Origin of the sequence: Streptomyces sp. 184, from assembly GCF_045781775.1 — a bacterium.
GTDB lineage: Bacteria > Actinomycetota > Actinomycetes > Streptomycetales > Streptomycetaceae > Streptomyces.
This window is the reverse complement of sequence record NZ_CP123230.1, coordinates 891,028-1,115,746: the sequence shown is the minus strand read 5'-3', so window position 1 is coordinate 1,115,746 and position 224,719 is coordinate 891,028. Positions and strand designations below refer to the sequence as shown.

206 protein-coding genes, 7 pseudogenes and 1 riboswitch (2 of these 214 running past the window's edge) are annotated in these 224,719 nt (G+C 73.6%); of the genes and pseudogenes, 82 read left to right on the top strand and 131 right to left on the bottom strand.

Annotated elements, in window-relative coordinates; translation table 11 throughout:
* The 4 genes from QBL21_RS04970 to QBL21_RS04955 form a co-directional block, all read left to right on the top strand.
* A protein-coding gene (locus tag QBL21_RS04970; protein ID WP_407560749.1) for an acyl-CoA carboxylase subunit beta crosses the window boundary here: on the top strand, window positions 1-488 show its 3' portion. Its footprint begins 1,120 nt before the window's first position; the window shows 488 of its 1,608 coding nt (coding positions 1,121-1,608); the start codon falls outside the window, past its left edge; it ends in the stop codon at window positions 486-488.
* A 23-nt stretch (window positions 489-511) separates the two neighbouring features.
* The gene (locus QBL21_RS04965) at window positions 512-724 is read left to right on the top strand and encodes an acyl-CoA carboxylase epsilon subunit (RefSeq protein WP_407560748.1); all 213 of its coding nucleotides are present in this window, start codon (window positions 512-514) and stop codon (window positions 722-724) included.
* Between the two features lie 80 nt (window positions 725-804).
* Complete coding sequence (mmpB, locus tag QBL21_RS04960) at window positions 805-951, top strand: morphogenic membrane protein MmpB (protein WP_407560747.1); 147 nt, start codon at window positions 805-807, stop codon at window positions 949-951.
* A gap of 125 nt (window positions 952-1,076) precedes the next feature.
* Window positions 1,077-1,685 (top strand): Maf family protein, encoded by a 609-nt coding sequence (locus QBL21_RS04955; protein ID WP_407560746.1) that lies wholly within the window; start codon window positions 1,077-1,079, stop codon window positions 1,683-1,685.
* 91 nt (window positions 1,686-1,776) lie between these two features.
* Here the strand turns inward: QBL21_RS04955 and QBL21_RS04950 are convergent, their stop codons facing one another.
* Window positions 1,777-2,208, bottom strand: coding sequence for a hypothetical protein (locus QBL21_RS04950; protein WP_407560745.1), 432 nt, complete (start codon window positions 2,206-2,208; stop codon window positions 1,777-1,779).
* Between the two features lie 407 nt (window positions 2,209-2,615).
* Between QBL21_RS04950 and QBL21_RS04945 the strand changes: the two genes are divergently transcribed.
* The gene (locus tag QBL21_RS04945) at window positions 2,616-4,373 is read left to right on the top strand and encodes an acetyl/propionyl/methylcrotonyl-CoA carboxylase subunit alpha (protein WP_407560744.1); all 1,758 of its coding nucleotides are present in this window, start codon (window positions 2,616-2,618) and stop codon (window positions 4,371-4,373) included.
* Window positions 4,374-4,428: 55 nt separating this feature from the next.
* Here the strand turns inward: QBL21_RS04945 and QBL21_RS04940 are convergent, their stop codons facing one another.
* Window positions 4,429-5,859, bottom strand: a complete 1,431-nt coding sequence (locus tag QBL21_RS04940) for an MFS transporter (protein WP_407560743.1) — start codon at window positions 5,857-5,859, stop codon at window positions 4,429-4,431.
* Window positions 5,860-5,977: 118 nt separating this feature from the next.
* Here QBL21_RS04940 and QBL21_RS04935 point away from each other — a divergent pair, with 118 nt between their 5' ends.
* Window positions 5,978-6,559 carry a TetR/AcrR family transcriptional regulator gene (locus tag QBL21_RS04935; RefSeq protein WP_407560742.1) on the top strand — a complete coding sequence of 194 codons (582 nt, stop codon included), beginning with the start codon at window positions 5,978-5,980 and terminating at the stop codon, window positions 6,557-6,559.
* Window positions 6,560-6,656: 97 nt separating this feature from the next.
* On the opposite strand, the gene QBL21_RS04930 is transcribed toward QBL21_RS04935, so the two are convergent.
* Together QBL21_RS04930 and QBL21_RS04925 are read right to left on the bottom strand one after the other, a co-directional pair.
* Complete coding sequence (locus QBL21_RS04930) at window positions 6,657-7,607, bottom strand: DeoR/GlpR family DNA-binding transcription regulator (RefSeq protein WP_407566309.1); 951 nt, start codon at window positions 7,605-7,607, stop codon at window positions 6,657-6,659.
* Between the two features lie 162 nt (window positions 7,608-7,769).
* The gene (locus QBL21_RS04925; protein ID WP_407560741.1) at window positions 7,770-9,212 is read right to left on the bottom strand and encodes an NAD(P)H-quinone dehydrogenase; all 1,443 of its coding nucleotides are present in this window, start codon (window positions 9,210-9,212) and stop codon (window positions 7,770-7,772) included.
* A 98-nt stretch (window positions 9,213-9,310) separates the two neighbouring features.
* On the opposite strand from QBL21_RS04925, the gene QBL21_RS04920 reads away from it, so the two are divergent.
* Both QBL21_RS04920 and QBL21_RS04915 read left to right on the top strand, forming a co-directional pair.
* Entirely contained in the window at window positions 9,311-10,117 is an 807-nt protein-coding gene (locus QBL21_RS04920; protein ID WP_407560740.1) for a purine-nucleoside phosphorylase, read from the top strand.
* A 216-nt stretch (window positions 10,118-10,333) separates the two neighbouring features.
* Window positions 10,334-11,974 carry a phospho-sugar mutase gene (locus QBL21_RS04915; protein WP_407566308.1) on the top strand — a complete coding sequence of 547 codons (1,641 nt, stop codon included), beginning with the start codon at window positions 10,334-10,336 and terminating at the stop codon, window positions 11,972-11,974.
* 75 nt (window positions 11,975-12,049) lie between these two features.
* On the opposite strand, the gene QBL21_RS04910 is transcribed toward QBL21_RS04915, so the two are convergent.
* Window positions 12,050-12,733 carry a PH domain-containing protein gene (locus QBL21_RS04910; RefSeq protein ID WP_407560739.1) on the bottom strand — a complete coding sequence of 228 codons (684 nt, stop codon included), beginning with the start codon at window positions 12,731-12,733 and terminating at the stop codon, window positions 12,050-12,052.
* Window positions 12,734-12,861: 128 nt separating this feature from the next.
* On the opposite strand from QBL21_RS04910, the gene deoC reads away from it, so the two are divergent.
* Genes deoC through QBL21_RS04895 form a run of 3 tightly spaced genes read left to right on the top strand, consistent with a single transcriptional unit; the run spans window position 12,862 to window position 16,183 of the window.
* Entirely contained in the window at window positions 12,862-13,830 is a 969-nt protein-coding gene (deoC, locus tag QBL21_RS04905; RefSeq protein ID WP_407566307.1) for a deoxyribose-phosphate aldolase, read from the top strand.
* Between the two features lie 17 nt (window positions 13,831-13,847).
* Complete coding sequence (locus QBL21_RS04900) at window positions 13,848-15,290, top strand: aldehyde dehydrogenase family protein (protein WP_407560738.1); 1,443 nt, start codon at window positions 13,848-13,850, stop codon at window positions 15,288-15,290.
* On the top strand, window positions 15,287-16,183 hold the full coding sequence (locus QBL21_RS04895; protein WP_407560737.1) for an aldehyde dehydrogenase family protein: 897 nt from the start codon (window positions 15,287-15,289) through the stop codon (window positions 16,181-16,183). The genes QBL21_RS04900 and QBL21_RS04895 overlap by 4 nt, the downstream gene beginning before the upstream one ends.
* Window positions 16,184-16,602: 419 nt before the next feature.
* Here QBL21_RS04895 and QBL21_RS04890 read toward each other — a convergent pair whose 3' ends face one another.
* Window positions 16,603-17,481, bottom strand: a complete 879-nt coding sequence (locus tag QBL21_RS04890) for a SigE family RNA polymerase sigma factor (RefSeq protein ID WP_407560736.1) — start codon at window positions 17,479-17,481, stop codon at window positions 16,603-16,605.
* Between the two features lie 213 nt (window positions 17,482-17,694).
* On the opposite strand from QBL21_RS04890, the gene QBL21_RS04885 reads away from it, so the two are divergent.
* The 6 genes from QBL21_RS04885 (at window position 17,695) to QBL21_RS04860 (ending at window position 22,435) form a co-directional block, all read left to right on the top strand.
* On the top strand, window positions 17,695-18,372 hold the full coding sequence (locus QBL21_RS04885) for a response regulator (protein ID WP_407560735.1): 678 nt from the start codon (window positions 17,695-17,697) through the stop codon (window positions 18,370-18,372).
* Entirely contained in the window at window positions 18,369-19,910 is a 1,542-nt protein-coding gene (locus tag QBL21_RS04880) for an ATP-binding protein (protein ID WP_407560733.1), read from the top strand. Before QBL21_RS04885 ends, QBL21_RS04880 begins: the two co-directional genes overlap by 4 nt.
* Entirely contained in the window at window positions 19,907-20,500 is a 594-nt protein-coding gene (locus QBL21_RS04875; RefSeq protein WP_407560732.1) for a hypothetical protein, read from the top strand. The genes QBL21_RS04880 and QBL21_RS04875 overlap by 4 nt, the downstream gene beginning before the upstream one ends.
* Before the next feature lie 53 nt (window positions 20,501-20,553).
* Window positions 20,554-21,471, top strand: a complete 918-nt coding sequence (locus tag QBL21_RS04870) for a DUF6891 domain-containing protein (RefSeq protein WP_407560731.1) — start codon at window positions 20,554-20,556, stop codon at window positions 21,469-21,471.
* 78 nt (window positions 21,472-21,549) lie between these two features.
* Complete coding sequence (locus QBL21_RS04865) at window positions 21,550-22,140, top strand: VanZ family protein (RefSeq protein ID WP_407560730.1); 591 nt, start codon at window positions 21,550-21,552, stop codon at window positions 22,138-22,140.
* Window positions 22,141-22,231: 91 nt separating this feature from the next.
* A complete protein-coding gene (locus QBL21_RS04860) occupies window positions 22,232-22,435 on the top strand; it encodes a PspC domain-containing protein (RefSeq protein ID WP_407560729.1) in 204 nt (67 codons plus the stop codon).
* Between the two features lie 76 nt (window positions 22,436-22,511).
* Here the strand turns inward: QBL21_RS04860 and QBL21_RS04855 are convergent, their stop codons facing one another.
* Entirely contained in the window at window positions 22,512-22,793 is a 282-nt protein-coding gene (locus QBL21_RS04855) for a hypothetical protein (RefSeq protein ID WP_407560728.1), read from the bottom strand.
* A 176-nt stretch (window positions 22,794-22,969) separates the two neighbouring features.
* The gene (locus tag QBL21_RS04850; protein WP_407560727.1) at window positions 22,970-24,121 is read right to left on the bottom strand and encodes an adenosine deaminase; all 1,152 of its coding nucleotides are present in this window, start codon (window positions 24,119-24,121) and stop codon (window positions 22,970-22,972) included.
* Between the two features lie 297 nt (window positions 24,122-24,418).
* On the opposite strand from QBL21_RS04850, the gene QBL21_RS04845 reads away from it, so the two are divergent.
* The gene (locus QBL21_RS04845; protein ID WP_407560726.1) at window positions 24,419-25,168 is read left to right on the top strand and encodes an alpha/beta hydrolase; all 750 of its coding nucleotides are present in this window, start codon (window positions 24,419-24,421) and stop codon (window positions 25,166-25,168) included.
* 33 nt (window positions 25,169-25,201) lie between these two features.
* Here the strand turns inward: QBL21_RS04845 and QBL21_RS04840 are convergent, their stop codons facing one another.
* The gene (locus tag QBL21_RS04840; protein ID WP_407560725.1) at window positions 25,202-26,161 is read right to left on the bottom strand and encodes a LysR family transcriptional regulator; all 960 of its coding nucleotides are present in this window, start codon (window positions 26,159-26,161) and stop codon (window positions 25,202-25,204) included.
* 93 nt (window positions 26,162-26,254) lie between these two features.
* Between QBL21_RS04840 and QBL21_RS04835 the strand changes: the two genes are divergently transcribed.
* From QBL21_RS04835 to QBL21_RS04800, 8 genes are all read left to right on the top strand, one after another.
* A complete protein-coding gene (locus QBL21_RS04835) occupies window positions 26,255-27,604 on the top strand; it encodes an MFS transporter (protein WP_407560724.1) in 1,350 nt (449 codons plus the stop codon).
* Window positions 27,605-27,703: 99 nt separating this feature from the next.
* Entirely contained in the window at window positions 27,704-28,723 is a 1,020-nt protein-coding gene (locus QBL21_RS04830) for a BMP family protein (RefSeq protein ID WP_407560723.1), read from the top strand.
* Window positions 28,724-28,902: 179 nt separating this feature from the next.
* A complete protein-coding gene (locus tag QBL21_RS04825; RefSeq protein WP_407560722.1) occupies window positions 28,903-30,591 on the top strand; it encodes an ABC transporter ATP-binding protein in 1,689 nt (562 codons plus the stop codon).
* Entirely contained in the window at window positions 30,588-31,691 is a 1,104-nt protein-coding gene (locus tag QBL21_RS04820; protein WP_407560721.1) for an ABC transporter permease, read from the top strand. The genes QBL21_RS04825 and QBL21_RS04820 overlap by 4 nt, the downstream gene beginning before the upstream one ends.
* Window positions 31,688-32,971, top strand: a complete 1,284-nt coding sequence (locus QBL21_RS04815; RefSeq protein ID WP_407560720.1) for an ABC transporter permease — start codon at window positions 31,688-31,690, stop codon at window positions 32,969-32,971. The genes QBL21_RS04820 and QBL21_RS04815 overlap by 4 nt, the downstream gene beginning before the upstream one ends.
* Window positions 32,968-33,399, top strand: a complete 432-nt coding sequence (locus QBL21_RS04810; protein ID WP_407560719.1) for a cytidine deaminase — start codon at window positions 32,968-32,970, stop codon at window positions 33,397-33,399. Before QBL21_RS04815 ends, QBL21_RS04810 begins: the two co-directional genes overlap by 4 nt.
* Window positions 33,399-34,676, top strand: coding sequence for a thymidine phosphorylase (locus QBL21_RS04805; protein ID WP_407560718.1), 1,278 nt, complete (start codon window positions 33,399-33,401; stop codon window positions 34,674-34,676). The genes QBL21_RS04810 and QBL21_RS04805 overlap by 1 nt, the downstream gene beginning before the upstream one ends.
* A 304-nt stretch (window positions 34,677-34,980) precedes the next feature.
* Window positions 34,981-35,655, top strand: coding sequence for a hypothetical protein (locus tag QBL21_RS04800; RefSeq protein WP_407560717.1), 675 nt, complete (start codon window positions 34,981-34,983; stop codon window positions 35,653-35,655).
* 42 nt (window positions 35,656-35,697) lie between these two features.
* On the opposite strand, the gene QBL21_RS04795 is transcribed toward QBL21_RS04800, so the two are convergent.
* The 5 genes from QBL21_RS04795 to QBL21_RS04775 all read right to left on the bottom strand — a co-directional run bounded on the left by QBL21_RS04795 (window position 35,698) and on the right by QBL21_RS04775 (window position 39,841).
* Window positions 35,698-36,465 (bottom strand): succinate dehydrogenase iron-sulfur subunit, encoded by a 768-nt coding sequence (locus QBL21_RS04795; RefSeq protein ID WP_407560716.1) that lies wholly within the window; start codon window positions 36,463-36,465, stop codon window positions 35,698-35,700.
* Window positions 36,465-38,219, bottom strand: coding sequence for a succinate dehydrogenase flavoprotein subunit (gene sdhA, locus QBL21_RS04790; RefSeq protein ID WP_407560715.1), 1,755 nt, complete (start codon window positions 38,217-38,219; stop codon window positions 36,465-36,467). Before sdhA ends, QBL21_RS04795 begins: the two co-directional genes overlap by 1 nt.
* A 21-nt stretch (window positions 38,220-38,240) precedes the next feature.
* Window positions 38,241-38,723, bottom strand: a complete 483-nt coding sequence (locus QBL21_RS04785; RefSeq protein WP_407560713.1) for a succinate dehydrogenase hydrophobic membrane anchor subunit — start codon at window positions 38,721-38,723, stop codon at window positions 38,241-38,243.
* Entirely contained in the window at window positions 38,723-39,103 is a 381-nt protein-coding gene (sdhC, locus tag QBL21_RS04780; RefSeq protein WP_407560712.1) for a succinate dehydrogenase, cytochrome b556 subunit, read from the bottom strand. The genes QBL21_RS04785 and sdhC overlap by 1 nt, the downstream gene beginning before the upstream one ends.
* Window positions 39,104-39,373: 270 nt before the next feature.
* Window positions 39,374-39,841, bottom strand: a complete 468-nt coding sequence (locus QBL21_RS04775; RefSeq protein ID WP_407566306.1) for a 2-oxo-4-hydroxy-4-carboxy-5-ureidoimidazoline decarboxylase — start codon at window positions 39,839-39,841, stop codon at window positions 39,374-39,376.
* 267 nt (window positions 39,842-40,108) lie between these two features.
* Between QBL21_RS04775 and QBL21_RS04770 the strand changes: the two genes are divergently transcribed.
* Window positions 40,109-41,911: a beta-N-acetylhexosaminidase gene (locus QBL21_RS04770; protein WP_407560711.1), complete on the top strand. Its 1,803-nt coding sequence runs from the start codon at window positions 40,109-40,111 to the stop codon at window positions 41,909-41,911.
* Between the two features lie 147 nt (window positions 41,912-42,058).
* Here the strand turns inward: QBL21_RS04770 and QBL21_RS04765 are convergent, their stop codons facing one another.
* Window positions 42,059-44,707, bottom strand: a complete 2,649-nt coding sequence (locus QBL21_RS04765) for an N-acetylmuramoyl-L-alanine amidase (protein ID WP_407560710.1) — start codon at window positions 44,705-44,707, stop codon at window positions 42,059-42,061.
* A 627-nt stretch (window positions 44,708-45,334) separates the two neighbouring features.
* On the opposite strand from QBL21_RS04765, the gene QBL21_RS04760 reads away from it, so the two are divergent.
* The 3 genes from QBL21_RS04760 to QBL21_RS04750 all read left to right on the top strand — a co-directional run bounded on the left by QBL21_RS04760 (window position 45,335) and on the right by QBL21_RS04750 (window position 48,116).
* Window positions 45,335-45,979 carry an RNA polymerase sigma factor gene (locus QBL21_RS04760; RefSeq protein WP_407560709.1) on the top strand — a complete coding sequence of 215 codons (645 nt, stop codon included), beginning with the start codon at window positions 45,335-45,337 and terminating at the stop codon, window positions 45,977-45,979.
* A complete protein-coding gene (locus QBL21_RS04755; protein ID WP_407560708.1) occupies window positions 45,979-47,151 on the top strand; it encodes a hypothetical protein in 1,173 nt (390 codons plus the stop codon). Before QBL21_RS04760 ends, QBL21_RS04755 begins: the two co-directional genes overlap by 1 nt.
* A gap of 263 nt (window positions 47,152-47,414) precedes the next feature.
* Window positions 47,415-48,116 carry an RNA polymerase sigma factor gene (locus QBL21_RS04750; RefSeq protein WP_407560706.1) on the top strand — a complete coding sequence of 234 codons (702 nt, stop codon included), beginning with the start codon at window positions 47,415-47,417 and terminating at the stop codon, window positions 48,114-48,116.
* A gap of 277 nt (window positions 48,117-48,393) precedes the next feature.
* Here the strand turns inward: QBL21_RS04750 and QBL21_RS04745 are convergent, their stop codons facing one another.
* Window positions 48,394-49,278, bottom strand: coding sequence for a L,D-transpeptidase family protein (locus QBL21_RS04745; protein ID WP_407560705.1), 885 nt, complete (start codon window positions 49,276-49,278; stop codon window positions 48,394-48,396).
* A 235-nt stretch (window positions 49,279-49,513) separates the two neighbouring features.
* On the opposite strand from QBL21_RS04745, the gene QBL21_RS04740 reads away from it, so the two are divergent.
* Complete coding sequence (locus QBL21_RS04740; protein WP_407566305.1) at window positions 49,514-50,443, top strand: sulfotransferase family protein; 930 nt, start codon at window positions 49,514-49,516, stop codon at window positions 50,441-50,443.
* 154 nt (window positions 50,444-50,597) lie between these two features.
* Window positions 50,598-52,178, top strand: a complete 1,581-nt coding sequence (locus QBL21_RS04735) for a methylmalonyl-CoA mutase (protein ID WP_407560704.1) — start codon at window positions 50,598-50,600, stop codon at window positions 52,176-52,178.
* A 162-nt stretch (window positions 52,179-52,340) separates the two neighbouring features.
* Here QBL21_RS04735 and QBL21_RS04730 read toward each other — a convergent pair whose 3' ends face one another.
* The 3 genes from QBL21_RS04730 to QBL21_RS04720 form a co-directional block, all read right to left on the bottom strand.
* Window positions 52,341-53,564, bottom strand: a complete 1,224-nt coding sequence (locus QBL21_RS04730) for a macrolide family glycosyltransferase (protein WP_407560703.1) — start codon at window positions 53,562-53,564, stop codon at window positions 52,341-52,343.
* 56 nt (window positions 53,565-53,620) lie between these two features.
* Entirely contained in the window at window positions 53,621-54,259 is a 639-nt protein-coding gene (locus QBL21_RS04725) for a CatB-related O-acetyltransferase (protein ID WP_407560702.1), read from the bottom strand.
* Window positions 54,260-54,415: 156 nt separating this feature from the next.
* Complete coding sequence (locus QBL21_RS04720; protein WP_407560701.1) at window positions 54,416-55,273, bottom strand: class I SAM-dependent methyltransferase; 858 nt, start codon at window positions 55,271-55,273, stop codon at window positions 54,416-54,418.
* A 205-nt stretch (window positions 55,274-55,478) separates the two neighbouring features.
* On the opposite strand from QBL21_RS04720, the gene QBL21_RS04715 reads away from it, so the two are divergent.
* Complete coding sequence (locus QBL21_RS04715; RefSeq protein ID WP_407560700.1) at window positions 55,479-56,150, top strand: TetR/AcrR family transcriptional regulator; 672 nt, start codon at window positions 55,479-55,481, stop codon at window positions 56,148-56,150.
* Window positions 56,151-57,501: 1,351 nt separating this feature from the next.
* On the opposite strand, the gene QBL21_RS04710 is transcribed toward QBL21_RS04715, so the two are convergent.
* Window positions 57,502-58,086, bottom strand: a complete 585-nt coding sequence (locus QBL21_RS04710) for a TetR/AcrR family transcriptional regulator (protein WP_407560699.1) — start codon at window positions 58,084-58,086, stop codon at window positions 57,502-57,504.
* 91 nt (window positions 58,087-58,177) lie between these two features.
* Here QBL21_RS04710 and QBL21_RS04705 point away from each other — a divergent pair, with 91 nt between their 5' ends.
* Window positions 58,178-59,038: an NAD(P)-dependent oxidoreductase gene (locus QBL21_RS04705; RefSeq protein ID WP_407560698.1), complete on the top strand. Its 861-nt coding sequence runs from the start codon at window positions 58,178-58,180 to the stop codon at window positions 59,036-59,038.
* Window positions 59,039-59,756: 718 nt separating this feature from the next.
* Window positions 59,757-60,545, top strand: coding sequence for an SAM-dependent methyltransferase (locus QBL21_RS04700; RefSeq protein ID WP_407560697.1), 789 nt, complete (start codon window positions 59,757-59,759; stop codon window positions 60,543-60,545).
* 24 nt (window positions 60,546-60,569) lie between these two features.
* Here QBL21_RS04700 and QBL21_RS04695 read toward each other — a convergent pair whose 3' ends face one another.
* From QBL21_RS04695 to QBL21_RS04665, 7 genes and pseudogenes are all read right to left on the bottom strand, one after another.
* On the bottom strand, window positions 60,570-60,821 hold the full coding sequence (locus tag QBL21_RS04695; protein ID WP_407560696.1) for a DUF397 domain-containing protein: 252 nt from the start codon (window positions 60,819-60,821) through the stop codon (window positions 60,570-60,572).
* A 37-nt stretch (window positions 60,822-60,858) separates the two neighbouring features.
* Window positions 60,859-61,605: pseudogene (locus tag QBL21_RS04690) on the bottom strand (Scr1 family TA system antitoxin-like transcriptional regulator); the annotation flags it as partial.
* Window positions 61,606-61,764: 159 nt separating this feature from the next.
* On the bottom strand, window positions 61,765-63,000 hold the full coding sequence (locus QBL21_RS04685) for an amidohydrolase (protein WP_407566304.1): 1,236 nt from the start codon (window positions 62,998-63,000) through the stop codon (window positions 61,765-61,767).
* Window positions 63,001-63,199: 199 nt separating this feature from the next.
* On the bottom strand, window positions 63,200-64,396 hold the full coding sequence (locus QBL21_RS04680) for a hypothetical protein (protein WP_407560695.1): 1,197 nt from the start codon (window positions 64,394-64,396) through the stop codon (window positions 63,200-63,202).
* On the bottom strand, window positions 64,393-65,343 hold the full coding sequence (locus QBL21_RS04675) for an N-acetylneuraminate synthase family protein (protein WP_407560694.1): 951 nt from the start codon (window positions 65,341-65,343) through the stop codon (window positions 64,393-64,395). Before QBL21_RS04675 ends, QBL21_RS04680 begins: the two co-directional genes overlap by 4 nt.
* 52 nt (window positions 65,344-65,395) lie before the next feature.
* Window positions 65,396-66,802, bottom strand: a complete 1,407-nt coding sequence (locus QBL21_RS04670) for a cytidylyltransferase domain-containing protein (protein WP_407560693.1) — start codon at window positions 66,800-66,802, stop codon at window positions 65,396-65,398.
* Between the two features lie 235 nt (window positions 66,803-67,037).
* Complete coding sequence (locus QBL21_RS04665) at window positions 67,038-68,375, bottom strand: DUF6716 putative glycosyltransferase (protein WP_407560692.1); 1,338 nt, start codon at window positions 68,373-68,375, stop codon at window positions 67,038-67,040.
* A 187-nt stretch (window positions 68,376-68,562) separates the two neighbouring features.
* Here QBL21_RS04665 and QBL21_RS04660 point away from each other — a divergent pair, with 187 nt between their 5' ends.
* A complete protein-coding gene (locus tag QBL21_RS04660; RefSeq protein ID WP_407560691.1) occupies window positions 68,563-69,543 on the top strand; it encodes a glycosyltransferase family 2 protein in 981 nt (326 codons plus the stop codon).
* A complete protein-coding gene (locus QBL21_RS04655; RefSeq protein WP_407560690.1) occupies window positions 69,540-71,084 on the top strand; it encodes a polysialyltransferase family glycosyltransferase in 1,545 nt (514 codons plus the stop codon). Before QBL21_RS04660 ends, QBL21_RS04655 begins: the two co-directional genes overlap by 4 nt.
* 26 nt (window positions 71,085-71,110) lie before the next feature.
* Here the strand turns inward: QBL21_RS04655 and QBL21_RS04650 are convergent, their stop codons facing one another.
* On the bottom strand, window positions 71,111-72,136 hold the full coding sequence (locus QBL21_RS04650) for a helix-turn-helix transcriptional regulator (protein WP_407560689.1): 1,026 nt from the start codon (window positions 72,134-72,136) through the stop codon (window positions 71,111-71,113).
* Between the two features lie 62 nt (window positions 72,137-72,198).
* On the opposite strand from QBL21_RS04650, the gene QBL21_RS04645 reads away from it, so the two are divergent.
* Window positions 72,199-73,707, top strand: a complete 1,509-nt coding sequence (locus QBL21_RS04645; protein ID WP_407560688.1) for an MFS transporter — start codon at window positions 72,199-72,201, stop codon at window positions 73,705-73,707.
* 80 nt (window positions 73,708-73,787) lie between these two features.
* Here the strand turns inward: QBL21_RS04645 and QBL21_RS04640 are convergent, their stop codons facing one another.
* The 3 genes from QBL21_RS04640 to QBL21_RS04630 all read right to left on the bottom strand — a co-directional run bounded on the left by QBL21_RS04640 (window position 73,788) and on the right by QBL21_RS04630 (window position 78,441).
* Window positions 73,788-76,019, bottom strand: a complete 2,232-nt coding sequence (locus QBL21_RS04640; RefSeq protein ID WP_407560687.1) for an MMPL family transporter — start codon at window positions 76,017-76,019, stop codon at window positions 73,788-73,790.
* Between the two features lie 110 nt (window positions 76,020-76,129).
* The gene (locus tag QBL21_RS04635; protein WP_407560686.1) at window positions 76,130-77,698 is read right to left on the bottom strand and encodes an ATP-binding protein; all 1,569 of its coding nucleotides are present in this window, start codon (window positions 77,696-77,698) and stop codon (window positions 76,130-76,132) included.
* On the bottom strand, window positions 77,695-78,441 hold the full coding sequence (locus tag QBL21_RS04630; protein WP_407560685.1) for a response regulator transcription factor: 747 nt from the start codon (window positions 78,439-78,441) through the stop codon (window positions 77,695-77,697). Before QBL21_RS04630 ends, QBL21_RS04635 begins: the two co-directional genes overlap by 4 nt.
* Window positions 78,442-78,605: 164 nt before the next feature.
* Here QBL21_RS04630 and QBL21_RS04625 point away from each other — a divergent pair, with 164 nt between their 5' ends.
* Together QBL21_RS04625 and QBL21_RS04620 are read left to right on the top strand one after the other, a co-directional pair.
* Window positions 78,606-79,439: a helix-turn-helix domain-containing protein gene (locus tag QBL21_RS04625; protein ID WP_407560684.1), complete on the top strand. Its 834-nt coding sequence runs from the start codon at window positions 78,606-78,608 to the stop codon at window positions 79,437-79,439.
* Window positions 79,436-79,687: a DUF397 domain-containing protein gene (locus QBL21_RS04620; RefSeq protein ID WP_407560683.1), complete on the top strand. Its 252-nt coding sequence runs from the start codon at window positions 79,436-79,438 to the stop codon at window positions 79,685-79,687. The genes QBL21_RS04625 and QBL21_RS04620 overlap by 4 nt, the downstream gene beginning before the upstream one ends.
* Before the next feature lie 12 nt (window positions 79,688-79,699).
* On the opposite strand, the gene QBL21_RS04615 is transcribed toward QBL21_RS04620, so the two are convergent.
* Both QBL21_RS04615 and QBL21_RS04610 read right to left on the bottom strand, forming a co-directional pair.
* Window positions 79,700-80,104: a hypothetical protein gene (locus QBL21_RS04615; protein ID WP_407560682.1), complete on the bottom strand. Its 405-nt coding sequence runs from the start codon at window positions 80,102-80,104 to the stop codon at window positions 79,700-79,702.
* A gap of 63 nt (window positions 80,105-80,167) precedes the next feature.
* On the bottom strand, window positions 80,168-80,293 hold the full coding sequence (locus tag QBL21_RS04610) for a hypothetical protein (protein WP_407560681.1): 126 nt from the start codon (window positions 80,291-80,293) through the stop codon (window positions 80,168-80,170).
* Window positions 80,294-80,756: 463 nt separating this feature from the next.
* Here QBL21_RS04610 and QBL21_RS04605 point away from each other — a divergent pair, with 463 nt between their 5' ends.
* The 5 genes and pseudogenes from QBL21_RS04605 to QBL21_RS04585 form a co-directional block, all read left to right on the top strand.
* A complete protein-coding gene (locus QBL21_RS04605; protein ID WP_407560680.1) occupies window positions 80,757-81,017 on the top strand; it encodes a hypothetical protein in 261 nt (86 codons plus the stop codon).
* On the top strand, window positions 80,989-81,516 hold the full coding sequence (locus tag QBL21_RS04600; RefSeq protein ID WP_407560679.1) for a DUF6879 family protein: 528 nt from the start codon (window positions 80,989-80,991) through the stop codon (window positions 81,514-81,516). Before QBL21_RS04605 ends, QBL21_RS04600 begins: the two co-directional genes overlap by 29 nt.
* A 24-nt stretch (window positions 81,517-81,540) precedes the next feature.
* A complete protein-coding gene (locus QBL21_RS04595; protein WP_407560678.1) occupies window positions 81,541-82,392 on the top strand; it encodes a helix-turn-helix domain-containing protein in 852 nt (283 codons plus the stop codon).
* 50 nt (window positions 82,393-82,442) lie between these two features.
* Window positions 82,443-82,926: pseudogene (locus QBL21_RS04590) on the top strand (DUF6879 family protein).
* Between the two features lie 27 nt (window positions 82,927-82,953).
* Window positions 82,954-83,589 (top strand): annotated as a pseudogene (locus QBL21_RS04585) (DUF5753 domain-containing protein); the annotation flags it as partial.
* Window positions 83,590-83,619: 30 nt separating this feature from the next.
* Here the strand turns inward: QBL21_RS04585 and rocD are convergent.
* Window positions 83,620-84,825, bottom strand: a complete 1,206-nt coding sequence (gene rocD, locus QBL21_RS04580) for an ornithine--oxo-acid transaminase (protein WP_407560677.1) — start codon at window positions 84,823-84,825, stop codon at window positions 83,620-83,622.
* Between the two features lie 126 nt (window positions 84,826-84,951).
* A riboswitch (ZMP/ZTP riboswitch) is annotated at window positions 84,952-85,042 on the top strand.
* A gap of 33 nt (window positions 85,043-85,075) precedes the next feature.
* Between rocD and glyA the strand changes: the two genes are divergently transcribed.
* Window positions 85,076-86,365, top strand: coding sequence for a serine hydroxymethyltransferase (gene glyA, locus QBL21_RS04575; RefSeq protein WP_407560676.1), 1,290 nt, complete (start codon window positions 85,076-85,078; stop codon window positions 86,363-86,365).
* Window positions 86,366-86,502: 137 nt separating this feature from the next.
* Here the strand turns inward: glyA and QBL21_RS04570 are convergent, their stop codons facing one another.
* The 3 genes and pseudogenes from QBL21_RS04570 to QBL21_RS04560 all read right to left on the bottom strand — a co-directional run.
* Window positions 86,503-87,312 carry a hypothetical protein gene (locus tag QBL21_RS04570; protein WP_407560675.1) on the bottom strand — a complete coding sequence of 270 codons (810 nt, stop codon included), beginning with the start codon at window positions 87,310-87,312 and terminating at the stop codon, window positions 86,503-86,505.
* A 133-nt stretch (window positions 87,313-87,445) separates the two neighbouring features.
* Complete coding sequence (locus QBL21_RS04565) at window positions 87,446-88,462, bottom strand: hypothetical protein (protein WP_407560674.1); 1,017 nt, start codon at window positions 88,460-88,462, stop codon at window positions 87,446-87,448.
* Window positions 88,463-88,736: 274 nt separating this feature from the next.
* Window positions 88,737-89,303: pseudogene (locus QBL21_RS04560) on the bottom strand (RNA polymerase sigma factor); the annotation flags it as partial.
* Window positions 89,304-89,535: 232 nt separating this feature from the next.
* Between QBL21_RS04560 and trpS the strand changes: the two are divergent.
* The 3 genes and pseudogenes from trpS to QBL21_RS04545 all read left to right on the top strand — a co-directional run.
* Window positions 89,536-90,564: a tryptophan--tRNA ligase gene (gene trpS, locus QBL21_RS04555; RefSeq protein WP_407560673.1), complete on the top strand. Its 1,029-nt coding sequence runs from the start codon at window positions 89,536-89,538 to the stop codon at window positions 90,562-90,564.
* Between the two features lie 21 nt (window positions 90,565-90,585).
* Window positions 90,586-91,167 carry a 2'-5' RNA ligase family protein gene (locus QBL21_RS04550; protein ID WP_407560672.1) on the top strand — a complete coding sequence of 194 codons (582 nt, stop codon included), beginning with the start codon at window positions 90,586-90,588 and terminating at the stop codon, window positions 91,165-91,167.
* Between the two features lie 244 nt (window positions 91,168-91,411).
* Window positions 91,412-92,188 (top strand): annotated as a pseudogene (locus QBL21_RS04545) (YihY/virulence factor BrkB family protein); the annotation flags it as partial.
* Here the strand turns inward: QBL21_RS04545 and QBL21_RS04540 are convergent.
* The 3 genes from QBL21_RS04540 to QBL21_RS04530 form a co-directional block, all read right to left on the bottom strand.
* Window positions 92,105-93,493 carry a D-alanyl-D-alanine carboxypeptidase family protein gene (locus tag QBL21_RS04540; RefSeq protein WP_407566303.1) on the bottom strand — a complete coding sequence of 463 codons (1,389 nt, stop codon included), beginning with the start codon at window positions 93,491-93,493 and terminating at the stop codon, window positions 92,105-92,107. The pseudogene QBL21_RS04545 and the gene QBL21_RS04540 overlap by 84 nt on opposite strands.
* 103 nt (window positions 93,494-93,596) lie before the next feature.
* Window positions 93,597-94,133, bottom strand: a complete 537-nt coding sequence (locus QBL21_RS04535) for a hypothetical protein (RefSeq protein ID WP_407560671.1) — start codon at window positions 94,131-94,133, stop codon at window positions 93,597-93,599.
* A 67-nt stretch (window positions 94,134-94,200) separates the two neighbouring features.
* The gene (locus tag QBL21_RS04530; protein WP_407560670.1) at window positions 94,201-94,764 is read right to left on the bottom strand and encodes a SagB/ThcOx family dehydrogenase; all 564 of its coding nucleotides are present in this window, start codon (window positions 94,762-94,764) and stop codon (window positions 94,201-94,203) included.
* Window positions 94,765-94,825: 61 nt separating this feature from the next.
* Here QBL21_RS04530 and QBL21_RS04525 point away from each other — a divergent pair.
* Together QBL21_RS04525 and QBL21_RS04520 are read left to right on the top strand one after the other, a co-directional pair.
* Window positions 94,826-95,053, top strand: a pseudogene (locus QBL21_RS04525) (SCO4848 family membrane protein); the annotation flags it as partial.
* A 129-nt stretch (window positions 95,054-95,182) separates the two neighbouring features.
* Window positions 95,183-96,802, top strand: coding sequence for a metallophosphoesterase (locus tag QBL21_RS04520; RefSeq protein WP_407560669.1), 1,620 nt, complete (start codon window positions 95,183-95,185; stop codon window positions 96,800-96,802).
* Window positions 96,803-96,857: 55 nt separating this feature from the next.
* Here the strand turns inward: QBL21_RS04520 and QBL21_RS04515 are convergent, their stop codons facing one another.
* Window positions 96,858-98,360, bottom strand: coding sequence for a PLP-dependent aminotransferase family protein (locus tag QBL21_RS04515; protein WP_407560668.1), 1,503 nt, complete (start codon window positions 98,358-98,360; stop codon window positions 96,858-96,860).
* A 46-nt stretch (window positions 98,361-98,406) separates the two neighbouring features.
* On the opposite strand from QBL21_RS04515, the gene QBL21_RS04510 reads away from it, so the two are divergent.
* Together QBL21_RS04510 and QBL21_RS04505 are read left to right on the top strand one after the other, a co-directional pair.
* Window positions 98,407-98,877, top strand: coding sequence for a carboxymuconolactone decarboxylase family protein (locus QBL21_RS04510; RefSeq protein WP_407560667.1), 471 nt, complete (start codon window positions 98,407-98,409; stop codon window positions 98,875-98,877).
* 14 nt (window positions 98,878-98,891) lie between these two features.
* Window positions 98,892-99,638, top strand: coding sequence for an isocitrate lyase/phosphoenolpyruvate mutase family protein (locus QBL21_RS04505; protein ID WP_407560666.1), 747 nt, complete (start codon window positions 98,892-98,894; stop codon window positions 99,636-99,638).
* 105 nt (window positions 99,639-99,743) lie between these two features.
* Here the strand turns inward: QBL21_RS04505 and QBL21_RS04500 are convergent, their stop codons facing one another.
* The 8 genes from QBL21_RS04500 to QBL21_RS04465 all read right to left on the bottom strand — a co-directional run bounded on the left by QBL21_RS04500 (window position 99,744) and on the right by QBL21_RS04465 (window position 108,498).
* A complete protein-coding gene (locus tag QBL21_RS04500; protein WP_407560665.1) occupies window positions 99,744-101,720 on the bottom strand; it encodes a PsbP-related protein in 1,977 nt (658 codons plus the stop codon).
* 29 nt (window positions 101,721-101,749) lie between these two features.
* Window positions 101,750-102,382, bottom strand: a complete 633-nt coding sequence (locus QBL21_RS04495; protein WP_407560664.1) for a hypothetical protein — start codon at window positions 102,380-102,382, stop codon at window positions 101,750-101,752.
* A complete protein-coding gene (locus tag QBL21_RS04490) occupies window positions 102,379-104,037 on the bottom strand; it encodes a hypothetical protein (RefSeq protein ID WP_407560663.1) in 1,659 nt (552 codons plus the stop codon). The genes QBL21_RS04495 and QBL21_RS04490 overlap by 4 nt, the downstream gene beginning before the upstream one ends.
* A 35-nt stretch (window positions 104,038-104,072) precedes the next feature.
* On the bottom strand, window positions 104,073-104,279 hold the full coding sequence (gene rpmF, locus QBL21_RS04485; protein ID WP_407560662.1) for a 50S ribosomal protein L32: 207 nt from the start codon (window positions 104,277-104,279) through the stop codon (window positions 104,073-104,075).
* 105 nt (window positions 104,280-104,384) lie between these two features.
* Window positions 104,385-105,383 carry a malate dehydrogenase gene (locus tag QBL21_RS04480; RefSeq protein ID WP_407560661.1) on the bottom strand — a complete coding sequence of 333 codons (999 nt, stop codon included), beginning with the start codon at window positions 105,381-105,383 and terminating at the stop codon, window positions 104,385-104,387.
* Between the two features lie 182 nt (window positions 105,384-105,565).
* Window positions 105,566-107,095 carry a helix-turn-helix domain-containing protein gene (locus QBL21_RS04475; RefSeq protein WP_407560660.1) on the bottom strand — a complete coding sequence of 510 codons (1,530 nt, stop codon included), beginning with the start codon at window positions 107,093-107,095 and terminating at the stop codon, window positions 105,566-105,568.
* Between the two features lie 129 nt (window positions 107,096-107,224).
* The gene (locus QBL21_RS04470; protein ID WP_407560659.1) at window positions 107,225-107,608 is read right to left on the bottom strand and encodes a DUF3017 domain-containing protein; all 384 of its coding nucleotides are present in this window, start codon (window positions 107,606-107,608) and stop codon (window positions 107,225-107,227) included.
* Window positions 107,608-108,498 (bottom strand): bifunctional methylenetetrahydrofolate dehydrogenase/methenyltetrahydrofolate cyclohydrolase, encoded by an 891-nt coding sequence (locus QBL21_RS04465; protein WP_407560658.1) that lies wholly within the window; start codon window positions 108,496-108,498, stop codon window positions 107,608-107,610. Before QBL21_RS04465 ends, QBL21_RS04470 begins: the two co-directional genes overlap by 1 nt.
* A gap of 110 nt (window positions 108,499-108,608) precedes the next feature.
* Between QBL21_RS04465 and QBL21_RS04460 the strand changes: the two genes are divergently transcribed.
* Window positions 108,609-109,214 (top strand): hypothetical protein, encoded by a 606-nt coding sequence (locus QBL21_RS04460; protein WP_407560657.1) that lies wholly within the window; start codon window positions 108,609-108,611, stop codon window positions 109,212-109,214.
* Window positions 109,215-109,310: 96 nt separating this feature from the next.
* Here QBL21_RS04460 and purH read toward each other — a convergent pair whose 3' ends face one another.
* Together purH and purN are read right to left on the bottom strand one after the other, a co-directional pair.
* Window positions 109,311-110,846, bottom strand: coding sequence for a bifunctional phosphoribosylaminoimidazolecarboxamide formyltransferase/IMP cyclohydrolase (gene purH / locus QBL21_RS04455; protein WP_407566302.1), 1,536 nt, complete (start codon window positions 110,844-110,846; stop codon window positions 109,311-109,313).
* Window positions 110,847-110,946: 100 nt separating this feature from the next.
* On the bottom strand, window positions 110,947-111,594 hold the full coding sequence (purN, locus tag QBL21_RS04450) for a phosphoribosylglycinamide formyltransferase (RefSeq protein WP_407560656.1): 648 nt from the start codon (window positions 111,592-111,594) through the stop codon (window positions 110,947-110,949).
* Window positions 111,595-111,926: 332 nt separating this feature from the next.
* Between purN and QBL21_RS04445 the strand changes: the two genes are divergently transcribed.
* Entirely contained in the window at window positions 111,927-112,976 is a 1,050-nt protein-coding gene (locus QBL21_RS04445) for a hypothetical protein (RefSeq protein ID WP_407560655.1), read from the top strand.
* Window positions 112,977-113,124: 148 nt separating this feature from the next.
* Here the strand turns inward: QBL21_RS04445 and QBL21_RS04440 are convergent, their stop codons facing one another.
* Complete coding sequence (locus tag QBL21_RS04440; RefSeq protein WP_407560654.1) at window positions 113,125-114,540, bottom strand: DUF6350 family protein; 1,416 nt, start codon at window positions 114,538-114,540, stop codon at window positions 113,125-113,127.
* Window positions 114,541-114,616: 76 nt separating this feature from the next.
* Here QBL21_RS04440 and QBL21_RS04435 point away from each other — a divergent pair, with 76 nt between their 5' ends.
* Entirely contained in the window at window positions 114,617-115,945 is a 1,329-nt protein-coding gene (locus tag QBL21_RS04435) for an RNA polymerase sigma factor (RefSeq protein ID WP_407560653.1), read from the top strand.
* A gap of 81 nt (window positions 115,946-116,026) precedes the next feature.
* Here QBL21_RS04435 and sucD read toward each other — a convergent pair whose 3' ends face one another.
* The 5 genes from sucD to QBL21_RS04410 form a co-directional block, all read right to left on the bottom strand.
* On the bottom strand, window positions 116,027-116,911 hold the full coding sequence (gene sucD / locus QBL21_RS04430; protein WP_407560652.1) for a succinate--CoA ligase subunit alpha: 885 nt from the start codon (window positions 116,909-116,911) through the stop codon (window positions 116,027-116,029).
* Between the two features lie 56 nt (window positions 116,912-116,967).
* On the bottom strand, window positions 116,968-118,140 hold the full coding sequence (sucC, locus tag QBL21_RS04425) for an ADP-forming succinate--CoA ligase subunit beta (protein ID WP_407560651.1): 1,173 nt from the start codon (window positions 118,138-118,140) through the stop codon (window positions 116,968-116,970).
* 207 nt (window positions 118,141-118,347) lie between these two features.
* Window positions 118,348-119,535 (bottom strand): VWA domain-containing protein, encoded by a 1,188-nt coding sequence (locus QBL21_RS04420; RefSeq protein WP_407560650.1) that lies wholly within the window; start codon window positions 119,533-119,535, stop codon window positions 118,348-118,350.
* Window positions 119,536-119,612: 77 nt separating this feature from the next.
* A complete protein-coding gene (locus QBL21_RS04415) occupies window positions 119,613-122,150 on the bottom strand; it encodes a DUF5682 family protein (RefSeq protein WP_407560649.1) in 2,538 nt (845 codons plus the stop codon).
* Between the two features lie 389 nt (window positions 122,151-122,539).
* Window positions 122,540-123,736 carry an AAA family ATPase gene (locus QBL21_RS04410; RefSeq protein ID WP_407560648.1) on the bottom strand — a complete coding sequence of 399 codons (1,197 nt, stop codon included), beginning with the start codon at window positions 123,734-123,736 and terminating at the stop codon, window positions 122,540-122,542.
* A gap of 146 nt (window positions 123,737-123,882) precedes the next feature.
* Between QBL21_RS04410 and QBL21_RS04405 the strand changes: the two genes are divergently transcribed.
* Window positions 123,883-125,397 (top strand): SWIM zinc finger family protein, encoded by a 1,515-nt coding sequence (locus tag QBL21_RS04405; protein WP_407566301.1) that lies wholly within the window; start codon window positions 123,883-123,885, stop codon window positions 125,395-125,397.
* 50 nt (window positions 125,398-125,447) lie between these two features.
* Complete coding sequence (locus QBL21_RS04400) at window positions 125,448-127,148, top strand: DUF5691 domain-containing protein (protein ID WP_407566300.1); 1,701 nt, start codon at window positions 125,448-125,450, stop codon at window positions 127,146-127,148.
* Between the two features lie 161 nt (window positions 127,149-127,309).
* Here QBL21_RS04400 and QBL21_RS04395 read toward each other — a convergent pair whose 3' ends face one another.
* On the bottom strand, window positions 127,310-127,723 hold the full coding sequence (locus tag QBL21_RS04395) for a cobalamin B12-binding domain-containing protein (RefSeq protein WP_018834742.1): 414 nt from the start codon (window positions 127,721-127,723) through the stop codon (window positions 127,310-127,312).
* A gap of 289 nt (window positions 127,724-128,012) precedes the next feature.
* Here QBL21_RS04395 and QBL21_RS04390 point away from each other — a divergent pair, with 289 nt between their 5' ends.
* Window positions 128,013-129,878, top strand: coding sequence for a M23 family metallopeptidase (locus QBL21_RS04390; RefSeq protein WP_407560647.1), 1,866 nt, complete (start codon window positions 128,013-128,015; stop codon window positions 129,876-129,878).
* A 78-nt stretch (window positions 129,879-129,956) separates the two neighbouring features.
* Here QBL21_RS04390 and pcrA read toward each other — a convergent pair whose 3' ends face one another.
* Window positions 129,957-132,434 (bottom strand): DNA helicase PcrA, encoded by a 2,478-nt coding sequence (gene pcrA, locus QBL21_RS04385; RefSeq protein WP_407560646.1) that lies wholly within the window; start codon window positions 132,432-132,434, stop codon window positions 129,957-129,959.
* Between the two features lie 262 nt (window positions 132,435-132,696).
* On the opposite strand from pcrA, the gene QBL21_RS04380 reads away from it, so the two are divergent.
* A complete protein-coding gene (locus tag QBL21_RS04380) occupies window positions 132,697-133,851 on the top strand; it encodes an NlpC/P60 family protein (RefSeq protein WP_407560645.1) in 1,155 nt (384 codons plus the stop codon).
* A gap of 39 nt (window positions 133,852-133,890) precedes the next feature.
* On the opposite strand, the gene QBL21_RS04375 is transcribed toward QBL21_RS04380, so the two are convergent.
* Entirely contained in the window at window positions 133,891-134,244 is a 354-nt protein-coding gene (locus QBL21_RS04375; protein WP_407560644.1) for a hypothetical protein, read from the bottom strand.
* A gap of 313 nt (window positions 134,245-134,557) precedes the next feature.
* On the opposite strand from QBL21_RS04375, the gene QBL21_RS04370 reads away from it, so the two are divergent.
* The gene (locus QBL21_RS04370; RefSeq protein ID WP_407560643.1) at window positions 134,558-135,604 is read left to right on the top strand and encodes an NlpC/P60 family protein; all 1,047 of its coding nucleotides are present in this window, start codon (window positions 134,558-134,560) and stop codon (window positions 135,602-135,604) included.
* 58 nt (window positions 135,605-135,662) lie between these two features.
* Here QBL21_RS04370 and QBL21_RS04365 read toward each other — a convergent pair whose 3' ends face one another.
* Window positions 135,663-136,418: a LuxR C-terminal-related transcriptional regulator gene (locus QBL21_RS04365; protein WP_407560642.1), complete on the bottom strand. Its 756-nt coding sequence runs from the start codon at window positions 136,416-136,418 to the stop codon at window positions 135,663-135,665.
* Between the two features lie 39 nt (window positions 136,419-136,457).
* On the bottom strand, window positions 136,458-137,759 hold the full coding sequence (locus QBL21_RS04360; protein WP_407560641.1) for a PspC domain-containing protein: 1,302 nt from the start codon (window positions 137,757-137,759) through the stop codon (window positions 136,458-136,460).
* 132 nt (window positions 137,760-137,891) lie between these two features.
* Here QBL21_RS04360 and QBL21_RS04355 point away from each other — a divergent pair, with 132 nt between their 5' ends.
* Both QBL21_RS04355 and QBL21_RS04350 read left to right on the top strand, forming a co-directional pair.
* Window positions 137,892-139,385 (top strand): PspC domain-containing protein, encoded by a 1,494-nt coding sequence (locus QBL21_RS04355; RefSeq protein WP_407560640.1) that lies wholly within the window; start codon window positions 137,892-137,894, stop codon window positions 139,383-139,385.
* On the top strand, window positions 139,372-139,860 hold the full coding sequence (locus QBL21_RS04350; RefSeq protein ID WP_407560639.1) for a hypothetical protein: 489 nt from the start codon (window positions 139,372-139,374) through the stop codon (window positions 139,858-139,860). The genes QBL21_RS04355 and QBL21_RS04350 overlap by 14 nt, the downstream gene beginning before the upstream one ends.
* A 36-nt stretch (window positions 139,861-139,896) precedes the next feature.
* Here QBL21_RS04350 and QBL21_RS04345 read toward each other — a convergent pair whose 3' ends face one another.
* The 3 genes from QBL21_RS04345 to guaA all read right to left on the bottom strand — a co-directional run bounded on the left by QBL21_RS04345 (window position 139,897) and on the right by guaA (window position 143,912).
* Window positions 139,897-140,439 carry a DoxX family protein gene (locus QBL21_RS04345; protein ID WP_407560638.1) on the bottom strand — a complete coding sequence of 181 codons (543 nt, stop codon included), beginning with the start codon at window positions 140,437-140,439 and terminating at the stop codon, window positions 139,897-139,899.
* A 123-nt stretch (window positions 140,440-140,562) separates the two neighbouring features.
* Window positions 140,563-142,011 (bottom strand): hypothetical protein, encoded by a 1,449-nt coding sequence (locus QBL21_RS04340; protein ID WP_407566299.1) that lies wholly within the window; start codon window positions 142,009-142,011, stop codon window positions 140,563-140,565.
* A gap of 326 nt (window positions 142,012-142,337) precedes the next feature.
* Window positions 142,338-143,912, bottom strand: a complete 1,575-nt coding sequence (guaA, locus tag QBL21_RS04335) for a glutamine-hydrolyzing GMP synthase (protein WP_407560637.1) — start codon at window positions 143,910-143,912, stop codon at window positions 142,338-142,340.
* A gap of 293 nt (window positions 143,913-144,205) precedes the next feature.
* Between guaA and QBL21_RS04330 the strand changes: the two genes are divergently transcribed.
* Window positions 144,206-144,520 (top strand): chorismate mutase, encoded by a 315-nt coding sequence (locus QBL21_RS04330; RefSeq protein WP_407560636.1) that lies wholly within the window; start codon window positions 144,206-144,208, stop codon window positions 144,518-144,520.
* Between the two features lie 118 nt (window positions 144,521-144,638).
* Here QBL21_RS04330 and QBL21_RS04325 read toward each other — a convergent pair whose 3' ends face one another.
* Window positions 144,639-145,811: an epoxide hydrolase gene (locus tag QBL21_RS04325; protein ID WP_407560635.1), complete on the bottom strand. Its 1,173-nt coding sequence runs from the start codon at window positions 145,809-145,811 to the stop codon at window positions 144,639-144,641.
* Window positions 145,812-145,893: 82 nt separating this feature from the next.
* Here QBL21_RS04325 and QBL21_RS04320 point away from each other — a divergent pair, with 82 nt between their 5' ends.
* A complete protein-coding gene (locus QBL21_RS04320; RefSeq protein ID WP_407560634.1) occupies window positions 145,894-146,469 on the top strand; it encodes a CGNR zinc finger domain-containing protein in 576 nt (191 codons plus the stop codon).
* Between the two features lie 16 nt (window positions 146,470-146,485).
* Here the strand turns inward: QBL21_RS04320 and QBL21_RS04315 are convergent, their stop codons facing one another.
* From QBL21_RS04315 to QBL21_RS04270, 10 genes are all read right to left on the bottom strand, one after another.
* On the bottom strand, window positions 146,486-146,797 hold the full coding sequence (locus QBL21_RS04315; RefSeq protein ID WP_407560633.1) for a hypothetical protein: 312 nt from the start codon (window positions 146,795-146,797) through the stop codon (window positions 146,486-146,488).
* 112 nt (window positions 146,798-146,909) lie between these two features.
* On the bottom strand, window positions 146,910-147,488 hold the full coding sequence (locus QBL21_RS04310) for an ankyrin repeat domain-containing protein (RefSeq protein ID WP_407566298.1): 579 nt from the start codon (window positions 147,486-147,488) through the stop codon (window positions 146,910-146,912).
* A gap of 780 nt (window positions 147,489-148,268) precedes the next feature.
* On the bottom strand, window positions 148,269-150,551 hold the full coding sequence (locus QBL21_RS04305; protein ID WP_407560632.1) for a hypothetical protein: 2,283 nt from the start codon (window positions 150,549-150,551) through the stop codon (window positions 148,269-148,271).
* A gap of 358 nt (window positions 150,552-150,909) precedes the next feature.
* Window positions 150,910-152,535 (bottom strand): succinic semialdehyde dehydrogenase, encoded by a 1,626-nt coding sequence (locus QBL21_RS04300; RefSeq protein ID WP_407560631.1) that lies wholly within the window; start codon window positions 152,533-152,535, stop codon window positions 150,910-150,912.
* A 150-nt stretch (window positions 152,536-152,685) separates the two neighbouring features.
* Window positions 152,686-154,287: a serine/threonine-protein kinase gene (locus QBL21_RS04295; RefSeq protein ID WP_407560630.1), complete on the bottom strand. Its 1,602-nt coding sequence runs from the start codon at window positions 154,285-154,287 to the stop codon at window positions 152,686-152,688.
* A 44-nt stretch (window positions 154,288-154,331) separates the two neighbouring features.
* Entirely contained in the window at window positions 154,332-155,507 is a 1,176-nt protein-coding gene (locus QBL21_RS04290; RefSeq protein ID WP_407560629.1) for a winged helix DNA-binding domain-containing protein, read from the bottom strand.
* Entirely contained in the window at window positions 155,504-156,757 is a 1,254-nt protein-coding gene (locus tag QBL21_RS04285) for an APC family permease (RefSeq protein ID WP_407560628.1), read from the bottom strand. The genes QBL21_RS04290 and QBL21_RS04285 overlap by 4 nt, the downstream gene beginning before the upstream one ends.
* Before the next feature lie 169 nt (window positions 156,758-156,926).
* Window positions 156,927-160,748, bottom strand: coding sequence for a protein kinase (locus QBL21_RS04280; RefSeq protein ID WP_407560627.1), 3,822 nt, complete (start codon window positions 160,746-160,748; stop codon window positions 156,927-156,929).
* 137 nt (window positions 160,749-160,885) lie between these two features.
* A complete protein-coding gene (locus tag QBL21_RS04275) occupies window positions 160,886-163,132 on the bottom strand; it encodes a serine/threonine-protein kinase (protein WP_407560626.1) in 2,247 nt (748 codons plus the stop codon).
* Window positions 163,133-163,310: 178 nt separating this feature from the next.
* Window positions 163,311-165,017, bottom strand: a complete 1,707-nt coding sequence (locus QBL21_RS04270; protein ID WP_407560624.1) for a glycerol-3-phosphate dehydrogenase/oxidase — start codon at window positions 165,015-165,017, stop codon at window positions 163,311-163,313.
* Window positions 165,018-165,282: 265 nt separating this feature from the next.
* Here QBL21_RS04270 and QBL21_RS04265 point away from each other — a divergent pair, with 265 nt between their 5' ends.
* The 3 genes from QBL21_RS04265 (at window position 165,283) to QBL21_RS04255 (ending at window position 167,795) form a co-directional block, all read left to right on the top strand.
* Window positions 165,283-166,560 carry a nucleotide sugar dehydrogenase gene (locus QBL21_RS04265; RefSeq protein WP_407560623.1) on the top strand — a complete coding sequence of 426 codons (1,278 nt, stop codon included), beginning with the start codon at window positions 165,283-165,285 and terminating at the stop codon, window positions 166,558-166,560.
* Window positions 166,561-166,693: 133 nt separating this feature from the next.
* Window positions 166,694-167,146 (top strand): hypothetical protein, encoded by a 453-nt coding sequence (locus QBL21_RS04260; RefSeq protein WP_407560622.1) that lies wholly within the window; start codon window positions 166,694-166,696, stop codon window positions 167,144-167,146.
* Between the two features lie 118 nt (window positions 167,147-167,264).
* Entirely contained in the window at window positions 167,265-167,795 is a 531-nt protein-coding gene (locus tag QBL21_RS04255) for a hypothetical protein (protein WP_407560621.1), read from the top strand.
* A gap of 130 nt (window positions 167,796-167,925) precedes the next feature.
* Here QBL21_RS04255 and QBL21_RS04250 read toward each other — a convergent pair whose 3' ends face one another.
* The 5 genes from QBL21_RS04250 to QBL21_RS04230 all read right to left on the bottom strand — a co-directional run bounded on the left by QBL21_RS04250 (window position 167,926) and on the right by QBL21_RS04230 (window position 173,080).
* Entirely contained in the window at window positions 167,926-168,333 is a 408-nt protein-coding gene (locus QBL21_RS04250) for a hypothetical protein (protein WP_407560620.1), read from the bottom strand.
* Between the two features lie 399 nt (window positions 168,334-168,732).
* Window positions 168,733-169,848, bottom strand: a complete 1,116-nt coding sequence (locus tag QBL21_RS04245) for a GuaB3 family IMP dehydrogenase-related protein (protein WP_407560619.1) — start codon at window positions 169,846-169,848, stop codon at window positions 168,733-168,735.
* Window positions 169,849-169,900: 52 nt separating this feature from the next.
* Complete coding sequence (gene guaB, locus QBL21_RS04240; protein ID WP_407560618.1) at window positions 169,901-171,406, bottom strand: IMP dehydrogenase; 1,506 nt, start codon at window positions 171,404-171,406, stop codon at window positions 169,901-169,903.
* 159 nt (window positions 171,407-171,565) lie between these two features.
* Window positions 171,566-172,168, bottom strand: coding sequence for a sigma-70 family RNA polymerase sigma factor (locus QBL21_RS04235; RefSeq protein WP_407560617.1), 603 nt, complete (start codon window positions 172,166-172,168; stop codon window positions 171,566-171,568).
* Window positions 172,169-172,468: 300 nt separating this feature from the next.
* Window positions 172,469-173,080 (bottom strand): response regulator transcription factor, encoded by a 612-nt coding sequence (locus QBL21_RS04230; RefSeq protein ID WP_026276081.1) that lies wholly within the window; start codon window positions 173,078-173,080, stop codon window positions 172,469-172,471.
* A 413-nt stretch (window positions 173,081-173,493) separates the two neighbouring features.
* On the opposite strand from QBL21_RS04230, the gene QBL21_RS04225 reads away from it, so the two are divergent.
* Window positions 173,494-173,832, top strand: a complete 339-nt coding sequence (locus QBL21_RS04225) for a WhiB family transcriptional regulator (protein ID WP_407560616.1) — start codon at window positions 173,494-173,496, stop codon at window positions 173,830-173,832.
* A 26-nt stretch (window positions 173,833-173,858) separates the two neighbouring features.
* On the opposite strand, the gene QBL21_RS04220 is transcribed toward QBL21_RS04225, so the two are convergent.
* Window positions 173,859-174,860 carry a LysR family transcriptional regulator gene (locus QBL21_RS04220; protein ID WP_407560615.1) on the bottom strand — a complete coding sequence of 334 codons (1,002 nt, stop codon included), beginning with the start codon at window positions 174,858-174,860 and terminating at the stop codon, window positions 173,859-173,861.
* A gap of 87 nt (window positions 174,861-174,947) precedes the next feature.
* Here QBL21_RS04220 and QBL21_RS04215 point away from each other — a divergent pair, with 87 nt between their 5' ends.
* From QBL21_RS04215 to QBL21_RS04205, 3 genes are all read left to right on the top strand, one after another.
* Complete coding sequence (locus QBL21_RS04215) at window positions 174,948-175,616, top strand: MOSC domain-containing protein (protein ID WP_407560614.1); 669 nt, start codon at window positions 174,948-174,950, stop codon at window positions 175,614-175,616.
* A gap of 135 nt (window positions 175,617-175,751) precedes the next feature.
* On the top strand, window positions 175,752-177,320 hold the full coding sequence (locus QBL21_RS04210; RefSeq protein ID WP_407560613.1) for a multicopper oxidase family protein: 1,569 nt from the start codon (window positions 175,752-175,754) through the stop codon (window positions 177,318-177,320).
* Between the two features lie 22 nt (window positions 177,321-177,342).
* Complete coding sequence (locus QBL21_RS04205; protein WP_407560611.1) at window positions 177,343-178,116, top strand: SDR family NAD(P)-dependent oxidoreductase; 774 nt, start codon at window positions 177,343-177,345, stop codon at window positions 178,114-178,116.
* Between the two features lie 92 nt (window positions 178,117-178,208).
* Here the strand turns inward: QBL21_RS04205 and groL are convergent, their stop codons facing one another.
* The 4 genes from groL to QBL21_RS04185 form a co-directional block, all read right to left on the bottom strand.
* Entirely contained in the window at window positions 178,209-179,834 is a 1,626-nt protein-coding gene (groL, locus tag QBL21_RS04200) for a chaperonin GroEL (protein WP_407560610.1), read from the bottom strand.
* Between the two features lie 125 nt (window positions 179,835-179,959).
* Window positions 179,960-180,268, bottom strand: a complete 309-nt coding sequence (groES, locus tag QBL21_RS04195; protein WP_047017603.1) for a co-chaperone GroES — start codon at window positions 180,266-180,268, stop codon at window positions 179,960-179,962.
* A gap of 236 nt (window positions 180,269-180,504) precedes the next feature.
* Window positions 180,505-181,464 (bottom strand): polysaccharide deacetylase family protein, encoded by a 960-nt coding sequence (locus QBL21_RS04190; RefSeq protein ID WP_407560609.1) that lies wholly within the window; start codon window positions 181,462-181,464, stop codon window positions 180,505-180,507.
* A complete protein-coding gene (locus tag QBL21_RS04185; RefSeq protein WP_407560608.1) occupies window positions 181,461-182,396 on the bottom strand; it encodes a polysaccharide deacetylase family protein in 936 nt (311 codons plus the stop codon). Before QBL21_RS04185 ends, QBL21_RS04190 begins: the two co-directional genes overlap by 4 nt.
* Window positions 182,397-182,502: 106 nt before the next feature.
* Between QBL21_RS04185 and QBL21_RS04180 the strand changes: the two genes are divergently transcribed.
* Window positions 182,503-183,720 (top strand): THUMP-like domain-containing protein, encoded by a 1,218-nt coding sequence (locus tag QBL21_RS04180; protein WP_407560607.1) that lies wholly within the window; start codon window positions 182,503-182,505, stop codon window positions 183,718-183,720.
* Here QBL21_RS04180 and QBL21_RS04175 read toward each other — a convergent pair.
* The 4 genes from QBL21_RS04175 to tsaB form a co-directional block, all read right to left on the bottom strand.
* Window positions 183,683-183,970, bottom strand: coding sequence for a hypothetical protein (locus QBL21_RS04175; protein ID WP_407560606.1), 288 nt, complete (start codon window positions 183,968-183,970; stop codon window positions 183,683-183,685). The two genes, QBL21_RS04180 and QBL21_RS04175, sit on opposite strands and share 38 nt — an antisense overlap.
* Window positions 183,967-185,100: a tRNA (adenosine(37)-N6)-threonylcarbamoyltransferase complex transferase subunit TsaD gene (gene tsaD / locus QBL21_RS04170; protein WP_407560605.1), complete on the bottom strand. Its 1,134-nt coding sequence runs from the start codon at window positions 185,098-185,100 to the stop codon at window positions 183,967-183,969. The genes QBL21_RS04175 and tsaD overlap by 4 nt, the downstream gene beginning before the upstream one ends.
* A gap of 8 nt (window positions 185,101-185,108) precedes the next feature.
* Complete coding sequence (rimI, locus tag QBL21_RS04165) at window positions 185,109-185,579, bottom strand: ribosomal protein S18-alanine N-acetyltransferase (protein WP_407560604.1); 471 nt, start codon at window positions 185,577-185,579, stop codon at window positions 185,109-185,111.
* Window positions 185,580-185,640: 61 nt separating this feature from the next.
* On the bottom strand, window positions 185,641-186,318 hold the full coding sequence (gene tsaB / locus QBL21_RS04160) for a tRNA (adenosine(37)-N6)-threonylcarbamoyltransferase complex dimerization subunit type 1 TsaB (RefSeq protein WP_407566297.1): 678 nt from the start codon (window positions 186,316-186,318) through the stop codon (window positions 185,641-185,643).
* 270 nt (window positions 186,319-186,588) lie between these two features.
* Between tsaB and QBL21_RS04155 the strand changes: the two genes are divergently transcribed.
* On the top strand, window positions 186,589-187,107 hold the full coding sequence (locus tag QBL21_RS04155) for a hypothetical protein (RefSeq protein ID WP_407566296.1): 519 nt from the start codon (window positions 186,589-186,591) through the stop codon (window positions 187,105-187,107).
* Window positions 187,108-187,209: 102 nt separating this feature from the next.
* Here QBL21_RS04155 and QBL21_RS04150 read toward each other — a convergent pair whose 3' ends face one another.
* The 6 genes from QBL21_RS04150 to QBL21_RS04125 form a co-directional block, all read right to left on the bottom strand.
* Complete coding sequence (locus tag QBL21_RS04150) at window positions 187,210-188,076, bottom strand: LLM class flavin-dependent oxidoreductase (protein ID WP_407560603.1); 867 nt, start codon at window positions 188,074-188,076, stop codon at window positions 187,210-187,212.
* A 45-nt stretch (window positions 188,077-188,121) separates the two neighbouring features.
* On the bottom strand, window positions 188,122-188,328 hold the full coding sequence (locus tag QBL21_RS04145) for a hypothetical protein (protein WP_407560602.1): 207 nt from the start codon (window positions 188,326-188,328) through the stop codon (window positions 188,122-188,124).
* An 87-nt stretch (window positions 188,329-188,415) separates the two neighbouring features.
* Window positions 188,416-188,979, bottom strand: a complete 564-nt coding sequence (gene tsaE, locus QBL21_RS04140) for a tRNA (adenosine(37)-N6)-threonylcarbamoyltransferase complex ATPase subunit type 1 TsaE (protein WP_407560600.1) — start codon at window positions 188,977-188,979, stop codon at window positions 188,416-188,418.
* Window positions 188,980-188,990: 11 nt separating this feature from the next.
* Window positions 188,991-190,295 carry an alpha/beta fold hydrolase gene (locus QBL21_RS04135; RefSeq protein ID WP_407560599.1) on the bottom strand — a complete coding sequence of 435 codons (1,305 nt, stop codon included), beginning with the start codon at window positions 190,293-190,295 and terminating at the stop codon, window positions 188,991-188,993.
* A complete protein-coding gene (gene alr / locus QBL21_RS04130; RefSeq protein WP_407560597.1) occupies window positions 190,288-191,595 on the bottom strand; it encodes an alanine racemase in 1,308 nt (435 codons plus the stop codon). The genes QBL21_RS04135 and alr overlap by 8 nt, the downstream gene beginning before the upstream one ends.
* Before the next feature lie 58 nt (window positions 191,596-191,653).
* Window positions 191,654-193,123, bottom strand: coding sequence for an NAD(P)H-hydrate dehydratase (locus QBL21_RS04125; protein WP_407560596.1), 1,470 nt, complete (start codon window positions 193,121-193,123; stop codon window positions 191,654-191,656).
* Window positions 193,124-193,342: 219 nt separating this feature from the next.
* On the opposite strand from QBL21_RS04125, the gene QBL21_RS04120 reads away from it, so the two are divergent.
* Window positions 193,343-194,353, top strand: coding sequence for a helix-turn-helix domain-containing protein (locus QBL21_RS04120; protein WP_407560594.1), 1,011 nt, complete (start codon window positions 193,343-193,345; stop codon window positions 194,351-194,353).
* 145 nt (window positions 194,354-194,498) lie between these two features.
* Window positions 194,499-195,770, top strand: coding sequence for a PQQ-binding-like beta-propeller repeat protein (locus tag QBL21_RS04115; protein ID WP_407560593.1), 1,272 nt, complete (start codon window positions 194,499-194,501; stop codon window positions 195,768-195,770).
* 84 nt (window positions 195,771-195,854) lie between these two features.
* Here the strand turns inward: QBL21_RS04115 and QBL21_RS04110 are convergent.
* A pseudogene (locus tag QBL21_RS04110) lies at window positions 195,855-196,672 on the bottom strand (class I SAM-dependent methyltransferase).
* 61 nt (window positions 196,673-196,733) lie between these two features.
* Here QBL21_RS04110 and QBL21_RS04105 point away from each other — a divergent pair.
* The gene (locus QBL21_RS04105; RefSeq protein WP_407560592.1) at window positions 196,734-197,465 is read left to right on the top strand and encodes a GntR family transcriptional regulator; all 732 of its coding nucleotides are present in this window, start codon (window positions 196,734-196,736) and stop codon (window positions 197,463-197,465) included.
* A 232-nt stretch (window positions 197,466-197,697) separates the two neighbouring features.
* Window positions 197,698-198,072, top strand: coding sequence for a holo-ACP synthase (locus QBL21_RS04100; RefSeq protein WP_407560591.1), 375 nt, complete (start codon window positions 197,698-197,700; stop codon window positions 198,070-198,072).
* A 14-nt stretch (window positions 198,073-198,086) separates the two neighbouring features.
* Here QBL21_RS04100 and QBL21_RS04095 read toward each other — a convergent pair whose 3' ends face one another.
* Window positions 198,087-198,353 carry a hypothetical protein gene (locus QBL21_RS04095; protein WP_407560590.1) on the bottom strand — a complete coding sequence of 89 codons (267 nt, stop codon included), beginning with the start codon at window positions 198,351-198,353 and terminating at the stop codon, window positions 198,087-198,089.
* Between the two features lie 128 nt (window positions 198,354-198,481).
* Between QBL21_RS04095 and coaA the strand changes: the two genes are divergently transcribed.
* Window positions 198,482-199,444, top strand: a complete 963-nt coding sequence (gene coaA, locus QBL21_RS04090) for a type I pantothenate kinase (RefSeq protein WP_407566295.1) — start codon at window positions 198,482-198,484, stop codon at window positions 199,442-199,444.
* A gap of 121 nt (window positions 199,445-199,565) precedes the next feature.
* On the top strand, window positions 199,566-200,549 hold the full coding sequence (locus QBL21_RS04085; protein ID WP_407560589.1) for a DUF389 domain-containing protein: 984 nt from the start codon (window positions 199,566-199,568) through the stop codon (window positions 200,547-200,549).
* 61 nt (window positions 200,550-200,610) lie between these two features.
* On the opposite strand, the gene glmM is transcribed toward QBL21_RS04085, so the two are convergent.
* The 4 genes from glmM to QBL21_RS04065 all read right to left on the bottom strand — a co-directional run bounded on the left by glmM (window position 200,611) and on the right by QBL21_RS04065 (window position 205,023).
* Window positions 200,611-201,975, bottom strand: coding sequence for a phosphoglucosamine mutase (glmM, locus tag QBL21_RS04080; protein WP_407560588.1), 1,365 nt, complete (start codon window positions 201,973-201,975; stop codon window positions 200,611-200,613).
* Between the two features lie 179 nt (window positions 201,976-202,154).
* The gene (gene rpsI / locus QBL21_RS04075) at window positions 202,155-202,652 is read right to left on the bottom strand and encodes a 30S ribosomal protein S9 (protein WP_407560587.1); all 498 of its coding nucleotides are present in this window, start codon (window positions 202,650-202,652) and stop codon (window positions 202,155-202,157) included.
* A gap of 43 nt (window positions 202,653-202,695) precedes the next feature.
* Window positions 202,696-203,139 carry a 50S ribosomal protein L13 gene (rplM, locus tag QBL21_RS04070; RefSeq protein ID WP_407560586.1) on the bottom strand — a complete coding sequence of 148 codons (444 nt, stop codon included), beginning with the start codon at window positions 203,137-203,139 and terminating at the stop codon, window positions 202,696-202,698.
* Between the two features lie 264 nt (window positions 203,140-203,403).
* Window positions 203,404-205,023 (bottom strand): ABC-F family ATP-binding cassette domain-containing protein, encoded by a 1,620-nt coding sequence (locus QBL21_RS04065; RefSeq protein WP_407560585.1) that lies wholly within the window; start codon window positions 205,021-205,023, stop codon window positions 203,404-203,406.
* A gap of 142 nt (window positions 205,024-205,165) precedes the next feature.
* Here QBL21_RS04065 and QBL21_RS04060 point away from each other — a divergent pair, with 142 nt between their 5' ends.
* Both QBL21_RS04060 and QBL21_RS04055 read left to right on the top strand, forming a co-directional pair.
* Complete coding sequence (locus QBL21_RS04060) at window positions 205,166-206,035, top strand: hypothetical protein (RefSeq protein ID WP_407560584.1); 870 nt, start codon at window positions 205,166-205,168, stop codon at window positions 206,033-206,035.
* Window positions 206,036-206,148: 113 nt separating this feature from the next.
* A complete protein-coding gene (locus tag QBL21_RS04055; protein WP_407560583.1) occupies window positions 206,149-207,111 on the top strand; it encodes an NAD-dependent epimerase/dehydratase family protein in 963 nt (320 codons plus the stop codon).
* 119 nt (window positions 207,112-207,230) lie between these two features.
* Here QBL21_RS04055 and QBL21_RS04050 read toward each other — a convergent pair whose 3' ends face one another.
* The 29 genes from QBL21_RS04050 to rplB all read right to left on the bottom strand — a co-directional run.
* Window positions 207,231-209,057 carry a glycoside hydrolase family 3 protein gene (locus QBL21_RS04050; protein ID WP_407560582.1) on the bottom strand — a complete coding sequence of 609 codons (1,827 nt, stop codon included), beginning with the start codon at window positions 209,055-209,057 and terminating at the stop codon, window positions 207,231-207,233.
* A gap of 476 nt (window positions 209,058-209,533) precedes the next feature.
* Entirely contained in the window at window positions 209,534-210,385 is an 852-nt protein-coding gene (gene truA / locus QBL21_RS04045; RefSeq protein ID WP_407560581.1) for a tRNA pseudouridine(38-40) synthase TruA, read from the bottom strand.
* A 78-nt stretch (window positions 210,386-210,463) separates the two neighbouring features.
* Window positions 210,464-211,039 (bottom strand): 50S ribosomal protein L17, encoded by a 576-nt coding sequence (gene rplQ, locus QBL21_RS04040; protein ID WP_407560580.1) that lies wholly within the window; start codon window positions 211,037-211,039, stop codon window positions 210,464-210,466.
* Window positions 211,040-211,115: 76 nt separating this feature from the next.
* Window positions 211,116-212,138, bottom strand: a complete 1,023-nt coding sequence (locus QBL21_RS04035; protein ID WP_407560579.1) for a DNA-directed RNA polymerase subunit alpha — start codon at window positions 212,136-212,138, stop codon at window positions 211,116-211,118.
* A 118-nt stretch (window positions 212,139-212,256) separates the two neighbouring features.
* Window positions 212,257-212,883 carry a 30S ribosomal protein S4 gene (gene rpsD, locus QBL21_RS04030; RefSeq protein WP_407560578.1) on the bottom strand — a complete coding sequence of 209 codons (627 nt, stop codon included), beginning with the start codon at window positions 212,881-212,883 and terminating at the stop codon, window positions 212,257-212,259.
* A 27-nt stretch (window positions 212,884-212,910) separates the two neighbouring features.
* Complete coding sequence (rpsK, locus tag QBL21_RS04025) at window positions 212,911-213,315, bottom strand: 30S ribosomal protein S11 (RefSeq protein WP_018834824.1); 405 nt, start codon at window positions 213,313-213,315, stop codon at window positions 212,911-212,913.
* A 68-nt stretch (window positions 213,316-213,383) separates the two neighbouring features.
* A complete protein-coding gene (rpsM, locus tag QBL21_RS04020) occupies window positions 213,384-213,764 on the bottom strand; it encodes a 30S ribosomal protein S13 (protein ID WP_407560577.1) in 381 nt (126 codons plus the stop codon).
* 195 nt (window positions 213,765-213,959) lie between these two features.
* On the bottom strand, window positions 213,960-214,073 hold the full coding sequence (gene rpmJ / locus QBL21_RS04015) for a 50S ribosomal protein L36 (protein ID WP_009740505.1): 114 nt from the start codon (window positions 214,071-214,073) through the stop codon (window positions 213,960-213,962).
* 58 nt (window positions 214,074-214,131) lie between these two features.
* On the bottom strand, window positions 214,132-214,353 hold the full coding sequence (gene infA, locus QBL21_RS04010) for a translation initiation factor IF-1 (RefSeq protein ID WP_003948620.1): 222 nt from the start codon (window positions 214,351-214,353) through the stop codon (window positions 214,132-214,134).
* A gap of 176 nt (window positions 214,354-214,529) precedes the next feature.
* Window positions 214,530-215,366, bottom strand: a complete 837-nt coding sequence (gene map, locus QBL21_RS04005) for a type I methionyl aminopeptidase (protein WP_407560576.1) — start codon at window positions 215,364-215,366, stop codon at window positions 214,530-214,532.
* A gap of 244 nt (window positions 215,367-215,610) precedes the next feature.
* On the bottom strand, window positions 215,611-216,279 hold the full coding sequence (locus QBL21_RS04000; protein ID WP_407560575.1) for an adenylate kinase: 669 nt from the start codon (window positions 216,277-216,279) through the stop codon (window positions 215,611-215,613).
* Window positions 216,279-217,592 carry a preprotein translocase subunit SecY gene (secY, locus tag QBL21_RS03995; RefSeq protein WP_407560574.1) on the bottom strand — a complete coding sequence of 438 codons (1,314 nt, stop codon included), beginning with the start codon at window positions 217,590-217,592 and terminating at the stop codon, window positions 216,279-216,281. The genes QBL21_RS04000 and secY overlap by 1 nt, the downstream gene beginning before the upstream one ends.
* 196 nt (window positions 217,593-217,788) lie before the next feature.
* Window positions 217,789-218,259, bottom strand: coding sequence for a 50S ribosomal protein L15 (gene rplO / locus QBL21_RS03990; RefSeq protein WP_407560573.1), 471 nt, complete (start codon window positions 218,257-218,259; stop codon window positions 217,789-217,791).
* 1 nt (window position 218,260) lies between these two features.
* Window positions 218,261-218,443 (bottom strand): 50S ribosomal protein L30, encoded by a 183-nt coding sequence (gene rpmD / locus QBL21_RS03985; RefSeq protein WP_407560572.1) that lies wholly within the window; start codon window positions 218,441-218,443, stop codon window positions 218,261-218,263.
* On the bottom strand, window positions 218,443-219,045 hold the full coding sequence (gene rpsE, locus QBL21_RS03980; protein WP_407560571.1) for a 30S ribosomal protein S5: 603 nt from the start codon (window positions 219,043-219,045) through the stop codon (window positions 218,443-218,445). The genes rpmD and rpsE overlap by 1 nt, the downstream gene beginning before the upstream one ends.
* A gap of 13 nt (window positions 219,046-219,058) precedes the next feature.
* Window positions 219,059-219,442 (bottom strand): 50S ribosomal protein L18, encoded by a 384-nt coding sequence (gene rplR / locus QBL21_RS03975; RefSeq protein ID WP_407560570.1) that lies wholly within the window; start codon window positions 219,440-219,442, stop codon window positions 219,059-219,061.
* A gap of 3 nt (window positions 219,443-219,445) precedes the next feature.
* Window positions 219,446-219,985 (bottom strand): 50S ribosomal protein L6, encoded by a 540-nt coding sequence (rplF, locus tag QBL21_RS03970; RefSeq protein ID WP_407560569.1) that lies wholly within the window; start codon window positions 219,983-219,985, stop codon window positions 219,446-219,448.
* A 23-nt stretch (window positions 219,986-220,008) separates the two neighbouring features.
* Window positions 220,009-220,407, bottom strand: coding sequence for a 30S ribosomal protein S8 (gene rpsH, locus QBL21_RS03965; protein ID WP_018834834.1), 399 nt, complete (start codon window positions 220,405-220,407; stop codon window positions 220,009-220,011).
* Between the two features lie 129 nt (window positions 220,408-220,536).
* Window positions 220,537-220,722, bottom strand: a complete 186-nt coding sequence (locus tag QBL21_RS03960; protein ID WP_018834835.1) for a type Z 30S ribosomal protein S14 — start codon at window positions 220,720-220,722, stop codon at window positions 220,537-220,539.
* A gap of 3 nt (window positions 220,723-220,725) precedes the next feature.
* Window positions 220,726-221,301, bottom strand: a complete 576-nt coding sequence (gene rplE / locus QBL21_RS03955; RefSeq protein WP_047017572.1) for a 50S ribosomal protein L5 — start codon at window positions 221,299-221,301, stop codon at window positions 220,726-220,728.
* On the bottom strand, window positions 221,301-221,624 hold the full coding sequence (rplX, locus tag QBL21_RS03950; RefSeq protein ID WP_407560568.1) for a 50S ribosomal protein L24: 324 nt from the start codon (window positions 221,622-221,624) through the stop codon (window positions 221,301-221,303). Before rplX ends, rplE begins: the two co-directional genes overlap by 1 nt.
* Window positions 221,625-221,627: 3 nt before the next feature.
* Window positions 221,628-221,996, bottom strand: coding sequence for a 50S ribosomal protein L14 (gene rplN / locus QBL21_RS03945; protein ID WP_407560567.1), 369 nt, complete (start codon window positions 221,994-221,996; stop codon window positions 221,628-221,630).
* A 91-nt stretch (window positions 221,997-222,087) separates the two neighbouring features.
* A complete protein-coding gene (gene rpsQ / locus QBL21_RS03940; protein ID WP_407560566.1) occupies window positions 222,088-222,399 on the bottom strand; it encodes a 30S ribosomal protein S17 in 312 nt (103 codons plus the stop codon).
* On the bottom strand, window positions 222,399-222,623 hold the full coding sequence (gene rpmC / locus QBL21_RS03935; protein WP_281622657.1) for a 50S ribosomal protein L29: 225 nt from the start codon (window positions 222,621-222,623) through the stop codon (window positions 222,399-222,401). The genes rpsQ and rpmC overlap by 1 nt, the downstream gene beginning before the upstream one ends.
* Window positions 222,623-223,042 carry a 50S ribosomal protein L16 gene (gene rplP / locus QBL21_RS03930; RefSeq protein WP_407560564.1) on the bottom strand — a complete coding sequence of 140 codons (420 nt, stop codon included), beginning with the start codon at window positions 223,040-223,042 and terminating at the stop codon, window positions 222,623-222,625. The genes rpmC and rplP overlap by 1 nt, the downstream gene beginning before the upstream one ends.
* A gap of 3 nt (window positions 223,043-223,045) precedes the next feature.
* Window positions 223,046-223,900: a 30S ribosomal protein S3 gene (gene rpsC / locus QBL21_RS03925; protein WP_407560563.1), complete on the bottom strand. Its 855-nt coding sequence runs from the start codon at window positions 223,898-223,900 to the stop codon at window positions 223,046-223,048.
* Window positions 223,900-224,247, bottom strand: a complete 348-nt coding sequence (rplV, locus tag QBL21_RS03920) for a 50S ribosomal protein L22 (protein WP_407560562.1) — start codon at window positions 224,245-224,247, stop codon at window positions 223,900-223,902. Before rplV ends, rpsC begins: the two co-directional genes overlap by 1 nt.
* Window positions 224,248-224,290: 43 nt before the next feature.
* Complete coding sequence (rpsS, locus tag QBL21_RS03915; protein WP_407560560.1) at window positions 224,291-224,572, bottom strand: 30S ribosomal protein S19; 282 nt, start codon at window positions 224,570-224,572, stop codon at window positions 224,291-224,293.
* Between the two features lie 17 nt (window positions 224,573-224,589).
* On the bottom strand, window positions 224,590-224,719 hold the end of the coding sequence (gene rplB / locus QBL21_RS03910; protein WP_407560559.1) for a 50S ribosomal protein L2. The gene runs 707 nt beyond the window's last position; only the last 130 of its 837 coding nucleotides appear in the window; its start codon lies beyond the right edge, outside the window — the gene reads right to left on this strand; it ends in the stop codon at window positions 224,590-224,592.

Genomic DNA, 224,719 nt, shown 5'->3' with positions numbered 1-224,719 from the left:
TCACCTTCGTCGACGTCCCCGGCTTCCTGCCGGGCACGGACCAGGAGTACGACGGCATCATCCGCCGCGGCGCCAAGCTGATCTACGCCTACGCCGAGGCCACCGTGCCGCTGATCACGGTGATCACCCGCAAGGCGTTCGGCGGCGCGTACGACGTCATGGGCTCCAAGCACCTCGGCGCGGACCTGAACCTGGCCTGGCCCACCGCGCGGATCGCCGTCATGGGCGCGCAGGGCGCGGTCAACATCCTCTACCGCCGCACGCTCGCCGCCATCGGGGACGAGGCGGAGCGGGAGGCGCGCCGCGCCGAGTTGATCCAGGAGTACGAGGACGCGCTGCTGAACCCGTATGCGGCGGCCGAACGCGGGTATGTGGACGCCGTGATCATGCCGTCGGAGACGCGGCGGCAGGTGGCGAAGGGGCTGCGGGTGCTGCGTACCAAGCGGGAGTCGCTGCCGCCCAAGAAGCACGGGAACATCCCGCTGTAAGGCGGCGGTGTCGAGGAGGGCCGATGTCCGACGAGATCAAGGTCGTCCGGGGCAACCCGACGGCGGAGGAGCTGGCGGCGGCGCTGGCGGTGGTCCAGGCGCGGGCGGCCTCGGCCGCGAACGGCTCGCGGAGCGGCCGGGGCGGCGAGTGGGCGGACCCCGAGCGGCGGGTGCTGACCCGGCGGACGCCGCGGCCGGGGCCGAAGGCGTGGCGTACGACGTACTGGCCTGCTTAGGACGGGTGCGCGCCCCCGCGCCCCCCTATCTGAGTACCCGTACTCAGGCGCGCGGGGCGGCGGGCCGGGACCATCGAAGGATGCTCTGGTCCGACCCTCCAGACGAACCCGACGCGGAGTTGCGTGCGGCGGAACGGCGGCTGCGCCGCGCCGGCTGGCTGCTTGCCGTGGCGGCGGTGGTCACGATGGCCCTGGGGGCGGCGGGACCCGGCATGCTGCCGACCTGATGCGCGGGCGGGACGCCCGGCGGATCGCGGTGCGGATCGGCCGTCCGCTGCCGACGAGTGCGCGCCGGTACGGGTACGGGCGTACCCGCGCGGCGCTGTCGTCCCCGCCGCCTACGATGACCCGCATGGCCCACCACCCCGCCCGCACGCTCGTGCTCGCGTCGCAGTCCCCCGCCCGGCTCGCCCTGCTCCGGCAGGCGGGGCTCGCGCCCGAGGTGCTCGTCAGCGGCGTCGACGAGGACGCCGTCACCGCCGCGACGCCCGCGGAGCTGGCCCTGGTGCTCGCCGAGGCGAAGGCCGGCGCCGTCGCGGCGCGGCCGGAGGCGGCAGGGGCGCTGGTCGTCGGCTGCGACTCGGTGCTGGAGCTGGACGGCAGGGCGCTGGGCAAGCCCGTGGACGCCGAGGACGCCACGGCGCGGTGGAAGGCGATGCGGGGCCGCTCCGGGGTGCTCCAGACCGGGCACTGCCTGATCGACACGGCGTCGGGGCGGCGGACGAGCGCGACGGCCGGGACGGTGGTGCGGTTCGGGGAGCCGAGCGACGCCGAGATCGCCGCCTACGTCGCGACCGGCGAACCGCTCCACGTGGCCGGGGCGTTCACCATCGACGGCCGGTCGGCGGCGTTCATCGACGGCATCGAAGGCGACCACGGCAACGTCGTGGGGCTCTCGCTGCCGCTGCTGCGGCGGCAGCTCGCGGAGCTGGGCGTGCAGATCACCGACCTGTGGGCGTAGCGCCGGCCGGCCTTCCGGGCCGTACGCGATCCTTCCGGCCCGTACGCGATGCAGCGCCCGGCCGCCGAGGTGACCGGGGAGGTGACGGGGCTCAGGCCGCCGGCGCCGGCTCCGCGCCGCCCTCGGCCGGTCGTACGGCGGCGTCTTCGGCGGTCAGCGTCAGCACGATGAGCCCGAACACCACCATCAGCCCCGCGAACGCCGCCCAGCCCACCAGCCCGACGGCCACCGTCGCCAGCACCGCGTGCAGCACCGCGCAGCTCACCAGCAGGATCCGCCCGGCGCGGCCGGGGGCCCGGTCCCGTACCGCGAGGAGCAGCGAGAGCGCACCGCAGCACAGTAGGTAGAGCCCGATCGCCATGCCCGCCACGCGCGTGGAGCCGGACATGACGCCGGAGTCGAGGCCGGCGAGGGACATGTCCTGGCGGTCGACGACCGAGCCCAGGATGAAGTGCACGACGGCCAGTCCGACCGCCTCGACGAGCAGCGCGGCACCCGCGACCGCCGCGGCCGTTCTGCGCATGACGGCACCCCCTCACCGGGTCCTTTCGGCACATTTACGCTACTGACGGGTAGTTGAGCACGGCAAGGGTCCGCGCACGATGGACACTCGACGGACACACGACGGGCACGCGACAGGCTTGCGCCATGGACCCGGCCGGATGGGCGACCCGAAAAGATTCCGCCTCGCCTTCGTATGGTTCCCACAAAAAGATGCGCCGTCCATCTGCTCAACAGGCGCGAGACCTTGGCCACACGCCGGTTTCGCGCGCACGGCCCCGGATGCGGCGTACCTTGGGAACTCAGGGCTTCGCGCCCGAGTGCGGCGGCGCGGATCGCCTTCTGTGTGGGCAAGCTCACCTCCGGGATCCCGCAGCGCAGAGGTGTCGCCATTACCTAAAATCTCGGTGTTCCGAGAAGGGAGCCAACGTGCGCAAGGTGCTCATCGCCAACCGCGGCGAAATCGCCGTCCGGGTCGCCCGCGCCTGCCGGGACGCCGGGATCGCGAGCGTGGCCGTCTACGCCGCGCCGGACCGGGACGCACTGCACGTCCGCGTGGCCGACGAGGCTTTCGCGCTCGGCGGTGACACCCCGGCCACGAGCTACCTCGACATCGGCAAGGTGCTTCAGGCGGCCAAGGACTCGGGCGCGGACGCGGTCCACCCCGGGTACGGCTTCCTGTCGGAGAACGCCGAGTTCGCCCAGGCGGTCCTCGACGCGGACCTGACGTGGATCGGCCCGCCGCCGCAGGCGATCCGCGACCTCGGCGACAAGGTGTCCGCCAGGCACATCGCCCAGCGCGCCGGCGCACCGCTGGTGGCGGGCACGAAGGACCCGGTCGCGGGCGCCGCGGAGGTCACCGCGTTCGCGGAGGAGCACGGGCTGCCGATCGCCATCAAGGCCGCCTTCGGCGGCGGCGGTCGCGGGCTGAAGGTCGCCCGTACGCTCGAAGAGGTCCCGGAGCTGTACGAGTCGGCGGTGCGCGAGGCCATCGCCGCGTTCGGCCGCGGCGAGTGCTTCGTCGAGCGCTATCTCGACCGGCCGCGGCACGTGGAGACGCAGTGCCTCGCGGACAAGCACGGGAACGTGGTCGTGGTCTCCACCCGGGACTGCTCGCTCCAGCGCCGCCACCAGAAGCTGGTGGAGGAGGCGCCGGCGCCGTTCCTGTCCCCGGAGCAGAACGCCGAGCTGTACCGCGCGTCGAAGGCCATCCTCCGGGAGGCGGGCTACGAGGGCGCGGGCACCTGCGAGTTCCTCGTCGGCCAGGACGGCACGATCTCCTTCCTGGAGGTCAACACCCGGCTCCAGGTGGAGCACCCGGTGACCGAGGAGGTCACGGGCATCGACCTGGTGCGGGAGATGTTCCGTATCGCCGACGGCGAGGAGCTGGGGTATGACGACCCGCCGGTGCGGGGTCACTCCTTCGAGTTCCGTATCAACGGCGAGGACCCGGGGCGCAACTTCCTGCCCGCGCCCGGCACGGTGACGGCCTTCGAGCCGCCGGCCGGGCCCGGGGTGCGGCTGGACGCGGGCGTGGAGTCGGGCAGCGTGATCGGCCCGGCGTGGGACTCGCTGCTGGCCAAGCTGGTCATCACCGGCGCCACCCGGCAGCAGGCGCTCCAGCGCGCGGCGCGCGCGCTGGAGGAGTTCACGGTCTCCGGGATGGCGACGGCGCTGCCGTTCCACCGCGCGGTGGTGCGGGACCCGGCGTTCGCGCCGGCTTCGGCGGTCGAGCCGTTCGCCGTCCACACCCGGTGGATCGAGACGGAGTTCGCGGGCGGCATCGCCCCGTTCGCCGGCGGCGCCGACGCCGAGGCGGAGGAGGAGAGCCGCGAGACGCTGGTCGTCGAGGTCGGCGGCAAGCGTCTGGAGGTCTCGCTGCCGTCGTCGCTCGGCGCGGTCGCCTCGGCGGCGGCCGGGCGGGCGAAGCCGAAGCGGCGGGCGGCGAAGAAGTCCGGCTCCGCGGTCTCGGGCGACGCGCTGGCCTCGCCCATGCAGGGCACGATCGTGAAGGTGGGCGTCGAGGAGGGCCAGCAGGTCGCGGAGGGCGATCTGGTGATCGTGCTGGAGGCGATGAAGATGGAGCAGCCCATCAACGCCCATCGCGCCGGGACGGTCAAGGACCTCGCGGCGGAGATCGGCGCGACCGTCACCTCCGGCGCGGTGATCTGCGAGATCAAGGACTGAGTCACAGACGGAAGCGGTCGGGGGCGGGCCCGCGGGCCCGCCCCCGACCTGTGTGTCACGGCTTGCGCGGTACGCCCTTGGCCACCGCCATCAGCAGCACGGCCGCCGCCGAGAACGCCGCCGCGGCGGTGAACGCGGCGCCCGTACCGTCGAAGAACGTGTGCCCCGCGGAGTGCCGCAGGCCCGCGTCGAAGACGGAGACCAGCACGGACAGCCCCAGGCTGCCGCCGACGTACTGCATCGTCTGGAGCAGCCCGGAGGCCGACCCGGCGTCCTCGGGCTCGACGCCGCTGAGTATCAGGGTGGTGAGCTGCATCGTGGTCAGCCCCACCCCGGTGCCCATGAGCACCAGCGGGCCCAGCAGCCCGTCGACGTAGCCGGAGGAGGCGTCGAGCCGGACGAGCCACAGCGTGCCCGCGGCGTTGAGCGCCAGCCCGACGAGCGCGGTGCGCTTCGGGCCGAACCGGGCCTGGGCGCGCGGCGCGTAGCGCGAGGCGGCGAAGAGCGGCAGCGTGAGGGCCAGGAAGGCCAGGCCCGCGCGGAAGGGGCTGTAGTCGAGGAACCGCTGAAGGTACTGCGTGGTGAAGTAGAAGACGCCGAACATCCCGGCGGGGATCATCAGCATCGTCGCGTACGCGACCGACCGGTTGCGGTCGGCGAAGAGCCGCAGCACCACCAGCGGCCGGCGGACGCGGAGTTCGACGGCGAGGAACGTGCCGAGCAGCGCCGTCGCGGCGGCGAAGGCGGCGAGGGCGAGTCCGTCGCTCCAGCCGTTCTCGGCGGTGCGGATGAAGCCGTAGACGAGCGAGGTCATGCCCCCGGTGCCGAGCAGCGCGCCGAGGACGTCGAACGGGCCGCGCTGGCGCGGGGTCTCGTCGAGGTGGCGCGGCGCGAGCCAGGCGATGGCCAGGCCCACGGGCAGGTTGATCAGGAAGACCCAGTGCCAGGACGCGAGGTCGGTGAGCGCCCCGCCGAGGACCAGGCCGAGCGCGGAGCCGGCGCCGCTGATCGAGGCGAAGACGCTGAGCGCGCGGGCGCGTTGGCGGCCCTCGGGGAAGGTGGTGGCCAGCAGCGCGAGGGTGCTGGGCGCGGCGAGGGCGGCGGCGGCGCCCTGGGCGGTACGGGCGAAGAGCAGCCAGCCGCCGCTTGGGGCGAGGCCGGCGAGGAGGGAGGCGGCGGTGAAGGCGAGCACGCCGGTGACGAGCGCGCGGCGGCGGCCGATGCGGTCGCCTATGCGGCTGCCGAGGAGCAGCAGGCCGCCGAAGGCGAGCGTGTAGAGGTTGAGGATCCAGGACATCCGGGTCGAGGAGAAGCCGAGGTCGAGCGCGACGTCGGGAAGTGCGACGTTCACCACGGTGGCGTCGACCAGGAACATCAACTGGGTGGCGACGATCGCGGTGAGCGCGAGCCCCGGGCGGGCGCCGCGGGCCGGGCGGGTGCGGCCGCCGGCGTCGTGGCCCGTGGGCGTGCGCAGGGATGTGGACACAGAGGTGCCTCCGGCAGAGAATGAAGTGGAGGGTAGCTCCGCTTGACTATACGGAGGCTACCTCCGTTTCTGCAATGGCATTCTGGGCTGCAAGCGGGGACGACGAAGGGTGGTGCCCATGGCGACGGTGCAGGGCCGGCCGATGCGCGCGGACGCGCGCCGCAACTACGAACGCCTGCTCAACGAGGCCGCGGCGGCCTTCGGCGAGCACGGCGCGGACGCCTCGCTGGAGGAGATCGCGCGCCGCGCGGGCGTCGGCATCGGCACGCTGTACCGGCACTTCCCGGACCGCTTCGCGCTCATGGGCGAGGTCTTCCAGACCCAGGTCGACGAGTTGGACGCCACGGCGCGGACGCTGGCGACGGACGACGGCAGGACGCCGATCGGCGCGCTGGCGGCGTGGATGCGGCGGTACGTGGACGTGTCCTCCACGATCCGCGGGGTCGCCGCGACGCTGATGGACGAGGGGCTGATGGTCAACTGCAAGACGCAGTTGCGGGAGACCGTCGAGCTGCTGGCGGTCCGGGCGCGGGAGTCCGGCGAACTGCGCGCGGACGTCGCGCCCGAGGACGTACTGCGGCTGACGAGCGCCATCGCGTACGCGGCGGAGAAGGCGTCGGCGAAGAACCCGGAGGACACCGAGGTCGCCGACCGCCTGCTGGGCCTGGCCCTCGACGGATTGCGCACACGCACCGCCTGACGGCGGACGCGCGGCCGCGGAGTTCGGGGGTGGAGTTCGGGGGTGGAGTTCGGGGCGGAGCCCGGGGGCGGTGGAGATCACCGCCCCCGCCGGCCCGCTACCGCCGCCGTGGTGCCAGGTCCGCCACGCGGCCCTGCTCCGGCAGCGCCGCCGCGGCGCGCATCGCCGACGCCGCGGCCTGCGGCGTCCGCCGCTGACCCGGCAGCGGCACGCTCTCGTCGCCGCGCCGCCGCTCTCCTCCGTGCCGGGGGTGCCGGCCCCGCGCCGCAGCCGGCGGGCCGTTCTCACCGCCCACCGGCTGCTCCGGGCCCGCCACCGCGATCTGCACCCCCTGGTCGGCCAGGGCCTGGAGTTCGGTGGCGGCGCGCTCGTCGTTCGGCGGCGGCTCGTCCGTGACGAGCCGCGTGATGACGTCGGTGGGCACCGTCTGGAACATCGTGTCGGTGCCCAGCTTGGAGTGGTCCGCGAGCACCACGACCTCGGCCGCGGCCTGCACCAGCGCCCGGTCGACGCTCGCCGACAGCATGTTGGACGTGGACAGCCCGCGCTCTGCGGTCAGTCCACTGCCGGAGAGGAACGCGCGGGAGACGCGCAATCCCTGAAGCGACTGCTCGGCACCGCTGCCCACCAGCGCGTAGTTGCTGCCGCGCAGCGTGCCGCCGGTCATGACGACCTCCACCCGGTTGGCGTGCGCGAGCGCCTGGGCGACGAGCAGGGAGTTGGTCACGACGGTGAGGCCGGGGATGCGCGCGAGCCGGCGGGCCAGCTCCTGCGTCGTCGTACCGGCACCGACGACGACGGCTTCGCCCTCCTCGACGAATCCGGCGGCCAGATCGGCGATCGCGGTCTTCTCCGCGGTCGCGAGATGTGATTTCTGCGGGAAGCCTGACTCACGGGTGAAACCGCCCGGGAGGACGGCACCTCCGTGCCTACGGTCCAGCAGCCCTTCCGCCTCCAGGGCGCGTACGTCTCGGCGTACGGTCACCTCGGAGGTCTGTACGACTCGAGCGAGCTCTCGGAGCGATACGGCCCCGTTGGCCCGCACCATTTCCAGGATCAACTGACGACGTTCTGCAGCGAACACGAAACCGACAGTAACGCCAAAGACCGTGTTCTTTCAGCCGCTTGCGTCGATGAGAAGAAAGTGCTCCTTCGCGACCTCCGAAGGTGGTATAAGCGCTCGGTTGCCGTCACGACGGTGCTGGTCGGACTACTCGTCGCCGCCGGGTTTGCTGCCCTGGAGCTGCCGCGCGACCTCCGCGATCGAACCCGAGAGTGACGGATAAACGGTGAACGCCTTCGCGATCTGTTCGACGGTCAGATTGTTGTCGACGGCGATCGAGATGGGGTGGATCAGCTCGCTGGCCCGCGGCGCGACCACCACACCGCCCACCACGATCCCGGTGCCGGGGCGGCAGACCAGCTTCACGAATCCGTCCCGTACCCCCTGCATCTTGGCCCGCGGGTTGCGCAGCAGCGGCAGTTTCATCACCCGTGCATCAATGCGCCCCTCGTCCACATCCGACTGCTGGTATCCCACCGTCGCAATCTCCGGATCCGTGAACACATTTGCGGAGACGGTCTTCAGACGCAGCGGCGCGACCGTCTCGCCGAGGAAGTGGTACATCGCGATCCGGCCCTGCATCGCCGCCACCGAGGCGAGCGCGAAGACGCCCGTGCAGTCGCCCGCGGCGTAGATGCCCGGCGCGCTCGTACGCGACACCTTGTCGGTCCAGATGTGCCCGGAGTCCGTCAGCCGGACCCCCGCCTCCTCCAGGCCGATGCCCCGGGTGTTGGGGATCGCGCCGACCGCCATCAGGCAGTGCGAACCGGTGATCACCCGGCCGTCGTTGAGCGTCACCTCGACCCGGTCGCCGACGCGCTTGGCGCTCTGCGCGCGCGAGCGGCTCATCACGTTCATGCCGCGGCGCCGGAAGACGTCCTCCAGCACCGCCGCCGCGTCCGGATCCTCGCCCGGCAGCACCCGGTCCCGGCTGGAGACCAGCGTGACCCGCGAGCCCAGCGCCTGGTACGCGCCCGCGAACTCCGCGCCGGTGACGCCGGAGCCGACGACGATCAGCTCCTCGGGCAGCTCGTCGAGGTCGTAGACCTGCTTCCAGTTCAGGATCCGCTCGCCGTCGGGCTGCGCGTCGGGCAGCTCGCGCGGGCTGCCGCCGGTGGCGACCAGCACGGCGTCCGCGACCAGCTCCTCCTCGGCGGCCCCGGTCACGCGCACGGTGCGCGAGCCGTCCGGGGCCTGCTGCGCCGCGACGCTCGCCCGGCCGCGTACGACCCGGCCGCCGGCGCGCGTGACGCTCGTGGTGATGTCCTCGGACTGGGCCAGCGCCAGCCGCTTCACCCGGCTGTTGACCTTGCCCAGGTCCACGCCGACGACGCGGGCCGCCTGCTTCTCCGGGGGCGTGTCGTCCGCGACGATGATGCCCAGCTCCTCGTACGAGGAGTCGAAGGTGGTCATCACCTCCGCGGTGGCGATCAGCGTCTTCGACGGCACGCAGTCGGTGAGCACCGACGCACCGCCCAGGCCGTCGCAGTCGACGACCGTCACCTCCGCGCCGAGCTGCGCGGCGACGAGCGCCGCCTCGTACCCGCCTGGGCCACCACCGATGATCACGATCCGAGTCACGTACCCCATTGTCCATCGCCGGCGCCGACAGCTCCCGTGCGGGGCGGCGGGTCCCCTGTGGGGGGCCGCTTCTACGCGCGTAGGGGGTGACGGGCTACGCTCGTCGCGTGAACGCATCCTCTCCGCACGCCGCCCCCGACGCGGCGGCCGCAGCCGACCGCCTCCGCGAGCTCACCGGGGCCGAATCCCACGACGTCGCCCTCGTGATGGGCTCCGGCTGGGTGCCCGCGGCGGAAGCGCTGGGCGCGCCCGAGCACGAGCTGCGCGTCACCGACCTGCCCGGCTTCCCGCCCCCGACGGTGGAGGGCCACTCCGGGCGGATCCGCTCGTACCGGCTGGGAGACAAACGCGCGCTGGTCTTCCTCGGCCGTACGCACGTCTACGAGGGCCTCGGCGTCGCCGCCGTGGCGCACGGCGTACGCACGGCCGCGGCGGCGGGCTGCAAGACGGTGGTGCTCACCAACGGCTGCGGCGGACTGCGCGAGGGCATGCGGCCGGGCCAGCCGGTGCTGATCGGCGACCACATCAACCTCACCGCCGCCTCCCCCATCGAGGGCGCCCGCTTCGTCGACCTGACGGATCTGTACTCGCCGCGGCTGCGGGCGCTGTGCAAGCAGGTGGACCCCAGCCTGGAGGAGGGCGTCTACGCCCAGTTGCCCGGCCCGCACTACGAGACGCCGGCCGAGATCGAGATGCTCCGCCGCATCGGCGCCGACCTGGTCGGCATGTCGACGGTCCTGGAGGCCATCGCGGCCCGCGAGGCCGGCGCCGAGGTGCTGGGGATCTCGCTGGTCACGAACCTGGCGGCGGGCATGACGGGCGAGCCGCTGAGCCACGAGGAGGTCCTCCAGGCGGGCCGCGACTCGGCGGCGCGGATGGGCGGGCTGCTCGCCGAGGTGCTGCGCCGGGTGTGAGGACTGCCGGGTGGGAGGACTGCCGGGTGGGAAGGCCGCCGGGTGTGAAGACTGAAGCGGTACGCCCCGGCCGTACGCCCCGGGCGGGGCGGACCGAAGGAGAGGACGACCAGTGACCGAGGACGACCGGTGACCGCGGACCCGACCCCGGACGCCGCCGGGAACCCCGACACCGACCCCGACGCCGCCGCGCTCGCCGCCCGGGCCCGGGCCTGGCTGGCGGAGGACCCCGACCCCGACACCAGGGCAGAGCTGGACGCCCTGCTGCGGGCACAGGACACGGCGGCCCTCGCGGACCGCTTCGCCGGCACGCTCCAGTTCGGCACCGCCGGGCTGCGCGGCGAGCTGGGCGCGGGGCCGATGCGGATGAACCGGGCCGTCGTCATCCGCGCCGCCGCGGGGCTGGCCGCGTACCTGACCGAGCAGGGCGCGGGCGGCGGCCTGGTGGTCGTCGGCTACGACGCCCGGCACAAGAGCCACGCCTTCGCCGAGGACACCGCCGCCGTCATGACCGGCGCAGGCTTCCGGGCCGCCGTCCTGCCGCGCCCGCTGCCGACGCCGGTGCTGGCCTTCGCGATCCGCCACCTCGGCGCGGCCGCCGGGGTCACCGTCACCGCCAGCCACAACCCGCCGCGCGACAACGGCTACAAGGTCTACCTCGGCGGCGGCTCGCAGATCGTCCCGCCCGCCGACGCCGCGATCGCCGCGGCCATCGAGGCGGTGGGCGCGCTCGCGGACGTGCCCCGCCCGGAGGGCGGCTGGGAGGTGCTGGGCGAGGAGGTCGTGGAGGCGTACCTCGACCGGGCCGCCGCGGTCGTCGCCGCGGGCGGCCCCCGCGGCGTACGTACGGTGCACACCGCCCTGCACGGCGTCGGCGGCGCCACCCTCGCCGCCGCCTTCACCCGCGCCGGCTTCCCGGCCCCGGTGCCGGTCGCCGAGCAGGCGGAGCCGGACCCGGACTTCCCGACCGTGGCGTTCCCCAACCCGGAGGAGCCGGGGGCGATGGACCTGGCGTTCGCCACGGCCCGCAAGGCGGCCGGCGGCGACGTCGACGTGATCATCGCCAACGACCCCGACGCGGACCGCTGCGCGGTGGCCGTACCGGACGCGGGGGCGGAGGCGGGCTGGCGGATGCTGCGCGGCGACGAGGTCGGCGCCCTGCTGGCCACGTACCTCGTGCAGAAGCGGGCCGCGGGCACCTTCGCCGCCTCCATCGTCTCCTCCTCGCTCATGGGCCGGATCGCACGGGCCGCGGGCCTGCCGTACGAGGAGACGCTGACCGGCTTCAAGTGGCTGGCCCGGGTCGACGGCCTGCGCTACGCCTACGAGGAAGCCCTCGGCTACTGCGTCGACCCCGACGGCGTCCGCGACAAGGACGGCATCACCGCCGCCCTGCTCGTCGCCGAACTGACCGCGGAACTGAAGGCGGCCGGACGTACGCTCCAGGACCTCCTGGACGACATCGCGGTGGAGCACGGCCTGCACGCCACCGACCAGCTCTCCGTCCGCGTAGACGACCTGGACGTGATCGCGGCGGCCATGCGGCGCCTGCGCACGTCCCCGCCGCGGTCGGCGGCCGGCCTGCGGGTGACGCTGGCGGAGGACCTGGCCAAGGGCACCGCGGACCTGCCGCCGACGGACGGCCTGCGCTACACCCTGGCGGGCAGCGACGACCGGGGCGTGGCGGCGGCCCGGGTGATCGTCCGCCCGAGCGGCACGGAGCCGAAGCTGAAGTGCTACCTGGAGGCGGTGGTCCCGGTGCCGACCGGCCACCCCGGCCTGCCGGCGGCGCGGGCGACGGCGGCGGAGATCCTGGCGGACCTGAAGTCGGCCCTGTCGACGGCCGCGGGGCTCTGACGCGGGCGCGAAGGCGCACGGCGGCCCGGCAGCACGCGGGCCGGGCCCGTTCGCGCCGCTCCGGGCCCGGGCCCGTCAGCCCACGGCGATGGCGATGATCAGGGCCACGGTTCCCGCGATCGCCGGGGCCACGATCTCGTACGCCCACCGCACCGACACCGGCCCCTGCGCGCCCTCTCGGTCGGCGTACGTGTGAGCCAGCTCGCGCAGTTCGCGGATCGACTTGTCGGCGGTCGGCGTCAGGTCGTCCGACGTGAGGTCGAGGCTGCTCGCGCCCGTGCCGCCGGGGCGGCGCATCGCCGGGTCCGACAGCTCGGTGCGGCTGGACGGGCTGAACAGCCCGCCGCCGCCCGCCGCGCGGTCCCGGCGGCGGTTGGCCTTCTTGCGGGCGCGCAGCGAGACGGGGATGGCCCACATCTGGTACGTGGCGTCCTCGGTGACGACCTCGCTGGAGTAGCCCGCCCGGATCTCCTCGACCCTCGCCCACGGGACCACGATCGTGCGGAACGGGTTGCGCACCCGCAGCCGCTCCTCGCCCGCGTACACCACCGGCCGCAGCGTCAGCGCCACCGCGAGCGGTACCCCCGCGACCAGCGCGGCCACCGCGATCGCCCGCGCCTGGCCGCTGCCGCGGACCAGGGCGTCGGCGCCGAGCCAGCCGCCGAGGGCGAGCAGCAGGACGCCGGCGGCGATGCCGGCGACGGAGCGGTAGGCGCGGTCGGCGTATTTCGGCTTGGCGGCCTGGGAGTCCTTGCTCATGCCGCCGATTCTGCCGGACGGTCCGGATTCCGGACATCGCACCGGTATTGCGGAACCGCATCGATCCGGCGGGTCCGTACGCCCTCTCCCCGGGACGCTACGCGGGTAGATATGCTCGTCTGGTGACCATGCCCCGCATACCCACCGCAGCCGCGGACCCGCCCGCGTCCCTCGCGGACGTCACGGCCTCCGACGGCGCGCTCCGCCGCTTCCTGCACGGTCTGCCCGGCGTCGACCCGGTCGGTCTGGAGGCCCGCGCCGCCGCCCTGGGCACCCGCTCCATCAAGACCACGGCCAAGGCGTACGCCCTGGACCTGGCGGTCTCGATGATCGACCTGACGACGCTGGAGGGCTCCGACACCCCCGGCAAGGTGCGCTCGCTGTGCGCCAAGGCCCGCACCCCCGACCCGACGGACCGGACGACGCCCGAGGTCGCGGCCGTCTGCGTCTACCCGGACCTGGCCGCCGTCGCCGCCGAGGCGCTGGCGGGCTCCGGCGTGAAGGTCGCCTCGGTGGCCACCGCCTTCCCCTCCGGGCGGTCGTCGCTGGAGGTGAAGCTCGCCGACACCCGCGCGGCGCTGGCCGCGGGCGCGGACGAGATCGACATGGTCATCGACCGCGGCGCGTTCCTCGCGGGCCGCTATCTGGAGGTGTACGAGCAGATCCGCGCGGTGCGGCAGGCCGCGACCGGCGCCCGGCTGAAGGTGATCTTCGAGACCGGCGAGCTGTCCACGTACGACAACATCCGGCGGGCGAGCTGGCTCGGCATGCTGGCCGGCGCCGACTTCATCAAGACCTCGACCGGCAAGGTCGGCGTGAACGCCACCCCCGCCAACACCCTGGTGCTGCTCGAAGCCGTCCGGGACTACCGCGCGGCCACCGGCGTGCAGGTCGGCGTGAAGCCGGCGGGCGGCATCCGCACGGCCAAGGACGCGGTGAAGTTCCTGGTGCTGGTGAACGAGACGGCCGGCGACGACTGGCTGGACAACCGCTGGTTCCGCTTCGGCGCCTCCAGCCTGCTCAACGACCTGCTCATGCAGCGGCAGAAGCTGCGCACCGGCCGCTACTCCGGCCCCGACTACGTGACCGTGGACTAGAGGGGGACCGAGAACGAATGACCGCTGATCACAAGCTCTTCGCCTACGCGCCCGCGCCCGAGTCCCGCTCGGTCGTCGACATCGCGCCCAGCTACGGCCTGTTCATCGACGGCGAGTTCACCGAGGCCGCCGACGGCAAGGTCTTCAAGTCCGTCGCCCCGGCGACCGAGGAGGTGCTCTCCGAGGTCGCGCGGGCCGGCGAGGCGGACGTCGAGCGGGCGGTCGCCGCCGCCCGCCGGGCGTTCACCTCCTGGTCGGCGCTGCCCGGCGCGGAGCGCGGCAAGTACCTGTTCCGTATCGCACGCATCCTCCAGGAGCGCTCGCGCGAGCTGGCCGTGCTGGAGACGCTGGACAACGGCAAGCCGATCCGCGAGACGCGGGACGCCGACCTGCCGCTGGTCGCCGCGCACTTCTTCTACTACGCCGGCTGGGCCGACAAGCTCGGCTACGCCGGCTTCGGCCAGGACCCCAAGCCGGTGGGCGTCGCCGGCCAGGTCATCCCGTGGAACTTCCCGCTGCTGATGCTGGCCTGGAAGATCGCCCCGGCGCTGGCCTGCGGCAACACGGTGGTGCTCAAGCCCGCCGAGACCACCCCGCTGTCCGCGCTGTTCTTCGCCGACATCTGCCGCCAGGCCGGGCTGCCCAAGGGCGTGGTCAACATCCTCCCCGGCTACGGGGACGCGGGCGCGGCGCTCGTCGCGCACCCGGACGTCGACAAGGTCGCGTTCACCGGCTCCACCGCCGTCGGCAAGGAGATCGCCCGCGCCGTCGCCGGCACGGACAAGCGGCTCACGCTGGAGCTGGGCGGCAAGGGCGCCAACATCGTCTTCGACGACGCGGCGATCGACCAGGCCGTCGAGGGCATCGTCGGCGGCATCTTCTTCAACCAGGGCCAGGTGTGCTGCGCCGGCTCCCGGCTCCTCGTCCAGGAGTCGGTGGCCGACGAGCTGCTGGAGTCGCTGAAGCGGCGGCTCGGCACGCTGCGGCTGGGCGACCCGCTGGACAAGAACACCGACATCGGCGCCATCAACTCCGCCGAGCAGCTCGCCCGGATCACGGAGCTGGCGGACGCCGGCGACGCGGAGGGCGCGCAGCGCTGGACGGCGCCGTGCGAACTGCCCGGCAGCGGCTACTGGTTCGCGCCGACGCTCTTCACCGGCGTCACGCAGGCGCACCGGATCGCGCGCGAGGAGGTCTTCGGCCCGGTGCTGTCGGTGCTGACGTTCCGTACCCCCGCCGAGGCGGTCGCGAAGGCCAACAACACCCCCTACGGGCTGTCCGCCGGGGTGTGGACCGAGAAGGGCTCGCGGATCCTGGCGGTGGCCGACCGGCTGCGCGCGGGCGTCGTGTGGGCGAACACGTTCAACAAGTTCGATCCGACCTCGCCGTTCGGCGGCTACAAGGAGTCGGGCTTCGGCCGCGAGGGCGGTCGCCACGGGCTGGAGGCGTACCTGCGATGACACAGGCGGATGCGAGGCTGTCGGTCCTCAAGACCTACAAGCTGTACGTGGGCGGGAAGTTCCCCCGCTCGGAGAGCGGGCGGGTGTACGAGGTGTCCGACGCCAAGGGACGCTGGCTGGCCAACGCGCCCCGGTCCTCCCGCAAGGACGCCCGCGACGCGGTGGTCGCCGCCCGCAAGGCCGTCGCCGGCTGGTCCGGCGCCACGGCGTACAACCGCGGCCAGGTGCTCTACCGGGTGGCGGAGATGCTCCAGGGGCGGCGCGAGCAGTACGTCGCGGAGGTCGCCGAGGCCGAAGGGCTGTCGAAGGCCAAGTCGGCGGCGCAGGTGGACGCGGCGATCGACCGCTGGGTCTGGTACGCGGGGTGGACCGACAAGGTGGCCCAGGTCACCGGCGGCGGAAACCCGGTCGCCGGGCCGTACTTCAACCTCTCCGCGCCGGAGCCCACGGGCGTCGTCGCGGTCGTCGCACCGCAGGAGTCGGCGCTGCTGGGCCTGGTGTCGGTGCTCGCCCCGGTGATCGCCACGGGCAACGCGGCGGTGGTCGTCGCCGCCGAGGAGCGGCCCCTGCCGGCGCTGTCGCTGGGGGAGGTGCTGGCCACGTCGGACGTGCCGGGCGGCGTCGTCAACGTGCTCTCGGGCCGTACCGCCGAGATCGCCCCGACGCTGGCCGCGCACCAGGACGTCAACGCCATCGACCTGACGGGCGCGGACGCGGAGCTGGCGCGGGAGCTGGAGGTCGCGGCGGCGGACAACCTGAAGCGGGTGCTGCGCCCGGCGCCGCCGTACGACTGGACGGCGGACCCGGGGACGGGGCGGCTGACGGCGTTCCTGGAGACGAAGACGGTCTGGCACCCGACGGGCAGCCTGGGCGTCAGCGGCTCGGCGTACTGACGGCCTCCCGGCCGGGGCGGCGGGGCGTACGGGACGAGGGCGCGGACGGCCCCGACCACGCGGCTGCGCGCCTGCCGTCCTGGCGGGTTTACGGGCAGGGGCGGGCACCACGGGGCGCGGCCACGCTCGCGCGGCCCGTCGCCGCGCCCGGCCCGGCCGCCGGTGCTCGGCTCGCCGGCCCGGGGTGCGCGGAAGACCGCGCACCCCGTACACGAACCGGGGCCGGACGCACCCCCCGCGCGTCCGGCCCCGACTCGTCCCCCGATCCCCCCGAGTCCTGACGGGCACCCCCCGGCCCCGTACGGTCTCGCGGTCTTTCCCCCCGTTCCCCCGTTATCCCCCGGATTCCCCCGATCCCCCGATCCCCCGTTTTTCCCCTCCCGTGGCCCCAGGTCCCCCCGTCCCTGGTCATCGGCCCCTCAGGCCACGAGCTCCTCGAACGACTCGTCCCGGTCCCGCCCGAAGCTCAGCGCCTCGTCGTCGCGCAGCCGGCGCAGCGAGCGCCAGATGCTGCTCTTGACGGTCCCCACGCTGATCCCCAGCACGTCGGCGATCTCCGGGTCGGTCCTGCCCTCGTAGTAGCGCAGCACGAGCATCGTGCGCTGCATCTCGGGCAGCCGCGCCAGCGCCTGCCAGAGCACCGTGCGCAGCTCCGTGCCGCGCATGGCGTCCGACTCCCCCGGCGCCTCGGGGAGTTCCTCGGTCGGGTACTCCGCGAGCTTGCGCCGGCGCCAGGCGCTGATGTGCAGGTTCGTCATCGTACGGCGGAGGTAGCCCCCCACCGCCGCCTTGTCGCTGATCCGGTCCCAGGCCCGGTAGGTGGAGAACAGCGCGCTCTGGAGCAGGTCCTCCGCCTCGAACCGGTCGCCGGTCAGGTGGTAGGCGGTGGCGTACAGAGAGGCGCGCCGCTCGGCGACGTAGGCGGTGAACGCCGCGGTGCTGTCTGCCTCCGCGGCGGCCCCGGCCTGCGCGCCGGTCGGTTCCCCCGACACCTCTCCGTACGCTGTCCTGCCCCCGCCATCCCTCCCGGCCTTCCCCCCGGTGTTCCCCCCCGGGTCCGCGGTCGGCCCGGTCTCCGCCGGCTGTACGCCGGTCCCCCCGGTTCCCGTGCTGCCCGCGATCGCGACCATGTAAGAAGGACGACGCCCGGCGCCGCGACCGCACCCCCGCGCGTTCGCGGCACCGGACTCCCCCGTCCCACGCGAGGCGCGGGCGGGAGCCATCCCCTCAGCACTTCCCCCCTTGGCGTGCAGGCGTGTGTGAACCGCTGCGCTGGTGGTGTCGTGCAGTGCGTTCATCTCACGCCCCCCGTCGGTGGAGTCTGCCTCGGTCGGCTTTTCCGTGCCGGGCTTGCCCGACGTCCAGAATCCTGGTGCCCCGACTTCATGGCGCTGTCCGCCGACTGTCACAGGCGTGCAACAGGGGATCGGTGCCCCTTACAGCGGCCCTTCCCACAGGCCGTGATGACGGCGAACTCGCCCCTTCCGGCCCGCCCTGCCAGAATGACCCGCGTGCCTTCTCTGTTGCTGATCGAGGACGACGACGCCATCCGCACGGCGCTGGAGATGTCCCTCTCCCGCCAGGGCCACCGCGTGACCACCGCGGCGACCGGTGAGGACGGGCTGAAGCTGCTGCGCGAGCAGCGGCCCGACCTGATCGTGCTGGACGTCATGCTGCCGGGCATCGACGGCTTCGAGGTGTGCCGCCGCATCCGGCGCGCCGACCAACTGCCGATCATCCTGCTGACCGCACGCAGCGACGACATCGACGTGGTGGTCGGGCTGGAGTCGGGCGCCGACGACTACGTCGTCAAGCCCGTGCAGGGACGCGTGCTGGACGCCCGTATCCGCGCGGTGCTGCGCCGCGGCGAGCGGGAGACGACCGACTCGGCCACCTATGGAAACGTCGTCATCGACCGCTCGGCGATGACGGTCACCAAGGACGGCGAGCATCTGCAACTGACGCCGACGGAGTTGCGGTTGCTGCTGGAGCTGAGCCGCCGGCCCGGCCAGGCGCTCTCCCGTCAGCAGTTGCTGCAACTCGTCTGGGAGCACGACTACCTCGGCGATTCCCGGCTGGTCGACGCCTGTGTGCAGCGGCTGCGCGCGAAGGTCGAGGACGTGCCGTCGGCGCCGACCCTCATCAAGACCGTCCGCGGTGTGGGCTACCGGCTGGATCCGCCCTCGTGAGTCCGGGCCCCTCCGACACGCAGGGGCGGCGGGGGCTCGTACGCGGCTGGGCGGCGGGGCTGCTGCGCTGGATCAGCCTGCGACTGCGTCTGGTCATCGTGTTCGCGCTGGTGGCCCTGGTGTCGGCGGTGTCGGTGGCCGGCATCGCGTACTGGCTGAACCGGGACTCGGTGCTCACCCGCACCCAGGACGCGTCGCTGAAGGACTTCCGGGAGTCGCTGGAGGACGAGAGCGGCGAGCTGGACCTGCGCGCCGGCTGTACGGATCTCGGCAAGGCCGCGCGGCGGCTGTCGAGCACCACGCAGAACTTCGACGTGATACTGATCGCCGCCGGCAGCGCCGACAAGCCCGGCTGCGTGGAGCGCTCCGACTCGTCGTTCAGCCTGCACGACGTGCCCGAGCCGCTGAAGTCCGCGGTCGACCAGCGGCGCGACGACGGCAAGTGGCCGTACCACCTGTACTGGCAGCGGGTGACGATGGACGGCACGCCGTACCTCGTCGGCGGCGCCCGGGTGATCGGCACCGACTGGACCGGCTACATGTTCAAGTCCCTGGACCCCGAGCGCCGGGACCTCAACTCGCTGGCCTGGTCGCTGGGCATCGCCACGGGCCTGTCGCTGATCGGCTCCGCGCTGCTGGCGCAGGGCGCCGCGTCCACGGTGCTGCGTCCCGTGCAGCGGCTCGGCGAGGCGGCTCGGCGGCTCGGCGAGGGCAAGCTCGACACCCGGCTGCGGGTGACCGGCACCGACGAGCTGGCCGACCTGTCGCGGACGTTCAACCAGACCGCGGAGCGGCTCCAGCAGCGGGTGGAGGAGCTGAGCGAGCGGGAGAAGTCCAGCCGGCGCTTCGTGGCGGACATGTCGCACGAGCTGCGTACGCCGCTGACCGCGATGACCGCGGTGTCCGAGGTGCTGGAGGAGGAGCAGGAGAACCTGGACCCGATGATCGCGCCCGCGGTGCAGCTCGTGGTGCAGGAGACCCGGCGGCTGAACGACCTGGTGGAGAACCTGATGGAGGTGACCCGCTTCGACGCCGGCACCGCCCGGCTCGTCCTCGACGACGTGGACGTCTCCGACCTGGTCACCGCCTGCATCGACGCCCGCGCCTGGCTGGACGCGGTGGAGCTGGACGCCGACCGCGGCATCGTCGCGCGCCTGGACCCGCGGCGCCTCGACGTGATCCTCGCCAACCTCATCGGAAACGCACTCAAGCACGGCGGCTCCCCCGTGCGGGTGTCAGTGCACACCACGGCGGACGCGCCCGGCTCCGGCGATCTGGTCATCGAGGTCAAGGACAACGGCCCCGGCATCCCCGCCGAAGTGCTGCCGCACGTCTTCGACCGGTTCTACAAGGCCGACACCGCACGGCCGCGCTCCGACGGCAGCGGCCTCGGGCTGTCCATCGCGGTGGAGAGCGCCCGCATCCACGGCGGTACGATCACCGCGGCCAACGACCCGGCGGGCGGGGCGGTGTTCACGCTGCGGCTGCCGCGGGACTCGTCGGCGGCGGCGGAGGCCCTGGAGCAGGAGGACGAGTGAGGGCGGCAGCCTCGAACCGGCGGGTCTTCGCGGCGCTGGCGGTGGTCGCGGTGGTCGCCGTCGCGGCGCTGGCCACCGGGTGCGGGATCCGGCCCACCTCCGTGCCGGTGGACGCCGGCAGCGCGCCGTCGCGGGCCGAGTGCGCGCCGGGCGGCCCGTCGCCGGCGGCGAGCCCGGCGGACGGCGAGACGCTGCGGGCGGTGTACCTGGTGTGCGGTGCGCAGTTGGCGCCGGTGCCCCGCCGCGTCCCCGACGAGCTGTCAGGGGCGGCGCTGGCGGCGCGGCTGCTGGCGGAGCTGGAGCGGGAGCCCAGCGAGGACGAGGAGCAGGCCGGCTACTCCACCGCCGTCTCCGGGCTGCGGGTGGCGGACGGGCGGTCCGGGGATCCGGCGGGCACGGTGCGGCTGAGCCGGGATCCGCAGGGGCTGGGGTCGCCGATGCTGGCGCAGTTGGTGTGTACGTACGCGGTGGGCGAGGACCGCGAGGCGGTGCTGGCGGGGCCGGGCGCGGGGGACGACCCGTACACGTACCGCTGCACCGACGACGCGCTGCGGACGCCGGAGAACACCGTCGGCGAGCCTGTGACCTGAGCGTTTCCGATCCGCGCGGGCCGGTGTCAGAGGCGTGTGCCAGAGTCTTGCGCATGTTGGGGATCGTGGTGAAGACGGAGAACGGCGAGCGGCATGTGCGCGTGTCCGCGGCGGAGTTGGCGGGGCTGGTCCGGCGGCTGGGCGGTGCCGACGACCACTTCCTGGTGCTCCAGCGGATTCCCGACCTGCCCGACTTCTTCGCCCAGGTCTGGCACGACGCCGGCGGCGACTACGCGGTGGAGTACCGCGACGGCGGCGCCCACCGGCACTTCCGGGCGTCGGCCGGCGATCCCGAGGCGGCGATCGCGGCGCTGACCGGCTGGGCCCGCCAGGAGGACGGCTGGCGGGCCGGGCTGGCGTGGTCGCCCGCGGACCTCGGCCCGGCGCCCGCGGTGCCGCCGCTCGATCTGGCCGAGGAGGATCGCAGGAAGCTGGAGAAGCGCGTCCGGGAGGTGCTGGCCGCGGGGTACGCGACCCGTGACGAGGTGGCCGAGTGCGCCGAGGAGTATCTCGTGACCGAGGACCGCCGGCCCGTCTCGGCCCCGCAGGCGCGGGCGCTGGCCGACCGGCTGTGGCTGGAGCGGGTCGCCGAGCAGGCCGGCTGGCGGGGCGAGACCGACCCGGAGCGGCTGACCGGCGCGTTCACCGCCCTGCAAGAGGCCGGTATCACCGCCCGTGAGCACTTCGCCTGCTGCCGCAGTTGCGGCAACGCCGAGATAGGCGGGGCGGGCGGGCCGGACGCGCGCGGCTTCGTCTACTTCATCTACCAGTCCTCGGAGTCCGCGGCGGCGGAGGGCGGGCTGATGCTCTACTACGGCGGCTTCGACGGCTCGTCCGAGACCACCGCGGCCGTCGGGCACGAGGTCGTGGCCGCCCTCGCGGGAGCCGGGCTGCGGACCGAGTGGGACGGCGATCCGGGCCAGGCGATATACGTGGCCGGCCTGGACTGGCGCCGCCGCCTGGTCGGCTAGGCCCGCTCCGCACCGAAGATCACACTCCGGCGGCGGCCGGCGGGAACCGTACGGGTCGGTAGCCGCGTCCTTGCCTGCGTGCAGCGCCATGCGAAGGGCGGAACGGCCGCCCTGAGATTCCGGGTGGCCGGCGTTGTCCTCCTAGTCCTGCATCTGATCGCAGTCTGGTGGTTTACGCTCCGCCCCAACGCCGTGCCGTGGGTTGACGCGGCGAACCTGCGACCCTTCACGACGATCCGGGCCGAGTTCGACGAGGACCCCTGGTCGGCGCTGCGGAACTTCACCGAGTCGCTGCTCGCGCTGGCGCCGGCGGGGGTGCTGCTGCCGCTGGCCCGCGGCCGGCTGCGGGCGTCGGCGGCGGGGTCGTTCGCCCGTACCGTCTTCGCGGGGGCGATGCTGGCGCTGGTCGTCGAACTGCTGAAGACGACGGTACCGGGACAGGTCGCGAACGTGGACACGATGCTGCTCTCCATCCTGGGGATAGCGCTGGCGCACCTGGTGGTGGTCCCGGCCACGCGGGCGAGGCTGCGCCGGCGGCACCCCGCGGGCCGCGCGGCGGGCGCGGCGCACGCCGAGCAGGCGGCCGGGGTGGGGGAAGCGGAGCCCGCGGGGGACGGGGCGGCTCAGGGCCCGACCCCGAGAATCCCCAGGGTCGAGATCGCCCCGTAGGGCGACGTTTCGTCCGGCTTGTGCGCCTACGGTGGAATTACCGGCCCACACGATCCGGGCCGCGACCGCCGACCCGAGGAGTGACGCAGCCATGGCCATGCCGACGAGACCACGCGACGGCAGGATGATCGCCGGAGTGTGCGCGGGCCTGGCCCGGCGCTTCGGCACGACGCCCACGACGGTGCGGGTCGTCTTCGTGGTGTCCTGCCTGCTGCCGGGCCCGCAGTTCCTGCTCTACCTGGCGCTCTGGGTGATGATGCCGAGCGAGGAGAAGGCGCACAGCCCGGCCTGGTGAGGCCGGACTCCCAAAACGCAGAGCCGGGGCCGGCATCCGCGATGGATGCCGGCCCCGGCTTCGGTGCGTACAGGCGTCAGATCGGCAGGACGCCCGCGGGGAGCACGCCGGTCAGGGCGCCGAGCTGACCGAGCTGGCCGAGGCCCGGGGGCTGGACGTTGGCGGCGCCGTTGGGGGCCCCGGCCGGGGTGCCGTTGTTGCTGGCCAGTTGGGAGCCGGTGACCGACTCCAGCGGGGAGGTCAGTTGACCGACCGGGTCGGGCAGGCCGGGGACGGGTACGGCGGAGGCGGTGCCCGCCCCGGCGACGGCGAAGGCGGCGCCGAGCAGTGCGGTACCGACGAACTTGCGGGTCTTCATGGAATTCAGGTCCTCGTCCTTGCGGATATCGAGCGGCAATGAGAAACGTAACCGGCCGGATATCGCCGCGGCAAAGACCGCCCCGCCGGTGCCGAAATTGGCCCGTACGGCCCCTTCTGCCGATCGTAGGACCATCGCCACACCGCCCGGTCGGCCTGAACCCGCAGGTCAGCGGGTCAGTGAAAAAGCCACTCGGACTTCAGTCCGGCATATCCGGGCTTGATGACCTCGTTGATCATCGCCAGCCTTTCATCGAAAGGAATGAAAGCCGACTTCATCGCATTGACGGTGAACCACTGCATGTCGTCCAGCGTGTAGTGGAACGTGCGCACCAGTTCCTCGAACTCGCGGCTCATGCTCGTGCCGCTCATCAGCCGGTTGTCGGTGTTGACCGTGGCCCGGAAGTACAGCCGGCGCAGCAGCCCGATGGGGTGCTCGGCGTACGAGGCGGCGGCGCCGGTCTGGAGGTTGGACGTGGGGCACAGCTCCAGCGGGATCCGCTTGTCGCGCACGTACGCCGCGAGCCTGCCGAGCTTGACCGTGCCGTCCTCGGCGACGTGGATGTCGTCGATGATCCGTACGCCGTGGCCGAGCCGGTCGGCGCCGCACCACTGGAGCGCCTGCCAGATCGACGGCAGGCCGAACGCCTCGCCGGCGTGGATGGTGAAGTGGTTGTTCTCGCGCTTCAGGTACTCGAAGGCGTCGAGGTGGCGGGTGGGCGGGAAGCCGGCCTCGGCGCCGGCGATGTCGAAGCCGACGACGCCGAGGTCGCGGTAGCGGTTGGCCAGTTCGGCGATCTCCAGCGACCGGGCGGCGTGCCGCATGGCGGTGAGCAGCGCGCCGACGCGGATGCGGCGCCCGGCGGCGTGCGCGCGCCGCTCGCCCTCGCGGAAGCCCTCGTTGACCGCCTCCACCACCTGCTCCAGGCTCAGCCCGCCCTGGAGGTGCTGCTCGGGGGCGTAGCGCACCTCGGCGTACACGACGCCGTCGGCGGCCAGGTCCTCCGCGCACTCGGCGGCGACCCGCACCAGCGCGTCGCGGGTCTGCATCACGGCGCAGGTGTGGGCGAAGGTCTCCAGATAGCGCTCCAGCGACCCGGAGTCGGCGGCGTCCCGGAACCAGGTGCCCAGCCGCTCGGGGTCGCTCTCCGGCAGGCCGGAATAGCCGGTCTCGCGGGCGATGTCGACGATGGTGCCGGGGCGGAGCCCGCCGTCGAGGTGGTCGTGGAGCAGCACCTTGGGCGCCCGCCGGATCCGCTCGGCGTCCGGCACCGCCGTCCGCCCCGCACCGGCCGCCGCGCCCCCGCCTCTGCCGTTGTCGTCCGTCATGCGGCACACCCCTTTCTCGTGACGATTTGCGCCATCCTACGCGCGTAGAGCGGTGCCCGGCGGCGGGCGCCGTGCGCGAGGGCCGAAGGGCTGTTGAGTGGGCGGTGAGGGCAGCGGGAGCGGATCGGCCCGAGGGCGGGTGGAGTCGGCGGCGAGGGTGGGGCCCCGAGGCCGGGGGGCCGGAGCCGGCTGCCGGTCGGATCGGTGGCAACTCCCCTGCGTGCGGGGCGGAGTCGGGGTGGACGGGGGCCGTGCAGACGGGTGGGCAGAGGGCCCGGCATCTGCCATCGTGCTGCCATGGCACAGGAGACCAGCGTGACCCGCCCCGCCCGGCTAGGACGCGCCACCGGGGCGCCCTCCGCGCAGGCGGTGGCGCTGCTGCTGCCCGCGGGCGAGGAGGAGAGCAGCCGGCGGCCGTCGCGCCTCGCCGCCGCCTCCGTCTGGTCGCTGGCCCGCCGCCTCGGGCGCGCCGGGCGGGCCGAAGGGCTCGTCGCGCACACCGTGCACTACCGCTGCCGCGGCTGGAACGGCGCGGCGGCCGACGCCGCGCACGACGCGGAGTGGGCGCTGGAGGAGGTCGTACGGCGGTACGGGGACGTGCCCGTGGCGCTGGTCGGCACCGACGTCGGCGGGCGCGCCGCGCTGCGCGCCGCCGGGCACGAGGCGGTCGTCTCGGTGCTGGCGCTCGCGCCGTGGCTGCCGGACGCGCAGGCGGCGGACGCCGAGCCCGTACGGCAGTTGAGCGGGCGCACCGTGCTGCTCGTGCACGGCACGGACGACGCGCGCACGGACCCGGACCTGTCGTACCGGCTGGCCGTACGGGCGAAGAAGGCCAACCGCGACGTGTGCCGCTTCGAGGTGCACTCCGACGGGCACGGGATGCACCAGCACCGGTCCGAGATCCTCGCCCTGGCCGCCGACTTCGTCATGGGTTCGCTCTTCGGCCGGCCGTACAGCCGGCCCGTCGCCGACGCGCTGGCGGCGCCGCCGCCGATCGGCCTGCGGATGCCGCTGGCCGCGGGCTTCGCGCCGGCCTCGGGGGCGTGACGACGAGCGGGAGCCCCGCCCCCGTACCCCCGGCTACCCCGCCAGCAACTGCCCCCTCCGCCCCAGCAGGAACCGCCTGAACGCCGCCACCGGCGCCGTCTCCTGCTGCCCCGCCACCCACGCCACCCCGATCTCCCGCACCGCCCGCGGCGCCGTGACGTCCAGCTCCACCACCCCCGGCCGCGGCACCGCCGGCGGCGGCAGCAGCGCCACCCCGAGCCCCGCCGCCACCAGCCCGCGGATCGTCTCCGCCTCCTCCCCCTCGAACGCGATCCGCGGCACGAACCCCGCCGCCGCGCACAGCTCCTCCATCATCCGCCGCATCCCGTAGCCCGGCTCCAGCGTCACGAACGGGTCCTCCGCCACCTCCGCGAGCCGGATCCTGCGCCGCCCGGCGAGCCGGTGGTCGTCGGGTACGACGAGCCGGAGGCGCTGCTCGTCCAGCCGCCGCGCGGCCAGGTCCGGCGCGTCCGGCACCGGCGAGGTCAGGCAGAGGTCCAACTCGCCCGCCCGCAGCCGCTGGAGCATCCACTCGCCGTAGTTCTGCACCAGCGCGAAGCGCACCCGCGGGTGGTCCTTGCGAAACTCCCGCAGCAGCCCCGGCACGGTCTCGGAGCCGAGGGTGTGCAGGAAGCCGAAGGCGACCTTGCCCGTCTCGGGGTGGGCGTCGGCGCGTACGGCCTCGGCGCCGCGGCCCACCTCGGCCAGCGCGCGTTCCGCGTAGCCGAGGAAGTCGCGGCCCGCGGTGGTCAGGGACAGGGTGCGGCCGCGGCGGGCGAAGAGCGCGACGCCCAGGTCGGCTTCGAGCCGCACCATCGCCCGGCTCAGCGTCGGCTGCGGGACGCCGAGCGCGCGGGCGGCGCGGGTGACGTGCTCCTCGCGGGCGACGGCGGCGAACTGCGCGAGCCGCGGCGCGAGCACCGCGCCCCACTCCCCCGCCGCCGGCGCAGCGGCGGGTGCCGGGGTGTCTTCCGGATGACGGGGCCGTGACATCGGCCCCTGTGACCTCGATTCATTCACCACAGCATCGATTATCGCTGTTTTCCGCATTGGACGCATGAGTGGGCGGGTCGTAGCTTCGATGGCATGGCCTCCAAGCACGCCCCCGGCGAGCCCGGCTACCGCCGGGTGCTCCTCGCGCTCTTCGCCGCCGGCGTCGCCACCTTCACGCTGCTCTTCTCCACCCAGGCCCTGCTGCCCGCGATCTCCGCCGACCTCGGCGTCAGCCCGGGCGCGGCCAGTTGGACCGTTTCCGCCACCACCGCGGCCCTCGCGCTCGCGGTGCTGCCGCTGAGCGCGGTCTCCGAGCGGTTCGGCCGGCAGCGGACGATGGCGTGGTCGCTGACGGCGGCCGTGCTGCTGGGTCTGGCGATGCCGTTCGCGCCGGACCTGGGTGCGCTGATCGCGCTGCGTACGCTCCAGGGCGCCGCGATCGCGGGCATCCCGGCGTCGGCCATCGCGTTCATCGGCGAGGAGGTACGGGCCCGGGCGGTGATCGGCGCCGTCGGGCTCTTCGTCGCGGGCAACAGCGTCGGCGGCATGGCGGGCCGCATCCTCACCGGCTGGACGGCCGAAGCCTGGGGCTGGCGCGCGGCGCTGGCCACGGTGGCCGTGCTCTCGCTGCTCTGCGCGGTCGCGTTCCGCGTACTCCTGCCGCGCGCCCGGCACTTCAGCGCCGCGCCGCTGGCGCCACGGGCGCTCGCGCGGACCGTACGCGGCCATCTCGCCGACGGGCTGATGCGCCGGCTGTACGGGATCGGGCTGCTGTTCATGACCGTCTTCGGCGCGGTCTACACGATGATCGGCTACCGGCTGGCCGGCGAGCCCTTCGGCCTGTCAGCGGGCCTGATCGGCTCGGTCTTCGTCATCTACCTCGTCGGCACCGGCTCCTCCGCCGCGGCCGGCCGGCTCGTCGCCCGCCTCGGCCGCCGCGGCACGCTGTACGGCGCCGCCGGCACCACCGCCGCCGGTCTGCTGCTGACGATCGGCGACTCCCTGGCCGCCGTGCTGGCCGGGCTGGTGCTGCTCACCGCGGGCTTCTTCGCCGGGCACGCGGTCGCCTCCGCCTCCGTCAGCCACGCGGCGCGTACCGGCAAGGCGCAGGCGTCGGCGCTGTACCAGGTCGCGTACTACGTCGGGAACAGCGCGGGCGCCACCGCCGGCGCGATCGCCTTCCACGCGGTCGGCTGGAACGGGGTCGTCGTGCTCGGGCTCGCGGCCCTCACGGGTGTCACGGGCATCACTATTCACGCCACCCTCCTGGCTACCGCGGCGACCCGCACGGCAGCACGCGCCGGGGCGCTTTCGGGGCGCCGCGCGACCGCCCGCGCCCAGGCCCCCGCAAGCCACCCCGTATCCCGCGAACCGACAGGTCAGCCGGTACCTGCCGGCCTCGCCGGCGCCGTCGAAAACACCGGGGCGGAGACGATCCGGTAACGGACTCGTTGCCGGAGGTTCAGCTCGGTCTACGCGCGTTACGATGCCCCGGAAGCAGCGCCGGAAAGAGGCGCTTCGCAAGACGAAGGGGTAGTCCTCTTGCGCCGGGTAACCAAGATCGCCGCCGCGGGTGTGGCAACCGCGGCCCTCGCTTTCACCAGTGCTGCGTGCAGCAGCGACAGCGGCAGCAGCGACAAGGGCGTCGGCCTCGCCTTCGACGTCGGTGGCCGCAGTGACGCCTCCTTCAACGAGTCGGCCGCCCGCGGCTACGACAAGGCGAAGAAGGAGTTCGACCTCGGCGGCAAGGAGCTGACCGCCCGGGACGGCGAGACCGAGGCCGACCGCGAGCAGCGCCTCACCTCCCTCGCCGAGGCTGGCTACAACCCGGTGATCGGGGTCGGCTTCGCGTACGGCAAGTCGGTCAACAAGGTCGCCAAGGACTTCCCCGACACCACCTTCGCCGTCATCGACGAGGCGTCCCAGGGGAAGAACGTCGCCGGCGTCACCTTCGCCGAGCACGAGGGCTCGTACCTCGCCGGCGTGGCCGCCGCGACGAAGAGCAAGACCGGCAAGGTCGGCTTCATCGGCGGCGTGCACAACAACCTGATCAAGAAGTTCGAGGCCGGCTTCGTCCAGGGCGTCAAGGACACCAAGCCGGACGTCGAGGTCGACGTGAAGTACCTCTACGAGAGTGACCTCAAGGGCTTCCAGGACCCGCTGCGCGCCAAGGGCATCGCCGAGGGCATGCTCGACTCCGACGCGGACATCATCTACAGCGCCGCGGGCCTGTCCGGCACGGGCTCGATCGAGGCCGTGGCCGCGCAGGAAGGCGCGTGGGCGATCGGCGTCGACTCCGACCAGTACCGCGACAAGGCCCTGGCCGACTACAAGGACGCGATCCTGACCTCGGTGGTCAAGAACGTCGACGTGGCCGTCTACGACGTGATCAAGAGCGTCGAGGACGACAAGCCGCTCACCGGCGACCAGACCTTCGCGCTCAAGGACGACGGCGTGAGCCTGGCCACCTCCGGCGGGTTCATCGAGGACATCCAGGGCGACATCGACGCGGCCAAGCAGAAGATCGCCGACGGCGAGATCAAGGTCAGCGACACTCCCTGAGCACGGTACGTGTCCCGGGGTCCGGCGGACGGTGCGGTCGACCGTCCGCCGGACCCCGCGCATCTGCCTCCGGACTACGCGCGTAGCGTGATATGCCGTAACACGCGTCACGTAACTTGCGCCGTGCGTACGGCGTTTCGGTACGTCCGCCGCCCCGCATCCACCGCCCTCGACGAGGAGTGTGCGCCATCGCAGCCCCCAGCAGCAGCTCCACGGCAGCGGACCCGCCCGCCGGCGCCGCCGCCGTCGAGCTACACGGCATCACGAAACGCTTCCCCGGCGTCGTCGCCAACCACGACATCGACATCACCGTGCGCCGCGGCACCGTGCACGCCCTCGTCGGCGAGAACGGCGCGGGCAAGTCCACCCTGATGAAGATCCTCTACGGCATGCAGAAGCCGGACGAGGGCACGATCACGCTCGACGGCACGCAGGTCACGTTCGCCAGCCCGGCCGACGCCATCGCGCGCGGCATCGGCATGGTGCACCAGCACTTCATGCTCGCCGACAACCTCACCGTGCTGGAGAACACCGTCCTCGGCAGCGAGAAGCTGCACGGCATCGGCGACCGGGCGCGCGCGGAGATCATGAAGCTGTCGGAGGCGTACGGCCTCGGCATCCGCCCCGACGTGCTGGTCGAGGACCTCGGCGTCGCCGACCGGCAGCGGGTGGAGATCCTCAAGGTCCTCTACCGGGGCGCCCGTACGCTCATCCTCGACGAGCCCACCGCCGTCCTCGTCCCGCAGGAGGTCGACGCGCTCTTCGACAACCTGCGCGGGCTGAAGGCCGAGGGCCTGACCGTGCTGTTCATCTCGCACAAGCTCGGCGAAGTGCTCGCCGTCGCCGACGACATCACCGTCATCAGGCGCGGCACCACCGTCGCCGCCGTCAAGCCCGCGGACGTCACGTCCAAGCAGCTCGCGGAGCTGATGGTGGGCAGCGAACTGCCGACCCCCGAGACCCGCGAGTCCACGGTCACCGACGTACCGATGCTGCGCGTCGGCGAGCTGCACCTGACGGCCGTCGACGCCGACGGCGTACCGCGCGAGGTGCTGGACCGCATCTCCTTCACCATCCACAAGGGCGAGGTGCTGGGCATCGCCGGCGTGGAGGGCAACGGCCAGTCCGAGCTGGTCGAGGCCATCATGGGGCTGCGCGACCCGGACGACGGCAGCATCGTGCTGGACGGCGCGGACATCAGCCACGCCGCCACCCGCAAGCGGCGCGAGGGCGGCATCGGCTACATCCCCGAGGACCGCCAGCGGCACGGCCTGCTGCTGGAGGCCCCGCTGTGGGAGAACCGCATCCTCGGCCACACCACAGAACGCCCCAACAGCCGCGGCGTGCTCATCGACGCCGCCGCGGCCCGCAAGGACACCAAGCGGATCGTCGAGGAGTACGACGTCCGCACCCCCGGCATCGACGTGACCGCCGCCTCGCTCTCCGGCGGCAACCAGCAGAAGCTGATCGTCGGCCGGGAGATGAGCCACCGGCCGAAGCTGCTCATCGCCGCCCACCCCACGCGCGGCGTGGACGTGGGCGCGCAGGCGGAGATCTGGGAGCAGATCCGCGAGGCCCGCCGCGAGGGCCTCGCGGTGCTGCTGATCTCCGCGGACCTGGACGAGCTGATCGGGCTTTCCGACACGCTGCGCGTGATGTACCGCGGGCAGTTGGTCGCCGACGCCGATCCGGCGGCGATCACGCCGGAGGAGCTGGGCAGCGCCATGACGGGCGCGGCGACCGGCCACCTGGAGGACGATCCGGCGGCGGCGCAGGGCACGGACAGCTCGACGGGCAGCTCGACCGACAGCTCCACGGGCAGCTCCACCGACAGCGACGACGGGCAGGGCGGGGGCCGTACGCGATGAAACGCCTCGACAGGGACAAGCTGATCACGGCGGTCGGCGCCCCGGTGCTCGCGGTCTTCGCCGCGCTGGTGCTGACCTCGCTGATCATCCTGATCTCCGGGAAGGACCCGTTCCGGGCCTACCAGGTCATGATCGAGTTCGGGACGACCGACCGCAGCGCCATCTACATCGTCAACAAGTCGACGATGTTCTTCCTCTCCGCGCTGGCCGTGGCCATCGGCTTCCGGATGAACCTCTTCAACATCGGCGTCGACGGCCAGTACCGCATCGCGGCCTTCTTCGCCGCGGCCGTCGGCGGCGCGCTGTCGCTGCCCGGCATCATCCAGATCCCGCTGATCATCCTGGTCGCCATGGGCGTCGGCGCCATCTGGGCGGGCATCGCGGGGGTGCTGCGCACCACCCGCGGGGTCAGCGAGGTCATCACCACGATCATGCTCAACTCGATCGCCGGCGCCGTCATCGGCTACTACCTCACCGCGGGCCGCCTCGGCGAGAAGGACGGGAACCTCACCCACACCCCCGACATCCCGTCCTCCAGCCACATCTTCATGTTCGGGACCTCGGTCGGCGACATCAACGGCTTCGTCGTCTTCGCCGTGCTCGCCGGCGTCCTGTACTGGTTCGTGCTCAACCGCACCCGCTTCGGCTTCGACCTGCGCAGCGTCGGCCAGTCCGAGACCGCCGCCGCCGCGAGCGGCGTGGACGTCAAGCGCATGGTCGTCACCAGCATGGTGCTCTCCGGCGCCGTCGCCGGCCTGGTCGGGATGCCGACGCTGCTGGGCGAGTCGTACAACTACGGCACGGACTTCCCGCTCGGCGTCGGCTTCACCGGCATCGCCATCGCCCTCCTCGGCCGCAACCACCCCGTCGGCATCGCGCTCGGCGCGCTGCTGTGGGCCTTCCTGGAGCGCACCGGCACACAGCTCGAATTCGAGGGCTACGACCAGAAGATCGTCGAGGTCATCAAGGGCATCATCGTGCTCTGCGTCGTCATCGCCTACGAGGTGGTCCGCCGCTGGGCGCTGCGGGACCAGCAGCGCCGCGTCGGCGAGGAGCTGGCCCAGGCACGTAAGACGGAGAAGGCGGAGGTGGGCGCGTGAGTACGGTGACCAAGACGGGCGCCGTCGCGCCCGCCAACCGACCGCCGGCCGACGGCCGCAAGCGGCGCCTCGGCCTGCCGCAGGTGCTCCTGCTCGTCGCCGGCGGCCTGCTGCTGCTCTCCGCGGTGCGCGCGATCACCGACACCACCAACCTCACCGCCTCCGCGCAGATCGGCGGCGCGCTCGCGCTCGCCGTGCCGATCGGCCTGGCCGGTCTCGGCGGGCTGTGGGCGGAGCGCTCCGGCGTGATCAACATCGGCCTCGAAGGCATGATGATCCTCGGTACGTTCTTCGCCGGCTGGATCGGCTGGCAGCACGGGCCGTGGGCGGGTGCGCTCGCCGGGGTGATCGGCGGGGCGCTGGGCGGGCTGGTGCACGCGATGGCCACGGTCACGTTCGGCGTCGACCACATCGTCTCCGGTGTGGCGATCAACATCCTCGCGCTGGGCACCACCCAGTACATGGCGAAGATCTTCTTCGCGGACGGGGACGCGCTGGAGGCGGGCGGCACCGACAAGCAGTCGCCGCAAGTCGACGACATGCACACCTTTTCGGTCCCCGGACTCACCGACTGGCTCGGGGACCTGGAGGACAAACACTGGTTCTTCCTCTCCGACACCGCGGGCATCCTGCGCGGCTTCACCCACGACGTGTCGTACCTGATCCTGGTCGCGGCCGTGCTGTTCGTGCTCACGTACTACGTGCTGTGGCGCTCGGCGTTCGGGCTGCGGCTGCGGTCCTGCGGCGAGAACCCGGTGGCCGCCGAGTCGCTGGGCGTCAACGTCTACCTGTACAAGTACGCGGCGCTGGCCGTCTCCGGCGCGCTCGCCGGGCTCGGCGGGGCGTTCCTCGTCACGTTCACCCACATCTACCTGGAGGGCCAGACCGGCGGCCGGGGCTACATCGGCCTGGCGTCGATGATCTTCGGCAACTGGCGGCCGGGCGGCACGGCGCTGGCGGCCGGGCTCTTCGGCTTCACCGACAGCCTCCAGTTGCGCGGTGGCGGCGAGGCGGTGCACGCGCTGTTCCTGCTGCTGGCCGTGCTGCTCGCGGCGTACGCGGTGTGGAAGTACGTGCGCGGCGGCGCCCGGGCGGCGATCGCGGCGGGCGTCGCGGCGGTGCTCCTCGGGGTGCTGTACGCGACCACCGACACGGTGCCGCGCGAGGTCGTGGAGGCCACGCCGTACGTGACCACACTGGTGGTGCTGGCGGTGTTCGCACAGCGGCTGCGGGTCCCGAAGTGGATCGGCAAGCGCTACCGAAGGGGAGAGAGCACGTGACGGACACGGCGCAGGAGTCCGAGCGCTGGGAGGCGCTGCGGCGGGCGGCCCGGGACGCGATGTCCCGGGCGTACGCCCCGTACTCGCACTACCCCGTCGGCGCCGCGGCGCTCGTGGACGACGGCCGTACGGTCGTCGGCTGCAACGTCGAGAACGCCTCGTACGGCGTCGGGCTGTGCGCCGAATGCGGCCTCGTCTCCGCCCTGCACGCCGGCGGCGGCGGCCGGCTCACCCACTTCACCTGCGTCAACGGCGACGGGCAGCTCATCCTGCCGTGCGGACGCTGCCGCCAGTTGCTCAGCGAGCACGGCGGCCCCGAGCTGCTGCTCGACACCCCGTCCGGCATCCGGCCGCTGGCCGAGCTGCTGCCGGACGCCTTCGGCCCGTTCGAGTTGAGCAGGTCCCAGAGCGGAGGATCGCAGAACTGATGGACGCCATCTCCGTCATCCGCGCCAAGCGCGACCGGCAGCGGCTCTCCGACGAGCAGATCGACTGGGTCGTGGACGCGTACACCCGCGGCGAGGTCGCCGACGAGCAGATGTCCGCGCTGGCCATGGCGATACTGCTCAACGGCATGGACCGCGACGAGATCGCCCGGTGGACCGCGGCGATGATCGCCTCCGGCGAGCGGATGGACTTCGGCGCGCTGCCGCGCCCGACCGCCGACAAGCACTCGACGGGCGGCATCGGAGACAAGATCACGCTGCCGCTGGCACCGCTGGTCGCCGCCTGCGGGGCGGCGGTGCCGCAGTTGTCGGGGCGCGGCCTCGGCCACACCGGCGGGACGCTCGACAAGCTGGAGTCCGTGCCGGGGTGGCGGCCCTCGCTGTCGAACGACGAGATGATGGCGATCCTGCGCGACGTCGGCGCCGTGATCTGCGCCCCGGGCACGGGTCTCGCGCCGGCCGACCGCAAGCTCTACGCGCTGCGGGACGTGACCGGGACGGTGGAGTCCATCCCGCTCATCGCGTCCTCGATCATGTCGAAGAAGATCGCCGAGGGTACGGGCGCGCTGGTGCTGGACGTGAAGGTCGGCTCGGGCGCGTTCATGAAGGACCTCGACCGGGCGCGGGAGCTGGCGTCGACCATGGTGGGCCTCGGCAACGACCACGGGCTGCGCACCGTGGCGCTGCTGACCGACATGTCCACGCCGCTGGGGCTGACGGCGGGCAACGCGCTGGAGGTCCGCGAGTCGCTGGAGGTTCTGGCGGGCGGCGGCCCGGCGGACGTCGTGGAACTGACCCTCGCGCTGGCCAGGGAGATGCTGACGGCGGCCGGCCTGCCGGACGCGGACCCCGCGGCGGCGCTGGCGGACGGCTCGGCGATGGACGTGTGGCGCCGCATGATCACCGCCCAGGGCGGCGACCCGTCGGCCCCGCTCCCCACGGCCCGCGAAACCCACACGCTGGCGTCCCCGGCGACGGGCGTCCTCAGCCGCCTCGACGCCTACGCGGTGGGCCTGGCGGCCTGGCGCCTGGGCGCGGGCCGCGCCCGCAAGGAGGACCCGGTCCAGGCGGCGGCAGGCGTGGAACTCCACGCCAAACCGGGCACCGCGGTCACGGCGGGCCAGCCCCTGCTGACGCTCCACACGGACACCCCGGACCGCATCCCGGAGGCGCTGGAGGCGCTGAAGTCGTCGTACGACATCGCCCCGCCGGGGGCGACGGTGGAACGGGGCCCGCTGATCCTGGACCGCCTGGACTGACCGCACCCGTCAACACGCACGACAGTCGCTCGCCCGTGCGGGTGAGGTGTGCCGATTAACGGACAGTATTTCCCCCCTCACCCGCTAGCGTCCGGATCATGGTCAACTCCCCCCATGAAACGCATCACCGGGCCTTTCAGCAGATTCCGGAGTTATTCACGAGCGCCTTCCGGCTGCTCGATCTCCCGGTCCCGGGCGAGGCGGTGGTCACGGCCATCGACAGCGACCTCACGGAAGTACGGCCGGTGGAACGCCACGTGGACACGCTCCTACGGCTGGATTTCCCCGAAGGCGATCCGTACCTGTGCTGGTCGAAGCCCAGACGAAGAGGGACCCCGACAAGCCCGACAGTTGGGCGTACTACCTCAGCTACCTCCGCAACAGATACGGCCACCAGCCGATCCTGCTCGTCGTCTGCCGCGACCGCGCGACCGCCCTCTGGGCGTCCCGCCCCTTCCGCATCGGCCACCCGGCCCACCCGAACCTCACACTCACCCCGCTGGTCCTGGGCCCGCACAACGTCCCCAAAATCACCGACTACGAACGCGCCGCGGCGGACGTGCCGTTCGCGGTCTTCTCCGCCATTACGCACAGCAACGACCCGGATGCGGGTGCCATACTGGAAGTGCTGGCGGAAGCCCTGAAGAAGACCGACGACGAGACCCGTACGACCTGCGCCGAACTGGCTGCCAGCGGTCTGGAGAAGACGCCGGCCGCAAAGATTGGGAGGAATCTCATGGACGCCGGTTTGTTTTCGTTCCGTGGCTTCGTCGCCGAAGGACTCCGCGAAGAAGGCCGGGTACAGGAGCGGGTGGCCGGCGTGCTCCGGGTGCTGGGGGCCCGCGGCATCCCCGTGGATGACACGGCACGCGAACGCATCGCCGACTGCACCGATATGGCCATGCTCGACACCTGGTTCGAAAAGGCCATCGCCGCCACAAGCGTCGACGAACTCTTCACCGACCCGCCGCAGGACTGACAGCCACCCCGGGGGAGGTCGCAGTGGCCTCCCCCGGGGTGGTCAGAAGCGGCGGGTGATCAGGGCTCGTTTGACCTCCTGGATGGCCTTCGTCACCTCGATGCCCCGCGGGCACGCGTCCGTGCAGTTGAACGTCGTGCGGCAGCGCCAGACCCCGTCCCTGTCGTTCAGGATCTCCAGGCGCTGCTCCCCCGCCTCGTCCCTGCTGTCGAAGATGAAGCGGTGGGCGTTGACGATCGCCGCCGGGCCGAAGTACTGGCCGTCGTTCCAGAAGACCGGGCACGAGCTGGTGCACGCCGCGCACAGGATGCACTTCGTGGTGTCGTCGAAGCGCTCGCGGTCCGCCGCCGACTGGAGGCGTTCGCGGGTGGGTTCGTTGCCGCGGGAGACCAGGAACGGCATCACGTCGCGGTATGCCTGGAAGAACGGCTCCATGTCGACGATCAGGTCCTTCTGCACTGTCAGACCCTTTATCGGCTCCACCGTGATCGGCTTTTCCGGGGAGATGTCCTTGATCAGGGTCTTGCACGCCAGCCTGTTGCGGCCGTTGATGCGCATCGCGTCGGAGCCGCAGATGCCGTGGGCGCAGGAGCGGCGGAAGGTGAGGGTCCCGTCCATGTCCCATTTGATCTTGTGCAGGGCGTCGAGGACCCGCTCCTTGGGGTCGATCTCCACCCGGAAGTCCTCCCAGTACGACTCCGCCGCCGCCTCCGGGTTGAACCTGCGGATGCGGAACGTCGCGGTGATGTACGGGGAGTCCGCCGGCTCGGGGGACTCGGACTCGACCTTGTCCATGACGGGTGTTGCCATCAGTACTTACGCTCCATCGGCTGGTAGCGGGTCTGCACGACCGGCTTGTAGTCGAGCCGGACGGTCTCCGTGCCGTCGTCGCCGACCTCGCGGTACGCCATGGTGTGGCGCATGAAGTTGATGTCGTCGCGGTTCGGGTAGTCCTCGCGGTAGTGGCCGCCCCGGGACTCCTTGCGGGCGAGCGCGGAGATCGCCATGACCTCGGCCAGGTCGAGCATGTTGCCCAGCTCGATGGCCTCCAGCAGGTCGGTGTTGAACCGCCGGCCCTTGTCCTGGATGCCCACGTTCCGGTACCGCGCGCGCAGCTCCGCGAGCTTTTCGACCGCCTCCTTGATGGTCTGCTCGGTGCGGAAGACCATCACGTTCTTGTCCATCGTCTCCTGCAACTCGCGCCGCAGCTCCGCCACCCGCTCCTTGCCCACCGAGTCGCGCAGCCGCTCCACCTCGCCGACGACGAAGCCCGCCGGGTCCTCCGGCAGCTCGGCGTGGTCGGCCGTCGCCGCGTACTCCGCCGCGGCGATGCCCGCGCGGCGGCCGAAGACGTTGATGTCGAGGAGGGAGTTGGTGCCCAGCCGGTTGGCGCCGTGTACGGAGACGCAGGCGACCTCGCCGGCCGCGTACAGCCCGGTGACGACGGTGGTGTTGTCGGCGAGCACCTCGCCGCGGACGTTGGTGGGGATGCCGCCCATCGCGTAGTGAGCGGTCGGCTGGATCGGGATCGGGTCGGTGTACGGCTCGATCCCCAGGTACGTGCGCGCGAACTCCGTGATGTCCGGCAGCTTCGCGTCCAGTTGCTCCGGCGGCAGGTGCGTGAGGTCCAGGTAGACGTGGTCGCCCTCGGGGCCGCAGCCGCGGCCCTCGCGGATCTCGGTGTAGATCGCGCGGGAGACGACGTCGCGCGAGGCGAGGTCCTTCATGACGGGCGCGTACTTCTCCATGAAGCGCTCGCCGTCGTTGTTGCGCAGGATGCCGCCCTCGCCGCGGGCGCCCTCGGTGAGCAGGATGCCCATCCGCCAGATGCCCGTCGGGTGGAACTGGAAGAACTCCATGTCCTCCAGCGGCAGCCCGCGCCGGAACACCGACGCCTGCCCGTCGCCGGTCAGGGTGTGTGCGTTGGAGGTGACCTTGAAGAACTTGCCGTTGCCGCCCGAGGCGTAGACGACGGCCTTGGCCTGGAAGACGTGGATCTCGCCGGTCGCCAGCTCGTACGCGACCACGCCCGCCGACCGCTTGACGCCGTCGACCTCGGTGATGAGCTGGTCGAGGACGTAGAACTCGTTGAAGAACTCCACGCCCTCCTTCACACAGTTCTGGTAGAGCGTCTGGAGGATCATGTGGCCGGTGCGGTCCGCCGCGTAGCACGCGCGCCGCACCGGGGCCTCACCGTGGTTGCGCGAGTGGCCGCCGAAGCGGCGCTGGTCGATGCGGCCCTCCGGGGTGCGGTTGAACGGCAGGCCCATCTTCTCCAGGTCGAGGACCGCGTCGATGGCCTCCTTCGCCAGGATCTCGGCGGCGTCCTGGTCGACCAGGTAGTCGCCGCCCTTGATGGTGTCGAAGGTGTGCCACTCCCAGTTGTCCTCCTCGACGTTCGCGAGGGCGGCGGCCATGCCGCCCTGCGCGGCGCCGGTGTGGGAGCGCGTCGGGTACAGCTTGGTCAGCACGGCGGTGCGGCTGCGCTTCGTCGCCTCGATGGCGGCGCGCATGCCGGCGCCGCCCGCGCCGACGATCACGGTGTCGTACTTGTGGATCTGCATGAGGGGAACCTCTTCGCCGCGTCAGCGGATGTTCGGGTCGAAGGTGAAGATCACCAACGTGCCCAGGAGGACGGTGAAGACCGTGGCGGCGTACAGCAGCATCTTCAGCCAGAAGCGGGTGCCGTCGCGCTCGGCGTAGTCGTTGATGACCGTGCGCAGCCCGTTGGCGCCGTGCAGCATCGCGAGCCAGAGCATGAGCAGGTCCCAGCCCTGCCAGAACGGGGACGCCCAGCGGCCGGCGACGAAGGCGAAGCTGACCTTGCTGACGCCTCCGTCCAGCACGAGCTGGATCAGCAGGTGGCCGACGACGAGGACCGCGAGGACGATCCCCGACAGCCGCATGAACACCCAGCCGTACAGCTCGAAGTTGGTGCGGGTACGGGAGGTGGACCGGGCGGTGCGCGGGGTGCGGGCGCGGGGGGCCTCGATGAGCGGGGCGGGGTGGTCGGCGGAGTACGCGGCGGTGGAGCCGGTCAGCTCGACGTCGGAGGTGGCCATGGTCATCAGCTCCCGAACAGCTCGCGCGCGGCGTGGCCGAGCACCGGATAGATCGCGCCGACCATCAGCACCGCCCAGATCCCGACCACGGTCCACAGCATCGGCTTCTGGAGCCGGACTCCCTTCGACCAGAAGTCGACGGCGACGACGCGCAGGCCGTTGAGCGCGTGGAAGAGGACGGCGGCGACGAGCCCGTACTCCAGCAGCGACACGATCGGCGTCTTGTACGTGGCCACCACGTCGTCGTACGCCTCGGGCGACACCCGCACCAGGGCGGTGTCGAGGACGTGGACGAACAGGAAGAAGAAGATGAGGACGCCGGTGACGCGGTGCGCCACCCAGGACCACATGCCTTCCCGGCCGCGGTAGAGCGTTCCAGCCGGCACGGAAAAAACCCTCCGGAAACTGATCGGGGGCCGGCCGTCAGGGCTCGGGTAGTGCGCTGTCGGTCATGACCCGGCCGGGTACGGTCCTCCGGCCTTCGCCATCGTAGCGACGGTGCGTCGGCACACCGGTCATGGGGGTGCAGGTGTGATCAATCAGGCACGCGCGTGGCCTAACGGTGCAGACAGGCCGGGGGATCAGGGCGGTTGCGTCCCCTTTTGCGCCCGCGCGGGCGGCGGGGTACGCGGTGGGTGTGCGACCGGGTGCCCGGGTCAGGTGCGGGACGTCTCGGCGGCCGGTGCGAGGAGGCGGGTGAGCCTGCCGCGGGCCAGCCGGCGGAGTTCGTCGGCGGCGACGAGGCGTTCCTCGTCGGGCTCGTGGCCCAGGCGCGCGCGGATCGCGGCCAGCGTGCGGTCGAGCCGTTCGTCCTCGGGGCAGCCGTCGAGGCAGAGGACGAAGGAGTGGCCGAAGCGGCTCTCGTACGCGGCGTGCGCGGCCCGCAGCGCGGTCCGCTCGGCGATGCCCGCGGCCGGGGGCAGGCCGGTCGCCTCGTCGCTCAGCGCGCCCGCGACGGAGGCGGGGGCGAGGTCGTAGCTGGCCTCGTCGGCGGCGGCGAGGAGGGCGCCGAGGTCGGGGTACGGGCGGTGGGCGGTGAGGCGGCGGGCCCAGTGGCGGTCGTCGAGGCAGCCGAGGAGGGCGCGCTCGGCGTCGGCGGGAGGGGCGGCGTTGAAGGCGGCCAGGCCGGACCGGTCGGCGGGGCGGGTGGCGCGCGGTGCGGATGCGGGCAGGGCGGGCTCCCTGGTGCGTGGTTGGCGTGCCGGGCGCGCGGGCGCGTACCCAAGGCGGCTACGGTCGAACAGCGCGGCGCCACGCTAGCGGCCGGAGCGGAACCGCCCGGTCCCGCAGGCCGGGGTTTCACCCGTACGAGGAGGTTTGTCGGACTGGATCGATAGAAGTCGTACATCGCCCCCACGCTCCGACGTGGCCCGTCCGGGAGGTCCCCCACCATGCGATTCCCGCCGCGTACGCCCCGGCCCCCGCGCCGGTCCCCCGCCCGGCACGCCCGCCGCGCGGCCGGCCCGCTCCGCGCCCTCCGGGGGCCGCGGCAAGCGCTGTACTGGACGCTGGCCACCGCCCTGGCCACCACCGCCGTGCTCCTCGCCCTGCTCCCCGTGTTCGGCGGCGACGGCGGCGCGGACGGCGACGGCACCTCCGGCCGCGCCACCGGCGCCGCCCACCGCACCGCGGGGAGCGACCCGCCGCCCACGCCCACCGCCGGCGGCGGGGACCGCGCCGCCCCGCCCCGGGCGCAGCGCGGCAAGCCGCTCCCCGACCCCCGTACCGTCCCCGCCGTCCGCTCCTACGAGCGCGCCGAGGGCACCGGCTGGCGGCCGGTGGAGCGCGCCCGCGTCGTCGCCGAGGACGGAGAGCTGACCGACGAGGCCATGCGCCTCGCCGGCGAACTGGGCATGCGGTACGCGGACGACGACGGCGGCAGCGGAGGGGAAGGCAGCGGCGAGGCGGACGACTCCGCGGCGCTCGGCCGGCGCACCGGCGACGTCCGCCTGCGGCTCGAACCCCGCAGCGCCGGCGGCCCCGAGGCGTACCGGGTCGACGTCGCCGACGGCCGCGCCACCGTCACCGCCGCCACCGACACCGGCGTCTTCTACGGCACCCGCACCCTCCGCCAGGCCGTACGCGCCGGCGGCGGCGTACCGCCCGGCCGCATCGCCGACCGCCCGGACCGCCCGCAGCGCGGGTTCATGGTCGACATCGCCCGCAAGCACTTCAGCGCCGCGTGGCTGGCCGACCGCGTCCGGGAGATGGCCGACCTCAAGCTCAACCAGCTCCACCTGCACCTCTCCGACGACCAGGCGTTCCGCGTCGAGAGCGACAGCCACCCCGAGGTGGTCTCGGAACCGCACCTGACCAAGGCCGAGATCGAGCGCATCGTCGAACTCGCCGCGGACCTCCACATCACCGTCATCCCCGAGATCGACTCCCCCGGCCACCTCGGCGCCGTCCTCGACGCCCACCCCGGCATGCAGCTCAAGACCGCCGAAGGCAGCCCGGTGGAGGGGGCGATCGACATCTCCCAGCCCCGCGCGGGCCGGCTCGTGGACGACCTGCTGGCGGAGTACGCGCCGCTCTTCCCCGGCCCGTACTGGCACATCGGCGGCGACGAGTACGTGGCGCTGATGGCGAGCGACCCCGAGGCCCGCTACCCGCGCCTGGCCGCCGCCGCCCGCAAACGCCACGGCGACGGCGCCGCGGTCGCCGACCTCACCGCGGCCTGGCTCAACGACCGCGCGGACACGGTCAAGAAGCTCGGCAAGAAGGTCAAGGCGTGGAACGACGGCTTCATCCCGGGCGCGAAGGTCCGTCCGGACCGTGACCGGGAGGTCGAGTACTGGACGGGCAAGGAGGCGTTCGCGCGCGACCCGCAGGCGTTCCTGGAGGACGGCCGCCGGCTGGTCAACCTCAACGACGAGTACCTGTACTACGTCCTGGGCGAGCCCAACGACTTCACGTACCCCACGGGCAGGCGGATCTACGAGGAGTGGACGCCGGCGGTGCTGCGCGGCACCCGGCCGGTGCCGAAGCGGCTGGCGGGCCCGGAGAAGGTGCTCGGCGCCCGCTTCGCGGTGTGGTGCGACCGGGCGGGGGCGCAGACGCCGCGGCAGGTGGCGGAGGGCGTCAGGCTGCCGCTGGCGGCGCTGGCGCAGAAGGTGTGGGACCCGCGGAAGCCGGAGCTGGAATGGCGGCAGTTCGCGGATCTGGCGGGGCGGGTGTCGGGCGGCGGGGGCTGAGGACCGTACGGGACGGGCGGCCCGGTTCGCGTACGCGGGCGGGCCGGGGCGCGTACGACAGGAGCCGCCGCCGGGCGCCGCGCCCCGGGTGGGTACGCCGAAGGGGCCGCCCCGGTGGGACGGCCCCTCGCGGGCGGTGTCAGCGCCTCACGGCGCCAGCTCCACCCCCAGCCGGCCCGCGGCGGGGGTGCCCAGCGCGGACTTGCCGTAGTACACGGCGCCCGACGCCGACACCCCTTCGCTGCCGCTGTCGAGCTGGAGCAGGGTGCCGTCGTAGGCGTCCTCGCCGATCACGCCGATGACGAGATCCGCCCGCCCGTACCCGGACAGGTCCGCCAGCAGCACCGACGAGCCGAGCCGGTCGCCCTTCTCGCTGACCCCGCTGATCCCCGCGGTGTCCTGGTGGTACGCCTTCGGTGAACCGGACGCCGTCGACAGCCCCGAGGAGCCGCCGCGCAGCAGCAGGGACGTGCCGGCGTCGGCGCGGTTGGCGCCGTCGCGGGTCATGTCCTCGCGGTAGACGCCGGCGAGCACGTCGGCGTGGCCGTTGGCGTCCACGTCGCCGACCGCGACCGAGAAGCCCATCGCGTCGCCGGCCTCGGAGGCTCCCGGCACCGAGCCGGTGTCCTGGTGGACGATCTGCCGGCCGGTCGTCGTCAGCCCGTTCGCGGAACCCTTGACCAGGGTGACCTGGCCGCCGGTGTTCGCGGCCGACTCGCTGGCGAAGGGCTGGCCGACGACGAGGTCGGCGAAGCCGTCGCCGGTGACGTCCCCGGTGGCCACGGACCGGCCGCCCGGGACGGCGAGGTCAGCGGTGACGTCCAGCCCGACCGAGGTGCCGCGCAGGATGTCGAGGCGCGCCTTGCCGCCCGGGTCGCGGTAGGTGATCGCCGCGTCGTCGTAGCCGTCGCGGTTGAAGTCGCCGACGGCGGCGTCCTGGTAGCTCACCGTCTCGTACGGGAACGAGCCCTCGCGGCCGTTGCCGTTCAGGTCGTGCGTGGCCCACGCCTCGGCGCCGACGCCGAGGACCTCGTCGCGGCCGTCGCCGTCGAAGTCGCCGGCGGCGACCGCGGAGCCGTACTTCGCGCCGGTCGGCGAGAAGCCGTCGCCGAGGACGAGGTTGCGGCCGGAGTCGAGGCCCGGGCCGTACAGGACGGTGATCACGCCGGCGTCGGCGTGGCCGGTCGAGTCGTCCTTGCCGGGGGCGCCGACGAGGAGGTCGGCGATGCCGTCGTTGTTGACGTCGCCCCACTCGGTGTCGGTGCCCCAGGCGTCGCCGGCGGCGGCCGTGCCGGGCACGCCGGTGCTGTTCTGGGTGAGGCTGCGCTTGGCGCTCGCCACCGGGCCGTTCTCGCCGCCGGGGACGACGAACACCGCGCCGGAGCCGGTCTGCCCACCGCCGTTGGCGCGCGGGGTGCCGGCGACGAGGTCGCCGCGGCCGTCGCCGTTGTAGTCCCGGGTGGGCAGGGCGTGCGAGGCGCCGGGGGCGGCGGCCAGGGCGCGGATCTGTGCCAGCTTGGGGTACAGCCGGTCGCCGGGGCAGGCGGTGACGTTGACGTCCTCGGCCGCGCCGAAGGGGCGGAACCGGCCGTCCTTGTGGCCGGAGATGTTCTTGATGGTCTTCGGGTCGCCGGCGGGGACGAACGCGTTGTCCGCGTCGAGCTTCTGCGGCGTCAGCGTCGTGCTGCCGGCGGGGTTCACGCCGTACTGGCCGAGCTTCCAGGCGGCGATGCGCGAGACGGCTTCCAGCGCGGCCTGGGAGGGGTGGCTGTGGGTGTGGTAGTCGCCGAGGACGGCGATGCCCGTGGAGTGGCTGTTGAAGTTGGCGGTGTGCGCGCCCAGCACCGGCTGGTCCATGCCGCCGGCGCGGCCCTCGAAGATCCGGCCGCACTTGTCGACGAGGAAGTTGTAGCCGATGTCGTTCCAGCGGTTCTCGTTCACGTGGAAGAGGAAGACGGAGCGGACCATGGCGGCGGACTGGGCGCAGGTGTAGTTGACGGCCTCGGCGGTGTGGTGCACGAAGGCGGCCTTGATGCCGTCGGGGTTGTACGTCGGCGGGTCCTCGACCAGCGACTCGTCGGCGCCCCAGCCGGCGCGGCGGGTCACCGGCGGCGGGGTGACGGGCGAGTCGGGCGCCGGGCCGGGTTCGGCCTGGGTGACGGCGGCGGCGGGGGCCATGTCGGTGGTGCCCGCGGACGCGGCGTCCTGGCCGGACGCCGGGGGCGCGGCCTGCGCGGCCGGCGCCGTCTCCGTACCCGCCTGCGTGCCGACGCCGGCGGACTCGGCCTCCTCGGCCTCCTCCTGCGTCACGCCGGGGTCGACGAGCGCGACCTCCAGGCCGGCGGGCAGCGGAGTGCTCGTACCGTCCGCGCGTACGACCCGCGCCTCCACGCCGTCCGAAGGGCCGACCCACAGCGGCTCGGTGCTGCCGCGCATGTCCGCCGCCAGGTCGTCGGTGGCCGGGCCCGCATCGGTGCCCAGGGCGCGCCAGCCGCTCCACGCGCCGGTCGCGGCCGAGCGGGTGCGCACCTCGGCGGCGCCGCCGAGGTCGCGGCGTTCGTTGCTCCAGGAGATCCCGACCATCGAGAACTGCTCGGTCCCGGTACGGTCCACTTCCTGCCGGGCGCCATCCCCGGTCAAGTCCACGCCGTGGACCGCCGGCTCCCGCGGCTCGGTGCCGGCCGCCGCCGGGTCGCCCGGGCCGGAGCCGGGGTCGGCCACGGCGACGGTGATCGCGCCGACGCCGCCGAGCACGACCGCGCCCAGGGTCAGCCAGGCACGTCTGCGCAGGCTCAACGGCCGGTACGCATGGGATCTACGCGGACTCACATCCCGCCCCTTCGTTCGCTCACGTCTGGCGTGCGCTCACGCTCGACACACGTACAGCGCCACCGGTGTCGAAAACGTGTCAGTACCGCCCTGACCGGCACAAAGAAGACGGCCGGAGCCGCTACCCCCCACAGGAGCTGCTCCGGCCGTCGGCCTCAGGTGCGGGTGCCCGTTCGGGCCCGCTGTATTACTCAGCGCCAGAGGGCCCGGAAATGTCACAGCACCTCTTCCGCGGGTGCCGACCGGTCCGTACGCGCCCCTCGTCCGGGGTCCTTGCGGGACCCCGCCGGACCACTCTCCAGCCCCCGTCCGGGCCACGGCCAGCCCCCATCCGGCCCCTGTACAGGGGCCGACCGGCCCTCGACCGGCGCGCGTCGAGGTGCCAGCGGGCCCGCCGACATCGTAGGCGGTGGTGCGGAGAGGCTCCGGGTGTGTTGCGAAGGGACCGCAGCCGCCGTAGCGTGCACATCGCGTCGACTAGACGCACAGACATTCGTTCGACTACAGGCTCGACGGTCCGCCCAGATCCGGGGGTGCTCCGCAGATGTGTCCGCGTGTACTGCGTCTCCTGGCGCCACGGACCGACTGACCACCGTGCAGGGGGAATACGCGGAAGACGCCGCGCTGTCCGGCGCGGTGCACGCTGCCCAGCTCGGCGACGAGGCAGCGTTCCGCATCGTGTTCCGGACGGTGCACCCTCGCCTGCTCGGATACGTGCGCAGCCTGGTCGGCGACGGCGACGCCGAGGACGTGACCTCCGAGGCGTGGCTTCAGATCGCGCGCGACCTCGGCTCGTTCAGCGGGGACGCCGACCGCTTCCGCGGCTGGGCGGCGCGCATAGCGCGCAACCGCGCGCTCGATCACGTGCGAATGCGTTCCCGCAGGCCCGTCTCCGGCGGCGACGAGACCCAGCTCGCCGACCGGCCCGCGGACTCGGACACCGCCGAGGAGGCGATCGAGGCGCTCGGTACGGGCCGCACGATGGCCTTCATCGCGCGGCTGCCCCGCGACTACGCCGAAGTCGTGGTGCTGCGCGTGATCATGGGACTGGACGCCAAGCGCACCGCCGAAGTTCTGGGCAAGAGCCCGGGCGCGGTGCGTACGGCGGCACACCGCGGCCTCAAGCAGTTGACCGCGCTGATCGAGAGGCCGCAGGAGGAGGGGGATGTTCCGCCCGGGGAAGGGCAGCAGCCTGGCGGTGTGACGCAATCAGCCGCGCGGACGCTTAAGGAAATGTGATGGTGGACGACCGGTACGGCTGGCTCGACGAGGACGTCGCGGAGCGACTGCTTCGCGGTGAGCCGCTCGACTTCGCGGATGGCGGCGGTCGCCGTGGGCGGCGCAGGCGCTGGTCGCCGGAGGACCGGGCCGCGGCCGAGCGGCTGGCCGCCGTGCTGGCGCGGGTGGCCGAGTCGGGCCGCCCGGGTGCGAACGGCCGGGTGCCCGGGGAGCAGGCCGCGCTGGCGGCGTTCCGGGCGGCGCAGGAGAGCACGAGCCGGGCGTCGTCCGCGGAGTTCGCCGCCGAGTCGCCGTTCGACGGGCGCCGGGAGCGGATCCGGTCGGGCGTCGTGGGGCGGCTGCGGTCGCTGCGGCTGAGCGTCGTGGGCGCGATGGCGGCGTGTGCGCTGGGCGGGGTCGCGGTGGCCTCCACCGCGGGCGTGCTGCCGGCGCCGTCGTTCATCCAGGACACCGGTGGCAACCGGTCGCCGAGCGTGGGCGCCACGTCGTCGGCGCAGACCCCCGGCGACGAGGCGGAGGACGGCTCGGCCGAGGAGGGCGGCAAGGGGTCGGACGGCCACGGCAAGGACGACGGGTCCGGCAAGGACGGCAAGGACACCAAGGGCAAGGACGACGGCGCCGGTACGGACCCGGACCTGCCCGGCCGCGGCGTGATCGGCGACGTGCGGGGCAACGAGCCGCCGAACATGGCGGACGCGGACTCCGTGCTCGACGAGCTGTGCCGCGACTACCTCGCCGCGCAGGCCGGTACGGGCCCGACGCCGGGCCAGGGGCGGCTGCGCGTCCTGGAGCAGGCGGCCGGTTCCGCGGAGGCGATGACGGCGTACTGCTCGAACCGGCTGGGCACCAGCGTGGGCACCCCGGGCGGAGCGACCGGCGGCGGCACCGGCGGTTCCCCGGGCGGCAGCACGGGCGGCGACACGGAGGAGCCGACGAGCCCGAGCCCGTCTGTCCCGTCCTCTCCGGGTACGGACACGGGCGGTTCGAGCGGCTCCGGCGGGGACACCGGCGGTGGCGACACCGACGGCGGCACCGAGAGCGGCGGCGGCGACGGCTCGCCGCCGCAGAACGGCCCCTCGCCGAACCCGAGCGTCAACATCTCGGAGTCCCCGGCTCCGGAGCTCTCGGCGACCGCGACCGCTCCGGAGCCGGACGGGTCCGCCACCGGCTGACCCGGCGGCACCCCGCTCCCCCGCAACTCCCCCCCCAGGCACACTTTTGTCCCGTTTCACCCGGAACGGACGGAGAACGTCGCGGTGTTCATCTGCCCGTACGGGATAAATGTGGGGGTGCTCACGTCAAACGTCCATGATGTCTGGCATTGTTGCACTGTTCTGTTCGATTCCGGGTGTGGCTGGGGCAGCGGCCTGACGGAGAGCGCGCGGGGGCGCGGGCACGGTGCACAGTGCCGCAGGCCGATCACGAGGCGCACAAGGTGGGGGAAGACAACGGACCGGCGGCCGCACGGGCGGCGCCGGTGAACAAGGCTGCGGACGAGGACCTCCAGCCACTGGTCCGCAGGGCGCAGAGCGGTGACGAGGCGGCGTTCACCGCGCTCTACCGGCGGCTCCAGCCGGTGCTGCTCGCCTATCTGCGCGGCGTTGTCGGCGACGACGCCGAGGACGTGGCCGCCGACGCCTGGCTGGTGATCGCCCGCGACCTGGGCCAGTTCCGCGGCGACGGCCCGTCGTTCCGCGGCTGGACGGTCACGGTCGCCCGGCGCCGCGCGCTGGACCTGCTGCGCCGCGAGCGGCGCCGCCCGCAGGGCGTGCTGCTCGACGAGCGCGTCCACGACCTGCCCGCGGAGCGCGCCGCCGAGGAACACGCGCTGGAGTCGCTGGGCACCCGGCAGGTGCTGACGCTCATCTCCGCGCTGCCCCGCGACCAGGCGGAGGCGGTGCTGCTGCGCACGGTGGCCGGGATGCGCGCCACCGACGCCGGCGAGGTGCTGGGCAAGCGGCCGGGCGCGGTGCGTACCGCCGCCCACCGCGGGCTGCGGCAGCTCGCCGAGCTGGTGTCGTCCGCGGCCTGGCGCGAACGGAGCCTGGAGCGCGCGGCCCTGGCGGCGGCCGAGAGCCGCGGACGGGAGGCGGAGGCGGGCTCGGAGGAGCAGTTGCGGCTGGGCCTGGGCGCCTGAGAGGTCGCGTACGCCCGTTGCGGTACGCGTCCTGGCGTACGGGATCCGGAAGGCGACCGCACGGGGGAGGAGTGGCGCGGGCGGTGCTGGGGGAACGCAACCCGCCCGCGCCAAATGCGCTGAGCCGCAGGTACGGGGGGAACCCCGGCCGAGCGCTGGGCCGATGACCAGTCGGCACATCACTTACAGCGTCGTCGGCGGAGAAAGTGTCACAGCCACAGCTCAGCCCGTGCGTACGGCGCGTACGGCACCGCGGGTGCCGTACCGCCGCGCGCGGTCAGTCGTAGACGACCACCTTGTCGCCGACCCGGACGTCCCCGAAGAGCTTCGCGATCTTCGCCTCGTCGCGCACGTTCACGCAGCCGTGCGAGGCTCCGGCGTAGCCGGTCGCGGCGAAGTCCGCTGAGTAGTGCACGGCCTGGCCGCCGCTGAAGAACATCGCGTACGGCATGGGGGTGTCGTAGAGCGTCGAGACGTGGTGCCGGCTCTTGAGAAAGACCTCGAACACGCCCTCGCGGGTCGGCGTGTACTGCGACCCGAAGCGCACGTCCATGGCCGCCAGCACCTCGCCGTCCTTCATCCACCGCAGGGTGTCGCTGCGCTTGCTCACGCACAGCACCCGCCCCTCGGTGCAGCGCGGGTCGGGCTTCTCCATGGCCTGCGACGTCGGCGGGTACAGCTCGTCGCGCGTGGGCTCGTCGGTACGGGCCAGCAGGCGCTCCCACGTGACGACGTCCGTCTCGCCGGTGCGCGGCAGGCCGCGGTCCTCCTGGAACGCCGAGACGGCGTCGGCGGTGACCGGCCCGTAGTACGCGGTGGGGCCCTGGCCGAAGACGCCCTCCGCGCGCAGCCGGGCCTGAAGCTCCCGCACCTGCTCGCTCTCGTCGCCCACGGCCATCAGCACCTCGGGCCCCTCGGGCGTGGGCTCGGCGGTCGGGGTCCTGGACGCGGACGCCTCGGCCTTCGGCTTCTTCTTCGGCTTCGCCGGCTTCGTCTCGGACGGCGTGGCCGAGGGCTCGGCGGGCTTCTCGGACGTCGCCGGTGCCGAGGACGACGGCGGCGCGGAACCGCCCCCGCTGCCCGCCGCGTCCGCCGAGGCCGAACATCCCGCCGCCGCCGCGAGCGCCGCCCCCGCCGCCGCGAGCGCGACGGCCACGCGCACCGAATGGAGTTTCCTGTAAACGCTCACATGTGCTGGACGCAATTCGCCCACCCCCCCGGTTCCCTCCTGCAAGGCGTCGAACGATTCTCTCCCCCGACACGGGCGCTCCGGAACCCCGTAGCGCACCGTTGCCTCCCGGACACCTTGCGTTTGCCCCCGTCCCCTGGAATGGCCCGTCCGCCCGGCACACGCCGCTGGGCGGACCGTGATCGCCACTAGGAGGGTTGGTGTGCGCATGAACGCCGTCGGCAGAGGTCTCAAGCGGCGCGGCAGGCTGATGGCGCAGGCGCTCGGCCCACCCCGGCGCGCCCCCCGGTCCACCGCCGCGCCCGCGCGCACCTCCGGGAGCGGCGCGGGGGGAGGCGCCGGGAGCGGCGCCAGGGGCGGCGCCGGGGGTGGCGCGCCGGACCCGTACGCCGCGCCCCGCGCCCCGCGCCTCGTCGACTCCCCCGTCTTCGTGCTGTCCTCGGTACGCTCCGGCTCCACCCTCCTGCGCGTACTCCTCAACAGCCACCCCGACATCCGCGCCCCGCACGAGATGCACCTGCGCACGCTGCGCGTCGAACTCACCCGCCCGTACAGCGCGAAGGCCATGGAGGGCCTGGAGCTGGACCGCCGCGAGCTGGAGCACCTGCTGTGGGACCGCGTGCTGCACCTGGAGCTGGAGCGCAGCGGCAAGCGGGTCATCGTCGACAAGACCCCCGCCAACGCCCTGATCCGCGACCGCCTCGGCGAGTGCTGGCCGGACGCCCGCTTCCTCGTCCTGCTGCGCCACCCGGGCGCCGTCGTCTCCTCCCTCGTCAACCGCCGCAAGGAGCCGGACCTCGACGCCATCCATGCCGAAGTCCTCGACTACGGCGAGGCGCTGGAGGCCGCCCGCACCGGCCTGGGCCCGGCGGGGCACGTGCTGCGCTACGAGGAGCTGACCGCCGAGCCGGCCGCGACCACCCGCGGCATCTGCGCGTTCCTGGGCGTCGAGTGGACCGCCGGGATGCTCGACTACGGCGCCCACGACCACGGCGCGTTCCGCCCGCACCTGGGCGACTGGAGCAGCAACATCAGGTCGGGCCGCATCCAGCCCGCCCGCGCCGGCGACCACGCCGCCGGGCTGCCCGGCCGGCTCGCGGAGCTGGCCGAGCTGTGGGGGTACGGCCGGGACGGGTAGCCGGGCGCGGGTCCAGGGTCGTTGTCACCGGCGGAGCGTACGCTCGTGACTACAGTCCGTACAGGGCCGGGAAGGCCGGAAGTCGGAAGCCGGGGAAACCGCGGAAGCCGGGGAAACCGGGGAAACCGGGAAACCGGGAAAGGCTGGGAGCACAATGGCGCGCCGATCGGAGTCCGGTCTGCCCATCGAGCCGGTCTACGGGCCCGAGGCCCTGGCCGGCTGGCACCCCGACGTACGGCTCGGCGAGCCCGGGGCGTACCCGTACACCCGCGGCGTCCACCCGACGATGTACACCGGCCGGCCGTGGACGATGCGCCAGTACGCGGGCTTCGGCACCGCCGCCGAGTCCAACGCCCGCTACCGCGACCTGATCGCCCACGGCACCACGGGCCTGTCCGTCGCCTTCGACCTGCCGACGCAGATGGGCCACGACTCCGACGCCCCCCTCGCGCACGGCGAGGTCGGCAGGGTCGGCGTCGCCGTCGACTCGATCGACGACATGCGCGTGCTCTTCGACGGCATCCCGCTGGACCGGGTGTCCACGTCGATGACGATCAACGCCCCGGCCGCGCTGCTCCTGCTGCTCTACCAGCTCGTCGCCGAGGAGCAGGGCGTCCCTGCGGAGCGGCTCACCGGCACCGTCCAGAACGACGTGCTGAAGGAGTACATCGCCCGCGGCACGTACATCTTCCCGCCGAAGCCGTCGCTGCGGCTGATCGCCGACATCTTCCGGTACTGCCGCGCCGAGCTGCCGAGGTGGAACACCATCTCGATCTCCGGCTACCACATGGCCGAGGCGGGCGCCTCGCCCGCGCAGGAGGTCGCGTTCACCCTCGCCGACGGCGTCGAGTACGTACGCACCGCCGTCGCCGCCGGCATGGACGTGGACGACTTCGCGCCCCGGCTGTCGTTCTTCTTCGTCTCCCGCACCACGCTCCTGGAGGAGGTCGCCAAGTTCCGCGCCGCGCGCCGCATCTGGGCGCGGCTGATGCGCGAGGAGTTCGGCGCCCGCAACCCCAGGTCGCTGATGCTGCGCTTCCACACCCAGACCGCCGGCGTCCAGCTCACCGCGCAGCAGCCCGAGGTGAACCTCGCCCGCGTCACCGTCCAGGCGCTGGCCGCGGTCCTCGGCGGCACGCAGTCGCTGCACACCAACTCCTTCGACGAGGCCATCGCGCTGCCCACCGACAGGTCGGCGCGGCTCGCGCTGCGCACCCAGCAGGTGCTGGCGTACGAGACGGACGTGACCGCGACCGTCGACCCCTTCGCCGGGTCGTACGTGGTGGAGACGATGACCGACGAGTTGGAGGCGGCGGCGGTCGGGCTGATGCAGCGGGTCGAGGACCGGGGCGGCGCGGTCAGCGCGATCGAACAGGGCTTCCAGAAGGGCGAGATCGAACGGAACGCGTACCGGATCACGCAGGAGACGGAGGCAGGCGAACGGGTCGTGGTGGGCGTCAACCGCTACCGGCTGGCCGAGGAGGAGCCGTACGAACCGCTGCGCGTCGACCCGGCGATCGAGTCCCGGCAGGTGGCACGCCTGGCCCGGCTCCGCGCGGAGCGCGACGGGGCGGCGGTGGACGCGGCGCTGGCGGAGCTGACGACGGCGGCGGCGGGCACGGCGAACGTGCTGTACCCGATGAAGCGGGCGCTGGCGGCGCGGGCGACGGTCGGCGAGGTGTGCGACGCGCTGCGGGGGGTGTGGGGGGCGTATGTACCGGTGGACGTGTTCTAGCGGGGGTGCGCGGCGCGGCCGTTGCGGCCGGAGGCCGCGCGGCGCGGGGTTCGGAGGCGACGCAGCGCGGGGTTCGGAGGCGACGCAGCGCGGGGCCGGGGGCGACGCGGGGCCGGGGCGGCGCGACGCAGGGCCGGGGGAGCCCGCGCGGCGCGGGCGGGCTCAGCGCACGGGGTCCTCGGCGGCGGGCAGGAGGTTCTCGATGAGGTCGGCCGCGCGCCGGGTGCCGCCCTCGGCGCGGGCGGCGGCCTGCAACTGCCGGGAGCGCTCGGCCCGCTGCGGATCCTCGACCAGGTCGATCAGCGACGCGCGGAGGGTCTCGGCGGTGGCGTCGGCGGTGTCCACGCGGCGGGCGACGCCCAGTTCCACGAGCCGGTCGGCGTTCATGAACTGCTCGGCCCCCTGCGGCACGGCGATCATGGGCACGCCCGCCAGCAGCCCTTCGCCGCAGCCGCCCATCCCGGCGTGGGTGACGAAGGCGTCGGCCTGGTCGAGGATCGCGCGCTGCGGGACCCAGGAGTGCAGCTCGACGTGGGGCGGGACGGCGCCGAGTTCGCCGGGGTCGGTGTACTTGCCGATCTGGAGGACCACGTGCCAGCCGGGCAGGTCGCCGAAGGCGGCGATGCACTGCCGGTAGAACTCGGCCTGACGGGTGTACGCGGAGCCGAGCGAGACCAGCAGCACCCGCTCGGCACCGGGCGGCCGGCTCCAGCCGTCCGCGCCGGTGTCCGCGCCGTCCGCGCCCGTGTTCGTACGCAGGTCGAAGCAGGGGCCGACGAAGGTCACCGTGCCGGTGTCGACACGGTCGGCGTTCGGCTGCATCGCCCGCGTGATCAGGGCGAGGGCGCGCCCGGGCCGCCCGGAGAAGGAGTCCACGTCCGTGGTCGTCGCCCCGCACCGCGCCAGCCACCGCGCGAACTTCTCCTGGTACGCGTCGGCGCCCGGCAACTTCCGCAGCCCGGCGGCCACTTCCTCCTCGTACCCGTCCCAGGCGACGAACGTCGGGGAGAGCTGGAGGAGGGGCCGGCCCTGCGCCTCGGCGAGGGCGCGGCCCGCCCAGGCGCCGATGTCGTAGAGGTACAGGTCGGCCGGATCGTCGCCGTAGGCGGCGTGCAGTTGTGGGAGGGCCTGGATCGCGTCGTCGAGGAAGAGGTCGGCCGCGCCGATGGGGTCGTCGGGCCAGTCGTTGTCGACGACGGGCAGCGTGGAGGTGCAGGGGACGAGTTCGGCGCCGGTGGGCTCGATGCGGTCGGCGACGAGCGGGTCGTTGGCGTACGTGACCCGGTGCCCGCGGGCGACCAGCTCACGGATGACCGCGAGGCTGGGCAGGATGTGGCTGACGGCGGGGATGCCGACCATGGCGATGTGGGAGCGGCGAGGGGACATGGACGATCACTCGTTTCGGGCGGCGGGGCGTGGTGCGCGGAGAGGGCTCGGCGTGCCTACGGGGCAGCGTCCTCCAGCTCCGCGACCGTACCGGACATGATCGTCCGTACGTGCTCGGTGATGCGCTGCACGGGCCAGTCCCACCACGCCACGGCGAGGAGCCGGGCGACCTCCGCGGCGTCGTAGCGCGTACGGATGAGGCGGGCCGGGTTGCCGCCGACGATGCCGTAGTCGGGGACGTCGGAGGTGACGACGGCCCCGGCGGCGACGATCGCGCCGTGGCCGATCCGTACGCCGGGCATGACGGTGGCGCCGTGCCCGAACCAGACGTCGTTGCCGACGACGGTGTCGCCCCGGCCCGGCAGGCCGGTGATCAGGTCGAAGTGCTCGGCCCAGGAGCCGCCCATGGTGGGGAAGGGGAACGTGGAGGGGCCGTCCATGCGGTGGTTGGCGCCGTTCATGAGGAACCGGATGCCGGTGCCCAGCGCGCAGTACTTGCCGATGACCAGCCGCTCGGGCCCGTAGTGGTAGAGGACGTTGCGCGTCTCGAACGCGGTCGGGTCGTCGGGATCGTCGTAGTACGAGAAGTCGCCGGCCTCGATCAGCGGCGACGTCAGCAAGGGCTTGAGCAGGACGACGCGCGGCTGGTCGGGCATCGGGTGGAGCACGGTGGGATCGGCGGGGAGGGGTGGCATCGGGAAGGCGGTTTCCCTTCACGGGGCAGGTGGTCGGCAGTGCGCGAACACTAATGCGACAACTGTAGCGGTAGTGCGCTCGCGGCCGGCGGCCGGAGCGGTACCGCTGCCGGGTTCACGTGTCTGCCGGCGCCGGTGCCGACGCCGACTTTCCGGCTACGCGATGCCCGGGACGGGATCCTCGGGGCGCTGCGCCGTAACCGTGAAGTAGTCGAGGATTCCGTCCTCGAAGGCGCGCAGGAAGTTGCGGGGCCAGGTGCCCGGCTCCCACATGCCCGCCAGCCAGCGGTCCCAGCCGGGCCACACCGACGCTCCGATGGAGTCGGCACGCACGTGGGCAAGACCGGCCCGTTCGAGGCTGCCGACGAGTGCGGGGACGGTGTGCGCGACGTCCAGTCCGTCGGCGAAGGTGTGGAGCATGCCGGCCAGGCGCCCGGCAGCGGCCGGATCGGCGCCGGGTACGAAGAAGCTTGCGACGACGACGCGGCCACCGGGCCGCAGGACGCGGGCGGTCTGCTGAGCGAACGCGCCGAGGTCGCGGAAGTGCTGGGCCGCTTCGACGCTGTACAGGCAGTCGAACCCGCCGTCGTCGAACGGCATGTCCTCGGCCGCGCCCCGCACGAAGCGCAGCCGCTCGGGGCGTAGGGCCAGCAAGCCGGCGTTGGCCTGCCCGGCGCGTTCAAGCTGCTGCGGATGGATGTCCATGCCGGTGACGTGAGCGAAGCCGTGCTCTTCGAGCGCCACCGCGGCGCCGGCCCCCAGCCCGCAGCCGACTTCCAGGGCCCGCAGCCCGGCGGTGGGCGCCAGGGTGCCGAGTACGCGGCGGTACATGGCCTGCTGACTGCTGATCCGGTCGTGTTCGCTCAGGGGCTGGTCGAGGTCGATGCCCTGCCAGTGGCCGAAGTTGATGAACCCCCCGCCGAACAGGGGCATCGAGCCGAGATCGGTCGGACCGTAGGTCTCCCGGACCTGGGGCGGGATCGGATGCTGTGCCGCCCTCGAACGTCGCGTCATCTGTGCAACCACCTTGGCGATGAGGAGCGTTCCGCGGTCCGGTGGACCGCACTTCGAGTATCGGCACCCTCGGCCCCCGGCGCGAGGCCCGCCGCGGGTGACGTCTGGGCCGTCGCGGCTGTCCTCGGCGGTCTTCGGCTGTCCCGGGCCGTCTCGGCCGTCTCGGCCGTCCGGGCACAGCGATCAACCCGATACTGGGTCCCTGATGACAGACGCCACTGCCACGCCGCCGGACCGCCGCCCCGGCGGTCGCACCGCCCGCATCCGCGCCCAGGTCCTCGACGCGGTGCGCGCGGAACTCGCCGAGAACGGCCACGAAGGACTCACGGTGGAAGGTGTCGCGACCCGCGCGGGCGTACACCGCGCCACGGTCTACCGCCGCTGGCGCGACGTGGGCGGCCTGCTGGTCGACGTCATCGAGGCCGCAGGCGAGATGGACTGGCAGCCACCGGACACGGGTTCCCTGCGCGGGGACCTGACGGCGCTCAACGAGGAGATCCAGGAGTCCCTGGTCGTACAGCCGTCCTTCGCGGTCGCCCTGATGGCGGCGTCGTTCCACTCCGCGCAGGCCGCGGAAGCCCAGACGCGGCTGTGGGAGGACCGGTACGCGCAGTGCGAGATCCTTGTCGAGCGGGCGGCGGAACGGGGTGAACTCCCGGCGGGGCGAACGGACGCACGGGCAGTGCTGATGGCCGCAACGGCACCGGTGTACCACCACGCGGTACTCCTACGCGCGGCCCCCGACCCACAGTTGCCGGCGCGGAGTGCCGCGGCGGCGGTACTGGCGGCGACGGGGGGCGCGTTCGGGGTGGGGGGTGGTGGGGAGGGTCCCTCACACATCCCCTCACACCCGCCCAAGGGTATGCGGCTCCTCTGACATCGCCTTGTGTGCGGCGTCGGGGTGGCGTGGGTGGGCCGGCTCCGGGGGGACGGTGTCGGGGCTGGGCGGCGTTCGCTGGGCGGCCCGGGTGCGGGGAGGGGATCGGCGCCGGGGATGCCATGATCCGCGAGGTGGGCCGGTGGTCGGGGGGCCTGCGAGGGGAGTGGCGGTGTCGTTGTGGCTCCCCCCGGGCCACCCCACTCCTTGAGTGTGCGGGCCTGCGTCCGCCGTCAAGGGCGTCCCCTCCGCTTCGCTGCGGGGACGTCGCTTCGCGATGGGGCTTCGCCCCACCCTTGACGGCGGACTCCGGCCCGAAAAGATCGGCGGCTATGGGTGGCCCGGAGGGAGCGGGCGCCCTAACGCGGGGCTACGGATGCAGATCCCGGCGGACGGGGGGCACGGAGCGCCGGAGGCGGGCCTGCCCCGATCGCGGATGCAGCCGGATGGACGGGGGCCGGTTCACCGGAGATGGGCCGTCCCGATCGCGGACATCCCGGGCGGACGGGGGTCGGATTACCGGAGACGGGTCGGGTCCGGTCGCGGGGTGTCCCGGATGGCGGGGGCCGGACCGCTGGAGGTGGGTCTGCCCCAATCGCGGGCGGGCTCCGGACTGCGGGGGCGGCAGCCCTGCGTGGCGCGGCTCGGTCTCCGGGCGTAGCGCGGTGTCGGGGGGCGGGCGTCGGAGGGCCGGTGCGTCGTCGGGTGGGTGTCGCGAGGCGCCGAGGGCCGGGTGGGTGCGTACGGAGGGGAAAGAGCCGGCCCCTGGGTCCCGAATCGGTTCGGATTGACGGGTGTTACCGCGAGTTACGACCCAATTTCTCCGCTCGGGCCCCGCGGGCGGCGGTACCGGGCCGGGGCACCGGCCGGGTGCGTGTGGGTGGGCGAAAGTCGGTCCGCCTGGGCGTTTTGGGATACTTTCGGGGGTGGGTTACCGCGAGTTTGTCTCGGCGGCGTGCACTCGGGTCACCTTGGGACGCGGATGCGCCATCTGGGGGTGGGTCCGTGCGCGTCGCGTAGCAAAACTCGGCCCCCGAGGGGGATTTGGGCCGGTTTGGCGGGCTGGTTACCGGGACTTCGCGCCGGTAGCGCTCATTCCGGGCCGCTTGGGCAGCGGCCGGCGAGGGCTGGGGCGGTCCGTGCGTCTGGATGCGCGAAAGACAGCCCCGGAAGCCCTAATCGGGCCCAATCGGGGAGTGTTACCGCGAGTTACGACCCAATTCCTCCGCACCGGAGGCGTGGCGCGCGGAGCCGCCGCCCCCGCGCCAACTCGCTCGCAGGAAGGCGCCCCTTCCCCAAGACCCTCGGCAATGCACGCGTTCCGGGTTTCGGGGAATGTCGAAGGGCGCGGCTAAGGGCGGTAGGAGCGGACCAGGCGGGCCAGGTGTGTTCCGGCGAGGTCCAGAGGGGTCGTGCTCCGGGTGATCTGGGCGGTCATCTCGGCGCCTTCCAAGGTGCTGACCACGGTGTGGGCAAGGTCGCTCGCGATGTCGTCGTCCATGCCGGCGGCCGTGAGCTTGTCGCGGACGATGCCGTGCCAGTTCGCGAAGGCGCGCTCGGCGGCGTCGCGGACCTGCGGAAGGCGGCGCGCGCTCTCCAGTGCGGCGGTGGTGACGGGGCAGCCGTCCATCCACTCGGAGTCGCGCATGCCGGTGGCGAGTTCGCGGGCGCAGGCGACCATCGCGTCCGCCGGGTCGTCCTCGCGTTCCATGACGGTGCGCAGCAGGTCCGCGAACTCGCGGTCGCCGTGGCCGATCGCCTGGACGGCCAGTTCGACCTTGCCGCCCGGGAAGAAGTGGTACACCGAGCCCAGCGTGGCCTCGGCCTCCCGCGAGATGTCCTTGAGGCCCGTCCCCGCGTAGCCCTTCCGCTGCATCAGCCTCGACGTAGCGCGGACGATGCGGTCCCTCGTGCCGACCTCGTGCTTGGTTCGCATACGGCCCAGACTACTAGATAGAGCGTTCGTTCTAGTGGTCTGCTACGGTGCCGCAGACTAGATAGAACGTTCATTTTAGTAGGGAGTCCTCATGCCCGAAGCTTCCGTCACCGTCATCGGCCTCGGTCCCATGGGCCATGCGATGGCCTCCACCTACCTCGACCGCGGATACGAGGTGACCCTGTGGAACCGCACGGCCGCCCGTGCGGACGGACTGGTCGCGCGCGGCGCCCGGTTGGCCGGCAGCGTCGAGGAGGCTTTGCGCGCCAACGAACTGGTGGTGCTCAGCCTCACGGACTACGACGCCGTGTACGCGATCCTCGAACAGGCGCCGCAGGCGCTGAGCGGGCGTACCGTCGCCAACCTCACCTCGGACACCCCGGCCAAAGCGCGCGAGACCGCCCTATGGCTCGCCGAACGCGGCGCCGTACAGATCACCGGAGGCGTCCAGACCCCGCCGTCGGGAATCGGCAGCGCGGATGCGGCAACGTACTACAGCGGCCCGGCCGACGCGGTCGCCAGGCAGCGGACGGCCCTTGAGGTGCTGACCGGCATCGAATACCTCGGCGAGGACCCGGGCCTCGCGGCCCTGTACTACCAGATCGGGATCAACATGTTCTGGACCGGCCTCGTCGGCTACCTGCACGGCCAGTCGGTGGCCGCGGCCAACGGCATCTCCGCCGAACAATTCCTCGAACATGCGGTGAAAACCATGGACTTCAAGTACTTCCTGGAGTTCTACGCACCACGCATCGACGCCGGGAACCACGAAGGCGAGGTCGACAACGTGGGCATGGCCGTGGCCAGCCTGACGCATGTCGTGCACACAGCCGAGGATTCGGGCGTCGACGCATCCGTCCCGTCCGCGGTCCTCGACCTGTTCCGCCGCGGAGTCGCCGAAGGCCACGCACACCGCAGCCTGACCAGTCTCGTGGAGGTGCTCAAGCGGTAGTTCGTTAAGCCGCAATCCCCATGCCACGACGCAGTGGGCGTACGGGGACATCCCCGCCCGCGAACCGGACAAGCCCGCTCCGGCCCTCGGCCCCCGGTCGGCCAGGGCATCCACGATCGGGTTTCGCCCGGCCGCCCTGGCCCAGGCGCGGCGCCCGCCCGCGACCAGGGGAAGCCCGTCTCGGGTGGTCCGCCCCCCGGCGTCCAGGACCATCGGCGATCGGGGCGGATCCGTCTCCGGCGCTCCGGTCCCCCGTCGTCGGGGCTCTGCATCCGTAGCGCCGCGTTAGGGTGCCCGCTCCCTCCGGGCCACCCATAGCCGCCGATCTTTTCGGGCCGGAGTCCGCCGTCAAGGGTGGGGCGAAGCCCCATCGCGAAGCGACGTCCCCGCAGCGAAGCGGAGGGGACGCCCTTGACGGCGGACGCAGGCCCGCACACTCAAGGAGTGGGGTGGCCCGGGGGGAGCCCACACGTCACGGCCACTCCCCTCGCAGGCCCCCCGACCACCGGCCCACCCCACGCACCACCACCCATTCCGGTACCGATCCCCCGGACCCGGCCCCCACCCCCCGCCACCCCGGCGCCGGGCACAAGGCGTTGTCAGAGCAGGCGCATACCCTTGGGTGGGTGTGAGGGGATGTGTGGGGCGGGGGGAAAGCGGTGCCGGGCGGGCGGAAAGCGGTGTCGCGGAGTTGCCGGGGCGTCCTACGGTTCGGGCCATGGACGACGCCACCTCCCCGCCGCGGCTGACCCGGCTCACGTTTCACGGCCCCCTCTCCGAGGACCGGGCGGCCAGGATGATCCGCCGGCTGTCCGCGCAGGCCACCCCGACCGCCCCGATGTCCGTGCTGGACATCGGCTGCGGCTGGGGAGAGTTCATGCTTCGGTTCCTTGAGGCGACACCCGGCTCGACCGGCGTCGGCATCGACCTCAACGAAGAGGACCTCGCCCGCGGGCGGGCCAACGCCGAAGCCCGCGGGCTGGCCGACCGCGTCCACTTCCTCCAGGAGTCCGCCGCCGACACCGCCCACGGTCCCGCCGACCTCGTCCTGTGCTTCGGCGCCAGCCACGCCCTCAGCGATGCCCCGCCTCCCGACCACACCCCCGCCGCCCTGCACGCCCTCCGCCGCCTGGTCACCCCGGGGGGCCGTGTCGTTCTCGGCGAAGGAATCTGGCAACGCACGCCCACCCCGGACGAGTTGTCGGCCATGTGGCCGGACGCCTCCCCCGGCGAGCACCACGACCTCGCCGACCTGGTCGACCTCGCGATCGCCGCGGGCTTCCGGCCCGCCTGGATCGAGACCGTGAACAACGACGAATGGGAGGACTTCGAGTCCGCCTACCAGTCCGACGTCGAGGAATGGCTCGCCGCCCACCCCGGCCACCCCCTGGCGGCAGAGACCCACGACCGCGTCGACCGCCACCGCGCCATGTGGCTGCGGGGCTACCGCGGCCCGCTCGGCCTGGCCTACCTGACGCTGATCCCCACAACGACGCCGCCCGCGTAGTCGCGGGCGTCGTCGGTTGCGTGGTCAGGCGGTGAGGAACTCCTGGTGCTTTACGGCCGCGAGGAACGCCGTCCAGGCGGCGGGGGTGAAGGCGAGCTGGGGACCCTCGGGGTCTTTGGAGTCACGCACCGGGATCGCCGTCGGGGTTGTCTTTACCTCGACGCAGTCGCCGCCGTTGGCTTCGCTGTAACTGCTCGTGCGCCATTCCGCGGCCACTTCGATGCAGTTGCCGCCGTTGGACTCGCTGTAGCTGCTCTTGCGCCACGCGATGGCCATGATGCCGGTATCCCTTCATGAACTCGCCGATCAGAGCGGCGGATTCGTCGGCTGACAGAGCGTCGGCCCTGAGCACATCATAAGTCTGCGCGTGGCGCACGTAGACCGTTGGAGCGTCGGTCAGATGTCCGCGGTCCAGCGACTCCCAATAGATCCAGTCATGCGTGTCAGGCATGGTGATGAGGGACAGCGGCGTCGTGGGGCGGAAGATTCCCGGCCGCGCTGCCGGAACAATCTGGATGCGGACGTTGTCCCGCTCCCCTGCCGTGAGCAGGTGCGCGCACTGCTCACGCATGACCTCCGCCCCACCGATCACCGTGCGCAGGCAACTTTCCTCCAGCAGCCCCACGTACAACGGCGGCTCGCCGGGAGAGAAGAAACGCTGCTGACGGCTGAGCCTGGCCCGTACTCGGTCTTCGATCTCGTCCTTGTTCGGCTCAGTGGCGAACAATGCGCGCGCGTAATTCTCCGTCTGAAGTAGACCGGGAATCACATGCCGCTGGTACTCGCGCATCGCCACGCACTCCGCGTCCATCTGCGCCCTGTGCTCGAACCAGTTCGGATGCCCCACATCCGGATACCAGTCCACCTTCCCCCACAGCGCGATCAACAGATCGCCCGTGTCCAGGATCTCGTCGCACTTCGTCACGAGGACATCCGGCGGCACACTCCGCCCCGTCTCCACCCTCGCCACATGCGACCTGTCGCACGGAATCTGCCGCGCCAACTCCACCTGCTTCAGGCCCGCCCGCTCGCGGAAGTGTCTCAGCACGTCCCCGAACATCATGGCGGTCGTGACCCCGCCGCCGTCTCCCGTCGCGTTGCGTCGAGTCATCCGTCAAACCCCCTACGCTACGAACTCGATCCGCTACATAGCGTAGCCAATCAGTCGGACAATAGAGACGCAAGTGTCCAACTGATCACTCGCGTGAGAAGGGTGACGCTAGCCGACCGGCCCCGCGTCCAGCAGCGCTGCCGCTGTGAAGAGTTCAACTCCCACACGGATCGCGCCCTCGTCCACGTCGAAGTCGCCCTGGTGCAGATCCCGCGGCAGGCCGGTGTCACCCACCGCCCGTACGCCCAACCGCGCCAGCGCGCCCGGGACATGCTCCAGGTACCAGGAGAAGTCCTCCCCGCCGAGGCTCTGTTCCGTCGTCTCCACCGACTCCGCGCCCCGCCGCGACGCCATGCCCTTCGCCAGCAGCGCCGTCATCACCGGCTCGTTGACGACCGGCGGGACCCCGCGGACGTAGGTGATCGCGGACTTCGCGCGGTGCATGGCCGCGACCTCGTCGACCGCCGCGTGGACCATGTCCGGGGCGCGGCGCCACGTGTCGAGGTCGAGGCAGCGGACCGTGCCGGAGAGTTCCGCGTGCTGGGGGACGACGTTGCAGGCGTGGCCTGCCTGGAGGCGGCCGAACGTGACCGCGAGGCCCGCGCGGGCGTCGACGCGGCGCGCCAGCAGCGACGGTACGTCGGTGGCGACGCGGGCCGCGGCCGTGACCAGGTCGGTGGTGAGGTGGGGGCGGGCGGTGTGGCCGCCGGGGCCGTCGAGGGAGATTTCGAGGCGGTCGCAGGCGGACGTGATGGCGCCCTGGCGCAGGCCGATGCGGCCGACCTCGACGCGCGGATCGCAGTGGACGCCGATGATCCGCCCCACGCCGTCGAGCACGCCGACCTCGATCGCGTCGGTGGCGCCGCCGGGCAGCACTTCCTCCGCGGGCTGGAAGATCAGCCGTACGGGATGGGGCAGCAGCCCCTCGCGGGCCAGGCCGGCGAGCAGGATGCCCGCTCCGAGGACGACGACCGTGTGCACGTCGTGGCCGCAGGCGTGGGCGCGGTCGGGGACGACGGACCGGTACGGCACGGTCTTGGTGTCCGGGATCGGCAGCGCGTCGATGTCCGCACGCAGTGCCAGCATGGGGCCGGGCGGCGGGCCTTCCGGGTCCACGCCGATGTCGCAGACGAGCCCGGTGCCCGCGGGGAGCACGCGCGGGGCGAGGCCCTCCTGCTCCAGCCGCTCCTTGATCGCCGCGGTGGTACGGAACTCCTGATTGCCCAGCTCCGGATGCATGTGCAAGTCCCGGCGGAGCGCGATGAGTTCGGCGTTCAGCGCGTCCGGAAGCGCCCCGGGCAGCGGCGCGTCGGGGCCGGACTCGGGCTCGGCGTCACGGGACATCAGTTGGTTCACACTGTGCAGCGTACGGGGATCACCCTTGCCGCCGAGAAGGGATCAACAAAATTTCAGTCCCGCGGGTGCATGACCGGCGCGCGTGATGGGTACACTCCGGCGCTCACGCGGCCATCCCGCGCGTAAGGGAGCAAACCTCCGGGTCTACGTCCCCCACGCCCCCGCTCCAGACCGCGCCGTCCCCGCCTCACACCGACGCCGCCGGCGCCCCCGACCACCCCGTCGCCGTCGCCGGGCCCACCGGCAGCCCGTCGACCCCGCGCCGTTCCCGGGCCGCCCCCGCCACCGACGACAGGAAGCCCTGCGCCCGCGGCGACGCCGTCGCCGTCAGCCAGCTCGGGTCGACCTCGCAGACCGCGACCTTCACGCCCGTACCCGCCAGGGCCAGCGGCAGCGTGTGCACCACCGTCGACGGGAAGCTGACGATCGTGCGGCCGATGGGGCCGCGGCGGGCGACGATCTCCAGCGGCAGGTCGGGGCGGACGATCTCCAGGCCGGTGTGCTGGTGGAGCTGGTGGAGCTTGTCCGCCCGCTCCCTGCGGTGCGCGAAGTAGCGCGTGGCGCCGTACGCCTTGGTGAGCGACGCCACCGCCTCCAGGTACCGGTCGTGGTCCACGACGCCGGTCTCCACCAGGGACGTACCGACCAGGTCGGTGGCCGTGCCGACGCTCGGCGGGCCGAAGCGGGAGCGGGTCCAGGCGAACTCGTTGGCCGTCACCTTCAGGCCCGGCGGCGGGTCCACCACCGGCATCGAGGTGAAGACCTCCACCCGCGTACCCGGGCCCGGCTCGACCCGCGTGCCCGCGCCCGGCTCCACCTGCGTACCCGTAGCCGACGAGCCCGCCCCCGACGGGCCACCCCCCGCGCCACCCCCCGCCGACGGCGTCAGCCGCCTGCGTGCCGCGCTCGCGACCGGCGCGAAGAGCATCCCCCGCGCCCCGCCCCCTCGCCCGCTGCGGTGCCAGCGTACGAACCGCTCGCCGCGCGCCAACTGCGCCGTGAACTCCATCGTCGCCGTGCCGTCGTCCACGACGACGACCTCCCGCGCCCTGACGATCGTCAGCAGCGTCTGGACGTACCGCGAGAACGGGTCGCCCAGCACCACCCGGCGGGCCCGCCGCAGCGGGCGGGCCAGGCTCGTCAACGTGCGCAGCGGACCGGCGCCGCCGCGCGCCTCCTGCCAGCGGACCTCCAGGCCGTCGTCCATCGCCAGCTCCGCCATGCGGCGGAGCTGGCCGCGCGACAGCGGCTCGGTGGGGGGCAGCACGACCACCGTCAGGGGGATGACGGTGCCGCCCTGGTACGCCCACTCCAGCACGTTCAGCAACTGGACCGGGCTCTCGACCAGGGCGACGGTCGCTTCGGCGGTGCCGTCTTCGGTCATACGCCGACCGGCTCCTTCTCTGCTCCCGCCGACTCGGACGCCTCGGTGGCCTCCGCGACGACTCCCTTGACCCGGCGCAGCTTCTTCATCGGCGCCAGCTCGCTGTCGTAGACCTTCTTCACGCCGTCGCCCAGCGACTCCTCGACCACGCGGATGTCGCGCACCAGCCGGGCCAGGCCCTGCGGCTCGACCGAGGCGGCCTGGTCGGAGCCCCACATCGCGCGGTCCAGCGTGATGTGCCGCTCGACGAAGACGGCGCCGAGGGCGACGGCGGCGAGGGAGGTCTGAAGGCCGGTCTCGTGGCCGGAGTAGCCGATCGGCACGTTCGGGAACTCGGCCTGGAGCGTGTGGATCATGCGCAGGTTCAGCTCTTCGGCCTTCGCCGGGTACGTGCTGGTGGCGTGGCAGAGCAGGATGTTGTCACTGCCCAGCACCTCCACCGCGTGCCGGATCTGCTTCGGGGTCGACATGCCGGTGGACAGGACCACCGTGCGGCCGGTGGCGCGCATGGCGCGCAGCAGCTCGTCGTCGGTCAGCGAGGCGGAGGCGACCTTGTGGGCCGGGACGTCGAACTTCTCCAGGAAGGCGACGGCCTCGGGGTCCCAGGGGGAGGCGAACCACTGGATGCCGCGCTCCTTGCAGTGCGCGTCGATCACCCGGTACTCCTCCTCGCCGAACTCCACGCGGTGCCGGTAGTCGATGTACGTCATCCGGCCCCAGGGCGTGTCGCGCTCGATGTCCCACTGATCGCGCGGCGTGCAGACCTCGGGCGTGCGCTTCTGGAACTTCACCGCGTCGCAGCCCGCCTCGACGGCGGCGTCGACCAGCGCGAGGGCGTTGTCGAGGTCGCCGTTGTGGTTGATGCCGATCTCACCCGTGACGTACACCGGCCGGCCGGGGCCGACGACGCGCTCGCCAAAGGTGCGGAAACGCTGGGTGGAGCTCATGCAGATCTGTTCCTTACTCTCCAGGGGAGACCCTCTTCTGGGAGGGATCGGGCTACAGGGAGGGACCGAGGATCCAGGAGGCGATCTCGCGGATCGCTCCGTCGCCTCCGGGGGTGGACGTCACCGCACGCGCCGCGTCCCGCACGATCGCGTGGGCGCCGGCCACCGCTACGGGCCAGCCGACGAGGCCGAAGCACGGCAGGTCGTTCACGTCGTTGCCGACGTAGAGCACGCGCTCCGGCGCGACGCCCTCCTCCTCGCACCACTGCTTCAGTGCGATGTCCTTACGGTCGACCCCGTGCAGAACGGGGAGGTGAAGTTTGCGTGCCCGGGCGGCGACGACCGGGTTCTGTTCCGTGGAAAGGATGAGCAGCTTCAGCTCGGCGCGGCGCAGCGCGGCGATGCCGAGGCCGTCGCCGCGGTGGACGGCGACCAGTTCGCGGCCGTCGGCGTCGATGTAGACGCGGTCGTCGGTCTGGGTGCCGTCGAAGTCCAGGACGACGGCGTCCACGTCGCGGCGGGTGGGCAGCGAGCCGGGGCCCGGTACGTCGAGCAGGGGCGCCAGGGCGCGGGCACGGGTCAGGTCGTCGGGCTCGTCGACCTCCAGGACCCGGGCGGCGTCGGTACGTACCGGGGCGGTGCGGCCGAAGAAGCGGTGGCGGTGCTCGCGGAACCCGGGGGTGCGCATGGCGTACGCGGCGCCGGTCTCCAGCAGGTCCTGCGGGCGGTCCTGGCGGCGGGGGCGGTACGACCGGTCGTGGTTGACGCCGTACCCCTGGGCGGGGGCGGCTTCGACGGCCGGGGCCACCTTCGTGGGCGCGGCACCGGTCGCGGGGGCAGCCGTCGCCGCGGCACCGGTCGCCGCGGCCTTGGCCACGGCGGTGGCTTCGGCGACGGCCGTGGTCTTCGCCCCCGCGGGGGTCTTCGCCACCGCGGGGACCGCCGGGGCCTTCGCCACCGCGGAGGGCTCCGCGACGGCACCGGTCTCCGCCTCGTCCGCCTCGTCCCGCCAGATGAACCCGTGGAACGGTGCCACCGTCAGCGCGCTGTCCGCGCCCTCGTCGAGCACCGCCGCCGTCACGCCGTCGATGTCGGCGCCGGTCAGGAACGGGCTCGTGCACTGCACCAGCAGCACCGCGGCCATCGTCTCGCCGCAGCGCTCCTCGTGGGTGTCCAGCGCGTGCAGCACCGCCGCCTCGCTGGAGGCGGTGTCGCCGGCGATCTCTGCGGGGCGGCGGACGACCTCGGCGCCGGCCTCGCGGGCGACGGAGGCGATGGTGTCGTCGTCGGTGGAGACCACGACGTCGGTCACCCGCTCCGCCGCGAGGCACTGCCGTACCGCACGGGCCACCAGCGGCACGCCGCCGACGCGGGCGAGGTTCTTGCCGGGGACGCCCTTGGACCCCCCGCGGGCGGGGATGACCGCGAGCACGCGGGCTGCGGACTCGGGCTGGGACATGGAGGCTCCTTGCTGAAGCGGGGCGGGGCGGGAGGTCACGGGGCCCCCGTGCGGCGGAGGGCGGGGCGGGACGTCGCAGCGTCGTGCGGCTCGCTTCTCCGGCCGCGCGGCGCTGATCGCAGCGCTGATCGCGGCGACGGTCTCGGCGCTGGTCTCGGTGAAAGTCGCGGTGAAAGTCGCGGCGGGGGTGCGGTTGCTCTGCCGGTGTGCGGCGGCGTGGCCGCGTATACGTCGCTCACAGCGCCCCCATGCGGCGGATGAAGGGCGCGATGCGCTGGACGCCGCCCCGGTACGCGGCGCGCGCGGCCTTGCGCAGCAGCGTGCGCGCCCACCGGCGCAGCGGTCCCGCCTCGGCGGTGGCCGCGGCCTGCGGCAGCGGCTCGCCGGTGAGGGCCAGGCCGTGCCGGGCGAGGATCCGCGGCAGGTAGCCGCCCGCGGTCTGCGGGGTGTAGTACGGCGCCAGCGGCGGGAGCTGCGAGTCGGCGACCAGGGTGGTCAGCCGGGCCCGGGCGCGGTCGAAGGCGGCGTCGTACGGCTCGGCGGAGGCCGCGCCGGGGACGCCCTGGCGGGAGAGCCACACGGGGTCGGGCTTCGGCAGGTGGCCGGCGTCCAGCTCGTCCCAGGAGGCGAGGCAGCCGGAGGCGAGGAAGTGGTGGTTGCCCAGCGGCTCGCGCACGCCCAGGTCGGTCAGGACGGCGGTGGGGATGCCGCGGTGCAGGGACTCCAGCGCGGCGGTGGAACTGACCGTGACGAGCAGGTCGGTGCGGTCGAGGACTTCGCCCATGTTCCCGTAGACCAGACGGCAGTTGGGGGGCAGTCCGCCGGGCAGCTTCTGGGCGAGCTTCTGGTACGGGGCCTCTTCGATGTGCGTCGTGTGCTCGCCCGGCCGGCTGCGCAGCTTGACCAGCACCTCCCGCTCCGGGTGCCGCTCGGCGTGCCGGGCGGCGCGGCGCAGCAGGTACAGGCGGTCCTCGCGGCTGTCCGGCACGGAGGGCTGGACGGCGAAGACGACGGTGTACGGGCGGTCGGCGCCGGGCGCGGCGGGCTCGTACGGCTCGCCGTCGAGGAAGGGCAGCGCGCACTCCACGACGCTGTTCGGCGAGGTGCCGACGCCCTCGTAGACGGCCCGGAAGCGCTCGGCGTCCTGCCGGCTGTTGGCCAGCACGATGTCGGCGCCGTTGCGCAGGAGGAGGCCGTCGGAGAGCTTCTCGTACACCACGCCGACGTAGCCGGTGACGACCGCGGGGCGGCGCGCGGCGCCCTGCCAGGCGCGGGCCAGGCCGTGGAGCATGGCCTGCACGGTGCCGCCGACGCAGGACAGGAGCACGACGTCGTAGCGGTCGGGGTCGGCGGCGGCCAGGAACTCCACTGCCGTGACCTCCCGCATCGCGTCGGCGGGGACGCCCACCTCGGCGAGCTGGCGGGCCGTGGGCGTGGCCCGGCCGTGCAGCAGATACCCGTCGAGCACCGCCTCCGGGGCCATGCGGCGAGCGGTGAGCGCGCCCCATTTCCAGCGGGTGTCCGAGTCGGCGAGAACAGCGGTGCGAAGCTGCGACGGGGGGTCGTTGAGCACGCCGCCGACGGTAGGGAGGCATTCCGCTCGGTGGCCCAACACCGGTCGTACAGATGGTTAACAACACGCCGCCGGACGGCTAACCCGACCGGGGAAGAACGGCGTTCACCGTTCCGCCGCCCGGCGTTCACGCGCACGTCGGGGCAGGGCAAGCCCCGGGCGTGGGGCGGCCTCTAGCATCGCCTGGATGCTTCAGCTCTCCGTGATCGTCCCCTTCTACAACGTGCAGGAATACGCGCCCGAAACGCTGGCCGGCCTGCGCGCCAACGCGGCACCGGACACCGAGTTCATCCTGGTGGACGACTGCTCGACGGACCGCACCGGCGAGTTGCTGGAGCAGGCCGCGCGCGACCTGCCGGGCGCCGTGCACGTACGCCACGCGCAGAACGGCGGCCTGGCCACCGCCCGCAACACCGGGCTCGACCGGGTCCGCGGCCGGTACGTGACCTTCCTCGACGGCGACGACTGGCTCGCCCCCGGCCACTACCGCCGGCTGCTGGCGGCCATCACCGAGCTGGACTGCGACTTCGTCCGCACCGACCACGTGCAGTGCGGCGCCCGCGCCCGCACCGTCCACCGCGTTCCGCACGGCCGCCGCGGCGTCGTCCAGGACCCGCGGTCGGCGATCCTGCCGGCGACGCACACCACGTCGGTGGACTACGCCTACGCCTGGGCCGGCATCTACCACCGCCGGCTGCTGGACGAGGGCCTGCTGCACTTCCCGGACGGGCTGCGGACGGCCGAGGACCGGCCGTGGATCTGGCGGCTGCACCGCGAGGCCCGTACGTTCGCGGTCGTCGGGCTGCTCGGCGTCTTCTATCGCCGCGGCGTTTCAAACTCCCTCACGCAGATCGGCGACGTACGCCAGCTCGACTTCCTGCGCGCCTTCGACCAGGTGGTCGAGGAGACGGCGGCGGACCGGGACGCGGAGCTGCTGCTGCCGAAGGCGGTACGGAACTTCTGCGCGATCATCGCGCACCATCTGAGGAACAGCGAACGGTTCGAGAAGCCCGTCGCGCGCAGACTGCGCGAGATGAGCGCGGAGGCGCTGCGGCGCATGCCGCAGCACGTACTGGCGGAGGCGCTGGAGGCCATGGACACGGAGCGCGCGGAACTGCTGCGCCGGCTGCACCGCAAGGGCGTACCGGCGGAGGTGGCGGCCCGATGACGTCGCCCGCGGCCGGGTCGCCCACGCCCGGGCCGGTCACGCCCGGGCCGGTCACGCCCGGGTCGGTCACGCCCGGGTCGGCCGCCACTTCTGCGTCGGCCGCCACGTCCGCGTACGAGCCGCTCCAGGTCCGCTACGCCCCCGGCCGGCACACGCAGGTCTTCGTGGCCTCCACCCTCTACGGCACCGCGACCCTCGCAGCCGCGCTGGACGCCGGCCTCTTCCCCGCCGCCGACCGCCGCATCCTGCTGCTCACCAACAACGCCGCCAACCCCGAGACCACCCCGGCCGTCGACGCCATGGCCGGCTTCGCGCAACTGCGCACCCGCTTCGACGACGTACGCGACTGGAACCACGCCATCCGCCCGCTGCACCCCGCCGCGTGGGAGCCGCGCACCGAGGACGTACCGCTGTGGGAGCGGCACCTGCGGCTGCTGTGGGGCCTGGGCGACGACCGCCTCACGCTCGTCGTGGAGTCGATCCAGGTCAGCCCCGCGCGGGCGCTCGTCCAGCTCTTCCCCGACGCGGCGCTGCACGTCTACGCCGACGGCCTGATGAGCTACGGCCCCACCCGCAACAAGCTCTCCTACGTCGGCGCGCGCGTCGAGCGGCTGCTGCACCCCGACCTGCTGCCGGGGGTGCGGCCGATGCTGCTCACGGAGTTCGGGGTGCCGCCGGAGATCGTGCCGGCGGAGGAGCTGAAGAAGGTGCTGGCCGAACTGTCGGCGGCGGCCGACCTCGACCTGCCGGGGGAACCGGGCCTGCCCGGTGAACGCGGCCCCGGGGAGTCCGGCCCGCCCGCCGAAGGGTCCTCGCCCGCACTCCTCCTGGGCCAGTACCTCTCCGCGCTGAAGATCCTCACGGCCGCGGAGGAAGAGGAACTCCACGTACGGATGCTGCGCGGCGTGGCCCGGCTGGGCCACCGCGACGTGGTGTTCAAGCCGCACCCCATGGCGCCCGCGCGGGTCTCGCGGCTGCTGGAGGACGAGGCGGACGGCCTCGGCGTGACGCTGACGGTGCTCGACACCCCGGTGCTCGCGGAGGTGCTGTACGAGCGGCTGCGCCCGGCGCTGGTGGCCGGCGCGTTCTCCACGGCGCTGATGACCGCGTCGACGCTGTACGGGCTGCCGGTGGCGAGCATCGGCACGGACACCCTGCTGGAGCGGCTGACCCCGTACGAGAACAGCAACCGCATCCCGGTCACCATCGCCGACGCCCTGCTGCCGTCCCTGGACGACCCGGAGGCCGTACGCGGCTGGCGGGCCCCGACGGCGGTGGAGGCGCAGGCGACGCTGGGCGGGCTGCTGACGGCGGTCGGTTTCACCATGCAGCCGCGGATCTACGCGCGGCGGCGGCCGGAGGTCGAGCAGTGGCTGGCGGCGGAGCTGGACGCCGACACGTGGCGGTACTTCAAGCGGCGGCGGCTGACGGTGGAGGGGCTGCCGGGCGGGGTGCCGAAGCGGCTGGCGTTCGTCCCGCGCAGCCCGGCGGTGCGCAGGGTCGCGCGCCGGGCGCGGGCGCTGCGCCGCAGGCTGAAGTAAGGCACCCGCCCCCTCACGCCTCACCGCTACCCCTCCCCCGCCCCGTCCGTCCCGCCCGCCCGGCCCGTGCCACCCATCCCGCCCGTCCCGTCCGTCCCGTCGGCGGCGCGCGAGGCGCGGCCCGCGAGGTCGCGTAGGTACTCGGCCAGCTCCTGCGGCTCGTGCACCTCGAACTCGCAGCCCAGCGCGGTCAGTCGCAGCGCCAGCCAGTCCAGCGCGTCCGCCTCCGTGGCGAACTCGCACCTCCCCTCGTCCAGCCGCGTCAGCCCCTCCGCCCCGCCGAGGCGGCGCGCCAGTTCCTTGTACGGCGCGTGCAGCGTCGCGCGGGCGCGGTAGCGGGGCCGGTCGCCGCCCATCCGGGCCTCGACGAACGCCGCCGCGTCCGCCGCCGGCAGCTCGCGGCTCGGCGGGCGGACGCCGGTGGCGAAGGGGCGGGTGATGCGGTCGACGCGGAACAGCCGCCAGTCGTCACGGTCGTTGTCGTACGCGACGAAGTACCAGCGCCGGCCCGCCGACACCAGCCCGGCCGGTTCGACGAGCCGCTTGGTCTCGGTGCCGTCCGCCGCGCGGTAGCCGAAGCGCAGCCGCTCGCCGCCCGTCGCGCCGGCGGCCAGCACCGTCAGCACCTCGGCGTCGATCTGCGGGCCCTGCCAGCGGGTCAGCGGGGTGGTGGCGCTGCCGAGCGACGTGACGCGGCGGCGCAGCCGCGACGGCAGCACCTGCTCCAGCTTCGCCAGCGCCCGTACGGACGCCTCGGCCAGCCCCGCGACCGTATGGCCCGCGGAGCTGCGCAGGCCGACGGCGATCGCGACGGCCTCGTCGTCTTCGAGGAGCAGCGGCGGCATGGCCTTGCCCGCCACCAGCCGGTAGCCGCCGACGGCGCCGCGGGTGGCCTCGACCGGGTAGCCGAGGTCGCGCAGGCGCTCGATGTCGCGGCGGATGGTGCGGTCGGTGACGCCGAGGCGGTCGGCCAGCTCGCTGCCGGGCCATTCGCGGGGCGTCTGGAGGAGGGAGAGCAGGTGCAGGAGCCGCTTGGGAGTGTCCGTCGTCATGTTTTCCAGACTGCCTTCCCTATAGGACACGACCTGTCCTATACGGATCCTAGATTACCGCTATGACCTTCCAGAACGCTTCTGTGGCAGGACCGGACCGCCGCCGGTGGATCGCGCTCGCGGTCGTGCTGACGGCCTCCTTCATGGACCTCGTCGACGCGACGATCGTCAACATCGCCATCCCGAGCATCCGGGAGGACACCGGCGCCTCCTTCGGCGCGATCCAGTGGATCACCGCGGGCTACGCGCTGGCCTTCGCCATCGGCCTCATCACCGGCGGCAGGCTCGGTGACATCTACGGCCGCAGGCGCGTCTTCCTGCTCGGCATGGGCGGCTTCACCGTCGCCTCGCTGCTGTGCGGCGTCGCCGCCGACCCGGCGATGCTCGTCGGCTCGCGGGTGCTCCAGGGCGCCATGGCCGCGCTGATGGTGCCGCAGGTGCTCAGCATCATCCACGTCACGTTCCCCGCGGAGGAACGCGGCAAGGTCTTCGGGATGTTCGGCGCGGTCGCCGGCCTCGGCGCGGTGTCCGGGCCGATGATCGGCGCGCTGCTCACCGAGTGGGACCTGTTCGGGCTGGCCTGGCGGCCCATCTTCCTCATCAACCTGCCCGTGGGCATCGCCGGCCTGATCCTGGGCCGCCGCTTCATCAGCGAGTCCACCGCGCCCGACGCGCTGCGCCTGGACCTGCGCGGCGTGCTGCTGGCCACCGCGGGACTGCTGATGCTGCTCTACCCGATCACCATGGGCCACGAGAACGACTGGCCGGCGTGGGGCTTCGTCTCGATGGCCGCGAGCCTGCCGGTGTTCGCCGCCTTCGTCGCGTACCAGAAGCGCAAGCAGCGCGCGGACGGCTCGCCGCTGGTCGAGCTGACGCTGTTCAAGGTCAGGAGCTTCGCCGCGGGCATCGGGGTCCAACTGGCCTTCAGCACCGCGCTGGGCATCTTCTTCCTGGTGTGGACGCTGTACATGCAGCTCGGCCTCGGCTGGAGCGCGCTGCACGCGGGCCTGACGGGACTGCCGTTCTCGCTCGCCTGCTCGGTGGCCGCGGGCATGTCGGTGCAGAAGCTGACGCCGCGGTTCGGGCGGAAGGTCCTGCACGGGGGCGCGGTGCTGATGGCGTCGGGCGCACTGCTGTACCTGACGGCCTCCGACCGCTACGGCGCGGAGATCTCGACCTGGCAGATGGCGCTGCCGCTGATGCTCCTCGGCGCGGGCATGGGCCTGATCTTCGCCCCGCTGACGAACGCGGTTCTCTCGGGCGTCCCCCGCCGCCACGCGGGCTCGGCGTCGGGTCTGATCAACACGACGAACCAGCTCGGCATGGCGCTGGGTCTGGGGCTGGTGTCGGTGGTGTTCTTCGGCGCGATGGACGAGCCGACCGCAGCACGGGAGGTGGGCCCGGCGTTCGCGGGGGCGTTCGAGAACGCGATGTGGTGGGTGATCGTGATCCTGGCCGTGGTCTACGCGCTGATGTACGCCCTCCCGAAACGAGCCGCGGAGGAACCGGCGGAGACCGAAGCGGGGCCGGCGGAGGACGCGGAGCCGAAGGCGGAACTGGTCGGCGTCTGAGCGGAGCCGGCGCGACGGAGCGGGGTGCGGCCTGAAAAGGCCGCACCCCGCTCCGTTGCCTGAATCGGGATCGGGATCGGTTACGCCGGGCCGCTGGCTGTCTTGGTCAACTCCTGGGGGTGGGGGGTGTCTTCCGGCTCGGTGGGGTTGTCGCGGGGTTCCACGGCCAGGTGGGGGAGGTGGCGGTCCAGCCAGGTGGGGAGCCACCAGTTGGTGGGGCCGATCAGGTGCATCAGGGCCGGGACCAGCATCGTGCGGATCACGAAGGCGTCCAGGGCCACCGCGCCCGCCAGGCCGATGCCCGCCATCACGCCCTCCAGGTCGCCGCTCAGGACGAACGCGCTGAAGACGCAGATCATGATGAGTGCCGCCGCGTTGATGACCCGGCTGGACTCCGCCAGGCCCACCCGGACCGCGCGGGCGTTGTCGCGGTGGTGGACCCACTCCTCGTGCATGCGGCTGACCAGGAAGACCTGGTAGTCCATCGAGAGGCCGAAGAGCATCGCCAGCATGATCACCGGGAGGAACGCGGTGATCGGCACCTCGCGGCCCAGGCCGAAGAGGTCGCTGCCCCAGCCCCACTGGAAGATCGCGACCAGCGCGCCGAACGCCGCCGCGGCGGCCAGCAGGTTCATCGCCGCCGCCGTCAGCGGCACCACCACCGAGCGGAACGCGACCAGCAGCAGGACGAAGCCCAGCGCCACGATGATGCCGACGAACAGCGGCAGCTTGCCGGTGATGACGGAGGCGAAGTCCTTGTTGATCGCCGTGACCCCGCCGACGTGGACGTCGAGCGAACTGCCCTCCTCCGCCGCCGGGATGACGTCGTCCCGTAGCCGGTCGATGAGCTGGTCGGTCGCCTCGTCCTGCGGGGCGCTGTCCGGGATGACCTGCACCACCGTCACCCGGCCGTCCGGTGCGGGGGCGGGGGTGCCGACGCCTGCGACGCCTTCGGTTCGTTCGATCCGGGTGACGAGGCGGTCCAGGGCCTGGGGGCCCGTCGCTTCCGGGGTTTCCGCGACCAGTTGGAGCGGGCCGTTGAAGCCCGGGCCGAAGCCGTCGGCGAGTAGGTCGTACGCCTTGCGCGTGGTCTTGGACTCCTGGTGGTTGCCCTGGTCCGTGGTGCCCAGGCGGAGCGAGAGCAGCGGGAGCGAGACGACGACGATGACCCCGAGCGCGATGCCCGCCATCAGGCGCGGCCTGCGCTGCACCAGCAGCGACCAGCGCGCGGCCCGGCCGGGGGACTCGTCCGGCCCCGGCTCGCGCTCCGGGCCCCGCTCCGTCAGCCGGCGGCGCTGGCGGCGGCTGAGTACGCGGATCCCGAGGATGCCCAGCAGCGCCGGGAGCAGCGTCACCGACGCCGCGACGCCGAGGAGCACCGTGAGCGACGCCGCGATCGCCACCCCGTTCAGGAAGCCGATGCCCAGCGCGATCATGCCGAGCAGCGCCACGCACACCGTGCCCCCGGCGAACAGCACCGCGCGCCCGGCGGTGTCGAGGGCCCGTACCGCCGAGTCCTCCACGGGCATGCCGCGGCGCAGCCCGGTGCGGTGCCGGGTGACGATGAACAGCGCGTAGTCGATGGAGACGCCGAGGCCGATGAGGCTGCCGAGGAGGGTGGTGGCGTCGGCGAAGTCCATGGTGTGGCTGAGCAGGGTGACGGTCATCAGGCCCGTACCGATGCCGAAGACGGCGCAGACGATGGGCAGCAGCATCGCGAACAGCGAACCGAAGGCGATCGAGAGGATGACCGCCGCGGCGATGATTCCCGTCGCCTCCGCCAGCCCGCCCGGTACGCCCTCCGCCGCCTGGATCGCCTCGCCGCCCAGCTCGACCTGGAGTCCTTCGACATCGTCGGCCGCGGCCCGCGCGGTGTCGATGACCTCCTCGATGTTCTCCTTCTCCAGGTTCCTGGCCTGCTCGGTGAACGTCACCTGCGCGTACGCGATCCGGCCGTCCCCGCTGATCTGCCGCCCGCCTTCCGGCGCGTACGGGCCGGCGACCTGCCCGACCTGCGGTACGTCGGCGATACCGGCCAGTGCCTCCGTCATCCGCTCGCGGATCTGCGGGTCCCGTACCGAGGCGCCCTCGGGCGCCCGCCAGACCACACTGTCGGTGTCTCCGGAGGTTTCGGGGAACGATGCGCGCAGTAGATCGACCGCTTCCGCGGACTCGGTGCCGGGCAGCTCGAAGTCGTTGGCCCAGCGGCTGCCCGCCGTCTGTGCGGCGACGGCGGTGCCGACGAGGGCGCACACCCACAGCAGCAGGACGACGAAGCGGTGGCGGAAACAGAATCGGGCCAGTGCGGCCACGGCGGGGCTCCTCGACTCGGCGACGGCGGTGAGGCGGTGGCCTCGCGTCCTCACAGCGTCGCCGGGGTGGCCGGGGCGTACCCAGGGCCCTCAGGGATCCCGCAGGGGGCTCACAGCGAACTCTCAAGGGGGGGTTCGGGGCGGCTCTCGGGCTGGGTCTTGGGGCGGGGCTCGGGGTGGGGCTCGGGCTGGGACTTGGGGTGGGTCCCTGGGCGGGTCTCGTTCCGGCTCTCCAGGCGCGGGGCTGCCCGCGGCAGGCGGATGGTGACCGCCATGCCCGCGCCCGGCGCGGTGTCGAGCGCCACCTCACCGTCGTGCGCCTCGACCACCGCCCGCACGATGGACATGCCCAGCCCACTCCCGCCCGCGATCCGCGCGCGGCCGGGGTCGGCGCGGAAGAACCGGTCGAAGATGCGCGCCGCGTCCTCCGGCCGCATCCCGGGCCCGGTGTCCGCGATCCGCAGCACGGCGGCGCCGTCCGCGGCGGTGGCGGACAGGGTGCAGGCGGCATCCTCGGGGGTGTGGGTGCGTACGTTGGCGAGGAGGTTGCCGAGGACCTGGCGCAACTGGGCCTCGTCGCCGACCACGACCGCGGGCGCCGCGGCGTCGGCCGTCACCGGGCGGTGCGGCTGCTGCGCCCGCAGGTCGGCGGCGGCGTCGCGGACGAGGGCGGCCAGGTCGACGGGGGCGCGGTCGCGGGCGGGGTGCTGGTCGAGGCGGGCGAGGGCGAGGAGTTCGTCGACGAGGCGGCTCATCCGCTCGGCCTCGGCGCCGACGCGGGTCAGCGCGCGTTCGGCCTCGTCGTCGTCGAGGATGCCCTTGTCGTAGAGCTGGAGGTAGCCGAGTACGGTCGCCAGCGGGGTGCGCAGCTCGTGCGAGGCGTCGGCGAGGAACTGCCGCTGCCGCGCCGCCGCTTCCTCCCGGCTGGCCATGGCCTCCTCGACCTGCTGGAGCATGGCGTTGAGCGCGTCGCGCAACTTCTCGACCTCGCTCCCCCCGGGCGGCGAGGTGTCGACCCGGCGCGACAGGTCCCCCTCGGAGATCGCCGACGCGGTCTCGACCATGTCCTCCAGCGGACGCAGCCGGCGCCGGGCGGCGTGCGAGGAGACGACGGCCAGCAGCAGCAGGAGCAGCGCGCCGAAGAGGGCTTCCACGACGAACAGCTTGCGGACGGCGTTGCGCACACCGTCGAAGCGGGTGGTGCTGATGGCGTACGAACCGTCGTCGAGACGGGCGACACCGGCACGGTAGTGGTGGCCGCCGGCCGTGATGCTGGTGATGTCGCCGGAGTCCGCGAGAGCGCCGGGGTCGCCGACGGAGGCGGCGATCTCGCGGGAGAGCGCCGGGTTGTTGCCGCCGAAGAGCACGCAGGTGGGTTGGAGTTCACCGGCGGCGTCGAGGAGCACGAACGGCTCGTCCTTGCCGGAACCGGCGATGCCCTCGTCGTCGGGATCGCCGAACGCCTCGGCGATCTGGCACACCCGCTCCAGGGCGGCGGAGCTGAGCGGCCCGGCGACGAGGGTGTCGCGGTCCTGGCGCACGGTGGCGTCGACTTCGCCGACGAGGAGGGTGTACGTACCGAAGAGGCTGGCGCAGGCGGCGGCGACGAGGCCGACGGCGAGGATGACGACGTTGGTGATTGACAGCCGGTTGCTGAGCGACCGGGGGAACCGCTTCACGGCGGCGGCCCGGCAGGTTCCGCGGGTTCTTCAGGGGCTACGGGGCGCAGGCCGTAGCCGACGCCGCGGCGGGTCTCGATCAGCGGCGGACCCAGCGGGTCCAGCTTGCGCCGCAGATAGCTGATGTACGTCTCGACCACCGTCGACTCCACGGCGGTGTCGAACTGCCAGACGTTGCGCAGCAACTGCTCCTTGGTGAGGATGCGCCCGGCGTTGCGCATCAGATGGAGCAGCAGGTTGTACTCCGTCGGCGTCAGCTCCACCGGCGCACCCCCGCGCCGTACCGTGAACGTCGCCTCGTCCAGCTCCACGTCCCCGTGCCGCAGCACCCCGCCGGCGGGCGCCCGCCCCCGGGTCCGGCGCAGCACGGCACGTACGCGGGCGACGACCTCGTCCACGTTGAACGGCTTGGTGATGTAGTCGTCCCCGCCGAGCGCGAGCCCGGCGAGCACGTCGGAGGGCGCGTCGCGGGCGGTCAGGAAGATCACGGCGGGCTCGTCCCCGTACGCCCGCAGCTCCCGGCAGACCTGCCAGCCGCTGCCGTCGGGGAGCATGACGTCGAGGAGGACGAGGTCGGGGGCGTGCGCGCGGGCGAGTTCGAGGGCGCGGCGGGCGGTGGGCGCGGCGTGCACGGCGAAGCCGTGGAAGCGCAGGGTGATCTGAAGGATGTCGGCGATCCCGGGATCGTCCTCGACCACGAGAACGGACTCCGCCGCCGAACCCCGGTCGGTCGCGCTGCTCATGGCCCCAGTATCGGGGCGGCGGCCTGGTTCACGGCCGGGCGCGATTTTGCGAGTTCCCTGTGAGAAGCGGCGCCGCATACAGAAAGTAATCGTACATACGCAGAAGGTAGACAGTACTCGTCACCTTCCGTGACGATGGTCACCTGCAACGGGAGGTGGCAGAGATGGTCGCGGGTACGGGTGGTGCGGGAGAGCCGGAGCCGTCGGACAGCATGCGGACGTTCGGCGCGATGGTCCAAGCGCTGCGAGAACACACGGGGTTGAGCCGGGAGCAGCTCGGAGAGCATGTCCGGTACTCGAAGCACATGGTGGCGGCGATCGAGGTCGGGCGGCGGTTGCCGCCGCAGGGCTTCGTGGAGCGGGCGGATCCGGTGCTGGGGAACACGGGTGTGCTGCGACGGTCGGCGCCGCACGTGGTGCGGAAGCCGGGGCTGGCGCGGTGGTTCCGGGAGTGGGCGCGGTTGGAGAGGGAGGCGATCAGCCTCTATACGTACGAGTGTCGGCTGATCCCGGGGCTGTTGCAGACGGAGGCGTATGCGCGGGCGTTGTTCGTGAATCAGCTACCGCCCCTGAGTGAGGAGCAGATCGAAGCCCAGTGGGAGGCTCGGGCGGATCGTCAGCGACTGTTGCGAGAGCGCCCGAACACGGCGTTCAGCTTCGTCCTGGAGGAGCATGTGTTCTTGCGGCAGATGGGCGGGACGGAGGTCACCCGCGAGCAGATCGACCACGTGCTGGAGATTGCGCAACTGCCCAACGTCGCGATCCAGATCATGCCGCAACTGCGGGAAAGCCATGCCGGGTTGGCGGGCCCCATCCAACTGCTGGAGACCCCGGAGAACAACTGGTTCGCGTACAACGAGGCGCAGCGCGGAGCCCTGTTCATCTCCGACCAGAAAGAGATCAGCGTGCTCCAGCAGCGGTATGCCAGGATGTGCGCACAGGCTCTCAGCCCCGAGGACTCCGTGAGCCTGCTCCAGCGGATGCGAGGAGCGCTATGAACACCTCTGACCTGGCATGGTCCAAGTCCAGCCACAGCAGCGGCGGCGATGGCGACTGCGTCGAATTCGCCATCTCCTGGCACAAGTCCAGCTACAGCAGCAGTGGCGACGGCGACTGCGTCGAGGTCGCCGCCTGCCCCGAGGCCGTCCACGTCCGCGACTCCAAGGACAAGACCGGCCCCCACCTCACCTTCACCCCGGACGCCTGGGCCGCCTTCGTCGCCTACGCCCGCAGCGCCACCGCCTGACGCGGCGCGCCGTCAGCCGACCGGGCACCGGCACTCCGGGCGGAAGCGGTGTGGGGAGCAGCCGATGAGGCAGACGGAGAGGAACCGTCCACCGGCGAGCCACCACCCGCCCGCGACATCTTCCCCGCCCGCGACCGCCCGCGCCGCGGCCTCGGTGCGGGCGGACACCTGCTGCCTGTCGTACGGAAGCAGTGCGTCGGCGTGTGCCCGTACCTGACCGCCCCACCAGGCGGCTGCCGCGTCCGGGTCGCGCCAGGTGCCCGCCACGAAGTTCGCGGGCTTTCGCAGCCAGTGGGCCAGTTCCAGCGGCGGTACGCGGGTGACGGCGAACTCCGCGTGCGCGGGACGTCGGGGGCCGTCCTTGGCCAACTCGCGCCCGCTGCCGAGCCAGACGTAGCCGTGGTGGTGGTCGCTCACCGGGGTACCTCGTCGCCGTACCGGGGGTGAGGGGCGGCACGGCCGCCCCTCACCCGTCTTGCGTTACTGACGGCCGCAGCCGTCTCCGTCACCGCAGCCGCCGGCGGACTCGCCGTCGTCGTCTTCCGGCTCCGCCTTGACCGGGTCGGGAAGGTGCCGCATGGTGACCCCCTGTCGGGTGTCCGGCACGAGGCGTCTCCTCGCGCCGTGTTGCCCGCAGAACCCCGTTGCCCCGGGGTTCTGGCCCGCCCCGAGCCGCCCGCCGTCCAAGCCCGGCGGCCGGGGCGGGAGCCGTCGTTCCTCACCAGCCCCGGCCCCTGCCCTCGCGACACCGCGGGCAGCCGCAGGGCGGCCACTCCGCGGTGAGCAGCGGAGCGCAGTCCCGCGCGAAGTACCGCCGTATCGGGCCCCAGGTGCGGCCACTGGTACGGGAGACGCGAAGCGTCAGCAGCGGTCGGGCCAAAGGGGCGCAGTCCCCGGAGATGGCTTCCATGGCTCGACGTTAGGCGCCAGTTCGTCATCGACTCTAGGAATGTTCACAGATGTACAGCCTGACTGAATCTAGCTGTCTAGCTCCCGAGACAGCTTGACGAGATTCCTTGGTGCAGCGAAAGTTGTGCACATTCGTGAACGAACGAGTGAGGAGCACGTCATGCCCTTACGGTTCATCGGGATCGATCCCAGTTCCGACCACGGCGACAGCCCCACGGTCTGGGTCGACGAGGACACGCAGGAGATGGTCCTGCAAGGTTGGAAGCCCGGCGCGGAGTTGGTGGCGCAGTGCGCCGCCACCGAGGTCCCCGGACACGCGACCGGCATCCCAGACCACGAAGCAGTGATCCGAATCCCCGCGCGTATGGTGGAGCAGATCAGGGAGGCATGCGATGTCCTCGAACATCCCGACGTTCGATGAACTGCTCGACAGCGCAGGGCAGTCGGCTGTGCATCTGGAGATGCGCGACGTCTACGCGGTGGCGTACGAGTCAGACGTTCTCAGGCGTTGGAAGGCAACGGGCGACCGTGACCTGGACCCCGGCTCTGCGCACTGGGCGCCCTGGGTAAACCTGATCCGTCGCACCGTGGACCGGGGCGTCGTGGTGAGGCGCGCCCGAATCGTGTCTGAGCCGGTCACCGACTACATCCGGTACGAACACAGCGGAACCGAAGTGAACGTCGGGGCGGGCGAACAGGTGCGCTGGCTGCCGCGGCGGCGCGCCTCGGACATCGCCCTGCCCGGCAACGACTTCTGGCTCATCGACGGCCGCTTGGTCCGCTGGAACCACTTCACAGGGGACGGTGCCTCGGGCGGTGGGGAGATGAGCGACGATCCGGCCGTGGCGAAGCTCTGCGCCCAGGCGTTCGAGGCCGTGTGGGAGCGGGCGGTACCGCACGCGGAGTACGAGGTCGGCTGAAGAACACATCGGACAGGCCAGCTCATGCCCGCATCTCCGTCGTCCTCCGCGCAGGCCGCGCGCGAAATCGTCGCGACCCGCCTACGGGAGTTGCGGCAGGACGCCGGGATCACCGGGACTGAGCTGGCCGTACGCTGCGGATGGACACATCCGAAGACGTCACGCATCGAGAACGCCCGGACCTCGCCATCGGCCTCGGACATCCGCCTGTGGTGCCGTGCCTGCGGGGCGGACGACCAAGCAGCGGACATCATCGCCCAGTCCCGCAACGCCGAGTCGCTGTACGTCGAATGGCGCCGCAAGGTGCGTGCCGGGCTGAAGCAGCTTCAGGAGTCGTACGTCCCGCTGTTCAAGGCCACGGAACTCTTCCGCGTGTACTCAGCCAGTCTGGTGCCCGGCTTCCTGCAAACGGAGGGCTACGCCACCGGAGTTCTGTCCTCCGTCGCCAGACTCCAGGACATCCCGGACGACGTGTCGGACGCCGTTGCAGCCCGGCTCGAACGGTCGCGAATCATCCAAGAACCCGGCCACCGATTCGTACTGCTCATTGAGGAGGCGGTGCTGCGATACAAGGTCGGCGACTCCGAGGCCATGGCGGCACAGCTCGGCCATCTCCTCACGGTCGGCGCGCTGCCGGCCGTGTCGCTGGGCGTCATTCCCTTCTCATCTCCTGCGCGTCCGGTCTCGCCGCGGGAGACCTTTCATGTTTACGACGACACCATGGTGGCGGTGGAGCTGCTGACCGCTCGTGTGACGGTCACCCAGCCTTCCGAGATCGACCTTTATCTCAAAGCGTTCGGGCAGTTGCGCCGACTCGCCGTCTACGGCGCCGAAGCGCGGGCTCTGATACTCAACGCCATCGAGACCCTGGATTGAGCCCGCCGGGCAACACAACCGAGAATCGCCGCACCATACCGGAGGCACCCATGCCAACGTTCAATGAGCTGATTGCCAGCGCAACAAAGTCGGCCGTGCACCTGGAGATGCGGGACGTCTACGGGATCGACCAGGAGAAGGAGACGTTCGCCGCCTGGAAGAACGGCTTCCGGCTCGACCCGGCGGACCGGGAATCGTGGTGGCGGCCGTGGCGTCGTCGTACGCCGCGCCCGTATCGTCAGCGAACCGGTCACGGACTACATCCGGTACGAGCACTCGGGCACCTTCACCAACGTCGCCGCCGGAGAGCAGGTGCGCTGGCTGCCGCGCCGACAGGCGTCGGACCTGGCCCTTCCGGGCAGCGACTTCTGGCTCTTTGACGGGCAGTTGATCCGCTGGAACCACTTCACCGGCGACGGCGGATCGGGCGCCCACGAGTTAAGCGACGACCCGGCCGCTGCGAATCTGTGCGCCACAGCGTTCGAAGCCGTGTGGCAGCGGGCCATCCCGCACGACGCATACGAGATCCGCTGAGGCGAACAGCATCGGACAGGCCCGTAGGAGTCGGAGGATCTGATGGCAGAGGCACACACCGAGACGACGTACAACGAGTGGCAGCATCAGCAGCGCGGCGGTCTCAAGGCACTGCAAGAAGACTTGGTGCAGTTCTTCCACGACACGCGCCTGTTCCGCGTCTACTCCTCGACGCTGGTACCCGGCCTGCTCCAAACGGAGGGGTACGCCGCGGCGCTGCTCTCCGGCATCGCGGACTTACACGGGATCCCGAACGACGGCCCCGAAGCGGCAGCCGCCCGTGTGCGGCGTTCGCAGGTGATTCACGAGCCAGGCCACGAGGTCATCCTGCTGGTAGAAGAGGGCGTGCTCCGCCACCAGATCGGGGACACCGGCGCCATGGCCGGTCAACTGGAGCACCTGCTGGCCGCCGGCGCACTACCGGCCGTATCGCTGGGCGTGATCCCGTTTTCCACACCGGCCCGCCCGATTTCCCCAACCGAAACCTTCCACGTCTACGACGACACACTGGTGTCCGTTGAGTTGGTATCGGCAGAGGTCAACATCGTCCAACCTTCCGAAATTGCTCTCTACCTCAAAAAATTCAACAAACTCCAGCAACTCGCCGTCTACGGCCCCGAAGCGCGGGCTCTGATCCTGAAGGCCATCGAAGCCCTCGACTGAGCCCGCGCCCCGCGGTCAACGACGGCGCGGTCAGCCCGCCAGGGCTTCGCGCAGTTGCGTCAGGCCCCAGTCCAGGTCTTCCTTCGTGATCACCAGGGGCGGCGCGATGCGGATTGTCGAGCCGTGGGTGTCCTTGACCAGGACGCCCCGTGCCATCAGCTTCTCCGAGATCTCCCGCCCCGTGCCGTGGGCCGGGTCGATGTCGATGCCCGCCCACAGGCCGCGGCCGCGTACCTCCTGGACCACGCCCGTGCCCGCCAGCAGGCCCAGCTCGCGGTGCAGGTGGTCGCCCAGTTCCGTGGCGCGCTGCTGGTACTCGCCCGTGCGGAGCATCGCGATGACCTCCAGGCCCACCGCGCACGCCAGCGGGTTGCCGCCGAAGGTGGAGCCGTGTTCGCCGGGGTGGAAGACGCCGAGGACGTCGCGGTCGGCGATGACCGCGGAGACCGGGACGACGCCGCCGCCGAGGGCCTTGCCGAGGATGTAGACGTCCGGCACCACGTCCTCGTGTTCGCAGGCGAACGTGCGGCCCGTACGGCCCAGGCCGGACTGGATCTCGTCGGCCATGAAGAGGACGTTGCGGGCGGCGGTCAGCTCCCGTACGCCCGCCAGGTAGCCCGGCGGGGGCACCAGCACGCCCGCCTCGCCCTGGATCGGCTCCAGCAGCACGGCGACGGTGTCGTCGTCGACGGCCGCGTCCAGGGCGGCCAGGTCGCCGTACGGGACGATCTCGAAGCCGGGCGTGTACGGACCGTAGTCGGCGCGGGCCTCGGGGTCGGTGGAGAAGCTGACGATGGTGGTCGTACGGCCGTGGAAGTTGTTCTCCGCCACGACGATCTTCGCGCGCCCCTCGGGGACGCCCTTGACGCGGTAGCCCCACTTCCTGGCGGTCTTCACCGCGGTCTCGACGGCTTCCGCGCCCGTGTTCATGGGCAGCACCATCTCCTTGCCGCACAGCTCGGCGAGCTGCGTGCAGAACTCCGCGAAGCGGTCGTGGTGGAACGCGCGCGACGTGAGGGTGACCCGGTCGAGCTGGGCGCGGGCGGCGTCGAGGAGGCGGGGGTTGCCGTGGCCGAAGTTGAGGGCCGAGTAGCCGGCCAGCATGTCCAGGTAGCGGTTGCCTTCGACGTCGGTCATCCACGCGCCCTGGGCGGTGGCGACGACCACCGGCAGGGGGTGGTAGTTGTGCGCGCTGTGGGCGTCGGCGGCGGCGATGGCTGCGTCGGTTCGCGTCACGGGTTCTCCGTTCCGTTGCGCCGTGAGGGGCGGTGCGGGTGGGGCAGGGGTGGTGCCCCTGTTTCCATTTTCGCTCGGTTGATGGTCGAAGGATCCATCACGGGCGGGCGTGCCCGCTAGGGTGGGATCACGTGCGGCGACTGGCGAACGTGGAACGGACCACGGGGGAGCCGCGCGCCGCAGCAGCCGAGTGGTGCCGCCCGCCTGGGTGCCCCGGGTCCGACGCAGACTCGACCCGGAGGGACACGCCATGACTCCCGCCCATCCCGCTCCCGCCCATCCCGCTCTCGCGCAGACCGACCCCGAGCTGGCCGCGCTCGTCGCCGCCGAGGAGCAGCTCCAGGCGGACACGCTGCGGCTCATCCCCAGCGAGAACTACGTCTCGGCCGCCGTGCTCGAAGCCACCGGGACCGTGCTGACCAACAAGTACAGCGAGGGCTACCCCGGCAAGCGCTACTACGAGGGCCAGCAGAACATCGACCCCATCGAGACCCTGGCCGCCAATCGGGCGAACGCCCTCTTCGGCACCGAGCACGCCAACGTGCAGCCGTACTCCGGCTCCCCCGCGAACCTCGCCGCCTACCTCGCCTTCGCCGAGCCCGGCGACACCGTGATGGGCATGTCCCTGCCGCACGGCGGGCACCTCACCCACGGGTGGAGCGTGTCGGTGACCGGCAAGTGGTTCCGCGGCGTGCAGTACACGGTGCGGCGCGAGGACGGGCGCATCGACTTCGACGAGGTACGTGACCTGGCGCGCGCCGAGCGCCCGAAGATCATCCTGTGCGGTGGCACCGCCATCCCGCGGACCATCGACTTCGCCGCCTTCGGCGAGATCGCCCGCGAGGTCGGCGCGGTGCTGGTCGCGGACGTGGCGCACATCGCCGGGCTGATCGTCGGCGGCGCGCACCCCTCGCCCGTACCGCACGCGGACGTGATCACGACGACCACGCACAAGACGCTGCGCGGGCCGCGCGGGGCGATGATCCTGACCCGCGCGGAGCACGCGCGGGCCATCGACCGCGCGGTCTTCCCCGGCCTCCAGGGCGGGCCGCACAACCACACCACCGCGGCCATCGCGGTCGCGCTGCACGAGGCGGCCCTGCCGTCGTTCCGGGAGTACGCGGCGGCGGTCGTCGCCAACGCGAAGGCGCTCGCGGCGCAGTTGGCGGAGCGGGGCTTCGAGCTGGTCTCGGGCGGCACGGACAACCACCTGATCCTCATCGACCTCACGGGCAAGGAGGTCCCGGGGAAGGCGGCGGCGAAGGCGCTGGACCGGGCGGGACTGGTGGTCAACTACAACACCGTGCCGTACGACCCGCGCAAGCCCTTCGACCCCTCGGGCATCCGCATCGGCACGCCGTCGCTGACGTCGCGCGGGCTGGGGACGGAGCAGATGGCGCAGGTCGCGGAGTGGATCGACCGCGGGGTCGCGGCGGCGAAGGCGGGCGGCGAGGAGGAGGACGTGGCGCTGAAGGGGATCAGGGGCGAGGTGGCGGAGCTGATGGCGTCGTACCCGGCCCCGGGGCTGCCGGTGGGCTGAGCCCCCGGGGGGCGTCCCCCGGAGGGCTGGGGTGTGCGGGATTGCCGTCCGTACGGGCGGGCCCCCGGGGTCGCGTCGCTGGTGCTCGGGCGTGTGGGATGTCTGCCCGTCGTACGGGCCCCGGGGCCCCGGCGTCCTCAGTCGTCGAGGTCCAGGAGCGCGGTGCGGGTGGCCGGTGCCGGGCGGCGGCGGTGGTAGAGGCGGGGGGCGGCGGTGGCCAGGAGGGCGCCGGCCGCCAGGCCCGGCAGGGTCCACCACCAGTTCGTACCGGGGCCGGGATCGGGGGCGGCGGTCGCCTGTCGGCCGCTGGCCGCGTCCTTGTCCGACCCCGCCGCGGCGGCGGGGTCCGCGTCCGGGTTCGGGCCCTCGGCGGATTCCGGCGCCGGTTCTTCGCCCCCGGCCCCGGGGGCCGCGGCCTCGGTGCCGAACTGCGACGGCATGTACCACCCGCTCTGCTCCTCCGGCACCTCCGCGACGCCCAGCCTGTCGAGCAGCGACCCCAGCCGCTCCGGGTGCTCCACCCGCCGCCACGTCGGCGACGTCGCCGCGTCCGCGCCGGTCCCCCGGCTCACCACCGCGCCGCCCCGCGCGTCGGGGTAGAGGGTGTCGACGCGCCACACGTGTACGTCGTGCTGGAGCCACGTCACCGTGACCTGCCGCGCGTCCGCGCCGCCGAAGTCGGCCTGGGTGAGGAGCGCGTCGATCTGTTCGCCGGCGTCGCCGATGGCCTTGTCGAGCGCGGCGTAGTCGGGGTTCGTGGCGTGCAGGGCGGCGGCGTCGCCGCTGCCGCCGTTGACGAGCAGGGCGCTCGTCGGGCCGCCCGCGGCGGCGGGCCCGGCGAGGCCCACGGCGAGCGCGAGCGCGGCGGCGGTCGCGGCCAGGGCGGCGGTGAGCCTGTGGGTACGGCGCTGGGTGCGGCTCTGGGTACGGCGGCGGGTCAGTCTCATGGTGTCGCTCCGTTGTCCGGTCGGTGTCCGGCCGATGCCGGCGGCGATACGAACCGGGCCCCGTTCCCCGTACGAACCGGGCTCCGCCCTCCGTACACCGCGGCCGGGCCCCGGGTTCCGCCCGGGGCCCGGCTCAGGAGGCGGACTCCGCGATGCGCAGGGCCCGCGGCTTGCCGGGTACGCCTTCGAGCCGGAGGGTCAGCCCGTCGGGGCCCTGCCAGAGGAGGGTCGGACCCGCGGTGCGGACGGGGTGCGCGTACGTGCCGCCGCCCGGCTCGTGCAGGAGCAGCTCCAGGCGGTGCGGCTCGGGGAACCACAGGGCGGTGCCGGTGTCGACCTGCTCCCACTCCGGCGGTACGGAGGACGTCTTGCCGACGAGGGGGTCGAGGGTCCCCCGGAACGCGTCCAGCCGTACGGCTCCGCGACCGCCCCCCGGCCCCGCGCCGTCCGCCGCCCAGCACAGCGACACCATCCGTCCGTCCGCGGAGACGCCCGCCGCGTCCGGCGCCCCCAGCTCGCGCGGCACCGGCGGCCGGAAACCGGCGCGGCGGGCGGCGGCATCGAGGCTCAGCGCACCGCAGCCGGGGACGGCACCGGGGGTGCCTGCGCCGGGGGCCGCGGCGCCGGGGCCGGACGGCGTCGCCGACGGCGTGACCCGTACCGCGACGCCACCGAAGTCGAACAGCGACGCCACACCGGCCCGTACCGGGGGAGCCAGAACGAGCCCGGCCAGCACCGCGGCGAGCGCGGCGAGCAGCACCCCCCGCCGTGCCCGCACCCAGCGCCGTACCCGGACCCGGCGCCCCGCCGCGGGCACGGCCTCCAGGGCGACCCGCGCCATCACCCCCGCCACCACCCGCTCCACCTCCACCGGGCCCCGGGCCCTCACCCCCGTACCGCCCGGCTCGCTCGCACCACCCGACTCACCCGCGACCCGGCCCCCACCCGACTCACCCGCGAGCCCACCCGCAGCGCTCGACTCACCCGCGACCCCGCCCGCGCCACCCGCATCCGCGAGCCCGCCCGCCCCGGCAACACCGCCCCCGCTGCCCCCGCCCCACGACCGCCCCAGCGCCCGCAGCTCCCCCTCCAGCCCGCCCAGCCCGGCCGGCCCGGCCGGCCCTTCCAGCCCTTCCCGCTCACGCCCCACCGGACCCACCTCCCTCCCGCTCCCCAGCCGCCGCAGCCCCGCCACCCGAACCGCCACCCGCACCACGGCCCGCGCCCCGCCCCGAACCACCGCCCAGACCACCGGCACCCCGGCCCGAGCCGCGGCCTGTGCCACGCCCCGAACCACCGCCCAGACCACCGGTCCCCCCGCCGCCCCGGCTCGAACCACGTCCCGCACCGCGGCCCGCACCCCTCCCCACACCACCGGACGCCCCACCACCCGACCCGCCGCCCGGCGCCCCGCCCCGCTCCCCCAGCAGTCGTTCCAGCTCTCGCAGCGCCCGGCTCAGCCGCGACTTCACCGTCCCCCGTGGCACCCCCAGCGCCGCCGCCGTCTCCGCCTCGTCCAGGTCCAGCAGGTACCGGTGGATCACCACCTCCCGGTGCCGCTCCCGCAGCGCCCGCAGCGCCGTCACCAGCTCCTCCCGCCGCTCCGCCGCCAGCGCCACCCCCACCGGGTCGCCGCCCGGGGCCGCACCTGCGGCCGCACCCCCCGCCGCGCCGCCGGTCACCGCCCCGCCGACGTCCACCGCGCCGCCCGCCAGGGCGCCCGCGCGCTCGTTGGCCGCCCGCCGCCGCGCCGCCGCGCGCACTGTGTTCTTGGTCTCATTGGCAACGATCCGCAGCAGCCACGGCCGGAACGCCGCCCCGTCCCGGAAGCCGCCGAGCGCCCGGTATGCCTTGATGAAGGCGTTCTGCACCGCGTCCTCGGCCTCCGCACCCGCCCCCAGCAGCAGCGCGAGCCGGTGCGCGGTCTCCGCGTGCGCGCGCACCAGTTCCGCGTACGCCTCGGTCTCCCCGTTCCGTACGCGCGCCACCAGACGTGCCTCACCCGCACCGTCCGCGCTGATCGCCGCCCTCCCCCAGCACCCTCCGACACCCGGCCCGCAGACCGCCCGCAGACCGCCCGCAGACCGTCCGCGGCCCGCCGAGACCCGAGACCCGGCCCGAGGACGATCCGCAGAGCGTCCGCGGCCCCGGGCCGCCTCCCCGTCCCGGGCCCCGGCACCCTCCCTACACCGTCGGCCCGAAGCGCGTTCCACACCTGAGAGAATGAGCGACATGGCAGCCCCGACCCATCGCCCCCGCGTGCTCTCCGGCATCCAGCCCACCGCCGGCTCGTTCCACCTCGGCAACTACCTCGGCGCCGTCCGTCAGTGGGTGGACCTTCAGGACACGCACGACGCGTTCTACATGGTGGTGGACCTGCACGCGATCACCGTGCCGCAGGACCCCAAGGAACTGCGCAACAGCACGCGCCTGGCCGCCGCGCAGCTCCTCGCCGCCGGTCTCGACCCGGACCGCTGCACGCTGTTCGTCCAGAGCCACGTGCCCGAGCACGCGCAGCTCGGCTGGGTGATGAACTGCCTCACCGGCTTCGGCGAGGCGTCCCGAATGACGCAGTTCAAGGACAAGGCCGCCAAGCAGGGCACGGCCAACACCACCGTCGGCCTCTTCACGTACCCGGTCCTCCAGATCGCCGACATCCTGCTCTACCAGGCGGACGCCGTCCCCGTGGGCGAGGACCAGCGCCAGCACATCGAGCTGACCCGCGACCTCGCCGAGCGCTTCAACGCGCGCTACGGCCGGACGTTCACGGTCCCCGCGCCGTACATCCTCAAGGAGACGGCCCGGATCTACGACCTCCAGGACCCGACCGTGAAGATGAGCAAGTCCGCGTCCTCGCCGAAGGGCCTGCTCAACCTCCTCGACGAGCCGAAGTCCTCCGCGAAGAAGATCAAGAGCGCGGTGACGGACACGGACACCGAGATCCGCTACGACCCGGAGGCCAAGCCCGGCGTCAGCAACCTCCTGACCATCTACTCGACGCTCACCGGCGCCACCGTCTCCGAACTTGAGCAGAAGTACACCGGCAAGGGCTACGGTGCGCTGAAGACCGACCTCGCGGAGGTGGTGACCGAGTGGGTGACGCCGTTCCGCACCCGTACGCAGGAGTACCTGGACGACCCGGAGTCGCTGGACTCGCTGCTGGCCAAGGGCGCGGAGAAGGCGCGTGCGGTCGCGGCGGAGACACTGGCCGAGGCATATGACAAGGTGGGCTTCCTGCCCGCCAAGCACTGAGTGCCCGTGAAGGAGACGCTTGTGGGGACCGTGACGGTCGGTGTTTCGATCGCCGTCCCGGAGCCGTACGGCAGCCTGCTACAGGAACGCCGGATCGGCTTCGGCGACACCGCGGCCCACGGCATTCCCACGCACATCACGCTGCTGCCGCCGACCGCGGCCGACGCCGGGGAGCTGCCGCGGATCGAGCGGCACCTGGCGCAGATCGCCGACTGCGGGGTGCCCTTCCCGATGCGGCTGAGCGGTACGGACACGTTCCGGCCGCTGACGCCGGTGGTCTTCGTGCAGGTGGTGGAGGGCGCGGCGGCCTGCTCCTGGCTCCAGAAGATGGTCCGGGACGGCTCCGGGCCGCTGGCCAGGGAGCTTCAGTTCCCGTACCACCCGCATGTGACGATCGCCCACGACATAGACGAGGCGGCGATGGACCGGGCGGCGGCGGAGCTGGCGGACTTCGAGGCGGCGTGGTCGGTGGGCGGGTTCTCGCTGTACGAGCAGGACGCGGAGGGCGTGTGGCGGCTGGAGCGGGAGTTCCGCTTCGGCGGCGACTCGGCGCTGGAGCTGCCGGCGCAGACCCGCTCGGAACCGGCCCCGTCCCCGGGCTGACCCGGCCGACACCCGGCTGACCCCGGCGGCACCTGGCGCCGACCCGGCGGGCGCAGGCGTACGACACCCACCACACCCCCGCAGCACACCACAACCCCCACCCCCCGCACGCCACGCCCCCCGCGTGCCGCGCCGCCTCCCCCACGCACCCCACAGATAACCTGGCGTTTCCGGGGCATACGCCAGGTTCGTACGGCCGCCGTGCATCCGGTGGCGCTCGGGGGACGCGACGGCAGGAGTCAACGTGGAGTGGCTGACCAGGTTGCCCGGCGTCGGCCCGTACATCGCCCGGCTGCTGCGCACCCGCCCCTACCGGGCGTTCGAGTACGTCCAGGACCGGCACTGGAGCCGGCTCGCGGGGGCCGTGACGTTCAGCAGCTTCGTCGCCCTCTTCCCGCTGATCACCACCGCCGCCGCGCTCTCCGCGGCGCTGCTCAGCGACAGCCGGAAGAAGGACTTCGAGCGGTGGATCACCGAGCAGGTGCCCGGCATCTCCGACCGGCTCGACCTCGGCGGTCTCTTCGCGAACGCCGGCACGGTCGGGCTGATCTCGCTCGCCCTGCTGATGTTCACCGGCGTCAACTGGATCAGCACACTGCGCGACGCGCTGCGCGCCGTGTGGGACCGGGCGGACATCCCCGAGAACCCGTTCGTCGGCAAGGGCAAGGACGCGCTCATCCTGCTCGGCCTCGGCGGCACGGTGGTCGTCTCGCTGATCGTCTCGGTCACGACCACGACCGCGGCCGACGCCGTGCTCGGCCGGCTCGGTGTCGAGGAGGGCGGCTGGGGCGGCGCGCTGCTGGAGGTGGCGGCGTTCGCGGCGGCGGTGACCGCGGGGTTCCTGCTGCTGGTCTACGTCCTGACCCGGCTGCCCGGCGTGCACCCGCCGCGGCGGCGGGTGGTGGAGGCCGCGCTCGCGGGGGCGGTGGGCTTCGAGCTACTCAAGCTTCTTCTCAGCGGATACCTCAGCGGCGTCGCCGGACGGAGCGTCTACGGCGCTTTCGGCGTCCCCGTCGCGCTCGTTCTCTGGATCAACTTCATGGCCCGCCTGCTGCTCTATTGCGCCGCCTGGACGGCCACGCCCGACGAGGTCGGGGAGCGGCCAGCGGCGGTGGATGACGTACGCGACGATCGCGAGCAGCGCGACTGATCCGACGGTGATGGCGAGCGCGGTGCCGACGCCGCCCTCCTCCTCGCCGTCCGCGGCGGTGGGCCCGGCGCCGTCGGACGCGGACGGCTGGTCGCCGGAGCCCGCGGTGCCCTGGCTGTTGTCGGCGTTCTTGCCGGAGTCCTGGCCGGCGTCCGCGCCGTCCTGCGGGCCCATGCCCTCCGGCGGGACGAGTTCGCCGACCGGCTGCACGGCGGGCGCGGCCTTGAAGCCCCAGTCCAGCAGCTTGCCGGCCTCCTTGTAGACGGCGTTGGACTCGTCCTCGTCGGGGTGCATGACGGTGACGAGCAGCACCCGGCCGTCGCGCTCGGCGACGCCGGTGAAAGTCGCGCCGGCGTTGGTGGTGTTGCCGTTCTTGATGCCGGCGATGCCCTTGTAGACGTCCACGTCGACGTCGCCGGTCAGCAGCCGGTTGGTGTTCTGGATCTCGAAGTACTCGCGCTTGCCCTTCTTGCCGGTCTTCCCGCCGGGGAACTTCGCCCGGGGGGTGGCGGCGTACGCGCGGAAGTCGGGGTTCTGCATGCCGGCGCGGGCGAAGAGCGTGAGGTCGTACGCGCTGGAGGTCTGCCCCTTCGCGTCGTACCCGTCGGGGCTGACCACGTGGGTGTCCTCGGCGCCCAGCTCGCGCGCCCGCTCGTTCATGGCCGCGACCGTGGCGTCGACGCCGCCGTTCATGGCCGACAGCACGTGCACGGCGTCGTTGCCGGACCGGAGGAAGACCCCGAGCCACAGCTCGCGCACGGTGTAGGTGAGGTTCTCCTTGATGCCGACGAGGCTGCTGCCCTCGCCCATGCCCTCCAGCTCCTCGGCGGCGACCTCGTGCTTCTCCTCCTTGTTGAAGAGGGGCAGCAGGGTCTCCGCGAAGAGCATTTTCAGCGTGCTGGCCGGGGGCAGCTTCCAGTGCGCGTTGTGCGCGGCGAGCACCGCACCGCTCTCGGCGTCGGCGACGACCCAGGACCGGCCGGTGAGCTTCTTCGGCAGTTCGGGGGCGCCGGTGCCGAGATCGACGTGGGTGCCGGGCTGGCCGAGCAGCGTGCCCCCGACGTTCGACATCTGGTCGGGCGGCCGCGGCTTGTCGTCCTGGGCCGCGGCGGGCGCGACGCCCCCGAGCGACAGGAGCGTGGCGGCGGCGGCGAGCGCGGCGCCGCGGATAGTCACATGAGATGTCGACACGTCGCGAACCTACCTGGAGTCGCCTTCGATGTGGACACCGAGGTGCGCTAGTTGGCCGAGAGCGCCCCCGGATGGAGCCGATGGGACGTTACGACCCGGCCTGCACCTCGCGGGCCTGCCGGGTGCAGACCCCCATCAGGACCTCGGCGAGCGCCATGTGGTCGTCCAGTTCGTCCACCGGGTCGAGCTTCATCCAGCAGACGACCGTCCCCACGCGGGCGATCACATTGAGGGTGGTCTCGTCGAGGTCGGTGTTGACGTGCTGGAGCGCGGTGGCCTCGTCCGCCTGGCCGGGGAAGGACACCGCGGTCGCCTCGTTGCTCGTCCGGTACGTCTCGACCTCCTCCCGGAAGCCGCCGGCGGCCACCTCGACGCTCCTGCACGCCGCGACCTCGAACTCGGCCGTGACCATCATCGCGCCCTCGTACGGTCTCATCTCGTACCGGGATAAGCCCTGGTGGCAGGGGGAGGCCGAGCCGGCGGCCGGTTCGGCGCGCTCCTGCCAGCCGGGCGGCATGGTCCCCAGGCCCGGCAGGACCTGCTTCGTCTCGGCGACCGACAGCGCGCGGGGAGCGTAGCCGCCGCCCGGGCCGCCGTCCGAGTCGCCGTCGGTGATGACCGTCACGCCGGTCCGGGCGTTCGGATGGCGTTTGCGGCGCTGGTGGTGCGGGTGGTGGTTCGGGGTGGGCCGGTCAGGTAAGTGTCGTGCGGCGGAACGCGTCGAGTCCCGCCGGGGAGGCGATCGGCTGGGCACCCTCGTCGGGCAGGCCGGCTCCGAGGACGTGCACCGGCACGTGGGTCACCGCGTCGAGTCCGAAACTCTCCGCCAGAGCGCCGTCGTTGCAGGCGGAGAGCTGCATCGAGCCGAGACCGAGGGCCGTGGCGGTCAGGACGAACGTCTGGCCGAGGTGTCCGGCGTTCAGGAGGCCGACCCGGTACGAGCGCGCGGTGGCGCGATGGTCGTTCAGGCGGCCGATGACGGCGGTCAGGACGAGGAGGAACGCGGCTTTGCCGGCATGCTGCTGGCCGGCGCGCAGGGCGGAGACCTCGGCGCCGGTGCAGCCCTGGGCGAGGAGTTCGAGGGAGTGCTCGACGGCGTTGTAGTGGTACCACCCCGGGGCGAGTCCGTGCACGTGGGGGGCGGCGAGATATGCCTCCAGTTCCTGGCAGGCGCCCGCGCTCGGGCTGGTGCGGCGGTACCGGGCACCGCGCGGGCCCGTGTCGATGAAGTCGACGGGTGCGAAGACGGTGTGCACTCCCGCGGGCCTCCCGGAACCCCGGCCACCGGTCGGGGCGCGGGGGTGCGAGGCTAGGCGTATGCACCTCTCACGCCGCGCTTCCTGGTTTCTGCTCGCCTTCGGCGGGTGGTCCTGGTTCGTCTGGATCACGTTCGTCCGCAATCTCTGGAAGGACTCCAGCGGGCTGGCCTTCGAGGACGGGGACCCCACGGGGTACTTCTGGGTGCACCTCACGCTGGCCGTGGCGTCCTTCGCGCTGGGGACGACGATCGGGTGGCTGGGGCTGCGGGGCGTGCGGGCGGCGCGGCGGGGTGACGGCGAAGCCGGGGCCGCTGCCGCTGCCGGGGCCGCTGCCGCTGCCGGGGCCGGGGAGGCTGCCGGGGGCGGCGCGGGCGGGGACGTGCGCGAGGCGACGGCCGGGGCCGGGAGGTAGGCCGTGGTGTTCGTGCCGATTCTGATCGGAATGCTGCTGCTCGTCACCGGGGCGCACTGGTACGTGTGGCGGCGGCTGGTCCGCGACACCATGCGGCGCGGCGGCTGGCCGCGGCGGCTGGGTACGTCGGCGGTCGTGCTGCTGCCGCTGATGGCGTTCGCGACGATGGCCTCCGAGCGGGCCGGGGCGCCGATGCCGGTCCAGCAGGCGCTGGGGTGGCCGGGGCTGATGTGGCTGGCGCTGCTGCTGTATCTGCTGCTGGCGCTGGCGGTGGGCGAGTTGGTGCGGCCGGTGCTGCTACGGGTGCTGGAGCGGCGGGCGGCGCGGCGCGGGGCGGGTGCCGTCGGCGGTGTGGCCGTTGCCGGCGCTGCCGGTGGTTCCGGTGGTGCGGGCGCAGCGGGTGCTGTGGGTGTTGCCGGGGCGGTGGACGAGGCGGAGCGCGAGGCGGCCGTGGCGGCGCTCGCGCAGCAGGTCGCGGCCACGGAGGCCGCGGAAGAAGAGTCGGCCGGCGACGGCGTCGGCGGAGGCGGCATCGGCGGAGGCGGCGGCGTCGGTACGGAGACGAAGGCGCCGCTGCGGCTGGGGCCGGTCACCGGGGTCGCGGACGGCGGGGACGCGGCGGGCGGGGGTGCCGGTGGTTCGGCTGACTCTCGTGGTTCCGCTGGTTCCGTTGATTCCGCTGGGTCCGCTGGGTCGGGCGGCTCCGGCAGTTCCGCCGGGTCCGCTACCGGGTCCGGTAGGGCCGCGGTCGGCGGCGCCGGGGGCTCCGCGGGGGACCGTGCCGACGTGTCGCGGCGGCTCTTCGTCGCCCGTACCGTCGCGATCGGCGCCACCGCCGTCGCCGCCGGGACCGTCACGTACGGCGCGTACGGCGTGCTCGGCCGCGCGCCCCGGGTGAAGAACGTCACCGTCCCGCTGGCCAAGCTGCCCGCGTCCGCCGACGGCTACCGCATCGCCGTCGTCAGCGACATCCACCTCGGGCCCGTCCTCGGCCGCCGCCACACCCGGCGGATCGTCGACACCATCAACGCCCAGCGCCCCGACCTCGTCGCCATCGTCGGCGACCTCGTCGACGGCTCCGTCGACCACCTCGGCACGGCCGCGGAGCCGCTGGGGCAGTTGGAGGCGCGCGACGGCTCGTACTTCGTCACCGGCAACCACGAGTACTTCACCGGCGCCTCCGGCGCCGCCGAATGGCTCGACCACCTCCGCGAACTCGGCCTGCACCCGCTGGAGAACGCCCGTGCCGAGCTGGCCGGCTTCGACCTCGCCGGCGTCAACGACGTCTCCGGCGAGGACGTCGGTGAGGGCCCCGACTTCGCGCGCGCCCTCGGCGACCGCGACACCTCCCGCGCCTCGGTGCTCATGGCCCACCAGCCGGTCGTCATCCACGACGCGGTGGACCACGGCGTCGACCTCCAGTTGTCCGGCCACACGCACGGCGGCCAGATGTGGCCGGCCACGTACGTCGCCGAGGCGGCGAACCCCACGCTGGCCGGGCTGGAGCGGTACGGGGACACGCAGTTGTACGTCACCCGCGGCGCGGGGGCGTGGGGGCCGCCGGTCCGGGTGGGTGCGCCGTCGGACATCACGGTGGTGCGGCTGGCGTCGCCCGCGGCGTGAGGCCCCGTGGCCGCAGGGCCGGATCCCCGCGGGCGCCGGACACCTCCTATGTCTCCTACGTCTCCGCCTCCAGCACCCGGCACAGCGCCGCCAGCGCCCCCGGGTACAGGTGGTCCGGCGGCGCGCCGTACCCCACGACCAGCGCCTCCCCCTGCGGCCCCGGCTCCTCCCCCGCGGGCGCCGGCGCCGTGAAGTCGCCGCCCTCCTCCCACGCCGCGTTGCCGTACTGGTACGCCCCCATCCTGGCCACCGCCAGCCCTTCCCGCGCCGCCCGCGCCAGCACCCGCCGCTCGGTGCCCGGCGGCAGCCGTACGACGGCGTGCAGCCCCGCCGCGATCCCGGTCACCGTCACCCGCGGCGCCCGCCGCGCCAGCTCGGCGACGAGGCGGTCGCGGCGGCGCCGGTAGCGCTGGCGTGCCGCGCGTACGTGCCGGTCGTAGCCGCCGGACTCGACGAACTCGGCGAGGGTGAGCTGGTCCACCACCCCCGGCGGCGTGCGGCTCAGCGCCTGCACCTCGTGCACCGCGCGCAGCAGCCGCTCCGGCAGCACCATCCAGCCCAGCCGCAGCGCGGGCGACAGGCTCTTGCTGACCGTGCCCAGGTGCGCCACGTGCTCCGGGTCGAGCGACTGGAGCGCCCCCACCGGCTGCCGGTCGTAGCGGAACTCGCCGTCGTAGTCGTCGTCCAGCACCACCCCGCCCGTCGCCCGCGCCCAGTCGACGGCCGCCGCCCGCCGCTCCGGGGCGAGCGGCACGCCGGTGGGGAACTGGTGCGCCGGGGTGAGGAGGACGGCGCCCGCGCCGGTCGCGGGCAGCGCGGCGGTGGCGATGCCCTCGTCGTCGTACGGCAGCGGCACCGTCCGCAGCCCGGTGTCGGCGAGCAGCCGGCGGTGCAGCCCCAGCCCGTACGGCTCGACCGCGACCCGCCGCGCCCCCTCCGCCCGCAGCACCTCCGCCAGCAGCCGCAGCCCGCTGGTGAACCCGGAGCAGACCACGATCCGCTCCGGCTCCGCGTACACCCCGCGCGCCCGCGCCAGATACCCGGCCAGCGCCCGCCGCAGCTCCACCCGCCCGCCGGGCCCCTGGTGCCCGAACGCCGCCGAGGGCGCCGCCGTCAGCGCCCGCCGCGTGGCCGCGGCCCACGCGGCGCGCGGGAAGCGGGCGGCGTCGGGGGCGCCGGGCAGCAGGTTGTACGTCGCCCGCCGGTCCAGCGCGTGCCGCGGCGGCGGCTGCACCTGCGCCGCGGCGCCCGCCCGGCGCGGCTCGCTGCGGGCGGCGACGCGGGTGCCGGAGCCCTGCCGGGCGGTCAGCCAGCCCTCGGCGACCAGCTCGGCGTACGCGTCGGCCACCGTGTTCCGCGCCACGCCCAGGTCGGCGGCGAGCGCCCGGGACGACGGCAGCCGGGCGCCGGGCGCGAGCCGGCCCGTACGCACCGCGTCGCGCAGCGACCTGATCAGCGCGGCACCCGCCCCGCGACTGCCCGCGCGCACGTCGACGTGCAGGTCCAGGGAGCGCTGGAAGTCTCGTAGCTCCGCTGAAGTGGCCCAGGAATCCGCCATGGAAATGGACCATACATCTGGGATATGAAGATCTAGCGTGGGAGGCATGACACAGCGCATCAACCTCTTCGAACTCGCACCCGATGTCCACCGCGCCCTGGTCAGGGTGGAACAGGCGGCCAAGAAGGGCCTCGACCCGGTCGTCTTCGAGCTGGTGAAGCTCCGCGCCTCCCAGATCAACCACTGCGCGTTCTGCATCGACATGCACTCGAAGGACGCGCGCGCCGCCGGCGAGACCGAGCAGCGCCTGTACCTCCTGAACGCCTGGGAGGAGGTGCCGCACCTGTACACGGAGAAGGAGCAGGCGGCGCTGGCCCTCACCGAGGCGGTGACGGTGCTGACGGACGGGTTCGTACCGGACGCGGTGTACGAGCGGGCGGCGAAGCACTTCGACGACCAGGAGCTGGCGCGGCTGATCGGGGTGCTGACCGTGATCAACGCGTGGAACCGGTGGTGCGTGACGAGCCGGGCCGAGGCGGGGCACTACCAGCCCGGCCAGTACGAGCAGCAGGCGTGAACGGCGGCGCGGGCGTGACCGGGGACGGAAGCGTGGCGGAGTTCCGGGCCCTGCACCACGGCAGGGCGGCGGCGGACCCGCTGGTCCTGCCCGGCCCGTGGGACGCCGCGAGCGCCCGTGCCTTCGCCGACGCGGGCTTCCCGGCCCTGGCCACCCCGAGCGCCGGCATCGCCGCGGTCCTCGGCTACGGCGACGGCGAGGCGACGCCCGCCGCCGAGATGTTCGCGGCGATCGCCCGGATCACCCGGGCCGTGGACGTGCCGGTCACGGCGGACGTCGAGGCGGGGTACGGCCTGCCGCCGCGCGAGCTGGTCGAACGGCTGCTGGCGGCGGGGGCGGTGGGCTGCAACCTGGAGGACACGGTCCACCCCGGCAAGACCCTGCGGGACGCGGCCGAGCAGGCGGACTTCCTCGCGGCGGTACGGGCCGAGGCGGGCGACCGGCTCTTCGTCAACGCCCGCGTCGACACCTTCGCACGCGGCGTGCCCGACCCGGCGGCGGCGGTCGAACGCGGCCGGCTGTACGCGGCGGCGGGCGCGGACGGCGTCTACCCGATCGGGGCGCCGCCGCGGCACCTGCGCCTGCTCGCGGACGAGATCGGCCTGCCGGTCAACGCCCTGGCCGTACCGGACGGCCCGGGGCTCGCGGAGCTGGGCAGGCTGGGGGCGAGCAGGATCACGTTCGGGGGCGGGTTGCTCGACAGGACGCTGGCGGCGGTACGGGAGCTGGCGGCGGAACTGCGTGGGGACGCGGCGGGCTGAGGGGCGGGGGCCACCGTCAGCGGCCCTCACGCCTCGAACCCGGCCCCCGCGTCTCAAGCCACTCCCGCGCGTCATGCTGCGCCGCGCGGCAAGCTCCGTCCCCCCTCAGGCCCCGCCCGGCTCCGCGCACTCCGCGTCCGTGCAGAACGACTCCGCCATCGCGTCGACGACCTCCCGCTGCCGCGGCCACTCCGCCTCCGGGCCCGAGACGAGGAGCGCGTACATCTTTCCGTCCGCGGTCAGCCGGTCGTGCAGCAGGACGCGCCGCTGGCCGAGCAGTTCGTCGGTGTACGAGTAGTCGTACTCCGCGGCGTTGCCCAGATCCGCCATGTCGTTGCGCTGGTAGCCCTCGACATCCCGCTTGGTGTCCTCGATTATCTGCACGGCCTCGAACGGGGTGACCTGCTCGGACACCTCGTAGACCTGGATGAACGCGCCGTTCGTGACGGGCTCTTCGTAGAAGACGGACACGCCGTCGGTGCGTCGCTCCCAGCCCTCGGGCACGGCGTGGGAGTAGCCGTCCTCGATGGCGACGAGGAAGCCGGGCGGTACGCCGGACTCCGAGGGGGACGGCGACGGCAGCTCGGGCGACGGGGAGGGGTCCTCCGAGGGCGCCTTCGGCTCCACCGCGGCGCTGCGCTGCGGCTTCGCCTCCTTCTCGCCGTCGTCGCCCCCGCCGAGGAGCAGCCAGCCGCCGGCGACGAGCCCGCTGGCGACGATCACGACGAGCCCCACCACCGCCGCGACGGCCCCGCGGCGGCGCGGGCGCTCGGGCCCGGCACCGATCTCGTAGCCGGGGTACGGGGCGTAGCCGGCGGCGTAGTGGTCGTACGAGACGTCGGGCCCGTGCCCATGCCCGTGTACGTCGCCGGGTGCCGGTGCGTACGCCCCCGGGTACCCGGGTCCGGGCGGCGGGGTGGCCGCCTGCGTCGGCAGGTCGGGCGGCGGCGGGGGCAGGACCCCGGGCCCGTCGTCGGGGCCCCAGCCGGGTGCGGTGGGGGGCGGCGGGTGGGCGGACTGCGTCGGCAGGTCGGGCGCCGGGGTGGGCCCGGGGCCGCCCGACCAGTCGGGTGCGGTGGGCGGCGGCGCCGCGACACCGGCCCCCGCCGACCAGTCGGGCGCGGTCGCGGGCGGCTGTGGGGGCGGCGGTGCGTCGGGCCCGGCTTCCGCGGCCCCTTCGGGCCCGGGCGACGGCGGCTCCGCGTACAGGTCCTCCCACCACTCCCGAACGCGCGCCGGCGGGGAGTCCGAAGGCCCCTCGCCCGCGTCGGCGGCGGTCGCGCCGACGGCGGCGTCCGGCGCGGCGTCGGCGGCGGTCGCGCCCCCGGCCGCCGCGGCGGCGGCGGGGGCGTCCGGAGGTGCGTCCGCCGGGTCGGGGACCCTGTCCTCCGGGGCCGGATCCGTGGCCGGGTCCGGGGGCGGCGGGGTTGCCGCGGCGGAGCCGGGGCCCTGGCTCCCGTCCTCCGTACGGGCCGCGGACTCGGCCGGTCCGTCGGCCGGGTCACCGGCGTCCGCCGCGGGGGCGGCGCCTGCGGTGGGCCGGTCCGGACCCGGCCCGGCGGGTGCGTCGGCCGGGGCATTCGGGGCGTCGGAGCCGGTGTCGGGCGTGCCACCCGCCGCGGGCCGGTCACCGGCGGCGTCCGCCCGGTCGTTGTCGGGGTCGGCGTGCCCGTCTTCCCCGGGCCGGTCGACGCCTGCGTCCGCCGGGTCGCGACCGGGGTCGGCGACCTCGCCCTCCGCGGGCCGGTCGGCGGCGGCGTGCGCCCGGTCGTGACCGTGGGCGGCATCCTCGCCCTCCGCGGGCCCGTCAGCGGCGTCCGCCCGGTCGTGATCGCGGCCGGCGTCCTCGCCCTCCCCGGTCGGGGCCGCCGCCTCCGGGTCTGTACCCCCGGCGGGCCCGCCCGCCGCGGCCGGGACCGCGTCCCGTACCTCGTCCTCCACCGCAGCGTCCGGCGACGGCAACGACGGCGGTCGCGCGGGGGGTTCGGGCGGCGGCGGGGGCAGCGTCGGGGGCGGGGGGACCGCGGGTCCCTGGAGCCACTGCTGCGCATCCTCGTCCCAGTACGACCCGCCGCTGCTCATGTCCCTCTCCCCTGTCCCCCGCCCGGCTGTCAGCCGAGCAACCGGCCGATCGACTCCACCGCAGCCGCCGCGGCGGCACCGCCGGTGGCGGCGAACTGGCCCAACTCCAGCCGGTCCCGAAGCCGTTCCAGCCGGGTACGGTCTCCCCGGCCGGCCCGCGCCTCGGTCTCCAACTCGATCAGCTCCTGCTCGTCGGCGACGGCCGTCGCCGAAGGCGGCTGCGCGAGCAACTCGGCGCGCAGCGCGCGGAGACTCGTCGCCAGCGCCTCGGCGTCCGCCGCCACCCCGAACCGTATCGAGGAGTCCACGGCCTGCGCCTGCGGCCCCTGGGCCACGGCACCGCCCGACATCGTGCCGATATTGATCCCTCCGGGCAAGGGCGGCGGCACGCTCGGCGGAGGCGGAACCGGCGCCGAAGGCACCCCCGGTGCTCCCGGTGCCCCCGGCACTGCCGGCACGCCCGCGCCGGGCGGCACGGCCGGGCGCCGGCCGCGGTCCTCCGCCCGGGCGCCCTGCCCCGCGGCCACCGCGCCCCCGCTCAGGTTCCCGATCTGCACCCCGCCCCCCGCGGCGCCGCCGTCCCCGCCCCGTACCGCCTCGTCTTCCTGCCCGCTCATGCCCTGCCCCGCCTCTCCCCCGCCGTTCTCCGCCGTACCGCTCACGACCCCGCGCCTCCTCCGTCGCCCCGCTGCGTCGCCGTCGCCCCCTGGCCCGACGCCACCGCGCCGCCGCTCATCGCGCCGATGTACACGCCGCCCTCGTTCACGTTGACGATGTACTGCTCGAACTCCCCGGTCTCGTATCCGCTCGCCCGCAGCGCCTCCGTCACCCCGCTCGCGATGCGGTCGCGGACCGTCTTCACGTACCGGCTCACGTCCATCTTCTGGAACAGCGAGACATCCGGCGTCACGCCCAGCTCCCGCACCGACGCCGCCGGGCCCTCGCCCGGCAGCCGGGCCCCGTCCGCGAGCCAGGTGCGGAACACCGACGCCATGGTGCTGCCCATGGCGATGACCGACGCGATCGACGACGTCGGCGCGGCCAGCAGCGCCCGCGCGAAGGTCCGCGCGCCGCCGCCGCGGGCGGCGAGGCGGTCGATCTCGCGGAAGTCCGGCCGCACCGGCGGCAGGACGTGCGGCACGACCTCCAGCACGAGCATCCCGCCCTGCGTGTGCACCCGCACCAGGATCGTCACCACGACCTGCTCCGACCACGCGCCGACGCGGACGCGCAGGAAGTAGCGGCGGGCCTCGCCGCCCTCGTCCACGGAGCCGCCGACGTGCTGGTCGACGCTGGCCTCGTCGCGGCGGACGTCGCCGCGCTGCGGGGGCGGGGGGAGGTAGACGAGGTGGGCGACCTCCAGGTCCTTCAGCCGGTCCCGGCTGCCCGCGGCGGTCGCGTCGCGCAGCGCGGCGAGCCGCGGCAGGATGAGCTCGATGACCTTGCGGCTGGTCAGCGTCTCGCCGCCGGGCCCGCCCGGGCGCCGCTTCAGCTCCACGGCCAGCGACCAGGGTTCGTACGGGACGCCGTAGCCGACGAACGGGCGGTCGAAGTCGTAGACGGTGAGCCGCGAGTACTGCTCGTGGGCGATGGCCGCGGCGACCCCGTGGTACGGGTCCGCAAGGCCGGGCGGCACGGCGGCGGGGAACCCCGCGGGGGACAGCTCGTCGCGCGCGATCCTCTCCATCCAGACCCGGTGCGCCCACACCGGCCACACCAGCAGCAGCGGGAAGACCGTCGCCGGCCAGGCGCCCTCCGGGAGCGCGTAGAGGGCGATGATCCAGTAGAAGACCATCTGGATGTACGCCAGGACACGCAACACCCGCCCGAAGCGGGCCCGCCGGAACGACGGCCGCCCGGCGGCGTGCACCCCGGCGGCGTAGACGTCGAACCCGCCGCGCCCGCCGACCGCGGTGGCGATCCACAGGATCGCGCTCGACACCGCGTACGCGATGGCCCACACGCCCGCGTACGGGACATTGTCGATCAGCACCACGTCGCACAGGACGAACGCGGCCCAGACCGCGAGCACCCACAGCGCCGTCATCGCCTCCCGGCCGCGGGCGCGCAGCGCGTGCCCGAGCACGGTGACGACGTCGATGCCGAGCGACGGCGCGACCGCGCGTTCCCGGTGCTCCACCAGCTCCTGAAGGACCCGGCGCCGGAAGTCCGGGTCGAGATAGGTCCCGGCGCACAGCAGCCGGGTGGCCTCGCTGTACCGGGCCACCGGGCTGCCGGCGGCCACCGGCGCGGCGGGCCGCGGCACGGCCGCCGCCGCCGTCGAAACGTCCTCACTCTGCGACAACTCGTCCCCCAAGTCCGCTTTTTGAGTGGACCGAGCGTAACGTGTCGCTAGCCGAGAGTCACTTTGCGAGTCAAGGATGTGCCCGTTTCGGTACCCCGACGGGGGCCGGACGGCCCTGCCCGGAGTACGCGGGGCGCTGCGGGCGAGGGACCTGACGGCCCTTGTACGGCCCTTGTACGGCCCTTGTACTGCCCGCAGTTCGGGCAGGCGGCATGCGACGGCCTGGGCTCACCGCAGCCGAACAGTGCCCGCACGCGCGACCGCGGCGAGCCCTCCCGGGGGAGGACTCGCCGCGGCCGGTCGACGGGCGGGGGCGTCGTCGCTTGGTGTCGTGCGGTCGTCGGGCGGACGCCCGGTGATCAGACGAGGCCGAGGCCGCTGACCGCCTCGCGCTCCTCCGCCAGCTCCTTCACGGAGGCGTCGATACGGGTCCGCGAGAACTCGTTGATCTCCAGCCCCTGCACGATCTCGTACGCGCCGTCCGCGCAGGTCACCGGGTACGAGGAGATCAGGCCCTCGGGCACGCCGTACGAACCGTCGGACGGGATGCCCATGGACACCCAGTCGCCCTGCGGGGTGCCGTTGACCCACGAGTACACGTGGTCCACCGCGGCGTTGGCCGCCGACGCCGCCGACGAGGCGCCGCGCGCCTCGATGATGGCCGCGCCGCGCTTGGCGACGGTCGGGATGAACTCGTCGGCCAGCCACTTCTCGTCGTTGACGACCTCGGCGGCGTTCTTGCCGGCGATCTCGGCGTGGAAGACGTCCGGGTACTGGGTCGCGGAGTGGTTGCCCCAGATCGTCAGCTTCTTGATGTCGCCGACCGCGGCGCCCGTCTTCTTCGCGAGCTGCGACAGCGCGCGGTTGTGGTCGAGGCGGGTCATCGCGGTGAACCGCTCGGCCGGTACGTCCGGCGCGGCGGCGCGGGCGATGAGCGCGTTGGTGTTGGCGGGGTTGCCGACGACCAGGACCTTGATGTCGTCCGCGGCGTGGTCGTTGATGGCCTTGCCCTGCGGCTTGAAGATGCCGCCGTTGGCCTCCAGCAGGTCGCCGCGCTCCATGCCCTTGGTGCGCGGGCGGGCGCCGACGAGCAGCGCGACGTTGGCGCCGTCGAAGGCGACGTTCGGGTCGTCGGTGATGTCGATGCCGCGCAGCAGCGGGAACGCGCAGTCGTCCAGCTCCATCGCGGTGCCCTCGGCGGCACCGAGGGCCGGGGTGATCTCCAGCAGCCGCAGCTTGACCGGCACGTCCGGGCCGAGGAGCTGGCCGGAGGCGATACGGAAGAGCAGCGCGTAGCCGATCTGCCCGGCCGCTCCGGTGACGGTGACGGTGACGGGGCTGTCGGGAGTGCGGGTCATGGTGATCTCTCCGATGAGGGGGCGCGACGTACGGGCTGGCGGGGCCCGGGCGGCCAAGGGCAGCCGTGCCCCCGGGGTCAATCTATCCGACTGGCACGGAGTGCCGGGGGGCGGCCGGTGTGGGCCCGATCACGGCGGCACCGCGCGTACGGGGCGGGAGGGGCGGTCGTACGGGGGCCCGTTCACGGCGGCGGGGTGCCCTCCGTGCAGCCCTCGGTGCCGTCGGGGAGCGCGGCGCAGGCCCGTACCGAGTCCGGCTTCGCCGCGTCGACCATCGCCGTGTAGCCCTCGGTGTTGCCGGCCGACGCGTCCTCGCGGACCGGCTCCTCGCCGGGCACCTCGGTGAGGGCGGTGACGGTCGAGCCGGGCTCGGCGGCGGTGATCCGGGCCCAGGCCGCCTTGCAGGGCTCGCTGTAGCGGATCTCCAGGAGCATTTCGCCGACGTACGTCTGCGTGGTCGTACGGGCGAAGTCGCCGCCGCAGCCCATCTCGTCGGGGTCCTTGCCGGTGCAGTCGTCGCCCTGGCACTCCACGCCCTCGGGCAGCGACTCGGACTCGGACGGCGACCCGGATGCGGAGCCGGCGGGGCTGGAGTCGGGCGGGCCGCCGCGGGGTTCCTTCTGCTCCTCGACGCCGGGGTCGGCGATCAGGCCGTGGCCGACGTAGACGACGCCGGCGCCGCTGCCGGTGAGGAGCAGCGTGACGAGGCCGGCGAGGAGCACGCGGCGCAGCGGCCAGCTCTTCCGCGCGCGGGGTGCGGAGGAGGTGAGGGGGGTGGAGGCCGCGGGGATACGGGACGTCGCGGCGGTGCCGCCGGCCGGCTCCGGGTCCGGGGCGGAGGCGGCGGAGGCGGCGGCCGGGGTGGGGCGGGTCAGGGCGCGGAGTTTGGTGGTCTCGTCGGCGTCCCGGGCGGGGTCGGCGGGGTCGGCATCGGTGCCGGCGTCGCGCCCTTTCCCCGCCGCGGCTCCGGCAGCGGTCCCGGCTCCGGCTCCGGCGGCGGTTCCGGCAGCCGCCCCGGCTCCGGTCCCGGTTCTCCTGCCTGCTCCGGTGCCGCGTTCGGCCTTCGTGCCGGCGCCGGTCTCGCCGCCGGTCCCCGTTCCGGCGCCCGCCGCCGTCGGCCGGCCACCCGGCGACTCCTCCGCCCGCACCCGCCGCTCCGGCGGCGGCGGGGGCCCGGGGCGTACCGCCGAGCGCTCGGTGGCGTCGGGGCGTACGGGGCGCTCGGGCCCCTCCGTCGTTCTCCCGGTCCGCGCGGGACCGGGTATCTCCTCCGGCCGGGGTGCCGCGCCCGCGCCGGACACGTCCTCGCCGCGTCCCCTGCCCCGGCCCAGGACCCCCCGCAGCCCCCGCCCCTGCCGGCCGCCCGGCGGCGGCAGGTCGTCCAAGTCGGGGCCCGGCTCCGCCGCCCGCAGGGCCCGTAGCGCCGACTCGTTGCGCAGCTCCGCCCGGCTCCAGGCGCGGTCCGCCGCGCCCCACTCGGCCATGAGCTGCTCGTCCCGCGCCGCCGTCACCTCCGCGAACGCGACCACCGACTCCCGCGACGGCATCAGCCGCCCGTTGAGGTAGCGCTCCCACGACGACCTGCTGTACCCGGTGCGGTCCGCGACCTCCGAGACGGTCAGCCCGCTGCGGTCGACCAGCCGGCGCATGTGCTCGGCGAACTCCCGTATCTGCGGGTCCAGCTCGTCCGGCAGCTCCTTCCAGCGAGGCATCGCTACTCCCTTGTTCCCCCTCGGTCCCCGTGTCGCGCTCCCGCTCCAGCATCGCATCTGCCAGGGCCGACGTGGAGATACCGGGTACGCACCGGGCTGTTCTCGATACGCCGCCGGGCAGCCGGCCCGTCAGCGTACGGAGAAGTGGACCGCGTCCTCCACGAACGGCAGGTCGAGCCACGGGTCCGGCATCGCGACCAGCGCCAGCAGCACGATCGCCAGGCCCAGCACCCCGAACGTCACGATGTCGGTGAACCGGGACCGCACCGCCAGCATGCCCACCTCCGGCACCAGCCAGCGCAGCACGCCGCCGACGAGCAGCGCCCCGCCGACGACCAGCGTGCCCTCGCGGAACGGGCCCGCGGCCACGGTGACGAACCCGGCCGCCGCTATCGCCAGCACCAGGAGTACGGGCCACTGCCGCGCCGGCGGCGGCGCGTGGCGGGACGCCGCCCGGCCGCCGCCCTCGGGGCGTACCGTGCCGCGGGTCGGGAACGCCGTGCGACGGGCCATCACGGAGCGGCCGTGCCCGGCCCGGAGAGCCCGGACCCACCGGTCGCGGCCTCGGCCGCCTCCACGACGTTGACCAGGAGCATCGCGCGCGTCATCGGCCCGACCCCGCCGGGGTTCGGCGACAGCCAGCCCGCGACGTCCGCGACGCCCGGGTGCACGTCGCCGACGATCTTGCCGTGCTCGTCGCGGCTGACGCCGACGTCGAGGACGGCCGCGCCCGGCCGGATGTCCGCGGGCTTGATCAGGTGCGGCGAGCCGGCCGCGGCCACGACGATGTCGGCCTGCCGCAGGTGCCCGGCGAGGTCGCGGGTGCCGGTGTGGCACTGGGTGACCGTGGAGTTCTCGGACTTGCGGGTCAGCAGCAGCGGCAGCGACCGCCCGATGGTCACGCCGCGCCCGACCACCACGACGTGCGCCCCGTTCAGCTCCACCCCGAACTGGCGCAGCAGCCGGATGCAGCCGTTGGGCGTGCAGGGCAGCGGCGCGGGGTCGTTGAGCACCAGCCGGCCGAGGTTGGTGGGGTGCAGCCCGTCGGCGTCCTTGGCCGGGTCGATCAGCTCCAGCACCCGGTTCTCGTCGATGTCGCGCGGCAGCGGGAGCTGGACGATGTAGCCGGTGCAGTCCGGGTCCTCGTTCAGCTCGCGGACGACCGCCTCGATCTGCTGCTGCGAGGCCGTCGCGGGCAGCTCGCGCTGGATCGACGCGATGCCGATCTCGGAGCAGTCGCGGTGCTTGCCCGCGACGTACTTCTGGCTGCCCGGGTCGTCGCCGACCAGGAGGGTTCCGAGGCCGGGCGTGACACCCCGGCCCTTGAGCGCCTGCACGCGCGTGGCAAGCTCGGACTTGATCGCGGCCGCGGTGGCCCTGCCGTCGAGAATCTGGGCGGTCATGGGCCCATCCTCCCCGATGCTGCGGGTAACAGACCAATCAGCCGGTCTGGACAGCCGTCCTCGGGCCAGGTCAGTGTGTCAGTACGTCCAAACCGCGGAAGAAGGGCACCGTGAGCCTCCCCGACCAGAACAACCCCTACGGCGGACCCCAGGGCCAGCAGCAACCGCAGGCGCAGCAGGCTGGGCAGCCTGCCCAGCAGCCCGCCCAGCAGCAGCAACAGCCCTACGGCTACCCGCAGCACCCCGCCGCCGGCCAGCCGTACCCGATGTACCCGGGCGGCCCCGGCCCGTACGGCGCCGTCGAGTACCCGACGAGCATCCCGGGCAAGGCGACGGCCGCCCGCATCATGATGTTCATCTCGGCCGGGCTACAGTCCCTGCTCTCCCTCCTGCTGCTCATCGGCATCGCGGTGGCGAAGGACGACTTCGAGGAGGGCTTCCAGGACGGCTCGGGCGTCGACGTCCCGGCCGAGGCGGTGGCGGTCGTCGCCGGCATCTACCTCGTGCACGCGATCCTGGGCATCGTCCTGGCCTCGATGTTCGGCAAGGGCGCCGGCGGCGTCCGCGTCGGCAGCATCGTGTGGCTGAGCTTCCTCATCCTCTTCGGTGTGCTGGCGCTCCCGCTCGGCATCATCTGGGTGACGCTCGGCATCATCTCGATCGTGATGGTCGCGAACCGCAACACCGGGCGGTGGTTCGCACGCCCCCGGCAGTGACGTGACCTCCGTGACACGACCTTCGTGACCTACGACAGGAGCCCCGCCGGCGAAGGCGGGGCTCCTGTCGTACGTACCGGCGGACCTCCGTGGACCTCAGTGGTAGAAGTGCCGCGCGCCCGTGAGGTACATGGTCACGCCGGCCTTCTTCGCGGCCTCGACCACCTGCTCGTCGCGGATCGAGCCGCCCGGCTGCACCACGGCCCGTACGCCCGCGGCGAGCAGCACCTCCAGCCCGTCGGGGAACGGGAAGAAGGCGTCCGAGGCGGCGTACGCCCCGGCCGTGCGCTCCGCGCCCGCGCGCTGCACGGCGAGCCGCGCCGAGTCGACGCGGTTGACCTGCCCCATGCCGACACCCACGGTGGCGCCGTCCTTCGCCAGCAGGATCGCGTTGGACTTCACCGCGCGGCACGCCCGCCAGGCGAACGCCAGGTCCGCCAGGCCCGCCGCGTCCAGCGCCTCGCCCGCGGCCAGCGTCCAGTTGGCCGGGTCGTCGCCCGCGGCCTGGAAGACGTCCCGGTCCTGCGCCAGCAGCCCGCCGTCGACCGGCCGGAACTCCCGCGCCCGCCGCGGCACTCCGGGGCTGCGCAGGATGCGGATGTTCTTCTTGCGCGTCAGCGCCTCCAGCGCCCCGTCCTCGTACGCCGGCGCCACGATGACCTCGGTGAAGATCTCCGCGACCTGCTCCGCCAGCTCCCTGGACACGGGCCGGTTGACGGCGATGACGCCGCCGTACGCGGACACGGGGTCGCAGGCGTGCGCCTTGCGGTGCGCCTCGGCGACGTCGTCGCCGACTGCGATGCCGCAGGGGTTGGCGTGCTTGATGATGGCGACGCAGGGGCGCTCGTGGTCGTGCGCGGCGCGGCGGGCGGCCTCGGTGTCGACGTAGTTGTTGTACGACATCTCCTTGCCGTGCACCTGCTCGGCGCCGGGCAGGCCGGTGCCGGAGCCGTCGGTGTAGAGGGCCGCGGCCTGGTGCGGGTTCTCGCCGTAGCGCAGGGGGTTCAGGCGGGTGTACGCGGCGCCGACGAAGTCCTGCGGGCCGTCGTCGGCGGGAGCGTAGTCGCCGGCGAACCAGTTGGCCACGGCCACGTCGTACGCCGCCGTGTGCTGGAACGCCTCCGCCGCGAGCCGCTTGCGCTGCGCCAGGTCGAAGCCGCCGTCGGCGACGGCCTTGAGCACCTCGTCGTAGCGCGCCGGGTTCACGACGACGGCGACCGACGGGTGGTTCTTCGCCGCGCCGCGGACCATCGAGGGGCCGCCGATGTCGATCTGCTCCACGCACTCGTCGGGCGAGGCGCCGGAGGCGACGGTCTCCGCGAACGGGTAGAGGTTGCTCACCAGCAGCTCGAACGGCTCGACGCCCAGCTCAGCGAGCTGGCGCCGGTGGTCGTCGAGGCGCAGGTCGGCGAGGAGGCCGGCGTGCACCCGCGGGTGCAGCGTCTTCACCCGGCCGTCCAGGCACTCGGGGAAGCCGGTCAGCTCCTCGACCTTCGTCACCGGCACCCCGGCCGCCGCGATGCGCGCGGCGGTCGAGCCGGTGGAGACGAGCGCGACCCCGGTCTCGTGCAGCCCGCGGGCCAGCTCCTCCAGGCCGGTCTTGTCGTAGACGCTGACCAGCGCGCGGCGCACCGGCCGCCGGGTGCCAGCGGCGGACGCGGACTCCTGGGACGCTGAACCCTGGGACGCGGACTCCTCGGACGCGGAACCCGCCTTGCTCGCGGACCCTGTATCACTCACCGAACCGAACCTTCCGATCTTCGACGCGGTAGCCGTCCCGGGCCAGCCGGCCCACGACGTCCACGAGCAGCCGGCGTTCGACTGCCTTGATGCGCTCGTGCAGCGCTTCGCCCCCGTCCCGGTGGTCCGCCTCGCGGACCTCGACCGCGCCCTGCGCGATGATCGGGCCGGTGTCGACGCCTTCGTCGACGAAGTGGACGGTGCACCCGGTGACCTTGACGCCGTACGCGAGCGCGTCGCGTACGGCGTGGGCGCCGGGAAAGCTGGGGAGCAGCGCGGGGTGGGTGTTGACGAACCGGCCGCCGAAGCGGGCCAGGAACTCCTTCCCCACGATCTTCATGAACCCGGCCGAGACCACGAGGTCGGGCTCGTACGCGGCGGTGGCCTCGGTCAGCGCCCGGTCCCACTCGGCGCGGGTGGCGAAGTCCGGGACCCGGCAGACGAACGCCGGCAGCCCGGCGCGCTCCGCGCGCAGCAGCCCGGCGGCGCCGGCCTCGGCGGTGCGGTCGGCGCCGACCGCGACGACCTCGGCGCCGTAGGCGTCCGCCCCCCGCTCGGCGACGGCGTCGAGCAGGGCCTGAAGGTTCGTACCGGAGCCGGAGACGAGCACGACGAGGCGGGCGGGCGCATGCGGAACCACGAGGGATCTCTCTTCGGCGGGCGATTGTGTGTCCGTACGGGCCGCGGGAACCTGGGGTGCCAGGGGTCCCGGGGAGGGGCGGCGGACGTCTGCCACCATACCGGGCGTCCCCTGGCGGGGCCTCGGCAGGCCGGGCGGGGTAGCGTCTCCGGTAGCAGTTACGCGCGCCCGCGTACGCGCCCCGGCCGAGCGGGCAGACGACCTGAGGAGACGACGCCGTCCAGATGCAGCCGGACCGACGCCGCAGCGCGGCCCTCCGACGCCCCGTCCCCGCATCGGCCGGGGCCCCCTCGCCGTCCCGTGGGCGGTTCGGCGCGCCCCGGGACGTGCTTGTGCCCGGACAGGGCGGCGTCGCGTACCGCGACGCCCGGCCGCCGTCGGACGCCGAGGCGGCGCCGCCGCCGGAGGGCGGCGGGCCGGAGGCGCCGGGCGGAGCGGGGCCGGCGCCGGGCGCGCCGCCGCAGCCGCAGGACGCGCCGCCCGCGTACGGGCCGGGGCCCTACGGCGCTCCGCCGCAGGGCATGCCGCGCCACGGGCCGGGGCCGCAAGGTGCGCCGCCGCAGGGGCCTCCGCCGCAGGGTCCGCAGGGGCCGCCCGGTGACGGCGGCCAGCAGGGCGGGCAGCAGGACGGCGGCCCGGGCAACGGGCAGCAGGGCGATCAGGGCAACGGCCAGCAGGGCGGGCAGGGCAACGGGCAGAACGGTGGGCAGGACCAGCCGCCGCCCCCGTGGGGCAACCAGTGGAGCAGCCACCAGCCGCCCCCCGGGCACGGCAGTTGGGGCGGCGGCGACCAGGGCCAGCCGGGCCCCGGCGGGCCGGGCGGCCCGCAGGACCCGGGGCCCGGGCAGGGCCCCGGCGGCTCCGGCGACGGGCAGGGCCCGGACCGGAAGAACGGCAAGGGCGACGGGCCGGGCGGCAATCTGCGCTGGGACCCGACCGACCCGGTGCAGCGGCGCTCGCGGTACGCGCTGCTCGCCGGCATGTGGGGCTTCTTCTTCGCCCTGTTCAACTGGTGGCCGCTGGCGCTGCTCCTCGGCGCGCTCGCGCTCTACTGGGGCATCGACGCGCTGCGCGGCAAGTCCCGGGCGCAGCCGGGCAACGCGGCCGGCGGCAACGGCCGCAACGGCAACGCCGGCGGCACCGACGCCTTCGGCCAGCCCGTCCAGCGCCAGGCGAAGGGCGGCCGGCCGCACACCACGGCGGCGATCACCGGCATCGTGGCGGCGGGCATCACGCTGTCCATCGTGCTCATCGGGTTCTCGGTGCAGATCGCGTACCGGGACTACTTCAACTGCCGCAGCGACGCGCTGACGGAGGCGTCGAAGGACCATTGCAGCAACGAACTGCCCAAGCCGCTGCGGACGTTCTTCGAGCGCGACTGAGGCCACCGGCCGCGAAGCGGTCGTGTACGTGCCCGGGCGCCCGCGGCGGCGCGCCCGGGCACGGTGCGTACGGGCCGGGCCCACGGGCCGAGGGCTCACGGGCCGAGGGTGTGCGGGCGGAGTTTGCGCGGGCGGAGTTTGTGCGGCGTCAGTCGCCGCCCGGGTCCTCCTGCCACTCCTCCGCCAGCCGCGAGCGCGGCTCCCACAGCGGCCAGCCCTGCCGGCCCCACCGCCGACGCGCCCGCATGGGCCGGCCCGGCGCCGCCACCGGCAGCGGTGCCGCGCCGCGCAGCCGGACGGCCCGTACCGTGAGCGCCACCGGTGCCCCGGCCACCGCCGTCCACACCACCGCCGCACCGCCGGCCTGCCACCACACCGGGCCGAAGTCCGCCAGCGTCTCCGTACCGAGCGGACCGCCGGCGAGCCACGCCAGCGCCGCCGTGCCCGCGCCGCAGACCAGCGCCGCCAGCGCCGTCACCTCCACCGTGGGCCACCACCGCCAGCTCTGCCCCCGCTCCCCCACCGTCGGTGCGGCGGCCCGCCCCGCGAAGCTCCCGACGACGATCCCCGCCACCACCGGCACCGCTGCGACAGCCCAGGTCAGCGGCCCGCCAGGGCCCTCCCCCGGCACCGCGGCGAGCAGCGGGAAGGCGGGCTGCACGGGGTAGCCGGCGGCGCCCAGCGGCGCCACGGTGCTCCCCGCCCCGACGGCGAACCCGGGCCCCAGGCCATACGCCGCCGCCCACATCGCGGCGTTCGGCAGCAGCGCGACGGCGAGGAGGAAGACGCCGAACCGGCCGGAGACCGTCGTGGAGAGCGACAGGAAGTGCTCCTGCGCCACGGCCGCGTGCATGACCAGGGCGACCCCGCACAGCAGCGCGCCGCCGCCCAGCAGCGCGACGACCCCCGCCGCGCCGGCCCGCGCCGCGGCCTCCGCGCGCGGCGCCGCCCCGGCCCGGGCGTCGGCTGCCTCGGGGTGCCAGCGGCGGGGCAGCAGCACGGCGGGCGTCCCGGCCGCGGACCACACCCCGGCGGCGGTGGCCGCCGCCACCGTCAGCGGCACCACGAGCGCGACGCTGAGCGGCGCCGCTTGCAGCGGCCCGGCCAGCGCGTACCCGGTCACGCCACCGGCGACCGCGAGATAGCCGCAGGCCACCCACGCGCCGGTGGCCAGCGGCGTGAGCTGCGGCCGGCTGTCCTGCGGGGTGAGCGCGTCGCGCGCGGCGCGGTGCAGGAGGAACACGGGCAGCACCGTGAGCAGCAGCGGCGTGAGCCCGACGGGGGCGGAGGCGCCGGTGCGGGTCTCGGTGCGTACGAGATCGGCGCCGTGGGCGAGAAGCCACAGGTCGGCGACGATGCGCAGGGCGGCGCCCGGGCCGCTGTCGGGGTACGGGGACGTGATCCACAGCAGCAGCACGAACACGGCGAGAAAGCCCAGGCCGAGGCCGGCGGCGAGGAACCCGCTCGCCAGCGCGGCGGCGACGGCGGCGCCGCGGGCGCCCCGGGCGCCACGGGCCCGGTGCCGGGAAGAGAACGACGGGGCGAGGTCGGTCAATTGGCTCACGGCCGCCATGCTGCCAAATACACCCGTTTCGCCCTGGTAACGAGCGTTTGCCCGTCGTGTTGGCCACGATGACGATATGGACCCTGACATATCGCCGCTCGCGCCGCTCGGGCCACGCGAGAGGCGCCGGAGACGGCGCGGACAGGGGCGCGTACGGGAGCATGGGCGGGGGCGGTCGGCGGAGCTGGACGACACGCAGGAGATCCCGGTCGCGGGCGGCGTGGCGGGGACCGGGACTGGTGGCGGGACCGGTGGCGGGGCCGGGGTGTACGGGCTCGGGCTGTCCGGCGGGACGCCCAGGAACCGGGCGGCCGGCGGCCGGGCGCACCGGGTCGGAGCGTACGGGAACAGGGCGTACCGCGCCGGCCGGCGGGCCGCCGCCGCGCGCGCCTACGCGGCGGCCGCCGACGCCACCGCCGACGCCGCGGCGGCCGCGTACGACGCGCTCTACCAGCGCAGCGCCGCCGACGTCACCCGGCACACCTACCTCCTGACCGGCGATCACGCCCTGACCCGCGAAGCCGTCGAGCACGCCTTCCACCTGGCGTGGGAGCGGTGGCCCGAGGTGGCCTCCGACCGGGATCCGCCGGGCTGGGTGCGGGCCGCGGCCTTCGCGTACGCGCAGGCGCCCTGGGAGTGGCTCCGCGCCCGGCGGCGCAGGCGCCTGGCGACGGGCCGGCGGCGGCGCGCCAAGGAGCCGTACGAGGACGAGGCGTACGGGGAGGCGGCGGACCGGCGGCTCTTCGCGGCGCTGCGCGCGCTGCCCGAGTCGTACCGCAGCGCCGTCGTGGTCTACGACGTCGTCGGGCTCGACCTGCCCGAGGCCGCCGCCGAACTGGAGGCCAGCACCCTGGCCGCGGCCGGGCGGCTGACCCACGCGCACGAGGCGCTGGCCGACGCCGTACCCGAGCTGCGGGACCTCCCGCCGCGCGAACGGGCCGAGGCGCTGCGCGCCCGGCTGCGGCGGTTCGCCGCCGCGCAGCCGATACGCACCCTGCCCCCGGGCGCCGCCCGCCACCGCAGCGAGCGCCGCACGGACCGCCAGTTGCGCCGCTACGCCCTGCTCGCCGCCGCCATCTTCCTCACCGCCGCGGTCGTCAGCGCCGTGGAGGAGATCCAGACCCGCGACAGGGCCGCGCCCCCGGTGCCGTCCTGGATGACCAGCCGCACCGTCTGGCCGCCGGCACCGGGCCCCGGCCCGCCGCCCGCGCCGGGGTCCCTCGCACCGAACGCACCCGGACACGGCACGGTCGCCGTACCGGACCGGGGCCCGCCCGCCGCGCCCCGCCCGGTCCGGCCGTCCGGCGCGCCGCCGCCGGCCGCGTCACCGGCCGCGCCGCCGTCCGGCGCCGGGGTCACCCGTCCGGGCCACCCGCCCGCGGCGCACCGCGTTGACGGCCGCTGACCCCGGACACGCCGGAGCGGGCCCGCCCCCTCAGGGGCGGGCCCGCTCCCGTTCCGTACCGCAAACCGTGGTGCGGGGGCGTCAGCCCGCCAGCACCTCGCGGGCCAGCCGCGCCGTCTCCGACGGCGTCTTGCCGACCTTCACGCCCGCGGCCTCCAGGGCTTCCTTCTTGGCCTGGGCGGTGCCGGAGGAGCCGGAGACGATGGCGCCGGCGTGGCCCATCGTCTTGCCCTCGGGGGCGGTGAAGCCGGCGACGTAGCCGACGACGGGCTTGGTGACGTTGGCCTTGATGTAGTCCGCGGCCCGCTCCTCGGCGTCGCCGCCGATCTCGCCGATCATCACGATCAGGTCGGTGTCGGGGTCGGCCTCGAAGGCTTCGAGCGCGTCGATGTGCGTGGTGCCGATCACCGGGTCGCCGCCGATGCCGACGCAGGTGGAGAAGCCGATGTCGCGCAGCTCGTACATCATCTGGTACGTCAGCGTGCCGGACTTCGACACCAGGCCGATCCGGCCGGGCTTGGTGATGTCCGCGGGGATGATGCCGGCGTTGGACTGACCGGGGGTGATCAGACCCGGGCAGTTGGGGCCGATGATGCGCGTCTTGTTGCCCTTCGCGCCCGCGTACGCCCAGAAGGCGGCCGTGTCGTGGACCGCGATGCCCTCGGTGATGACCACAGCAAGCGGGATCTCGGCGTCGATGGCCTCGATCACGGCGGACTTGGTGAACTTCTCCGGAACGAAGATGACGGTGACGTCCGCGCCGGTGGTGTCGATGGCCTCCTGGACCGACCCGAACACCGGGATCTCGGTGCCGTCGAAGTCGACCTTCTGGCCCGCCTTGCGGGGGTTGACCCCGCCGACGACGTTGGCGCCGGACGCGAGCATCCGCCGCGTGTGCTTCTGGCCCTCCGAGCCGGTCATGCCCTGGACGATGACCTTGGAGTCCTTGGTGAGGAAGATAGCCATGGTTTTCTTCTGTCCTCTGTCCTGTCTGCGTTCTGCGTTCGGCTGTCGTCCCGGGGTTACTTGGCGGCCAGTTCGGCGGCGCGGTCGGCGGCGCCGTCCATCGTGTCCACCTGCTCGACGAGCGGGTGGTTCGCGTCGCTGAGGATCTTGCGGCCCAGCTCGGCGTTGTTGCCGTCGAGCCGTACGACCAGCGGCTTCGAGACGTCCTCGCCCTTGCCCTTGAGCAGTTCGAGGGCCTGCACGATGCCGTTGGCGACCGCGTCGCACGCGGTGATGCCGCCGAAGACGTTGACGAAGACGGACCGGACGTCCGGGTCGCCGAGGATGATCTCCAGGCCGTTGGCCATCACGTCGGCGGAGGCGCCGCCGCCGATGTCGAGGAAGTTGGCGGGCTTGACGCCGCTGTGCTTCTCGCCCGCGTACGCGACGACGTCGAGGGTGGACATCACCAGACCCGCGCCGTTGCCGATGATGCCGACCTGGCCGTCGAGCTTCACGTAGTTGAGGCCCTTGGCCTTGGCCGCGGCCTCCAGCGGGTTCGCGGCGGCCTTGTCCTCGAAAGCGGCGTGGTCGGGCTGGCGGAACTCGGCGTTCTCGTCCAGCGACACCTTGCCGTCCAGCGCCAGGACCGTGCCGTCGGCGGTCTTGACCAGCGGGTTGACCTCGACCAGGAGGGCGTCTTCCTTGACGAAGACCGTCCACAGCGTCTTCAGGACCTCGACGACCTGGTCGGTGATCTCGGCGGGGAAGCGCGCGGCCGTGACGATCTCGCGGGCCTTGGCGTCGGTCACGCCCTCGTTCGCGTCCACGGGGATCTTGGCCAGCGCCTCGGGCTTGGTGGCCGCGACCTCCTCGATGTCCATGCCGCCCTCGACGGAGGCCATGGCGAGGAAGGTGCGGTTGGCGCGGTCGAGGAGATACGACACGTAGTACTCGTCGGCGATGTCCGCGGTCTGGGCGAGCATCACCTTGTGGACCGTGTGCCCCTTGATGTCCATGCCCAGAATCTGGCCGGCCTTCACGACGGCGTCCTCGGGGTCCGACGCGAGCTTCACGCCGCCCGCCTTGCCCCGGCCGCCGACCTTGACCTGAGCCTTGACGACGGCGCGACCGCCGAGCTCCGTGGTCACCTGGCGCGCCGCCTCGGGCGTGTCGATGACTTCGCCGGCCAGCACCGGTACACCATGCTTGGCGAAGAGATCCCTCGCCTGGTACTCGAACAGATCCACGCGCGTCCGTCCCTTGTGATTCAGTCGTGTCGCGTTGTAATGGCAGGGTCGTCTTGCAGATTAGCCCTGCCTGACAGCGCGGCATAAATTCGGGGTCACCCCGGCGCGGTGAGAACGGTCACAGGTGCGGGTTCCCGTGTGAGCGGGTACGGATGGGGCACGGGGGACTGCTCACGTCCCCGCTCACGCCGCTTCTCACGCTGCTTCTCAGGTCGCCGCGGGCACGGGCAGCGGGCGGCCCTCCAGAGCCGCCGCCATCACCTCGGGGAACAGCTCGGGCGTACAGGCGAACGCGGGTGCGCCGAGGGCGGCGAGCGCGGCGGCATGATCACGGTCGTACGCGGGCGCACCCTCGTCGGAGAGCGCCAGGAGCGCGACGAACTGCACACCCGACGCCTTCATCGCGGCGACCCGCTTCAGCATCTCCTGGCGTATGCCGCCCTCGTACAGGTCGCTGATGAGCACGACCACCGTGTCGGCGGGGCGGGTGATGCGCTGCTGGCAGTACGCCAGCGCCCTGTTGATGTCCGTACCGCCGCCGAGCTGGGTGCCGAAGAGCACGTCCACGGGGTCGCTGAGCTGGTCGGTGAGGTCGACGACCGCGGTGTCGAAGGCGACGAGGCGGGTGGCGAGGGAGCGCATCGACGCGAGGACGGCGCCGAAGACGGAGGCGTAGACGACGGAGGCGGCCATGGAGCCGGACTGGTCGATGGCGAGGACGACTTCCTTGCGCACGGAGCGGGCGGCGCGCGCGTAGCCCACGAGGCGCTCGGGGACGACCGTGCGGTGCTCGGGGACGTAGTGCTTGAGGTTGGCGCGGATGGTGCGGTCCCAGTCGATGTCGCGGTGGCGGGGCCGCTGCACGCGGGCGGCGCGGTCGAGGGCGCCGGTGAGGGTGGCGCGGGTGCGGGCGGCGAGCTTGCGCTCCAGGTCGTCGGTGACCTGGCGGACGACGGTGCGGGCGGTCTCGCGGGCCTCGTCGGGCATGGCCTTGGCGAGGGTGAGCAGCGTGCCGACGAGGTGCACGTCGGGCTCGACGGCGGCCAGCATCTCGGGCTCCAGGAGGAGCGAGGCGATGCCGAGGCGGTCGATGGCGTCGCGCTGCATGACCTGGACGACGGGGGTGGGGAAGTACGTCCGCACGTCCCCGAGCCACCGCGCGACCTGCGGCGCGGACCCCCCGAGCCCGGCCCGCCGCCGACCGCCGCCGCCCCCGTCGGGGGCGCCGTAGAGCGCGGCGAGCGTACGGTCCATGCCGGCGTCGTCCCCGCCCAACGCCTGCCCGGTCCCGTCCCCGCCCCCCTCGGCCCCGAGCACGAGCCGCCACCGCCGCAGCCGCTCGGAGGCGGGGGCGGCGGGAGCGGCCGGGTGGGGGCGGGGGCTGGGTGCGGGCATCGGGGTCTCCTCGTCTGGAGAGCGGGGGTGCGGTGAAGTCGTCGCGGACCTGCGTCCGTTGGCATCGGGCAGCGGGGTCACGGGCGTCCCTCCCCGCCGCCCAGCAGCGTGCGGAGCGTGGGCAGGACGGCGGCGGCGCGGTCGGCGTCGACCTCGTCGGCGAAGCCGGGCAGGCCCTCCGGCTCCGCCGGGCCCGCGGCGGAGGCGCCGCGGCGTACCAGCTCGCCGAGGGCGCGCCGCGCTCCCGGCTCGTACTCGGCGAACGTCCGCCGCAGCAGCGGCAGTACGTCCGTGAAGGCGTCGCCGGCCAGTCCGGTCAGCCAGCCGTCGACCAGCGCGAGCAGCCGCTCGTCGTGCACGAGGAGCATGCCGCCGTCGCCGCCGAGGAAGCCCTCGACCCACGCGGCGGCGTCGGCGGGCGGCACGGCGTGCGACAGGGCGAGGCCCATGACCCGCTCCGCCTCGCGGGCCGGCATCCGGCCGCCGTCGAGGAGCAGCCGCACGGCCCGGCCGCGGATGAGCCCGGGCACGGTGTCCCGGCTGCCCAGCGCCCGCAGCGCGGCGGCCCACCGCCCCCGCAGCGAACCCGTCTCCCCGGAGCCGGCCGCCGCGGGGGCCGCGTCCTGGGCACCCGCCGACGTGCCCGCGTCCTCGGGCCGCTGCGGCGGCGGGGCCGTGTCCAGCAGGGCCACCGCGCCGTGCACCGCGTCGACGTGCGTGCGCATCTCCTGTGCCCCGTCCGCGTCGAGCCCCACGCAGGCACCGGGGAGGCCGACGAAGATCCGGTCGGCCAGGCCCGTCGCGACCTCCGCCAGCGCCGCGGTCTCCGTGCCGCGGACGTCGCCGTAGCGGACGGACCGGGCCAGCGCCGGGAGCGCCTGCGCGAGGTGGCCGACGTCCGTGTCGAGTGCGGCGCGGTCCGCGAGCGCCTGCATGGCGACCGGCAGGGCCTCGGTCAGCTCGGCGAGCAGGCACTGCTCGGCCAGCGCCGTCACCTGCGCCAGCGAACCGGCCTGCGCCGCCTCGTACTCGGCCTTCGCGGTGGCCGCCGCGAGGACCGTCGTGCCCCAGAGCGCCGCCTCCACCACCCGTACGGCCAGATCCGGCTCCCACCGCAGGCTCCACGTCTCGCGGAACGTGCCGGTGCTCGCCCGGGAGACCGCGGGCACGCCCCAGTCGACGCCGAGCAGCCGCAGCCGGTGCAGCAGCCGGCTGCGCCCCGCGTCGGTCTCCTTGCGCAGGTCGAGCTGGAGTTCGCGCTCCTCGGCCGCGGGCTTGAGCCGCAACGCCTTCTGCGTACGGGCCAGATCGCGCTGGAGCGGCACGGCGGGGGCCGAGTCCGGCACCTCGCCGAGCGCGTCGCCGACGACGAGCCGGTCGGCTACGAGCGCCAGCGGCACCTCGGAGCCGTCGCACATCACGGCCCGTACGGCGTCCAGCGTCTCGGCGAGCCCGGCGAGCGGGCGGCCCCGCATCGTCGCCAGCGCGGTGGCGAGCCGCACGGCCTCGATGACGTGCGCCGACGAGATGGTCCGGCCCTCGGCGCGCAGCAGGCCGGCGACCTTGATCAACCAGCGCTCGATGGGCCGGTCCGGGACTTCGAAGAGATGCGCGTACCAGCCGGGGGATTCGATGCCCGCGCCGTAGCCGCTCCGGCGGGCGAGCCGCCGGTGGGTCCACGGCACCCAGGCCACCTCGGTCCTGACCTTGGGCAGGCCCTTGAGGAGCCGGCGGTCGGCGGTGACGGTGGTACGGGCCCGCAGCGCGGGCACGTGCCACGCGCCGCAGACCACGGCGACCTGCACGCCGAACTCGCGCCGCGCCTCGCGCAGCCGCAGCCGCATGTGCGCCTCGCGCACGAGGTCGCGGTCGTGCCCCCCGTCTCCGTACCGCTCCCGCAGCGCACCCATCGCCTCGCCCAACGCGGCGAAGGGCTCGGCCACCTCGCCGCCACCGGCGCCGGAGAGGTCCGGGCCGGGGGGACCGCCCGGCTCCGCGGCGGGCGCGGCGCCGTGCGGCATGCGGTGCTCGATCGCGTCCTCCCACCACCTCTCCGGGTCGTCGTAGCCGGCGGCCTCCGCGAGGACCGCGAGCGGATCGATGCGCAGCGCCTCGGCGTCGAGCGCCCGTTCCCCTCCCCCCGCTTCGTCCGCGTCGCTCGGCGTCCCCTCGTCCGGCGCGCCTGCTTCTTCCGGCGCACCCGGGGCCAGTTGCCCGGGGCCGGCCATCGCGAGGGTGTGGGTGGCGGGGAGGTCGATGAAGCGGACCGGGACGTCGTGGCGCAGCGCCCAGCGGATCGCGACCCACTCCGGCGAGAAGTGCGCCAGCGGCCAGAACGCCGCCCGCGCAGGCTCGTCCACGGCGTGGGCGAGCAACGCCACGGGCGGTCGCATGTCCTCGTCTCCGGCCAGCCCGACGATCGCGTCCGCCTCCGGGGGGCCCTCGATGAGCACGGCCCGCGGGCGGTACGCGTCCAGCGCCGCCGCCACCCCGCGCGCCGAGCCCGGACCGTGGTGCCGCACGCCGAGCAGCAGCGGCTCGACGGTCGCCGCGCCCGCGGCGCCGCGCGGCCGACGCACCTCCTCCGCACCGACCACGGCCCGCTCCCCCTCCATGCCCCCGGCACTCCCGGCCCCGTACTCCGCGGCTCCCCCGGCCGCGCGCTCCGCACCTCTTCCCGCTGCATCCCCCGCGACTCCCCCGGCCACGTACTCCGCACGGCCCGCCACGCGCCCCGCGGCTCCCCCGGCCGCGGCTCCCCCGCCCGCGTACTCCGAGCCAGTGAACTCCGCGCCGGCGAACTCCCCGCCCGCATAGGCCGCGTCCGCTACCCGCACCCCCGCGCCGCCCCCGCCCTTCTCGCCGACTCCTTCACTCTCTCCTCCCCCTGCTCCCCCTCCTCTTTCTTTTACTCCTCTTTCTTTTACGTCCCGCACCTCCACGCCCCCTCCGCCCTCCCGTTCCGCCGTCCGCACCCGGCCGCGGCGCACCGCACCGGGCATCGTCACGCCGTGACCTCGCGGCACGCGCGGTAGAAGTCCTTCCAGCCCGCGCGCTCGCGCACGACCGTCTCCAGGTACTCCTGCCAGACCACACCGTCGGCCGCCGGGTCGCGGACCACGGCGCTCTGGACGCCCGCCGCCACGTCGCTCGCGCGCAGCACCCCGTCCCCGAAGTGCGCGGCCAGCGCGAGGCCGCCGGTGACCACGGATATCGCCTCGGCCGTCGACAGCGTCCCGGACGGGGACTTCACCTTCGTCCGGCCGTCGGCCGTCTGCCCGTCGCGCAGCTCGCGGAAGACCGTGACGACCCGGCGGATCTCCTCGACCGCCTCCGGGACCGGCGGGAGCTGGAGCGAGGCGCCGATCTGCGCGACGCGCTGCGTGACGATGCCGACCTCGTCCTCGGGGGACGCCGGCAGCGGCAGCACCACCGTGTTGAAGCGGCGGCGCAGCGCGCTCGACAGCTCGTTGATCCCGCGGTCGCGGTCGTTGGCGGTCGCGATGACGTTGAACCCCCGGACCGCCTGGACCTCTTCGCCCAGCTCCGCGATCGGCAGCGTCTTCTCCGACAGGATCGTGATGAGCGAGTCCTGCACGTCGGCCGGGATCCGGGTCAGCTCCTCGACCCGCGCCGTCATCCCCTCCGCCATCGCCCGCATGACCGGGCTGGGCACCAGCGCCTCCCGGCTCGGGCCGTTGGCGAGCAACTGCGCGTAGTTCCACCCGTACCGGATCGCCTCCTCCGGTGTGCCCGCCGTGCCCTGCACGAGCAGCGTGGAGTCGCCGCTGACGGCGGCGGCCAGGTGCTCAGAGACCCAGGTCTTCGCGGTGCCGGGCACGCCGAGGAGCAGCAGCGCCCGGTCCGTCGCCAGCGTGGCGACAGCGACCTCCACGATCCGGCGCGGGCCGACGTACTTGGGTGTGATGGCCGTGCCGTCCGGGAGCGTGCCGCCCAGCAGATACGTGGACACCGCCCACGGCGACAGCCGCCAGCGCTGCGGCCGGGGCCGGTCGTCCGCGGCGGCGAGGGCCGCCAGCTCATGCGCGAAGGCGTCTTCGGCGTGTGGCCGAAGAGCGACGTCCTCGGACGCCTCGGCGCCCCCCGCACCCGCGGTCGCCGCGCCGCCCCCGGGCTCCGCGGACCGCCCCGCCTCAGCGGTGCCCCCGATGGCCGCGCCTGCCCCTGTCGTGGTCGTCATCGTCCCCTCCTCGCCGACTCGGTCGCAGCCGCCGTCGCTACCGCCGCGGTGACTGCGGAAACCACCTTGCCGCACGGCACTGACACCGCCCCCTCGCCTGTGGATACCGCAGGTCAGAGCCGTTGTCAGTGGCGGGCCGTAGCGTCGTGGGCATGGAGGGGCTGAGCGAACGGTGGAGCGCGGACCAGGTGTTGGGGCTGGCGCCCGACGCCTCGTCACGTACGGCGGGGAGCAAGCTCGCCGCGGCCGGGCCGTGGGCGGAGTCCGGGGCCGTGGGCGAGGTCGTGTGGGGGCTGTGCCGCGGCAGCGGGAGCAGGCCGTATCAGACGGTGGTGGATCTCCAGGGCCCGGCGTACAGGTGCAGTTGCCCGAGCCGGAAGTTCCCGTGCAAGCACGCGCTGGGGCTGCTGCTGCGCTGGGCGGCGGGCGAGGTGCCCGGGCCGGCGCGGGAGAGCGGGGACGCAGAGAAAGGGGAGAAGGGAGAGAGGGGAGAGAAGGGGGGCACGGACGGGGTTCCGGATTGGGCGGCCGAGTGGCTGGCGAGCCGCCGGGAGAAAGCGGAGCGGAAGGCCGCCGAGCCCGCGGCGGACCGGGCGCCGGATCCGGCGGCGGCGGCCGAGGCGAAGCGCCGGGCGGAGCAGCGGCTTCAGCGGATCGCCGCGGGGGCCACGGAGCTGGAGCAGCGGCTGACGGACCTGCTGCGCGACGGGCTCGCGACGGCGCCGCGGGGCGCGGTGTGGGAGGAGACGGCGGCGCGCATGGTCGACGCGCAGGCGCCCGGGCTCGCCGCGCGAGTGCGCGAGTTGGGGACGCTGCCGGCCTCGGGCCCCGGCTGGCCGGCCCGGCTGCTCGCGGAGTGCGGCTTGATACATCTGCTGGACCGGGGCTTCCTGCGGCTGGACGAGCTGCCGGAGCCGCTGGCGGCGACGGTCCGCGCGCGGGTGGGCCTCACGGTCGACGCCGCGGGGCTGCTGCGCGGCGGCACGCTGCGGGATACCTGGCTGGTGCTGGCCCAGGAGGACGCCGACGACGGCAAGTTGGTGACGCGCCGCATCTGGCTGCACGGCGCGGCTTCGGAGCGGATGGCGCTGCTGCTGGCGTACGGGGCGGCGGGCCGGGCACCGGAGCAGTCGCTGCCGACGGGGCTGGTGCTGGACGCGGAGCTGGCGTACTACCCGGGCGCGTATCCGCTGCGCGCGGCGCTGGGCACGGTCCACGCGGGACCGCGGACCCCGGCCGGGAGCGGCCGGGGAGAGCGGGAGGAGCGGGCCGTGCCGCCGGGTGCCGGGGTCGCGGAGGCGGTCGCGGCGTACGGGGCGGCGCTGACGGCGGACCCGTGGCTGGAGGGGATACCGGTGGTGCTCACGGACGTGATCCCGGTGCCGGAAGAAGGGGACGAGGGCTGGCAGTTGGCCGAGCGCGTGGGCGACCGCGCGCTGCCGCTGCACCCGGCCGCGGCGCGCGGCCCGAGCGTGTGGCAGCTCCTCGCGGTGTCGGGCGGCGGCCCGGTGACGGTCTTCGGCGAGTTCGGCCACGCGGGCTTCCGCCCGCTGACGACGTGGTCCGCGGGCACGGCGGTCCCCCTGACGGGCGCCGCCGCGGCGATGGCGGGGGCGGGCGCGCCGATCGCGGCGCCGAAGGGAGGAGGCGCGTGGCGGTGACGACGAGCCCGGCGCGCGGGCGCCGGGACGACGCGGGCGGAGGGGGCGGGATGACGGTGGGTGTGCAGGACTTCGCGGTGGACCCGGCCGGGGGCTGGGGAGAGTTGGTGGCCGCGGCCGTCGTCGGGGCCGGGCGGCGCGGAATCGACGAGGCGGCGCTGCTCGACGCCGCCGCCGCGGCGACCGTACGGCGGCGGGCCGGGACCGTGCCCGCCCCGGCGCGGGCGCTGCCCGAGCCCGCCGCGCACGATCCGCGGCCCCGGCTGCCCGCCGCCGCCCGGCGGCGGCTCGCCGCGCTGCTCGCGGACCGCTCCGTCACCGGCGGCGGCCGCCGCGGGCCCACGCCCGACCTCGCCGAGCTGATACCGGAGTGGCTGAGGCACGCCGTCGAGTGCGGCTACCAGGCGCCGCCCGAATTGCTCCCCGCGCTGCTCGACGCCGCCCGCGCCCGTATCGACCTGCGCCCCCACGCGCTGGCCCTCGCCGGGCCGCGCGGGCTGTGGCTGGCCGAGCGCGCGCCGCAGTGGGCGCCGCTGCTGCGCGACGGCGCGGCCGGGCCCGCGCTGCCCGACCCGCGCGACGCGGACGCCGTGCGCGCGCTGTGGGAAGAGGGGCCGCGGACCGGCGGGCCGGGGACCAGCCAGGTGCGCGGCGCGCTCTTCGCCGAGGTGCGCCGGGCCGACCCCGCGGGCGCCGTCGGGCTGCTCGCCTCGACGTGGTCCGCGGAGAAGGCCGAGGACCGGCTCGGGTTCGTGGAGTTGCTGCGCACCCGGCTGTCCCTCGCCGACGAGCCGTTCCTCGATGACGCTCTGGCCGATCGCAGCCGCAGCGTACGGGCCGCGGCGGCCGACCTCCTCGCCGGGCTCACCGGCTCCGCGCTGGCCGGGCGGATGGCCGCGCGGGTGCGGTCGCTGGTGGTGCTCGACCGCAGCGAGGAGCCGCCGGTGATCGCGGTGGAGGCGCCGTACGAGTGCGACGCGGCGATGGAGCGGGACGGCGTGGTGGCCAAGCCGCCGGCGGGGATGGGCGAGCGGTCGTGGTGGTTCGGGCAGTTGGTCGCCGCCGCGCCGCTGGCCGTGTGGACGGAGGTCTTCGACGGCCGTACGCCGGAAGAGGTCATCGCGCTGCCCGTCGCCGACGGCTGGCGGCCCGACCTGCTCGCCGCCTGGAGCCGCGCCGCCGCCCGGCAGCACGACTCGGCCTGGGCCCGCGCCCTCCTCGGCACCGCCCCGACCTCACCGCCGAACGAGCCGCCCGCCTTCACCGCGGGCCCGCCCGGCACCGCGCCCCCGGCAAGCACCCCCGGCGGCGCCTCCGGCGGCGGCGAGAACGTACCCGGGCGGGACCCCGCGCGGCTGCTCACCGCGCTGCCCGAGGCGGAACGGGCCGCGTGGGTCGCGGAGTTCATCTCGGCGCACGGGCTGTCGGAGGCGTTCCGCCTCCTCGGCTCCTGCGCCGTGCCGTGGCCCGAGGAGCTGGGCCGGGCCGTGGTCGACGCCCTGGAGATCGCGCGGGACGGCGGCAGTTACCCGTGGAGCTTCAGCGGCGTGATGGGCCTCGCGGAGCGCTGCCTCGACCCCTCGTACGCCGTCCGCCTCGAACCGCTCGCCGCGATGCACGAGGAGGCGGAGGAGAGTTCGCCGGGCGCCGCCGGCTACTGGTCGGAGGCGTTCCAGCGGCTCGTGGCCACGCTGCGGATACGCGCCGCGATGCGCGACGAACTCACCACGCCCGCCGCCCTGCGGCCCTGACCGTCCGGCCTCCCCGGACTGCCCGGACTGCCCTGGCCGTCCGGACCGACCGGACCGGTGCGACGAACGTGCCGCTCCCGGTGGCGCCCGCCTGAACCCCGGCAGGCGCCACCGGCGTCAGGTCCGCCGGCGTACGCGCCCGTCGCGCGTACGCGCCGCGCTCACGCGCCCGCCGGCTCGCGGACGTTGGTCCGCACCCACTCCACCACCTCGGTGGTCGCCGCGCCCGGCGTGAAGATCTCCGCGACACCCAGCCCCTTGAGCTGCGGGATGTCGTCGTCCGGGATGATCCCGCCGCCGAACAGCTTGATGTCCAGCGCGTCCCGCTCCCGCAGCAGCTCCACGACCTTGCCGAAGAGCGTCATGTGCGCCCCGGAGAGGATGGACAGGCCGATCGCCTCGGCGTCCTCCTGGATCGCGGTGTCGACGATCTGCTCCGGCGTCTGGTGCAGGCCCGTGTAGATGACCTCCATGCCGGCGTCGCGCAGCGCCCGCGCGATGACCTTGGCCCCGCGGTCGTGGCCGTCGAGTCCCGGCTTGGCCACCACCACGCGGATCGGACCGGTGCCACTCATCGCTGCCTCCATCGCGCGGTGCCGCGCGTTCGTGAGTCCTTCGAGGGTGTGAACGAACGTTATCCCCAGCATCGCGCACCCCGGCCGACCGCAACATGCGGGGAGGGGGAAATCACACGTGCGGCGACCGGCAAATCGGACAGCCGTGGCCCCTGTCTTACCCTCGGGTACTCGAAAAATCGGGCAAGTGCCCCGAACGCGCACCGGTGAAACCAACGAAAGATTGTCGAGCCGTGGGACGCCCGGTACAGTCGCGGCAGTCTCCTGCTCCCGAGGCGAAAGAGAAGTGGTGAACGACCGTCCCCCGCCGGGCTTCCCCACCCCGGCCTCTCCCGCTGACGATGCCTCCTTCGGAAGCCTCGACGGCTACGGGTACGGCTACGACACCTCCGGCCACGGCGGCGGTTCCGGTGAAGAGCCTCTCCATCACGGCTATCAGAGCTACGACGGCTACGACACGGGCCATCCGGGCGCGTACGCCACCACGGGCTACGAGGCCACCGGCCACGAGACCGGCGGCTACGAAGCCGGCGGTTACCTGACGCCCGACCTCGCCCCGTCCTGGGACACCGGCACGCAGTCCGTCGACTTCGGCGCGTACAGCGCGAACGGCCTGTACGGCACGGCCGATCCCCACGCCGGAGACTCCTACGCCGCCGACCCGCACGCCTCCGGCGGCTACGACGTCTCCGCGCTCTGGTCCGAAGGCGCCGGCGACACCCCGGCCGGCGGCATCCCGCGGCAGGCGGGCCCGGCCGACGACTACGACTACGGCTATCCCTCGGCGAGCGCCCCGACCGCGCAGTGGAACACCACCGGCGAGTGGTCCGGCTGGGACACCGGCACGCAGCACGAAGTTGCGCAGCACGAGACAGCGCAGCACGGCGCCACCGCGTACGAGGCCGCCCAGTACGACACGGCGCACTACGACCCGGCGCAAACGGCGCAGTACGACACCGCACAGCACGAGGTCCCGCAGCACACCGGCGCGCAGTACGACTCCGCCGCCGCCTGGGGCACCGGCCACTACGACACCGCGGCCTACGCGGACGCGGCCACCGACGCGACGGGCTACCCGGACACCACGGGGTACGCCGAAGCCACCGCGTACCCCGAGTCGTTCACGGACACGGCCGCCGCGTACGACGAGCACGGCGCCTACGCCCCCGCCGCCGTGAACGCCGGGCACCCCGACCCCGACGCGACCGCCGCCTGGGACTTCGCCGCCGTCGCCGAGCACGAGGGCCACCAGACGCACGACGGCTACGCCGGGCACGACGGGCACGCCGGGCACGACCACCCCGACAAGCCCGACGCGCCCGAGACCCCCGCGGCGCTCGACGCCGACCCCGCCCCTGCCCCTGCTCCGGACACCGCGCGCAGGCCGGTCGGCGCCCCCGTGGGCCGCGCCGCCCGCACGAGCCGCCGCCGCTGCCCCAAGCGCTCCGCGCTGCTCACCGTGGCCGTGCCGTCCCTCGCCGTCGTCGGCGTGGCCGGTGTCGCCGCCGCGAGCGTCACCGGCAGCGGAGCCGGCTCCGAGGACGACGGCAAGACGACGCAGGCGGCCCCGGACACGGTGTCCGCCAAGTCCTCGAAGGCCAACGCCGCCCTCGACACGCAGCTCCGCGGCGTCACCGAGGACGCCGACGACTTCGCCGACCGCGCCAGCCGCACCCAGGAGCGCATCGACCTCAAGGAGAAGCAGGAGGCCGAGCGGAAGAAGGAGGCGAAGGAGGCCGCGCGCAAGGAGGCGCAGCGCCCGAAGTTCGCGGTCCCCGTCGACAGCCCCGGCCTCAGCGCGTACTACGGCCAGGCCGGCGTCAACTGGATGTCCGTGCACACCGGCATCGACTTCCCCGTCTCGTACGGCAGCGAGGTCATGGCCGCCACCGACGGCACGGTCACCACCCGCTACGACTACTCGTACGGGAACATGCTCGTCCTCACCGCGTCCGACGGCACCGAGACGTGGTACGCCCACCTCGACAGCTACGCCATCACCACCGGCCCCGTACAGGCCGGCGACGTCGTCGCCTACTCGGGCAACTCGGGCAACTCCACCGGCCCGCACCTGCACTTCGAGGTGCACCCCTACGGCGGCTCCGCCATCGACCCGCTCGCCTGGCTCCAGGAGAAGGGCCTCGACCCGCAGTAGGCCCGCCTGCCCGCGGAAAGCCCGCCCACCGGCAGGGGCCCCGCGGTGAACCGGCCCGCCCGCGGCGGGCCGGCGGTCCTACAGCTTCTCCACCGGCGCGTACCGCAGCAGCAGCTTCTTCGTCCGCCCGCCGTCGCCGAAGTCGATCGTCGCCTGCGCGTTCGCCCCCGAGCCGGACACCTCCACCACCGTCCCCATCCCGAACTGGTCGTGCGTCACCCGGTCCCCCGGCGACAGCGCGACCACCGGCCGCTCCGTCGCCCGCCCGGTGGCGAAGCCCGAAGGGCCCTGCCGCGTACGGGCCGAGGAGGTGGACGACGACGCCAGCGCCGCCGCCGCGGACTCCATCGGCGACCGGCCCCCGCCGCCGCCCCGGGTGGCCGAGGCGCCCGTGCGCCGCCACTCCAGATAGGCCGGCGGGATCTCGTCCAGGAAGCGCGACGGCGGGTTGTACGACGGCTGGCCCCAGGAGCTGCGCATCACCGAGCGCGTCAGATACAGCCGCTCCTGCGCGCGCGTGATGCCGACGTACGCGAGCCGGCGCTCCTCCTCCAGCTCCTTGACGTCGCCGAGGGCCCGCATGTGCGGGAAGACGCCGTCCTCCATGCCGCTGAGGAACACCACCGGGAACTCCAGGCCCTTGGCGGTGTGCAGGGTCATCAGCGTTATGACACCGGAGCCGTCCGTCTCCTCCTCCGGGATCTCGTCGCTGTCGGCGACCAGCGCGACGCGCTCCAGGAAGCCGGCGAGCGTGCCCGGGTCGTCCTCGCCGCGCTCCTGCTCGAACTCCAGCGCCACGGCGGCCAGTTCCTGGAGGTTCTCGATGCGGGTCTCGTCCTGCGGGTCGGTCGACGCCTGCAACTCGGCGAGGTAGCCGGTCCGCTCCAGCACCGCTTCGAGCACCGTGGCCGGCCCGGCGCCGGACTCCACGACCGTGCGCAGCTCCTCCATCAGCGTGTTGAACCGCTTGACGGCGTTCACCGAGCGGGACGCCATCCCGTACGCCTCGTCCACACGCACCAGCGCCTGCGGGAAGGAGATCCGCTCGCGCTGCGCCAGCGCCTCGATCATCGCCTCGGCGCGGTCGCCGATGCCGCGCTTGGGCACGTTCATGATGCGGCGCAGCGGTACGGAGTCCTCGGGGTTGGCGAGCACGCGCAGGTACGCGAGGACGTCGCGGACCTCCCGGCGCTCGTAGAAGCGGACGCCGCCGACGACCTTGTACGGCAGGCCGACGCGGATGAAGACTTCCTCGAAGACACGGGACTGGGCGTTGGTGCGGTAGAAGACGGCGACGTCGCCGGCGCGGGCCTCGCCCGCGTCGGACAGCCGGTCGATCTCGTCGGCGACGAACTGCGCCTCGTCGTGCTCGGTGTCGGCCACGTAGCCGACGATGCGGGCGCCGGCGCCGGCGTCGGTCCACAGGTTCTTGGGGCGGCGGGAGGCGTTGCGCTCGATGACGGCGTTGGCGGCGTTGAGGATGGTCTGCGTGGAGCGGTAGTTCTGCTCCAGCAGGATCGTGCGCGCCTCGGGGTAGTCCTCCTCGAACTGGAGGATGTTGCGGATGGTGGCGCCGCGGAAGGCGTAGATCGACTGGTCGGCGTCGCCGACGACGCACAGCTCGGCGGGCCCGTCCGGGCCCTTCGCACGCTCCGCACCGCCGTCACTTCCGCCACCGTCGGCTGCGCCGCCGTCCTCCGCGTCGCCGTCGGCCGCGCCCTCGCCCGCTGCCGCCTCCGGCTCGGCCGGCGGGCCCACCAGCTCGCGCACCAGCATGTACTGCGCGCGGTTCGTGTCCTGGTACTCGTCGACCAGGACGTGCCGGAACCGGCGGCGGTAGTGCTCCGCGACGTCCGGGAACGCCTGGAGCAGGTTCACGGTCGTCATGATCAGGTCGTCGAAGTCCAGCGCGTTGGCCTCGCGCAGCCGCGACTGGTAGAGCCCGTACGCCTCGGCAAGCGTCTTCTCGTAGCCGTCGACGGCCTGGGCGGCCCAGCTCTCCTCGTCGATCAGCTCGTTCTTCAGGCTGGAGACCTTGGCGCTGAACGCCTTCGGCGGATAGCGCTTGGGGTCGAGGTCCAGGTCCCGGCAGACCAGGGACATCAGCCGGCGCGAGTCGGCGGCGTCGTAGATCGAGAACGAGGACGTGAAGCCCAGCTTCTTCGACTCGCGGCGCAGGATGCGCACGCAGGCGCTGTGGAAGGTGGAGACCCACATGGCGTTGGCGCGCGCGCCGACCAGCTCCTCGACGCGCTCCTTCATCTCGCCGGCCGCCTTGTTCGTGAACGTGATGGCGAGGATCTGGCCGGGGTGGGCCCGCCGCTTGGCCAGCAGGTACGCGATCCGGTGGGTCAGCACCCGGGTCTTGCCGGAGCCGGCGCCGGCGACGATCAGCAGGGGCGTTCCGTGGTGCTCCACGGCGGCGCGCTGCTGCTCGTTCAGCCCGGTGAGCAGCGCTTCCGGGTCGGTGACGGGGCGGGGCGCGCCATCCCGGTAGTACGGCTCGGGAACGCTCGCGGCGAAGGCGAGATGACTGTCGTCGAAGAGGCTGCTCATCGTTCACAGAGTCTAGGACGCCCCACCGACAACCCACGCCCGCAGCTCCCTTTCCGCCCCGGCCCGCGGACGCGCCCGGAGCCCCGCCGGGCCACCCGGCCGGCCGCCCCGCTCCCGCCCGGCCGGCCGGGATGTCCGAGATGGACTAAACACCGCCTCGGATCACGAAATGGTTTCGGGCATATCGAACATCAGACTTCACAGCAGTCCCACGGAGTGGCTACCGTGCTCGGCACTGCTCGGACGGAAGGAGTGGCCTGACTTGGCTTCCCACCGAAAGCCGCGGACCCGGATATTCGAGTCGCCGGCCGGGCGCCGTACCGCGGTCGGCGTCGGCTCCGCGGCTCTGGCGTCGGCGACGCTTCTCTCCCAGGAAGCCGGCGCGACCCCGGCCGAGCGGTCGATCGAGGACGTCCAGAAGCAGGTCGACCACCTCTACCACGAGGCGGAGCGGGCCACCGAGCGCTACAACGGCGCCAAGGAGCGCACCGCGCAGCAGCGCACCCGCGTCGAGCAGCAGCTCGACGAGGTGGCCAAGGAGACCGCGCGGCTCAACGAGTCGCGGCGCGAGCTGGGCCAGCTCGCCGCCGCCCAGTACCGCACCGGCGGCATCACGCCCACCGCGACGTTCATGCTCGCGCCCGACCCGCAGACCTACTTCGACCAGGCGCACCTGATGGAGCGGCTGACGAACCGCGAGAAGGCCGCGGTCGACCAGTTCCAGGTGCGCCAGGCCAAGGCCACCAAGAAGCGCACGGAGGCGCAGGAGAGCCTGCGCGGCCTCACCGAGTCGCAGGAGCAGCTCCAGGACTCCAAGAAGGAGGTCCAGAGCAAGCTGTCCGACGCGCGCAAGGTGCTGGACCGGCTCACCGAGGAGGAGAAGCAGCGCCTCGCCGAGCTGGAGCGCAAGCGCGAGGAGGAGGCGCGGCGCAAGGCGCAGGAGGCCGCGCGCCAGGCGGAGTCGGAGCGGCAGCGGCAGGCGGAGCAGGAGCGCCGCGAGCAGGAGCAGCGCGAGCAGGAGCAGAAGGAAGAGGAGAAGGAGGAGCCGCCGCCCCCGGACACCGGCGCCTCGAAGTCGGACACGGTGCTGGCGTTCGCCGAGGCCCAGTTGGGCAAGCCGTACGTGTGGGGCGCCACCGGCCCGGACTCGTACGACTGCTCCGGCCTGACCCAGGCCGCCTGGCGGGAGGCCGGCATCTCACTGCCGCGTACGACCTACGACCAGGTCAACGCCGGCACGCAGGTGGCCAAGGCGGATCTTCAGCCGGGCGACCTGGTCTTCTTCTACGACGACATCAGCCACGTCGGGATCTACGTGGGCAACGGACAGATGATCCACGCTTCCAAGCCGGGCGACGACGTCAAGTACGAGTCGATCGACTACATGCCGTTCCACAGCGGCGTGCGCCCGGCCTGAAAGGCGTGCGTAGCAGGGGTCGGAGTGACGGGGCCGATCTCAGGTCCAGGTGGTGGCGATGACGACGTTGGCCATGGTGAGAAGGCCGATCGCGGCGAAGTAGCCCTTCGGGATGCGCTCTTCCTTCCGCTTGAGGAAGACCAGGACGAGGATCACTATCAGGATCACGGCCTTGACGCCGAGTTTCGTCTGGTTCAGCTCCACGTCGTCGGCCTCGTTGAGGCCGTTGAGCGCGACGCCGGTGACCAGCATGACCAGTGAGCCGTGCACCATCGAGGGCACGATGCGCACCTCGCCCGAGCTCAACGACTTGAGCTGGGTCAGCCAGCCGCCGAGCAGCGCGGCGATGCCGATGACGTGCATGGCGACGAAGAGGTTGATGAGAACATCCATGGCACGCGAGCGTAGCGGTCCGTAACAGGTCGCGCCCATGGGGGTGACCGCTTCAGAAACATCGGTCACGGATACGAACCCACGGCTCAGTTCGCCGTGTTCGGCCGATCACAATCCGTCATCGGCGGACGGTGCCGTTAAGTCTCGTGCATCCCCTCCTCCCCCGCCGCGCCCTCGGCCTAGCGTCTCCGCTCAGGTGGTCGGCTCCTCATCACCGGCGCCCGCGTCACCGGCGCGGCAGTCGGCCACCCCCGCCGAGAGCCGGCGGCGGCCCGCTCCCCCGTGCGGGCCGCCGCCGGACCGCAAGGAAGGGGTGAACGCCCGCGTGGCGTCCCACAGTTTGACCCCGGCCCGTACCGCCGGCGTGCTCGCGCTCGTCGGCGCCACCGCCGTCTCCGCCCTCGGCGGCTTCGCGCACGCCGACCCGCAGCCGACGCCGGCGGAGGTCAGGGCCCGGGTCGACCGGCTGCACCACGAGGCCGAGCAGACCGTCGAGAAGTACAACGGCGTGGCGGAGAAGGCCGACCGTGCGGAACGGGCCGTGGACGACCTCCAGGACGAGGCCGCCCGCAAGACGGCGCGGCTCAACGACGCCCGCAACGCCCTCGGCTCCTTCGCCACCGCCCAGTACCGCAACGGCACCGCCGACCCCACCGTGCAGCTCGCCCTCTCCGCCGAACCGGAGGACTACCTGCGCAAGGCCGCGCTGCTGGAACGGGTCGGCAACCGGCAGGCGGCGGCACTCGAAGGCGTCGGACGGCAACTGCGGGAGGTGCAGCAGGTGCGTACGAAGGCAGGCGACCGGCTGGCGGAGCTGAAGGACGCGCGGGCGGAGCTGAAGCGGCACAAGAGCACGATCGAGGACAAGCTCGCCGAGGCCCGCAGACTGCTCGGCACCCTCACCGCCGACCAGCGCGAGGCCGTCCTCGGCGCCGACGGGCACGGCGGTACGGGCGCGGGGGGCGACCGGGCGGCGCGCGACGCCGCGCGCGGGCCGGTGCAGGCGCCGAACGCCCGCGCCGCGCGCGCCGTGTCGTACGCCCGGGGCGCGGTCGGCAGCCCGTACGTCTGGGGTGCCACCGGCCCCTCCGCCTTCGACTGCTCGGGCCTGACCCAGGCCGCCTGGGGCGCAGCGGGCGTCTCCCTGCCCCGTACGACCTACACCCAGGCCGCGTCGGGCAGCACCGTGTCGCGCTCCGCGCTGGCGCCCGGGGACCTGGTCTTCTACTACTCCGGCCTCAGCCACGTCGGCATCTACGCGGGCGGCGGCCAGATCATCCACGCGCCGCGCCCGGGCGCGACCGTGCGCTACGCGCCGGTGGACTCGATGCCGTTCGTGACGGCGGTACGTCCCGCCTGAGCCGCGGGCGCGCGGGGCGCTGGGGCGCTGGGGCGCAGAAGGGTGGGAAGGCGGTCCGTCAGACGAGCCGGCGGGCCGTCGCCCAGCGCGTCAGCTCGTGGCGGTTCGACAACTGAAGCTTGCGCAGCACCGCCGAGACATGCGATTCGACGGTCTTGACGGAGATGTAGAGCTGCTTGGCGACCTCCTTGTACGCGTACCCCCGCGCGATCAGCCGCAGCACCTCCCGCTCCCGCTGCGTCAGCCGGTCCAGGTCCTCGTCCACCGGCGGTGCGTCCGTCGAGGCGAAGGCGTCGAGGACGAAGCCGGCGAGCCGCGGCGAGAACACCGCGTCGCCCTCCGAGACCCGGAAGATCGCGTCCACGAGGTCGGCGCCGGTGATGGTCTTCGTCACGTACCCGCGGGCGCCGCCGCGGATGACGCCGATGACGTCCTCGGCCGCGTCCGACACCGACAGCGCGAGGAACCGCACCGGCGCCTCGCCGCTAGGCGACTCCCCCATCATCCCCGAGCAGCGGCGCAGCACCTCGACGCCGCCGCCGCCCGGCAGGTGCACATCGAGCAGCACGACCTCGGGGCGGGTGGCGGTGATGACCGTCACCGCCTGCTCGACGTCCGCCGCCTCGCCGACGACCTCGACGCCGGTCTCGTCGGTCACCCCGATCTCGGCCTGCACCCCGGCCCGGAACATGCGGTGGTCGTCCACGAGCACGACCCGTACCCGACGGCCTTCCCCCTGGCCCGCACCGCCCGCCGGGGTCCCGCTCGCCGGGGTCCCCGCCGCCGGGGTCCCGCCCGCTGCGTCGTCCGTCATCGTCCGCTCCTCACTGCGCCCACCACGTCCGCGTACGTCTCACTCGGCGCGCTCCATCTCCAGCTCCACCTCGGTGCCCCCGCCCGCCGGCGTGCGCAGCCGGGCGGTGCCGCCGTTGCGCTCCATCCTGCCGATGATGGACTCGCGTACGCCCATTCTGTCGGCCGGGACCGCGTCCGGGTCGAAGCCGGGACCGCGGTCCTTCACCGAGATGAAGACCTGCCGCCCCTCGACCTCCGCGAAGACCTGCACCGGCCCCGCCTCGCCACCGTACTTGGCCGCGTTGACCATCGCCTCCCGCGCCGCCTGGAGCTGCGCGCCCAGCTTGTCGTCCAGCGGGCAGTCGCCGACGCACACCACCTCCACCGGCACCCCGTGGTAGTCCTCCACCTCCGCCGCCGCCTTGCGCACCCCCTCGGCGAGCGTCCCGGGCCCCGACCCGTCCTCCTCGTCCTTGCCGGTCCCCTCCGGCTTGTACAGCCAGGTGCGCAGCTCCCGCTCCTGCGCGCGGGCCAGCTTGCGCACCTCGCCGGCGTTGTCGGCGTTGCGCTGGATGAGCGTGAGGGTGTGCAGCACGGAGTCGTGTACGTGGGCGGCGACCTCGGCGCGCTCCTGCGCGCGGATGCGCATCAGCCGCTCCTCGGACAGGTCCTGCACCATCCGTACGAGCCAGGGGCCCGCCAGCAGCGCCACCCCCACGAGAACCGCGAGCGACGCCTGCACGACGGCGCCGATGTGCCGCGTGGAGCCCTGGATGACGAATATCGCGCTGACCCCGGCCCCGACCAGCAGTACCCCGGCGGCGCCGCGCGCGAACGGGATGAACTTCGTCCGCCGCGTGACCGCCGCCCACTTCGCCCGCCGGGCGTTGTCCGCCTGCCGCCACACCAGCGCCACACCGGCGCCGATGAGCAGCAGCGGCCACACGAAGGCGTTGGAGCGGCCCAGTTCGAGGCTGCCGGCGAAGATGGCGGCGCTGATGAGCAGGGCGAGCAGCGCGAGCAACTGCCCCTTGTCGGGTTTGCGGAGCCGCTTGCGCCCGTCGGCGTCGACCTCCACGAGCGGCTTCTCCGCCGTGCCGCCCTGGCCGAGCGGGACGACGAACCAGAAGACCGCGTACAGCAGCACGCCCAGGCCGTTGGCCATGAGCAGGCCGAGGAAGACGATCCGCACCCACGACACCGGCAGCCCCAGGTGCCCGGCGAGACCGCGCGCGACGCCGCCGAGCCAGCGCCCGTCGGCGCTGCGGTACAGCCGCCGGACAGGCCGCTCGTACGGGTCGTACGGGCCGCCGGGCGGGGCGGCGCCCTCGGGGGCGGGCGCGGCGGTGGCTGCGGTCATGCCATGCATCGTCACACGGGCGGGGCGGGCCTGGCATCAGGGTTGGCCCCCCATCGGTCCCCGGAGGATTTCAGGGTGGGCTCGGGGTAGTCCCGCCTCCCGCCCCGCGGCGGCGTCCGCCACCATGGACCCATGACGGACACGAGCCCGGGCGCGGGCCCCGACGCGCGGGACGGGGCTCCCGGCGACCGCGCGGCGGCGGAGGCCCGTATGCGCGCGGCACGCGCCGGGGTACGGGACGGGGGCGGCGACGCCGCCGCGGACCCGGCACCGGACGCGGCCCAGGGGCCGGCCCCGGACCCGCCGTCCGAGCCCGGCGGCCCCGCGCCCGCCCGGCCGCGGCTGCGGCGCAGCCGCCGCTACAAGATCGTCGGCGGTGTCTGCGGCGGCCTCGGCCAGTACTTCGGCATGGACCCCGTCATCTTCCGCGTCGTCCTGGGCGTACTCACCGCCACCGGCGGCCTCGGCCTCGTCGCGTACGGCTTCGCCTGGCTGCTGATGCCGCTCGACGGCGAGGACGACAGCGAGGGCCGCAGGCTGCTGTCCGGCCGCGTCGAGGGCTCGGCGCTGACGGCACTGCTGTTCGCCGTCGTCGGCTGCGGCCTGTTCCTGTCCGTGCTGAACACCACGGACACCCACTTCTTCGCCGCCCTGCTGATCCTCTGTCTCGGCGGCGCCGCCTACTGGTCGCACCACCGCCGCGAGGCCGAGGAGATGGCCGCGGACGGCGTCCCCGTGGACGACGCCACCGCCCACGCCGTGGCCGACGCCCCGCCGGAGACCGCGCCGCCCCCCGTGCCGTACTCCCCGTCCTGGTGGCGCGACCCGCTCAGCAAGGACGGCGACTTCCCGCCCTACCTCTGGGGCCCCGACGACGGCGCCCACGAGACGGACGCGGACGCCGACCCGCCCGGGCCCGGCGGCCCGGCGAAGAAGGCGTCGGCCGGCGGCCGCGGCCGGGCCGTGCACGAGGCGGCCGGCATCGGCGGCTGGACGTTCCTCGCCGCCGCCGGGACCTGCGCCGTCGTCATCGGCGCCACCTGGGGCACGGAGCCGCTGGGCACCACCCTGGCGCTCGGCCTCGGCGGCGCGCTCGCCGTCTTCGGCGCCGGCTTCACGCTCAGCGCGTGGATCGGCCGCACCGGCGGCGGCACCGCCTTCTGGGCGCTGCTGACGACCGTCCTGCTGGTCGTCGCGCTCTGGCTGCCGGACACCATCACCGCCGACTGGGGCGAGCGGAACTGGCGCCCGGCCGCGGTCACGGACGTACGCGACCGGTACGAGCTGGGCAGCGGCGAGGCCCGGCTCGACCTGACCCGGCTGGAGCTGGAGAAGGGCCGGCGGATCGAGACCGCGGCCCAGGTGGGCCTGGGCCGGTTGGAGGTACGGGTCCCCGACGACGTACGCGTGGAGGTACGCACCAAGGTCGACATCGGCGACATGCAACTGCCGCCCACCACCCGCACCGAGAAGCCGGGCGGCGGCGACATCGACGTCTCGCCGCGGCAGGAGCGCACCACCGTGCTGGAGCCCACCGCCGGCGGGTCCGGCGGGCCCAGGGGGACGATGGTGCTGGACCTGACGGTCTCGATCGGCCAGTTGGAGGTCCGGCGTGCGACGCCATAGGTTCGAGCCCGCGAAGCTCGTCGCCGGCCTGGTGCTGCTCTGCGGCGCGACCCTCGGCGTGCTGGACGCGGCCGACGCGCTGCGGCAGCCGAACTGGGTGCCGCTGGCCGTGGTGCCGCCGGGGCTGGCGCTGGCCGCCCTGGTCGCCGCCGTCGGCTACGCCGCCCGCCGCGCCCGCCGCCGCGCGCGGGAGGCGCGCGCGGCGACGCCGCCGGAGCCGGACGTGGACCCGGGGGCGGACCTGGGGGCGCTGCCGATGGACGAGCTGCGCGGAACGTACGACAGCCGCTTCGGCTCGCGGAACCCGGGCGGCGGTGACGATGCGGACGCGGACGCCGCCGGGGTCGGTCCGGGGGCCGGGGATTCGGGGGCCGGAGGTTCGGGGGCCGGCGGGGCTGCGGGGAACGGCGGGGCTGCGGGGAACGGTCCGGCGGCGCGGGGCGGCCCCGGCTCGATCGGCTCCCAGGCGCCGTAGAGCCCGCCCGGCCGGCCGGTCCGTCGACGGCGGGTGCTAGGTGAAGAGCTGCTGGCCTTTGCGGCGGCGGCGGACGGCGAGCACCGAGTCCAGCGACCAGTACGGCGCACCGGCCAGGATCAGGGCCGTCCACGCCATCATGTACGGCAGGTCCTGGCCGTAGTAGTACGGCTCCGCCGACCAGCTCATGGTGAACCACAGCGTCATCGAGAGCAGCGCCCCGCCGGTCGCGGCCAGCCGCGCCCACAGCCCGGCGAGCGTGCCGAGCCCCACCGCGATCTCGCCGAGCGAGATGGCGATCCCGAACTCCGTCGGCGCCTTCTGCGCCAGGTCCACCAGGGCGGGGATGGCGACGTCGGGCAGGGTGTCGAGGATGTCGTGGAGGGAGCCGGGGCCGCTGGCGTCGAGGAACGCGTCGTCGGTGAGCTTGTCGAAGCCGGCGTAGACGAAGGTGATGCCCAGGAAGATCCGCAGGGGCAGCAGCGCGAACCGGGCGGCGACGGCCCGGAGGCCGCCGGGCGGCTCTCCGTGGGGCACCCTCCCGAGAACGCCGGTGCCGGACGCTTGGTCCTGTGCCATGTGTAGTCCGCCTCTCCTGCCGTAGACCGTGCCGGTGATCGCCCCGGCCGATACTTCATGTGTGGGAGGGGATACGTAAAGCGATTCGTGAACGCTCAACCGGATCGGGTCGTTCGTGCCCGCTCAGTCGACGATGTCGAGCAGGTACGGGGCGGACTCCGCACCCCCGGCGGTGACGACCCGCAACTCCGTGCGGCCCGGTTCCACGTCCACGGGCACCGGGACCGTCAGCCGGGTGGCGGCGGGGTTGGTGAAGCCGCCGGGCACGGGGACCAGCGGCACATGCACGTGGACGGCGCCGATCCGCACGACGACGCGCGCCAGCAGCTCCGGCGATTCGGCGCCCGGCGGCACGAAGCCGGTGCCGCGCACCTCGATGTCGTCGCCGGTACGGATCGCGGTGTGCAGGTCGCCGGGCTCGCGGACCCGGACGACGGACAGCACGGCGGGGCGCCCCCCGTCGACGAGCCGGGCGGCCAGGTGCACCGCCGCGCTCACCGCGACCAGCGCGGTGACGCCCCAGGGCAGCCCCGGCAACTCCTCGGGCCGCCGGCCGAGTTGCACCAGGGCGAAGAGCAGGGCGGCGGCGGAGACGACGGCGTACTGGACGTCGACGGCGGCGGCACGGCCGGCGTCGTCGGTGAGCAGGTCGGCGGCGCGGGGGCGGGCGGCGCGGGTCTTGGTCAGGCCGCCGCTGCGCAGCCGGTACGCGACGACGGCGCGGGCGCCGAGGGCGGCGGCCCAGGCGGCGGCGACGGTGACGACGAGCCCGGCGGCGCCGCCGGCCCCGGCGCCCGTCCCCGACCAGCCGAGTCCGTCGAGAAGCCGGTCGCGGGCGGCGGATCCGTCGGCGAGGGCCAGGGCGAGGGCGAGGTGCAGCAGGGCGTAGCCGGCGAGCAGCGTCCAGGCGCCGGCCACCGCGCGGCCGGTGGACAGCCGGCCGTCCTCGCCGACGACCGGGGCGAGGAGCCCGCCGCGGGCGCGGTTCAGCCAGGCGGCACCGGCCAGCAGGCCGGCGGTCACCACGGCGGCGAGCAGCGCGGCGGTACGGGCCCGGGTCCAGCCGGGTCCGAGGGCGGTGAGCCCGACGACGAGGAGGAGGACGAGCAGCCCGGCGCCGATGACGTACAGGCTGCGCCGCCACAGCGACGCCAGCCACGTCCCGCCCGCGGCGGCGCCGCGCTCGGCGAGGCCGTCGGCGGAGCGGGTCAGCTCGTCGGAGACCCACTGGCGGGAGGCGCCCGGCGAGTGGGCGACACCGGCGGGCACGCCTTCGCCGGCGGCGAAGCCGTCACGCCGCCGGGCGAACTCGACGGCGGGGTCGGGGGTCGCGGGGGCCGGGGGCCCAGAGGTGGGGGCGGAGCCGGAGCGGGGCCCGGGGACGACGGGGCCGGAGGACCCACCGCCGGAGCGGAAGCCGCCGGCAGCGGCACCGGACCCGGGGGCCGTGCCACCGGACGCGGGGGTCGTGGCACCGGACCCGGCAGGCGTGCCACCGGACCCGGGGGCCGTGGCACCGGAGTCGGCCGCTCCGTCGGCGGGGCCGTGCGGGGCGCCGGAGCCGGTCGGCACGCCCGCGGCGCCGCCGGGCCGCGCCCCACCGCCCGTACCGCCCTCGACGCCCGGCCACGCACCGCCGGAGTCCTCCGGTCCGCCAACGGCGGCGCCGGCCGCCGGGCCGCCGGCCGATCCGCTCCCGGGCCGGATGTCCGCGGCGCCGGTCTCCGTACCGCCCGCGGCGCCCGCCGCAGGCGCGGGCGCGGGGACCTGTGCGGCTCCCGTAGCCGTGTCGTCGTCCCCCGCTTCCACCGCCACCTCGTGCCCCCTTGACCGCAAGCCGTCCCTGTGATGAGAGCGAATTCTGCCCTACCGGCCGCCCGCCGGGGCCGCCGGGCCGCTCACTCCCACTCGATCGTCCCCGGCGGCTTCGACGTGACGTCGAGAACCACGCGGTTGACCTCCGCCACCTCGTTCGTGATCCGCGTCGAGATCCGCGCCAGCGTGTCGTACGGCAGCCGCGACCAGTCCGCCGTCATCGCGTCCTCCGACGACACCGGCCGCAGCACCACCGGGTGCCCGTACGTCCGGCCGTCGCCCTGCACGCCCACCGACCGTACGTCGGCGAGCAGCACCACCGGGCACTGCCAGATGTCGCGGTCCAGCCCGGCGGCGGTCAGCTCCTCGCGGGCGATGGCGTCGGCCTCGCGCAGCAGGTCGAGCCGGTCCTTCGTGACCTCGCCGACGATGCGGATGCCGAGCCCCGGGCCGGGGAACGGCTGGCGCTGCACCATCGCCTCGGGCAGCCCCAGCTCCTTGCCGGCCATCCGGACCTCGTCCTTGAAGAGCCGCCGCAGCGGCTCGACCAGCTCGAAGTCCAGGTCCTCCGGCAGCCCGCCGACGTTGTGGTGGGACTTGATGTTCGCGGTGCCGGTGCCGCCGCCGGACTCCACGACGTCCGGGTAGAGCGTGCCCTGCACCAGGAAGCGCACCGGCGCCCCGGTCTCCCCCGCCGCCGCCACGATCTCGGCCTGCGCCTGCTCGAAGACCCGGATGAACTCCCGCCCGATGATCTTCCGCTTCTGCTCCGGGTCCGACACCCCGGCCAGCGCCGCGAGGAACCGCTCCGCCGCGTCCACGACCTTGAGCTGCACGCCGGTCGCGGCCACGAAGTCCTTCTCGACCTGCTCCGACTCGCCCTTGCGCATCAGCCCGTGGTCGACGTACACGCAGGTGAGCCGGTCCCCGATGGCCCGCTGGACGAGCGCCGCCGCCACCGCCGAGTCCACGCCGCCGGACAGCGCGCAGATCGCCTGCGCCTCGCCGACCTGCGCGCGGACGGCGGCGACCGACTCCTCCACGACACTCGCGGTCGTCCACGTGGGGGCGAGCCCGGCGCCGCGGTAGAGGAAGTGCTCCAGGACGAGCTGGCCGTGGGTGGAGTGCATGACCTCCGGGTGGTGCTGCACGCCGTACAGCTTGCGCGCGTCGTCCTCGAAGGCGGCGACCGGCACGCCCTCGGTGGCCGCGGTGACCGTGAAGCCCTCGGGGGCGGCCGAGCAGGCGTCGCCGTGGGACATCCAGACGTCCTGCCGCTCGGGGGTGCCCTCGAAGAGGGTCGAGTCGGGGCGGGAGACGGTCAGTTGCGTACGCCCGTACTCGCGCCGGCCGGTGTTGTCGACCGTGCCGCCGAGCGCCTGGGCCATGAGCTGGAAGCCGTAGCACATCCCGAAGACGGGCACGCCGGCGGTGAAGATCGCCGGGTCGATGCCGGGGGCGTTCTCCGCGTACACCGAGGAAGGGCCGCCGGAGAGGATGATCGCCGCGGGGTTCTTCGCCAGGATCTCCGGCACCGGCATCGTGGAGGGCACGATCTCGCTGTAGATCCGGGCCTCGCGCACGCGGCGCGCGATGAGCTGGGCGTACTGGGCACCGAAGTCCACGACGAGAACGGTGTCGGGGGTCGCTGAGGTCACTGCTGCGGCCTTCCGGCGGTGGGAGGGGAGATGCCGCCGAGTCTATCGGCTGCGGCGTCTCACCATGCGGGCAGTCTTTGTCCACCGCGGGGCCGGGGTGAATACTGGCGGCCATGCGCACGCGGAGCTTCCTGTTTACCTACGGCAACCGGCCCGTCCGGCTGCCGTGGTCGTGCGCTTGAGCTGACAAGCGACTTCCCAGGCGCCCCGGGCCGGCAAGGCCCGGGGCGCGCTGTGTTTCGCCGCCGGGCGGCGGCTCCGGGGCCTTACCCCAGGACCCCAGGAGTGACGAGATGAACGCAACCCAGGCGAGCGAGCGGACGAGCGGGCAGACCGCCGACCGGACCGGCGCACGGACCGACGAGGCGGCGACGGAGATCACCGGCGCCCGCGAGCGGATCGACGACCTCGACGACCGGATCATCGCGCTGGTGGAGGAGCGGATGGCGGTCTCGGCCCGAATCCAGCAGGCCCGCATCGCCTCGGGCGGCCGGCGCGTGAACCTCTCCCGGGAGATGGAGATCCTCGCCCGCTACCGCGACCGCCTGGACCGCCCGGGCACGACCCTGGCGATGACGCTCCTGGAACTGTGCCGCGGCCGGGTGTGACCGCGGCCGGGGCGGCGCGGCCGGTCTCGGTGCTCGGACCGCGGGGGCGGGGTCGGAGCACCGGGGCCCCGTTTCGGGGCGGATCAGGTGGTGAGCGAGTGTCGGCGCCCGGTCGCGTTCAGCGGTGGGCGGCAAGTACGGCCGCCAGGCCCTCTTGCAGGTCTTTGACGAAGTACTCGGGGACCTCCAGCGACGGGAAGTGTCCTCCCTTTTCCGGCAGGTTCCATCGGACGATCCGGCGGTACCGCTCCTGCGCCCAGGGGCGCGGGCACTTCTCGACGTCGCGGGGGTACCCGGTGATGGCCGACGGGACGTCGACCCGGAGTTCGGGGTCCAGTGAGTTGTGGCTTTCGTAGTAGATGCGGGCCGCCGATGCGCCGGTGCGGGTCAGCCAGTACAGGGTGACGTCGTCGAGGATGCGGTCTCGGGAGATGGTCTCGAACGGGCTGTCCTCGGTGTCCGACCACTCGGCGAACTTGTCGAGGATCCAGGCGAGCAGCCCGACCGGTGAGTCGACCAGCGAGTAGCCGATGGTCTGCGGCCGGGTCGCCTGCTGCTTCGCGTACGCCGCGCGGTGGCGCCAGAAATCGCGGGTGTCCTCGGCCCACCCGCGTTCTTCCGCCGTCAGCCCGGCCGTTGTCAGGCCGGGCGGGCCCTCCGCGAACGTCGTGTGGATGCCGAGTACGTGCGCCGGGAACCTGCCGCCGAGAACCGTGGTGATGTTCCCTCCCCAGTCGCCGCCGTGGGCGACGAACTTGCCGTAGCCGAGCCTTCCCATCAGCTCCACCCAGGCGCCCGCGATCTTCTCGGTCCCCCACCCGGTGCTGGCCGGCCTGTCGCTGTAGCCGAAGCCCGGCAGCGACGGGACCACGACGTGGAACGCCGGCGTGGCAGCGTCCTTCGGATCTGCCAGCTCGTCCACCACGTCGGTGAACCGGACGATGCTGTCCGGCCAGCCGTGGGTCAGGATCAGGGGAACGGCGTCCGCGCGCGCGGATCGGCGGTGCAGGAAGTGGATTCCCAGACCGTCGATGGTCGTACGGAACTGGCCGATCTGGTCGAGGCGCGCCTCGAACGACCGCCAGTCGTACCCGGTGCGCCAGTAGTTCACGACGTCGACCAGGTCGGCGAGCGGAACGCCCTGTTCCCATCGGCGCGGGCCGGGCGCGGCCCGGTGGACCGTCTCGGCCTCCGGCAGCCTCGCCGCGGCCAGTCGCGCCCGCAGATCGTCCAGGTCGGCGTCGGTCGCGCGGGCTTCGAATGCCTGCACGTCGTGAGTGGGACGAGGCATGAGACCTCCTGACCACAGCGGAACCGTCTTAGACGGTTCTAGCATGCCGTCATGCCGGAGGGCAACCGGCTAAGGTGGTTCCATGCGTGTCGAGTTTCCTGAATTCCGCCTCGGTAGCGTGCTGGCGACCAGCTTCACGGCGACCCTGACGGAGCGTCGCGGCAACGCCGTGGAGCGCATCCCCACACCCCACCGGCTCGCCGACTGGCTGGCGGTGAACGGCCTCGCCGTGGACTCCTGCACCACCGCAGACCTCGAACTCGCCCGGGAACTGCGGGAGTCGATCCACGCCGCCGCGACGGCGGCCGCGATCCAGGACCCCCTCCCCGCATCCGCCGTCCACGTCATCAACGACCGCAGCGCTCGGGGCCGGGCCGCGGCGGTCCTGACGCCCGGGGGGAAGCGGCAGTGGCGGCTCGGCTCGGCTTCCCGCGTGGAAGACGCCCTCAGCGTGATCGCCGCCGACGCGATCGGCATCCTCGCGGGCGAACGCGACGGGAGGCTGGCCCTGTGTGCCTCACCGACCTGCCGAGCCGCCTTCTTCGACACCAGCCAAAGCCGCACCCGCAAATGGTGCGAGATGAACACGTGCGGGAATCGGCAGAAGAAGGCGCGGTTCCATGCCAAGCAGGGGAAGAAGTCCGGGTCAGCGGAGTGATCCCCCGACGCGGGCGTCAGCCGGGGCGGCGGTCTTCCGGCTGGACCACGATGCCGCCGAAGCGGGCCTCGTCGGCCCAGTAGCGAACGCCGTCGATGAGCACCAGGCCGTCGGCCGCGACCTGCTCACAGTCCGTGCCGTCGTCCTGGTGGACCGCCCCGAAGCCGCCGCCCAGGCCGGTGTTGTACATCTTGATCGGGCGGCCCGCCAGATCCGTTGCCCGGCGCGGGCATTCGTTGCACAACGCCTTCGGGTACCGGGCGCTCCACGGCCTGGGGGTGCCGTCGTGGGGGCACAGGCTCATGGGTCGGTCGGCAGACACGTGCATCCCCTCCGGCGGGCGGCTCCGAGGCTCCTGTCTATTCGTACGCGCCCGGCCTGTCCAGGCCGGTCCCCTTGCCGTCAGACATCGGCTCGGGGCAGCCGGGGAAAGTCATCGGTCAGCCGCGCTCCAGCAGGTCGGCGATCTCCGTGAAGCCGCGGTTGCGGGCGTGCCGGAGCGGGGTCACGCCGTCCTTGTCGGCGATGTCCGGGTCCGCGTCGGCGGCCAGGAGGAGGGCGACGATCTCCCGGTGGTCCCTGCCGCCGTCGCCGAGGATCACCGCTTCGAGGAGCGCGGTCCAGCCGAGGTCGTTGACGTGGTCGACGTCGATGTCGGTGTGCCGGGTGACCCAGCGGACGTAGCCGACGTGGCCGCGTTCCGAGGCGGGGATCACCGACGTGCCGCCGAAGCGGTTCGTGAGGGTCAGGTCGGGGGTGCGGTCGCCGGACATGAGGAGGCGGCCCATCTCCGCGCTGCCGGTGACGCCGGTGACGAGCCAGGCGCTGTCGCTGCGGTCGTCCTGGGCGTCGGGGTCGGCGCCGGCGGCGACGAGGGGGCGGGCGGCGGCGACGTGGTCGCCGAGGGCGGCGAGGAGGAGCGGGGTGCGGCGGTGGGCGTCGCGGGCCTCCGGGCGGGCGCCGACGGCCAGGGCGGCGCGTACGGCGTCGGCGTCGCCGCGCTCGGCGGCGTCGAGCAGGTCGCGGTCCCGGGCCGGGTCGCGGGGGGCGTCGCGGGGGGCGTCGCGGGGGGCGTCGCGGGAGGCGTCGCGGGAGGCGGGGCTGTCGGGCACGGGGCCTCCTGGGGTGGCGGGGTCGGCCGGGGTGGAGCGGGTCGGGGACGGGGTGGCTGCGGACGGCGTTCCCGGGTCCGGTTCGCCGTTCCCCGCGCAGCCGGCCAGCGTGACGAGCGCCGCGAGCACGGCGCCGGCCGCCGCCCCGCCGCCGCGGAGGCCGCGGCGGCGGGTGGCGGGCGCGTAGCGCGGGCGCGGGCGCATCAGCGGGCCAGGGCGGCGGCGCCGGTCAGGACACGGGCGCGGATCGAGAGCTTCTTCATGGTGGGCGTTCCTCCGGTTCGTACGGTACGTGGCCTGCGGTCGAGCCGGCGGCCCGCGCCTTCCGGCCCGTACCGCCCGCTCCGTCCCTCCACCCTCGCCCCGCCCCGCGCCCCCGCGGGTCGGCGGTGCCGATGCCGTCGGGCGGCGGGCCGGGGGACACCGGGGTCAGCCGAACGGCTTACGCGGCGGGGTGCCCCTCCGGGATACGAAGCGAGGATGAACGTGCCCACCGACCCCCTCGGCCCGCACGAGGCCGACCCCGACGCGGGGCGGCTGCGCGCGGTGCTGCACACCGCCTTCTTCCTGCTCCTCGCCGCCTCCCTCGCCCGCTACCTGCTGCGCCACCCCGGCAGCGCCCTCACCCCGTGGGTCGTGGGGCTGACGGCGGCACTGCCGCGGGTGCGGGTGTACGCGCCCCGCCCCTCAGAACAGCGTGTCCGGCCCCGGCCGCGGGGTCGTCGGCCTGCTGGGCGGGGGCGTGTCCGGGTCCGCCGAGGTGGTGTCGAAGACCGCGGCCAGCTCCGCCAGCCCCAGGGCCCTCAGCGCCTCCGCCAGCGTGCTCCGGGGCCGTCGCGTGCCCGCCGTGCGCAGCACGCCGGTCAGCGGCCTGGCGTCCGCGACCGCCAGCGCCGCGGCGATCGCCTCCGCCGCGTCCCGTACCTCCGCGAACTGCGCCACCCGCCCCGTGCCGGCCCGCGGCGCGCGCTCCGGGCCGCCCGCCGCCGCACCGCCGCCCCCCGGCGACGCGCTCGGCGCCACGCCGCGCACCGTCGCCGTCACCGACGCCGCGCCCGACGCCCGCCACGTGAACTCCGCCGTCCGCTCCCCGCCCCGGTAGACCGCGATCCCCGCCGCGCCGTCCGCCGCGTAGAGCGCCACCGCAGGCCAGCCCTCGCCCCGCGTCATCGCCGCCGCCGCGGCGAGCAGCAGGTCGGGCGACGGCGGTTCCCCCGGCGCCGTACGGACCCGCGGCCACCGGCCCGGCGCCCGCCCCGGCACGCGGACCGGCGTCAGGCCCGGCTCGGGGCGCTGCCGCGGGCGCAGTTGGACGGAGGTGCGGGCGCTGCCGGTGGCGGTCAGGCGCAGCCGCAGGCCGGCCGCGTGCGCCGCCTTGGCGACGGCGGGCGGCGGCGCCGTGCAGACGACGATCCCGGCGTACGGGACCGGTTCGGGGCCCGCACCCGTCCCGGGGGGACCGAAAACGGCCCCGGGGCCGGGGGCGTTGTTCGGCCGGGGGCCGAAGAGCGGGACGCGCCGGGCGAGTTGGGCTCGTACCTCCTGGCGGGCGAGGAGGAAGCGGCGCCGGATGGCCTCGGCGTCGTCGCCGAGCCGCCCCCAGGGCGCGCCGCGGGCGTCCGAGCCGACGGCGCGGAAGACCTCCAGGGCCTCGTCCCAGCGCCGGGCGCGGACGAGGGCGGCGGCGAGGCAGTTGCGGAAGCCGGCGGCCTCGGGGTCGCCGGGTTCGTAGTGCGCGGACAGCTCCAGGGCGCGTTCGACGGCCCAGGTGGTGGACGAACCGGGCGCGTCACCGGCGTCCGTACCGCCGGGCAGGCCGGTACGCGACCGGCAGACTCCGAGCACCGCGGCCTCCAGTGGCAGCGCGTGCAGCAGCGAGCCCGGCAGCGCCTCCTCGGCCGACTCCTCCGCGAACACCATCAGTTCCTCGACGTCCGCCTCGCCGACGATCGCGAGGTAGCGCAGCGCGGCGACGTGCGCGCCGTGGTGGCCGGGCGCGCGGATCACCGCCTCGGCGAACCGGGAGACGAACGCCTCGCGCGGCGCCCGTACGGCGGTGGCGTGGTCGAGGGCGATGCGCCACGGTACGGGGTCGCCGGGCGCCTGCGCCGCGGCCAGCCGGACGAGGGGCAGGACGTCGCGCAGCACCGCCCGGGGGTCCGTCGCGGGGAGCCCTCCGATCCCGTACGCGCCCCGCCGCCGCCCCCCGCCCGCGCCGCCGCCGGAACCTCCTGCTCCGCTGCGGGAGTCACGGGAGTCACGGGGGTCGCGGGGGTCGCGGCCGTCCGGCGCCGGGCCCGGCGATCCGGCGGCGGAGTCCCCCTCCGCCTCCGCCGCGTCCGCGCCCGGCCGCCCGGCGCCGCCTCCCGGCACCGGCCCCCGCGCCGGCCCGGCCCCCGGCCCCGTGCCCGTGTTCGTGCCGTGCCGCCCGTACTCCGGCCCCGCCCCCGGCACCCCGTACCCCAGCCACGACTCCGCGTCCGCCACCCCGCCCGCCCCGGCCGCTCCGCCCACCCCGTCGCCGGTGCCGCCGTCCGCCCCCGGGTCCCGCGCCGGCCCCCACGGCCCGCCCCGCCGCCGTACGCCCCAGCCCTCGAACCGCCGCCGCCGCGGCCCGTACTCCTCCACCCGCCGGGCCAGCAGCAGCCGCTCCGCCTCGACCACCGCCGCGTCCCCGCTCTCCGGGTCCCACTCGCGCCACCGCCGCAGCCACCGGTCGTCGTCGAGGGCGGCGGTCGCCAACTCCGCGACGTAGGTGTCCCGTCGCTCCCACTCCGCGGCCCGGCCGGCACCGGCGAGGAGTTCGCGGGCCGGGCGGAAGTCGCCCGCGCCGGCGGCCGGGAGGACCGCGCGGACGCGGTACCCGGGGGCGTCCAGCAGGACGTCCTCGTCCAGGGGCAAGTCGGCGCCGACCCAGGAGTAGTGGCGCACCACGCGCGGGAACGTCACAAGGGGCCGGAGGAAGTGCATGGCACTGCATTCAAGGCCATACGAACCCCCGCGTTCCAGACCCCCTACGGTGACGATCCGATATCCGAAGCGGAGTCCGGTCCATCCGGTCACAGAACGGTTTCACCGGGAGGGGCAGTCGGGGGCAAATCCGTTCTCACCGGTCACCCGGTCGGCGTCCGGGTTCCGTGACCGCCGCCGCACCCGGTTCGTTGGACCCGGTGCGGTGACCGGACGGCAGGGGACAGCAGCCCGGTCAGCGACAGGGATGCGGCCGGCCCCGGGGACGCCCGGGCCGGCCGTCCCCGCACGGGCACGCGGCGCCGCCGCGCGGCCCCGCGCAACCCTGCACCCCGCGCCCCGCACCCGGCCCCGCGGCTCAGCGGAAGCGCAGCGCCTTCAGCGCCTTCAGCCCGCGGCTCATGAACGCCGCGTACCCCTTGTCGTCGTCGTACCGCAGCGGCCCCAGCGCGAACGGCGCCAGCGGCACCACCCGCTGCTGCGCCACCGTCTGCGACTCCGTGTACTTCAGGATCCCCTCCGAGCCGTGCCGCCTGCCGACTCCGGAGTCCTTCATTCCGCCCATGGGCGCCTGCACGCTGCCGTACGCGGCCCCGTAGCCCTCGTTGATGTTCACCGTGCCGGTCTGGAGCCGGGCGGCGATCCGGGCGCCCCGGCGGCCGTCCTTCGTCCACACGCTGGCGTTCAGCCCGTACGGCGTCGCGTTGGCGCGGGCGACGGCGTCGTCCTCGTCGCGGAAGCGGTAGACGGAGACGACGGGCCCGAAGGTCTCCTCGTCGCAGACGGTCATGCCGGGCTCGACGCCGTCGAGGATCGTCGGCTCGTAGAAGTACGGGCCCACATCGGGCCGCGCCCGCCCGCCGGCCAGCACCTCGGCGCCCTTGCCGACCGCCTCGTCCACGTGCCGGGTGACGGTCTGCAACTGCTGGTCGCTGACGAGCGAGCCCATGTCGGCGCCGTAGCCGAGGGTGTTGCCCAGGCGCATGGCCTTCGTCCTGGCGACGAAGCGGGCGAGGAAGGCGTCGGCGACCGACTCGTGCACGTACAGCCGCTCGACGGAGATGCACAACTGCCCCGCCGACGCGAACGCCGCGCGCACCGCGCCCTCGGCCGCCTTCTCCACGTCGGCGTCGGCGAGCACCAGCATCGCGTTCTTGCCGCCCAGCTCCAGCGACGCGCCGACGAGCCGGGCCGCCGCGCCCTGGGCGACCTCGCGGCCGGTGCGGGTGGAGCCGGTGAAGGAGACGTAGTCGGCGTGCCGGACGATCTCGGGGCCGACGACGGGGCCGGGGCCGATCACGACCTGCCACACGTCCTCCGGCAGCCCGGCCTCGACCAGCTTCCGGCGCGCCCACAGGGCGGTCAGCGGGGTCTTGGAGTCGGGCTTCATGACGAGCGCGTTGCCCGCGACGAAGGCGGGCAGGGCGTCGCCGACGGAGAGTTCGAGCGGGTAGTTCCACGGCGCGATCTGGCCGACGACGCCGCGCGGATGGCGCAGCTCGGTGACCTTCGTCAGCGTCGGCAGGGCGCCGGTGTGGCGCTTGGGGCCGAGGTAGGCGGCGGCCCGGCGGCCGTAGTGGCGGGCGGCCAGCGCGACGGCCTGCACCTCCTCGTGCGCGTGCAGCCGCGCCTTGCCGGTCTCCAGTTGTACGAGGTCCAGCACCTCGTCCTGGTCGCGCAGCAGTGCGTCGTGGAAGCGGAGCAGCACGGCGGCCCGATGCCGTACGGGCCTGGCCGCCCAGCTCCGCTGCGCGGCGCGGGCGCGCTCGAACGCGGCCTCCACGTCCGCGGGCACCGCCTCCGGCACCTCGGCCAGCACCTCGCCGGTCAGCGGGGACCGGACGGCGACGGTGCCGGCGCCGGTGACGCCGCGGGTCAGGCGCTCGACGAGCGCGGGCGTGACGAACTCGGCGGCGACGGCGCCGGCGGTGCGGGCGCCGTCGGAAGCGGGAGCGGTGGGGTTGCCTACGGCGGTCTCCGTCATACGGCCGAGGGTAGGACTCCGGCGGGCCCTTTGGATACCTGCCGGTAACCGAATTCCGCCAGCGATCGCTGGCTCATACGTTCGGCGCCCCGCGGGGCACGGCCGCGCCCGGGCCCGTACCGGCGTCGGCGCCCCGGCCCGTACCCCGCGTCACATGTCCTGGATCTCCAGCGAGTCGACGACCTCCTTGAAGACCCGCTCGCCGTCCCGCTTGCCCTCGCCGGCCGCCGGCATCTGCACGGTCAGGTGCCAGCCGATGCTGTCGTCGTTGACGTAGAAGAACTCCCGGCTGCGCATCTTGGCCTCGGTGTCGTAGCCCTCGTCGCGGGTCCACGTCACGGCCATCACGGCGGCGTCCTTGCCCCGGTACTCGTACTCCTCGACCGTGCCCTCGACGTCGGAGCTCAGCTCGGTGCACTCCAGGTCGTCGCCCTTGTCGCAGTCGAGCGAATTGTTGGCCTCGCTCAGCGCGCTCTCCTCGCGGCCCGACGAGCGGGTGAGCCACAGGCTGGGCGTCCCGCCCGGGTCGGTGTACGTGACCGTGCCCTCGTCGACGCTGCGCTTGTAGTCCTCCGGCACCGCCAGCGACGCCTTGAGCTGCTCCGTCTCGTCGTACGTCCGCCAGCCCTCCGGCGCGTCGTCGCCGCCGAACGGGTTCACGAGCGCCAGCACCAGCGCCGCCACCACGGCGATCGCCCCGCCCAGCACGCCCAGCCGGCCGCCGCGCCCCTTCGGCAGCGCCGCCGCCAGCTTCCCGCCGCGCCCGCCGCCCGCACCGGCCGCGCCGCCCGCCACCGTGGTGAGCATCCCCTGCGCCGGCACCGGCCGGGCCACCGCCTCCAACTGCCGGCGCACCTCGTCCGGCGCCGGCCGGGCCGCCGGGTCCTTGCGCAGCAACTGCATGACGACCGTGCCCAGCGCACCCGACCCGCGGGCCGGCGCCGCCGGCTCGGCGGAGAGCACGGCCTGGAGCGTCGCCGGCGCGGTCTGCCGGCGGTACGGGGACATGCCCTCGACCGCCGCGTACATCACCACGCCCAGCGACCACAGGTCCGACTCGGGCCCCGGCCGCTGGCCGAGCACCCGCTCCGGCGCGATGTACTCCGGCGACCCGACGAACGCGCCGGTCTCCGTCAGCCCCTGCTCCCCCTCGATCTGCGCGATGCCGAAGTCGGTGAGCACGACGCGGTCGTACCGGCCGAGCAGCACGTTGTCCGGCTTGACGTCGCGGTGCAGGATCCCCGCCTCGTGCGCGGCGGTCAGCGCGCCGAGCACGGCGCCGCCGATGCGCGCCACCTCGCGCGGGTCGAGGGTGCCCTCGGTGAGCTGGTCGCCGAGGGAACGCCCGCGGACCAGCTCCATCACGATCCAGGGCCTGCCGTCCTCCATCACCACGTCGTGCACGGTGACGACGGAGGGGTGGTCGATACGGGCGGCGGCGCGGGCTTCGCGCTGCATCCGCTCGTACGCCGTCCGCCGCGTCCGCTCGTCGAGGTCGGCGGGCAGCCGGGGCTCCTTCACGGCGACGTCGCGGTCGACGACCTCGTCGCGCGCCCGCCACACCGTGCCCATGCCGCCGACACCGAGCCGGGCGGCGAGGCGGTAGCGCCCGCCGATCAGCCGGCCGGATGCGGGATCGGCGACGACCTGCGTGGCCGCGACCTCCTGCGCCGCGCCCCCGGCGTTCTCGTGCGGTGGCCGCAGGCCGTAACTCGTGGGCTCGTCCCCCACCTTGTCCCCCTCGTACGTCATGGCACCATCAATAGCGCACTACCGCGCGGTCGCTCCCCCGGATATCAGCTCTGTAGAAAACGTGCGACATCGGCGGCCTCCGCCGTGACATCCGCCGCGACCCGGTCGGGGACCTCGGCGAACATGCGGACCTGCACGTTTCCCCGCCGCGGGCGCGTCCATGTACCGGCTGCGCGGCCATTCACGGTAACAGCGGCCCGGATCTGCCCGCCGCCGGGGCGGACGGCGCGGACGAAGTCCCGCGGCACGGCGGCGTCGCGGTCGCGCCAGCCGAGCCAGTAGTTGTCGTAGGCGGGGAGGAGCCGGACGTCGGACACGTCCGGTGGGCGTGAGGCGTACGAGCCGTCGGCGCCGGCCCCGGGAGGGGCGCCCGGCACCTGCGGAGCGCCCGGCTCCTGTGCGGTGTTCGGCTCCTGAGGTGTGTTCGGCTCCTGAGGTGTGTCCGGCTCCTGAGGTGTGTCCGGCTCCTGAGGTGTGTCCGGCGGCGGCGCCTCTGCCGGGCCGTCCGCCGCCTCCGGCCACACCCGGCGGGCCGCGCCCGCCGGGAGGCCGGACCAGGCCGCGAAGTCGTCCGGCCCGGCGGGACCGTAGCCGCGCAGATAGCGGCGTACCAGCTCGCGCACCGCCGCGTCCCCGGCCGGCTGCGGGCCGGCCGGCGGCGGCAGCCAGTCGCGCAGCGCGACGTACGTGGGCTCACCGGCGCGCAGCGGCCCGTGGCAGACCAGCCCGGCGAGCGCCGTCCTGCGGATGACGTGGATCGGCGCCTGCCCGTCAGGCTCGACGCCGACGCGCGCCAGGCGCTCCGCGAACTCGGCGCGGGTCAGCGGCCCGTGCGCGGCGACCGCGTCGACGACGACCCGCTCCGCGCGCTCGCACAGCTCCTCGTCCAGGCCGAGGTCGCGGTAGCGCCGCGTGGTACGGGAGACGAGGCGGGGGCCGTAGAGCGCGAGCAGCCAGTGCACGTCGGCCGCGGGCACGAGCTGGAGCGTGCCGCGCATGAACCACCCGCGGAACAGGGTCCGCCGCTCCTCCAGCGCCTCGCACACGGCGGTGCGGGTGAGCCCGTACGAGCGCGCCCGCAGCCCGAGCGCCGCGGCCTCCAGGTCCTGCGCCTGCACGGCGACGACACGCTCCACCACCTCCTCGGCGCCGGAGCACCGCACGCCCCCGGCCACGCACTGCGCCCGCGCCCGCGCGAGCACGACGCCGCCCACCGTCACCGCTCCGCCCTCCGTCCCCGTACCGCATACGCAAGCGCGCCCGCCGCCAGCACCCCCGCGCCCGCCGCCACCGACGCCGGCGGCAGCGAGAACGCCAGCACCACGCACCCCGCGAGCCCCACCGCCGGCACCGCGCGCGGCGGCCGGCCCTCCTCCGGACCCAGCGTCCACGCCGAGGCGTTGGCGACGGCGTAGTACAGCAGCACCCCGAACGACGAGAACCCGATCGCCCCGCGCACGTCCACTGTCGCAGCCACCACCGACACCACCGCGCCGACCGCCAGCTCCGCCCGGTGCGGCACCCGGAACCGCTCGTGCACCGCCGCCAGCCCGTGCGGCAGATGACGGTCCCGGGCCATCGCCAGCGTCGTCCGCGAAATGCCGAGGATCAGCGCCAGCAGCGCCCCCAGCGCCGCCACCGCCGCCCCCGCCCGCACCACCGGCTCCAGCCACCCCGCGCCCGCCGCCGACGCCGCGTCCGACAGCGGCGCGGTCGCCTCCGCGAGACCGCCGGGGCCGAGGACGGCGAGGACGGCCACCGACACCGCCGCGTACGTGACGAGCGCGATGCCCAGCGCCACGGGCACCGCGCGCGGAATGGTGCGCTCCGGGTCGCGTACCTCCTCGCCGAGCGTGGCGATGCGCGCATAGCCGGCGAAGGCGAAGAACAGCAGCCCGGCCGCCTCCAGCACCCCCGGGACGGAGGCGTCCGCGCCCGGCCGCAACCGGTCCGCCTCCGCGGCGCCGCCGGCCAGCGCCGCCACGACGACAGCGGCCAGCACCGCGAGCACGGCGGCGACGATGACCCGGGTGAGGAGGGCGGACTTCTGCACCCCGCGGTAGTTGACGGCCGTCAGCGCGACGACGGCGGCCACCGCGACGGCGTGCTTCTGCTCCGGCCAGGCGTACGCGCCGACCGTCAGCGCCATCGCCGCGCAGGACGCGGTCTTGCCGACGACGAACGCCCACCCGGCGAGGTAACCCCAGAACGGGCCGAGGCGCTCGCGGCCGTAGACGTAGGTGCCGCCGGAGGCGGGATAGCGGGCGGCGAGCCGGGCGGAGGAGGTGGCGTTGCAGTACGCGACGAGGGCGGCGGCGGCGAGACCGATCAGCAGCCCGGAGCCGGCGGCGCGGGCGGCGGGGGCGAGAGCGGCGAAGATCCCGGCGCCGAGCATCGCACCGAGGCCGACGAGCACGGCGTCGCCGACGCCGAGACGGCGGGCGAGAGGGGTGGCGGCCGGGTCGGACATGGGCGGGAGGGTAGCGGAGGGAGGTGACGGGAAGGGGACGCGCGGGGCGGGTGCGTGGCACGTACGGGCCGGGGCGGCCTACCGAAAGCCGGGCCCGCGGGGCAGCCGACAGCCGCACCCGGGGACCACAGGCACGCGGCACGCGGCTCCCGCTACGGGACCCGCGGCCTCACCCCGTCGGCCGGTAGCTCTCCGCCGCTATGCGGTGGAACCGCTCCACCTCCGCGCCCTCGCCCGACGGCCCGATCAGCAGCACCACGTGGTAACTGTCGTCCCAGATCATCGCCAGGTTGCGCGCGTGCACCTGCCGTCCGCTGCCGTCCGTCCAGTCGAACTCGCCCTCCGCCATCACCCGCTGCCCGACCTCGATCCGCCGCAGCCCGTCGGCCTGCGCCCACGCGGAGTCGCGGTACTCGTCCAGCTCCGGCTGGCCCTGCTGCTGGTACGCCATCGGGTCGCTGCCGAAGTCGCCGACGCCGTCGCGGCCGGGGACGACGACGAGTTCGTAGTCCCCGCCGTCGTAGCGGACCTGACCGTTCTCGTTCTCACCGACGCGCTGCCAGTCCTCGCGGACGGCGACCTCGAAGCCCGCCGGGTCCTCGCGGAGCACGAAGCCGTCGGGGAGTTCGGAGCCGGCGCCGCCGCCCCGGTCCCCGTCCTCCGGCTTGTCGGGGTCGTCGGACTCCTTCTGCTGCCGGCGTTCCTCCGGTTCGTTCGGATCGCCGGAGTCCGCGGGCGGTGCCCCCGACTCCCGCGGCTCGTCGCCGCGGCCGGCGCCGATGACGCTTTGCTGGTCGCGCCCGGACTCGTCGGCCTCCGGCATGAACATCGCCGCGTACGCGATGGCGCCGGCCATGGCGACGAAGATCAGCGCGATCAGCGTACGGCCCAGGCTGCGCGGCCCGCGCGGGCCGCGGCGCGCACGGCGTTTGTGCCGCGCGTGCACCGGCACCGGCGCCTTGTTGGTGCGCCGCCTGCGCATCAGCTCGCCGCGCCGGCGCAGTATCGGCAGGCGCCGCGGATCGCCGCCGCGGCCGGTGCCCTGCTGCGGCACGGTGACCGTACGGCTGCCGATGCCCGGCTCGGGCGCGGTCCGGATCAGGGACCGCAGCCAGCCGCGCAACTCCTCGAAGTCCGGCCGCTCCGTGGGGTCCTGGCGCAGCAGCGACTCCACCACCGGGCGCAGGGCCCCGCACTCCTCGGCGTGCGCGGGGGGCTCCGAGCAGACGAGCTGCACCAGCTCGCCGACGTCCTCTTCGGGGTACGCGGAGTGCCCCTGGACGGCGCGGAAGAGCAGCGCGCCGAGCGCCCACAGGTCGGCGGCGGGGCCGACGGGGGGCGCGAGCTGCCAGTGCTCGTGGATGGGCCCGGCCTGCTCGGGCGCCCAGCGCTCGGTGACGGCGCCGACGACCTGCATCCGCGTCTGCCGCGCGCGTTCGGCGGCGAGCCGGGTGCTGGGGCCGGGGTAGCGGGGGGCGCCGCCGGTCTCGGGGCCGGGCAGTTCGCCGCGGGCGGCGGGCACGGGCTCCGCGCCCACCGGTACGGCGATGGAGGCACCGGGCCGCACGCCGGGCAGGCTGCCGCCGTAGGAGGCGCCGCCGGGCAACGAGTCGGGCAGGGACCGGGGTTCGGGCTCGGCCACGTCGGCGGGCCGTGCCCGCCCGTACGAACCGGGCCCACCGGGCGCGCCGTAGGCCCCGGGCCCACGCGACGGCGCGGGAGCGGGACCGCGGGGACCACCGGGACCACCGGGACCTCCGTACGCCCCGGGGGCGCCACCGGGCCCGCGGGAACCGCCGGGCGGGTGTCCGGCGGCGGGACCGTGGGATGCACCGGGCCCGCCGGGACCGCCGTAGGGCCCGGGCCCGGGCGGACCGGAGCCACCGTGCGGGGCACCGCCCTGGTACGAACCGGGCCCACCGCCCGGCCTGCCCCCGCCGTACGAGCCGTGGCCGCCGGCCACGGGGCCACCGCCGCCGGGTCCGCCCGGCCCGCCGGGTGTGCCCGGCGGAACGGAGCCGGGTGCGTGCGGGGTCGGGCCGGCGGGAGGCGCGCCCGGGGCCCGGTACGGGCCGGGCGCGGCCTGCCCACCGGGACCGCCCCGCGCAGAGGCACCGCCGGCGCCGGGGGAGGCCGGCGCCGGGGTGCCGTAGGCGTCTGCCGTGCCGTACTCGTCGTAGCCGTCCTCGCCCGCGTCGTTCGGCAGGTCGTCCCAGGGGGCGCCGACGTCGGGTGAACCGGCCGCCTGCGGGGCCGGGTTGGCGGGGCCGCCCTGCGCGGGGCGGTCGCCGCCGATGTCGATGCGGTCGCTGTACCTCGGCCCCGCCGCACCGGCGGCCGGCACCGCGCCGCCCGGCCGCGCGACCTGACCGGCTTCGGGCGTACGGGCCGACTGACCCGGCACCGTGGGCCGCCCGGGCGCCTGTACCCCCGGCCCTCCGGCGCCTCCCGCGCCGCCCGCACCGGCGGCGAGCCGCGCCTCGGCGGCCCGCGTACCGGCCTGGTACGCGGCCATCACCCCGGCTCGCGCGGCGGGCGTCTGGTCCCCGGCCTGCTGACCCCCGGCCTGCTGACCCCCGCCTCCGGCGGGGGCGGCTCCACCGCGCAACTGCCCGGCGGGCCAGGACGGGTCGGCACCGCGGGGCGGCTGCCCCGGGGCCCCGTTCCCCGCACCCGGCGCCGCGGGACGATGCCCGTATCCGGGGCCGCCGGGCGCCTGTCCGGCAGGGGGCCTGCTCTGACCCGCACCACCGTGCTGCCCTCCGGGATGCCCACCTGGATGACCACCCGGCTGACCACCGGAATGACCACCGGCCGGCCCGCCGGGACGACCGCCCTGCGGCCCACTCCCGTACGGCTGTTGAGCCTGACCCCCGCCCGGCCCGCCGGGTCCGTGCCCGCGGCCGCCGGGGGCCGGACCGCCCTGCTGCCAGGCGCCAAACGGCCAGCGGTCCGAGCCGTCGTCCCGCGCTCCGTGGCCGTCGTCGTCGTCCGAACCGCCCTGCGCGCCCCGCGCGCCCGGGTCACCGGCCGAGCCGCCGCTCCCCGCCCCGTACGGGGCGGAGCGCCACACCTCGTCGTCCTCGTCGTACGGCGGGGTGCCGTACGGGCCCGCGCCGCCCCGCGCGTTCGCGCCGGGGTCCGAGCCGTCGTCGTACCGGCCGTACGGTCCCGGTCCTTCGCTCCACCCCGGCGGTAAGACGCCGTCGTCGGGCTGTCCCGCCGAGCCCGAAGAACCCGCGGAACCCGCCGCCGGCAGGAACCCCGTTGCCGGGTCGGGGAGTTGCGGCAGGCGGCCGTCCGACGGGTCGGCGAGACCGGGGGCGGACGCGTCAGGGCCCAGCGGCGTCTCGCCGGGGCGCGGGCCCGGGCTGCCCGTGGGGCGCGGCGGTTCGCCGCGGCCGGGCGGCGGGGGCAGCGGGTCGTACCCGCACAGCGCCTCTTCCGCCGCGCCCGACGCCAGCCCGGTGAGGACCACCCGGCCGTCGTCGCAGACGAGCACCGTGCGCGTCGTGATGTTCCGGTGGGTCCAGCCGTGCGCGTGCAGCGCGCGCAGCGCCGTGAGGATGTCCGCCGCGACCTCCGCGCCGCGGTACGGGCTCAACGGCCGCTCCTCCAGCAGCCCTTCGAGCGTCCGCGCGGGCACCAGCTCGCTGACGATCCAGAGGCTGCCGCCCTCTTCGAAGACGTCGAAGACCTGCGCCAGCCGGGGGTGGTCGGGTATCGCCGCCGCGGCGCGGGCCGCGTCCATCGCCCGCTGCACCACCACACTGGCCGCGCTCCGGCCCGCCCCGTCGCCGTATCCGGACGGGTCGGCGCCGCCGCCGTCCTCTATCAGCTCGGCCTCGACGATCTCCGGCAGCGGCACCTGTCCGATGAGGACGTCCTGCCCGCTGTACGTGTCGAAGGCGCGCGTGTGGATGGGTTCGGCGTCGACGGCAGCCGGTAGCCGGTAACGGTCGGCGAGCACTCGGCCCGCGTAGTCGTCCACGAACGCCTCCCCACAACCGCGCAATGAGCCTGAGACCGGGCCAAATGCGGTCGGTATTCAGCCTGGTCCGGATGCGTACGGTCCGCGAGACATCACGATACGTGCTCGAAGGGTGGTCTGTGCACTGCTCGCGCGGGTTAGTCCAGCGGCTTGAAGGAATCGAACGCCGCTTCGCGCAGCGCGCGGCACTCCGCGCCGTCCCACTCGCTCTCCGGACAACTGATCATTATCGCGTAGCCGTGGGTGTCGTCCACGACGAATCCGCGGTCCAGCACCCTGATCCGCCGGCCGTCCTGTATGCGGCTGAACTGCCAGTCCGCGACGGTGGGATAGCCGCGCCACTCGACCTCCTTCATCGAGATCTTGCGGTAGCCGGAGCTGGACGAGCTGACGGCGCCCTCTATGTCGCGCCAGTTCGCCAGCGCACCGCCCTCGGTGTTGTTGGGCTGGGACGTGAAGTCGACCTGCACGCGCGGGAAGGAGGAGGACCCGCTGAAGATCGCGCCGCCGCCGCCCGGCGAGGTACGGGTGCGCTGCCAGCCCTCGGGGAGGGCCACGGAGAAGCTGAACTCCGGCTCGGTGAGCGTCACGTACCCCTTCGGGACGCCGGCGGAGTCCTTGCCGCCGCCCTCGCCCTTGCCCTCGCCCTGGTCGTCGCCGGACCCCGAGCCGGAGCCGGAGGAGTCGTCGTCCTCGTCGCCGGCGCCGCCCCCGTCGTCCTGCTGCCCCTTGTCGTCCCGGGCGTCGTCCTTGCCCGAGCCGGCCCCGTCCTCGTCCTTCTTCCCGTTCTGGGCGCCCTTGCCGTCCTGCTCGCCCGCGCCCGCGCTCTGCCCGCCGTCCTTGCCGGACGTGCCCGAGTCGGAGTCGTCGCCGCCCAGGGCGACGGCGAGCACCGTGCCGAGGATCGCCAGCGCCACCACGGCGGCGATGACCGCCAGTGTGCGCCGCGGCAGCGCCGCCACCCGCGCCGAGAGCGCACCGGCACCCGCGCGCGCCCGGGCGGCGGGGGCCCCGGCCGGCGGCGCCGTTGCGGCGGACGTCGTACGGGCAGCAGCACCCTCGTCGGCGTACGCCCCGGGCCCACCGGCCCCGGCGGCACCCGAACCGGCCGCCCCCGCACCGGAACCAGAACCGGAACCCGTACCCGAACCCGCCGTCCCGGCGGCAGCCGCCCGCGCCGTGTCCGCGCCGGACTGCCGCCGCAGCGTCTCCGACCTGCCGGGCGTACGGGGCTCGGCCCCGGGCCGCGGCGGCGTCTGGGGCGGCGTCGGCGGCAGGGCCGGCACGCCGGCCGGAGCCGCCGCCTTGGCCGGACCCGAACCGGCAGCCGCGGCACCGGCGCCCGCGGCACCCGCGCCCGCGGCCCGCCCGGCCGTTCCCGAACGGTCGCGCGGCTCCGCCTTCTTCCGCGCCGTCTTCTTCCGCCGCACCGGCGCGGCGGAACCCGCAGCCTGCCGCGCGTCCGACCCCGCCGCCGGGTCCGGCACCACCGGCAGCGGCACCATCGTCGTCGGCGCCGTCGCCGCCGAGGGCTCGCCCGGCACGTCCTCCGGCGCGTCGATGACCGCACGCAGCAGCGCCCGCGCGCCCGCGTCGTCGAGCCGCTCGTCGGGGTCCTTGCGCAGCAGCCCGTAGATGCAGTCCTCCAGCGGACCGGCGTTCTTGGGCGGGTCGACGGGCTTGGTCATCACCGCGGTCAGGGTGGCGATGGCCGACCCCAGGTCGTACGGAGGGTGCCCCTCCACCGCGGCGTACAGCAGCCCGCCGAGGGACCACAGGTCGGACGCCGGGCCCGGCTTCTGCCCGCGGGCGCGCTCGGGCGAGATGTACGAGGGGGCGCCGACGAGCATGCCCGTCGTCGTGATCGACGGGTCGCCCTCGACCTGCGCGATGCCGAAGTCGGTGAGCACGACGCGGCCGTCGTCCGAGATCAGCACGTTCGACGGCTTCACGTCGCGGTGCAGGATGCCCTCGCGGTGCGCCGAGCGCAGCACGTCGAGCACGGCGAGGCCGACCTCGGCGGCGCGCCGCGGCGTCAGCGGGCCGTCCTCGCGGGTGGCGTCGGACAGGGAGCGGCCCTCGATCAGCTCCATGACGATCCACGGGCGGTCGTCCTCGTCCACCACGTCGTAGACCGTGACGGCGCCGGTGTTCCTGATCCGGGCGATCGCCTTGGCCTCGCGGAGCGTTCGCGTGATCAGGCGGCGCTTCTCGTCCTCGTCCACGCTGGTGGGAAAGCGCAACTCCTTGACGGCCACCGCACGGCCCAGCACCTCGTCCGTGGCACGCCAGACGGTGCCCATGCCGCCGCGGCCGAGCACCTCCCCGATCCGATAGCGGCCGGCCAGCAGCCGACCCGTCGCGCCGTCCCCTTCGCGCCCCATCGATCCCCTCAGCGATTCACCCCGGCAGGACCTCCATTGTGTCTTATCGCACGGACACCCCTGTGCGGCGGGCGAGGTTAGCCGTGATCGATCTTCCGCCGCCCGCGGCCCGATCTGCGGCGTTCACGTCGCCCAAGGCCCCTGACCCGCATGCTTACATGCACCTACAACGGTCCGATCACAGCGGCACGATCTCCGGCGCCCCGAGCCGCGCCGCGTCCGCCGTCTGGTCGTCGGGCTGCCGCTGCGACTCGCGCTCCGCCTCGACCCGCTTCTCGTAGTGCGCGACCTCGCGCTCGACCTGGTCCCGGTCCCAGCCCAGCACCGGCGCCATCAGCGCGGCGACCTCGGCGGCGCACTGCGTACCGCGGTCGAAGGTCTCGATGGAGATGCGGGTACGCCGCGTCAGCACGTCGTCGAGGTGGCGCGCGCTCTCGTGGGAGGCCGCGTACACGACCTCCGCGCGCAGGTAGTCGTCCGCGCCGGTGAGCGGCAGGCCGAGCGACGGGTCCCGCTCGATCATCTCCAGCACCTCTTCGGCCAGCGACCCGTACCGGTTCAGCAGGTGCTCCACCCGGACGACGTGCACCCCCGTGCGCACCGCCGTCCGCGCCCGTGCGTTCCACAGCGCCTGGTACCCCTCGGCGCCCAGCAGCCGCACCTCCTCGGTGACGCACGGCCCGACGCGCTGGTCGAGCCCGTGCACGGCCTCGTCGACGGCGTCCTTGGCCATGACGCGGTACGTCGTGTACTTGCCGCCCGCGACGACGACGAGCCCGGGCACCGGGTGCGCCACGGTGTGCTCGCGCGACAGTTTGCTGGTCGCGTCTGACTCGCCGGCGAGCAGGGGCCGCAGGCCCGCGTACACGCCTTCGACGTCATCCCTCGTCAGCGGCACGGCGAGGACGGAGTTGACGTGCTCCAGGAGGTAGTCGATGTCGGCGGAGGACGCCGCGGGGTGGGCCTTGTCGAGGTCCCAGTCGGTGTCCGTGGTGCCGATGATCCAGTGCCGGCCCCAGGGGATGACGAACAGCACGCTCTTCTCGGTGCGCAGGATGAGGCCGGTGGTGGAGTGGATGCGGTCCTTGGGTACGACGAGGTGGATGCCCTTGGACGCCCGTACGTGGAACTGCCCGCGCTCGCCGACCATCGCCTGCGTCTCGTCCGTCCACACGCCGGTGGCGTTGACGACCTGCCGCGCCCGTACCTCGAACTCGCCGCCCTGCTCCAGGTCGTGCACCCGGGCGCCGACGACGCGCTCGCCCTCGCGCAGGAAGCCCACGACCCGCGCGCGGTTGGCGACGTGCGCCCCGTACTGCGCGGCGGTGCGCACGAGCATGGTGACGTAGCGCGCGTCGTCGACCTGCGCGTCGTAGTACTGCAACGCGCCCACGAGCGCGTCCTTGCGCAGGCACGGCGCGACGCGCAGCGCGTGCGAGCGGGAGAGGTGACGGTGCGCGGGCATGCCGCGGCCGTGTTCGCGGGAGACGGACATGGCGTCGTACAGCAGCACGCCGGAGCCCGCGTACGCCCGCTCCCAGGCGCGGTGCTTGAGGGGGTAGAGGAACGCGACCGGCTTGACGAGGTGCGGCGCGAGGCGCTCGGTGAGCAGCCCGCGCTCCTTCAGCGCCTCGCGGACGAGCGCGAAGTCCAGCATCTCCAGATAGCGCAGCCCGCCGTGGATGAGCTTGCTGGAGCGGCTCGACGTGCCCGACGCCCAGTCCCGCGCCTCGACCAGCCCGGTGGCCAGCCCGCGGGTCGACGCGTCCAGCGCGGTGCCCGCGCCGACCACGCCGGCGCCGACGACCAGCACGTCCAGTTCGCGCTCCGCCATCTGTGCGAGGGCCCCGCCGCGCTCGGCCGGCCCCAGTACCGCTGTCTTCACGGATGCCTCCTGTCCTGTCGCCCCGTTGCGGCAGTCCACGTGCCCACGTCGATTCTGTCCGCCCCGGCGGCGTACAGCCACCGTGCGTGTACCCCTGTCGCGCAACGCCACAGGCGCCGCAAAGCGCCCAATACTGAATAACAGTCATATATGCCCGTAGCCTGACAAGAGCCTCCACCGACCTCACACCGGGCCGCTCGGGCCCGGCCGCTCAGGTCCGGGGCCGCCAGGCCCGGGGACCGACGGGAAGGAACGCCCCGCAGACATGCCCGCAGACGTCGCCGTCATCGGACTCGGCCACCACGGCCTGCCGCTCGCCCAGGCCGCGGCGGCGGCCGGCTTCTCCGTCGTCGGATACGACCCCGACCCGCGCGCCGTCGACTCCCTCACCGCCGGCCGCCCGCCGGTCGGCGGGTCGCTGACGGCCGCCGAGGTACGCCGGCTGCTCACCACCGGCTTCCGCGCCTCCGCGGACCCCGCCGACCTCGGCGGCGCCCGTACCGCCGTGATCTGCGTGCCCACCCCGCTCGCCGAGGACGGCGCGCTCGACCTCGGCCCGGTCGCGGACGCGGCACGCGAACTGGCCCGGCAGCTCAAGCCGCGCACCACCGTGCTGCTGGAGTCCGCCGCGTACCCCGGGAGCACCGAGGACCTCCTGCGCCCCCTCCTGCAACAGGGCTCCGGGCTGCGCGCCGGGCGCGACTTCCATCTGGCGTACTCCCCCGGCCCCCTCGACCCGGCCGACACCGCCCCCGCGCCGAAGGTCGTCGGCGGGCTGACCCCGGGCTGCACAGAGGCGGCGGTGGCGTTCTACGGGCGGTTCGCGGAGCGCGTCGTGCGGGCCCGGGGGCCGCGCGAGGCGGAGACGGTACGGCTGCTGGAGGGCAACGCACGGCACGTGAACTTCGCCCTCGTCAACGAGCTGGCCTGGTTCTGCCACGACCGGGGCATCGACCTGTGGGACGTGATCCGCTGCGCCGAGACCCGGCCGTTCGGCACCGCCCACAGCTTCCGCCCCGGCCCGGGCGTCGGCGGCCACGGGGTGCCCGTCGACCCGGGCCGCGTCCCCGTCCCCGTACCGCACCCGGGCGGCAGGACCGCGCCCGGCTTCGACCACCCGCTGCGGATGGTGGACCTCGCCCGCGAGGTCAACGGCCGGATGCCGCGGTACGTCGTCCAGCGCTGCGCCCAGCTCCTCAACGAGCACGGCAAGTCCGCCCGGGGCGCCCGCGTGCTGCTCCTCGGCGTCACGTACGACCCGGACGTCGCGGACCTGGAGCGCACCCCGGCGAGCGACGTCGCGGCCCGGCTGACGGAGCTGGGGGCGCGGGTCGGGTTCCACGACCCGTACGTCATGGCGTGGCAGGTGCTCGGCCGGCCGGTGCCGCGGGTGGGGGCGCCGTACGAGGCGGCGGCGGACGCGGACCTGACGGTGCTGCTCCAGCCGCACCGCACGTACGACCTCCAGGCCCTGTCGGTCAAGGCGCAGCTCCTCCTGGACACCCGGGGCGCGGTGCCGGCGGGCGCGGGGCACCGGCTGTGAGCACGGCGGACCCGACGTGCCCCCGGACCGGCAGGCAGGGCCGGCGGAGGGCGTAGCGCAAGCCCGCGGATCACCCGCCTCCCGGGGCGCCGCAACCGGAGGTCCGCCGCCGGAACTGCTACCGTTCGGCCGTATGGGTGATGCGGTGATGACGACGGCCGAAGGCCGTCCCCGACCGGTGCAGGCACTCGCCGTCGGAGCCGCCGCCACCGTGGCGGGAGCGCTGCTCCTGGGGGTGACGCAGGGCCTCGTGGGCGAGCGCGGTCTGGAGCTGGGCTACTGGGCGCTGGCCCTCGGCCTCCTCGTCGGCGCCGCCGTGGGCTGGGCGGGCGAGCAGAGCCGCACCCTGGCGCTCGGGGCGGTGCCCGTGGCGCTCGTCGGCGTCGTCCTCACGCAGATCGCGGCAACGGCCGTGTACCTCGGCTCGGCCGACGTGGGCGCGGCGTACGACTTCTGGCGCAGCGAGGTTCTGGGGAAGAACGACATGACGTTCTTCTTGGTGGCGGGGGCGGAAGCGTTCCTGGTCAGCCAGCGAGTGTCCGAGGTTCGAAACGGGATGTCGCAGTCGCGTCACGACTCCCCTTGAGGGCTTGTTGTCGGGCCCCGATCAACTGCTAGCGTGCCGCGCGTTGTCCCACTGACCGCGCCCACCACACCAACTGTCCCCGGGCACGGCAGACCCATAACTCCGGGGGAGATTACTCATGTCCCAGCCGTATCAGCAGCAACCAGGTCCCGGCGCCCCGGGCCAGCAGCCGTTCGGTGCCCCGCCGCCCTACGCGCAGCAGCCGCCGGCCAGCACCGGCAACCCGGCCCTCGCCATCGGCGTCGCCTTCGTCGCCGCGATCGTGGCCACCGCGATCTACGCCTTCATCCTCAAGTCGCTCTTCGACGAGCAGACCGGCGAGGTCACGAAGATCAGCTACGCCTCGATCCTGGTCGGCGCGCTCATCGGCGCGGCGATCGGCAAGCTCGGCGGCCGGAACGTCGGCCTCTGGATCGTCGGCGCCGTCCTGGCCATCGGCTCGGTCTTCATGGGCGAGATGTACGGCTACGCCATGATCTTCAGCGAGCTGGGCGACGGTCAGCTCGGCTCGGCGACCGAGATCCTCACCGACCACTTCGGTGACATGTTCAAGGGCTGGCGCGAGGACATGGGCGCCATGGCCTGGATCTTCATGGCCCTGGCCCCCATCGCGGCCTTCGGCACGGCGTCGCGCCTCGGCAACCGCTGACCCGGTCGCCGACGGTGCGCGCGGCAGCGCAGCACGACGAGAAAAGCCGGGCCCCGCGCGGGAAGCGCGGGGCCCGGCTCCTTTCACGGCCGCCACGAAGCGAACAGCACGCACGCGGACTCCGCGCGGATCACCGCCGCGGAGAGAGCCGGCCCACCCGCCCGTGCAGCAGCAGGTAGAAGACGTACAGCGACTCGCGGCCGCCCTTGCCGCGGTCGTAGCGCCGCATCGCGCGCCCGAGCGGGTTCCACACCCGCCCGTCCGGCATCCGTACGCCGACGGGCTGCTCGAAGTAGTCGCGCTGCCGGTCGTCGAGGTCGATCCAACTCCCGCCCCCGGCGCGGACCATGACCTCCCCGACGTACGCCCCCACCCCCCGCAGCGCCTGCGCCACGGCCCGCTCGTCGGCCGCCCCGCCTGCGCGGATCCCGGCCACGATCCGGTCCGCGACGCGCAGGCTCTCCACGGAGTAGTCCAGCGGCAGCCGCCGCGGCCCCCGCAACCACTCGGCCACCACCCCCTCCACGTACCGGCTCATCCCGGCAGCATCGGGTAACACATCGCTCGCACGCCCCATGGGAATCCCCTCCACGCTCCTCGACTGCGACCTTCACATGAACAGAGTCGAGAACCCTCCCGAACGTCACAGCTCCGGGGCGTGACACTTCCCACGCCCCGCCTCGGCGCGAAGGTCTGGACAAATCCCCGACATGCCAGGGCTGGCAACTTCACAGCGAGACAAGGCGGATGAGTCGGACTTGGTGTGAATGTCCGCTCACTTGCGGCCGTCCGCCACCGGAGGTTACCCAGTGCGGGCACCCGGATCGTACGAGGACCGGGAGACCGGGACGGCCGGGCGGTCCGGGTGCGCGCCCCCCGGCCCCGCGGGACTGCCTTCCCGCCCGGGGCCGGGGTGGTCGCCCCGCCGCGCGGCCCGTCAGCGGGAGCGGGCCACCGTCACCTCGACGCGCTGGAACTCCTTCAGCTCCGAGTAGCCCGTCGTCGCCATCGCCCGGCGCAGCGCGCCGAAGAAGTTCATCGACCCGTCCGGCGTGCGCGAGGGGCCCAGCAGGACTTCCTCCGTCGTCCCCACCGCGCCCAGGTTCATCACCTTCCCGCGCGGCACGTCCTCGTGGACGGCCTCCATCCCCCAGTGGTGCCCGCGCCCCGGCGCGTCCGTCGCGCGGGCCAGCGGGGAGCCCATCATCACCGCGTCCGCCCCGCACGCCACCGCCTTCGGCAGGTCGCCGGACCAGCCGACGCCGCCGTCCGCGATCACGTGCACGTAGCGGCCGCCGGACTCGTCCATGTAGTCCCGGCGGGCCGCGGCGACATCGGCCACCGCCGTGGCCATCGGCACCTGGATGCCCAGCACGTTGCGCGTGGTGTGCGCCGCGCCGCCGCCGAAGCCGACGAGCACGCCGGCCGCGCCCGTACGCATCAGGTGCAGCGCCGCCGTGTACGTCGCGCAGCCGCCGACGATGACCGGCACGTCCAGCTCGTAGATGAACTGCTTGAGGTTCAGCGGCTCGGCCGCCGACGAGACGTGCTCCGCGGAGACCGTGGTGCCGCGGATGACGAAGATGTCCACCCCCGCGTCCACGACCACCTTGGAGAACTGCGCCGTACGCTGCGGCGACAGCGCCGCCGCCGTGACCACGCCCGCCTCGCGGACCTCCGCGAGCCGGCGGCCGATCAGCTCCTCCTTGATCGGCTCGTCGTAGATCTCCTGCATCCGCCGCGTCGCGTCGTGCTCGTCGAGGTCCGCGATCTCGGCGAGCAGCGGCTCCGGGTCCTCGTAACGGGTCCACAGCCCTTCGAGGTTGAGCACCCCGAGCCCGCCGAAGCGCCCGATCCTTATGGCCGCCTCCGGGGAGACGACGGAGTCCATCGGGGCGGCGAGGAAGGGCAGTTCGAAGCGGTAGGCGTCGATCTGCCAGGCGATCGAGACCTCCTTCGGGTCCCGGGTGCGCCGGCTCGGCACGATGGCGATGTCGTCGAACGCGTAAGCCTTGCGCCCGCGCTTGCCACGGCCGATCTCGATCTCAGTCACGGATGCTGCCTTTCCAGACGGTTGCCGCCCCAGTATCCCCCGGTCGGCCCGGTCAGCCCTTGCGGGAGTAGTTCGGGGCCTCGGTCGTCATCTGGATGTCGTGCGGGTGGCTCTCCTTCAGACCCGCCGAGGTGATGCGGACGAAGCGGCCCCGGTCCTTCATCTCCGGGACGGTGCGCCCGCCGACGTAGAACATCGACTGCTTGAGCCCGCCGATGAGCTGGTGCACGACGGAGGCGAGGGGGCCGCGGTACGGGACCTGGCCCTCGATGCCCTCGGCGATGAGCTGGTCGTCGCTCTTGACCTCTTCCTGGAAGTAGCGGTCCTTGGAGTACGACTTGTTGCCCCCACGCGACTGCATCGCGCCCAGCGAGCCCATCCCGCGGTACGACTTGAACTGCTTGCCGTTGATGAACAGCAGCTCGCCCGGCGACTCCTCGCAGCCCGCCAGCAGGCTGCCGAGCATCACGGTGTCCGCGCCGGCGACCAGCGCCTTGGCGATGTCGCCGCTGTACTGGAGGCCGCCGTCCCCGATCACCGGTACGCCCGCGTCCCGGGCCGCGAGGGCGGCCTCGTAGATCGCGGTGACCTGCGGGACGCCGACGCCGGCGACCACGCGGGTCGTACAGATGGAACCCGGGCCGACGCCGACCTTGATGCCGTCGACGCCCGCGTCCACGAGCGCCTGGGCGGCGTCGCGGGTGGCGACGTTGCCGGCGACGACGTCGACCGCCGCGTTCGACTTGATCTTCGCCGCCATGTCGGCGACGAGCCGCGAGTGGCCGTGCGCGGTGTCCACGACGATGAAGTCGACGCCCGCCTCGACGAGCGCCTGGGCGCGGTCGTACGCGTCGCCCGCGACACCGACGGCCGCACCGACGATCAGCCGGCCCTCGCCGTCCTTGGCCGCGTTCGGGTACTTCTCGGCCTTCACGAAGTCCTTGACCGTGATGAGGCCCTTGAGCACGTCCCGGTCGTCGACCAGCGGCAGCTTCTCGATCTTGTGCCGGCGCAGCAGGTCCATGGCCTCCGCACCGGAGATCCCGACGCTGCCGGTGACCAGCGGCATCGGCGTCATGATCGAGCGCACCTCGACGCTGCGGTCGGGCTCGAAGGCCATGTCGCGGTTGGTGACGATGCCGACGAGCTTGCCGCCCTCGTCGGTCACCGGTACGCCGCTGATCCGGAACCGGCCGCACAGCGCGTCCGCCTCGGCGAGCGTGGCGTCGGGGCGGATCGTGATCGGGTCGGCGACCATGCCGGACTCGGAGCGCTTGACCTGGTCGACCTTCTTGGCCTGGTCCTCGATGGAGAGGTTGCGGTGCAGCACGCCGACGCCGCCCTGACGGGCCATCGCGATGGCCATCCGGGACTCGGTGACCCGGTCCATGGCGGCGGAGAGCAGCGGGATGTTCACCTTGACGTTCCGCGACACGTGGCTGGCGGTGTCGATCTCGCCCGGGGCCATGTCGGCGGCGCCGGGCAGTAGCAGCACGTCGTCGAAGGTGAGTCCGATGGTGGCGAACTTGTCAGGGACGTCGGCGGCGCGCTCTGTCATGACACCCTTCCGGTGGGTCTTGCCCGATGGGACTGACCATGGTAACGGCGCGCCGGACAGTCCTGTAACGGGGCTGGTGACCGGTGCACGAAGGTACGAAGTCCGAGGCCGGAAGGACCTTCGGGCCGTACGACCCGCGCCGCCCCTCCTCCGCGCGCCCTACTGCCGAGCCAGCGCCCGCAGCCTGCTCAGCGCCCTGTGCTGCGCCACCCGCACCGCGCCCGGCGTCATCCCGAGCATCTGGCCCGTCTCCTCCGCGCTGAAGCCCGCCGCCACCCGCAGGAGCAGCAGCTCCCGCTGGTTCGCCGGCAGGTTCGCGAGGAGTTGCTTCGCCCACTCCGCGTCGCTGCTCAGCAGCGCCTGCTCCTCGGGCCCCAGCGAGTCGTCCGGCCGCTCCGGCATCTCGTCGGAGGGCACGGCGGTGGAGCCGGGGCCGCGCATCGCGGCGCGCTGGAGGTCCGCGACCTTGTGCGCGGCGATGGCGAAGACGAACGCCTCGAAGGGGCGGCCGGTGTCGCGGTAGCGCGGGAGCGCGCAGAGCACCGCGATGCAGACCTCCTGTGCGAGATCGTCGACGAAGTGCCGTGCGTCGCCCGGCAGCCGGTGCAGCCGCGTGCGAACATAGCGGAGCGCCAGGGGATGCACGTGGGCCAGCAGGTCGTGCGTCGCGCGCTCGTCCCCTTCGGCCGCGAGCTGTACGAGTCCCCTGATCTCAGCCGGCCTCTCGGCCGTCTGGGAAACAGAGGTCTCGTTGCCGCGCATCCGTCCATGGTGCCTCGCCCCCGAACGTTCCGCGGTGTCGCGGCCGTCGTTGTAGGCCGAAGCGTTATGCGCAACCGCGCGGACAGTCACCACACCCGCCCTCCCTTCGCTCCCCCCGTGCGGGATTCCGCTGTGCCCGATGCGCTCGTTCCGGAGAACCCATGCCTCAAGGATGCGCCTTCACGAGCGAAACCGGGCCGCCCCGTGGCCCGCGGCCCCCGTCCGCGGGCCCGCCGCCGCGTACGGGGCGGGTGTGCCGGCGCGGGGCGCGGGGCCCCGGCGCGGCAGCCTCTCGGCAGGTCAGCGGACGAGACCCCAGCGGAAACCGAGCGCCACGGCGTGCGCCCGGTCGGAGGCGCCGAGCTTTTTGAAAAGCCTGCGCGCGTGCGTCTTCACGGTGTCCTCGGAGAGGAACAGCTCGCGGCCGATCTCGGCGTTGGACCGCCCGTGGCTCATGCCTTCGAGCACCTGGATCTCGCGCGCCGTGAGCGTCGGCGCGGCCCCCATCTCGGTGGAGCGCAGCCGCCGCGGCGCGAGCCGCCACGTCGGGTCGGCGAGGGCCTGCGTGACGGTGGCCCGCAGCTCGGCGCGGGAGGCGTCCTTGTGCAGATAGCCGCGGGCGCCGGCGGCGACCGCGAGCGCGACGCCGTCGAGGTCCTCGGCCACGGTCAGCATGATGATCCGCGCCCCCGGGTCGGCCGAGAGCAGCCGGCGCACGGTCTCGACGCCGCCGAGGCCGGGCATCCGTACGTCCATCAGAATCAGGTCCGAACGATCGGCACCCCAGCGGCGAAGCACTTCCTCGCCGTTAGCCGCCGTCGTCACGCGCTCGACGCCGGGTACGGTCGCAACCGCACGGCGCAGCGCCTCTCGGGCGAGTGGGGAGTCGTCGCAAACGAGGACGGAAGTCATGGCCGCCCTCCGGAGCTGATGCGCGTCACCTTGAGCCTCCAGGGCTGGTACGTATCGTCACCTTCGGCGGTCGACCGCGCATCGGGCCCGCCCGGGACGAACACGCTCGCAGTCAACCGCTTCCGCACTCTCAACGACGGTCACCCGAAAGAGTTACGGGGGCTCCTGGCACCTGTTGCAACGGCTGTCGCCACGGGGACCGGGGCCACACACATCGCCACTCTACGTGAGGAATCGGTCACCGAGAAGGAGTCGCCGCGCCGCGCCGCGTCGTGACCCGAATGCAGTAATTCGCTCCGCTCTGATCAGCTATTTTCTATTTTCCCTATGAGTACTATTTACATCCGGTAAGCCCGGAGATGTAGTGTCACGACCGTTAAGGGTCTTCCGTGGCGCTTCCAAGGTGATACAAAATGGCTGATTTCTCCCGTCTGCCGGGCCCGAACGCCGATCTGTGGGACTGGCAGCTCATCGCAGCGTGCCGCGGTGTCGACAGTTCGCTGTTCTTTCACCCGGAAGGGGAGCGGGGAGCCGCCCGGAGCGCACGGGAAGCATCCGCCAAAGAGGTGTGCATGCGCTGCCCCGTGCGCGCGGAGTGCGCGGCGCACGCGCTGGCGGTCCGTGAGCCGTACGGCGTGTGGGGCGGGCTGACCGAAGACGAGCGCGAGGAGCTGCTGGGCCGCGCCCGGCACCGGACGCCGACCCCGGCGGCCCCACCGCCCCCGGCCCCCGCGCCGACACACCGCCACTGACCCGGGGCGGCGGCGTTGGCCCCGCCCTAGCCGTCCGCGGCGCCCCGGCCGGCCGCCGTGTCCTGGCCGTCCGCCGTGTCCGCGGCGGACGCCGCCAGGCGGTCGAGCATCGCCGCCACCGCCGGCACCCGGGCCAGGTCCGGCAGCGCCAGCGCGACCACCTCCCGGCGCGCCTGCGGCGCCAGCGGCACGGTGACCACGCCCCGCGGCGGCACCGCGCGCACCGCGAGCCCCGGCAGCACCGCCACCCCCAGCCCGGCACGCACCAGGCCGACGACGGCGGGGTAGTCGTCCGTCGCGAAGTCGATACGGGGCGCGAAGCCGGCCCGTTCGCACAGCTCCACCAGATGCCGGCGGCACCGCGGGCAGCCCGCGATCACCGGCTCCCCGGCCAGCTCCGCCAGCTCCACCCGGCCCGCCGCCGCGGCGCGGTGGCCCTCCGGCACCAGGCACAGCAGCCGGTCCGCGAGCAGCGGCCGGACGACGAGGCCGTCCCAGCCGTCCGCCGGATCGCCGGCCGCCCCGGCTCCGTACGCGCCGCCGTCCGTGCCGCCCGCGCCGGCAGCGCCGTCCGGGGGGTAGCGGAACGCGAGCGCGATCTCGCACTCCCCCTCCCGCAGCATCTCCACCGACCGCGGCGGCTCCGCGTCCACCAGCGAGATCCGCGTCCCCGGGTGTGCCGCCCGCATCGCCGCCAGCGCGCCCGGCACGATCGTGGAGCTGCCGCTCGGGAACGACACCAGCCGCACCCGCCCCGCCCGCAGCCCCGCCAGCGCCGCGACCTCGTCCTCCGCCGCGGCCAGCCCGGCGAGGATGCCGCCCGCGTGCCGGACGAGCGCTTCGCCCGCCTCCGTCAGCCGCAGTTCGCGGCCCGCGCGGACGAGCAGCGGCGTGGCCGCCGTCTGTTCCAGCGCCTTCATCTGCTGGCTGACGGCGGGCTGGGTCAGGCCGAGTTCGCGGGCGGCGGCGGAGAACGAGCCGGTCGCGGCGACGGCCCGGAGAACGCGCAGGTGGCGGGCGTCGAACATAGCTCCACCCTAGGGGAGTTCCGCGCTCCGCCCGCGAAGATCGGAAAGTCCCTTGGGCTTGTCGGAGGCGGCGGTTACCGTCGTGGGATGCAGGTGCTCTCCGTGAACCTCGCCCGGCCGCAGACGGCCCCCGACATCACCGACGCCCCCGGCTTCGTCACCGGGATCGACAAGCGCCCGGCCGACGGCCCGGTGCGCGTCGAGGAGCCCGGCCCCGAGGGCGTCGGCGGCAGCGCCCTCGCCGGCGACGTCATCGGCGACCTGCGCCACCACGGGGGCACGTACCAGGCGGTGTACGCGTTCGCGCGCGAGGACCTCGACATCTGGGCGGCCGAGCTGGGCCGCGAGCTGTCGAACGGCGTCTTCGGCGAGAACCTGACCACGTCCGGCGTCGATGTCTGCGGCGCGCTCATAGGCGAGCGCTGGCGGATCGGCCCCGACCTGCTGCTGGAGGTCACCAGCTCGCGCATCCCCTGCCGCACGTTCGCCGGCTGGCTCGGCGAGCAGGGCTGGGTCAAGCGCTTCACGCAGGCGGCCCGGCCGGGCGCGTACCTGCGGGTGATCGAGCCCGGCGAGATACGCGGCGGGGACGAGGTCCGCGTCGTGCACCGCCCGGACCACGAGGTGACGGCCGCCTTCTGGTTCCGCGCGCACACCCTGGAGCGGCAGTTGCTGCCCCGGCTGCTCGCCGCCGCCGACGCGCTGCACCCGGAGTCCCTGGAGAAGGCCCGCAACGCGGCGGCCCGCGCGTCCTGATCCCGCGGCCTGATCCCCGCGGGTTGATCCGCGGCTCTCCGGGCCGACCCGGAGAGCGGGCTCAGGGTCGTCTCCGGGGCGTACCCGTGCGATTCCCGATGCCCGCAGGACCCAGGTGTCAGAAAACTCTGACACATGACGAAAACGAGTGGACGGAGACCGCGGCTCAAGCGGGTACTCCTCGCGCTGACCGCGGTGGCCGGCACGATCGTGAGCGTGGCCGTCGGCGCCGGAGCATGGCTCTACGCCACCGCGGACGTCTCCACGGTCGGCGAGGTCGACTTCGCCAACGAGCTGCGGATACCCCCGCTGGAGGAAGGCGAGGTGGCGGCGGACGGCACCCGGGTCTTCCGGCTCGGGATGCGCGCGGGCGAGACGGAGTTCAGGCCCGGCCGGGCCACGCCGACCTGGGGGTTCACCAGCCCCGGGACGGCCGCCGACGCGGACTGGCCCGGTACGTACCTCGGGCCGACGCTGCGCGCCGAGCGCGGCGAGAAGGTCCGCGTCGAGGTCGACAACGGACTCGGCGAGCCGTCCACCGTCCACTGGCACGGCATGCACCTGCCCGCCGCCATGGACGGCGGCCCGCACCAGATGGTCGCGGCCGGCGGCGAGTGGCGGCCCCGCTGGAAGGTCGACCAGCCCGCCGCCACCCTCTGGTACCACCCGCACCCGCACGGGCAGACCGAGCGGCACGTGCAGCGCGGGCTCGCCGGGATGTTCCTCGTGGACGACGCGAAGGCGCGCGGGCTCAGGCTCCCCGACGAGTACGGCGTGAACGACGTGCCCGTCGTCGTCCAGGACGTGCGCTTCGACGGCGACCGCTTCGACCACGGCCACCGGATGATGCGGAACACCGGCTTCCTGGGCGACGAGACGATGGTCAACGGCACCCTCGCCCCGTACCAGCGGGTACGCGACGAGGTCGTCCGGCTGCGGCTGCTCAACGCCTCCACCGCGCGCGTCTACGACTTCGGCTTCGCCGACGACCGCGACTTCGACCTCGTCGGCACCGACGGCGGCCTGCTCGGCGCCCCGCACCGCACCGACCGCGTGCTGCTCTCCCCCGGCGAACGCGCCGAGATCCTGGTCCGGGTGCGGCCCGGCGAGCGGACCGTGCTGCGCAGCAGCCCGCCGGGCGGCGGCGACTTCTGGCAGTCCCGCTTCGCCGGCGGCGACGACTCCTTCGACGTGCTGGAGCTGCGCGCCGCCGACACCCTGCGCCCGGCGCCCGCCACGCCGGCGCGGCTCGGCGACGTCGAGCTGCCCGACCCGGCCGACGCCTCCCGCGAACGCCATTTCGACCTGCGCACGAGCGGCATCAACGGCGCGCCGATGGCGATGGACCGCATCGACGCCACCGTCGAGCGCGGCGCGACGGAGGTCTGGACCGTACGCAACCGCGACGGCGTCACGCACAACTTCCACGTCCACGACGTGCAGTTCCGCGTGCTGGAGGTGGACGGCGAACCGCCGCCGCCGGAGCTGCGCGGGCGGAAGGACACCGTGTACGTGCCGAACGGGCGGGAGGTGAAGCTCGTCCTGCGGTTCGACGGGCCGCCCGACCCCGACGTGCCGTACATGTACCACTGCCATCTGCTGGCGCACGAGGACGGCGGGATGATGGGCCAGTTCGCCGTCGTGAACCCCGGCGAGTCCGCCGGACGGCCCGCGGGCGGGGGCGACGGACATGCCGGGCACTGAGCGCGACCGCTAGCGTGCGGACATGACGACTGCACTGATTACGGGATCGACGGCCGGCCTCGGCGCCGCCTTCGCGCGCCGCCTGGCCGCCTCCGGGTACGACCTGGTGCTCGTCGCCAGAACCGCGGAACGGCTGCGCGAACAGGCCGCCGAGCTGCACGAGCGGCACGGCATCGAGGCGTCGGCGCTCCCCGCGGACCTGGCCACGGAGGAGGGCATCACGGCGGTGGAAAAGCGCCTCGGCGACGCGGGCCGGCCGGTGGACCTGCTGGTCAACAACGCGGGCTTCGGGCTCAAGGGGCGCTTTTTGGAGGTGACGCTCGCCGACGAGCTGACGATGCTGAAGGTGCACTGCGAGGCGGTGCTGCGGCTGACGACGGCCGGGGCGGCGGCGATGCGGGAGCGGTCGCGGGGGGCGGTGGTCAACGTCGCGTCGGTGGCGGCGTTCGTACCGCGCGGGACGTACGGGGCGAGCAAGTCGTGGGTCGTGCAGTTCACGCAGGGCGTGGCGCGGGACCTGGCGGGCAGCGGGGTGCGGCTGATGGTGCTGTGCCCGGGGTTCATCCGGACGGAGTTCCACGAGCGGGCGGGGATGGGGACGGACAACATCCCGGGGTGGATGTGGCTGGACGCGGACCGGGTGGTGGCGGAGGGGCTGCGGGACCTGGGGAGGGGCCGTACGGTGTCGATCCCGGACCCGCGGTACAAGGCGCTGATGGGCGCGACGAAGCTGGTCCCCCGCGGCCTGCTGGGCCGCTTCTCCTCCGGCGCGGGCCGCAAGTACGGCCCCCGGTAGACGGGTGGCACACGCCGCAGGGCCCCGCCCCCGAAGGAGGCGAGGCCCTGCGGCGTCAGGTCCGGATCCGGGACCGCGGTCCCGGTCGGAGGTCAGTGCGAGTGGCCGTGGCCGTGGCTGTGGCCGTGGTCCTCTTCCGGCTCCGGCTTCTCCACGACCGCGCTCTCCGTGGTCAGGAGCAGCGAGGCGATCGACGCCGCGTTCTCCAGCGCCGAGCGGGTCACCTTCACCGGGTCGATGACGCCGGCCTTCACCAGGTCGCCGTACTCGCCGGTGGCGGCGTTGAAGCCCTGGCCCGCCGTCAGCTCCGCGACCTTGGAGGTGATGACGTAGCCCTCCAGGCCCGCGTTCTCCGCGATCCACCGGAGCGGCTCGACCACCGCGCGGCGGACGACCGCGACGCCGGTGGCCTCGTCACCGGTGAGGTCGAGGCCGCCCTCCAGCACCTTCGCGGCGTGCACGAGCGCCGAGCCGCCGCCGGAGACGATGCCCTCCTCGACCGCCGCGCGGGTGGCGGAGATCGCGTCCTCCAGGCGGTGCTTCTTCTCCTTCAGCTCGACCTCGGTGGCCGCGCCGACGCGGATGACGCACACGCCGCCGGCCAGCTTCGCCAGCCGCTCCTGGAGCTTCTCGCGGTCCCAGTCGGAGTCCGTGGCGTCGATCTCGGCCTTGATCTGCGCGATCCGGCCGGCGACCTCGTCGGACTTGCCGGCGCCGTCGACGATCGTCGTGTCGTCCTTGGTGACGACCACGCGGCGCGCGGTGCCCAGCACCTCAAGACCGACCTGGTCGAGCTTGAGGCCGACCTCCTCGGAGACGACGGTGCCGCCGGTGAGGGTGGCCATGTCGCCGAGCATCGCCTTGCGGCGGTCGCCGAAGCCGGGGGCCTTGACCGCGACGGAGTTGAAGGTGCCGCGGATCTTGTTGACGACGAGGGTGGACAGCGCCTCGCCCTCCACGTCCTCGGCGACGATCAGCAGCGGCTTGGCCGAGCCGGCCTGCATGACCTTCTCCAGCAGCGGCAGCAGGTCCTGGATGGAGGAGATCTTGCCCTGGTGGATGAGGATGTACGGGTCCTCCAGCACCGCCTCCATGCGGTCCTGGTCGGACACCATGTAGTGCGACAGGTAGCCCTTGTCGAAGGCCATGCCCTCGGTGAAGTCCAGCTCCAGGCCGAAGGTGTTGGACTCCTCGACGGTGATGACGCCGTCCTTGCCGACCTTGTCCATGGCCTCGCCGATGAGCTGGCCCACCTGCTCGTCCTGCGCGGAGAGCCCGGCGACCGCGGCGATGTCGGACTTGGAGTCGATCGGGCTGGCGACCTTCAGCAGCTCGTCGGAGATGGCCGCGACGGCGGCGTCGATGCCGCGCTTGAGCGCGGAGGGGGAGGCGCCGGCGGCAACGTTGCGCAGGCCCTCGCGGACCAGCGCCTGGGCCAGCACGGTGGCGGTGGTGGTGCCGTCGCCCGCGATGTCGTTGGTCTTGGTCGCCACCTCCTTCACAAGCTGCACGCCCAGGTTCTCGTACGGGTCCTCGACCTCGATCTCACGGGCGATCGTCACGCCGTCGTTGGTGATGGTCGGGGCACCGAACTTCTTGTCGATGACGACGTTGCGGCCCTTGGGACCGATCGTCACCTTCACGGTGTCGGCAAGCTTGTCCACGCCGCGCTCAAGAGCGCGGCGGGCGTCCTCGTCGAACTTCAGAGTCTTCGCCATGGAACGTGGTTCCTCTCAAGGGGGCGCCGTCGGGAGCGCCGACGCCCCGGCCCGTTTCGATATGTCCTGCTCGATGAACGGATCCGGGGCGCGGCCTGGTGTGGGAAGAAGCGGGAAGCGCCCCGTTACTTCTCGATGATCGCGAGCACGTCGCGGGCAGAGAGGACGAGGTAGTCCTCGTTGTTGTACTTCACCTCGGTGCCGCCGTACTTGCTGTAGAGAACGACGTCGCCGACGGAGACGTCGAGCGGCAGCCGGTTGCCGTCCTCGAAACGGCCCGGGCCGACGGCCAGGACGACGCCCTCCTGGGGCTTCTCCTTGGCGGTGTCCGGGATGACCAGGCCCGAGGCCGTGGTCTCCTCGGCGTCGAGCGGCTGGACCACAATGCGGTCCTCAAGCGGCTTGATGGCAACCTTGGTGCTGGCGGTCGTCACGATCCGACCTCCCCCTTCGGAGATCTCGCGGGGTTGAATGTCTGGGGTGGCGACCCTGGTGGATCCGTCGTCGCGGGTGCCGGATCCGCCTCGTCGCTGTGTTGGCACTCTCCCTCGGGGAGTGCCAGACCCGAGGTTATGCCGCCCTTTAGCACTCGGTCAAGCCGAGTGCCAGATTGCCACCCGCGTCGCCCGCCGTCCGGCCGTACGGTCGTACGAATCCCCTGACTCCCGCGTCACATGTAGTCCTCCAGCCGGGCCACCGTGAACCCCTGCCGCTGGACCTCCCGCACCAGCTCCGCCAGCACGTCCGTCATCGTCCGCCCGCCCTGCTGCGCCGGCCCCCGGAAGTGCGCCAGCACGATGTCGCCGGGGCGCAGCCGGTCGCCGCTGCGGTACTCCAGGCCGGTCGCCTTCAGGTCCGCCCGCCACAGCGGCATCGCGCGTACGCCGCAGGAGGCGGCGGCCCTGAGCGTCGCCGCGTCGTACTTGCCGTAGGGCGGCCGGAAGAGCGTCGGACGGACGCCGAAGCGCTCCGCGACGCGCTCCTGCTGGCGGCAGATCTGGCGGCGCTGCGCGGCGTAGGGCAGGGCGGTGAGGTCGGGGTGGGTGAGGGTGTGGCCGTGTACGGAGTTGCCGAGGCGCCGCAGTTCCTCGAAGTAGTTGTAGTCGCCGCGGGCCGCGGAGTCCGAGAGGAACATGCTGAACGGCAGCCGCAGGTCCGCCGCCATGTCGATCAGCCGGGGATCCCGCACCCAGCCGTCGTCGATGGTGAGGAAGACGACCTTGTCGCGCGTCGGCACCCGGCCCGTCACGGCCGGCAGCCCGGAGTCGTCGGGCCGCACGGGGCGGCTCGCGGGGGGCGCGGGCGGCGGGTCGAGGGGGCGGTCGAGGCCCCAGCGCTGGTACGCCGCGGGGCCGGCGGCGCGGTCGACGCCGTCGTCCTTGCGCTCCCCGTCGCCCCCGCCGGGCAGCCCCCGGGGCGTACGCCCCGCGTGCCGCGCGCCCGGCTTGCCGTCCGTGCCGCCGTCCCCGGCCACCTCGTCCCGTACGCCCCGGTCCGCGGACTCCGCGTCCTTCGGGAACCACTCCCCGGTCGGCCGGGCCGCGTCCGCGCACGCGGTCAGTGCCAGCAGGCAGACGGCGGCTATCGCGGCGGCGGACGAACGCCGCCCGGAGCGGCGGGTGCGCCTCATACGTAGTCCTCCAAGCGAGCAACGGCGAAGCCCTCGTCGCTCGCCTTACGGAGCACCGTACGGAGGACGTCGGCCATCGTGCCGCCGAATTCGGAAGGTCCTTCGAAGTGGGTGAGCACGATGTCGCCGGGATGGAACGCGGTGTCGCCGCGGGAGTACGTCCAGCGACCGGGGAACGCCTCCTGCTGCCACAGCGGTACGAGGTCGATGCCGCAGTCCTTCGCGGCGCGCAGGGTGTCGCCGTTGTAGTTGCCGTACGGCGGGCGGAAGATCCGCGGTGCGGCGCCCATCTCGCGCTTGAGCACGCGCTGTTGGCCGCAGATCTCCTCGCGCTGCGCCGCGTAGGGCAGTTCGCGCAGGTTGGGGTGGTGGAGGGTGTGGTTGCTTACGGTGGTGCCGAGGTCGCGCAGGGCGCGGAAGTAGGCGTAGTCGTCGCGCGCGACCTCGTCGGCGAGGAAGGCGCTGACGGGCACGTCGAGTTCGCGCAGCATCCGCAGCAGCTCGGGGTCCTTGCGGTAGCCGTCGTCGATGGTGAGGAAGATCACCCGGTCGTCGGTCGGGACCCGGGTGATGACGGGCGGCAGACCGGGGCCGCCGCCGTCGGTCTCGAAGCCGGGTTCGGTGGCGAGCGCGGGCTTGGTACGCGGCGGGGCGGGCGGCAGCAGCGGGGTCGCGTCCAGTCCCCAGGTGCGGGCGGCAGCGAGCCGCCGGGCGTGCACGCGCTGCTGGTGCTGCGCGGTGCGGGCGAGCGCGCGGGCGGGGGCGGCGGCGAGGGCGCCGGCGGCGGCGGGCTTGGCGTCCTCGTAGGGGTGCGTGAGGGGGCGGGGGTGGTCGGTCGGGTCGGGGGTGTCGTAGGAGCAGGCGGGGGCGAGGAGGGCGGCGGTGACGGCCACGGCGAGGAGGCCGGTGCGGAGTCCGGGGCGTGGGGTCATTTTATCCTTTTGTCGTATTAATTAGATTCGCTCGCATCCTCCCAGCGCGGAACGCGGTGTCACGGCGCCACGCCGTACGCTCCGCCGCCTGGCGGACAATGGGCGCATGCACGGCCCCGACGCCACCGACGACCCCCTCGCCGCCCTCCTCACCCCCGAGGGGCAGGCCCTTCTCGCCGAGCTGCGCGAGCACGACCCCGCCGACGAACTGGCCCTCGCCACCCGGCTGCGCCGCACCCACCCCGCCCCGCTGGTCTCCGCCGCGCTCGGGCAGGCCCGGCTGCGGCAGCGGGCGGCGGCGAAGTTCGGGGCGGACGCGGCGCGGATGTACTTCACCCCCGACGGCGTCGAGCAGGCGACCCGTACGGCGGTGGCGGCGCACCGGGCGGCCCGGTTCGCGGCGCTCGGCGTCACCCGGGTCGCCGACCTGTGCTGCGGCATCGGCGGCGACGCGGTGGCGCTGGCGCGGGCCGGGATCGCGGTGCTCGCCGTCGACCGGGACCCGGCGACGGCCGCCGCCGCCCGGGCCAACGCGGCGGCGCTGGGGGTCGCGGAGCTGGTCGACGTGCGCTGCGCGGAGGTCGGGGACGTGGACATCTCCGGATACGACGCCGTGTTCGTCGATCCGGCTCGCCGGGTCGGCCGGGGCGGCGGGTCCGGGCGGGTCTTCGACCCCGAGGCGTACTCGCCGCCGCTCTCCTGGGCCGTCGAGGTCGCCGGCCGCGTCTCGCACGCCGCGCTGAAGGTCGCCCCCGGCATCCCGCACGAGGCGGTGCCGGACGCCGCCGAGGCGGAGTGGGTCTCCTACGGCGGCGACGTGAAGGAGGCCGTGCTCTGGTTCGGCGCCGCCCCCGGCGCCCGCCGCGCGACCCTGCTGCCCGCCGGCGCCACCCTCACCGGCCGCGGCCTGCCCGACCCGGCGCCCGGCCCGGTGGGGCGCTATCTGTACGAGCCGGACGGCGCCGTCATCCGCGCCCACCTCGTCGCCGAGGTGGCGGCGCAGGTCGGCGGGCGGCTGCTGGACCCGACCATCGCCTACGTCACGGCCGACGGCACGGCGGCGGGCCCGGCCCCGACTCCGTACGCCACCGCGTACGAGATCACCGACGTGCTCCCGTTCAACGTCAAGAAGCTCCGCGCCCTGCTGCGCGAACGCGGCGTCGGCAGCGTGACCGTCAAGAAGCGCGGCTCCGCCGTGGAGCCCGAGGAGCTGCGGCGGAAGCTGAAGCTCGACGGCCCGACCACGGTGTCCTGCACCGTCTTCCTGACCCGGGTCGCCGGCGCGCCTACGGTGCTCCTGGGCCGTCCGGTCCCAGCGACGTGAACCGCCAGCGGTGCGCGGGGCGCGCCAGCAGCCCGGCGTCGTCGGGGGCGGGCAGCTCGGGCAGCTCCGCCTCGTAGGGCGCGTCCCACCACGTGATGACGAGCACCCGCTCGCCCGGCGCCGTGAACGTCTCGCGGCGCAGCGGCGCCCCGGCGCCAGCGCCGGCGAGGTGCTGCGCGCGGGCCCAGGCCAGCAGGTCGGCCGCCCGGCCGGGCGCCGCCTTGGCCTCCCACATCAACGCGACGGTCACGAGTACAGGTTGTCCTTCGCCAGCTCGTGCACGTGGTCGTGGCCGTGGCCGTGCCCGTGATCATGACCATCGCCCTGTACGTGGTCGTGCCCCGGCACGTGCGTCTCCGTCACCGGCAGCGACGAGTCCGCCGACAGCTCCCAGTCCGACGCCGCCCGCCCCCGCGCCACCATCTCCGCGCCCAGCGCCGCGACCATCGCCCCGTTGTCCGTGCACAGCTTCGGCCGCGGCACCCGCAGCACGATCCCCGCGTCCTCGCAGCGCCGCTCCGCCATCGCCCGCAGCCGCGAGTTGGCCGCCACGCCGCCGCCGATCATCAGGTGGCCGACGCCGCTGTCCCGGCAGGCCCGTACCGCCTTGCGCGTCAGCACGTCCGCCACCGACTCCTGGAACGACGCCGCCACATCCGCCACCGGCACCTCCTCCCCCGCCGCGCGCCTGGCCTCCACCCAGCGGGCGACGGAGGTCTTCAGACCGGAGAAGGAGAAGTCGTACAGCGGGTCGCGCGGCCCCGTCAGGCCGCGCGGGAAGCGGATCGCGGCCGGGTCGCCCTCGCGCGCGGCCCGGTCGATGAACGGGCCGCCGGGGAAGCCGAGCCCGAGCACCCGGGCGACCTTGTCGAACGCCTCGCCCGCCGCGTCGTCGATGGTCGCGCCGAGGGGGCGGACGTCGGAGGTGATGTCGGCGGACATCAGCAGCGAGGAGTGCCCGCCGGAGACCAGCAGGGCCATCGTCGGCTCGGGCAGCGCGCCGTGTTCGAGCTGGTCGACGGCGATGTGGGAGGCGAGGTGGTTGACGCCGTAGAGCGGCTTGCCCAGCGCGTACGCGTACGCCTTGGCCGCCGACACCCCGACCAGCAGCGCGCCGGAGAGCCCCGGCCCCGCCGTCACCGCGACCGCGTCCAGGTCCCGGGCGGTCACCCCGGCGTCGCGCAGCGCCCGCTCGATGGTCGGCACCATCGCCTCCAGGTGCGCCCGGCTCGCCACCTCGGGCACCACGCCGCCGAAGCGGGCGTGCGCGTCGACGCTGGAGGCGATGGCGTCGGCGAGCAGCGTGTGCCCGCGGACGATCCCGACGCCGGTCTCGTCGCAGGACGTCTCGATGCCGAGCACCAGGGGTTCGTCAGCCATGGGGGGCGTCACTCTTTCTCGGTACGGCGCATGACGAGCGCGTCGATGTTTCCGGGCTGGTAGTAGCCGCGCCGGACGCCGATCACGGCGAAGCCGTGGCGCTCGTAGAGGCGCTGGGCGCGGTCGTTGTCGACGCGCACCTCCAGCAGCACCTCGCGGCAGCCGAAGCGGCGGGCGGCGTCGAGCAGCGCCTCCAGCAGGCGCGGGCCGAGGCCGGTGCCCCAGTGGTCGCGGGCGGCGGCGATGGTCTGGACGTCGCCGGTGCCGTCGAGGGCGGCGAGGCCGCCGTAGCCGACGACGCGGCCGTCGGCATCCTCGGCGACGACGTACGAGCGGGTGGCGCCGGGGCCGCGGGCGTGGGCCAGCTCGGACCAGAACATGGCCGGGGACCAGGCGTCGTCGGGGAAGGTGTCCCGTTCGAGGGCGAGCACGGGGTCGATGTCCCACCACCGCATCTCGCGCAGGGCGACGGCGGTCATGGGCGGGGGACGCTCTCGTCCGGGGTCGCGCACCGCGTCTCGTACGGGGCGGTTCTCGCGGTCATCGCGGGGTGACCGACTTGTACGCGGCCGGGACCTGCGCGTCCGGCCGGCGCAGGTACAGCGGGCGGGGCGGCAGCAGCCCGGCGCCGCCCGCGGCGAGCCGCTCGGCGGCCAGCGCGGCGAGGGCGGCGGCGTGCGGGTGCGCCGGCGGGCGGGCGTCGGGGAACACCTCGGGGTACAGCTCCGCGCCCGCCCCGGCGGCGGGCAGGCCCGCGACCTGCTCGGCGACGTCGGCGGGCCGGTCGACGGCCGGCTCGGTGACGCGGGCGCGGGCGTCCTCGTAGCGCGCCCAGTACACCTCTTTGCGGCGGGCGTCGGTGGCCACGGCGAACGGGCCCTCGATGCCGCCGGCGCCGCCGAGGCCGGTGCGCCCGGCGGCGTAGGCGATGCCGTCGAGGGTGCAGACCCCGTACACGGGGATGCCGAGCGTCATGCCGAGGACCTCCGCGGTCACCAGCCCCACCCGCAGCCCGGTGTACGGACCGGGCCCGACGCCGACGACGACGCCGGTCAGCTCCCCCAGCTCCCGGCCCGCCCCGGCGAGCACGCGGTCGACGGCGGGCAGCAGCAGCTCGCCGTGGCGCCGGGCGTCGACCTGGTGCGACGCGGCGAGCGCGGGCGCGGCGGGGTCTCCGTCGTGGAGTGCGACGGTCACGGCGGGGGAGGCGGTATCCATGGCGAGAAGCACGCCCTTCAGGGTAGTCGCGCGGGAGGGGTGCCCGGAGCGCGTCCGCCGGGCCGGTGACTCCGGCTGCGGCGGGCCGGGACGGCGCGGGGGCGGGTGCTACCGTCGGGCGGAGCAGACGGGGGCGACGAAGGCAAGCGGGATCAGGGCAAGCTGATCCGGGCAAGCTGATCAGGACAGGCTGGGGACAGGCGTCGGCGGAGCGGCCGTCCGGCCGCCGTACCGGAAGGGGCGTACCGCGTGGCAGGCAGCGGGAAATTCGTGGCCGGGCTGACGGCCGCCGCCCTGGGCGTGGTCGCCTTCCTCGCCTACCAGGCCAACGCCAACGCCCCCGACTCCCTCGCCCGCAACCGGCCGGGGGTCGCGAGCCCCGAGCCGTCCAAGGCGAAGGAGAAGAAGCTCGAACTGCCCGCCCGCTCGGGCACCGGGCTGCGGGTGGTGTACGCGCTGAAGGACCACCGCGTGTGGCTCGTCGGCGAGGACAACTCGGTGCTGCGGACGTACAAGGTGACGCCGAGCACCGTCGACCCGCCGCCGGGCACGTACGCCGTCACCTCGCGGTCCAGGCAGATCACCGGCTCGGACGGGGTGCTGGTGGAGCACGTGGTGCGCTTCGCGGAGTTCGAGGGCACCGTCATAGGGTTCAGCGCCGCGCTCGACGGCTCGCGGCCGGACCCGGACGCGACGGAGAAGACGGGCGGTGTGCGCTCGTCGCGGGCGGACGGCAAGGCGCTGTGGCGCTTCGCGACGGTGGGCGTCGAGGTCGCGGTGGTGAAGTAGCGGGGGCCCGCTGCCGGACCCCCGCCGAAACCCCACTTCCCGCGTTCCCGCGCTGCCGCGTTCCCGCTTCCTGCGTTCCTGCGTCTGTCCGCCGCTACGTTCCTACAGCCCGGCGGCCTCCGCGATCAGCGAGACCTGCCCCACGTCCGGGTTGCAGGGGAACAGCACCAGCTCGTCGCAGCCCGCGTCCGCGAACGCGGCCTTCGCGGCGGCGACCGCCTTCGGCGAGGTCAGCGCCCCCTCGACGATCTTCTCGGCGAAGTCGCCGAGGAAGCCGTAGTAGTCCAGCAGGTAGCGGCGGGCGTGCTCCTCGGCGTCGGCGCCGAGGCTCGCGTACGCCAGGGCCGCCACCCGCGGCTCGCCCTCCCGGCCCGCCTCGCGCCAGGCCGTCCTGGCCTTCTCTGCGCCCGCGGCCAACTGCTCCGGCCGGCCGCCGCCGAGGATCCAGCCGGCGCCGTACTCCGCGACCCGCCGGAACGTGGCGGGTGCGTCGCCGCCGAAGAGGATCGGCGGCCCGCCGGCCTGCACCGGCACCGGGCCGACGGGGTGGGCCCGGCCGCGGGCGTCCTGGTTCCACACCGCGCGCATCTCGGCGAGCTGGCCGTCGAAGATCCGGCCGCGCTCGGTGAACGGCACGCCCGCCGCCTCGAAGTCGTCCTGGCGCCCGCCGACGGCGGCGCCGACGGTGAGCCGGCCGCCGGAGAGCACATCGACGGAGGCGAGCTGCTTGGCGAGCAGGGCGCCGTTGCCGCGGTACGGGGCGATGAGGATGGTCGTCGTCAGGCCGATCCGCTCGGTGACGGCGGCAGCGGCGGCGAGGGTGGGGATCGTTTCGAGGTTGCCGTAGACGACGCGGTCGATGGTGCCCAGGGTCGAGAAGCCGGCCTGCTCGGCCGCGACGGCCCACTCGGGGATCAGCTTGCCGGGGATGCCGGTGATGGTGGAGGGAAGTCCGATGCCGATGTCCATGCTGCGCAGCCTAGATGTCCCCGGGGCGGGCGGGGCGGGGCGGTCCTACGCGGCGTGCTGCTCCGGCGCGGCGGCCGGATCCCCGGCCGTGTTCCCCGCCGTGTCCCCCGCCTTCTCGCGGGTCGTCTGCGCCGCATCGGTCGCTGCGGGCTCGGGGGCGGGCGGCGTCGAGACCGCCTCCGCCGCCGCGCAGGCGGCGAGCAGCTCGGCCACTCCCACCACGGGGCGCTGCTCGTGTTGCTCAGGTGCCATACGCCCATGGGACCACGCCCGCCGACCCGGGGCAACGATATGCCGACAGCACGTCGGCATCTTTGTCGGAACGTACAGCACTGCTGTTCAGGCGCGGGCGAGCGCGGCCAGCGCGCCGTGCGCCCAGCGCGCGCCGACGCCGGTGAGGGTGACGTGCCGTACATCCGCCGCATCAGGCTCGTGGGCGTCGTCGGCCCCGTCGTCTGCGTCGGTCGCTGCCTGCCCGGCCGCGTCGCCGGTGCTGCGCTCGATGACGACGTGCAGCCGGTCCTCGGCCAGCTCCTCGACCTTGCCCTCGCCCCACTCCACCACCACGACCGACTCGGGCAGCGACACGTCGAGGTCCAGGTCCTCCATCTCCTCAAGCCCGCCGCCCAGCCGGTACGCGTCGACGTGGACCAGCGGCGGCCCGCCCGAGACGGACGGGTGCACGCGCGCGATGACGAACGTCGGCGACGTCACCGCCCCCCGCACCCCGAGCCCGGCTCCGAGTCCCCGCGCGAGCGTCGTCTTGCCCGCGCCCAGCGCCCCGGTGAGGAGCACGAGGTCCCCGGCGCGCAGCACGGCGGCCAGCCGGCGGCCCAGGTCCTGCATCTGCTCGGACGACTCGACGGTCATCTGGACGGCGGTGGTGGTCGCGGCGGCGCTCATGGCACTGGATGTTAGAGGGTCCGGCGCGACGAGCCGCGCGTACGCCGTACGGGCCCGGCCCCCGGTTCCCTCCCCGGCCCCGGCCCCGGCCGGGGCCGCACGCCCGCGCGAGCGAGCAGCGCGGCCAGCGCGTCGTTCACGCGGTCGGGGCGTTCCAGCATGACGAGGTGCCCCGCGTGCCCGACGACCTCGAACGGGGCATCGGGCAGCCGGGCGGCGATCCGCTCGCTGTGCGCCGGAGGCGTGACCATGTCGCGGTCACCGACGAGGACGAGCCCTGGGCGGTCGCGGAAGACCGCCAGCGCCTCGTCCTTCTCGTGCGCGGCGAACGCCGGGTAGAACTCGGCGACCACGTCTATCGGCGTGCTCTCCAGCAGCCGTTCGGCGAAGCGCGCGACGGTCGGATCGACGCCCTCGGTGCCGAACGAGTAGTGCTTGATGATCCCGTCGAAGAGGTCGGCGGTCGCCTGCCGGCCGCGCTCGGCCAGCTCGGCGCGGCTGCCGAGCGCCTTGAGGACGCCGGGCACGAAGTGCCGTACGGCCCAGGCGCCGGCCGCGGGCAGCCCGAACGTCACCCGGCCGAGGTCGCCCGCGGAGGTGCCGAGGAACGCGACGCCGGCCACCCGGTCCCGTACGAGGTCGGGGAACTGGTCGGCGAAGGCCATGACGGTCATGCCGCCCATCGAGTGGCCGACGAGCAGCAGCGGGCCCTCGGGGGCGGCGGCCTCGACGACGGCCCTGAGGTCGCGGCCGAGCTGCTCGATGGTGACCGGCTCGTCGCCTTCGAGCTGGCTGACGCCGCGGGCGGAGCGGCCGTGGCTGCGCTGGTCCCAGTACACGGCGCGGACCCGGCCGCGGAGGGCGGCGCGCTGGAAGTGCCAGACGTCCTGGTTGAGGCAGTAGCCGTGGCTGAAGACGACGGTCAGCGGCGCGGCGGCGCGGCGGCCGGCGAAGCGGCGGCGCCGGCGGCGGGGGGTGGCCGCCGCAGTGTCGGGGGCGGCGCCGTCGGGGGGCGTGACCGGGAAGTCGTCGGCCTCCTCGACCTCGTAGTGCAGCCTCGTGCCGTCGTCGGCGACGGCCGTGCCGGGGGTGCCGCGGAGGGTGCCGTACGGGCCCGCCGCGTCGAGGGCCTGCCGGGCCCGGCGGCGGACGCCGCGGCCCATCGCCAGCCGCTCCACCGCCACGCTCGCCGCGGCCCCGGCGGCGAGCACGCCGATGGCGGCGCCCGCGATCCCGGCCCGCCGCCGGCCGGCCCGGGACCAGCCGCCGGGCGGCGGGACGGGGAGGGGGGCGGGGCCGGGGCCGGGGTCAGTCATGGCGGGCCCCGGGCCGGTGCGGGTCGGCGGCGTACGCGGCGTCGGTGCCTGTGCCTGTGTCCGTGCCTGTGCCTGTGCCTGTGTCCGTGGCCGTGGCCGTGGCCGTGGCCGTGTCCGTGCCTGTGGCCGTGTCCATGTGCGTGTCCATGTGGGGGGCATCCCCCGCCCCGCCCACGTACACGCGCGGAACGCGGGGTCCGATCCGGGTGACGATCTCGTACCCGATCGTGCCCGCCGCCCGCGCCCAGTCCTCCGCCGTGGGCTCGCCGTGGTCCCCGGGCCCGAAGAGCACCGCCTCGTCGCCCACCGCCGCCGCGTCCCCGCCCAGGTCCACGACGAACTGGTCCATCGCGACCCGCCCCGCGACCGTCCGCAGCTTCCCGGCGACGAGCACCGGCCCCGTCCCCGAGGCGTGCCGCGGGATGCCGTCCGCGTAGCCGACGGGCACGAGGGCCAGGGTGGTGCGGCCCGGGGTGACGTAGTGGTGCCCGTACGAGATGCCCAGGCCGGCCGGCGCCTCCTTGACCTGCGCGAGCGACGCCTTGAGCGCCATGACGGGCCGCAGCCCGAAGTCCGCCGGGCTCCCGACCTCGGGGCTCGGCGACAGTCCGTACGACGCGACCCCGGGCCGGACGAGGTCGAAGTGGGCGTCGGGGAGGGTGAGCGTGGCCGGCGAGTTCGCCATGTGCCGCACCTCGGGGCGCAGTCCGGCGCGCTCGGCGACGGCCAGGGCCTCCTGGAAGGCGTCGAGCTGGCGGCGGACGGAGGGATGGCCGGGCTCGTCGGCGCAGGCGAAGTGCGACCAGACGCCGGTCACGGCGATGACGCCCTCGGCCTCGGCGGCGCGGGCGGCGGCGACGAGGTCGGGCCAGTCGTCGGCCAGGCAGCCGTTGCGGCCGAGGCCGGTGTCGGCCTTGAGCTGGACGCGCGCGGTGCGCCCGGCGGCGCGGGCGGCGGGCAGCAGCTCCCGCAGCGCCCACAGGCCGCTGACGGTGACGTCGAGATCCGCCTCGACGGCCTGCCGCCACGGCCCGCCGGGCGTCCACAGCCAGCACAGGATCCGCCCCCGGTCGCCGGCGGCCCGCAGGTCCAGGGCCTCCTGGGGCGTGGCGGTCCCCACCCACTCGGCGCCCGCGGCGCGCGCGGCGCGGGCGCAGGGCAGCATGCCGTGGCCGTAGGCGTCGCCCTTGACGACGGCCAGGAACTGCGCGCGCGGGGCGATGCCGCGCAGGGCGCGGATGTTCGCGCCGTACGCGGTGAGGTCGATCTCCGCGCGGGCGCGGAGAGGGGAGTCGCTCATCGGTGCCAGTGTCGCATTGCGCCCCGGCACCTGCGGGTCGGCGGAAGATCTGGGGAGGTCAGGCGTCGCGGACGTCGCGCCAGACGACGGGGAGCGCGTCGGGCAGTTCGTGGGCGGTGACCGGGGCGCCGTCGGCGAGGGTGCGGGCCGCGAGGCCGTGGAGGTACGCGCCGACGGAGGCGGCGTCGCGGGCGGCGAGACCGGCGGCGAGGAGGGCGCCGGTGAGCCCGGAGAGGACGTCGCCGCTGCCGGCGGTGGCGAGCCAGGGGGTGCCGGTGGGGTTGACGCGTACGGGAACGGGGTCCTCGCCCGGCCCGGCGACCAGGGTCGTGGAGCCCTTGAGCAGGGTCGACGCGCCGTACGCCGCCGCCAGCGACCGTACCGCCGCCAGCCGGCCCGACTCCACCTCCGCCCGGTCCACGCCGAGGAGCGCGGCGGCCTCCCCCGCGTGCGGGGTGAGCAGCGTCGGGGCGGACCGGCGCCGTACCCGTACCCGGTCCAGCAGCCGCAGGCCGTCGGCGTCGACCAGCACCGGCACGTCGGCGGCGAGCACCTGGTCCAGCACCTCCTCCGCGCCCGGCCCGTCCCCCAGCCCCGGCCCGACGACCCACGCCTGGACCCGGCCCGCCTTCCCCGGCGGCCCGGGGTGGACCAGCGTCTCCGGATACCGCGCGATGACCGCCGGCGCCGCGGGCCCCACGTACCGCACGGCCCCCGCCCCGCCCCGCAGCGCCCCGCCGACGGCGAGCACGGCGGCGCCGGGGTAGCGCTCGGAACCGGCGACGACGCCGACGACACCGCGCCGGTACTTGTCGCTCTCGGCGGCCGGATGCGGCAGCAGCGCCGCCACGTCGGCGTGCTGAAGCGCCTCCAGCTCGGGCACCTCGGGCAGGTAGGGCCCGAGCCCGATGTCCACGAGCCGCAGCGCCCCGGCGCGCTCGGCGGCGGGGTCGACGAGCAGCCCGGGCTTGTACGCACCGAAGGTCACCGTGGCGTCGGCGGTCACGGCCTCGCCCCGTACCTCGCCGGTGTCGGCCTCGACGCCGCTGGGGAGGTCGACGGCGAGCACGGGGGCGCGGGTGCCGTGGACCAGGCGCACCAGCGCGGCGGCGGGGGGCCGCAGGCCGCCGGAGCCGCCGATGCCGACGATGCCGTCGAGGACGAGGTCGACACGGTCGAACGCCCGGTGCAGGAACGCCTCCGCACCCTCGTCGACGGCCAGCACCCGGCCCCCGCCGGCCCACAGGGCGGAGAGCCCGCCCTGGTGCGTACGCTCCGGGCTCAGCAGCACGGCCGTCACCCGCGCCCCGCGCCGCGCCAGCCGCGCACCGGCGTACAGCGCGTCCCCGCCGTTGTCCCCGCTCCCCACGAGCAGCGCCACCCGCCGCCCGTACACCCGCCCCAGCAACCCGGCCGCCGCGGCGGCCAGCCCGGCGGCGGCCCGCTGCATGAGCGCCCCCTCGGGCAACTCCGCCATCAGCGCCGCCTCGGCACTCCGCACCGTCTCCACCCCAAAAGCGGTCCTCATCCCCCCATCCTCCCCCGCCGGCGGAAGGCCCGCAGCCGGGGACTCTGCCGACTCGCGCCGGCCTTCGGGGCGGACAGGAGCGGGTCGGCGACGTCGCTTCGGCCCGGAGCACGCGTCTGCCGACGCACGCGAACACCCCGGTGATCAGGACTCACCGCTGCCGGGGCCGGTCCGCCTGACCCACTACCAGCCAACTCCCGTGCGGGGCACACTCGTTGCATGTCGAGTCTTCAGGGGATGGCGGGGCCGGCCGCCACCGCGGCGGGGCCGGTGGTGAGGGTGAACACCGACGACATCGGGGTGCCGGACCGCTTCGGCTGGTGGCACGACATGGTCGACCGCGAGGTCATGCCGGTGTCGATCCGGAGTGCGCACACGGACCGGTTCCAGGGCCGGGTGGAGTCCGTCGGGCTCCCGCACTGCCAGGTCGCGACCTTCGCCTTCCCCCCGATGGCCGCCGGGCGCTCCCCGGCGCTCATCCGCCGCCACGACCCCGAGGAGGTCTTCCTGTTACTGGTCCGCGGGGGCGCGGTCCGGCTGGAGCAGAAGCGAAGCGTCGCCTGCCTGGGCCGCGGCGGCATGGCACTGTTCTCCACCTCGCATCCGCTGACCTGCGACTTCCTGGACAGGGGCGGTCCTCTCCGGCTGACCCTCCTCCGACTCCCCCGCGCTGTGCTCCCGCTGCCCGCCGCCCGCGCCGACCGCGTGCTGGCCGAACCGCTCCCCGGCGATGCCGGCTCCGGCGCCCTGCTGGGCCCGTATCTGACCTCCCTGCCGGCCGCCGCCCGTTCGTCGGGCCCCGCCGAGCTGGCCCGGCTCGGCACCATCGGCGTGGACCTGGCCGGATCCCTCCTCGCAGCGCGGTACGGCGACCAGGACTCGCTGCCCTCCGCGACCCGCAGGACGATGCTCCGCGCCCGGATCAACGCCTACATCGACCGCCACCTCACCGACCCGGCTCTGGACCCGAAGGCCGTCGCCGCCCACCACCACATCTCCGTACGCACCCTCCACCAGCTCTTCCAGGGCGAGCCGCAGTCCCTCGCCGCGACCATTCGGCACCGCCGCCTGGAGCGCTGCCACGCCGATCTGACCGACCCCCGCCTGCGTCACCGCACGATCGGCGAGATCGCCCTGTGCTGGGGATTCCAGCACCCCGCGGACTTCAGCCGGGCCTTCCGCAGGGCGTACGGGGTCTCGCCGAGCGAGGTCAGGGCCGGCCTGCGCTGAATGCCAAAAATCTCTGCACTCACGGCTGATGACCGATCCGCTCGGTACGGAGGACAGTGGGGCGGCGGCACGGTGTGACTTCCAGTGGGGGGACTGAGAACTCCGCGGTGCCGCCAACCCGTCTTCCTGCCCGTACGGAGAACCGGTGGCGAAATCGCGACGCTTATGGCTCAGGAAGCTGGCTGTCGATGTCGGCTGCGCGGCTATGGGCTTGACTCTGCTCCTGGGTTGCACGGCGACCGACAAGGACACCGAGAGCAGCCGTAAGAACCCCACTTCTCGGAAGCCGACGGGTACGACTCCCTCGGCCCCGCCGCGCGCGTACGACCCGGTGACGAAATTCAGCGGAGAGGAACTGGTTCTCCCGGGAGACCTGAGCCGGGCGACGCTGGACGGCACCACCGCGTGGATCACCGGGCCCAACGAACTCACAGCCCTGGACCTGACGACCGAGAAAAGCACGGTCATCCGGCCAAAGGGCCGGCCTCCCGCCATATCGCCGCACTTCGGCCGCCCTGTCCTCACCGAAATGCAGGGCAAGCAGGTCGCGGTGGCGCTCCTGCCGGTTTCCACACCCGGCAGCGGAACCCACACCGACAAGGACGCGGTCGAGATGCTCGTGGTGGACGCCCGCACCCACAAGACCATATGGAGTGCCGAGATCGCCGGCGCGGAACCCGGATTCTCCGAGTCCGACGACGGGTCGGTCATCGGCGCCGACGACGGTATCGCGATCGTCGACGCCGGCTTGGACATACGGGCGGTGGACCTCACCACACGCAAAACCATCTGGAGGACGGACGGAGACGCGCAGGACGTCGTCGCCGTCGGGGAGGGAATCGTCGCCCTGACCAGGAGCGAAGATGGGGGAGCGCAACAGTTGCACGGCCTTCGTATGAGCGACGGCAAGCGTGAGTGGACCTCCGGCGAGCCGGAGGAGAATCTGCATGCATCCCGGATCGGACCACGCCGCCTTCTGATCACGCGGGGTGTAGACACGACTTACGACGGGGGCGGCAGGGTCGTAGATCTCGCGGACGGCGGGCAAGTGGCCTCCCCCGAGTTCTTCGCGGTGCCGGACCGCTGCGTCTACGACGACGAGTCGACAGCCGTCTGCTTCAAGCAGGAGTACGGCCAACCCGCTTCGTTCGCCCTGGACACGACGTCCGGCAAGGTGCTCTGGCAACTCCCCACACAAGACCGCTTCGCGCCCCCCATCTCCACCGCCTGGCACGGCATCGTCTACGCCGGAACCGAAGACGACCCCCTGATGCTGGACGCGCACACAGGCGAGGACAGAACCGGGCACCTGCCCGATGTCCCGGACGTGGTCAACGCCTACGTGGGTCTCTTTCAGGGGGACGACGAGGTCCTCGGGAGCGAACCCCCGACGTCCATACGCCGAACAACAGGCTGAACCCGGCGTCGCACGGCGTCCGGCACGGAATCTCCCGGGACGACCGTGACTGCGATGACAAGGAAGCGAGACCCGCCCGCCCGTTCAAAGCCTTGCCACCGCCAGCAGGTGCGACGCGGCGGTCAGCAGCTCCGGGTACCCGTCGGCCAGCCGCGCCGCCCGCAACGCGGCCTCGAACACCGGATGTCCCTCGGCCAACACCCGCCCGCCTGCTGCTCGACGGCCTTGACCTGCCCCCAGCCCGGCCCCTCGACGCCGTACACGGTCACCTCGCCCAGCCCCGCGTCACGCAGTTCGCCCGCCAGGCCCGCCGCCGTGTGGAAGTAGGCGGCCGTGAAGCCCTTGCGGCCGGGGTCGTGGCGGCCGGTGGCCAGGATGTCGCGCACGGCGTCGTGGACGCGGTCCCCGGCGAGCAGCGCGGTGGCGGTGTGCTCGAAGACCGAGGCGTACCGGCCGATCGCCGCGGCCGCGACGAGACCGCCCGGGCGGGTGACGCGGCGGGCCTCGGCGAGGGCCCGGTCGCGCTCGTCGCGCTCCAGCAGGTGGTACAGCGGCCCGAGGACGAGGGTGACGTCGTACGAACCGTCGCCCACCGGCAGCGCACGGGCATCGCCCTGCTCGGCCCTGACCCCGGCCGCGGCGGCGGCCTCGACGTGCCGCGGCACGGGGTCGACAAGGTGCACCCGGTACCCGTCCCCGACCAGCCACGCCGCGTGCACCCCGGGCCCGCCGCCCACGTCGAGCACGTCGGCGGGCGCCGGCGGCAGATGCCGCCGCAGCAGCTCCCGCGTGCGCACCAACTCCAACCGCCCGTCGCCGGTACCGGTCAGCCGCGTGGCCTCGTCGAAGTCGGTGCCGTAGAAGTGCAGGATCTCGGGAGCGACTTGGGGCGCAGCACTCATGTCGGCAATGCTCTTAGACCGGTGGACCAGTCCAGTTCGCGGGACGGTATCTGGAGGGCCCATGGCCACGCTGAAGTACGAGCAGATCGCGGACTGGATCCGGGCGCGGATCACCGACGGCGAGTTGGCGCCGGGCGCGTTGGTGCCTTCGCAACGGGAGTTGTGCGAGCGCTGGGGCGTGTCGCGCGCCACCGCCATCAAGGCCATGGACGTGCTGCGACTGGACGGGGTGATCGACCGGGAGCGGCAGGGCCAGGGCTTCCGGGTCGTGGACACGCCGCTGGCCCGGCCCGCCGGGCACCGGGCCTCGGGAAACAGCCGGCTGGCGGGCGGCCACCCGTTCCGCCGCGTGGGGCGTCCCGGCCACGAGGAGCCTCCGCCGCAGGTGGCGCAGGCGCTGGGGCTGGGGCCGGGGCAGCGGGCGCTGCGCCGGGACCGGCTGGTGGTACTGGAGGACAACACGCCGCTGACGTACGTGAGCGCATGGTTTCCCCCGGACGTGGCCGAGCAGTGCCCCCGGCTCGCCCAGTCGGGCCCGCTCGCGGAGGGCACCACGCACTACGTCACCCGCCGGACCGGCCGCGCCCCGGCCCGCGGCGTCGACCTCGTCACCGTACGGCTGGCCACGGCGGCGGAGGCGGAGCGGTTGGAGCGCCCGCTGCCGCTGGCGGTCGCGGTGGACCTGCACACGGCGTACGACGCCGGCGGAAGGCCGCTGGTGTGCGAAGAGGGCGTCACGCCCGGGGAGTTGTGGGAACGGAGCGACGAGTACCCGATAGGCGGAACTGGCTGAGGTCCGCTTGGCTGGGCCGTACGCCACGGCCGTGTGCCCGGCCGGCGCTTCCTCGTGCGGGTCACCCGCGGCGGCGGCCGGCTGCAAGTGGACGTCGATGGCGCCGCCCCACGTCATCCGTCCGCACGGGCCGTCGTTCCGTACGGGGCCGCCCCGGCGGAAACGGGGCCGGAGGTGGGGGTTCGCCGTGACCGCGGTGTTCGGTGGAGCGGGAGCGGTTAGTCTGCCGCGCATGAGCGGAATCGTCGGGGTCGGCATCGATGTCGCCGAGGTGGCGCGGTTCGGGGCCGCGTTGGAGCGGACGCCGGAGTTGCTCGACCGGTTGTTCCTGCCCGCCGAGCAGGTGTTGCCCGACGGGGCGCGGCGGGGGGTGGCTTCGCTGGCGGTGCGGTTTGCGGCGAAGGAGGCGCTGGCCAAGGCGCTGGGGGCGCCGCCCGGGCTGCACTGGCACGACGCCGAGGTGTGCGTCCACGACAACGGCCGGCCGCATCTGCGCGTGCGCGGGACCGTCGCCGCGCGGGCCGCCGAGCTGGGGGTGCGCACGTGGCACGTGTCGCTGAGTCACGACGCCGGGGTCGCCTCCGCCGTCGTCATCGCCGAGGGGTGAGGGGTGAGCGCGGGCTATCTGCCCCACGCCATCCGTTCCACCGCCTCGTTCAGCAGGTTCAGGTACTCCACTTCCTCGCACCGCGGCTTGCTGCCCATGCGGTAGAGGTCCAGCGACTCGACCAGGTCCTCCCCCAGGTCCTCGTCCGGCAGGTCCGCCGCGAGGTCGCCGCGGACGCGGCCCGCGAACTCCTCCCGGGTGCTCCGGGCCCGCCGCCGCCGGGCGCCCGCCGCCGCGAGGCGGCCCGATCTCCGGTGCCATACGGCCACTAGTACCGACATCTCGTCCCCCAAGAATCGAATACGTATCCGGACCCTAGCCCTCCGCCCCGGCGCCGCCTAGGGCTACGGCACGACCCGCCCGCGCACCCCGCCCCGCCCCCGCGCACAATGGCCCCGTGGCCTCGCCGATGAGCACGCACAGCCCCTCCCCCTACGTCGACCTCTCCCGCGCCGAGTGGAGCGCCCTGCGGGACCGGACGCCGCTGCCGCTGTCCGCCGCCGAGGTCGAGCGGCTGCGCGGCCTCGGCGACGTGATCGACCTGGACGAGGTACGGGACGTCTACCTGCCGCTCTCCCGGCTGCTCAACCTCTATGTCGGCGCCACCCACGGCCTCCGGCACGCCGTCAACACCTTCCTCGGCGGCCCCGGCGAAACCGCGGGCCCGCAGTCCGGCACGCCGTTCGTCATCGGGATCGCCGGCAGCGTGGCCGTCGGCAAGTCGACCGTCGCGCGGCTGCTCCAGGCGCTGCTCGCGCGCTGGCCCGAGCACCCGCGTGTGGAACTCGTCACCACCGACGGCTTCCTGCTGCCCAACGCCGAGCTGGAGGCCCGCGGGCTGATGGCGCGCAAGGGGTTCCCCGAGTCGTACGACCGGCGCGCGCTGACCCGCTTCGTCGCCGACGTGAAGTCCGGCAAGGACGAGGTCACCGCGCCCGTCTACTCCCACCTCACGTACGACATCGTCCCCGGCGAGCGGCTGAAGGTGCAGAGCCCGGACATACTGATCGTCGAGGGCCTGAACGTGCTCCAGCCCGCGCTCCCCGGCCACGACGGCCGCACCCGCGTCGCCCTCGCCGACTTCTTCGACTTCAGCGTGTACGTCGACGCCCGCATCGAGGACATCGAGCGCTGGTACACCGAGCGGTTCCGCAAGCTGCGCGAGACCGCCTTCCAGAACCCCCTGTCGTACTTCAGCCGCTACGCCGAGGTGCCGGAGGCCGAGGCGATGGCGTACGGAACACGCAACTGGCGCACGATCAACGAGCCCAACCTGCGCCAGAACATCGCCCCGACCCGTGGCCGCGCCACCCTCGTCCTGCGCAAGGGCCCGGACCACAAGGTCCGGCGGCTGTCCCTCCGCAAGCTGTAGCGAGGCCCGCAGCCGTCGCGCCCACTCCGCCGCTGTCCGCACCACGACCTGCGGCCAGGTCACCTCGGCCGTACGGCAGTTGTACGGAACCGCCTCCACCGGCACCCGCTAACCTCGGCCCATGCTGCACCTGCGGATCCAGTGCCCCGCCGCCCGTACCGAAGAGGTCGTCGGGCTCCTGCACAAGACCGTCGGCACCGCCCACCTCGCCGTCCTCCGCGGCGCCTCCCTCGACCCCGAGGGCGACGTCGTGCTGTGCGACGTCGCCCGCGAGGCCGCCGACAAGCTGCTTCAGGAACTGCGCCGGCGCGGGCTGTACGACGACGGGGCGGTCTGCGTCGACCAGGTCGACCTGACGCTCTCGCGCCGCGCCGACGTGGCCGAGGAGGCCGCGCCGGGCGAGGCGGCGGACGCCGTGGTGTGGGAGTCGCTGGTCGAGGAGACGCAGGAGGAGTCGACGCTGTCGATCACGTACCTCGCCATGCTCGGCGTCGCCACGCTGCTCGCCGCCTGCGGGGTGATGATCGACAGCGCGATCCTCATCGTGGGGGCGATGGCCGTGGGGCCGGAGTTCGGGCCGGTGGCGGGGCTGTGCGTGGCACTGGTGCAGTGGCGGTCGCGGCTGGCGGTGCGGTCGCTGGGGGCGCTGCTCGCCGGGTTCGCGGTGGCGATGGCGCTGACGGTGGGGTTCAGCCTGGTGATGGACGCCTTCGGGCTGTTCGCGGAGACGGATCTGGACGCGGACCGCCCGCAGACGGGCTTCATCTTCGCGCCGGACGCGTACTCGTTCATCGTGGCCGTGCTGGCGGGCACCGCGGGCACGCTGTCGCTGACGTCGTCGAAGTCGGGGGCGCTGGTGGGCGTCGCCATCTCGGTGACGACGGTGCCGGCGGCGGCGAACGCCGCGATCGCGCTCAGCTACGGCGAGTGGGACCAGGCCCGCGGCTCGTCCGAGCAGTTGCTGCTCAACCTGCTGGGCATCGTCGTCGCGGGCACGCTGACCCTGCTGGTGCAGAAGGCGTACTGGGCCCGGCACACGCAGCAGACGCTCGGTCAGCACCTCCAGCAGACGCGGGCGGCCCACCACACGCACCGGCGGTTCTGACCGCCCGTACGCGTACGGGGCCGGAGGCGCACCCCCGGCCCCGTAGAAGCGGCAACTGCCCTCAGCCCAGCGCCGACTTCACCACGTCGGCCAGCCGCCCCGCCACCGACCGCGCCTGGTCGATGTCGGCGGCCTCCACCATGACCCGCACCACCGGCTCCGTACCGGAGGACCGCAGCAGCACGCGCCCCGTGGCGCCCAGCTCGCGCTCCGCCTCCAGGACCGCCTGGCGCAGCTCGGGCGAGCTGGCGACCCGGGCCTTGTCCACGTCCCGTACGTTGATCAGCACCTGCGGCAGCCGCTCCATCACCGCCGCCAGCTCCGCCAGCGGCCGGCCGCTGGCGGCCACCCGGGAGGCGAGCAGCAGCCCGGTCAGGGTGCCGTCGCCGGTGGTGGCGTGGTCGAGGACGATGACGTGGCCGGACTGCTCGCCGCCGAGCGCGTAGCCGCCGCGCTTCATCTCCTCCAGGACGTAGCGGTCGCCGACCGCGGTCTGGATCAGCTCCACGCCCTCGCGCTCCAGGGCGAGCTTGAAGCCGAGGTTGGACATGACGGTGGCGACGACGGTGTTCTTGCGCAGCCGGCCGTCCTCGCGCAGGCCGAGGGCGAGTACGGCGAGGATCTGGTCGCCGTCGATCTCCTGGCCGGCGGCGTCGACCGCGAGGCAGCGGTCGGCGTCGCCGTCGTGGGCGATGCCCAGGTCGGCGCCGTGTTCGAGGACGGTGGCGCTGAGCTGGTCGAGGTGGGTGGAGCCGTAGCCGTCGTTGATGTTGAGGCCGGTGGGGTCGGTGCCGATGGGGATCACCTCGGCGCCGGCCCGCTGGAACGCCTCCGGGGAGACGCGGGCGGCGGCGCCGTGGGCGCCGTCGACGACGACCTTGAGCCCGTCGAGGCGGTGCGGCAGGACGCCGAGCAGATGGGCGACGTAGCGGTCGAAGCCCTGCTCGTAGCGCTGGACGCGGCCGACTCCGGCGCCGGTCGGGCGCTCCCAGGGCTCGCCCCGCTCGTGCTTGTGGAAGAGCGCCTCGATGTCGTCTTCCAGCTCGTCGGAGAGCTTGTGGCCGCCGCGGGCGATGAACTTCACGCCGTTGTCGGGCATGGGGTTGTGGCTGGCGGAGAGCATCACGCCGAGGTCGGCGCCGAGTGCGCCGGTGAGGTACGCGACCGCGGGGGTCGGCAGCACGCCGACGCGCAGCACGTCGACGCCCGCGCTGGCCAGACCGGCGACGACGGCCGCCTCCAGGAACTCTCCGGACGCCCGTGGATCGCGTCCGACCACCGCCTTCGGGCGCTGGCCGGGCGGCTGGGCCGAGTCGGCGATGGCGAGCACGTGTGCCGCCGCCACCGACAACCCGAGGGCCATCTCCGCGGTGAGGTCCGCGTTGGCCACGCCGCGCACGCCATCGGTGCCGAAGAGTCGTCCCACTGATCTCCTCCGAGTGCTCCCGAATGCTCAAACCTGAGCGGATACGATCGGCTACGGACCGTTAAAAGTCCTCACGTGACCATACCCGCCGACCGTATGCCGACCATACAAGCGCGCCCCGGCGCCCACCCGGATCTCTCCGGGGGCCGCCGGGGCTGAGCACAGTAGCAGTACGATGATCAGCGCTTGCTGTACTGCGTTCCCTTACGGGCCTTCTTCAGACCGGCCTTCTTCCGCTCGACCGCACGGTCGTCACGGGTCAGGAAGCCGGCCTTCTTCAGGGCACCGCGGTTGTTGTCCGCGTCCGCCTCGTTCAGCGCCCGGGCCACGCCCAGGCGCAGCGCGCCGGCCTGGCCGGAGATGCCGCCGCCGGCGATGCGGGCGACGACGTCGTAACGGTCGTCCAGCTCCAGCACCTTGAAGGGCTCGTTGACTTCCTGCTGGTGCACCTTGTTCGGGAAGTAGCCCTCAAGGGTGCGGCCGTTGATCTTCCACTTGCCGGAGCCCGGGACGATGCGCACCCGGGCGATGGCGTTCTTGCGGCGGCCGGTGCCCGCGGCCGGCTGCGGGTCGCCGAAGCGGGCCGCGGCGGACTCGGTGGTGTAGTCCTCGGCGGGCGTCTCGGTGGTGTACTCCTCGACGTCCTCGACGGGCGCCTCAGCGGTGGTCTCAGCCACGATTCTCCTCAGCTTCTCTGTCTCTAGGGGGTGTGGCCGGGACTTACTGCGCGACCTGGGTGATCTCGAACGGGACCGGCTGCTGAGCGGCGTGCGGGTGCTCGGCACCGCGGTACACCTTCAGCTTGCTGAGCATCTGGCGGCCCAGGGTGTTCTTCGGCAGCATGCCGCGGACGGCCTTCTCGACGGCCTTCTCCGGGTTCTTGTCCATCAGTTCGTCGTAGCGGACGGAACGGAGACCGCCGGGGTAGCCGGAGTGGCGGTAGGCCAGCTTCTGGGTCCGCTTGTTGCCGGAGAGGTGCACCTTGTCGGCGTTGATGATGATGACGAAGTCACCAGCGTCGACGTGAGGCGCGTACACCGGCTTGTGCTTGCCTCGCAGCAACTGGGCGACCTGGGAGGCCAGGCGGCCGAGCACCACGTCGGTGGCGTCGATGACGTGCCACTGACGCTGGACGTCGCCGGGCTTGGGGCTGTACGTACGCACGGTCGTAGCCTTCGCTTCTTCAGTGGGTGTTCTCTGACAAGGTCACCCGGAGATCACGGCAGCAGTAGACCGCGCCGGCGACGCAAACCGACGGCTGATCGCTGATAAATCGTCCTGGTGGACCAGGCGTAACGGCCTCACGCGTGAGAACGAGCAGCCAATACGCACAACAATCCAGCAGAATACCGGGGCGCGAGCCACCAGGTCAAAACACCCCCTGCCGCACACCCCGCCCCCAGCCGCGCCCCGACCCGGCCGCAAAGATCAACGCCGCCGGGCCACCCGGCCCTCGTCCCAGACCGCCTCCGGCGTCTCGCGGACCCGGCCGTCCGCGCCGAAGAGCAGGAACCGGTCGAAGCTGCGGGCGAACCAGCGGTCGTGCGTCACCGCCAGCACCGTCCCCTCGTACGCCTCCAGACCCTCCTGGAGCGCCTCGGCGCTCTCCAGGTCCAGGTTGTCCGTCGGCTCGTCCAGCAGCAGCGCCGTCGACCCCTCCAGCTCCAGCAGCAGGATCTGGAACCGCGCCTGCTGCCCGCCGGAGAGCCGGTCGAAGGGCTGCTCCGCCGCCCGGTCCAGCTCGTAGCGGCGCAGGGCCGACATCGCCGCGCCCTTGTCCTTCGCGTACTCCTTCCACAGGATGTCCAGCAGCGTGCGCCCGTGCAGCTCCGGGTGCGCGTGCGTCTGCGCGAAGTGCCCCGGGACCACGCGCGCGCCCAGCTTCCACGCCCCGGCGTGACCCACCTCACCGCCGGCCAGCAGCCGCAGGAAGTGCGACTTCCCCGAGCCGTTCGAGCCGAGCACCGCGACCCGCTCGCCGTAGAAGACCTCCAGCGAGAACGGCTGCATCAGCCCGGTCAGCTCCAGCTCCTCGCACGTGATCGCCCGCACCCCGGTCCGGCCGCCGCGCAGCCGCATCCGGATGTCCTGCTCCCGCGGCGGCGCCAGCGGCGGGCCCGCGTCCTCGAACTTCCGCAGCCGCGTCTGCGCGGCCCGGTAGCGCGAGGCCATGTCGGAGTTGAACGCGGCCTTCTGCTTGTACATGATGACCAGCCGCTTGAGCTTCGCGTGCTCCTCGTCCCAGCGCCGACGCAGCTCCTCGAACCGCTCGAAGCGATCCTTGCGCGCCTGGTGGTACGTCCCGAAGCCGCCCCCGTGCACCCACACGTCGCTGCCCGCGGGGCTCGGCTCCACGCTGACGATCTTCTCCGCGCTGCGCGCCAGCAGCTCCCGGTCGTGGCTGACGAACAGCACGGTCTTCGGCGTCTCGCGGAGCTGCTGCTCCAGCCACAACTTGCCGGGTACGTCCAGGTAGTTGTCCGGCTCGTCGAGCAGCAGCACCTCGTCCGTACCGCGCAGCAGCGCCTCCAGCACGAGCCGCTTCTGCTCACCGCCCGACAGCGTGCGCACCTCGCGCCACTGGGCCCGCTCGTACGGCACGCCCAGGGCGGCCGTCGTGCACTTGTCCCACAGCGTCTCGGCCTCGTAGCCGCGGGCCTCCGCCCAGTCGCTCAGCGCCTGCGCGTAGGCGAGCTGGGCGCGCTCGTCGTCGCGTTCCATGATCGCCAGCTCGGCCTCGTCGACGGCGGCGGCGGCCGTACGGATCCGCGGCTGCGCGACGGAGACCAGCAGGTCCCGCACCGTACGCTCGTCGCGCACCGAGCCGACGAACTGTGGCATCACGCCCAGCCCGCCGCCGGTCGACACACTGCCGCCGTGCGGCTCCAGCTCGCCGGCGAGCAGCCGCAGCAGCGTCGTCTTCCCCGCCCCGTTCGCCCCCACCAGCGCCACGGCGGCGCCCTCGCCGACGCGGAACGAGACGTCGCCGAGCAGCGGCCGCCCGTCCGGCAGGTAGTACTCCAGGTGCGCGGCCTCCAGGTGTCCCATGCCCCCATCCTCGCGGCCCGCGGCAAAACGGCGAAACAGGTTTTCCGTACGGCGCCGGCCACCGCCGTCCCCGTACGACCCGCGCCCCCAACGCCCCCACACCGCCGTCCGGGTGACGGCGGGCCCGGTTAAGATGCCCGCCATGAGCTTCGGGCAGGGGGGCGGCTACGGCGGCCCCGGGGGGCAGGGGCAGGGATCGGGCTTCGGTCCGCCGGGATCCGGCGGGCCCGCGCCCGACTGGAGCGCGCTCGCCGACTCCGCGGCGGCCGAGCGGCGCCGCAAGCGGCGGCTGCTGACGATCGTCGGCGGGGCGCTGGCCACGGTGGTGATCGCGGGCGCCGTCGCCGCGGCGGTCGTCACCACCTCCGGCGGCGACGACGATCCGTCCAGCGGCGCCTCCGACAACCGGATATCCGGCGCGGGGAGCGAGAGCGGCAAGGGCGAGCCGTCGTTCTCGTCGGTGGCCCCGCCGCCGAACCCCAGGGACTTCATCGCCTCCGCCGACAAGGACACGGCCCCGCTGACCGTCGACAGCTTCTACCCCAACGCGAAGATCACCGTCGACGGCCACACGTACGAGCGCAGGGCCACCCACAGCACCGACGAGTGCGCCTCCGGCGCCTCCACCAAGCTCGGCAAGGTCCTCACCGCCAACGACTGCGAACGGCTCCTGCGCGCCACGTTCACCCGCGACGGCACCGCCGTCACCGTCGGCGTCGCCGTCTTCGCCGCCGAGGGCCCGGCCGGCCGCGCCGCCGAGCAGGCGTCCGGCAACCTGGAGTCGCTGCCCGGCGCCGGCGTGCCCGAGTTCTGCCGCGCCACCGCCTGCCGGCTGACGAGCAACACCCTCGGCCGCTACGCCTACTTCACCATCGCCGGCTACTCCGACGGCAAGGCCGTCACCACCGACGACCGCCTGACCAAAGAGGCCGTGCAGGACACCGGCTGGTACGTCTACCGCCGCATCATGGACCGCGGCCGGGAGCAGGCCCTGAAGTCCACCGAGCAGTAGAAGCCCGCCCCGGCAGCCGGCGGCAGCCGGGGCGGCCCCCGGACGGCCCCCGAACGGCTCCAAAAGGCGCGGTCCGCGTGGTGCGCCCGGGCACGCGGTGGTCGGCTGGGGACATGAAGATCCTGGTCACCGGCGCCACCGGCGCCCTCGGCAGCCGGCTGCTCCCGCTCCTCACCGCGGCCGGGCACACCGTCGCCGGCACCACGACGACCGAGGCGAAGACGAAGCGGCTGCGCGCGGCGGGCGTGGAGCCGGTCGTGCTCGACGCGCTCGACGCGGCGGCCGTACGGGAGGCGGTGGCGCGCACCGCCCCCGAGGTGATCGTCCACGAGGCCACCGCCCTGTCCCGCGGCATCGACGTACGCGCCCGTGACCTCCGCCGCCTCGACGCCGGCTTCGCCGCCACCAACCGGCTGCGCACCGAGGGCACCGACAACCTGCTGACGGCCGCCGCCGACGCCGGCACCCGGCGCTTCGTCGCGCAGAGCTTCGCCGGCTGGCCGTACGCGCGCGAGGGCAGCAGGATCAAGACCGAGGAGGACCCGCTCGACACGTCCCCTCCCCCCGGCACCGAGCAGACCCTCGCCGCCATCAAGCACCTGGAGGACGCGGTCACCTCCACCCCCGGCATCGAGGGCGTCGTCCTGCGCTACGGCGGCTTCTACGGCCCCGGCACGTCCGTCTGCCCCGGCGGCGAACAGGCGGAGATGGTGCGCAAACGGCGCTTCCCGGTGGTGGGCGACGGCGACGGCGTGATGTCGCTCGTCCACATCGACGACGCCGCACAGGCGACGGCCGCGGCGGTGGAACGGGGCGAGCCGGGCCTCTACAACATCACCGACGACGACCCGGCGGCGCAGAAGGAGTGGGTGCCGCGGCTGGCGGCGGCGATGGGCGCACCGCCGCCGCGACGGGTGCCGGTGTGGCTGGCGCGGTACGCGGCGGGGCAGTTCGTGGCGACGGTGATGACCGAGGGCAGGGGGGCGGCGAACGAGAAGGCGAAGATCGAGCTGGGCTGGCGGCCGGCGTACCCGACGTGGCGGGACGGGTTCAGGGAACTGTTCGCGGCGGCGTAGGGGGCGGGGGCCCGTACGGAACGGGCACACGGGTCCCGTACGGCCCGCACGCCGATCCCGTACGGACCCCGCACCCGGAACCGCGCCACCCGGCCACCACCCCACGCACCCCGCCCCCCTCAGTACGGCCGGAGCCCGTACCCGTACCGGAACAGCGGGTCCGCGCCCGGCGCCCGGGACGTCGCCGCGTCCGCCGCCCGGCGCGGCCAGGTGACCGGCAGCCGCCCGCCGAACCCGGCCCCGAACAGGGCGTCCGTGATCCCCCGCGCCTCCGTCCCCGGCAGCCACGCCGCCACGAAGGCGTCCGTCCGCTCCAGCGCGTCCCCCAGCACCACCGGCCGCCCGGAGTACAGCACGCCCACGCACGTCTTCGCGCGCCCGCACACGTCCGCCAGATCCGCCTCGTTCCGCTCCCCCAGCGCCAGCGTCTCGGAGTCCCCGAACCACTCCGCGTACGGATCCTCGCCGCCCACCCAGATCGCGACGTCGCCCCGGCCCTTCGTCGCCACCTCGATGCCCGTCCCGGCCGTCGCCCGCCGCAGCGCCTTCAGGAACGTCGTCCCCGTCGTCGTCCGCCCCGTGCCGCCCTGCCACCCGACGGACCAGCCGCCGAGCTGGCGGCCCAGGTCGTCGGCGCCGTTGCCGCCGACGACGATGCGGTACGGGCCGCGCCGCGGCAGCGGCAGCGCGCCGCGCTCGTTGCGGAGCAGCACCTGCGAGTCCCGTACCGCCCGCCGCGCGACCGCCCGGTGCGCGGGCGAGCCGACCTCGGCGGTCAGGGCGGGGTCGGTGAACGGTTCGTCGAAGAGCCCGAGGCGGACCTTGGCGTCCAGGATGCGCCGTACGGCATCGTCCACCCGCCGCCGCGGGATGTCCCCGCGCTCGACGCCGCGGACGACGGCGTCGTGCACGCCGCGGTGGTCCCGGGAGACCATGACCATGTCGATCCCCGCGTTGACCGCGCGCGCGACCTGCGCGGCGAGATCCTTGCCGGGAAGCTGCTGTACGGCGTCGTAGTCGCTGACGACGAAGCCGCCGAAGCCCAGCTCGCCCTTGAGCACGCCGGTGAGCAGCCGCCGGTCGCCGTGCGTCTTCGTGCCGTGGACGCTGCTGTAGCCGGCCATGACGGAGCCGACGCCGGCGGCGACGGCGTCGCGGTACGGGGCGAGGTGCACCCGGCGCAGCTCGGCGGCGCCGACCCGCACGTCGCCCTGGTCCAGCAGCCGCCCCTCGCCGGTGGCGCTGCCGTAGGCGGTGCCGCCGTCGCCGACGAAGTGCTTGGCGGTGGCGAGCACGGAGCGGGGCCCCAGCGCGGGGCCCTGGAACCCGCGTACGGAGGCGGCGCCGAGCCGGCCCACGACGCCGGGATCCTCGGCGTACCCCTCGTACGTACGCCCCCACCGCACGTCCTGCGGCACGCACACGCACGGCGTGAACGCCCACCGCACCCCGGCGCCGAGCGTCTCGTCCCGCGCGACCCGCTCGGCGCGCTCGACGAGCGCGGGGTCGCGGGTGGCGCCCATGCCGATGTGGTGCGGGAAGATCACGGACCCGGTGATGCCGCTCATGCCGTGCACGGCGTCGGCACCGTAGAGCAGCGGAATCCCGAGCCGGCTGCGCATGGCGGCGCGCTGGTACCCCTCGACCATCCCGGCCCACGCGGCGGCGTCGTTGCCGCCGCCGCGGGGACCGCCGTCGTCGCCGGCGCTGAGCATGGCGCCGATGCCGAGGCGGGCGAGGTCGCGGGGGTCGTCGAGGAAGGCGTTCTGCAACTGGATCATCTGCCCGGCCTTCTCGGCGAGGGTCATGCGCGCGAGACAGTCGCGGACGCCGTCACAGCGGGGCGAGGGGGCACCGGGGCGGGCGTCGGGGGCGCGGGAGGAGGGGGCGGCGCAGCCGGCGAGGAGAACGAGCAGGAGAGCACAGAAGGCGGACACGAGACGCATGGCCCCACCCAACCCAGGCGGGGGCCACCGGGGCCCGAGCCACACGGCACCGAGGGGACACGTCACCCGGCAGGGGGCGCAACGGGCAGGAGGTCCACAGGCCGGGGGCGGCGGCCGGAGGGCGGAGGGCGGAGCCCTACGGGCAGGAGGGCCGCAGGCCCGGGGCCGGGGGTGGCAGCGCTCGGTTTCGGGAAGGGGCGGACCGGGGCCCCACCCGCGCCAGCGTCCGTGCCGCCGGAGGCCGGGGGTCCAGGGGGCGGAGCACCCAAGCCCCGCGCGCAGCCGCGCGGCGGGGGGCCGGGGGCGCAGCCCTCGGGTTCGGGAAAGGCCGGGACCGGGACAACCCCCCAGGCCCAGCGTCCCTACCCGCCGCAGGCACGGGGGCCGGGGGGCGGAGCCCCCGCGATGCGCGCGCGGCCGCGCGGCGGGGGCCGGGGGCGGCAGCCCCCGGGTTCGGGAAGGGGCGGGGCCGGGGGCTACCCCCCGCCCGCGCCCAGTGTGCGGAGCCGGCGCGCCGCGCGGTTGCGGTCCGCCAGGTCCTCCGCCGCCGGGTACCCGACCTCCTCCAGCGTCAGCCCGTGCGGACGCACGACCTGCACCGCCGAGTCCCGTACCGCCGCCCCCAGCACCCGCCCCACCCACGACGGCTCCCGGTGCCCGTCGCCGACGAACAGCATCGCGCCGACCAGCGCCCGCACCATGTTGTGGCAGAAGGCGTCCGCCTTGACCGTCGCCTCCAGCACCCCGTCCGCCCGCCGCTCCCAGCGCAGCTCCAGCAGCCGCCGGATCGTCGTCGCCCCCTCCCGGCGCTTGCAGAAGGCCGCGAAGTCGTGTTCTCCGAGGAGCCGCTCCGCGGCCGCGTTCATCGCGGCGGCGTCGAGCGGCCGGTTGTGCCACAGCACGTGGCCGCGCAGCAGCGGGTCGACGCCGGCGGGGTCGTCGCCGACGCGGTAGGCGTAGCGGCGCCAGATCGCCGAGAAGCGGGCGTTGAAGTGCGGCGGCGCCTCGGTGACCCGCCACACCCGGATGTCGTGCGGGAGCCGCCCGGCGAGCCGCCGCAGGAGGTGTTCCCCCTGCCCTGTCCACAGCTCCGCCGGCAGGTCGACGTGCGCGACCTGCCCCCGCGCGTGCACTCCCGCGTCCGTTCGTCCGGCCACGGTCAGCTCGTACGGCGCGGGCTGGCGCAGCACGACGCGCAGCGCCGTTTCCAGCTCCTCCTGCACGGTCCGCTGTCCCTCGCGCTGCCGGGCCCAGCCGGAGAAGCCGGTCCCGTCGTACGACAGGTCCAGCCGCACCCGTACGAAGCCGGGCGCCACCTCGTCACTCACTGCCCAGTTCCTCCCAAGGCCAAGGCGACGGGCCCGCTCCCCAGGGGAACGGGCCCGTCGTGATGCACGAATCGCGCGTCAGGCGTTCTTGGCGTCCTTGCCCTCGGCAGACTCCTCGGACCCGGCGTCGGCCTCGGCCGCCGGCTTGGCGTCCTCGGCCTCGGCGGTGTCGGCGGCCTCGGCCGTCTCCTCCGCGGAGTCCTTCTTCAGGCCGGCCGCCGCCTCGTCGCCCGCCGCGTCCTTCGCGGTGCGCTTCGTCGCCGCCTCGGCCTCGCCGACCGCTTCCTGCTGCACGGTCAGCGCCTCGACCAGCTCGATGACGGCCATCTTGGCGTTGTCGCCGCGACGGTTGCCGATCTTGGTGATCCGGGTGTAGCCGCCCGGGCGGTTCTCGTACCGCGGGCCGATCTCGGTGAACAGCGTGTGCACGACGCTCTTGTCCGAGATGAGCTGCATGACCTGCCGACGGTTGTGAAGGTCGCCCTTCTTCGCCTTGGTCACCAGCCGCTCGGCGTACGGACGCAGCCTGCGGGCCTTGGCCTCGGTCGTGGTGATGCGACCGTGCTCGAAGAGAGCGGTGGCCAGGTTCCGCAGCATGGCGCGCTGGTGCGCCGCGCCGCCGCCCATTCGGGCGCCCTTGGTGGGCTTCGGCATGGTGTTTCTCCTTTACCGCACCGGCCGTGTCAGGTACCGGTGATCGGGGTTCGGGGGGCGAGGGCCCCCCGAGACATCAGTACTGCTCGGTCTCGACGAAGCCGGCGTCGGCGTCGTCGTCGGCGCCGAAGGTGTCGGCGGCCGAGGTCGGGTCGAATCCGGGCGGGCTGTCCTTCAGGGCCAGGCCCATGCCGGCCAGCTTCGCCTTGACCTCGTCGATCGACTTGGCGCCGAAGTTGCGGATGTCGAGGAGGTCCGCCTCGGAGCGGGCCACGAGCTCGCCCACCGAGTGGATGCCCTCGCGCTTGAGGCAGTTGTACGAGCGGACCGTGAGCTCCAGCTCCTCGATCGGCAGGGCCAGGTCCGCGGCCAGGGCGGCGTCCGTGGGGGACGGGCCCATGTCGATGCCTTCGGCGTCGATGTTCAGCTCGCGGGCGAGGCCGAACAGCTCGACCAGGGTCTTGCCGGCGGAGGCCACCGCGTCGCGCGGGCGCATGCACGGCTTGGTCTCGATGTCGACGATCAGCTTGTCGAAGTCCGTGCGCTGCTCGACACGGGTGGCCTCGACCTTGTAGCTGACCTTGAGTACCGGCGAGTAGATGGAGTCGACCGGGATCCGGCCGATCTCCTGGCCGACCTGCTTGTTCTGCACGGCGGAGACGTAGCCGCGACCGCGCTCGACGGTCAGCTCCATCTCCAGCTTGCCCTTGCCGTTGAGCGTGGCCAGGACCAGGTCCGGGTTGTGCACCTCGACGCCGGCCGGCGGGGCGATGTCGGCGGCGGTCACCACGCCCGGGCCCTGCTTGCGCAGGTACATCACGACGGGCTCGTCGTGCTCGGAGGAGATGACGAGCTGCTTGATGTTGAGGATGAGGTCGGTGACGTCCTCCTTGACGCCCGGCACGGTGGTGAACTCGTGCAGAACGCCGTCGATCCGGATGTTGGTGACTGCCGCACCGGGGATCGAGGAGAGGAGCGTACGGCGGAGGGAGTTGCCGAGGGTGTAGCCGAAGCCGGGCTCCAGCGGCTCGATGACGAACCGGGAGCGGAACTCCTCGACGACCTCTTCGGTGAGAGAGGGGCGCTGAGCGATCAGCATGTGTGTGTTCCTTCAGTCGTGGACGCCCGCTATTTGACGTCCGCTGTACTGACCAGGGTACGGGCGGCACGGCGCAAAGGCGCCATACCGCCCGTACCGGCGAGCACTGCCCGAAGACCTACTTCGAGTAGAGCTCGACGATGAGCTGCTCCTGCACCTGGGTGTCGATCACCTGGCGCTCGGGCAGGCTGTGCACGAGGATCCGCAGGTTGGACGGGATCGCCTCCAGCCAGGCCGGGACGGTCCTGTCGCCGGCCTCCGCCTGCGCCACCGCGAACGGGGTCAGGTTCCTGGAGGACTCGCGGACCTCGATGATGTCGTTCGGCACGACGCGGGCCGACGGAATGTCGGTCTTGCGCCCGTTGACCGTGATGTGGCCGTGCCGGACGAGCTGCCGGGCGTGGTCGCGGGACTTGGCGAAGCCGGCCCGGTAGACCACGTTGTCCAGCCGCGTTTCGAGGATGCGCAGCAGGTTCTCACCGGTCTTGCCGGTCTGCCGGTTGGCCTCGTTGTAGTAACCGCGGAACTGCTTTTCCAGCACCCCGTAGATGCGCGCGCACTTCTGCTTCTCGCGCTTCTGGAGCAGGTACTCGCTGTCCTTGGTGCGCCCGCGCCCGTGCTCACCCGGGGGGTAAGGACGGATCTCGATCGGGCACTTAGCGCTCTCGCACTTGGCTCCCTTGAGGAAGAGCTTCTGCTTCTCCCGACGGCAACGCTTGCAGTCGGCCCCGGTGTAACGCGCCATGTCTTGTCGTCTCCTACTTCGCTTTTCTCAGACCCGGCGGCGCTTCGGCGGGCGGCAGCCGTTGTGCGGGGTGGGGGTGACGTCCTGGATGGACCCGACCTCAAGACCGGTGGCCTGGAGGGAGCGGATCGCGGTCTCACGGCCGGAGCCGGGACCCTTCACGAAGACGTCGACCTTGCGCATGCCGTGCTCCTGGGCACGGCGGGCGGCGGACTCGGCGGCCATCTGGGCGGCGAAGGGCGTCGACTTGCGCGAGCCCTTGAAGCCGACATGGCCGGCGGAGGCCCACGAGATCACGTTCCCGGACGGGTCGGTGATCGAGATGATCGTGTTGTTGAACGTGCTCTTGATGTGGGCGTGGCCGTGGGCCACGTTCTTCTTCTCCTTGCGGCGGACCTTCTTGGCCCCGGCCGCTCGGCTCTTCGGAGGCATTCGGTGTTATCTCCCGTGGAGGTGGTCGGTCCTCAGCGATGCGCGCGCACGGAGCGGACCGCTGCGGACTACTTCTTGCCCGGCTTCTTCTTGCCGGCGATGGCGCGACGCGGACCCTTGCGGGTGCGGGCGTTGGTGGAGGTGCGCTGCCCGTGGACGGGCAGGCCGCGGCGGTGCCGCAGGCCCTGGTAGCAGCCGATCTCGACCTTGCGCCGGATGTCCGCCTGGATCTCGCGGCGGAGGTCACCCTCGGTCCTGAGGTTGTTGTCCACGAACTCGCGGATCTTGACGAGCTCTTCCTCGGTCAGATCGCGGACGCGGGTGTCGGGGTTCACCCCGGTCGCGGCCAGCGCCTGCTGGGAGAGCGTCCGGCCGATGCCGAACACGTAGGTGAGGGCGACCTCCACGCGCTTCTCGCGCGGAATGTCGACACCTGCAACGCGTGCCATTCAAGGCTCCTGTGTCTTGTCGGAGGTCTTCCGCAGCACCGTTCCCGTATTTCGCTACGAGCCGGGTCCCCGGCCTCCGAGCCGGGGGTGTCGTCCCACACACGTTCGTGGGGGTCGGGTGGCTGCTTCTTTACTTGTCGCTTGTTGCGTCGCGCGAGGATGCTGCGAGCGGTGCGAGCAAAGGGTCGGCGTACGTCAGCCCTGGCGCTGCTTGTGGCGCAGGTTTTCGCAGATGACCATGACCCGGCCGTGACGGCGGATCACCTTGCACTTGTCGCAGATCTTCTTGACGCTCGGCTTGACCTTCATGTGTCTGGAGGTTCTCCGGGTCGGTGCCCCGCCCCACGGGAGCGGGACGAAGCAAGATCTACTTGTAGCGGTAGACGATCCGTCCGCGCGTCAGGTCGTAGGGAGACAGCTCCACCACGACCCTGTCGTCGGGAAGGATACGGATGTAGTGCATCCGCATCTTGCCGCTGATGTGCGCGAGGACCTGGTGCCCGTTCTGGAGCTCCACCTTGAACATCGCGTTCGGCAGAGACTCGACGACGGTGCCCTCGATCTCGATGGCCCCTTGTTTTTTGGCCATGCTTGAGCGCTTCACCTTCCGGATTCGGCTACCTGGATGGTCCGGGGCACACGGGTGCACGGGACCGACGAGTCAGTCTACGCGACCCGCACCAGAAAGGGGAAATCGGGAGTGTGCCCGCTCCGCAAGATCGTTAAGCGCGCGGCCCGCCGGGAGCCCCCGCGCGGGCCGGGGCGTCAGGCGAGCGGGTCCGGGGCCGCCGTGACCCCGTAGGCCGCGAGCTTCTCCCGGCCGCCGTCGGGGGCGGTCAGCACCAGCGGACCGGCCTCGGTGAGGGCCACGGAGTGCTCCCAGTGGCTCGACCAGGTGCCGTCGTCCGTCTTGACCGTCCACTCGTCGGCCAGCACGTGGGTGAGCGGGGTGCCGAGGCTGACCATCGGCTCGATGGCGATGCAGAAGCCCGGGACGAGCTTGGGGCCGCGGCCGCGGCGCTTGTCGACGTAGTTCAGCAGGTGCGGGTCCATGTGCATCTGCGAGCCGATGCCGTGGCCCCCGTACTCCTCGACGATGCCGTACTTGCCGGAGGCGGGCCGCGGCTGGCGGCGGATGTAGCCCTCGATGGCCGCGGAGATGTCCACCAGCCGGTTGCCCTTGCGGACGGCCGCGATGCCGGCCCACATGGACTCCTCGGTCACCCGGCTCAGCTCGTGCAGCTCCGCGGCGTGCCCGGAGCCCACGAAGGCAGTGATGGCGGCGTCGGCGTGCCAGCCGTCGACGATGGCGCCGGCGTCGATGGAGATCAGGTCGCCCTCGCGCAGCACGGTGGCGCGGTCGGGGATGCCGTGGACGACGACGTCGTTGACCGAGGTGCAGATGTTGCCGGGGAAGCCCCCGTACCCCAGGAAGTTCGGCTTGGCGCCGTGGTCGGCGAGGACCTTGGCGGCGATCTCGTCGAGGTCCTTCGTGGTGGCCCCGGGCACGGCGGCGGCGGCGCACGCCTGGTGCATGGCCGCGACGACGAGGCCGGCGGCCCGCATCTTGGCGATCTGTTCCGGGGTCTTGATCTCCACCATGACGGCTGCTGCCTCCTGGGCCGGCGAGGGACGCTCCCCCGTCCACGATACGTGCCCGCCGCGGCCCGCCGGCCGGGGGCCGGTGCCGGGGGGCGGCACGGCGGGCGTACAAGGGTCGTACACGGGCGTACGAGGGCGGTGCGGGCCCCGTACGCCCGGCGGGGGCGTACGGGCCGTACAACGGCGACAGCCGGCCCCCGCGCGGGCGGGGACCGGCTGGGCGCCTGAGAGCCGCGACGGCGGCTCAGGACCGGTCTGCGGAGACCTCTCCGGGCAGGGCCTGCATGGCCCGCCGGGTGACCTCGGCCACGGAGCCGAGCGCCGAGATCGTGGTCACCAGGCCCTGGGCCTTGAAGTAGTCGATGATCGGCTCGGTCTCCTGGTGGTAGACCTCCAGCCGGCGACGGACGGTGTCCTCGTTGTCGTCGTCGCGCTGGTACAGCTCGCCGCCGCAGACGTCGCACACGCCCTCGCGCTCCGGCGGGGAGTACGTGACGTGGAAGACGTGGCTGCTGTCGTTGCGGCAGATCCGCCGCCCGGCGATGCGCTTGACGACCTCGTCCTCCGGCACCTCCAGGTCGAGCACGGCGTCCAGCTCCAGCCCGGCCTCCTTCAGCAGCCCGTCGAGCGCGACCGCCTGCGCCACGTTCCGCGGGAAGCCGTCCAGCAGGAAGCCGCCCTGTGCGTCGGGCTGCTCCATCCTGTCCCAGGCCATCCCCACGGTCACCTCGTCCGGCACCAGGTCGCCCGCCTCCATGAACGCCTTCGCCTGACGGCCCAGGTCCGTGCCTTTGCTGATGTTGGCACGGAAGAGGTCGCCGGTGGAGACGTGCGGGATCGACAGGTTCTTGGCGAGCAGGGCGGCCTGCGTGCCCTTGCCCGCGCCGGGGGGCCCGACGAGGACGATTCGCATCAGCGGAGGAACCCTTCGTAGTGATGCTGCTGCAACTTGCTCTCGATCTGCTTCACCGTCTCAAGCCCGACACCCACGATGATGAGGATGCTCGTGCCGCCGAAGGGGAAGTTCTGGTTCGCGTTGAACAGCACCAACGCCACTGTCGGTACCAGCGCGATCAGACCCAGATAGAGCGAGCCCGGCCAGGTGATCCGGTTGAGTACGTAACTCAGGTACTCCGCGGTGGGACGGCCGGCCCGGATGCCCGGGATGAAACCACCGTACTTCTTCATGTTGTCGGCGACTTCTTCGGGGTTGAACGTGATGGCCACGTAGAAGAAGGCGAAGAAGACGATCATGAGGAAGTAGGTGAGGATGTACACCGGGTGATCGCCGGTGACGAAGTTCTCCTCGATCCACTGCGCCCAGCCCGACGTGGAGCCGGTGAACTGGACGATCAGTGCGGGGATGTAGAGCAGCGAGGACGCGAAGATGACCGGGATGACGCCCGCCTGGTTGACCTTCAGCGGGATGTACGTCGAGGTGCCGCCGTAGGAGCGGCGCCCGATCATGCGCTTCGCGTACTGCACGGGGACGCGACGCTGCGCCTGCTCGACGAAGACCACCAGGCCGACCATCGCCAGGCCGAGCGCGATGACGACGACGAACTCGCCCCAGCCGTCGATGATCTTGCCGGACTGCTTGATGTTCCACAGGGCGCCGGGGAAACCGGCGGCGATCGAGATGAACATCAGCATCGACATGCCGTTGCCGATGCCGCGGTCGGTGATCAGCTCACCGAGCCACATGACGGCGGCGGTGCCCGCGGTCATGCAGATCACCATCGTGATGATGATGAAGATCGAGTCGTCGGGAATGATCTGGTCGTTGACCTGACACTGCGGGAAGAGCGAGCCGCTGCGCGCCGTGGCGACCAGACCGGTGCCCTGGAGCACCGCGAGGGCGACGGTCAGATAGCGCGTGTACTGTGTGATCTTCGCCGTGCCGGACTGGCCCTCCTTCTTCAGGGCCTCCAGCCGCGGGATCACCACCGTCAGCAACTGAAGGATGATGCTGGCCGTGATGTACGGCATGATCCCCAGGGCGAAGATGGTGATCTGAAGGAGGGCCCCACCGCTGAACATGTTGACCAGGCCGAACAGGCCCTGGTTGGCGTTGGCCTCGTCCATGCATTGCTGCACGGCCTGGTAATCGGTTCCGGGGACAGGAACCTGCGCACCGAGCCGGTAGATCACAATGATGCCGAGCACGAACAGCAGCTTCTTGCGCAGGTCGGGTGTCTTGAACGCCCGGGCGAACGCGGTGAGCACGGTGCCTCCTGCGGCCCCCATGCTTCATCACGAGGGCTGACGGGTCATTTGTTCAGCGGATGGTCGGTAGACGTCCCACGCAGGCGTACGCCCGCATGGGTAGGGACAGTGCACGCCACCTTACCGGGGGGTGCGGCTGCCGTGGAACGACCAACCGGGGATGCCCATGCGGGACATCCCCGGTTGCTCGTCACACTCAGACGCGCTCGGTGACCGAGCCGCCGGCGGACGTGATCTTCTCGCGGGCGGAACCGGAGACCTTGTCGACGGTCACCTGAAGCGCCACGGAGACGTCCCCGTTGCCCAGCACCTTCACGAGCTCGTTCTTGCGCACCGCGCCCTTGGCGACCAGATCGGTCACCGTGACCTCGCCGCCCTCGGGGTACAGCTCGGCCAGTTTGTCCAGGTTCACCACCTGGTACACCTTGCGGGCGGGGTTCTTGAAGCCCTTGAGCTTCGGCAGCCGCATGTGCAGCGGCATCTGCCCGCCCTCGAAGCGCTCCGGCACCTGGTAGCGGGCCTTGGTGCCCTTGGTGCCGCGGCCCGCGGTCTTGCCCTTGGAGCCCTCGCCTCGACCCACGCGGGTCTTCGGCTTCTTGGCGCCCGGGGCCGGCCGCAGGTTGTGGATCTTCAGCGGCTTCTGCTCCGCCGCGTCCTGGACGGCCATGTCAGTCGACCTCCTCGACCGTCACCAGGTGGCGGACGGTGTGCACCATGCCGCGCACCTGGGGACTGTCATCGCGGACGACGCTGTCGTTGATCCGGCGCAGGCCGAGCGTACGCAGCGTGTCCCGGTGGTTCTGCTTGCTCCCGATGTAGGACTTGCTCTGGGTGATCTTGAGCTGTGCCATCAGCCGTTCACCCCAGCGCGGGCGCGCAGCATTGCGGCGGGCGCCACGTCCTCCAGCGGCAGGCCACGGCGGGCGGCGATCTCCTCGGGGCGCTGAAGGCCCTTCAGTGCGGCCACCGTGGCGTGCACGATGTTGATCGGGTTGGACGAGCCGAGCGACTTGCTCAGCACGTCGTGGATGCCCGCGCACTCCAGCACGGCACGCACCGGGCCACCGGCGATCACACCGGTACCGGGCGACGCCGGCTTCAGCAGCACGACACCCGCGGCTTCCTCACCCTGGATCGGGTGCGGGATGGTGCCCTGGATCCGGGGGACCTTGAAGAAGTGCTTCTTGGCCTCCTCCACACCCTTGGCGATGGCGGCCGGCACCTCCTTGGCCTTCCCGTACCCGACACCTACGGTGCCGTCGCCGTCGCCCACCACGACCAGCGCGGTAAAGCTGAAGCGACGACCACCCTTCACAACCTTGGCGACTCGGTTGATCGCGACAACGCGCTCAACATACGCGGTCTTGTCGGCAGCATTGCCGCCGTCCCGGCCCTTCCGGTCCCGCCGCTCGCCGCCGCCGGCGCCGCCACCGCGGCGCTGGGGTCCAGCCATTGGTCTTCCTCTCTCAGAACTTCAGCCCGGCATCGCGGGCGGCGTCGGCCAGAGCGGCGATGCGCCCGGCGTACTGGTTGCCACCGCGGTCGAACACCACGGCCTCGACTCCGGCGGCCTTCGCACGCTCGGCGACAAGCGCGCCGACCTGCCTGGCCTGCGCGGTCTTGTCGCCCTCGGCACCGCGGATGGACGTGTCCATCGAGGAGGCCGAGGCCACCGTGTGGCCGGCGATGTCGTCGACGACCTGGGCGACCATGTGGCGGTTCGAGCGCGTGACGACCAGGCGCGGGCGGTCCGGCGTACCGGAGATCTTCTTCCGCACGCGGATGTGCCGGCGCTTGACGGCGACCGCCTTGCGGGCACTGCCCTTGGCGATCTTCACACCGTATGCCATGGCTTACTTACCCGCCTTTCCGACCTTGCGCTGGATGTACTCGCCCTCGTACTTGACGCCCTTGGCCTTGTACGGGTCGGGCTTGCGCAGCTTGCGGATCTTCGCGGCGACCTCGCCGACCTTCTGCTTGTCGATGCCCTCGACGCTGAAGTGCGTCGGGTTCTCGACCTTGAAGGTGATGCCCTCGGGGGCCTCGATGAGGATCGGGTGGCTGTAGCCCAGCGAGAACTCCAGGTTGGAGCCCTTGGCCTGGACGCGGTAGCCGACCCCGCTGATCTCCAGCTTCTTGACGTAGCCCTGGGTCACACCGGTGACCATGTTCGCCACCAGCGTGCGGGACAGGCCGTGCAGCGCCCTGCTCTTGCGCTCGTCGTTCGGACGGCTGACGACGATGGTGCCGTCGTCGCCGCGCGCGACGTCGATGGGCGCGACGACGGTGTGCGCGAGGGAGCCCTTGGGGCCCTTCACGTTGACCGTACGGCCATCGATGGTGACGTCCACGCCGGCGGGAACCTGGATGGGCAGCTTGCCAATACGCGACATGGCTTTACCTCCGTTCCCTTCCGTTACCAGACGTAGGCGAGGACTTCCCCGCCCACGCCCTTCTTGCCTGCCTGCTTGTCGGTGAGCAGCCCGTGGGACGTGGAGATGATCGCCACGCCCAGGCCGCCGAGCACCTTCGGCAGGTTGGTGGACTTCGCGTAGACCCGCAGACCCGGCTTCGAGATCCGCTTGATGCCTGCGATCGAGCGCTCGCGGTTCGGGCCGTACTTCAGCTCCAGGACGAGGCTCTGGCCCACGCGGGCCTCCTCGGTCTTCCAGCCGCTGATGTAGCCCTCCTGCTGGAGGATTTCCGCGATGTGCGTCTTGATCTTGCTGTGCGGCATCGTCACGGTGTCGTGGTACGCCGAGTTCGCGTTCCGCAGACGGGTCAGCATGTCTGCGATCGGATCGGTCATGGTCATGTGATGGCCTTCGGCCTCTCTCGCCGCGGTTTCCTGTCTGCACCGTCCCTCTCCCTCGGTACGAGGACGGGTGTGGTGCGGGGACCTACGGCGTAGTAGTCGGTCAAAGCGTCCCGGTGATCCGGCGGATCACCAGGAGCTCTTGGTCACGCCCGGCAGCTCGCCCCGGTGCGCCATCTCACGGAGGCACACGCGGCACAGGCCGAACTTGCGGTAGACGGAGTGGGGTCGGCCGCAGCGCTGGCAGCGCGTGTAACCGCGCACCTTGAACTTCGGCTTACGGCCGGCCTTAGCGATCAGGGCCTTCTTTGCCACGGCTCATGCCTCCTTGAACGGGAAGCCGAGGAGACGAAGCAGGGCGCGGCCCTCGTCGTCGTTGCTCGCCGTGGTGACCACGGTGATGTCCATGCCCCGGACCCGGTCGATCTTGTCAGGGTCGATCTCGTGGAACATGACCTGCTCCGTGAGACCGAAGGTGTAGTTGCCCCGGCCGTCGAACTGCTTCGGCGACAGGCCGCGGAAGTCGCGGATGCGCGGCAGCGCGAGCGACAGCAGCCGGTCGAGGAACTCCCACATCCGGTCGCCGCGAAGCGTGACGTGGGCGCCGATCGGCATGCCCTCGCGCAGCTTGAACTGCGCGATGGACTTCCGGGCCTTGGTCACGGACGGCTTCTGGCCGGTGATCGTGGCGAGGTCCTTGATGGCGCCCTCGATCAGCTTGGAGTCGCGGGCGGCGTCGCCCACGCCCATGTTGACCACGATCTTGGTCAGGCCGGGGATCTGCATGACGTTCTCGTACGAGAACTCGTCCTTCAGCTTGGCCTGGATCTCGTCCCGGTAGCGCTGCTTGAGGCGCGGGGGCGTGCCTGCGGCGGTCGCAGTGGTGGCAGTCATCAGATGTCCTCACCCGTCCGCTTGGCAACGCGGACCTTGTTGCCCTCGTCGTCGAAGCGGTAGCCGACCCGGGTCACGACCTTCTGGCCGTCCTTCTCCACCACCAACTGAACGTTGCTGACGTGAATCGGGGCCTCGGTCGTGATGATCCCGCCGGTCTTGGACCCGCGGGCCGTCTGGCCGGCCTTGGTGTGCTTCTTGACCCGGTTGACACCCTCGACCAGGACGCGGTCCTCGCGCGGGAAGGCCGCGATGACCTTGCCCTGCTTGCCCCTGTCCTTGCCGGTGATGACCTGAACCAGGTCGCCCTTCTTGATCTTCATGTGCTACAGCACCTCCGGCGCGAGCGAGATGATCTTCATGAACCTCTTCTCGCGCAGCTCACGGCCGACCGGGCCGAAGATACGGGTGCCGCGGGGGTCACCGTCCGCCTTGAGGATGACGGCGGCGTTCTCGTCGAAGCGGATGTACGAACCGTCCGGCCGGCGGCGCTCCTTGATGGTGCGCACGACGACCGCCTTGACGACATCGCCCTTCTTGACGTTGCCACCCGGGATCGCATCCTTGACGGTGGCGACGACCACGTCACCGATACCCGCGTAGCGGCGGCCCGATCCGCCGAGCACACGGATGCAAAGAATCTCCTTTGCACCCGTGTTGTCGGCGACCTTGAGTCGCGACTCCTGCTGGATCACGTCTATCTCCTGATCGTCTGCCGGTTCCCGGCGGGGCGTGACGCCCCGCCGAGCCTGGCGGAACCGTCCTGGGGGCTCCCCCCAGGAATACTTACTTGGCCTTCTCGAGGATCTCGACGACGCGCCAGCGCTTGGTCGCCGACAGCGGCCGGGTCTCCATGAGGAGGACGCGGTCGCCGACGCCGCAGGCGTTCTGCTCGTCGTGCGCCTTGAGCTTGTTCGTACGGCGGATGACCTTGCCGTACAGGGCGTGCTTCACGCGGTCCTCGACGGCGACGACGACGGTCTTGTCCATCTTGTCGCTGACGACGAGCCCCTCGCGGGTCTTGCGGAATCCGCGCGAGCCCGCGGCATCGCCGCTCGTGGTTGCAGTGGTCTCTTCTGTCACATTCGTCTCGCTCATCAGGCGCTCTCCACCGTGTCGATGCCGAGCTCGCGCTCCCGCATGAGGGTGTAGATCCGGGCGATGTCCTTGCGGACGGCCTTCAGCCGGCCGTGGTTCTCAAGCTGTCCGGTCGCCGCCTGGAAGCGGAGGTTGAACAGCTCTTCCTTGGCCTCGCGCAGCTTCTCCACGAGGTCATCGTTGGACAGCCCGCGCAGCTCGGTCGCCTTGGTACCGGCGGCCATCACGATTCACCACCCTCGCGCCGGACGATCCGGCACTTCATCGGAAGCTTGTGAGCCGCACGGGTCAGCGCCTCACGAGCGATCTTCTCGTTCGGGTACGACAGCTCGAACATCACGCGCCCCGGCTTGACGTTCGCCACCCACCACTCCGGCGAGCCCTTGCCGGAACCCATGCGGGTCTCGGCGGGCTTCTTGGTCAGCGGGCGGTCCGGGTAGATGTTGATCCACACCTTGCCACCACGCTTGATGTGCCGCGTCATGGCGATACGCGCGGCCTCGATCTGCCGGTTGGTGACGTACGCGGCCGTGGCCGCCTGGATGCCGTAGTCGCCGAACGCCAGCTCGGTACCGCCCTTGGCGAGACCGCGCCGCTTCGGGTGGTGCTGCTTGCGGTGCTTGACCCTACGAGGGATGAGCATGGGTCAGCCCTCCGTTCCGGTGCTGTCGCTGGCCGGGGCCGGGGCACTGGCGGCGGCCTCGGCCCGGGGGGCCTCGGCAGCCGGAGCCTGCTGCTGGTCGCGCTGCGGACGACGACCGCGGCCACCGCGCTCACCGCCGCGGCGCGGACGGTCGCCACCGCCGCCGCCACCGCCACCGCGGGACGGCCGGTTACCGGCACGGGCCGCGGCGTTCTCGGCACGGACCTCGGCGATGTTCTTCACGTCGCCCTTGTAGATCCAGACCTTCACACCGATGCGGCCGAAGGTCGTACGGGCCTCGAAGAAGCCGTAGTCGACGTTGGCGCGCAGGGTGTGCAGGGGCACCCGGCCCTCGCGGTAGAACTCCGAGCGGGACATCTCGGCGCCGCCGAGCCGCCCGCCGCACTGGATCTTGATGCCCTTGGCGCCCGCCTTCATCGCGGACTGCATGCTCTTGCGCATGGCCCGGCGGAAGGAGACACGCGAGGAGAGCTGCTCGGCGACGGCCTGGGCCACGAGCTGCGCGTCGGTCTCGGGGTTCTTGACCTCAAGGATGTTGAGCTGCACCTGCTTGCCGGTGAGCTTCTCCAGGTCGCCGCGGATACGGTCGGCCTCCGCGCCGCGGCGGCCGATGACGATACCCGGCCGGGCGGTGTGGATGTCGACGCGGACGCGGTCACGGGTGCGCTCGATCTCCACCTTGGAGATGCCCGCGCGCTCCATGCCCTGCGTCATCATCCGGCGGATGGCGACGTCTTCCTTGATGTAGTCCTTGTACAGCTTGTCCGCATACCAGCGCGACTTGAAGTCGGTGGTGATGCCAAGCCGGAACCCGTGCGGGTTTACCTTCTGGCCCATTACCGGGTCCCTTCCTTGCTGCCGACGACCAGCGTGATGTGGCTGGTGCGCTTGCGGATCCGGTACGCCCGGCCCTGCGCGCGGGGCCGGAACCTCTTCCAGGTCGGGCCCTCGTCGACGTACGCCTCCTTCACGATGAGGCTGTCGGCGTCGGTGTGGTCGTAGTTGTGCGCCGCGTTGGCGATGGCGCTGTCCAGCACCTTGCCGACGGGCACGCTCGCGGCCTGCGGGGCGAAACGCAGGACCGCCTGAGCCTCCGTGGCACTCATGCCACGGATGAGGTCCACCACACGGCGGGCCTTCATGGGCGTGACGCGCACATAGCGCGCGGAGGCCCTGGCTTCCATGGTTGTCCCTTCGGTGTAAGTCATGGTCTTCGCACTCCGCCGGTCAGCGACGACGCGCTTTGCGGTCGTCCTTGACATGGCCCTTGAAGGTGCGGGTCGGCGCGAACTCGCCGAGCTTGTGGCCGACCATCGACTCGGTGACGAACACCGGGACGTGCTTGCGGCCGTCGTGCACCGCGATGGTGTGCCCCAGCATGGCCGGGACGATCATCGAGCGGCGGGACCAGGTCTTGATGACGTTCTTGGTGCCTGCTTCGTTCTGCGTGTCCACCTTCTTGATCAGGTGGTCGTCGACGAAGGGCCCCTTCTTCAGACTGCGCGGCATCTCTACTCCACCCGCTCCTAGCGCTTCTTGTTCGTCTTGCGGCGGCGGACGATGTACTTGCTGCTCGCCTTCTTCGGCGAGCGCGTACGGCCTTCCTTCTGGCCCCAGGGCGAGACCGGGTGGCGACCACCGGAGGTCCTGCCCTCG

What these genes read in the sequence shown, in the direction of transcription:
- QBL21_RS04965 (WP_407560748.1), top strand. Translation starts at nt 512, where the DNA reads ATGTCCGACGAGATCAAGGTCGTCCGGGGCAACCCGACGGCGGAGGAG.
- mmpB (WP_407560747.1), top strand. Translation starts at nt 805, where the DNA reads ATGCTCTGGTCCGACCCTCCAGACGAACCCGACGCGGAGTTGCGTGCG.
- QBL21_RS04955 (WP_407560746.1), top strand. Translation starts at nt 1,077, where the DNA reads ATGGCCCACCACCCCGCCCGCACGCTCGTGCTCGCGTCGCAGTCCCCC.
- QBL21_RS04950 (WP_407560745.1), bottom strand. Translation starts at nt 2,208, where the DNA reads ATGCGCAGAACGGCCGCGGCGGTCGCGGGTGCCGCGCTGCTCGTCGAG.
- QBL21_RS04935 (WP_407560742.1), top strand. Translation starts at nt 5,978, where the DNA reads ATGGCGACGGTGCAGGGCCGGCCGATGCGCGCGGACGCGCGCCGCAAC.
- QBL21_RS04930 (WP_407566309.1), bottom strand. Translation starts at nt 7,607, where the DNA reads ATGGTGCGGGCCAACGGGGCCGTATCGCTCCGAGAGCTCGCTCGAGTC.
- QBL21_RS04925 (WP_407560741.1), bottom strand. Translation starts at nt 9,212, where the DNA reads ATGGGGTACGTGACTCGGATCGTGATCATCGGTGGTGGCCCAGGCGGG.
- QBL21_RS04910 (WP_407560739.1), bottom strand. Translation starts at nt 12,733, where the DNA reads ATGAGCAAGGACTCCCAGGCCGCCAAGCCGAAATACGCCGACCGCGCC.
- deoC (WP_407566307.1), top strand. Translation starts at nt 12,862, where the DNA reads ATGCCCCGCATACCCACCGCAGCCGCGGACCCGCCCGCGTCCCTCGCG.
- QBL21_RS04900 (WP_407560738.1), top strand. Translation starts at nt 13,848, where the DNA reads ATGACCGCTGATCACAAGCTCTTCGCCTACGCGCCCGCGCCCGAGTCC.
- QBL21_RS04895 (WP_407560737.1), top strand. Translation starts at nt 15,287, where the DNA reads ATGACACAGGCGGATGCGAGGCTGTCGGTCCTCAAGACCTACAAGCTG.
- QBL21_RS04890 (WP_407560736.1), bottom strand. Translation starts at nt 17,481, where the DNA reads ATGAACGCACTGCACGACACCACCAGCGCAGCGGTTCACACACGCCTG.
- QBL21_RS04870 (WP_407560731.1), top strand. Translation starts at nt 20,554, where the DNA reads ATGTTGGGGATCGTGGTGAAGACGGAGAACGGCGAGCGGCATGTGCGC.
- QBL21_RS04860 (WP_407560729.1), top strand. Translation starts at nt 22,232, where the DNA reads ATGGCCATGCCGACGAGACCACGCGACGGCAGGATGATCGCCGGAGTG.
- QBL21_RS04855 (WP_407560728.1), bottom strand. Translation starts at nt 22,793, where the DNA reads ATGAAGACCCGCAAGTTCGTCGGTACCGCACTGCTCGGCGCCGCCTTC.
- QBL21_RS04850 (WP_407560727.1), bottom strand. Translation starts at nt 24,121, where the DNA reads ATGACGGACGACAACGGCAGAGGCGGGGGCGCGGCGGCCGGTGCGGGG.
- QBL21_RS04845 (WP_407560726.1), top strand. Translation starts at nt 24,419, where the DNA reads ATGGCACAGGAGACCAGCGTGACCCGCCCCGCCCGGCTAGGACGCGCC.
- QBL21_RS04840 (WP_407560725.1), bottom strand. Translation starts at nt 26,161, where the DNA reads ATGTCACGGCCCCGTCATCCGGAAGACACCCCGGCACCCGCCGCTGCG.
- QBL21_RS04835 (WP_407560724.1), top strand. Translation starts at nt 26,255, where the DNA reads ATGGCCTCCAAGCACGCCCCCGGCGAGCCCGGCTACCGCCGGGTGCTC.
- QBL21_RS04820 (WP_407560721.1), top strand. Translation starts at nt 30,588, where the DNA reads ATGAAACGCCTCGACAGGGACAAGCTGATCACGGCGGTCGGCGCCCCG.
- QBL21_RS04805 (WP_407560718.1), top strand. Translation starts at nt 33,399, where the DNA reads ATGGACGCCATCTCCGTCATCCGCGCCAAGCGCGACCGGCAGCGGCTC.
- QBL21_RS04795 (WP_407560716.1), bottom strand. Translation starts at nt 36,465, where the DNA reads ATGGCAACACCCGTCATGGACAAGGTCGAGTCCGAGTCCCCCGAGCCG.
- sdhA (WP_407560715.1), bottom strand. Translation starts at nt 38,219, where the DNA reads ATGCAGATCCACAAGTACGACACCGTGATCGTCGGCGCGGGCGGCGCC.
- QBL21_RS04785 (WP_407560713.1), bottom strand. Translation starts at nt 38,723, where the DNA reads ATGACCATGGCCACCTCCGACGTCGAGCTGACCGGCTCCACCGCCGCG.
- QBL21_RS04770 (WP_407560711.1), top strand. Translation starts at nt 40,109, where the DNA reads ATGCGATTCCCGCCGCGTACGCCCCGGCCCCCGCGCCGGTCCCCCGCC.
- QBL21_RS04755 (WP_407560708.1), top strand. Translation starts at nt 45,979, where the DNA reads ATGGTGGACGACCGGTACGGCTGGCTCGACGAGGACGTCGCGGAGCGA.
- QBL21_RS04740 (WP_407566305.1), top strand. Translation starts at nt 49,514, where the DNA reads ATGAACGCCGTCGGCAGAGGTCTCAAGCGGCGCGGCAGGCTGATGGCG.
- QBL21_RS04735 (WP_407560704.1), top strand. Translation starts at nt 50,598, where the DNA reads ATGGCGCGCCGATCGGAGTCCGGTCTGCCCATCGAGCCGGTCTACGGG.
- QBL21_RS04730 (WP_407560703.1), bottom strand. Translation starts at nt 53,564, where the DNA reads ATGTCCCCTCGCCGCTCCCACATCGCCATGGTCGGCATCCCCGCCGTC.
- QBL21_RS04725 (WP_407560702.1), bottom strand. Translation starts at nt 54,259, where the DNA reads ATGCCACCCCTCCCCGCCGATCCCACCGTGCTCCACCCGATGCCCGAC.
- QBL21_RS04720 (WP_407560701.1), bottom strand. Translation starts at nt 55,273, where the DNA reads ATGACGCGACGTTCGAGGGCGGCACAGCATCCGATCCCGCCCCAGGTC.
- QBL21_RS04715 (WP_407560700.1), top strand. Translation starts at nt 55,479, where the DNA reads ATGACAGACGCCACTGCCACGCCGCCGGACCGCCGCCCCGGCGGTCGC.
- QBL21_RS04710 (WP_407560699.1), bottom strand. Translation starts at nt 58,086, where the DNA reads ATGCGAACCAAGCACGAGGTCGGCACGAGGGACCGCATCGTCCGCGCT.
- QBL21_RS04705 (WP_407560698.1), top strand. Translation starts at nt 58,178, where the DNA reads ATGCCCGAAGCTTCCGTCACCGTCATCGGCCTCGGTCCCATGGGCCAT.
- QBL21_RS04700 (WP_407560697.1), top strand. Translation starts at nt 59,757, where the DNA reads ATGGACGACGCCACCTCCCCGCCGCGGCTGACCCGGCTCACGTTTCAC.
- QBL21_RS04695 (WP_407560696.1), bottom strand. Translation starts at nt 60,821, where the DNA reads ATGGCCATCGCGTGGCGCAAGAGCAGCTACAGCGAGTCCAACGGCGGC.
- QBL21_RS04685 (WP_407566304.1), bottom strand. Translation starts at nt 63,000, where the DNA reads ATGTCCCGTGACGCCGAGCCCGAGTCCGGCCCCGACGCGCCGCTGCCC.
- QBL21_RS04680 (WP_407560695.1), bottom strand. Translation starts at nt 64,396, where the DNA reads ATGACCGAAGACGGCACCGCCGAAGCGACCGTCGCCCTGGTCGAGAGC.
- QBL21_RS04675 (WP_407560694.1), bottom strand. Translation starts at nt 65,343, where the DNA reads ATGAGCTCCACCCAGCGTTTCCGCACCTTTGGCGAGCGCGTCGTCGGC.
- QBL21_RS04670 (WP_407560693.1), bottom strand. Translation starts at nt 66,802, where the DNA reads ATGTCCCAGCCCGAGTCCGCAGCCCGCGTGCTCGCGGTCATCCCCGCC.
- QBL21_RS04660 (WP_407560691.1), top strand. Translation starts at nt 68,563, where the DNA reads ATGCTTCAGCTCTCCGTGATCGTCCCCTTCTACAACGTGCAGGAATAC.
- QBL21_RS04655 (WP_407560690.1), top strand. Translation starts at nt 69,540, where the DNA reads ATGACGTCGCCCGCGGCCGGGTCGCCCACGCCCGGGCCGGTCACGCCC.
- QBL21_RS04650 (WP_407560689.1), bottom strand. Translation starts at nt 72,136, where the DNA reads ATGACGACGGACACTCCCAAGCGGCTCCTGCACCTGCTCTCCCTCCTC.
- QBL21_RS04645 (WP_407560688.1), top strand. Translation starts at nt 72,199, where the DNA reads ATGACCTTCCAGAACGCTTCTGTGGCAGGACCGGACCGCCGCCGGTGG.
- QBL21_RS04630 (WP_407560685.1), bottom strand. Translation starts at nt 78,441, where the DNA reads ATGAGCAGCGCGACCGACCGGGGTTCGGCGGCGGAGTCCGTTCTCGTG.
- QBL21_RS04625 (WP_407560684.1), top strand. Translation starts at nt 78,606, where the DNA reads ATGGTCGCGGGTACGGGTGGTGCGGGAGAGCCGGAGCCGTCGGACAGC.
- QBL21_RS04620 (WP_407560683.1), top strand. Translation starts at nt 79,436, where the DNA reads ATGAACACCTCTGACCTGGCATGGTCCAAGTCCAGCCACAGCAGCGGC.
- QBL21_RS04605 (WP_407560680.1), top strand. Translation starts at nt 80,757, where the DNA reads ATGCCCTTACGGTTCATCGGGATCGATCCCAGTTCCGACCACGGCGAC.
- QBL21_RS04600 (WP_407560679.1), top strand. Translation starts at nt 80,989, where the DNA reads ATGTCCTCGAACATCCCGACGTTCGATGAACTGCTCGACAGCGCAGGG.
- QBL21_RS04595 (WP_407560678.1), top strand. Translation starts at nt 81,541, where the DNA reads ATGCCCGCATCTCCGTCGTCCTCCGCGCAGGCCGCGCGCGAAATCGTC.
- glyA (WP_407560676.1), top strand. Translation starts at nt 85,076, where the DNA reads ATGACTCCCGCCCATCCCGCTCCCGCCCATCCCGCTCTCGCGCAGACC.
- QBL21_RS04570 (WP_407560675.1), bottom strand. Translation starts at nt 87,312, where the DNA reads ATGAGACTGACCCGCCGCCGTACCCAGAGCCGCACCCAGCGCCGTACC.
- trpS (WP_407560673.1), top strand. Translation starts at nt 89,536, where the DNA reads ATGAGCGACATGGCAGCCCCGACCCATCGCCCCCGCGTGCTCTCCGGC.
- QBL21_RS04515 (WP_407560668.1), bottom strand. Translation starts at nt 98,360, where the DNA reads ATGGCGGATTCCTGGGCCACTTCAGCGGAGCTACGAGACTTCCAGCGC.
- QBL21_RS04510 (WP_407560667.1), top strand. Translation starts at nt 98,407, where the DNA reads ATGACACAGCGCATCAACCTCTTCGAACTCGCACCCGATGTCCACCGC.
- QBL21_RS04500 (WP_407560665.1), bottom strand. Translation starts at nt 101,720, where the DNA reads ATGAGCAGCGGCGGGTCGTACTGGGACGAGGATGCGCAGCAGTGGCTC.
- QBL21_RS04480 (WP_407560661.1), bottom strand. Translation starts at nt 105,383, where the DNA reads ATGACCCGCACTCCCGACAGCCCCGTCACCGTCACCGTCACCGGAGCG.
- QBL21_RS04475 (WP_407560660.1), bottom strand. Translation starts at nt 107,095, where the DNA reads ATGCCTCGCTGGAAGGAGCTGCCGGACGAGCTGGACCCGCAGATACGG.
- QBL21_RS04470 (WP_407560659.1), bottom strand. Translation starts at nt 107,608, where the DNA reads ATGGCCCGTCGCACGGCGTTCCCGACCCGCGGCACGGTACGCCCCGAG.
- QBL21_RS04465 (WP_407560658.1), bottom strand. Translation starts at nt 108,498, where the DNA reads ATGACCGCCCAGATTCTCGACGGCAGGGCCACCGCGGCCGCGATCAAG.
- QBL21_RS04435 (WP_407560653.1), top strand. Translation starts at nt 114,617, where the DNA reads ATGGACCCTGACATATCGCCGCTCGCGCCGCTCGGGCCACGCGAGAGG.
- sucD (WP_407560652.1), bottom strand. Translation starts at nt 116,911, where the DNA reads ATGGCTATCTTCCTCACCAAGGACTCCAAGGTCATCGTCCAGGGCATG.
- QBL21_RS04420 (WP_407560650.1), bottom strand. Translation starts at nt 119,535, where the DNA reads ATGCCCGCACCCAGCCCCCGCCCCCACCCGGCCGCTCCCGCCGCCCCC.
- QBL21_RS04415 (WP_407560649.1), bottom strand. Translation starts at nt 122,150, where the DNA reads ATGGAGGGGGAGCGGGCCGTGGTCGGTGCGGAGGAGGTGCGTCGGCCG.
- QBL21_RS04410 (WP_407560648.1), bottom strand. Translation starts at nt 123,736, where the DNA reads ATGACGACCACGACAGGGGCAGGCGCGGCCATCGGGGGCACCGCTGAG.
- QBL21_RS04400 (WP_407566300.1), top strand. Translation starts at nt 125,448, where the DNA reads ATGACGGTGGGTGTGCAGGACTTCGCGGTGGACCCGGCCGGGGGCTGG.
- QBL21_RS04395 (WP_018834742.1), bottom strand. Translation starts at nt 127,723, where the DNA reads ATGAGTGGCACCGGTCCGATCCGCGTGGTGGTGGCCAAGCCGGGACTC.
- pcrA (WP_407560646.1), bottom strand. Translation starts at nt 132,434, where the DNA reads ATGAGCAGCCTCTTCGACGACAGTCATCTCGCCTTCGCCGCGAGCGTT.
- QBL21_RS04375 (WP_407560644.1), bottom strand. Translation starts at nt 134,244, where the DNA reads ATGGATGTTCTCATCAACCTCTTCGTCGCCATGCACGTCATCGGCATC.
- QBL21_RS04365 (WP_407560642.1), bottom strand. Translation starts at nt 136,418, where the DNA reads ATGACGGACGACGCAGCGGGCGGGACCCCGGCGGCGGGGACCCCGGCG.
- QBL21_RS04360 (WP_407560641.1), bottom strand. Translation starts at nt 137,759, where the DNA reads ATGACCGCAGCCACCGCCGCGCCCGCCCCCGAGGGCGCCGCCCCGCCC.
- QBL21_RS04355 (WP_407560640.1), top strand. Translation starts at nt 137,892, where the DNA reads ATGACGGACACGAGCCCGGGCGCGGGCCCCGACGCGCGGGACGGGGCT.
- QBL21_RS04345 (WP_407560638.1), bottom strand. Translation starts at nt 140,439, where the DNA reads ATGGCACAGGACCAAGCGTCCGGCACCGGCGTTCTCGGGAGGGTGCCC.
- QBL21_RS04330 (WP_407560636.1), top strand. Translation starts at nt 144,206, where the DNA reads ATGAACGCAACCCAGGCGAGCGAGCGGACGAGCGGGCAGACCGCCGAC.
- QBL21_RS04325 (WP_407560635.1), bottom strand. Translation starts at nt 145,811, where the DNA reads ATGCCTCGTCCCACTCACGACGTGCAGGCATTCGAAGCCCGCGCGACC.
- QBL21_RS04320 (WP_407560634.1), top strand. Translation starts at nt 145,894, where the DNA reads ATGCGTGTCGAGTTTCCTGAATTCCGCCTCGGTAGCGTGCTGGCGACC.
- QBL21_RS04315 (WP_407560633.1), bottom strand. Translation starts at nt 146,797, where the DNA reads ATGCACGTGTCTGCCGACCGACCCATGAGCCTGTGCCCCCACGACGGC.
- QBL21_RS04305 (WP_407560632.1), bottom strand. Translation starts at nt 150,551, where the DNA reads ATGCACTTCCTCCGGCCCCTTGTGACGTTCCCGCGCGTGGTGCGCCAC.
- QBL21_RS04300 (WP_407560631.1), bottom strand. Translation starts at nt 152,535, where the DNA reads ATGACGGAGACCGCCGTAGGCAACCCCACCGCTCCCGCTTCCGACGGC.
- QBL21_RS04295 (WP_407560630.1), bottom strand. Translation starts at nt 154,287, where the DNA reads ATGACGTACGAGGGGGACAAGGTGGGGGACGAGCCCACGAGTTACGGC.
- QBL21_RS04285 (WP_407560628.1), bottom strand. Translation starts at nt 156,757, where the DNA reads ATGTCCGACCCGGCCGCCACCCCTCTCGCCCGCCGTCTCGGCGTCGGC.
- QBL21_RS04275 (WP_407560626.1), bottom strand. Translation starts at nt 163,132, where the DNA reads ATGGGGCGCGAAGGGGACGGCGCGACGGGTCGGCTGCTGGCCGGCCGC.
- QBL21_RS04265 (WP_407560623.1), top strand. Translation starts at nt 165,283, where the DNA reads ATGCCCGCAGACGTCGCCGTCATCGGACTCGGCCACCACGGCCTGCCG.
- QBL21_RS04260 (WP_407560622.1), top strand. Translation starts at nt 166,694, where the DNA reads ATGGGTGATGCGGTGATGACGACGGCCGAAGGCCGTCCCCGACCGGTG.
- QBL21_RS04255 (WP_407560621.1), top strand. Translation starts at nt 167,265, where the DNA reads ATGTCCCAGCCGTATCAGCAGCAACCAGGTCCCGGCGCCCCGGGCCAG.
- QBL21_RS04250 (WP_407560620.1), bottom strand. Translation starts at nt 168,333, where the DNA reads ATGAGCCGGTACGTGGAGGGGGTGGTGGCCGAGTGGTTGCGGGGGCCG.
- guaB (WP_407560618.1), bottom strand. Translation starts at nt 171,406, where the DNA reads ATGACAGAGCGCGCCGCCGACGTCCCTGACAAGTTCGCCACCATCGGA.
- QBL21_RS04235 (WP_407560617.1), bottom strand. Translation starts at nt 172,168, where the DNA reads ATGCGCGGCAACGAGACCTCTGTTTCCCAGACGGCCGAGAGGCCGGCT.
- QBL21_RS04230 (WP_026276081.1), bottom strand. Translation starts at nt 173,080, where the DNA reads ATGACTTCCGTCCTCGTTTGCGACGACTCCCCACTCGCCCGAGAGGCG.
- QBL21_RS04225 (WP_407560616.1), top strand. Translation starts at nt 173,494, where the DNA reads ATGGCTGATTTCTCCCGTCTGCCGGGCCCGAACGCCGATCTGTGGGAC.
- QBL21_RS04220 (WP_407560615.1), bottom strand. Translation starts at nt 174,860, where the DNA reads ATGTTCGACGCCCGCCACCTGCGCGTTCTCCGGGCCGTCGCCGCGACC.
- QBL21_RS04215 (WP_407560614.1), top strand. Translation starts at nt 174,948, where the DNA reads ATGCAGGTGCTCTCCGTGAACCTCGCCCGGCCGCAGACGGCCCCCGAC.
- QBL21_RS04210 (WP_407560613.1), top strand. Translation starts at nt 175,752, where the DNA reads ATGACGAAAACGAGTGGACGGAGACCGCGGCTCAAGCGGGTACTCCTC.
- QBL21_RS04205 (WP_407560611.1), top strand. Translation starts at nt 177,343, where the DNA reads ATGACGACTGCACTGATTACGGGATCGACGGCCGGCCTCGGCGCCGCC.
- groL (WP_407560610.1), bottom strand. Translation starts at nt 179,834, where the DNA reads ATGGCGAAGACTCTGAAGTTCGACGAGGACGCCCGCCGCGCTCTTGAG.
- QBL21_RS04190 (WP_407560609.1), bottom strand. Translation starts at nt 181,464, where the DNA reads ATGAGGCGCACCCGCCGCTCCGGGCGGCGTTCGTCCGCCGCCGCGATA.
- QBL21_RS04185 (WP_407560608.1), bottom strand. Translation starts at nt 182,396, where the DNA reads ATGACCCCACGCCCCGGACTCCGCACCGGCCTCCTCGCCGTGGCCGTC.
- QBL21_RS04180 (WP_407560607.1), top strand. Translation starts at nt 182,503, where the DNA reads ATGCACGGCCCCGACGCCACCGACGACCCCCTCGCCGCCCTCCTCACC.
- tsaD (WP_407560605.1), bottom strand. Translation starts at nt 185,100, where the DNA reads ATGGCTGACGAACCCCTGGTGCTCGGCATCGAGACGTCCTGCGACGAG.
- rimI (WP_407560604.1), bottom strand. Translation starts at nt 185,579, where the DNA reads ATGACCGCCGTCGCCCTGCGCGAGATGCGGTGGTGGGACATCGACCCC.
- tsaB (WP_407566297.1), bottom strand. Translation starts at nt 186,318, where the DNA reads ATGGATACCGCCTCCCCCGCCGTGACCGTCGCACTCCACGACGGAGAC.
- QBL21_RS04150 (WP_407560603.1), bottom strand. Translation starts at nt 188,076, where the DNA reads ATGGACATCGGCATCGGACTTCCCTCCACCATCACCGGCATCCCCGGC.
- QBL21_RS04145 (WP_407560602.1), bottom strand. Translation starts at nt 188,328, where the DNA reads ATGGCACCTGAGCAACACGAGCAGCGCCCCGTGGTGGGAGTGGCCGAG.
- tsaE (WP_407560600.1), bottom strand. Translation starts at nt 188,979, where the DNA reads ATGAGCGCCGCCGCGACCACCACCGCCGTCCAGATGACCGTCGAGTCG.
- QBL21_RS04135 (WP_407560599.1), bottom strand. Translation starts at nt 190,295, where the DNA reads ATGACTGACCCCGGCCCCGGCCCCGCCCCCCTCCCCGTCCCGCCGCCC.
- alr (WP_407560597.1), bottom strand. Translation starts at nt 191,595, where the DNA reads ATGAGCGACTCCCCTCTCCGCGCCCGCGCGGAGATCGACCTCACCGCG.
- QBL21_RS04125 (WP_407560596.1), bottom strand. Translation starts at nt 193,123, where the DNA reads ATGAGGACCGCTTTTGGGGTGGAGACGGTGCGGAGTGCCGAGGCGGCG.
- QBL21_RS04120 (WP_407560594.1), top strand. Translation starts at nt 193,343, where the DNA reads ATGTCGAGTCTTCAGGGGATGGCGGGGCCGGCCGCCACCGCGGCGGGG.
- QBL21_RS04105 (WP_407560592.1), top strand. Translation starts at nt 196,734, where the DNA reads ATGGCCACGCTGAAGTACGAGCAGATCGCGGACTGGATCCGGGCGCGG.
- QBL21_RS04100 (WP_407560591.1), top strand. Translation starts at nt 197,698, where the DNA reads ATGAGCGGAATCGTCGGGGTCGGCATCGATGTCGCCGAGGTGGCGCGG.
- QBL21_RS04095 (WP_407560590.1), bottom strand. Translation starts at nt 198,353, where the DNA reads ATGTCGGTACTAGTGGCCGTATGGCACCGGAGATCGGGCCGCCTCGCG.
- coaA (WP_407566295.1), top strand. Translation starts at nt 198,482, where the DNA reads ATGAGCACGCACAGCCCCTCCCCCTACGTCGACCTCTCCCGCGCCGAG.
- QBL21_RS04085 (WP_407560589.1), top strand. Translation starts at nt 199,566, where the DNA reads ATGCTGCACCTGCGGATCCAGTGCCCCGCCGCCCGTACCGAAGAGGTC.
- QBL21_RS04065 (WP_407560585.1), bottom strand. Translation starts at nt 205,023, where the DNA reads ATGGGACACCTGGAGGCCGCGCACCTGGAGTACTACCTGCCGGACGGG.
- QBL21_RS04060 (WP_407560584.1), top strand. Translation starts at nt 205,166, where the DNA reads ATGAGCTTCGGGCAGGGGGGCGGCTACGGCGGCCCCGGGGGGCAGGGG.
- QBL21_RS04055 (WP_407560583.1), top strand. Translation starts at nt 206,149, where the DNA reads ATGAAGATCCTGGTCACCGGCGCCACCGGCGCCCTCGGCAGCCGGCTG.
- QBL21_RS04050 (WP_407560582.1), bottom strand. Translation starts at nt 209,057, where the DNA reads ATGCGTCTCGTGTCCGCCTTCTGTGCTCTCCTGCTCGTTCTCCTCGCC.
- rplQ (WP_407560580.1), bottom strand. Translation starts at nt 211,039, where the DNA reads ATGCCGAAGCCCACCAAGGGCGCCCGAATGGGCGGCGGCGCGGCGCAC.
- QBL21_RS04035 (WP_407560579.1), bottom strand. Translation starts at nt 212,138, where the DNA reads ATGCTGATCGCTCAGCGCCCCTCTCTCACCGAAGAGGTCGTCGAGGAG.
- rpsD (WP_407560578.1), bottom strand. Translation starts at nt 212,883, where the DNA reads ATGGCGCGTTACACCGGGGCCGACTGCAAGCGTTGCCGTCGGGAGAAG.
- rpsK (WP_018834824.1), bottom strand. Translation starts at nt 213,315, where the DNA reads ATGCCTCCGAAGAGCCGAGCGGCCGGGGCCAAGAAGGTCCGCCGCAAG.
- rpsM (WP_407560577.1), bottom strand. Translation starts at nt 213,764, where the DNA reads ATGGCACGCGTTGCAGGTGTCGACATTCCGCGCGAGAAGCGCGTGGAG.
- rpmJ (WP_009740505.1), bottom strand. Translation starts at nt 214,073, where the DNA reads ATGAAGGTCAAGCCGAGCGTCAAGAAGATCTGCGACAAGTGCAAGGTG.
- infA (WP_003948620.1), bottom strand. Translation starts at nt 214,353, where the DNA reads ATGGCCAAAAAACAAGGGGCCATCGAGATCGAGGGCACCGTCGTCGAG.
- map (WP_407560576.1), bottom strand. Translation starts at nt 215,366, where the DNA reads ATGGTGGAGATCAAGACCCCGGAACAGATCGCCAAGATGCGGGCCGCC.
- QBL21_RS04000 (WP_407560575.1), bottom strand. Translation starts at nt 216,279, where the DNA reads ATGCGAATCGTCCTCGTCGGGCCCCCCGGCGCGGGCAAGGGCACGCAG.
- rplO (WP_407560573.1), bottom strand. Translation starts at nt 218,259, where the DNA reads ATGGCCGTCCAGGACGCGGCGGAGCAGAAGCCGCTGAAGATCCACAAC.
- rpmD (WP_407560572.1), bottom strand. Translation starts at nt 218,443, where the DNA reads ATGGCACAGCTCAAGATCACCCAGAGCAAGTCCTACATCGGGAGCAAG.
- rpsE (WP_407560571.1), bottom strand. Translation starts at nt 219,045, where the DNA reads ATGGCTGGACCCCAGCGCCGCGGTGGCGGCGCCGGCGGCGGCGAGCGG.
- rplR (WP_407560570.1), bottom strand. Translation starts at nt 219,442, where the DNA reads ATGGCATACGGTGTGAAGATCGCCAAGGGCAGTGCCCGCAAGGCGGTC.
- rplF (WP_407560569.1), bottom strand. Translation starts at nt 219,985, where the DNA reads ATGTCGCGTATTGGCAAGCTGCCCATCCAGGTTCCCGCCGGCGTGGAC.
- rpsH (WP_018834834.1), bottom strand. Translation starts at nt 220,407, where the DNA reads ATGACCATGACCGATCCGATCGCAGACATGCTGACCCGTCTGCGGAAC.
- rplE (WP_047017572.1), bottom strand. Translation starts at nt 221,301, where the DNA reads ATGACTGCCACCACTGCGACCGCCGCAGGCACGCCCCCGCGCCTCAAG.
- rplX (WP_407560568.1), bottom strand. Translation starts at nt 221,624, where the DNA reads ATGAAGATCAAGAAGGGCGACCTGGTTCAGGTCATCACCGGCAAGGAC.
- rpsQ (WP_407560566.1), bottom strand. Translation starts at nt 222,399, where the DNA reads ATGAGCGAGACGAATGTGACAGAAGAGACCACTGCAACCACGAGCGGC.
- rpmC (WP_281622657.1), bottom strand. Translation starts at nt 222,623, where the DNA reads ATGGCCGCCGGTACCAAGGCGACCGAGCTGCGCGGGCTGTCCAACGAT.
- rplP (WP_407560564.1), bottom strand. Translation starts at nt 223,042, where the DNA reads ATGCTCATCCCTCGTAGGGTCAAGCACCGCAAGCAGCACCACCCGAAG.
- rpsC (WP_407560563.1), bottom strand. Translation starts at nt 223,900, where the DNA reads ATGGGCCAGAAGGTAAACCCGCACGGGTTCCGGCTTGGCATCACCACC.
- rplV (WP_407560562.1), bottom strand. Translation starts at nt 224,247, where the DNA reads ATGGAAGCCAGGGCCTCCGCGCGCTATGTGCGCGTCACGCCCATGAAG.
- rpsS (WP_407560560.1), bottom strand. Translation starts at nt 224,572, where the DNA reads ATGCCGCGCAGTCTGAAGAAGGGGCCCTTCGTCGACGACCACCTGATC.